Below are 224,479 nucleotides of genomic sequence, written 5' to 3'. Positions count from 1 at the left end.
CCTGCAGGCGGTCGCGAAACCGGGCGACACGATCGCGGTGGAGTCGCCGACGTTCTACGCGATGCTGCACGCGATCGAGCGGATGGGGATGAAGGCGATCGAGGTGGCCACGCATCCGGAATACGGGATCGACATCGCGGCGCTGGCCGCGATCGCGAAGTCGCAGCCGATCGCCGCGTGCATGGTGATGCCGAACTTCCAGAATCCGCTGGGTTTCCAGATGCCGGACGAGCGCAAGCGCGAACTGGTTGAGTTCGCAACGAAGGCCGGCATGCCGATCATCGAGAACGGCGTATACAACGAACTGTATTTCGGCGATACGCATCCGAGTTCATTGAAATCCTACGACCGGACCGGGATCGTGCTGCATTGCTCGTCGTTCTCGAAGAGCCTGACGGCCGCGTACCGGATCGGCTGGGCGCTGCCGGGCCGTTATCGCGATCAGGTCGAGAAGCTGAAGTTCCTGAATACGCTCGCGACGCCGTCGTTGCCGCAACTGGCGATCGCGGAGTTTCTCGAGCGCGACGGCTACGAACATCACCTGCGGCGAATTCGCAAGGCGTATGCGCAGCAGGCGAACCTGATGCGCGCGATGGTGTCGCGGTTCTTTCCGGAAGGCACGCGCATGTCGAGCCCGGCGGGCGGGTACGTGCTGTGGGTCGAGTTGCCGGCGCAGGTCGATGCGATGCGGTTGTACCAGCTTGCGCTGGAGCAGGGGATCACGATCGGCCCGGGCTACATGTTTTCGATCACGGACAACTACCGGAACTTCATCCGGTTGAACTACAGCAGCCCGTGGTCGCCGGAGATCGAGCAGGCGGTGATCACGGTCGGGAAGCTGGCCGTGGCGTGCATGCGGTGAAGGGGCGCGGGCGGTACGTTGTGTTTCGATGACAAAGCCGGCCTCGTGCCGGCTTTGTTTTGGTTCCTCATGGTTTTCCGTGGACGTCGCTGGCCGACCCTGAGCGGTCAGCGGGATGTCCCCAAAGCGGTCGTTCGGTGGCGCACAATCGTACCGCCCTAGGACCGCAGCGGACCTTGTCGCCAACGTCCAAGTTTTATTAGACGGGGTACGAAAACGTCGAGATCTGAATAAACGGCTCGAGTTGCAATCGAAATCCGTAAGGCGGCGTATGTGTCTGGTCGTATCGCCCTCCGAATACCTTGGCAGCACAGAATTCGATATATGTCCGCTCATCGTCTCGCATGACACGCGCACCTGGACAATCCAACAAGTTGAGCCGAACAAGCGGCTCTGCACCCCTTGCATTGCCAAGCAAAATCTCAACGTCGCAATTGAGTGGCCATATAGTTAGACTCAAGAAAACGGAGCCTCTCGAAACGAGATACCGGTAGGAGATCCCATACTCTTCCTCGACTGGAGAGACTTCAAGTGCTTCAAGAAAATCCAACGGCTCCCACGAGAATGTCGGCATAGAGCTTCCTGTTGTATTGCAGCCGGGCGCCTGGGGTGGGCTCAGCGCTAGCGCATCTGGTCTTCATTTGGATTTCGCTCAGTTTGGTCGATGTCGTCGATCTAGGCTGCAGCGTCGAGCGACCGCTTTTGGATGCGGATTCAACCTCGGCAACTCGATATCGACACTCACATCAAAATACTTCGAACGAACACCAGGCGGGCACAAACTGCTCAAAGACAAAAAAGTCGTCGATGTATGTTAGCCCAAGCCGTTCCAATGACTTCGTGCACTCATCGGCCGCATCGCCGCCGAAGAACGGGCCAAGCGACAAGAGGCTATCGGATTCGTCAAAATATTCCCGAAAATTGAATTCGACCATGACCGTCGATAGGTCGACATTCTTGGCTGCTAGCGCAGCCCGCCGGACAACGATTCCGAAATCTCTCGAAACTTTCATCGATATTGACCAAACGTAAGCGGGTACTGCCGATTGTCGGCGATCTAGTCCGTATGGTCGAGTGTCTGAAACTGGCCGACAGCGGAATCATGCGTTTTGTATCGCTGGACGAGCGAGCATCTAGGCAGCAGTGGCCTGAACAAGACGCAGGCCCCATCCAGTTTGCAACGTACCGTCTTCGCTTTGCATGGGCGCGAACGCCGACAACAGTTCACTTTTGAACTGTACGCGCGCCGCTTCCGACATCCGGTCGGCGTCGTAGGTGTCCAGCATGTCCAACCACAGCTGCTCGGGTGTAGGTGCCCAGTCGATTTCGATGTCTTCAAAAGCCACATCAACAAAATCGGGCTTTAATAGTTCTTGCCACCCCGCTTCACTACGTGTGCGCGCATCACCGAGCCGCAACTCTGTGAGCTGATCCTTCGCGATTGGCTTGAAGATGTCCAAAAATACTTCGCCGACCTTGCCAGTCAAAAAGCTCCGCCCGACGATAGCGGAAAAGCTGCCGCCGTCACGCAATACCCGGCGAATCTCTCGAACAACTTGTTCGATATCGTCCATCAACATGAGAGCCATGTGCGACAGCACGTAGTCTACCGAGCCGCTACCGAGCGACACTTCTTGTGCACGCTCGTTAAGCAATCGTATTTCGTGCGGCAATATTCGCCGAGCCAGGCTCAACTCGCCATCGCTCATGTCTATGCCAATTAGCTTCGTTGCTGCATGCCCCCTGTCGTTCAGAATTTGCAGCAATGGCCCATCACCACATGCCAGATCGAGCACAGTCCGCGACATCGCGTCATTCGGTACACGATTCGCCAGTGCGTGATAGGAGGAGGGGTATGCTGCCTGCGCAGATCGTGCAGGTCGATTACCGTAGGCTCGACGCGTTGCTCCTGCCCGGCGGCAGTGAAAATCTTTCAAATATATTTCTGCGTACGAGGTCATTCTCGCGCCATTCGATTGTTCGCTAATTGGGAGCACTCGTGACTCTAGAGCCTGAACCCCAAGCGGATTGTCGACGAACCAGACCACGATGTCGAACATCTCAAAATGACCGGCAGCCGACGTTCCTCCCCGACTCTCGCCGGGAATCCGTGAAGAACCTTTGTTTTTCCACGCCGGCGCCGATGACCGCGTTCGCGCTCGATCCATCGAGCGCGGCGAAACGACTGCATGCAAGCGCGCAACCCCGCGCGTCGCGTCATCCCCCCGTCACCGGCGGAAAGAACGCGACCTCGCTATCCTCCCGCACGACGAAGTCCCCGGTCACCATTTCGAGGTTCACGGCCGCCCGCACGGGGCGGTCCATCCGCAGCGCGTCCGCGCTGCGCGCGTCGCGGGCGGCCAGCGTGCCGCGTAGCGCGTCGACGGTGAGTTCGCGGGCATCGATCTCGACGGCTTCTTCATCGATTGCCAGTTGTTCGCGAATGCTTGCGAAGTATTTGATCGTCAGTTTCATTGGATTGTCTTCAAAAGGAACAGCGGAATCGGAGACACGAAGCGAACGCAATCACCCCCAGCGTCGCATCGCCTGGTCGTCGTGCGCCTTTGCCTCGACCCACCCGGATTCCCCGTCGTGCCGAATCTCCTTCTTCCAGAACGGCGCATGGGTCTTCAGGAAATCCATCAGGAATTCGCACGCATCGAACGCGGACGCGCGATGCGCGGCGGCCACCACGACCAGGACGACCGGCTGGCCGAGCGGAATGCGGCCGACGCGGTGCACGATCCTGACCGCTTCGAGCCGCCAGCGCGCGCTCGCTTCCTCGACGATGCTCCACAGCGCCTGTTCGGTCATCGTCGGGTAATGCTCGACTTCCAGTGCGACGACGTCGTCGACATCGCCTTCCTTGCGTACCACCCCAAGAAAATTCACGACCGCACCGACATTCGGATTGCGAACGATCGGTGCGAGCTCCGCGCCCGCGTCGATCGGCGCATGCTGCACGCGTACTTCGAAGCCGGCGGCAATCGCGGGCGCCGATTCGGGCTGAGTGCCGGCCGCATCGACGGGCGGCGCGGGGTTGCCGGCATGCAGCGGATCGTCCGGCAGCCCGGCGCGGGATTCGGTGAAAGTCGTCATGACAGGTTCTCCAGTAGGCGGCGCATCCGGTGTCGCGCGGCGGCCCTTCAGCCGCCGACGAGCGACATGCGCACGGTCGGATAGGTCTTGCCCGGCGCGCGGGCCGGCCGTGCGGCCCGGCGCTCGGAATAGCGGTCGTCGCGCCGCGTCCAGGGTTCGCGCACGGCGGTGGCGAGCTCGGCGATCGACGCCGCATCGTCGAGCCACGGCCGCAGGTCGGCACCCTGCGTCGCGAACAGGCACGTATAAAGCTGGCCGTCGGCCGACACGCGGGCGCGCGAGCACGTGCCGCAGAACGGATGCGACACGCTCGCGATGAAGCCGACTTCGCCTGCTCCATCGATGTGCGCGCAACGAATCGCGGTGGCGTCGTGCCCCGGCTCGCCGACGAGCACGAGCGGATAGTGCGCGTCGATCAGTTCGCGCATCCGCGCGGCCGGCACGACCTTGTCGCCGGACCAGAAGCTGGCGCCGCCGACGTCCATGTATTCGATGAAACGCACGGCCACGCCCGTGTGCCGGAAGTGCCGCACGAGCGGCAGGATCTGGTCGTCGTTCACGCCGCGCTCGATCACCGCGTTGACCTTGACCGGCGCGAGCCCGGCCGCGTGCGCGGCCTCGATGCCGGCCAGCACGCGCGACACCGGCACGTCGGCGTCGCTCATCCGGCGGAACACAGTGTCGTCGAGCGCATCGAGGCTCACGGTCACGCGCGACAGCCCCGCGTCGCGCAGCGTGCGCGCCTTCGCGGCGAGCAGCGAGCCGTTGGTCGTCAGTGCGATTTCGACGGGCTTGCCGTCGACGGTCGTCAGCGCGGCGAGCCGTTCGATCAGCGCTTCGAGGTGACGGCGCAGCAGCGGCTCGCCGCCCGTGATGCGGATCTTCTCGACGCCGAGCGATGTGAACGCGCGGGCGATCTTTTCCAGTTGCGCGAACGACAAGCGCTCGGACGACGGCATGAACGCGTAGTCGGCGCCGAAGCTTTCGCGCGGCATGCAGTAGCCGCAGCGGAAATTGCACTGGTCGATGACGGACAGGCGCAGGTCGCGCAGCGGACGGCCGAGCGTGTCGGACGGGCGGAGGAAAGCACCGGGCGATGCGTCGCCGGATGAAACGGCGGCGGCCGGCGCGGCGGAAACGATGGCATTCACGATCGGGTCGTCGGCCTGCATGTAGTAAGCGGAGGGGCGTCGCCGCTCGGCCGTGCGTGTGCCGACGTATCGGCGCACAGGTCGTGACGAGCCTCATCGTGAGCATAGTCCGCCGGGTTGGGCCGGCAGAGACACAATCGCGCCCGAATCGCAGGAATACAGTTCGCCGCCCGGGACGCGCGCCAGGCGCGGCAAGTGAGGCGAACGCGCCGTATCGGGTGGAGAGTCGACTTCACGCTCATGCGAGCCAGCGCGCGAATTCGTAGTACGGAACCGCGTCGCCGCGCGCGATGGTGCGCCCGGCCGGCAGCCGCGCGAGCCCGCTTGCCTGCACCAGCGACTGCAGCGTGCCGGCGCCTTGCTGACGCAGCGTATCGAGCACGGGCGCACCGTTTGCGTCCACCGTACAGCGCACGCGCACGAAGCGCTCGCGCTGCGCATCCGGCTCGAAGCCGGTGTCGATCGGCAGCGACGGCACGACCGGCACGCACGCGTCGCGACCCTGCAGGCGGCGGATCAGCGGCGCGACGAACAGTGCGAACGTCGTCATCGCGGCGCCCGGATTGCCGGGCAGCAGCACGACGGGCCGCGTATCGAGCCGTGCGAGCGCGACCGGCTTGCCGGGCTTCATGCGCACGCCGGCGACGACGAACGACGCGCCGAGCGCGGCCAGCGTGGGGCGCAGCAGGTCCTTGTCGCCGACCGACGCGCCGCCGACGCAGATCACGAGGTCGCACTGCGCGTGCAGGTCGCGCAGCGCCCGATCGACGGCGGCCGCCGTATCGGCCGCGTGCACGCTCATCGCGACGTCGGCGCCGGTTCCCGCGACCAGCGCGGCGAGCATCGGCGCATTGCTGTTGTAGATCTGCTGCGGCGCGCGCGGCTCGCCGCACGCGACCAGCTCGTCGCCGGTCGTCAGGATGCCGACGCGCAACGCCGCGCGCACGTCGATCCGCGCGAACCCCTGCGCGGCGGCCACGCCGACGTGCATCGCGCCCATTCGCACGCCGGCCGGCACGAGCAGCTCGCCGGCACGCACTTCCTCGCCGCGGCGGCGAATGTGCGACCCGCTGCGCTGGGGCACGTCGAACGTGACACCGCCGTCCTGTTCGTGCGCATGCTCCTGCATCACGACGGTGTCGGCGCCGGGCGGAATCAGGCTGCCGGTGAAGAGGCGCGCAGCCGTGCGCGGCGCGAGCGGCGCCGGCGTATCGCCTGCATAGCAGCGCTGCGCGACACGCAGCGGCTCGCCGTGCGCGAGGTCCGCATGACGCACGGCGTAGCCGTCCATCGCGCTATGGTCGGCGGGCGGCTGGTCGAGCACGGCCGTCAGCGGCGCGGCCAGCACGTGGCCGGCCGCTTGCGCGATCGGCACGGACCGGGTGCGATCGAGCGGCGCGAACGCACCGGCGAATTGCTGCTGCGCGGTATCGAAATCGGACAGGTGCTTCATGACGAATGGGCCGGGTGCGCCGGTGAGTTGAAGGAAGCGACCGCGGGCGACACGTATTCGACGAAGCCGTCGTTGCGGCAGAAACCGAGCAGCCGCACGCCGGCTTCGCGGGCGACGTCGATCGCGAGCGCCGTCGGCGCCGAGATCGTCGCGATCATCGGGATGCCGACCCGCGCGGCCTTGCGCACCAGTTCGTAGCTCGCGCGGCTCGACAGGAACACGAAACCCGCGTGCAGGTCGGCGCGGCGGCGCGCGCGCTGCCCGATCAGCTTGTCGAGTGCGTTGTGGCGGCCGACGTCCTCGCACACGTCGAGCACGGCGCCGTTGTTATCGCACCACGCGGCCGCATGGATGCCGCCGGTCTCGCGCATCAGCGTCTGCCGCGCCGGCAACGCACGCGCGGCGCGCGCGATCGCGTCGCCGCCGATGCCCGCGGCCGTGCCGGCGGCCGCGATCCGTGGCGGGTGCAGGTCGAGCTGCGCGATGCTTTCGATGCCGCACACGCCGCAGCCGGTGCGGCCGGCCAGCGCGCGGCGGTGGGCCTTCAGCGCCATGAACGCCTGCTGCGACACGGTCAGCCGCACTTCGGCGCTGCCGGGCCGGCACTCGCTTTCGATGTCGAAGACGTCCGACGCGCGCTCGACGATGCCTTCGCTCAGCGCGAAGCCGAGGCCGAACGCGTCGAGGTCGATCGGCGTCGCCATCATGACCGTGTGCGAGATGCCGTTGAACACGAGCGCAACCGGGGTTTCGTCGACGACGCGATCGACGGTGTCGAGCGCGTCGCCGGCGCGATGGCGCGTCACCCGACACGCGGTGCTGCCGGTCGGATCGTCGCGGCGGATGCAGGACTCCATGCAGGTTTCTCCAGGGCGGGGCGGCCGGGCCCGGCGTGTGCGCCGAACCACGGGAATCGACGCCGCCGGGCGGGCGGCGAAGGGCGCGCGACCGCCGCGGGCAGGCGTTGGACAACATGTTAAGTGGAGTGAACAGTGCGCCCGGGATACAGCGCCGCCACACGAAAAGCAGTACAGCTGAGCGTCCCGTCGGCATGGTAACTATTTTCCGTGCACACATCTTCGGCGGTGCAAGCAGCACAGTTTCAGCGCACGTTCGATTGATTGCGAGTATCGTTGCAAACGCGATATCGTCGTTCACGCTTCGATGCCGTGCGAGCCGCCGTTCGGGTTCGCATGTGTCGTCGCCAAGCCGTCGCGCGATTTCCTGCTTCGAGCGTACGTCCTCACAACCACGAGCAAATTACGGTCATGGAAATCTTCGATGCGTTCCATCTCGCCCGATTGCAATTCGCATTCACGGTGTCGTTCCACATCGTGTTCCCCGCGATCAGCATCGGCATGGCGAGCTTCCTGGCGGTGCTGGAATGGCGCTACCTCGTCACCGGCGACGCCGCCTACAAGTCCATGTTTCAGTTCTGGTCGAAGATCTTCGCGATCGGCTTCGGGATGGGCGTGGTCTCCGGCGTCGTGATGGCGTACGAGTTCGGCACCAACTGGTCCGGGTTCTCGCGCGTCGCGGGCAACATCACCGGGCCGCTGCTCACGTACGAAGTGCTGACGGCGTTCTTCCTCGAAGCCGGCTTCCTCGGCGTGATGCTGTTCGGCTGGCAGCGCGTGAGCCCACGTGCGCACTTCTTCGCGACGCTGATGGTCGCGGTCGGCACGCTGATCTCGACGTTCTGGATTCTCGCGTCGAACAGTTTCATGCAGACGCCGCAAGGCTACAAGATCGAGAACGGCCTCATCGTGCCGGTCGACTGGTTCAAGATCATCTTCAACCCGTCGTTTCCGTATCGTCTCGCGCACATGACGATCGCGGCGTTCATCGTCGCGGGCTTCATCGTCGCCGCCTGCGGTGCGTGGCACCTGCTGAAGGGGCGCCGCGACGAGCCGGTGAAGCGCAGCTTCTCGATGGCGCTGTGGATGCTGCTGGTGCTCGCGCCGATCCAGATCTTCGTCGGCGACGCACACGGGCTGAACACGCGCGAATACCAGCCGGCGAAGATCGCGGCGATCGAGGGGCTGTGGGAAACGGAGAAGGGCGGCACCGCGCTGAACCTCGTCGGGCTGCCCGACATGCAGGCCGAAACCACCCGCTATGCGATCCAGGTGCCGCACCTCGGCAGCCTGATCCTCACGCACAGCTGGGACGGCGAGATCCGCGGGCTGAAGGAATTCGCGCCGCAGGACCGCCCGTATTCGCCGATCATCTTCTGGACTTTCCGGATCATGGCCGGCCTCGGGATGCTGATGCTGCTGACCGCGCTGCTCGGGCTGCTGCTGAGAAAGGGCGGACGCCTGTACGAGACGCGCTGGTTCCAGTGGTTCGTGGTCGCGATGGGCCCGTCGGGCATCGTCGCGCTGCTGGCCGGCTGGATCACGACCGAGGTCGGGCGGCAGCCGTGGACCGTGTACGGCGTGCTGCGCACCGTCGATTCGGTCGCGCCGCTCACCGCGCAACAGGTCGGCGTGTCGCTGCTGATCTTCGTGGTCGTGTATTTCCTCGTATTCGGAACGGGTATCTACTACATGATGAAACTGATGAAGCGCGGGCCGGCTGCGCAGGCCGGCTACATCGAGCTGCACCGGCATCCGGGGCTGCGCAAGAGCGCGCTGTCCACGCCGCTGAACGTGACGGAGGCGGAGTAATCATGCATATCGATCTTCCTGTCGTGTGGGCCGCGATCATCGGCCTCGGCGTATTCATCTACGTGATGCTGGACGGCTTCGATCTCGGCATCGGGCTGCTGTTTCCGTTCTTCGATGCGAAGGCCGAGCGCCAGGTGATGCTCGACACCGTCGCGCCGGTGTGGGACGGCAACGAGACGTTCCTCGTGCTCGGCGGCGCGGGCCTCTATGGCGCGTTCCCGGTCGTGTATTCGACGCTGCTGCCGGCGAACTACCTGCCGCTGGTGCTGATGCTGGTCGGGCTGATCTTCCGCGGCGCGGCGTTCGAGCTGCGCGCGAAAGCGACCCGCACGCAGCACATGTGGGACCTCGCGTTCATCGGCGGCTCGGCGCTCGCCGCGTTCTGCCAGGGGATCGTGCTCGGTTCGCTGCTGCAGGGCATCAAGATCGAGAACAACCAGTTCGCGGGCGGGCCGTTCGACTGGCTGTCGCCGTTCAGCATGATGTGCGGGATCGGCGTGCTCGTCACCTATGCGACGCTCGGTTGCGGCTGGCTGATCCTGAAGGTCGACGGCGAACTGCAGCGCAAGATGCGGTTGCTGATGAAGCCGCTCACGGGCGTGCTGCTCGCGGTGATGGGCGTGGTCAGTCTGTGGACCGTGATCGGGCTGCCGGCCGTCGCGCACCGCTGGTTCGGCAGCGGCAACCTCGGCTGGTTCCTGCCGGTGCCGATCCTCGTCGTCGCATGCGTATGGGGCATCTTCTACGCGGTGAAGCGTGCGCACGAGGCCACGCCGTTCCTGCTGACGCTCGCGCTCGTGTTCCTCGGCTACACGGGGCTCGTGATCAGCATCTGGCCGAACATCGTGCCGCCGTCGCTGTCGATCTGGGATGCGTCGTCGAGCCATTCGAGCCAGTTGTTCGCGCTCGTCGGCACCGTGATCGTGCTGCCGATCATCCTCGTGTACAACGCGATGCAGTACCGCGTGTTCCGCGGCAAGGTGCGCGAGGGCGACATCGGCTATCACTGAGCGGCACGGCACTCGATGCGAAAGCGGCCCGCCACGCGCGGGCCGTTGCACATCAGGTGCGGGCGCAACGGGTTGCGTATTCCGGTTCCCTATTCCTTTGCCAGTCGAGAAAACATCATGATCGTCCGACCACGACAGAACTGGCTCCGGATGCTGTTCGTATGGAACGGCTCCGTGCTGCAGTCGATCATTCCGCAGCTCGTGTTCATGGCGATCGTCAGCACGCTGGCGGTCTTCACGAACGGCCGAATCTTCGGCGAGAAGATTCCGCTGAACACCGCGCCGTTCACGCTGTTCGGGCTCGCGCTCGCGATCTTCCTCGGGTTTCGCAACAACGCGAGCTTCGAGCGCTTCAAGGAGGCGCGGCATCTGTGGGGCAACCTGCTGATCGCCGCACGCGCCGTGACGTCGCAACTGCATCGCTACCTGCCCGACAACGTGAGCGACGCCGAGCGCAACCGGCTCGCCGATCTGCTGATCGCGCTCGCGTATGCGCTGAAGCATCAACTGCGCCATACCGATCCGAGCGCGGACCTGCAGCGCATTCTCGGCGCGGAGCGCACGGCCGCGCTCGGCGGCAAATGCTACAAGCCGGTCGCGATCCTCGACGAACTGCGCGGCGGCATCGTGCGTGCGCTGGGGCGCGCACCAGGCAGCGACGCGACCTGCTGGATGTTCGAGACGCAACTCGACGCACTCGGCAAGTCGGTCGGCGGTTGCGAGCGCATCCAGTCGACGCCGATCCCGTTTTCGTACAGCGTACTGCTCCATCGCACCGTGTATGCGTATTGCGTGCTGCTGCCGTTCGGGCTCGTCGATTCGACGGAGTTCTTCACGCCGCTGATCTGCGTGTTCATTTCCTACACGCTGATCGCGCTCGAGGCGATCGCGAACGAAGTGGCCGAGCCGTTCGGCCTTGCGCCGAATGCGCTCGCGCTCGATGCGATCACGCGCACGATCGAGCGGTCGGTGCTCGAACTCGGCGATCGGCCGATGCCCGAGGAATTCGTGCCGGCGTCGACGTATCAGATCACGTAGGCGGCGGGGTCGGTAGTGTAGTCGTCGGTAAGGTTGCTCGGCCCGAGCGGGGGCGGTTGTGTAGACTCGTGCTCGTTCAATGGAGCCCACACCATGCAACTGCTTGATCATGTGTCGATCGGCGTGCCGGATATCGACCAGGCACGCCCTTTCTACGATGCCGTCATGGCTGCGCTGGGCGCAGCCAAGATCTATGACCGGCCCAATGCGCTCGGCTATGGCGAACGTTGCAGCGCGAATGACCCGGAGTCGACCTTCTTGGCGGTGTATCTGGATCCCGCCGAAGTCGGCGCGAGCAAGCGGCACTGGTGTTTCAAGGCCGCTTCCCGCGAGCAGGTGCATGCGTTTTTCGAGGCAGGGCTTGCGACGGGCGGCCAGTCCGACGGTGAACCCGGATTGCGGCCGCAGTACCACGGCGACTACTACGCGGCTTTTCTGATCGATCCGGCCGGCAACCGGATCGAGGCCGTGTGTCACGCGGCGGCCGCGGAGCGGGAGCGGTCGTGACGGCGCCGCTCAATCGAAATACGTCAGCCCCATCGCCCCCTTCACCTCCGCGAGCGTCGCCCCCGCCACTTCCCGCGCATGCAGCGTGCCGCGCTTCAGGATCGCCATCACTTCGGCCTTGTCCGCTTCGAACTCGCGGCGGCGCGTGCGGATCGGCTCGATCAGCGCCTGCAGCCGCTCGTTCAGCACGCGCTTGACGACGCTGTCGCCGAGGCCGCCGCGGCGATAGTGGGCCTTCAACTCGTCGACCTTCGCCACGTCCGGTTCGAACGCATCGAGGAACGTGAACACGACGTTGCCTTCGACCTGGCCGGGGTCGCTCACGCGCAGGTGGTTCGGGTCCGTATACATGTCCTTCACGGCCTGCGCGATCTCGTCCGGCGTCGAGCCGAGCGTGATCGCGTTGCCGAGCGACTTGCTCATCTTCGCCTTGCCGTCGATGCCCGGCAGCCGCGTGACCGACGACAGCACGGCCTCGCATTCGACCAGCACCGGCTTATCGACGGTCGCGTTGAAGCGGCGCACGAGTTCGTTGGTCTGCTCGATCATCGGCAACTGATCGTCGCCGACCGGCACGTGCGTCGCCTTGAACGCGGTGATGTCGGCCGCCTGGCTCACCGGGTAGGTCAGGAAGCCGGCCGGGATGTCGCGCTCGAAGCCGCGCAGGCGGATTTCTTCCTTGATGGTCGGATTGCGTTCGAGGCGCGCGACCGTGACGAGGTTGAGCAGGTATTGCGACAGCTCGGCGAGTTCGGGCACCTGCGACTGCACGACGATCGTCGAGATCGCCGGATCGATGCCGACGGCGAGATAGTCGAGCGCGACCTCTATCACGTTCTCGGTGACGCGCTGGCGGCGGCCCATGTTGTCGGTCAGCGCCTGCGTATCGGCGAGCAGCAGGAATTGCGTCGCGTCGTGCTGCATCTGCACGCGCGCGCGCAGCGAGCCGATGTAGTGGCCGAGATGCAGCGGGCCGGTCGTGCGGTCGCCGGTGAGGATGGTCGGGCGGGTGGGGTGTGTCATGGTCGTCGTTGGCTCCGGGTTATCGAAGCCGCCAGCCATGATGTCATCGCAGAAACGCAAATGCCGCCATCGCTGGCGGCATCACGTTTGGGACATGCAAAAGGAAACGGGCCGCCTGGGTCAGGCGCGCCACCAGCAATGCACGATCGGCGAGGCGGGTCGGGTTTCCATCGCGGCAGTATAGCGTAGTGCGCGGGCGGACGTGCGCGTCAGCGGATCACCGACTCCATCGCGAGGTACGCGGTTTCGGCGGACGGCCACAACAGGTATAGCAGGCCGGCCATCAGCAGCCACGCGCCGGCGCGTACGAGCGGCGTGCGGTCCTTGTCGCGAGGGGGATGGGTGGGCTGCTTCGATTTCTTCATGCTTGCAGGCGCGGGTGCGCCACTCCAACGGTTACTGCAACGGGTCGCGCGAGGCGAGCCGGGGTGTTGCGGGAATGGGTCAACGAGACTTCCCGTGGGCAGGGTGTCCGGAATCTCAAAAAGGGTTCGATCGTATATTCTGAAACGCATCTCGTGCGAAGCGATGCGCATGCTACCAGTTCGGGGCGGTATGCATGGTCAAGGATTGTAGGGCAATGGTCGGAATGGATGGCGTCGCGTCCATTCTACGGGCCGAGGCCCGGGTGCTTCCCGGCTGGGTGCGAATGCCGGTGGCCAATGAAATCGCTCGGAAAAACCGGAGGGATATTCCGGTCTCGCGTGCTCACACCATAATAAGCGCGCGACAATGTGTTCCCTTTTCTTACGTGGGTGTTCGACATCGTGCGAAATCAGTTACGTTCGACTGCTGCCAGCCGCATTGGCTTCACGCAATTGGTTTCTGTTTTCCTGATCTTCACGAGTACAGCCTGTTCGAAGGGAGATACTCTTCCGCGGAACATGTCGCTGACTGCCTTCAATCCGCATCGCGGGGCATTTGAGTGCAGGCATGAAGCTGCCGTGGTTCCTCCTGTCGATCCGGACGCCGATCGCTGGAATCAGCAGGCCATGGCGCTGACCAGTTCGCTGTTGTGGCCGAACCAGCGCGATTACAAGGGCGCGGTCGATTTGTGGACGAAAGCGGCCGAGCGCAAGCACTGGAAGGCCATGCTGAATCTGGCGAATGCGTACGCGCAGGGGCAGGGCGTGGAGCGTGATTCGGAACATGCGATTCAGATCACCGAACAGGCGATGAAGCTGGGTATTCCGGCCGCCTACGATCTGATGGGCACGTATCACATGGACGGAATGGGCGTGAAGCAGGATGCCAGCCGCGCGTACGCATTCTGGCAACTGGCCGCCGATATGGGCAGCCCGAGTTCGATGGCGTATCTGGGCGGCAAGATGGATGCGCTCTATGACGACCCGAAGGCGGGCTTCTGGGGCAACCGCAAGATCGCCCTGCGGATGCTTGAATGTGCGGTCGCGCAAGGCAACGGACTTGCTGCATATGAATTGGGAACGACGATCGTGGGCGATCGAGCCGAATTGAGCGAGAACAACGAACGCGCGCTCAAGACGCTGCATGAAGGCGTGAAATTCGGCAATGCCCAAAGTGCGGCCTATCTGTTCGGTGCGTTCGACGATGGCGATCCCGTGGTCGGCAATGTGAAGGATCGGGCCCGTGCCGAGCGCTACAGTGTCCTGGCCGATCGCCTCGACCGAGACCCCGACCTGCGTCTGCCGAATCTGGACAAGGTCGTGCCGCTGCCGCCCGCCAAGCTGCCCAAGTGGGACGGGAACAAGGAGACGTTGATCGACGCGGCGAAAGCAGTGACGTCCGTGCCGGTGTCGCCGGTCAAACCCGCGTCGCATCCCGTGTCGTAGCGTACGGGCCGCGCACATGTGCCCGGTGGCCAGACGCTGCCGGAGAAGCCGCAGGTCGCTGTTCCTCAGCAGATGGAAACGACGGCGGCCCCTGTCGGCGGTTACCCGCTCACCTGACACCCGCCGCCCTCGCGCGGTGCCGACCGACTTCACATCTCCCTCGCACGGTTCGTCCTTGCAGCAGTCCTGCCGAATTTCCGGCAAGGCCGTCGCACATCCCTTTCCCGGAGAACCCCATGCGATATCCGTTGCAGCACGCCGATCAAGCCGCCGTGGCGCGGCGTCCATCCAACCCCGAACCGCACGTACCCGTGTCGCGCGTGAACCTCGAGGAGGTGTGAGCCATGAGCAACGAAGCACTCGACCCGCTGCTGCGGCAGCTCGCGGAGAAGCGACTCGGACGGCCTCTCGAGCCCGCCGACGAACAGGCGCTGCTGGAGCGGCTGTCGGGCCGGCAAGGAAACGCGTCGGCGCCCGCTGCCGGCCCGGCCGCGCAGGCGAGCACCGCGAACGCGCCCTTGCCGCAGTTCAAAACCCGGCAAGAGGCGCGCCAACAGATCAAGCATTTTCTGCAGCTCAACCAGCAAAAGGCGTACGAGAAGATGCGCGGTATCCTGCAGACGATCGACACGCAGAACGAGACGACGCTCGGCATGCTGGCGTCGGAGCAACGGAAAGTATCGGGCGTACTCGACGCGCACGAGCCGGCCGGGGATGCGCAGGCATCCGGCGCAGCCGGAATCCAGGACAGCACCCGCGAGGCGATGACGATGATCGGCGAACAGCTGACGAGCATGATCCGGCAGGAAATCGAAACATGCTTCCGGCAATACGGCGATGCGCTCGCCGAAGGGCTCGCCGAACGGCTCGCCGTCAGGCTCGACGCGATGGAGGACCGGTTGCGCAGCATCGTCGCCGGCCCGGTCGAACCCACCGAACCCACCGCTGCCGTTCACGATACGCGCGGCCCAGCGTCCATGGATTAGCACGCGGGTCATTCGGCCGACAGCGGAACCGGCCGGCTCGATGTGCGACCTCTCAACTACGTGAACCAAGGAGCAACAAATGGCTGAAACGTGTCAAGTGTGCCAGGTCAATCCCGCGATTACCGATGCGGTCACACAGGTCAACGTCAAGGTGGTCGCGGAAGCGCCGGCAATGGCGATGGGCTCGCTGTACCAGGCCCAGAGCCATTCGCTCAGCATCCTGTTCGAGAACGCGGTGCAGCAGCAGTCGCAGGCCGCGATCCAGTCGCAAACGTCGACGAACGTGGGGACGATGCAGCTCTACACGATCGGGCCGGAAAGCGCGGGCGCGGCCGCCACGGAAATCGGCGCGAACGGGATCATTTCCATTCTGGCCGACGTGATCGCGATCGGGAAGGCAGTCAAGGGCTGACGCACGATCGCAACGCCGTGGTTGAGCGGCGGCGCAAGCGGTGCGAACCGCCGATGCCGCCGCCGTGCCGCGCGGTGTTCCGGAGCAATCGACAGAACGGGCAGCGCCGATTCGATGCGGCGCCCGTTCGCAAATCAGGAGAAATACGATGCCTATCGGTGTAGACGACCCGAAAGACGAGAAGGACCCGAAAGACCCCTGCAACTGCACGACATGCGCGGTCAACGCCGCGATCACCGACGCGGTCACGCAGACCAACGTCAAGGTGGTCGGCGAAGCGCCTGCGATGGCAACGGGCTCGCTGTACCAGGCCCAGAGCCATTCGCTGAGCGTGTTGTTCGAGAACGCGGTGCAGCAGCAGTCGCAGGCCGCGGTGCAACTGCCGACCTCGACGAACGTTGGCACAATGCAGCTGTACACGCTCGGGCCGGCGAGCGCCGGCGCGTCCGCGACGGAAATCGGCTCGAACGGCGTGCTGTCCGTGCTGGCCGACGTGCTCGCGCTCGGCAAGGCGCTGGCCTGACGCGTCACTGGCGCGGACGCCGGGCGGTGGCTCCCATCGGGCGCTGCCGCCCGGCGTCGGACGCCGTGTCGACCTGCCCGCGCAAGCGGGCCCCGGTGCCGCGTATCGGCGCCGACCGACCTATTCATGCTTTCGCCGTGACAGCGCCGCAGCGGCGAGCCAACCAGGAGCAACGACATGCCGGAACAGGTTTCTCCCGCGATGACCGACGCGGTCACGCAAGCCAACGTCAAGGTGGTGGGCGAAGCGCCCGCCGTGGCCTTGGGCACGCTCATGCAGTCGAACAGTCATGCGTCCGCGATCCTGCTGCACAACGCCGTGCAGATGCAGGCGAACCAGGCGATGTCCAACCTTGCCGCGACGACCGTCGGCGTCATGCAGCTCTATGCCGGGTCGCCGGCGGCAGCGGCGGCTGGCGCGGCGCGCTCGGCGAACGACAGCGTTGCGTCGCAACTGGCCGCGGTCGCGCAGTTGATGAACGCCATCGGCCACTGGCGCGGCTGACCTGCGCGACGCGCGGCCCCCACCCGCGCAGGCGGCTTTCGTCCGCCGACGGCACCGCCCGGCTCACGGGCGTGCCGGCCTTCAATTGGCGTCGACGATCGTCCGGAGCTGCTCCGGTTTCTCGATCGTCACACCATGCTCGTGCAGCCGGATCAGGCCGTCGCGCTGCATCTTCTGCAGGCTGCTGTTCAGTCGCGGCCGGCTGACGTTGAGCATCGCCGCGAGGATGCTCTGGTTCTCCGGCAGCGGCACCTCGAGACCGTCCCCTTGCATGCGGTTCAGCAGATGGCGCGCGAGCCGGGCTTCGACGCGGTACAGGCATGCCGATTCGACGAAATCGCTCAACTGCTGGATATGCCGGCACAGCTGCTCATGGATGCGTCCCATGAATTCCGCGTTCGCCAGCAGCGGCGTGAAGTACTGGCGATGCAACACCGAAATGCGGCAGTCGGGGCTCAACTGGGCGGTGAAGTTGCGCCGGTGTGCGCGAATCAGCGTGTTTTCGCCGATGAGTTCGCCGGGCATCGAGTGGCCGAGAATGATCTCGCGCCCGCCGGGTTCGTGCAGCGTCTTGTAGACGCGGCCGCGATGCACGAACGCGACGAAATCCCCCGGATCGCCCTTGAAGAACAACAGGCGATTGCCGTGTTCGGGCCAGGGCGTGGCATGCCGCTCGATATGGACGATCAGACTTTCCGGGAGACCGGCGAGTATCGGTATGTTGCGCAACGTTGGAGCGTGGGCAAGGGCAGGCATGTTTTCCGCGCGAGGTTGTTTGACGATGCGGCCACCTAGCGAAAAACGCTGCCTTCGGCATGGCGTGAAGAATGCATAACGAAAATATCGGGATAATCGGCGGGCCGTCCCGATATGGCGGCACGTCGGCGACAACGGCGCATGGCTGCGCGACGTGGACTGCCTTGTGCCGGCTCGCGAACGCTGCGCGACGGCAGTCGTTTTCTTTCATCGCAATGCCGTAATTCAGGCCGGGCGACGCACCTGAAACGACGGATCGGAGTATGCCGGGGGATTAATGTTTCTGTTCACAATAATCAAGAAAATTTACCGGTTCCGATTATCGTTATAGCGGTGTTACGCGGGTAACAGCGCCATTCCCGGGATCGAATCGATTCTGTGTTTTCCAAAGAAAAGGAAGACACGGGATGACAACCTCGAACCAGCACGCTGCCGCCGCGCCCGAGTCTCCGGCGCAGCAGCTCGATCGCACGTGGCGCGAAATGCAGGGGAAATTGCGGCGTCGCGCGCGCCTGTTGTGCAAGGGCGATATTCACCGCGCCGACGAATTGCTGTCCGACACCGCCCTCAAGGTCCACATTTACCTGCAGCGTTCGCCCGGGCGCGTTCAGAACCTGGCCGGGTTTCTCTTCCTGGTGCTGAACCACGCGTTCCTCGATGGCGCGCGCCGCCGCCTGCGCGAAAGCGGCATGCTCGAATTCGACCCGGCGTGGGACGACGATCACGCCGTCGAGCTGGCCGGCCACGCGCCGTCGGTCGAGCAGCAACTGCTGCTGCGGCAACAGCTGCTGCGTCTCGAACAGGCGCTGTCGGTGCTCTCGCCGCAGCAGCAGATGCTGTTCACGCTGAAGTTCGAGGAGGACCGGCCGTATTTCCACATCGCCGCGACGCTCGGGATCAACGAGCCGCTGGCCAGAAAGCGCGTCGAGCTGCTGCGCAAGAAGTTGCGCGAGGAACTCGCGTGAGCGCGTTCACGAATGCCGGCACGCAGCGTTCCTAACGGCATGCGCGGGGTCGATGGCCTGCCGGCCCGCCCGTTCCTTCAATCGCATGCCGGAGCCGAGATCCGAGGAGGCCTCGTGGCAGACAAAGTCAATGAGCAGATTACCGATGCGCTGACGCAGACCAACGTCAACGTCGTCGCGGGCTCGCCGGCCCAGGCGCTGGGCATGCTTTACCAGATGTTCAGCCAGGCCGTCGGCATCTCGGCGCAGAACATGACCCAGCAGCAGGCGGCGTTGAACCAGATTTCGAACGCCGTCGTGTCGAAGGCCGTGGCGATGATCCTGTCCGTCGAGGCATCGCCGAAGCCGGCATCGGGCGGCGCGTCGCTGCCCGCGGCGGGCGGGTCGCCGACGGGTTCCACGCACTAGGACACGACGACTATCGGGACACCTGAACCATGAACATGAAAGGTCTTTTGGATGGACGCGGAGAAGGCGCGACGCAAGCACCGGACGACGTCGCGGACGCCGCGGCCGAAGCTGCGCCGCACGACGCGACGTCGACAGCCCGCAAGCGCGCGTGGCCGGTCAACCGGTTGCGCAGGTTCACCGACGCGCTGAAGGCGCCGGACCAGATCGCGGGCGTGTCCGGCGCCGCCCCATCGGCGTTGAAGACGGTCCAGGCGATCAACGCGGAGGCGGCGTCCTACGCGACGACGCAGATATCCGTCGGTCCGAACATGATGATCACGCAGGCCGGCGGCATGGTCGCGCAGGCGGCGGCCAACTACTTCGAGGCGTCGACGTCGCTGGCGATCGCGGGCAAGAGCGTGCTGATGAAGGACCTCGCGCAGAAGACCATCGACGAGGACGTGAAAGGCATGGCGATGGATGCGGTGGGCCTGCTGTTGACGGACCTGTTCGTCGCGACCGCGGCGGTCGTCGCGGGCGCCGCGGAGGCGATCGAAGGGGAGGCCGCGAGCGTCGCGCTCGACCGGATCGACGAGAGCCTGCAGAAGTATCAGGCGTTGCTCGACAAGAAGGGCGCCTGAGACACGTCACGCACGTCGGGCGCGGCGTCGATAGGAACGTCGCGGGCAATCATGCGTCGAGAACCGCGGCGCAATCGCGGGCCACGCGTGCAGCGGGCGAAACAGTCTTCATCGACACGACCCGCCGGGCCGTCAGGCCCGATGCGGGATGTGAGCGGCGGGCGCGATGCACGTTCGTGGTCGAACGCGTCGCGCCTGCTACCGGCAGTCCAGTCCAATCATGTGAGGAACCCATGTCTTACATCATTCAGAACGCACACGGTGCCGCGCCGCTGCGGGTTGGCGAGCGCAAATGGGGCGATGCGACGGAAATCGATTTCGGCGCGATGACGAGCTGCATCGCGCTCGTCGAGCAGACGCCGGGCCAGCCGACGTTGGTGCGCGGCATCCATCTGTCGATCGTCGGCGACGGCGGCACGAAGGTCTACGACACGGCGGCGGATGTCGCCGGACAGGTCGAGACGATCATGCAGCAGAGCGGCAACATGCGTGCATGCCTCGGGCGCATCGACCTCTGGCAGGCCAACGTGTCGCCGGAGGTGCAGGATTTCTTCGTCGCGCTGATGATGAGCCTCGGCATGGTCCAATGGGTGCAGGTGCCCGACGGCAACCTGCGGGTGCGGCTTGATGGCGGCGTGATGCAGTATCAGAAGGGCACCGCCGCGTGGACCAACGTGTAGCCGGCGCGATCCGTCGAAACCGGTGCCCGCGATGCGCGCGGGCGCCGGCCCCGTCCCAGCTTTTTGTTCGTCAACGCCAACAAAAAACCTCGTTTCGCGCCACGCGGCCTGTCAGCAGAATGTCTCCATTCCAGCTCACGCGACGACACAAGCGTCGCATGAGCCGCACTTCCGAAGGAGACAGCCGTGGCAGTCGAAACAACCTCGATCGATACGCTCGTCGTCGGCGCCGGGCAGGCCGGCGTGGCGATGAGCGAGCACCTGGGCAAGCTGGGCGTGCCCCATCTCGTGCTGGAGCGTGACCGCATCGCCGAACGCTGGCGCACCGGGCGCTGGGATTCGCTGGTCGCGAACGGCCCTGCGTGGCACGACCGTTTCCCCGGCCTCGAATTCGACGGGCTCGATCCCGATGCGTTCGCCACGAAGGACCAGGTCGCGGACTACTTCGAAGCGTATGCCCGTCGATTCAACGCGCCGATCCGCACCGGCGTCGAAGTGAAACACGTCGTGCGCAACACGGGCAAGCCGGGCTTCGTCGTCGAGACGTCCGACGGCATGATCGAGGCGAACCGCGTGGTGGTCGCGACGGGCCCGTTCCAGCGCCCGGTGATTCCGCCGATCGCGCCGGACGACGCGCGCGTCGTGCAGATCCATTCCGCCGACTATCGCAACCCGGGCCAGCTGCCGGCAGGCGCGGTGCTGGTGGTCGGCGCCGGTTCGTCGGGCGTGCAGATCGCCGATGAGCTGCGGCGCGCGGGCCGGCAGGTTTACCTGTCGGTCGGGCCGCACGACCGTCCGCCGCGTGCGTATCGCGGCCGCGACTTCTGCTGGTGGCTTGGCGTGCTCGGCGAATGGGACAAGGAAGTCGCGACGCCAGGCCGCGAACACGTGACGATCGCGGTGAGCGGCGCGCGCGGCGGCCATACGGTCGATTTCCGCGCGCTCGCGAATCAGGGCGTGACGCTGGTCGGGTTGACGAAGTCGTTCGACGGCGGCGTGGCCGTGTTCGAACCCGATCTCGCGATCAATCTCGCGCGCGGCGACGAGAACTACCTGTCGCTGCTCGACGCGGCCGACGCGTATGCGGCGCGCAATGGCCTCGACCTGCCGGAAGAACCGGCCGCGCGACGCATCCTGCCGGATCCCGACTGCGTCGCGCATCCGATCCTCTCGCTCGATCTCGCCGGCGCGGGCGTCACGTCGATCGTCTGGGCGACCGGCTATGCGGTCGACTACGGCTGGCTGAACGTGGACGCGTTCGCGCCGAACGGCAAGCCGCAGCACCAGCGCGGCGTGTCGAAGGAGCCGGGCATCTATTTCCTCGGGCTGCCGTGGCTGTCGCGGCGCGGCTCCAGCTTCATCTGGGGCGTGTGGCACGACGCGAAGCACATCGCCGATCACATCGTCACGCAGCGCAAGTACCTCGCATACCACGATGCGGCGCAGCACCGCGCGGCCGCCCAAGCGGCGCAGCCGGACGCGCGCCCGCTCGCCGAAGCGGCGAACTGACGACCTGACGACCCCGCCGCGACCGCTTCCCGCGCGGCGGGCGACCACACCGACACTCGAAGGACCTCGATGAGCCAGCCTACCCATACGCGTATCCGCATGTTCAACACGAAGGATACCTACCCGAACCAGACGCTCGACAACGACCTGTGCCAGGCCGTGCGGGCCGGCAACACCGTCTACGTGCGCGGCCAGGTCGGCACCGATTTCGACGGCAACCTGATCGGCCTCGGCGACCCGCGTGCACAGGCCGAGCAGGCGATGAAGAACGTCAAGCAGTTGCTCGAGGAAGCCGGCAGCGACATCACGCATATCGTGAAGACGACGACCTACCTGATCGATCCGCGTTATCGCGAACCCGTGTACCAGGAAGTCGGCAAGTGGCTGAAGGGCGTCTACCCGATCTCGACGGGGCTCGTCGTTTCCGCGCTCGGTCAGCCGCAGTGGCTGATGGAGATCGACGTGATCGCGGTGATTCCCGACAACTGGCAGCCGAACCGCGCACGGGAGGCGACATGACGTTCTCCATCGTCGGACGCTGCCCGGAGACGGGGCAGCTCGGGATCGCGATCAGCTCGTCGAGCATCGCGGTGGGCGCGCGCTGCCCGTGGGTGCGTGCGGGCGTCGGCGCCGTCGCGACGCAGAACATCACGCTGCCGGCGCTTGGGCCGCAGATTCTCGACCTGATCGAGCACGACCAGCTCGCGCCGGCCGCGGCGCTCGACCGGGCGTTGAGCGCGAACGGCTGGAGCCAGTACCGGCAGGTCACGGCGATCGACGGGCAGGGGCAGACCGCATGCTTCACCGGCAAGGAGGCGCTCGGCACGCATCGCGCGGTGCAGGGCGAGCAATGCGTGGCGGCCGGAAATCTGCTGGCCGCGCCGGCCGTGATCGATGCGATGGTGCGGGCCTTCGAGCACGCGCCCGGGCTGCTCGCCGATCGCCTGCTGGCCGCGATGCACGCGGCGATGACGGCCGGCGGCGAGGCCGGGCCCGTGCATTCGGCCGCGCTGAAGGTGGCCGGTGACGTGACCTGGCCGATCGTCGACCTGCGCGTCGACTGGGCCGATACCGATCCGATCGGGCAACTCGATGCGCTGTGGCGCGCGTATCGGCCGCAGATGCAGGACTACCAGACGCGCGCGCTGAATCCGACCGCCGCACCGAGTTACGGAGTACCGGGCGATGAGTGATCCGTCGAGCCGCGCGCTGCTCGAACGGCTGATCGGCTTCGCGACGGTCAGCCGCGACTCGAACCTCGAGATGATCGGTTTCATCCGCAACTATCTCGCGGGTTTCGGTGTGGAAAGCGAGCTGTTCTATAACGCGGAACGCACGAAGGCGAGCCTGTACGCGACGATCGGCCCGCGCGACCGCGGCGGCGTCGCGCTGTCGGGCCATACCGACGTGGTGCCGGTCGACGGGCAGGCATGGACGGTCGAGCCGTTCCGGCTGACCGAGCGCGGCGGCCGCCTGTACGGTCGCGGCACGGCCGACATGAAGGGCTTCATCGCATCGGTGCTCGCGGCCGTGCCGGCGTTCGTCGCGCGGCCGCTGAGCGTGCCCGTGCATCTCGCGTTCTCGTACGACGAGGAAGTCGGTTGCGTCGGCGTGCGGCCGATGCTCGAACAACTGGCCGCGCGCGCACATCGTCCGCGGCTGTGCGTGATCGGCGAGCCGACCGAACTGAAGCCGGTGCTCGGTCACAAGGGCAAGCTCGCGATGCGCTGCCACGTGAAGGGCGCCGCGTGTCACTCGGCTTACGCGCCGTCGGGCGTCAACGCGATCGACTATGCGGCGAAGCTGATCGGCCGGCTCGGCGAGATCGGCGCGGCGCTCGCACGCCCCGAGCGGCACGACAGCCGCTTCGATCCGCCGTTCTCGACCGTGCAGACGGGCTTGATCAAGGGTGGCCGCGCGCTGAACATCGTGCCGGCCGAATGCGAGTTCGATTTCGAGGTGCGCGCGCTGCCGGATTTCGATGCGCACGACGTGCCGAGAAAGCTGCAGGACTATGCGGAATCCGAACTGTTGCCGCGGATGCGCGCGGTGCAGCCCGATACCGACATTCAACTGAAACCGCTCGGCGCGTATCCGGGGCTGGCGACCGCGCCGGACGGCGAGGCCTCGCGGCTGATCGCGTGGCTGAGCGGGTCCGACGCGTTCGGCACGGTGGCGTTCGGCACCGAGGGCGGGCTGTTCGGGCAGGCCGGTATTCCGACCGTCGTGTGCGGTCCCGGCAGCATGGACCAGGGGCACAAGCCCGACGAGTTCGTCACGCTCGAACAACTGCACGGATGCGACGCGATGCTCGGTCGTCTGGCCGCGTATCTTTCTTCAGCCGACTGAGCTGGCCACCGACACGCACGCTCCGCACCCGGCGGCGCGTGCGTTTTTTTGTTCTCTATCGCGATCTCATCGCGCCGCTTCCGCGACGATCTGCGCAAGCCGCTCGCGGCAGAAATCGACGAACGACTGCGCCTGCTTCGTGAGCTGCCCGCGCTTCAGCCGCGCGCTCACGAGCCCGGACGGGCTGACCGTTTCGCTGAGGCCGATCGTCACGACACGCTGGCCGTCGTACGTATAGTCGGAATGCGGGCGCGTGACGAGCAGCGAGAACCCGAAGCCCTGGCCGACCATCCCGCGCACCATCTCGATCGACGGCGAGCCGAACACGATGTTCGGCGTCAGCCCGAGTTCGTGAAACAGACTGACGAAATACGTGCGGCTCGGCTGCACGTCGAGCAGGATCATCGGCTCGACGCACAGGTCGCGCAGCGACACGTGCGTCTGGCTCGCGAACCGGTGGTTTTCGGGCAGCAGCACGTACGGCTGCTGCGGCGGCATCAGCGACTCGGTTTCGATCGTGCCGTCGAGATCGTGGTCGTACATCAGCGCGAGATCGAACGTGCCGGACGTCAGCCCCTGCACGAGTTCCTGCTGGTCGCCGTCGCGCAGCCGGATGTTCACGCCCGGGTAGCGCTCGCGAAAACCCGCAATCAGTTGTGGCAGATAGAGCGGCGCGACCGTCTCGAAACAGCCGATGTCGATCTGCCCGGCGATCACGTCGTTGTCGGCGAGCGCGTTCTGTTCGAACTCGTGCGCGATGCGCAGCAGTTCCTGCGCTTTCCGGTAGAAGCGCGTGCCGCTCGGCGTCAGCGACACGCCCTGCGCGTGATGGCGAATGAACAGCTTCACGCCGAAGCTCTCTTCGAGCCCCTTGATCGCGCTGGAAATCGACGGCTGCGCGATAAAGAGCTGACGCGATGCCTCGGCGACGCTGCCGGATTCGACCGTCGTGATGAAGTACTTCAGTTGCCGCAATGTGTAGTGAGCCACAAGCACCTCTGATGCCCGCCCCGGCGTGCCGCCGCGGGCGCGTGCGCGTTCCATGGGGAAACAGACCCTGGCACCTTACCTGAAGTCGATCGGCGCCGAAATTTCCGCTGCAGAGCTTTTTCGTATGTCGCGGAAATATTTTTAGTATTTTCCGGTCGCGATGCACGTGGCGCACCATCGTCTCCAACCTGGATCGCGACGGGGCCGCGTGCGCGCCGGCGGGACATGTCATCCGTCCCTGCTTGCCGCGCACGCGCCGCTTCGTTCGGCGCCGCCGCGCATGCACGCGGTGCGGCATCGCCCGCGCATCCGGACCGATGGCCGGCGCGCACCCCGACGCGCGCCGGCGTGAACGGCACGCGCGCATTGCCGCGCAGGACTGGAGACTTCACCATGACGAACGCGGAACGCAATGCGTCCCCGATGATAGAGAAGCACACGATCGGCTATGTGCCGCCCGCCGAACGCCACGGCAAGGTGCGCGACTTGTTCACGCTCTGGTTCGGCGGCAACATCGCGCCGCTGCCGATCGTGACCGGCGCGCTCGGCGTGCAGATGTTCCACCTGAACCTGATGTGGGGGATCGTCGCGATCGTCGTCGGCCAGGCGGTCGGCGGCGTGCTGATGGCGCTGCATTCGGCGCAGGGCCCGCAGATGGGCATCCCGCAGATGATCCAGAGCCGCGCGCAGTTCGGCTCGTGGGGCGCGCTGCTCGTCACGGTGATCGCGGCCGTGATGTACGTCGGCTTCTTCGCGTCGAACATCGTGCTCGCCGGCAAGTCGGTGCACGGCATCGCGTCGTCGGTGCCGGTGCCCGTCGGCATCGTGATCGGCGCGGTGGGCTCCGGGCTGATCGGGATCGTCGGCTACCGGTTCATCCATATCCTGAACCGGATCGGCACGTGGGTGCTCGGCATCGGCATCGCCGTCGGCTTCTGGATGATCCTGTCGCACGTGAACACCGCCGATTTCCTGACGCGCGGCGGCTTCGACTTCGCGGGCTGGCTCGCGACGGTATCGCTGTCGGCGCTGTGGCAGATCGCGTTCGCGCCATACGTGTCGGACTATTCGCGCTATCTGCCGGAGGACGTCGGCGTTGCGTCCACGTTCTGGGCGACCTACCTCGGCTGCACGATCGGCTCGACGCTCGCGTTCATCTTCGGCGCGGTGGCCGTGCTCGCGGTGCCGGCCGGCGCGGACACGATGGACGCGGTCAAGCAGGCGACGGGCCCGCTCGGCCCGCTGATGCTCGTGCTGTTCCTGCTGAGCGTGATCAGCCACAACGCGCTGAACCTGTACGGCGCGGTGCTCGCGGTGATCACGTCGGTGCAGACGTTCGCGTACAAGTGGATTCCGACCGCGAAGGCGCGCGCGGTGGTGTCGGTCGTGATCTTCGTCGCATGCTGCTACGCGGCGATCGGCGCGTCGACGAACTTCGTCGGCAACCTCGTCGATCTCGTGCTCGCGCTGCTGGTCGTGCTGGTGCCGTGGACGGCGATCAACCTGATCGACTTCTACGTGATCCACAAGGGCAAGTACGACATCCAGTCGATCTTCATGGCGGACGGCGGAATCTACGGCCGCTTCAATCCGCAGGCGCTGCTCGCGTATGCGATCGGCATCGTGGTGCAGATTCCGTTCATGAACACGCCGATGTATGCGGGCCCGATTCCCGCGCATCTGGGCGGCGCGGATCTGTCTTGGCTCGTGGGCCTGCTGCTGACGTCGCCGCTGTACTACTGGCTCGCGACGCGCGACAGCGCGTATCGGCGTCGGCAGGGCGGCGCGCACCTGCCGCCGACGGCGGTGCGGTAAGCGCAGGGCGGCAGGCGGGCACGGGCGCGGCGTGTGCCGCGACCCTTGCCCACCCGCGGATCAGACCACCGCCGAGCGCGCGACGCGCACCGGCACCGACTTGTACGACGGCGTGCCGCTTTCCTTGTCGATGTAGTCGAGCGGCACGAGCACGTTCGCTTCCGGGTAGTACGCGCCGACCGAGCCCGGCGCGATGTCGTACTCGATCGCGGTGATCTTCTCGAGGCGCAGTGTGCGGCCCGACGCCGTGACCGTCTCGATGTCGACGAGGTCGCCGTGTTCGAGCCCGTACTTGTCGAGATCGGCCGCGTTCATGAACAGCACGTCGCGCCGGCCGAACACGCCGCGATAGCGGTCGTCGAGCCCGTAGATCGTCGTGTTGTACTGATCATGGCTGCGCAGCGTGATCAGCCGCAGCACCTGCTCGGCGCCGAGCGCGTCCGCGTCCTCCTTCACGCCCTTGTAGACCGAGAACATCGCCTTGCCGGTCGGCGTCGGCCACACGCGCTCGGTGGGCGGCAGCGGCAGGCGGAAGCCGCCCGGCGTGCGGATCCGCTCGTTGAACGCGTCGAAGCCGGCTACCGTCTTGTCGATCAGGTCGCGGATGCGGTCGTAGTCGGCGATCAGGTCGAGCCACGCGACCTTGCTGTTCGGCAGCGTCGCATGCGCGATGCCGGCGACGATCGCGGGCTCCGAGCGCAACTGGTCCGACGCCGGCTTCAGCTTGCCGGCCGACGCATGGACCATCGACATCGAATCCTCGACGGTGATCGATTGCCGGCCGGTGGCCTGCATGTCGAGCTCGGTGCGGCCGAGCACCGGCAGGATGAAGGTTTCCTTGCCGACCAGCAGGTGCGAACGGTTCAGCTTCGTGCCGAGATGCACGCTCAGGTCGAGCTTCGCCATCGCCGGGAACGACAGCTCCGGATCGGGCAGCGCGACCGCGAAGTTGCCGCCGAGGCACAGCAGCGCCTTCGCGGTGCCGTCGATCATCGCTTGCATCGCTTGCACCGCATCGTGCCCGTGTTTCGCGGGCGGCGTGAAGCCGCACACGTCCTCGATCTTCTTCAGGAATTCGGCCGACGGCTTCTCGGTGATGCCGACCGTGCGGTTGCCCTGCACGTTCGAATGGCCGCGCAGCGGGCACACGCCGGCGCCGGGCTTGCCGATGTTGCCGCGCATCAGCAGCAGGTCGGCGATCAGGCGCACGGTGGCCGTGCCCTTGTTGTGCTGCGTGACGCCCATCCCGTACGTGACGATCGTCGCGTTCGACTTCGCGTACGCGAGCGCGACCTCTTCGAGCTGCGCCTGGGCGAGGCCGCTCGCGCGTTCGATGTCGTCCCACGACGTGGCTTCGAGATCGGCCGAGAACGCGTCGAAGCCGTCGGTGTGCTGCGCGATGAAATCGCGGTCGAGCACGTCGCCGCGCTCGGCCTCGAGCTTCAGCAGCGCCTTCATGATGCCTTTCAGCGCGGCCGCGTCGCCGCCCGCGTCGACCTGGTAGTACGTCGACGCGATCCGCGTCGAGCCGAACGACGCCATCTCGATCATGTCTTGCGGATCGGCGAAGCGTTCGAGCGCGCGTTCGCGCAGCGGGTTGAACACGATGATCGGCACGTTGCGGCGCGAACACTCGTGCAGCGTGCCCATCATCCGCGGATGGTTCGTGCCGGGGTTGTGGCCGATCGAGATGATCAGCTCGCAGTGGTCGAAATCCTCGAGCGACACGGTGCCCTTGCCGATGCCGATCGACTGCGGCAGGCCGACGCTGGTCGGCTCGTGGCACATGTTCGAGCAGTCGGGGAAGTTGTTGGTGCCGAGCTCGCGCGCGAACAGCTGGTACAGGTACGCGGCTTCGTTCGACGCGCGGCCCGACGTGTAGAACTCGACCTGCTCGGGCGGCAGCGCGCGCAGCACTTCGCCGATGCGCGCGAACGCGTCGTCCCATTCGATCGCGTGGAACGTGTCGGTCGCGCGGTCGTAGACGAGCGGATGCGTGAGCCGGCCCATGTTCTCCAGTTCGTAGTCCGACATGCGCAGCAGCGACGACACGGTGTTCGCCGCGAAGAACTCCGGCGTCACGCGCTTGGTCGTCGCTTCCCACGTAACGGCCTTCGCGCCGTTCTCGCAGAACTGGAACGTCGACTTGTGCTCCTTGTCCGGCCACGCGCAGCCGGGGCAGTCGAAGCCGTCGGGCTGGTTGGTCCGCATCAGCACGATCGGCGCCTCGATGGTTTCCATTTGCGTGCGCACCGCATCGGCTGTCGCGCGAAGCGCGCCCCAACCGCCGGCGGGCCCGTCGTATTTCCTGATGCCTGGCACTTCGCGTCGATTTGTCATGTGAATCTCCAATAGCCGGGCCCGATGCGGGTGGCTCGGTTGCGCCGTGTCGCGGCGTGGGGCGGCTCCGTCCGCGGACGGAGCCGGTCATGCGTGCCCCGGGTGGTGGGGCATGCGTTGTTTTAGTGCGCGTCCTTCTTCGCGCCGGACGACTTCTTGCCCGACGGCTTCGCGGCGGGCGGCGGGGCGTCGGCACGCGTGTCGTCCGCCTTCGCGTCCGCTGCTGCGTTGGCGGCCTTGCCGGTCGGTTTGGCCTTGCCGTCGGCGTCCTGCTTTGTGTCCTTCGCCTCCTTCGCGTCAGGCGCGGCGAGCTTGTTGAACTTCACTTCGTCGCTGTCCTTGTCGTAGTCGACCTCGCACTTGTCGCCCGACTTCAGCCGATCGGCGAGGATTTCCTTCGCGAGCCGCGTCTCGATGGTCTGCCGGATCTGGCGCTTCAGCTCGCGCGCGCCGAATTCAGGCTGGTAGCCGGCTTCGGTCAGGTGTGCGACGAGCGAATCGCCCATCACGAGCGTGATGTCCTGCGCGGCGGCGGTGCGCACCACGCGATCGAGCTGGATCTGCACGATCGCGCGGATGTCGTCCTTCGACAGCGCGTGGAAGACGATCACCTCGTCGATCCGGTTCAGGAACTCGGGCCGGAAATGCCCCTTCAGCACCTGCATCAGTTCCTCGCGGATCGCCTTGTCGGTCTTGCGCGCGGCTTCCGGCTGCGTGAGGTTGTCCATGATGATCGCCGCGCCGAGGTTGCTGGTCGCGATGATGATCGTGTTGCTGAAATCGACCACGCGACCCTTGCCGTCGGTGAGACGCCCGTCGTCGAACACCTGCAGCAGCACGTTGTAGACGTCCGGATGCGCCTTCTCGATCTCGTCGAGCAGGATCACGCTGTACGGGCGACGCCGCACGCGCTCGGTGAGCTGGCCGCCTTCGTCGTAGCCGACGTAGCCGGGCGGCGCGCCGATCAGACGCGCGACCGCGTGGCGTTCCATGTATTCCGACATGTCGATGCGGATGATCGCCTGCTCGTCGCCGAATACGGTCTCGGCCAGCGCCTTCGCGAGCTCGGTCTTGCCGACGCCCGTCGGCCCGAGGAACAGGAACGTCGCGATCGGCCGGTGCGTCTGGCCGAGCCCCGCGCGCGACAGCCGTACCGCATCGCTGACGGCGACCACCGCATCGGCCTGGCCGACCACGCGCTCGCGCAACTGCTCCTCCATCTTCAGCAGCTTCTGGCGCTCTTCCTGCGTGAGTTCGGACACGGGGATGCCGGTCAGCCGCGACACGACCTCGGCCACCGATTCAACGGTCACCTCGAGCGTCTCCGAACCGGTCTTGCGCTGCCACGCCTCCATCATCTCGTCGACGGCCTTCTGCTTCGCGCTGATCTGCTCTTCGAACTGCTTCGCTTCGTCGAAGCGCTTGCGCGACGTCGCGTAGTCCTGCTCGCGCTTCAGTTGCGCGATCTGCGCTTCGCCTTCCTGAATGTCGACCGGGCGCGACGTCGCGCCGATCCGCACGCGCGCGGCGGCCTGGTCGATCAGGTCGATCGCCTTGTCGGGCAGGAAGCGCGACGTGATATAGCGGTCGGCGAACTCGGCGGCCGCGACGAACGCGTCGTCGGCGAACGTCACCTGGTGGTGCGCCTCGAGACTGTCGCGCAGCCCGCGCAGGATCACGATCGTCTGCTCGACGCTCGGCTCCGGCACGAACACGGGCTGGAAGCGGCGTTCGAGCGCGGCGTCCTTCTCGATGTACTTCTGGTATTCGTTGAGCGTCGTCGCGCCGATCAGGCTCAGCTCGCCGCGCGCGAGCGCGGGCTTCAGCACGTTCGCGATGTCGAGGCCGCCTTCGCCGCCGCCCTGGCCCGCGCCGACGATCGTATGCAGCTCGTCGATGAACAGGATCAGTTCGTCCTGCTTCGCGGTCACTTCGTCGATCAGCTGTTTCGCGCGTTCCTCGAATTCGCCGCGATACTTCGCGCCGGCCACCATCGAGTTGATGTTGACCTCGACGAGCCGCTTGTCGCGCAGCACTTCGGGCACGTCGCCGTTGACGATCCGCTGCGCGAGCCCCTCGACGATCGCGGTCTTGCCGACGCCCGGCTCGCCGATCAGCACCGGATTGTTCTTCTTGCGGCGCGCGAGCACCTCGATCGTGCTCTCGATTTCCTGCGCGCGGCCCAGCACCGGATCGAGCTTGCCCTGGCGCGCGATCGCGGTGAGGTCGCGGCCGAACTTGTCGAGGTTCGGCGTGCCGGTCGGCGCATCGACGCGGCCGTCCTCGGCGCCCTTGCCGACCACCTTCACGACCTTCTGGCGCAGCGCCTCGGGCGTCACGCCGTATTTCTTCAGCAGCGTGCCGGCGACGCTGTCAGGCACCGATGCGAGCCCGATCAACAAGTGCTCGGGGCCGATGTACGAGTGGCCGAGATCGCGCGACGCCTGAAACGCGTACTGCACGGCCTTCTTCACGCGCGGCGAGATCGACAGCTTGTCGAGCGGCGCGTCGGGAGCGGCCGTGCCGGTGTGCGCGTGCGCGTCGATGTACGTCTTGATGTCCTCCGGCGACAGCTTCAGTTCCTTCAGCAGCGCGGCACATACGTCGGTGTCCGCGAGCGCGTACAGCAGGTGTTCGGAATCGAGCTCGCTGCGGCGCAGCTCGTGCGCCTTCTCGGCCGCGCGCTGCAGCAGTTCGAGCGTCTGTTCGCTGAACGCGTCGGTCGGATCGACCGATTCGCGCGGAATCTCGGCGGCGAGCGGCGATTCGTCGCCGAGCCCGCCGAACAGCGACGACGGTCCGCCACCGCCGAGCAGCGAATCGAACGGATTCAGCATGCTCTGATGCCGCATCAGCTGGCGGAAGTGGTAATCGCAGATCGAGATCGTCTTGCGCTCGCCGTCCTGCATCACGGTGGCGCGTGCAACGGCCGGCCGCGCGTGGCAGATATCGCAAAGTGCGGGCATGGTGGTCTGGCTCCTGTCGGTGAAGGTGGGTCGAAGCGTGACGCCCGATGCGGTGCGGCGCTCGCGCGTCCCGATCGCGGTCGGGGCGGGAAGCGCGAGTGCCGCAAGGAGCCCACGGCATCGCTTCGACTGCGTTCAAAATAACGAATCGACGCGGCCCGTCCAAGACACAGTTCCATGCCGGACCGGCCGTGAATTGCACCCTCACATGGACGTGGGCCGGGGCGGCAAGGAGTACAGACGCGCAAGCGGGCGGCGGCGCGGGCGTGTGCGGCGCGTACGGCTTGCGGTGGAAGGCGCGGGAAAGGGCGGCGCCCGAACGACGCGCGGTGCGACATCGGCGCGCAGTGCGCCGGCAGCGGCCGAACGGGGGCCAGACGGGACGCGACGCGCGAGCGCGAACCGGTGGCGTCCGGCCATGCGTGCACCGCAGCCGAGACGCGCGGTGCGGCCGGGGAAGGCGAAGGCGGGTGACACCGCACGCGCCGGCCATCGCGCAACCGCGGTGCACCACGATCAGTCGGAGAGTGTCATCGCGAGCCGTTGCCGCGCGATCTGCTTGACGTCGGCCGACAGTGCCGCATTCTGCAGACCATTGGCCCAGACGGAGAACGAATCCTCGATCAGGTTGCGCGTGTCGGGCGGCAGCTCGGCCAGCATCAGCGACACGACGGTAAACAGCACGGCGGTGTCGCCGGCCTGGCGGCTGGCATTCGCGTCGACCGTCTGCTTCAGGGTCGCGACGGACGCCTGCAGCGCCTGTAATGCATCATTCGATTCGCTCATGAAATCCTCCATGCAAGATGGGCTGGAGCGGCGACGAACCCGTGGCCGGCGGCGCGGCCGGCGCGCGACGCCCGGGCGGACATCGCGCGTCGGCAACCGCGCTCAGGCGGCCGCGTTACCCTGCGGCGCCACGGCCACCGATGCCTCGCTCGTCAACATCAGGAACGTGAACGTTTCGCGCAGGTACAGGCGGACGCCCTTGTCGGTGTGGCTCGTGTAGCCGATCGACAGGTCTTCCCCGAGGTGCAGCTCGTAATCGCCGCCGCGCGTGGACAGCACGCAGCCGCCGCTGATCGCCGGCGCCCAGATGATCTCGCCGCTGACGATGCGTTTGATATGACCGAGGACCGGATAGCCCTGGTCGCGCGCTTCGCTGAGCGCGGTGTACGCGTCCGACCCGAGCACGACCGAGTACGGACCGTCGACGCCGGCGAGGCGCAGCGCTTCCAGCGCGTCGCTGATCGCGTCCGGGTACGCGCCGACGTCCGCCGGCAGCGTGAGCCGGCGGTTCGACGTGCCTTCGCGGATGCCGATGATGCCGGCCGCGCGGTAGCCGTCGAAGATCGCGCTGTCTTCGGCGAACGCGAGCCGTTGCGCGGCTTCCTTCGCCGGCTGCCAGTCGGCGTCGCGCGCGCCGCGCTCGACGCTGTCGATCGCGTCGCGGCTCAGCTCGAACGGCACCGTCAGCTCGACGATCGTGCGTACTTCGCGCAGCCGCGCGTTCACGAGTTCGCGCGGCGCGGCCACGTCGAGCAGGTGCCCGGTGCCGACGGCCGACAGCTCGGGGCCTGCGGGGCCCTCGACGTCGACGACGCGGCGGCCGGCCACCGATCGTTTGAAGGTGCGCGCCACTTCCTCCTCGATTTGTTCCCAGGCGGACGACGAGATCGGGGCGAGTTCGCGATGCAGGTTATTCATAGGTCGGGGTTCCTTTCAGCGAGCCGATGTTCAGCGAGCCGTCGCGCCGCGGTGCGGCAGGCGCGGACGGCGTGGATTCCGGTTGGGCGGCTTCGGCGGCCGGCGCGGGGCGGTCGGCGAGCGTTTCGAGCAGGTCGGCCGACGGCACGAAGAACAGCGAGCCGGTGACCGCGCGGCTGTAGTCGAGCAGGCGGTCGTAGTTGCCGGGCGGGCGGCCGACGAACATGTTCTCGAGCATCTGCTCGATCGGCGCCGGCGAGCGCGCATAGCCGATGAAATAGGTGCCGAATTCGCCGGCGCCCGGACGCCCGAACGGCATGTTGTCGCGCAGGATCTTCACTTCCTGGCCGCCCTCGTCGAGCGTGGTCAGCGAGCTGTGCGAGCACGACGGCTTCACGTCCGGCGCGAGCTCGATGTCGGACAGCTTGGTGCGGCCGATGATGCGCTCCTGCGTCTCGACCGCGAGCGCGTTCCAGCCGGCCATGTCGTGCAGGTACTTCTGCACGAGCACGTAGCTGCCGCCCGCGAATTCCGCGTCTTCGTCGCCGATCACCGTGAAGTCGACCGCTTCGCGGCCTTCCGGATTCTCGGTGCCGTCGACGAAGCCGATCATCGCGCGCTGGTCGAAATTGCGGAAGCCGTGCACCTCGTCGACGACCGTGACCGCGTCGCCGAGCGCATTGAGCAATTGCGTCGCCAATTCGAAGCACAGGTCCATCGCTTCCGCGCGGATGTGCAGCAGGATGTCGCCGGGCGTCGCCACTGCGACGCGCTGGCCGGCGCCGAATTCGCGGAACGGATGCAGCGACGCGGGGCGCGGCTCGCCGAACAGCGCATCCCATGCGTCGGAGCCGAAGCCGCAGACGCACGTGAGGTTGCCGCCCGGCACGCGCTTGCCGACCGAGCGCACGAGCGCGGCGATGTCGCCGCACCATGAACGGATCGTGTCGGCGTGATCGGCGCCGGGATTGATCGTCGCCACGAGAAAGATCGCGCTGCGCGTGATCGGGCTGTGGACGGCCTGGGAGAGCGGGGGAGGGGTAGTCTGCATCGCGGCCTGCCGGTCAGTCATGTCGGGACGGACGGGCCGCGGCAGCCGCGGCGCGCGAACGCGAACGGTTGAACTGTGTCATGCGACGGTTCTCTTTGTGACGTGCGGATGAAGGACGTTGCGCGGGCATCGCGCAACGGGCCGCAGCGGCGGCGGCCGGCCCCCGGCGCGAAGGGGAGGCGGACGTGGCGGCCGCGCGTTCGCCCGGCGCGTGAGCTGTCCGCACCGCGTAACGGCGTCGAGCCTGCAATCTAGCAGCTTCGACGGGTCTTTGGAACACGTATCGATGATCTGTCATTCGAATGGATCAAACAGGGCCCGGTTTTGTGCGGCGCCCGCGCAGCTGTACTCCTGGCGCGCGCGGCGCTGTGCTCTTGAGCGTGCGTGTCGCGTGCAGTAGATTAGGTCCCGCTACGGTCCCGCCACGGTTCCGCCACGGTTCCGCTCCGCCCGACGACGACCATCATGATGAACCTTTTGGAAGCGATGCGTATTTTCGGTGCAATCGTCGAGCACGGCGGGCTGTCCGGCGCGGCGTCCGACCTGAAGCTCGACGTCGCGCAGGTGAGCGCGCGGCTCGATGGCCTCGAACGCTATCTCGGTTGCCGCTTGCTGCTGGACCGCTCGGGCGACGACGTCATATGCACCGAGGCCGGCGTCGCGTTTCATGCGTGTTGCCGGCGCACGCTGTCCGCGGTCGCGCAGGCGACCGGCGCGATCGGAACCGGTGCGTGCGCAACGGTCTCCCGTCCGCCCGTCGCAGGCTTTCCGTTTCCCGACACCCCCCGCCGCAGCGATGGCGCATCGATCGCGGCACCGACGACACTGCACCGGACAACGCGTTGAATATTTCCACTGCATCCGCCGATACGACCGCCGAGCGCATTCGTCGCCGCTTCGGCCATTTCCTTCACGCGGCCGAGCTGGCCGGGCTGGTCGTGATCGGGCTGGCGACCGCGTTCGCGATGACGCAGGAGGCGTGGAAGGTCGTGCTCGCGGGCGAAGTGTCGCTGACGGACCTGCTGCTGATGTTCCTGTATCTGGAAGTGCTCGCGATGGACCTGCGCTACCTGCGGCTCGGCCGGCTGCCGGTGCGGTTTCCGCTGTTCATCGCGATGACGTCGCTCGCGCGCGACCTGATCCTGCGCGGCGCGACCGACAGCCCCGAGCGGATGCTGATGACGACTTTCGGGATCGTGCTGCTCGCGGTCGGCGTGCTGATCCTGAGCTTCGGCCAGCATCGCTTTCCGGCGGACGTCGACGATGTCGAGGACGACGTGCATGTGCGCAAGTAACGCGGCCCGGGCGGCATTCGAAGCGAACCCCGGCGCGCCGTGCGACGTGCGGCGGCCCCATTCTCATCCCAACACGCGAGGTGTCGCATGACCAGGCAATTGATCGTCGCCGTATTCGGCAGCGTCGACACGGCCCGCCGGGCCGCGAACGATTTCGATGCGCTGTCGGAGAAGAACGAAGGATTCCATATCGAGAATGGCGTCGTCGTCGAGAAGGACGCGAACGGCAAGCTCGCGGTGCTCGACGCCGAATCGCGGCCGTTCAGGGGCGGCGTGATCGGCGCGATCGCGGGCGGCTTGCTCGGCCTGCTGGCCGGACCGCTCGGCGTGGTGACCGGCATGGCGGCCGGCGCGGGCGCCGGCATTCTCGCGCAAGCGGCCGGCAACGCGCTGCTCGACGGCACGTTCGTCGAGACGGTCGCGGCGCGGCTCGTGCCCGGCAGCGTCGCGGTCATTCTCGAAGCGAAGGAGGACACGCCGTTCTCGGTCGACAACGTCGTCACGGGATTCGGCGGCAAGGTGTTTCGCCAGACGCTCGACTGAGCCCGCCCCTTTTCGAACCGAGTCGGGAGAACCGCATGCGTATCGATCAATCGTACCGCCGCTTCGACATCGCGGCGACGCTGTCGCCGCTGCCCGGCAACCGCGCGATCGCGAGCGTCGACGTGACGACCGACGATCCGGGCCGCCTCGCCGATCTCGGCACGAGCCAGTTCCTGCAGATCCGCAAGTGGCTCGAGTCGAACGACGTCGCGCTGCTGACTGTGGTGTTCGACGAGTGCAAGGTCGCGATCGACCACTACGCGGACAACGTCGACGACGCGTGAGGGCGAGCGGGCCCCCGCATGGCCGGGCTTCGCAACACCGCCGGCCGCTCCGCCATCCTCGGGACATCATGACGTGCGCGCGGCGAACGGCGGTCGCGACGTCGCATGCGCATCTGTTCACCACGCCGGCCTGATTTGACGTTTCCTCGCCAAACTGTCACTTACATTCGCCGAAATGACGCAGTAGGATGCCGAACCTTGTCTTGATGAGATTCGCATTGCTATCCGCCTTCAATTTCGATAACGGACGAGGTTCCAGCCGGGACACCCGCGCCCGGCGACGGCTATCCGGCTTCATGCGTCGGCGCGGCCGTGCCGACCATGCGGCGCAAGCCGGTTCATCGCGGCCGGGGCGAGGCGGATGAAGCTCTACGAGAAGTTTGCGAACGACGTAGAGCGACTCATTCGGCAAGGCGTATATCGACACGGCGACCGTGTGCCGTCGGTGCGGCAGGCGAGCCAGCAGCACCGGATCAGCATCACGACGGTGCTGCATGCGTATCTGCTGCTGGAAAGCCGCGGGCTGCTCGAAAGCCGGCCGCAGTCCGGCTATTTCGTGAACCTGCGGCGCGACGACGGGCACGCGCCGGTGCGCGAGCTGCGGCCGTCGAAGCCGATCGCGATCTCGTCGTCGGTCGACGTGAGCCGGCTCGTGCTGTCGACGCTGCGCTCGATCGGCACGGACGACGCGGTGCCGCTCGGCTCGCCGTATCCGGACCCGAGCCTGTTCCCGTTCGAGAAACTGAACCGCTACGCGTATGCGGCCGGCCGCGACAAGTCGCTGTGGGGCGTGACCGACGGGCTGCCGCCCGGCCATCCGCGGCTGATCCGGCAGATCGCGCGCCGCTACCTGGAGAACGGGATGTCGGTGGACCCGAACGAGATCATCGTGACGGTCGGCGCGACGGAGGCGATCAACCTGTGCCTGCAGGCGGTCGCGAAACCGGGCGACACGATCGCGGTGGAGTCGCCGACGTTCTACGCGATGCTGCACGCGATCGAGCGGATGGGGATGAAGGCGATCGAGGTGGCCACGCATCCGGAATACGGGATCGACATCGCGGCGCTGGCCGCGATCGCGAAGTCGCAGCCGATCGCCGCGTGCATGGTGATGCCGAACTTCCAGAATCCGCTGGGTTTCCAGATGCCGGACGAGCGCAAGCGCGAACTGGTTGAGTTCGCAACGAAGGCCGGCATGCCGATCATCGAGAACGGCGTATACAACGAACTGTATTTCGGCGATACGCATCCGAGTTCATTGAAATCCTACGACCGGACCGGGATCGTGCTGCATTGCTCGTCGTTCTCGAAGAGCCTGACGGCCGCGTACCGGATCGGCTGGGCGCTGCCGGGCCGTTATCGCGATCAGGTCGAGAAGCTGAAGTTCCTGAATACGCTCGCGACGCCGTCGTTGCCGCAACTGGCGATCGCGGAGTTTCTCGAGCGCGACGGCTACGAGCATCACCTGCGGCGAATTCGCAAGGCGTATGCGCAGCAGGCGAACCTGATGCGCGCGATGGTGTCGCGGTTCTTTCCGGAAGGCACGCGCATGTCGAGCCCGGCGGGCGGGTATGTGCTGTGGGTCGAGTTGCCGGCGCAGGTCGATGCGATGCGGTTGTACCAGCTTGCGCTGGAGCAGGGGATCACGATCGGGCCGGGCTACATGTTTTCGATCGCGGACACCTATCGAAACTTCATCCGCCTGAACTACAGCAGCCCGTGGTCGCCGGAGATCGAGCAGGCGGTCGTCGCCGTCGGCAAGCTCGCTGCCGCCTGCGTCGGCTGAGCGCGCCGCCGCGCGCGGTGCGACGTCATGTCAGTCGATACGACTGCGCGCCGGTGCCCGCGAGCGTGCCGCCGTCGACGATCAGGTATTCGTTGCGGATCGGCCTGCCGTCGAACCAGCATTGCAGGATCTCCAGCGTGCCGGCCGCATAGCGCGCCTGCGCGGACAACGACGTGCCCGAGATATGCGGCGTCATTCCGTTGAACGGCATTGTGCGCCACGGGTGATCGGCGGGCGCCGGCTGCGGAAACCACACGTCGCCGCCATAGCCGGCGAGATGGCCGGACGTGAGCGCATTCACGACCGCGTCGCGGTCGACCAGCTTCGCGCGTGCGGTGTTGATCAGGTGCGCGCCGCGCTTCATCCGCGCGATCATCGCCGCGTCGAACAGGTGCTCGGTCGACGGGTACAGCGGAATCTGTAGGCTGACGATATCGACGGCGCTCGCGAGCGATGCCGCGTCGGCGTGATACGTGAGCGCGAGCGCCTGCTCGATCGACGCATCGAGCCGGTGGCGCTGCGTGTAATGCAGAGGCAGGCCGAACGGGTGCAGCCGGCGCAGCACGGCCAGACCGATGCGCCCTGCGCCGAGCGCGCCGGACACCGAGTCGACGAGTTCGCCGGGCCGGAAGCCGGGCGGGCCGGCCGGCGTCGGCGCGGTTTGGCCGTCCGCATAGCGCGTGATGACCGGCATCGCATCGCGCACGTAGCGCGGCGGATAGCCGTCGACGGGATCGGGGTAGAGCACGCACAGCACGGTGGCCATCGGGTAGCGCTCCTGTGACAGGGGGAAGGCGGCACGCGGATTGCGCGGGTCGCGCGGGCGCTCGCAGCGCGGCCGGCGTGTTGCGCCGCAACGTCGATCACGTTCTACGCCGGTCGTGGATCGCGTACAAGCTACAGTCCGCGTTTCTCGTGCGCTGCGGGGCGTCTGTACCTGTTCTTTTCAGGAGGGATGTCGATAATGGGATCGTTACCTGACTTTTCGGGAGCCACGTCATGACTGGAAGCGATGCTGCGTCCTCACCCGATCTCACGCAAGGGATCGCGCTCGACGATCTCGCCGACGGCGCGATGATCGAAGGCCATGTCGGCGATGCGGCGGTGCTGCTCGTGCGCCGCGGCGACGAACTGTTCGCGGTGGGCGCGCAATGCCCGCACTACGGCGGCCCGCTGGCGAAGGGCCTGCTGGTCGGCGACACGATTCGATGCCCGTGGCATCACGCGGCGTTCTGCCTGCGCACCGGCGAGATGGAGCGCGCACCGGCGCTCGACGGGCTGCCGTGCTGGCGCGTCGAGCGGCGCGACGGCCGCGCAGTCGTTATCGATGCGCGACCGGCCGCCGTGCCGCCCGCGCTGAAGGCGGCCGGGCTGCCGGCCTCGGTCGTGATCGTCGGCGGCGGCGCGGCCGCGATCGCGGCAGCCGTCACGCTGCGGCAGGAAGGCTATCCGCATCCGATCACGCTGCTGAGCGCCGATGCCGATCCGCCGTACGACCGGCCGAACCTGTCGAAGGATTACCTCGCGGGCACGGCTCAGGCCGACTGGCTGCCGCTGCGCGCACCGTCGCTTTATACCGAGCAGCGGATCGACGTACGCTGCAACACGCGGGTCGCGCGCATCGATCCCGCGCAGCGGGCGGTCGAGCTCGCCGACGGCAGTCGTATCGAATACGGCGCGCTGCTGCTCGCCACGGGCGCCGAGCCGAACCGGCTGAACGTGCCCGGCGCCGATCTGCCGCACGTCTGTGTGCTGCGCTCGCGCGCCGATTGCGATGCGCTGATCGCCAGGCTGAAAACGGCGCGCCGCTGCGTGGTGGTCGGCGCGAGCTTCATCGGGCTCGAAGCGGCCGCCGCGTTGCGCACGCGCGGGCTCGACGTGCAGGTGGTCGCGCCCGATCCGCATCCGATGGGCCGCGTGCTCGGCGACGCGCTCGGCGACACGATCAAGGCGCTGCACGAAGCGCACGGCGTCGTGTTCCACCTCGGCGCGACGCCCGCGCGGATCGGACCGGACAGCGTGACGCTGTCGAACGGCGACGTGCTGCCGGCCGACGTCGTGCTGGTCGGCATCGGCGTGCATCCGAACGTCGCGCTCGCGCAGGACGCGGGGCTCGCCGTCGAGCGCGGCGTGACGGTCGACCGCTTCCTGCAGACGAGCGCGCCCGGCATCTACGCGGCCGGCGACATCGCGCGCTGGCCCGATCCGCTGACGGGCGAGCGGATTCGCGTCGAGCACTGGGTCGTCGCCGAACGGCAGGGCATCGTCGCCGCGCGCAACATGCTCGGCCAGCAGCGGCCGTTCGACGCGGTGCCGTTTTTCTGGAGCCAGCATTACGACCTGACGCTCCGCTATGTCGGGCATGCGGAGCAATGGGATCGCGTCGAGATCGACGGCGACCTCGGCGCGCACGATTGCTCGATCGCATACTGGCGCGGCAACACGCGGCGCGCGGTCGTGACGATCGCCCGCGATCTCGACAGCCTGAAGGCCGAAGCGGCGCTCGAGCGGCAGATCGTGCCCGCCTGAAAGCAGCATGACGACCCCCACCGAACCTTGAAGGGAGACGAGATGAACCCCGACGTCCGTGCACGTTTCGAAACCGAGTTCGCGCCGCGCTGGCCGAACTCGGCACGTTGCGCGACCGGCACGTCGTCGCGCTCGCGGGTGTCGTGATCGTCGCCTGCTCGACCGACGGACAGTTGCGCACGCATGCAGTCGACCCGGGCCGCGTGTCGTCCGGCGTGCTGCTCGACAATGTGGTCGCGCACATCGAATCGTCGCTCGACGCGTGGCGCGAACGGCCGGTTGACGATGCGCTGACCGACCGCGTCGCGCGCAAGGCGCGTCCCGGCACGGTGTCGCTCGGGCTGGCGGCGACGCAGGTCGACATCTACGCGCTGAGCGCGGCGCTCGCGCCGCTGGGCGGCGAAGTGGCCGACACGACGCTGTCGGTCGACGACGAACTGAAGCTCGTCGAAGCGATCTCGAACGCACGCGACGACAACGACGGCAACAGCGGCAACGACCCGCCGACGAACTGACGCGCCGGCACGGTCTTTCCCCGAAATCGCCGCGCTTCCCGCCCGCGCATCCCCGCGCACCGCGCGCGCTGCACAGGCGCACCCCTTGCTCGATCGGCTCGACGGTCACATTCACCGTTTCCGCTTTCGACAAGGAGGGCCTGACATGAAAGCAGTCGTATTTCACGGCATCGGCGACATTCGCATCGACACGGTGCCCGATCCGGAAGTCTCCGCGCCGACCGACGCGGTCGTGCGCCTGACCGCCAGCGCGATCTGCGGCACCGATCTGCACATGGTGCGCGGCACGCTCGGCGGGATGAAGCCCGGCACGATCCTGGGCCACGAAGGCGTCGGCATCGTCGAGGCGGTCGGGCGCGACGTACGCAACCTGCGGCGCGGCGATCGCGTGCTGATTCCGTCGACGATCGCGTGCGGCAGCTGCGCGTACTGCCGCGCCGGCTACACAGCGCAATGCGACGTCGCGAACCCCGGCGGCCCGCGCGCGGGCACTTCGTTCTTCGGCGGGCCGGCGGAAACGGGCCCGTTCGACGGGCTGCAGGCCGAATACGCGCGCACGCCGCTTGCGCATGCGAGCCTGATCCGGCTGCCCGATGCGATCGACGACGATCGCGCGATCCTGATGTCGGACATCTTCCCCACCGGCTATTTCGGCGCGCAGCTCGCGGAAGTGAAGCCGGGCGATACGGTCGCCGTGTTCGGCGCGGGGCCGGTCGGGCAGTTCGCGATCGCGAGCGCGAAGCTGATGGGCGCCGGGCGCGTGATCGCGGTCGACCGCATCGCGTCGCGGCTCGAGATGGCGTGCGCGCAGGGCGCCGAGATCGTCGATTTTTCCGAGGACGATCCGGTCGACACGATATTGCGGCTGACGGGCGGGATCGGCGTCGATCGCGTGATCGACGCGGTGGGCGTCGATGCGATGCGCGCGACGCACGGGCCTGCCGCCGCCGATCGCGACGCCGCGCGCGCGTTCGATGCGGAAGTCGACGCGATCGCGCCGCACCGCAAGCCGGACGGCCGCAACTGGGTGCCGGGCGACGGGCCGTCGCAGGTGCTGCAATGGGCGGTGCGCGCGGTCGCGAAGGCCGGCACGATCTCGGTGATCGGCGTGTATCCGCAGGCGGCGCGCGTGTTTCCGATCGGCGAGGCGATGAACCGGAACCTCACGATCAAGATGGGCAACTGCAATCACCGGACGGTGACGCCGCCGCTCGTCGAGCTGGTGCGCAGCGGCGCGTTCGATCCGCTGTCGGTGCTCACGTGCAGCGAGCCGCTGACGAACGCGATCGACGCGTATCGCGCGTTCGACGTGCGCGAGCCCGGCTGGATGAAAGTGAAGCTGACGCCGTGACGACACGAACCGAAACGATGCAAACCGAAACCGGGAGAACTGCGATGAGCGATCAATACGACAACTGCATGGCCGCGTGCGACGCGTGCGACACCTGTGCGGCCGCCTGCCTCGCGGAGCGCGACGTGCACGCGCTGGCCGGCTGCATCGCGCTCGACATCGAATGCGCGCAGCTGTGCCGCTTCGCGTCGGGCGCGATGGCGCGCCGCAGCGGGCTCGCACCGCGCATTTGCGCGCTGTGCGCACACGCGTGCGACTTGTGCGCGGCCGAGTGTTCGCGGCATGCGCACGAGCATTGCCGCCGCTGCGCGCTCGCGTGCGAGGCGTGCGCGGCGATGTGCCGCGCGATGGCCTGAGTACGGGCGCTTACGGCGTGTCCTGAACCTGGCGCGCGACGCGCTGCAGCAGCGCGTCGAGGACGGCCATCTCGACGGGCTTCACGAGATGGTCGTCGAAGCCCGCGCGTTCGGTGCGCGCGAGGTCGGACGCGCGCGCATGGCCGGACAGCGCGACGCAGGTCGTGTCGCGCAGCGCGTCGATCGCGCGCAGTTCCTGCAGCAGCGTGAAGCCGTCGACGTCCGGCATCGTCAGGTCGAGCAGCATCAGGTGCGGCGCATAGTCGCGCGCGACGGCCAGCGCATCGGCCGCGTTGTACGCGACGCGCGGCGCATGCCCTTTCATTTGCAGCAGCACCGCGAGCGTATCGGCCGAATCGCGGTTGTCGTCGACGACGACGATGCGCAGCGGCGCGTCGGCCGGCGGTTCGAGCACGGCTGGCGCGGGCGGTGCGGAAGGGGCGTTGCGGGTCGTTTGCGCGATCGGCAGCCATATCGTGAACGTTGCGCCGTGGCCGGGCCCGTCGCTTTCCGCGACGATCCGCCCGCCGTGCAGTTCGACGAACGACCGGCAGATCGCGAGCCCGAGCCCGAACCCGTCGGACGGGGAGCGACCCGATGCGCCTTCCTGCTGGAACAGGTCGAAGATCGTTTCGAGCGCGCCCGGTGCGATGCCAACGCCGTGATCGACGACGCGGATCGCAACGGACGGCCCCTCGATCCGCGCGCCGACGTCGATCCGGCCGCCGTGCGGCGAGAATTTCGACGCGTTGTCGAGCAGGTTGTGCAGCACCTGGACGAGCCGTGCGTCGTCGCCGTGCAGGACCACGGAATCGGTCGGCAGGTCGACGCGGATCCACTGCCCGCGCGCGGCCAGCTTCGGCTGGATGCTTTCGACGCCGCGGCACACGATGTCGCGCACGGTGATGGGGCGCGCGTCGAGTTCGACCTTGCCGGCCGTGATCCGCCCGACGTCGAGCAGATCGTCGACGAGCCGCGTCAGTTGCCCGACCTGGCGATGCACGGCGTCGCGACACTGCACGAGCGCGGGCGCGGGATCGGGCAGGCTCTGCAGCACGCCGACCGAATTGCGCAGCGGCGCCAGATGATTGCGCAGCTCGTGCGCGAGCATCGCGATGAACACGCTGAGTCGATGCGTCGACGCTTCGAGCTCCTCGAGCCGCTTGCGCTCGGTCATGTCGCGCGTGATCTTGATGAAGCCGCACAGCTGGTGTGTCGCGTCGTGCACCGGCGTGATCGTCACGCTCGCCCAGAACTGCGTGCCGTCCTTGCGCACGCGCCAGCCTTCGTCCTCGAAGTGGCCGTGCGCGGCGGCCAGCGCGAGCCCGTGCGCCGGCCGGCCGGCCGCGATCGCGTCGGACGGATAGAACAGCGAGAAATGGTGGCCGACGATCTCGGCGGCGGCGTAACCCTTGATGCGCTGGGCGCCGGCGTTCCACGTCGCGACATTGCCGTGCGGGTCGAGCATGAATACCGCGTAGTCGGTGATCGACTCCACCACGGTCTGAAACCGGAATTCGGCGAAGCGGTGCAGCAGGTCGCGCGCGTCGGGCGAACCGGGCGGCGGCGGATGCGGTTGGAGATCGGCGTCGTCTTTCTTCATCGGAGCGGCAAGTTGAACATACGGGCGGCCGCAGGTCGCCGGCCCGCTGCCGGGCGCGCCGGCGGCGGCCATACGGAGCGAATTGGCACGTCCGAAAGCATAAAGGAACTCGATTCAGCTGATCAATGGGTGCGCATGGGCCGTGCCGTCCGCAGGGCCCGCCGTCCGCGCCGGGCGCGGCATGCCGATTGCACGCCGGGACGGTCCGCCTGCCGCGCGGCGGCAAGCCAGGCAAGGAGATCGACATGAACAGCACGCTGAATCCCGATAACGAACCGGCCGGCCCGGACGACGACAACGCCAGCCGCGGTCGCGACGGCAGGGCGCTCGGCCCGAGCGACTCGTCCGACAGCGGCAGCGACACGGCGGGCGCGCGGCGCCATCCGTTCGACGTCGATTCGCCGCTGGACGACCACGCGCTCGAACGCGGCGACGCGGCGCTCGACAGCGATACGGACCGCGCGGGGACCGGCGAGCGCGCGTCGGCGGACGGCGATTCGACGCTCGAGGAGGGCGCCGATATCGAGCCGGACCGCACCGAGCGGCTGAGCGAACCCGGCCGCACGGACGACCCGGACGAATCCGGCGCCGTGCCGTGACGCCCGGCACGCAAAAACTGCAATCGCGTTGCAGATTGGGGCGCCTGACGGCTTCCCGGCACTGCGGCGCGCAACCGTCGCGGCCCGGCCACGGCGCCGGCACGCGATTTGCATTCACCCGACCGACGCGCGCCGCGACGCGGCACGGTGCCGTGTGCGGCGTAGGCGATCAAGGAGAGACACGATGCAACGACGATATCCCGGACGGTCCGGCGAGCGCGGCGGTCCGCCCGACTGGCACGAGCGCAACGAACGCGCGTACCGGGGCGCCGGCGAGCGCGGCATCCCGGACGACCCGGCCCGATGGCCGGAAGAAGATGACGAATCGGCTTACCGCCGCTTCGCGAGCGAGGACGTGGGCCCGGAAGACTGGGGCAGCGAATGGACCGAGCGCGCCGCGCGGCCGGTCGACCAGCGGCGCGGCGCAGGCGACCCGGACTGGCCGGGCGGCGCGCGCCAGCCGGCGCGCGACGCCGAGCGCGGCTACGGCGAACCGGGTCGCCGTGCGGAGGGTCGCGAAGGCCGGTACGGCGGCGAGCGCCCCGAATTTCGCAGCCCGCACCGGATGCGCGCATCCGGCGGCGAGCGCGACATAGGCGACCCGCGCTACGGCGGCAGCGCCCCCGATCTGTCGCGCTTCGGCAGGGACACCGAACGCGACGCACTGCGCCATCGCCGCGGGCCGAAAGGCTATACGCGCTCGGACGAACGGATTCGCGAGGACGTCTGCGAGCGGCTCGCGCACGCGCTCGAGATCGACGTGAGCGACGTCGCCGTGCAGGTGAAGGAAGGTCGCGTCGAGCTGGACGGCACGGTGCCGGCGCGCTGGATGAAGCACGACATCGAGGATCTGGCCGACGGCTGCCTGGGCGTGCGCGACGTCGAGAATCGCGTGCGCGTGCGCCGCGACGACGAACACGATACGGGCATGGTGCTGCATCCGGACCAGCGGACCGTCACGCCGACCCAGCCTGCCGCACGCGACCCCGAACCGGGCACCGTGGTGGGCGGCCGCGAGCGCGAACCGCGCCATTGAGCCCCGTGCGTGAGACGCCGCGCCCCCGACCGCGAGTAATGCGTGCATGACGACCGGAATCGACGAAACGCCCGTCAACGAACGTGATGCGGCGGCAGGCCGCGACCCGCGCGACCACCGCCATCGCCGCCACCGCCACGACAGGCGCGGCCTGCGCGTCCGGATCGCGGTCGAACTGTGGCGCGCGATCTGGCATTACCGCGCACGCGTGCTCGCGGCGATCGTGCTGCTGGTGCTCGCGAAAGCGGCGGCCGTGTCGGTGCCGCTGCTGCTCAAGGACATCGTCGACGGCTTCGGTCGCGCGGCCGGCCAGCCGATGGCGTGGCCGGTGCTGCTGCTGTTCGCGTACGCGGTCGTGCGCTTCGCGTCGAACGCGCTGAACGAAGTCCGCGACATGACCTTCGTGCAGGTCACGCAGCATACGGTCGCGTCGTTTACCGTGCGCACGTTCGGCCATCTGCATCGCCTCGGCGCGCGCTTTCATGCGCAGCGCGAGACGGGTGCCGTCGTGCGCGACCTCGAGAAAGGCACGGCCGGCATCGGCTACCTGCTCGGCGTCGCGGTGTTCACGATCGTGCCGACGGCGATCGAGATCGGCTCGGTGCTCGTGATCGTGATCGGCAAGTACGGCGGCGGCTTCACCGCGATCATCCTCGTCACGTTTGCCGTCTACGCGGCGTATACGGTGGTGTTCACGCGCCGGCGCATGCGTTACCAGCGGCGCGTGAACGCATTGGAGGCCGAGTCGAATTCGCGCGTGGTCGACAGCCTGCTGAACGTCGATACGGTCAAGTACTTCGCGCGCGAGGACGTCGAGCGCAACCGGCTCGATCGCGTGCTCGACGCATGGCGCGAGGCCGGCGTCGACAACCAGTACGCGCTGTCGACGCTGCATATCGGGCAGAGCGCGTGCATCGGCGCGGGAATCGCGGCGGTGATGCTGCTCGCCGGGCAGCAGGTCGCGCGCGGCGCGATGACGATCGGCGATCTCGTACTGATCAACGCGTACATCATCCAGATCAGCCTGCCGCTGAATGCGCTCGGCTTCGTGTTCCGCGAGGCGAACGACGCGATGACGAACATCGAGCGGCTGTTCGGGCTGCTCGATGCGCGCGGCAAGCCCGGCGAGGACGGCGATGCGCCCGGCGCGCAGCCGCTCGTCGTGCGCGGCGGCGCGATCGAGTTCGAGCATGTCGACTTCGGCTACGAGCCGAGCCGGCAGATCCTGTTCGACGTGTCGTTCCGCATCGAGCCCGGGCAGACGATCGCCGTGGTCGGCGGCAGCGGCTCGGGCAAGTCGACGCTCGCGCGGCTGCTGTTCCGGCTGTACCAGCCCGACGCGGGCACGATCCGGATCGACGGCCAGGATTTACGGCTCGTTACCGAGCGCAGCCTGCGCGACGCGCTCGGCATCGTCCCGCAGGACACCATCCTGTTCAACGACACGCTCGCGTACAACATCGCGTACGGCAAGCGCGACGCGACCCGCGGCGAGGTGATCGCGGCCGCGCGCGGCGCGCAGCTCGACGCGTTCATCGAGCGGCTGCCCGATGCGTACGACACGCGCGTCGGCGAGCGCGGCGTGCGGCTGTCGGGCGGCGAGCGGCAGCGGGTCGCGATCGCGCGCGCATTGCTGAAGGCGCCGCCGATCGTCGTGTTCGACGAGGCGACGTCGGCGCTCGACACGCGCTCGGAGCGCGCGATCCAGCAGGAGCTGATGCGCGTCGCGCAGCATCGCACGAGCCTCATCATCGCGCACCGGCTGTCGACGATCGTCGATGCCGACCGCATCCTCGTGATGGAGTACGGCCGGCTCGTCGAGCAGGGCACCCACGACGATCTGCTGGAAAGCGGCGGCGTGTATGCGCAGATGTGGTCGCTGCAGGCGAAGCAGCGCGAACTGGAACGCACGGAGGCGAAGTTCGCGCGGCAGCCGGTGCGGATCAACCCGCTCGTGTCGCAGGTGCTCGATTCGCTGGCGGAGGCGGCCGCGCTGCGCGGCGTGCCGGTGTTCCGCCATGTGTCGGACGAGGATCTCGTCGTCAACGCCGATCCGGCCGCGCTGCGGCGCTTCGTGTGGGAACTGTGTCGCGGCGCGATCGAAGCGAGCAGCGGCGGGCAGCTCGAGGTGCGCACCGCGCGCCACGACCCCGAAGCGCGGATCACGATCGCGTGCGCGGGCGTCGACGCCACCGAACTGTCGCTGATCGATCTCGAACGATTGCAGGACGCGATCGAGGAGGCCGGCGGCTACGTCGTGCGCGAACGCGACGATACTGGCGTGACGCTGCACCTGTCGCTGCCGATGTATGCGGTGGCGCCGGCGTCGATGCAGCCCGACGGCGCGTCGCCGCATCCGGAGGCCGGCAAGGCGGCCACGGCGAAGCCGCTCGACGGGCTGCGCATCGCGTGCGTGGACGACCACGACGAGGCGCGCGAGGCCCTCACCGCGCTCTTGAAGGTGGCCGGCGCCGACGTGCACGCGTATGCGTCGGGCCAGGCGCTGCTGGACGACCTGTGGCGCGCGCGCCGGGCCGACTGGCCGGCGCTGCTCGTCTGCGACATCGATCTCGGCGACGACGAGGAGGACGGCTACGCGGTGATGGCGCGCGTGCGCCAGCTCGATGCCGCGCGCGACCGCGACGGCCGTGCGCCGCTCGAAGCGCTGGCGTTGTCCGGCCATGCGCGCGATCGCGACCGCACGCGTGCGGTCGAAGCCGGTTTCCATGCGTACCTGACCAAGCCCGCGGTAGCGGCCGACCTGATCGCGGCGTTGCGTGCGCTCGCGTTTTCCTCCGGAGAAATCCATGCCGAACCTTCTGAATCCGACGACACCCGAAGCCCTGAACGCACGTCGCGGCGGTAGCGCGTTCGCGGACCGCCAGGCCGCGGTGGCGGCCGTCGAGCTGCTGCTGCCGACCCTGTCCGCCGCGCTGCAGAGCGATTTCGTCGGCGACAGCGGTTGCCTGCACATCGTGATCATGGACCCGGCGCTCGGGCCGCACGATGCGGCGTTCGAGGACGCGATCCTGTATGAGTTTTCGCTGCCCGACCCGAAGGACTGGGACGCCGACTATCGCGCGTATGCACGGGCCAAGGCGCGGCTGTCGTGGGAAACGGGCCGCGACGGCCACGTCGTGCAGGCGCTGGAGCCGTACCGGCTGCGCGCGGGCGACACGAACCTGTGGGGCGGCGTCGCGCTCGGCGGCATCGTGGTCGGCGTGTCGGGCGCGCAGCCGTGGTTCGACGAGGCGTTCGCGGGCTGCATCGCGCATTGCCTGCGCGCGCTCGCGAAGCACCGCGCGCAGGCCACGCCCGACGGGCTCGCGATCTGAGGGGGCCGCCTAGGTGGGGCCGCCCAGGCGCGGCCGCCCGGGCCGGTTTTTACAGCAGGTTATAAAAAAGCCAGCGAGCGTGTGCCTCCGGCCCGATGCGGCGCGGGCCCGCGTAGGCCGGCACGGTTTTAGCTGTACCTCCTGCACGGACGGTTGTCGCGACAAGTGTCGCCGTCAGCCGGATTGCTTTCCGACATCGACAGGAGGTGCAGGTGAACGCGACTCACGATCCAGCCAAACCGCCGCTCGCCGGCCGGACCGCACTCGTGACCGGGGGCGGCCGCGGTCTCGGCGAAGCCATTTGCGAAGAGTTGGCGCAGCACGGCGCGCATGTGGTCGTCGCCGATCTCGACGGGGACCGCGCGGCAGCCGTCGCGCAGCGGCTCGAACGGCACGGCGGGCAGGCGGTGGGCCGGCCGCTCGACGTGCGCGACGAAGCATCGGTGCTGCAGGTCGTGCACGATGCGCGCGAATCGCTCGGCGACCTCGACGTGATCGTCAACAACGCGGCGATCGACGTGACCGCGCCGATCGACGACGTGAGCGTCGACGCGTGGCAGCAGGTGCTGATGACGAACCTGTTCGGCCCGTACCTGATGTGTCACGCGGCCGTGCCGATGATGAAGGCGCGCGGCGACGGCCATATCGTGAACATCGCGTCGACCGCGTCCAAGCGTGCGTGGCCGAACGCGTCCGCGTATCACGCGACGAAGTGGGGGCTGCTCGGCCTGTCGCACGCGCTGCATGCCGAGCTGCGGCCGTGCGGCGTGCGCGTGTCGGCGATCGTCGCGGGCGGGATGCGCACGCCGTTCCTGCTCGACCGTTTTCCCGACATCGACGAGGACACGCTGCAGCCGCCGGAGCACGTTGCGGCCGCCGTGCGTTTCGTGCTGACGCAGCCGCCGGGCACCGTGGTGCCGGAGCTGATGGTGCTGCCGATGAAGGAGACGTCATGGCCCTGAAGCGCGAACGCCGGCTGCCCGGCGCGGTGCTGCTCGACAAGGACGGCACGCTGCTCGACGACGTGCCGTACAACGTCGATCCCGCGCGCATGCGCCTCGCGCCGGGCGCCGCGCGCGCGCTGCGCACGCTCGGCGCGACCGGGATGCCGCTGGCGGTCGTGTCGAACCAGCCGGGCGTCGCGCTCGGCCGCTTTACCGAACACGAGCTTGGCGCGGTCCGCCAGCGCCTCGCCGAATTGTTCGAAGCGAACGGCGCGACGCTGGCGGATTTTTTTTACTGCCCGCATCACCCGAGGGGCAGCGTGCCGCGCTACACCTGCGACTGCATCTGCCGCAAGCCGCGCCCCGGCATGCTGCGCCGCGCGCTGGCCGCGCTCGGCGCCGCGCCCGAATGGAGCTGGATGATCGGCGACATCCTCGACGACGTCGAGGCCGGCCGCACCGCGCGCTGCGGCACGATCCTGGTCGACTGCGGCAACGGGACCGAGTGGCGGCTCAACGCCGCGCGCACGCCGCATCACGTCGTCGATCGCATCGACCTCGCCGCCGACATCGTCGTGCGCGAAGCCGCGCGTCGGCACGGCTCGTGGGTGCGGCAATGAGCACGGCCTGGAGCCGCGCCCGCCGCATCCTGTGCGTGCGGCTCGACAGCATCGGCGACGTGCTGATGACCACGCCCGCGCTGCGCGCGCTGAAGGAGAGCGGCGCCGATCGCCAGCTGACGCTGCTGACGTCGCGCACGGGCGCCGCGCTCGCGCGGCATCTGCCGATGGTCGACGACGTGTGGAGCTACGACGCGCCATGGGTCAAGCATCCCGACGTGCGCGGCGATCCGGTGGCCGATCTCGACATGATCGACCGGCTGCTGGCGGGCCGTTTCGACGCGGCCGTGATCTTCACCGTCTACAGCCAGAATCCGCTGCCCGCCGCGATGATGTGCTGGCTCGCCGGCATCCCGCTGCGGCTCGCGCATTGCCGCGAGAACCCGTATGAATTGCTGACCGACCGCGTGCCGGAAACCGAGCCGGCATCGCACATGCGCCACGAGGTCGCGCGCCAGCTCGCGCTGGTGCGTGCCGTCGGCGCGAAGACGGCGGACTGGCGGATGGCGTTCGAGCCGGGCGACGCGGCGCGGCGTGCGGTGCATGCGCGCCTGCAGGCCGCGTTGCAGCGCTTCGGCGGTGCACGGCGGCCGGCGGCGGAGCGCCCGCGTTGGCTCGTCGTCCATCCGGGCGCGACCGCCGCGTCGCGGCGCTGGCCGGCCGAGCGTTTCGGCGAAGCGGCCGCCGTGGTCGCGCCGCTGTTCGACGGCATCGCGGTGACGGGCAGCGCGGACGAACGCGCGCTGGTCGACGCGGTGTGCGAACGGGCGGGCCCGCGCGCGGTGCCGCTCGCGGGCGTGCTGCCGCTCGGCGAACTCGGCGCGCTGATCGAGACGGCCGACCTGCTGCTGTCGAACAACAGCGGCCCCGTGCATCTCGCGGCCGCGCTCGGCACGCCGGTGGTCGACCTGTATGCATTGACCAATCCGCAGCACACGCCGTGGCGTGTGCCGCACCGTGTGCTGAACGTCGACGTGCCGTGCCGCAACTGCTATCGCAGCGTGTGCAACCAGCCCGGCCATCCGTGCCTGCGCGGCGTGAGCGTCGACGACGTCGCCGCCGCCGTGCACGCGTTGCTGCGGGGCAGCGCGCGCCATGCGCAACGCACGGCCGCGCGGGCTGCCGCGCACGACGACGAGCCGGTCGCGGCGCACGCATCGAACGTGATTCCGTTCGCGCACGTCATCACGAGGAACTGACGCATGCCTGATCCGATCCATACGCTCGGCATCAACGCCGCCTTCCACGACAGCGCCGCGTGCATCGTGCGCGACGGCGTCGTGATCGCGGCGGCCGAGGACGAACGCTTCACGCACGTGAAGCACGCGAAGCGCCCGGTGCCGTTCTCGACCTGGGAGCTGCCTTTCCACGCGATCGACTATTGCCTCGCGGAAGCGGGCATCACGCTCGCGGACGTCGACCACGTCGCGTATTCGTACGACCCGTGGTTCGAACTCGACCGCGAAGGCACGGCGCCGGCGCTGACCCTGCCGCTGTCGCCGTCCGCGCATGCGCCGCGCGAGGACGGCGCGTCGCCGTGGCATCCGCTGTTCCTGTCGTCGATCGTCAACGCGCCGCGCCAGCTCGCGGGCGGCGTGCCGCATCATCTGCAGCGGCGCTTTCGCGGCGTCACGCACGACGGGCCGTTCCGCTGGCATTTCATCGAGCACCATCTCGCGCACGAGGCGAGCGCGTTTCTCGCCGCGCCGTTCGAACGCTGCGCGGTGATGACGATGGACGGGCGCGGCGAACGGGCGACGACGAGCTACGGCGTGTTCGACGGCCGATCGTACCGGCGGCTCGGGCAGGTCAATCTGCCGCATTCGCTCGGGCTGCTGTACGAGCGCTTGACCCGCTATCTCGGCTTCCTGCACTCGTCCGACGAATACAAGGTGATGGCGCTCGCGTCGTACGGCAAGCCGGTGTTCGCCGACGAGATGCGCAAGCTCGTGCAGTATCGCGGCGAAGGGCGCTACGACGTGCGCGACGCGGATCTCGCGGCACTGTTCGGCCCGCCGCGCGAACGCGGCGGCCCGATCGAGCCGCATCACTGCGACATCGCGCACGCGCTGCAACGGGTGCTCGAGGAGACGACGCTGCAGGCGGTCGCCTGGCTCGCCGCCGAGACCGGCGAGCGGCAGCTCGCGATGGCGGGCGGCGTCGCGCTGAACTGCGTGATGAACGCGAAGATCCGCGATCGCGGCCCGTTCGACGACGTGTGGGTGCAGCCGGCCGCCGGCGACGCGGGCACCGCGCTCGGCGCCGCGCTATGGACCGACTTCCGGATGCGCGGCGCGCGCGGCGGCTGGCGGATGGATCATGCGTACCTGGGGCCGGCCTACGACGACGACGCGATCGAGGCGTTCCTGAAGGAAGCGCAGCTGCCGTACCGGCGGCTCGCCGACGTCGCCGCGCAGACGGCCGCGCTGCTCGCGGCGAACCGCGTGATCGGCTGGTTCCAGGGGCGCATGGAGTTCGGCCCGCGCGCGCTCGGCGCACGGTCGATCCTCGCGTCGCCGATCGATCCGGACATGCAACGCAAGCTGAACCGGATCAAGGATCGCGAGGATTTCCGGCCGGTCGCGCCCGTCGTGCTCGAGGATCGCGCGCATCACTGGTTCAGCGGCGGCCGGCGCACGCCGCTGCGCGCGCCGTTCATGCTGTTCGTGTACGACGTCCTGCCCGAGCGCGCCGAGAAAATTCCGGCCGTGCGCCACATCGACGGCACCGCGCGCGTGCAGACCGTCGACGCGACGCAGCATCCGCTGCTGCATGCGCTGTTGACCGAGTTCGACGCGCTCACCGGCGTGCCGGTGCTCGTCAACACGTCGTTCAACACGCGCGGCGAACCGATCGTGTGCTCGCCGCGCGACGCGATCGAATGCTTCTGGACGTCGCCGCTCGACGCGCTCGTGATCGGCCCGTTCCTGCTGGAGAAGCCGTGATGAACATGCGCGACACGCACCTGCCGCCGGTGGTGTCGGTCGTCGTGCCGACCTATCGGCGGCCCGATCTGCTCGAACGCTGCCTCGACGCGCTTTGCGCGCAGGTGTTCGATCCGACCACCTACGAGATCGTCGTCGTGGACGACGACCCGGCCGGCAGTGCGCGCGCCGTCGTCGATACGTGCCGCGCGCGCGTGTCCGACGTGCCGGCGATCCGCTACATGACCGCGCCCGACACGCAAGGCCCGGCCGGCGCGCGCAACGTCGGCTGGCGCAGCGCGGGCGGGGCGCTGATCGCGTTTACCGACGACGACACGATCCCCGATCCGGACTGGTTGCGCAACGGCGCGGCCGCGCTGCAGGCCGCGCCGTCGGCGGCGGCGGCCGCCGGCCGGATCGACGTGCCGTTGCGGCCGCGCCCGACCGACTACGAACGCGACGCGGCGGGGCTCGCGCATGCGGAATTCGCAACCGCCAACTGCTTCGTGCGGCGCGCGGCGCTCGAACGCATCGGCGGCTTCGACGAACGCTTCACGCGCGCGTGGCGCGAGGACGCCGACCTGATGTTCGCGCTGCGCGAGCATGCGGGGCCGATCGTCGACGCCGACGCCGCGCGCATCGTGCATCCGGTGCGCCCCGCGCGCTGGGGATCGAGCATCGGCGCGCAGTCGAAGGTGTATTTCGATGCGCTGTTGTACAAGAAGCACCGCGCGACGTACCGGCGTCATATCCGGCCCGTGCCGCCGTGGCATTACTACGCGGCCGTGCTCGCCGCGCTCGGCGCGATCGGCTGTTTCGCCGCTGGCTGGCCGGCGCCGGCCATCGTGTGCGTCGCGGTGTGGGCCGCGATTACCGCGGGGTTCTGCGCGAAACGGTTGCGCGGCACGCAGCTCACGGCGTCGCACGTGGCAGAGATGATCGTTACCTCCATCGCGATTCCGCCCGTGTCGCTGTACTGGCGCATGCGCGGCGCGCTTCACTTCCGGGTGTTTTTCCTTTGACGCCCTCATCTCCCTAAAGGGAGAGGATTCCCACACCTGGCGATGCACGTCCGCATCGGAGAATGTTCAACGCAGCGTTGGTATCTCGATCATGTTCGACACCACAGTCACTACAGGCCCACTCTCTTATTCGCAGTCCCGCGATACCTTTCGGCCGCGTCGTGCTGTCTTTCGACCCGCACGCCGAACAGGACTGGGTCGAACCGCTTTCGTCCACTTCCTCGAACGTGGCCCCGTGCGCGATCGCTTTGTAGCGGAGCTTGTTTCGGAAAGACGACCAGGATGCGTCGTAGACGCTCTTCGCCATCCTGGTTCTGGCGAGCGTCGCGGCCGACACGTTGCCGACCGCGATGTAATCGAAACGCCGCACCAGATCGAGCGCGAGCTTGTGTTGGAAATCGGCACGCGCATTCGCGACCTTGGCGTGCAGCTTCGCGATATGCCGCTTGTGCTTTCGCGCCCGTTGCGCTTTCGCGAGTTTCTCGGCCGCGCATCGACCGAACCGGTCGTTAGGCAGCTTCTCGCCGGTCGAAAGTGTGGCGAAGTCTTTCAGGCCGAGATCGATGCCCACACCGGAACGGATCGGGCGAGCCTGAACATCCGGCATCTCGATCGCTATGTTCAAGAACCAGTTGCCGCGTGCATCCTGCGCAAAGTTGGTCCCGTCCTTGATCTTGCCTTCGGGAAGCGGTCGACTGTTGAACACGCGAAAGGTGTTGCCGGCAAAGCGGAACGCTTCGCCCTCGCGCTTCAGGTCTCGGCCCTTCAGCGGCACCCAGCCGAGCGACTTCCTGCCGCGATAGCGCAGGTACGACCGACGGTGCTGACTGCGCGACTTCGCGTACTGCTCGCACGTCGCGTTGACCGTGCCGGAGTGAATACCGAGTTCCTTGCTGCTCCCCGTCGTCAGCACGTTCAGGTCGAATCCCGTCGGCCACTTCTTGCCCCACTTCAGCGCGTGCTTCTGCGTGTCATTGCAGAAGTTCCAGACGTAGTTCACCGCACGGCTCTGCTTGTTGAGCAGTCCGTTGAGCGACTTCACCCGGTAGCGATAGACAAGAATCATGCAGGTGATCCTAACCCGTGGAAGAAGCTGCCTGTCAACAGCATGCCTTTCCTCTCCGTCCTGAAGGACGGGGTTTCTCGGAGCAACTGATGAAGCTCGATCCCAGCGTCGATTCCGACGGCTCGCGCGGCCCGAAGCGGATCGCGGTATTCCGCGCTTTGCAGCTCGGCGACATGCTGTGCGCGGTGCCCGCGCTGCGCGCGCTGCGGCGCGGCGAACCCGATGCGCGCATCACGCTGATCGGCCTGCCGTGGGCGCGCGAGTTCGCGTCGCGATTTTCCGATTACATCGACAGCTTCATCGCGTTCCCGGGCGCGCCGGGCCTCGCCGAGCAGCCCGAACCCGACGCGGCCACGCGCGAAGCGTTCATCGCCGAATGCCGCGCGCGCGACTTCGATCTCGCGATCCAGCTGCACGGCAGCGGCGTGCACACGAACGCGATCGTCGCGTCGCTCGGCGCGACGCGCACGGCCGGCTTCGTGCCGGCCGACGGCGGCACGACCACGCTCGACTGCGCGCTGGTCTGGCGCGACGACGAACCGGAGGTGGCGCGCTATCTGGCGCTCACGCGCAAGCTCGGCTATGCGGACTGGGGCGACTACCTCGAATTTCCGCTCGGCGGCCTCGACTACGCGCTGTGGCACGTGCTCTGCGACGAACATGCGCTCGATCCCGGCCGCTACGTGATCGTTCATCCCGGCGCGCGGATGGCGTCGCGGCGCTGGCCCGTCGAACGCTTCGCGCTCGCCGCGCGGCAGCTCGCGGACGACGGCTGGCAGATCGTGCTGACCGGCACGCGCGCGGAACTGGGGCTCGCGAGCGCGTTCGCCGAGCACCTCGGGCGGCCGTGCGTGAACCTGTGCGGCCGCACGCCGCTCGGCGCGCTGGCCGCGCTGATCGCCCGCGCGCGGCTGCTGTTGTGCAACGACACGGGCGTATCGCATGTCGCGGCGGCGCTCGGCACGCCGAGCATCGTCGTCGCGTGCGGCAGCGATACGGCCCGCTGGGCGCCGCTCGACGCCGAACGTCATCGCGTGCTCGCGAACTACCCGGCGTGCCGGCCGTGCATGTTCGATACCTGCCCGTACGGGCACGAGTGCGCGACCGCGATCGGCGTCGGCGACGTGATGGACCGGGCGGGCGAACTGCTCGCGGAGGAGAGACGTCATGTCTGTTAAGCGGTTGCGCGTGCTGACCTGGCACGTGCATGGCAATTATCTGTATTACCTGTCGCAGGCGCCGCACGATTTCTACATCGTGACGAAGCCGCAGCATCCGCCCGGCTATGCGGGCCGCGTCGGCCACCTGCCGTGGGGCGACAACGTGCACGAGGTGCCGGCCGAGTGCGTGCGCGACACCGAATTCGACTGCGTGCTGTATCAGCACGTGAAGCACTACCAGCACGACCGCCTGCGGCTGCTGAGCGAAGCGCAGCGCGCGCTGCCGACGCTGTTTGTCGAGCACGATCCGCCGCGCGAGCATCCGACCGACACGCTGCATCCGGTGCAGGACCCGAACGTGTTGCTGGTGCACGTGACGCCGTTCAACGCGCTGATGTGGGACAACGGCGTGACGCCGACGCGCGTGATCGAGCACGGCGTGCTGGTGCCGGAAGGCGTCGAGTATCGCGGCACGCTGCCGAAGGGCGTGGCCGTCGTGAACAACCTCGCGCGCCGCGGCCGGCGCCTCGGCGCGGACTTGTTCGAGGTCGTGCGGCACAGCGTGCCGATCGACCTGGTCGGGATGGGCTCGACCGAACTCGGCGGGATCGGCGAAGTGCCGAACCTGGCGCTGCCGCAGTTCCTGTCGCACTACCGGTTCTTCTTCAATCCGATTCGCTACACGAGCCTCGGGCTCGCGGTGATCGAGGCGATGATGATCGGGCTGCCGATCGTCGCGCTCGCGACGACCGAGATGGCGCAACTCGTGAAGACCGGCAGCAACGGCGTGGCCGATACGCGGCCGGCCGTGCTGATCGACGCGATGCGGACGCTGATCCGCGATCAGGAACTCGCGCGCGAGTGGGGCGCGGCGGCCAAACGCGACGCGTGCGAGCGATTCGGCATCGAGCGCTTCGCGCGCGACTGGGATGCCGCGCTGCGGGACGTGACGGCGTGACGGCGGCGGCGTGGGCCGCCGCGCTCACGGAGGCGGCGCGGGCGGCGAGCTCGGCGCGCCGTTGCCGTTCGACGCAGCCGCAGCCGCCGCCGGCGCGCTGCCGCTGGCCGCATTGCGCTCGCTTTCGGGCAGCAGCGCGAGGCGGTTGTACAGCGTTTTCAGGCTGATGCCGAGCGCTTTCGCGGTGCGCGGCTTGTCGCCGTTGAAATGCCGCAGCGACGCGACGATGAAGCGCTGCTGCGTATGCGCGAGCGTCGTGCCGATATGCAGCGTCATCGCGTTGTGACGCACTTCCTCGCGCGGCGGCGGGCGGCGCGGCAATTGCAGTTCGATCTGCTCGTCGGCGAGGATGAACGCGCGCTCCAGCGCATTGCGCAGTTCGCGCACGTTGCCGGGCCACGTGTAGGCGCGCAGCGCCTTCATCGCCTGCGTCGACAGGCGCTTCCTCGTGCGGTGCCGCGCGTTCAGCCGTTCGACGATCTGCAGCGCGATGTCGCCGACGTCGTCCTCGCGCTGCCTGAGCGCGGGCACGTGCAGCGCGATCGGCGCGATCCGGTAGAACAGGTCTTCGCGCAGCGTGCCGTTGCGCATGGCCTCGACCGGATCGTGATGCGTGGCCGCGACGATCCGCACGTCGAGCGGAATCGCGTCGTGGCCGCCCACGCGCACGATCGTGTTGGTTTCGAGCGTGCGCAGCAGCTTGACCTGCAATTCGAGCGGCATTTCGGCGATTTCGTCGAGAAACAGCGTGCCGGCGCGCGCGGCTTCGAACATGCCCACATGTTGTGCAACGGCGCCCGTGAAGCTGCCTTTTTCGTGACCGAACAAATGCGACTCCGCGATGTCTTTCGGAATCGCGCCGCAATTGACGGGCACGAACGGGCCGCGCCGGCGCGGGCTCATATCGTGAATGAGGCGGGCGACGATATCCTTGCCCGCTCCGCTTTCGCCAACCACCAGCACACTCACGCGGGTGGCGGCGACGCGCGACACTTTCAGTAGCAGATCCTGAATGGTTCTCGAACGGCCGAACAGTCGCGTGCCGTCATCGTCGGATTTCGACATGGAGTATGACCGGTTGGGAAGTTTTGACCGAATGTGTCGTGACCAGGTAAAAACGGCGTAGCATGCGTCGTTATTTACGTATTCAGGATACCTTTTATACCGCTTCATCGACATTGAATCTGGCAATGCGGTTCGCGCCGGCAGATAGATTTATTCGATGAGCGACGAATGCACGACACCCTTCTTCTATACTGCTAAGCACGCGTTTTCAGTGCAGGACAGCTTGTCTGCCCATTCGTGTGCAGCGTTGAAAATGCCGTCGAGGCCTTTGTGACGTGCATGACGCTGCACGTGTCGCGGTACCGGCCGACGCATGTGCCGGGCCGCATTAACAGGAGCCTCGATGCCTTACGTCCTGATCGTCGAAGACGACGCCGACACGCGAACGATGCTCGCCACGCTCGCACGCACGCAGCAGTTGACGTGCGATACGGCCGCGACGCTTGAAGAAGCGCGCACGCTCGTCTCGACGCATACCCCCGATCTCGTGCTGTGCGACCTCGTGCTGCCCGACGGCAACGGGATGGATCTGTTCGACGCGCTGCCCAAGCGCGCGCATTGCGAAATGGTGTTGACCACCGGCCACGCGAGCCTCGAAACCGCGATCGATGCGTTGCGGCGCGGCGCGACCGACTATCTGGTGAAACCGCTGAACATGCAGCGGCTGAACAGCATCTTCGCGCGCGTGCCGCGCACGAGCGCGCTGCACGAGGAAATCGCGGAGCTGCGTTCGGAGCTGCAGCGCCTCGGCCGCTTCGGCCGCATGCTCGGCAGCTCGCCCGCGATGCAGGCCGTGTACGACGCGATCGGTCGCGTCGCGCGTACCGAAGCGTCGGTGCTGCTCACCGGCGAATCGGGCACCGGCAAGGAGCTCGCCGCGCAGACGGTGCACGACCTCAGCCTGCGCCGCCGCGGGCCGTTCCTCGCGGTCAACTGCGGCGCGATCGCCGCGAACCTGGTCGAGAGCGAGATGTTCGGCCACGACCGCGGCAGCTTCACCGGCGCGGAACGCCAGCACAAGGGCTTCTTCGAACGCGCGGACGGCGGCACGCTGTTTCTCGACGAAATCACCGAAATGCCGGTCGAATCGCAGGTCAAGCTGCTGCGCGTGCTGGAAACCGGGCGCGTCACGCGGCTCGGCTCGACGCGCGAGATCGACGTCGACGTGCGCATCGTCGCCGCGACCAACCGCGACCCGGAAGCCGCGATGGCCGACGGCAAGCTGCGGCCCGACCTGTTCCACCGGATCAACGTGTTCCCGATCCCGCTGCCGTCGCTGCGCGAACGCGGCGACGACATCCCGATGCTCGCCGATGCGTTCCTGCAGCGCTACAACGAGGAGAGCGGCCGCAATCTGCGCTTCTCGCCGGCCGCGCGCGAAGCGCTGAAAACCTACGAATGGCCCGGCAACGTGCGCGAGCTGCGCAACTTCGTGCAGCGCGCGAGCATCTTCACCGATGCCGACGTGATCGACACGCTGCCGCCGCCGATCATGGACGAACTGTCGAGCATGGTCGATTCGCACGAGGATCGCGTGACGGTGCCGTTCGGCACGCCGCTCGAGGAAGTCGATCGCAAGCTGATCCTCGGCACGATCGCGCAATGCGGCGGCGTGAAGGCGCAGGCGGCCGAGGTGCTCGACGTCAGCCTGAAGACGATCTACAACCGGCTCGCGCAACTGGAAGACGAAGCGGAAAAGCCCGATTCCTGATGCCGCTACGCTCGCGTTCATGTTTCGGTTCCGGCCTCGCGGCGCGGGTCGCGCTCGAGGCGGCGACGCATGCGTTCGACGTGCGGCGGGATCGCGCGTCGTTCGCGCAGGATCCACGGCAGCCCGGCGAACGTGCGCACGATCGCGCGTTCACGGCGCAGCAGCGGCAGCATGCGCACCGTATGCAGGCACGCGGCGGCGGCCGGCCATCTGAGCCACGCGGTCCACACCGCGTTGCGGGCGGCGGTGCGCTCGCGCGTGGGCCGGTCGCGCTGCGTCGACGGGTAGTGATGGACGGTGAGGCGCGGCGCATACACGAGCCAGTGCCCCGCGCGAGTCAGGTCGAGCGCGAGCAGCGCTTCCTCGCCGCCGAGAAAGTAGCGCGGGTGGTAGCCGCCCGCGTGCACGAACGCGTCGCGCCGGAACGCGGTCGCGCCGGCCAGCAGCCCGAGAATCGGCCTGCCCGGCAGCGCGACGGGCGCGTCGAGCGGGCTGTCGGCCATCAGTCGGCAGGTCGGGTCTTCGCGCTCGCCGGGGCCGACCAGCACGCGCGCGGTGACGGCCGCGACGTGCGGATACGCGTCGAGCAGGTTCGCGGCTTCGGCGATCGAGCCGGGCGCCCACCACGTGTCGTCGTCGCAGAACGCGACGTAGCGCGTGCGGGCGACGTCGACGCCGAGATTGCGGCCGGCCGCGCCGAGGTTGCCCGGCGCATGCACGAGCGCGACATACGGAAAGCGCTCGCGGATCAGCATGGCCGTCTCGGCGTCGGCTCCGTTGTCGACGACGACGATCGCCGGCCGGTCCGGCAGCGCGCAAAGGTGGTCGAGCGTGCGTGCGAGTTCGGCGGTGCGTCGGCAGGTCAGCACGACGGCCGTCACGCGCGGCTCGGCCGGCGGCAGCGCGGCGCGCGCGGGCGTTACACGGACGGGACGTCGCATTCGAGTCGCCAGATCGTTTCGGGTTCGCGGAGCGCGGCGCGCATATGAGGCTCGAGCAGCGTCACCTGGCTGGCATACGCATCGACGGCGGCGGCTTTCGCGGCGACGCCGTCCGTCTTGCTGCCGGCCGGCGCGGCGACCGGATGCGCGATCCAGCCGCGTTCGCGCCAGCCGCTCACGCGCGTGGCCATCAGCCCGTCGATGCGGCGATAGGGCACGTCCTCGTAGAAGCGCCAGATGTGCGACGCATCGTCGTCACGCAGCAGCCACAGCATGGCTTCCTGCACCTGCAGATGATCGCGGTGGAACAGGCCGGCCGGCGCGAGCACGCCGAAGCCCGGGTGCGCGTCGATCACGTCGGCCACGCGCGCCGCGATCGCGGTCGACGTGGCCGGCACGCCGTACTGATCGTCGAGGAAGTCGAGCCACACGGGGCGTGCGTCGAGCAGCGCGAGCGCGCGGCGGTCTTCGTCGCGGCGCGCGCGCATGGCTTCGTCGGCGTGGCGAAACCCTGCGCGGCGATCCCACGGCGGCGCGGGCGTGCCGGGCGGCGGCACCCCCGCAAAGACCGTGACGACGATCGAGCCGGGCGCCTGCGCGAGCAGTTGCCCGCAACTGAAGACGGCATCGTCGAGATGCGGCGAGACGACGAGCCAGCGTGTCGGGTCGGGCATGGCGTGAAGATCTCCATCGTGAGCGGCCGGGCCGCCGGTGCGCATCGGCCAACATGCGGGTCAGCATGTGTCGTGCCCACTCGCGGCGCCCCCGCCGGCCGCCGTCGACTGTCCGCACAGGAGCATGTCCAATGATCGAAATTGCACGGCCGCAGGCCGGAAATTACGCAACGGCCGTGATGCTGGTCGCGATCGCGACCGTGCTGCAGACGCTCGCGATCCGGTTCGGCGGCGTGAATCTGCCGTTCGTGCTGTATTACCCGCTGCTCGCCGGCGCCGCATGGGCGACGTCGTTCGTGTTCGGCATCGTGTCGACGGTGGTCAGCGGGCTGCTCGTCTGGACGCTGTTCCTGTCCGACCCGGCCGCCTATACGGCGCCGCTGCCCGACCGGCTCGTGCAACTGGGCACGTTCATGCTGATCGGCGCGCTGGTATGCGCGGTCGCGTCGCTGCTGCATCACACGCGGCTCACGAACGATCGCGCGCGCCGACGCGAGGCGTCTGCGCGCCGGCAGCTCGAAGCCGTGCTGCGCGCGCTGCCGCACGGCGTGATCGCGACCGATCCGAACGGGCGGCTCACCTATGTCAACGCGGCCGCGGCCGAACTCGTCGGCTGCCGGCCGGACGATGCGATCGGCCGGCCCGTGCGCGACGTGCTGCGGCTCGTCGATCGCGAAGGCCGCCGCGTGCAGACCACGCCGCTCGACCACGCGCTGGGCGGCGCCGACGCGACGTCCGACCGGCACTGGCTGCAGGCCGGCAGCGGCGATCCGGTGCCGATCGTCGCGGTCGCGTCGCCGATCGGCGATGGGGACGGCAACGTCGACGGCGCGGTGCTGCTGCTGCGCGAGGCCGGTGCGGAGCGCGCGCGCGTCGACGCGTCGCGGCTTCAGCATGCGGTCGTCGATGCGTTGCCGGACGCGATCGTCGGGATCGACGCGAGCGGCCGCATCGCCAGCTGGAACGCGGCGGCGCAACGGATCTTCGGTTACGACGAGGACGACGCGCGCGGCCGCCGGTTCGACACGCTGATCGCGCGGCGCTGGTTGCGGCTCAACCCGCTCGTCGAGTCGTTCGACACGATGCAGGAGCCGATCGGGCCGCTCGAACTGTTGTGCGTGCGACGCGACGGCCGACGTTTTCGGGCGACGGTATCGGCATGCCCGGTGCACGGCGATGCGCGGGCGTGGGTCGCGCTGTCGCTGACACTGCGCGAAACCGGTGCGCAGCGCCGCCGCGACCTGCGGGCGCAGCGTTCGTTGCAGGGTGCGCGCGACGAGCGCGACCAGGCCGACACGTCGAACCGGCTGAAGGACGAGCTGCTGGCCACGGTATCGCACGAACTGCGCACGCCGCTGAACGTGATCTACGGGTGGATCGAGGTGCTGCGCAACACGGGCGACCACGCGTTGCAGCATCAGGCGATCGACGCGATCGATCGCAGCGCGCGCTCGCTCACGCGGATGGTCGGCGACATCCTCGACGCGTCGTCGCTCGCGACCGGCAAGCTGCGGCTCGATGCGACGCCGGTCGACGTCGTGCGGCTGTTCTCCGACCAGGTCGGCTCGTTCCAGACCGCCGCGTCGTCGGCCGGCATCCTGCTCGAATTCGACTGCGACGCGTCCGCGTGCATCGTGTCCGGCGACGCCGAGCGATTGCGCCAGATGCTGTCGAACCTCATCTCGAATGCATTGAAATTCACGCCGACCGGCGGCAGCGTGACGGTCGCGCTCGCACGCGACGACAAGCATGCGGTGTTGACCGTCATCGATACGGGGCAGGGCATCGCGACGGAATTCGCGCCGTACGTGTTCGACATGTTCCGCCGCGCGGACGATTCGCCCGCGTCGCCGCGGCGAGGGCTCGGCCTCGGCCTGTCGATCGTGCGGCACATCGCGGAGCTGCACGGCGGCCGCGTGAGCGTCGCGAGCGCGGGCCGCGATCGCGGCACGACGTTCACGGTGACGCTGCCGGCCGGCTGGCAGCCGGGCGGTGCGATGGCGTGGAGCATCGCGCAGGCCGGCGGCCGGCGCGACGCGCTCGTGCTCGACACGCACCGCATCCTGATCGTCGACGACGATGCGACCACGCGGGCGAGCCTCACGGCCGCGCTGACCACGTTCGGCGCGGCCGTCGCGATCGCGTCGTCCGGCCGCGAGGCGCTCGCGATGATGGCCGACATCCGCCCGACGGTCGTCCTGTCCGATCTCGCGATGCCCGACGGCGACGGCTTCTGGCTGCTGGACGCATTGCGGCGCGGCGCGCTGAACGGCGACGGCGGCCCGCCCGACGTGCGCGTGCTGGCCGTCACCGCGCACGCGGGCCTCGCCGACGAACGCCGTGCGCTGGAGGCCGGTTTCGACGGCTACCTGTGCAAGCCGGTCGACGTGCGCGAACTGGCGTACAAGATCGCGCACGTGACGAAACGCGACGGCTGACGCGCGGCGCGTCGCGGCGGCGTCAGGTCGTGTCGGTCGCGTCGGGTCGCGTCACGTGGTCGGCGCCGGCCGGTTCTGCGTGTGGACCTGCGCGAGCAGATGCGACGCGATGCGCGTGCTGCGCACCAGGTCGCCGGGCGCGTGGTGCGTGACCTGGCGTTGAATGAAGTAGCGCGCGGTGTGCGCGAGCCCGTTCGCGAACGTCGTCGTCGCGCGCCAGCCGAGCCGCTTCTGCGCGGCGGCCAGATTCGGCCGCCGCTGGCGCGGATCGTCGGACGGCAGCGGCCGGAACTCGATCGGCACGTTCGCGCCGACGATCCGCACGACTTCGCGCGCGACGTCGATCATCGCGATCTCGACGTCGCTGCCGAGATTGACCGGCTCGCTCGCGTCGCCCGGTTCGTCCATCAGCCGGATCAGCGCGTCGATCATGTCGTCCACGTAGCAGAACGAGCGCGTCTGCTTGCCGTCGCCATAGACGGTCAGCGGCTGTTCCGCGAGCGCCTGCGTGACGAAGTTCGACACCACGCGCCCGTCGGCCGGATGCATGCGCGGCCCGTAGGTATTGAAGATCCGCGCGATCCGCACGTCGACGCCATACTGGCGGTGATAGTCCGAGAACAGCGTTTCCGCGCAGCGCTTGCCTTCGTCGTAGCACGCGCGAATGCCGGTCGGATTGACCCGGCCGCAATAGTGCTCGTCCTGCGGGTGGACGTCGGGGTCGCCGTACACCTCGCTCGTCGACGCCTGTAAAATCCGCGCCTTCACGCGTTTCGCGAGACCGAGCAGGTTGATCGCGCCGTGCACGCTGGTCTTCGTCGTCTGCACGGGGTCGCGCTGGTAGTGGACGGGCGACGCCGGACACGCGAGGTTGTAGATCTCGTCGACCTCGACGTAGAGCGGAAACGTCACGTCGTGCCGCATCAGCTCGAAGTTCGGCGCATCGAGCAGGTGCGCGATGTTGTCCTTCGCGCCCGTGTAGAAATTGTCGACGCACAGTACGTCGTGCCCGTCCGTCACCAGGCGCTCGCACAGATGCGAACCCAGAAAGCCGGCGCCGCCGGTGACGAGCACGCGTTTTCGATCGTAGCCCTTCATTACGTATTCTCCTTGCGGTGTGCGAACACGCCTCGCGTGGTGGCGACCGGCGTGCGCCGGCCGGTGCCGGCCGACGTGCCGGCGCGCTGCGCGTGGGCGACGTCGCGGTAGATGTCGACGAGGCGGTCGGCGACGCCTTGCCACGTGTAGAAGCGATGCGCGCGCAGGTAGCCGGCACGGCCGAGCGCCGCGCACAGGTCCGGCTGCGCCCGCAGTTGCACGAGGCGCGCGGCCAGCGCGGCCGGGTCGCGCGGCGGCACGAGATAGCCGGTCGTGCCGTCGTCGACCGTCGTGCGGATGCCGCCGACGTCGCTGCCGATCACCGGCGCCGCGCACGCCATCGCCTCGACCGGCGTGATGCCGAACGGCTCGTACCACGGCGTCGTCACGAACACGTCGGCCGCGCTGTAGTACAGGTGCAGCGCGTCGCGATCGCGCCGGCCGACGAAGGTCACGCGGTTCGCGATCCCGAGTTCGTGCGCGAAGGCGGCGAGCCGCGCGAGTTCCGGATCGCGCGCGGGGTCGGGCGTCGGCTGGCTGCCGCCGACGACGTACAGGTGCGTCGGCCGTTGCGGATCGCGCGGCATGCGCGCGAGCGCGTCGATCACGGTGTCGATGCCCTTGCGCGGCACGAGGCGGCCCAGTTGCAGTATGACGAATGCGTCCTGCGGCCAGCCCAGCCGCGCGCGCGCATCGACGCGCGGCACCGGCCGGAATTCCCGCGCATCGAAGCCGCACGGCACGATCTCGATGCGCGCGGTGTCGGCGCGATAGTGCGTCGTCAGGTCGAGCGCATCCTGCGGGCATTCGGCGATCAGGCGGTCCGAGCGGCGCGCGAGCGTGTCCTCGATCGCGAAGCGCGCGTCGGGGAAGCCGTCGGCCGTGCCCTGGTGCAGCCGCCGCACGCGCCCGAGCGCATGGAACGTCGTGACGAGCGGGATGCCGAGCGCTTTTTTCACGCGCAGCCCGGCTTCGCCGGACATGAAGAAGTTCGCGTGCATCACGTCGACGGGGTCGGGCTCGCGCCGCATGCGCGCGATCATGTATTGCGCGAATGCGCCCATGTACGGCAGCAGCCGCTCCTTGGGCACGTCGGTCGGCGGCCCGGCCGGCACGTGGATCACACGCATGCGCGCGCCGATCGACACCACTTCCGGCAAATGGGGATTGTCGCAGCGCGTGTAGACGTCGACGTCGAGGCCGCGCTCCGCGAGCTGCTTCGCGACGTTCGCGACATAGATGTTCTGACCGCCGGCATCGACGCCGCCGATCACGCCCAGCGGCGATGCATGTTCACTGATCAACGCGATTCTCTGCATGGTATTGCTCCCGATATCGGGGCCGCGCACACGGGCCGCCGTTATCGGTCCCTCGGCAATCGGCATGCCCGCCGCATGGCGGGGAAAACCGCTTCTCCCCGTGCCGAAAAAATTACAACGCGTTGGATGAAAGGGCGTCTGATCGCGATGGCGCGCAGGCATGCGGCGCACGCGGCGCGGCACGCGATTTGCGCGACTTCCGCTCACTCGCCGGTTCGCCCGGCCCGATGAAAAGGAGGTCACGATGAAGGTATTCCAGCTGCAAGCCCACCCGCCGCGCATCCGTCGTCAGCGCGCGCTGCGCACCGGCATGGCGGTCGCGATCGCCGCGGCCACCGCGTGCATGGTGGTCGCGCCGAACGCGGTCGCCGCCGGCGACGACGGCACTGCATCGTCGTCGACGTCGTCGCATTCGAGCACCGGCACGAAGATCCGCGACGCGACGATCACCACCAAGGCGAAGGCCGAGCTGACCGGCACGAGCGGCCTGTCGACCGGCGACATCCACGTGAAGACGCGGCACGGCACCGTGACGCTCACCGGCAGCGTGCCCGACGAGCAGCAGCGCACGCAGGCCGTCAGCGTCGTGAAGCAGATCGACGGCGTGCAGGACGTGCGCGACCAGTTGACCATCCGGCCCAAATAATCGCGACGCGACCGTAACAGGAGTCCAGTGATGAACTGCATGCTCAAACCGGTCGGCGAACAGGCGATCGTGATCACCGGCGCGACGAGCGGCATCGGTCTCGTCACCGCGCGCAAGGCGGCACGGCGCGGCGCGAAGCTCGTGCTGTTCGCGCGCAACGAGGACGCGCTGAACACGCTGTGCGAGGAAATCCGCCAGCACGGCGGGCTCGCGGTGCCGGTCGCCGGCGACGTCGGCAACATCGAGGATCTGCAGCGCGCGGCCGCGGCGGCGGCCGACACGTACGGCGGCTTCGACACCTGGGTGAACAACGCGGGCGTGTCGATCTTCGGCACGGCCGCCCAGGTGCCGCTCGAGGATCAGCGCCGGCTGTTCGACACCAACTACTGGGGCGTCGTGCACGGCTCGCTCGTCGCGGCCGACCATTTCCGGCGCAAGAGCGATTTCCACGGCGGCGCCATCATCAACATGGGCAGCGAGGCGTCCGACGCGCCGCTGCCGCTGCAAAGCGCGTACGTCGCGTCGAAGCACGCGGTGAAGGGCTTCACCGATTCGCTGCGGCTCGAGATGGAAGCCGACCACCTGCCGGTGTCCGTCACGCTGATCAAGCCGGCCGCGATGGACACGATGTTCGTGATGCATGCGAAAAACTACATGAACGTCGAGGCGAAGCTGCCGCCGCCGATCTACGACCCCGATCTGGTCGCCGACGCGGTCCTGTTCGCGGCCGCGCATCCGCGCCGCACGCTGTTCGTCGGCGGCGCGGCCAAGTTCACGTCGGCGAGCGCGTATCACGCGCCGCGGCTGTTCGATCGCGTCGCGGCCACGCTGTTCTCGCGCGGCCAGCGCACGGTGCGGCCCGCGCGGCCGCGCGACGACAACGCGCTGTACGACTCGCGCCATGCGCTGCACGAGCGCGAAGGCATGGAAGGGCCGGTGCTGCGCAGCTGTGCGTACAACTCGGTGGTGCAGCGCCCGAAGGTCGCCGGCGCGGTCGCGCTCGGCGCGGCGGCGCTGGTGTTTGCCGCATTCGCGCGGGCGCGCCGGTCGTCCGCGTGATTTCGTTCATTTTCCAAGGAGGCTTTCATGACATCCCGACAACATACGGGCCACGAATACAGCCACTCGCGCGCGCACGAAGGCGAGCGCACGCAGCAGGACCACGACAAGGGCGGCCATCAGTCCGGCCACGGCAAGCCGCCGAGCCCGGTCGACGTGCAGAAGGCGCTGAAGGGGATGGACTATCCGGCGAGCAAGTCGGACGTCGTGCAGTGCGCGGAACGCTCGCATGCGGACCGCGAGGTGCTCGACATGCTGCGCCAGATTCCCGAGCGCGAATACGACACGCCGGCATCGGTATCGAAGGAACTCGGGCGGCTGATGTAAGCGTCGCCCCGTCGCGCCGCGTGCGTGCGCGCGCGGCGCACCCATCATGAGGAGCACGACCATGGCGATGATCGTCGCAGGCCGTTTCACGACGTTCGATGAAGCGGAAGGTGGGGCGCGTCACCTCTACGAGCGCGCATTCGGGCCCGACGACGTGTCGATCTTCTTCCTGAACCCCGGCGGCCAGCACGCGCGCTTCCCGATCGGCGGCGACGTGTACGCCGACACGGCGGCGAAGCCGGGCGGGCGCGGCGCGATGGTCGGCGCGATGCGTGGGCTGCTGATCGGCGTCGTGATCGGATTGATCGTGTATGCGCTCGGCCTGCGCTACTGGTTCGTGCCGGCCGCCGCCGCGCTGGCCGGCGCGTATCTCGGCGCATTCGGCGGCGCGCTCGGCCGGATGCGCGGCGAGCAGGCCGAAGGCAAGGGCACGCTCGCGCAGAGCGAAACGGGCGTGATCCTCGCCGCGCGCGTGACGCCTGACACCGCAACGGCCGCCGAAGACGTGCTGCGCGCGACCGGCGCGAAGTCGATCGAGCGCGTCGAAGGCGACTGGCGGGACGGCGAATGGCGCGATTTCGATCCGGTACGCCGGCCCGACGAAGCCGCGTCCCGCGTCCCGCGCTGAATACGCCCTTTTTCCAGACGCTTGCAACGCCAACCGCCACCCCCCGGCCGCCGCGTGCGGGCCGGCGTGCGCGGCACGTGGCACGCCGCTTGCGCAGCATCGGCGGCATCCGTTCAAGGAGGAATCCATGACCACCGCACAGACTCCACCGCCGCAGAAACAGGCGCAGCAGCCGGGCACCGAACGCGACATGCAGCCGAAGCCGCGCGACGAAGCGGCCGACTACGTCGGCAGCGGCAAGCTCGCGGGCAAGGTCGCGCTGGTGACGGGCGGCGACAGCGGGATCGGCCGCGCCGTCGCGATCGGTTTCGCGAAGGAGGGCGCGGACGTCGCGATCGTCTACCTGAAGGAATCCGACGACGCCGCGCATACGAAGCGGTTGATCGAGCAGGCCGGCCGGCGCTGCGAGGCGATCGCCTGCGACGTCGGCGATCGCAAGCAGGCGCGCGACGCGGTCGCGCGCACGGTCGAGCGGCTCGGCCGGCTCGACGTGCTCGTCAACAATGCGGGCGAGCAGCATCCGCAGCCGGGCATCGAGGACGTGTCCGAGGAGCAGCTCGAACGCACGTTCCGCACGAACGTGTACGGGATGTTCTTCTGCACGCAGGCCGCGCTGCCGCACATGAAGCAGGGCGGCCGCATCGTCAATACCGCGTCGGTCACCGCGTATCACGGCAGCCCGAAACTGCCCGACTACTCGGCGACCAAGGGCGCGATCGTCGCATTCACGCGGTCGCTGTCGATCGAGCTGGCCGAACGCGACATCCGCGTGAACGCGGTCGCGCCGGGGCCGATCTGGACGCCGCTGATTCCGTCGACGTTCACGCCCGAGCAGGTCGCGAAATTCGGCTCGAACGTGCCGCTCAAGCGGCCGGGCCAGCCGGACGAACTGATCGGCTGCTACGTGCTGCTCGCGTCGGAAGGCGCGAGTTACATGACCGGGCAGACACTGCATCCGAACGGCGGCTCGATCGTCGGCGGCTGATGGCCGTTTCCACGCAAGCACAAGGAGAAAGCAATGAGACAACCCCACTGGACGATCGCGGCGTTCGCCGCCGGCGTGCTCGCCGTATCGGGGCTCGCCCGCGCGCAGATGCCGAGCGAGCCGCCCGCGTCGAATTCGCACGTGCCGGGCGGCGTGATCAACCCGTCGTCGGGCGCGGGCGGCGCAGGCGACCCCGGCATCGCCAAAGCGCCGAAGGGCGTCGACGCGGAGTTCATCGACAAGGCCGCGATGGCCGGCAAGGCGGAAGTGCAGGCGAGCCAGCTCGCGCTGAAGCAGGCGCAGTCGGCGGACGTGCGGGCGTTCGCGAAACGGATGGTCGCGGATCACGGCAAGGCGAACGCGAAGCTCACCGAACTTGCCGCGCGCAAGGGCATGAAGCCGCAGGTCGACCAGATCTCGGATCCGGACGTCGAGGCGCTGCGCGGCAAGAGCGGGCACGACTTCGATACCGCGTATCTCGCGGCGGCCGGCCCCGACGCGCACAAGAAGGCGATTGCGTTGTTCGAAGACGAAGCGCGCGACGGCAAGGACGCGCAGCTGCGCGCATTCGCGAAGTCCACGCTGCCGACGCTCAAGCATCACCTGAGCATGGCGCAGACGCTCGCACGCAAGGTGGGCGCGCAATAACGCGCGCCCGGTTCCACCCTGGGCCGCACGTGCGGCCCGCTTTTTCGGAGAAGCAGTCATGGCCCAACGGCAATCGAAGCACGAAGGTATCCTCGAACTGCTCTGCCAGGCATACGAAACCGAGCTTGGCGGCGCGAAGATCTACGAGGCCGCGCTCCAGTGCGCGACCGACGAGGACCTGCACAAGGAATGGGAGAAGTACCATCGCGAGACGATGCATCACCAGGAGGTGCTGCGCAAGGTATTCGCCACGCTCGGCCTCGATCCCGACGCGCAATCGCCGGGGCGCGCCGCGGTGGCGGCGACCGGCGAGTCGCTGGTGCGGGTGATCGAGCAGGCGAAGAAGCAGGCCGATCCGGCCGTCGCGCAGGTCGTCGCGGCCGAGTGCGTGGTGCTGGCCGAAACCAAGGACCACCTGAACTGGGAGCTGATCGGCTATGCGGCCGACCAACTGCCCGACAGCGATGCGGCGAAGGCGCTGAAGGCCGCGCACGACGAGGTGGAGGCCGACGAGGATCATCACCTGTATCACACGCGGGGCTGGGCGCGCGAGATGTGGATCGAGTCGATGGGCTTCAAGGCGGTGCTGCCGCCGCCGGAGGAAGTGAAGAAGGTGGAGTCCGCCGCCGATGCGGCGCGTGCCGAGCGTTCGCGCGGCAAGATGATGTAATGCCCGGGCGGGCGGGTGGCGGCGTCGCGGGCGCCGCCGCCCGCTTGCCGGTTCATCCGGTTGCGTACGCAACCGTCTGCGCGTCCCGCCTGAATGCGTCACGTCAGCACGTCGACGATCATCGTCATCACGGACACCGCCATCAGCGCGACCGCCAGCCAGCCCAGCAGTTTCGATACCGGGCCGCTGCCGGGCTGGCCGGCCGCATCGCGCTTCTGCGACAGCAGCATCACGAACACGAGCATCGGCACCGCCGCGACGCCGTTGAGCACGGCGCTCCAGTACAACGCGCGGATCGGGTCGATCGGGCTGAAGCAGATCGCGATGCCGACGATCACGCACAGCGCCAGCACCGTGTAGAACGCGGGCGCGCGCCGCACCGGCTCGTTCAGCCCTTCGCGGAACCGCCACGCTTCCGCGCAACCGTAGGCGGCGCTGCCCGCGAATGCCGGAATCGCGAGCAGCCCGCAGCCGACGATGCCGAACGCGAACACCAGGAACGCGGCTTCGCCGGCGATCGGCCGCAGCGCCTCGGCGGCCTGCGCGGTGCTGCCGATGTCGTGCCGGCCGTGCGCGAAGAACACGGCCGCGCCGATCACCATGATGCAGAACGACACCGCGTTGGTGACGATCATGCCGCTCCACGTATCGAACGTGACGCGCTGCTCGGTCTCGCGGCGCGCGCCCGGTGCGCACGACGCATCGCCGTTGCGGCGCTCCGCCTGGGTTTCCTCGACCTCGAGCGCGGCCTGCCACACGAACAGATAGGGGCTCAGCGTCGTGCCGAGCACCGCGACCGCGGTCGTCGCATAGTCGTGCGTGAACGAAATGTGCGGCAGCGCGATCGCATGCAGCAGGTTGCTCCAGTCGACGTGCACGAAGCCGAGTTCGATCACGTACGCGAGCAGGCCGAGCGTCATCCATTTGAGCCAGCGCGCGTAGCGCTCATACGACAGCAGCACCTGCAGCGCGAGCGACGCCAGGCCGTAGAGCGGCGCATACCAGTAGCTGCGGCCGCCGACGACGAGCGCCGTCGCATCGCCCATCGCCGCGAGATCGGCGCCGACGTTCACGACGTTGACGATCACGACCATCACGATCAGCGTTTTCGCGAGGCGATCGGAGAAGTGTTCGCGGATGCCGGCCACGAGCCCTTCGCGATTGCGTCGCCCGATGAACGCCGCCGCGAGTTGCACGGCGACCATCATCGGCAGCGTGACGACGATCATCCACAGCATGTTGAAACCGAACTGGCTGCCGGCCTGCGCGTAGACGGCGACGTTGCTCGGATCGGCGTCGGACGCGCCCGCGAGCAGGCCGGGGCCGAGCCGCCGATACCACGGTTTCGCGGCGGTCGGCGGCGCGTCGACTGCCGGCCGCGCGTCTTCGTCCAGTCCGCTCATCCGGCGTCCCCGTGCGACGGGCGAGCGCCGCCGTGCCGCCGCTCGCGTGCGAGGCGCGACGCGGTGCGCAACGCATCGACCAGCGTGCGGTACGCGTGTTCGCGGGAATCGGCGCCGCGCGTGCGCAGCACGTACGACGGGTGATAGGTCGCGACGACGAGCCGGCCGTCGGCGGTGCGTACCGGGGCGCGCGTGCGCTCCAGCGTCGCGTCGTTGTCCTGCAGCACCGCGCGCAGCGCCGTCGCGCCGAGCGCGACCACCACGCGCGGCTGGATGGCTTCGAGCTCGCGCTCGAGCCAGTAATGGCACGCGGCCACTTCGCGCTGCGCCGGCGTCTTGTGCAGCCGCCGCTTGCCGCGCGGTTCCCATTTGAAATGCTTGACCGCGTTCGTCAGGTAGACGTGCGAGCGTTCGATCCCCGCTTCGTCGAGTGCGCGGTCGAGCATGCGGCCGGCCGGGCCGACGAACGGCAGGCCCGTGCGGTCCTCCTGGTCGCCCGGCTGTTCGCCGACCAGCATGATCGGCGCGTCGACGGGGCCGGCACCCGGCACCGGTTGCGTCGCGTGTTCCCACAGCGCGCAGCGGCGGCACGCGTCGAGCGTGGACGGCGCATCGTCGTCGGTCGCCGTCGCCGTCGCCGTCGCCGTCGCCGTCGCCGTCGGTTTCGGCGTCGACGTCGACTTCGGACGGTCGGGTGCCTTACGGGTCATGCGGCGCCTCCGGCGCAGGCCGAAACAGCGGCGCGCCGCGATCGCGCGGAACATGCCGGCGCGCGCGCGGTCGCACGCGCAGAGGGACGCAAACCGGACGCTTGAAGCCGCATCGCGCGCATGAAGGACTCCTGGGTCGACGATGCGAAAGATGCAGCAACCGGCATGCCGCATGCAGTCGGTATGGGCGCGCGCCTTGCGGGGCAAGCCGGTCCAACGACAGGAGAAGCACGATGCAACCCGACCCCGGCGACGATCCGGCCGCCGACGACGTGCTGCTGTGGCGCGCACCCGACAGCGTGCCGCGCCGTCCGCGCCGCGTGCTGGTCGTCGACGACTATCGCGATGCGGCGGATGCGCTGCGCCTGCTGCTGGAGGCGCGCGGCTTCGAGTGCCGCGTCGCCGACGACCCGTTCGCCGTGTGCGACGTCGCGCGCGACTGGCAGCCATTCGCGGTCGTGCTCGACATCGCGATGCCGGGCCTCGACGGGCTGCAGCTCGCGGCGCGGCTGCGCGGCGATCCGCAAACGTCGGACATGCTGCTGGTCGCGTGCAGCGGGCTCGCGTCGCGGCGCGATTGCGAACGGGCGAAGGAAGCCGGCTTCGACGCGCACTGCGCGAAGCCGCTGACGCCGCACCGGCTGCTGGGCTACCTCGAATCGGCGAGCGGCGGCGCCGTGACGCCGGACGAGGACGTTACACGCTCCTTGTAAAAAGGCTGGCGGGTGCCGGACGCGCCGCCCGCGCCGCGGCGCGAGGACAAAAAAACGCCCCGCGCGAGCGGGGCGTGTCGAACGAATGCGGAACGCAGGCGCCGGCGAACCGACGCGCGTCACGGGACGGTCAGTGACGGCCGCGCGTGCGCGGATCGTCGAGATCCTCGGTCGGGTCGGTCAGCCCGAGTTCGTCGCCGGCACTCCAGTACGGGGTGCTCCCGTAGAACTCGTGCAGCGGCTCGGCCCATTGCGGGTCGGCCATCGCCGGCCAGTGGTCCTTGTCGAACCCCGGCGCATTGCGAATCCGCTCGGACGAAACCGACAGCAGGAAGCACTTGCGTTCGGTGTCGAGCGTCAGCGCGTTCCACGGGATCGCGTGCAGCTTGTCGCCGATGCCGAGGATGCCGCCGCTCGACAGCACCGCGTACGCGATGCGGCCCGAGCGCACGTCGAGCATGATGTCCTTGATCTTGCCGACATCGTCGCCGTCGGTCGTGTAGACCTTGTCGCCTTCCAGCGTATCGGCCGCCATCACGTCGGGGCCGGGGCCGGCCGCCGTCGCGGCGCCCTTGCCGATGATGCGGGTCTGACCTTGATCGGAAGTCTGCATGGTTTCCTCCTGGCTGCGTGGGGCGCGACCGTGCCCGGGGGCGGGCCCTGCGGGTCGCGCGGGTTGTCGAGGCGAAGCGGGAATCGCTCCGTCACGTCTGCTTCGGTTGCGACACGCCTTCCAGCGTGTTCGCGACGTCGTCGCGCTCGGGGCTGGCCGTGCGCGTCGCGATGTCGGCGAGCGACAGCATGCCGACCAGTCGCTTGTCGTGATCGACGACGGGCAGCCGGCGCAGTTGCGCGTCGGCCATGTAGTGCTGGATCTCGTCCAGCGAATCGTCGTCGAAGCACCATTCGATCGGGCCGGACGCGACCTCGTGGATCCGCGTCTCCGGCGGCTTGCCGGCCGAGATCGCGCGCACCGCGAGGTCGCGGTCCGTCACCATCCCGATCAGCCGGTTGTTGTCGCACACGGGCAGCGCGCCGATGTCGTAGCGCTCCATCAGTTGGGCGGCGTGACGGATCGAGTCGGTCGGGGCGATCCGCACGACGTCCTGCGACATGATTTCGTTGACGCGATGCATGAAATTCTCCTTGCGGGTGTTGAAGCAATGTGCCGATGCGGCTGTTGCGATCCAGCAAACCGCGTGCCGTGCACGCGGCTCGTCTCGTCACTTGTCGTCGCGTTTGCGCTTGTCGTCCCACGGCCCGCCGTCGTGCGTGCCGGGCGGCGTGTCGGGCTCGATGCGCGTGACGCCGCCGGTCGCGGGCGGGTCGCTGGCCGGAAACGTGTCCTCGAGCTGCTTGTCGATATGGCGCTCCGAATGGCGCGTGCGCGTGTGGTCCTGGTCCTTCAGCGGGGGGTGCGGGTCGGGCTGCCGCTCGCGCGCCGGTGCGTCTTGGCCGTGCCGGGTCGAATCCTTCATGGCGGTGCTCCGTATGGGTGACGAGGAGCCGCCTCTGGCGCAACCGGCGTTCCCGCTCCGCACGCACGGCACGCGACTTGCCGCTGCGACAGCGACGACCACGACGACGACCATGACGACACGGCGCAACAGGGTGCCTGCTGCGCGCACATCGAGCGGGAGGCACGATGACGATTCCGAAACGACGACCAGGGGTGCGCTACGAAATCAATGTATGCGGCGGCGGATTCGATTCGGTGAAAAGCCATTTCGATACGTGGAAACACGAACCGCTGATCTACCGGCCCGAGCGCCGGATGTTCGAAGGCAAGGCCGACGTGCGGCCGCTCGGCGACGAGACGTTCGGCGCGACCGAACCCGCGCGCTTCGCGCTGCAGCGCGCGTGCGAGCCGTCGGATCCGTATGCGCTTGCTGCGCGCGTGCGCGACGACGGCCGCGAGCTGTGGCTCGTGATGGCCGCGTACGACGCGTAGCGGCGTGCTTGCAAGATTTGCAGCGAGCGGTGTAGCGAAGGCACGGCGAGCCGCGCCGGACCGCGCGACTGCGTATCGATCCCCGCCGGACCCCCCGCGTGCGGCCACCCGAACGGATGGCACGCGGCTTGCGAATCTTCGGTACGCGGCGCGTCGCGCCGATCCCGACCCGAACCCGCAACGAGGGAATGAATGCCGATGACACACGAATCTGCGCAGTGGCTGCAACGGCCCGAACCGCCGTTGCCCGACATCGAGCCGGACCCTGCGCCGCCCGATCCCGACGACGTGCCGCCGGACATGCCCGAACCGTACCGGGAACCGGAGGGCGATCCGCCGGGGCATGCGCCGCCGGAACGCGATCCGCCGTCGCCGGAGCCCCCGGTGCGTGCACGGCCGGCGGGCGCGATGCCGCCGAGACGAAGGGAGGGACTGCAATGAGCATCCGCGTGAAACCCGGCATGCTGCGCGACCTCGCCGAAACGCTCGGCCGCCATTTCGAGGCGCGCGCGATGCCGTTCCACGTCGAGGAGCACCCGGCCGGCGCATTGCATATCGGCTTTCGCGTCGACGGCCATCCGGCGTCGCTGACCGTGACGTTCGACGCCGATGCGTTCGGCGCGCTCGAACGGGCCGACATCGACCGGCAACGCGGCACGCTCACGCGCGTCGCGGCCGAATTCGACACGATGATGGCGCGCCGCGCACCGACCGCGTACGCGGGCGATTTCCATTTCAACCGGCTCTGAGCCGTGCCGCCACGGTGTAGCCCGGAGCCGTCGATTCCAGGGAGGAGGACTCGATGAACACGATCCAGACGATAGCCTGTGCGTTCGCCGCGGCGTGCGCGCTGGGCGCATGCACGCAACCGGCCAGCGGCCCGTACGGCACGCATGCGGCGCCGCCCGCGCCGCCCGACGGGCGCGGCGCGCAGTCGACCACGACGATGCCGGACGCGAACACGCGCTACGACACGCGTCCGTCGCCGGGCAACACGATGCCGCCGGGCACGACCGTCGACGTACCGGCAGACGTGCCGCCGCCGGGCCCGAACGGCACGCAGAGCGACCGGCCGCTGCCGGGCACGCCGCCGCCGATGCAGTACTGACGACACGACGCGTCACGGCATGCCGCACCGCGATGCGGCCGGAGGAACGCGATGGCGAATCAGCATGAGCACCTGGAGGACTGGCTGCGCGATGCGTACGCGATGGAGCGCCAGGCCGAGACGATGATCGATGCGCAGATGAAGCGGGTCGACCACTATCCGCAACTGCAGGACCGGCTGCGGCTGCATCTCGACGCCACGCTCGGCCAGCAGGCGCTCGTCGAAGCGTGCCTGATGCGGCTCGGCACGTCGCCGTCGGCGACCAAGGATCTCGCCGCGCGCGTCGCCGCGTACGGGCAGGTCGCGAGCGGCATGCTCGCGGACGACGAAGTCGTGAAGACGGCGCTCGCCGCTTACGCGTTCTCGCAGCTCGAGATCGCCGCCTACACGGTGCTCGTCGCGGCCGCGCATGCTGCGGGCGAAGACGAAATCCGCGCATGTTGCGAGCGGATCCTGCAGCAGGAGCGCGACATGGCTGCGTGGCTGCTGCGCCATCTGCCCGAGTTGACGACCGCGTTTCTCGACCGTTCGGCGGTCGACCGCATCGACGCGAAACGATAGCCGCGCGGCCGCCGAGCCGCTTCCGGCGTGCGTCGTCTCCCGCGAGCGAAATACGTGCCCCCTAACTTGCCCCCGGCTTGTAAAAAAGCGGCTCTCGCACGCGGCGAAACGGGGCGCGAACCGGCGAGAGCCGCGTCGCAGCGCGCTTCGCGCGACTGGCATGGAAGCTGCATGACGTCCGGGAGAAGACATACCGCGAACCCGCGAACCCCACGTCAGGAGGCTTTCGATGCCCGTCTCGCTTGCGCTGCAGATGCGACAGCATCTGGCACTTACGCCGAGGCTCCAGCAGTCGCTGCGACTGCTTCAGTTGTCCTCGCTCGAGTTTCAACAGGAATTGCGCCAGGCGCTCGACATGAACCCGTTTCTGGAAGACGGCCAGAGCGACGACGAAACCGCTGCGGCGACCCCCGAGCAGCCGCCCGAAGCGGCGGTGCCCGACGCGGCGCCCGAGCGCGACGACATCCGGCCGCCGGACGGCGAGGTGCCGTTTACGGCCGCGCCCGCGCCGCGCGGCACGAGCCGTCAGGGCGACGACGCGGACGGCCTGTCGCCGGGCGAATGGATGGCCGCCGAGCCGTCGCTGCATCAGCAGCTGCACGATGCGCTGCGACTCTATCCGCTCAACCGGCGCGACCGCGAAGCCGCGCGCCTCGTGATCGATGCGCTGGACGACGACGGCTATCTGCGTCAGGAGCTGGCCGAACTGCTGGTCGCCGCCGATCCGGCCTTGCTGCTGTCGGAGCAGGATCTGGCGGTCGCGCTGCGGCTCGTGCAGATGCTCGACCGGCCGGGCATCGCGGCCCGCTCGTTGTCCGAGTGCCTGGTGCTGCAGCTCGACGCGATTCCGGCCGGCACGCCGGCGCTCGCGGAAGCGAAGGCGATCGCACGCGAGCATCTGGAGCGGCTCGCGCGCCGCGAGACGGCCGAGATCCAGCGGCGCCTCGGCTGCAACGCGCACACGCTGCAGGCGGCCTGCGCGCTGGTGCGCGGGCTCGATCCGCGCCCCGGCAATCACTACGGCAGCACGCGCGGCGACTACGTGGTGCCCGACGTGATCGTGCGCCAGGTGCGCGACGAATGGATCGTGACGATCAATCCAGCCGTGCTGCCGCGCGCCCGCTTGCACGAGCGCTATGCGACGCTGTTCGCGCAGTCGAGCGGCGAACGCGATTCGCCGCTCGGCCAGCAGTTGCAGGAAGCGCGCTGGCTGATCCGCAACGTGCAGAAGCGCTTCGACACGATCCAGCGCGTGGGCGAATGCATCGTCGCGCGTCAGCGCGATTTCTTCCGCTACGGCGAGATCGCGATGAAGCCGCTCGTGCTGCGCGACATCGCGGAAGAGCTCGACCTGCACGAATCGACCGTCTCCCGCGCGACCGGCAACAAGTACATGGCCACGCCGCACGGCACGTTCGAGTTCAAGCATTTCTTCCCGCGCAAGCTCGAGGCGGCCGGCAAGGGCGTGTGTTCGGCGTCGGCCGCGAAGGTGCTGATTCGCGACATGATCGCGGCCGAGCGGCATACCGACCCGCTGTCCGACGTCGCGCTCGCGGAGAACCTCGCGGGCCGCGGCATTCTTCTTGCGCGTCGCACGGTGACCAAGTATCGCCAAGCGATGAAGATTCCGCCGGCCGACCTGCGGCGTCGCGACGCCGCGTGACGGCCTCATTGTTCCAACCCGCGCGTGCCGCGCGTCGCGTCGGCTCGCGCGCCAACGAGAGGAGCGCAACCATGCCAGCCAAATCCCAGGCTCAGCAGCGCGCCGCCGGGGCCGCGCTGTCGGCCAAGCGCGGTGACACGAAAATGAAGGACCTGAAGCCGCCGTCGAAATCGATGGCCAAGTCGATGAGCGAGAAGGAGCTCGAGAAAATGGCTTCCACACCCACGCACGGCAAACCGAAACACAAGCACGATGCGTGATCGGCGCCGACGTTTAGTGACGACTGCAGTCATCCAGGAGGGTTCCATGCTTCGATACGCCATCATCTTCTTCGTCATCGCGATCATTGCCGCCGTGTTCGGCTTCGGCGGCATCGCGGCCGGTGCGGCCGAGATCGCGAAGATCCTGTTCTACATCTTCGTCGTGATCTTCCTGGTCACGTTGCTGCTGGGCGTCGTGCGACGATGAACGTGATGCCCGACCGGTCGCAGCGCGTCGCGGAACTCGAGCACGCGTTCGCGATCGGTTTTCCGTCGCAGTCGACCGTCGTCGTGCATGCGGACGACGCGTCCGGGCGGCTGACGATCCACGTGTCGTGGGTGCGCGTGCCGTCCGACGAGGACGCGCGCGAATGGCGCTGCACGGTCGACATGCGGTTCGACGCGGACGTGATCGAACGCTACGCGACGCTCGACACGGCCGACCGGCTGCGCGTGCGCACGCAGCTGTGCGACCGTGCGCGGCGCGCGGTGGACGAGCACAAGCCGCGCGTCGAGGACGCCGCGATCGAATGCAACGTCGCGCTCGACGTGACGGCCGCGGAATTCGACGCGGCGCTGCGCGCGCCCTGACGCCGCCACCGGCCCGCGGCCGTTCGCGGCACGCCGGGCCGGCTTTCCCTGCCGTTCGCACGCGCGCGCCGCGGCGCGGCGCCGTGCGGCAGCGGCTTCCTACCGAATTCCAAGAGGATACCTGACGATGACGACTCCCCCATCCGCCGGCAAGACGCCCCCGACGCAACCGCACGACAGCGCGAAGTCGCGTCAGCTCGACGAGCACCGTGCGCGGCCCGACGGCGAGGCGCTGCGGACCAACCAGGGCGTGCGGATCGCCGATAACCAGAACACGCTGCGCGGCGGCGCGCGCGGGCCGTCGCTGCTCGAAGACTTCATCATGCGCGAAAAGATCACGCATTTCGATCACGAGCGCATTCCGGAGCGGGTGGTGCATGCGCGCGGCTCGGCCGCGCATGGCGTGTTCCGCGTGTACGAACCGATGGCCGACTACACGAAGGCCGCGTTCCTGCAGGACCCGGCCGCCGAAACGCCGGTCTACGTGCGCTTCTCGACCGTGCAGGGGCCGCGCGGCTCGTCCGACACCGTGCGCGACGTGCGCGGCTTCGCGGTGAAGTTCTATACCGAGGAAGGCAACTACGACCTCGTCGGCAACAACATGCCGGTGTTCTTCATCCAGGACGCGATCAAGTTTCCCGACTTCGTGCATGCGGTGAAGCCCGAGGCGCCGAACGAGATGCCGACCGGCGCGTCCGCGCACGACACCTTTTGGGATTTCGTGTCGCTGGTGCCGGAAACGACGCACATGGTGCTGTGGCTGATGTCGGACCGTGCGCTGCCCGCGAGCTATCGCGCGATGGACGGCTTCGGCGTGCACACGTTCCGCTTCGTGAACGCGGCCGGCGTCGAGCGTTTCGTGAAATTCCACTGGAGGCCCGTGAGCGGCGCGTATTCGCTGCTGTGGGACGAGGCGCAGCGGATCGCCGGCCACGATCCGGATTTCAACCGGCGCGACCTGTGGACCGCGATCGAGCGCGGCGACTATCCGGCGTTCGAACTCGGCGTGCAGATGATCGACCCGGCCGATGCGGACAAATTCGACTTCGACCTGCTGGACCCGACCAAGCTCGTGCCGGAAGAGCTCGTGCCGGTGCGGCCGATCGGCCGGATGACGCTGAATCGCAACCCCGACAACTTTTTCGCGGAGACCGAGCAGGTCGCGTTTCACCCGGGCCACGTGGTGCCGGGGATCGATTTCACGAACGACCCGCTGCTGCAGGGGCGGCTGTTCTCGTACACGGACACGCAACTGAGCCGGCTCGGCGGTCCGAACTTCCACGAGATTCCGATCAACCGGCCGGTGTGCCCGTTCGCGAACAACCAGCGCGACGCGATGCATCGGCAGACGATCAACGTCGGGCAGGCGTCGTACGAGCCGAATTCGACGAGCGGCGGCTGGCCGCGCGAGACGCCGCCGGCGCCGTCCGGCGGCGGGTTCGAGACCGTGCCCGAGCCGCTCGAAGGCCACAAGGTGCGCGTGCGCAGCGAATCGTTTGCCGACCATTTCTCGCAGGCCGCGCTGTTCTACCAGAGCATGACCGACATCGAGCAGCGGCATATCCGCGACGCGTACTGCTTCGAGCTCGGCAAGGTGACGCAGCCGCACATTCGCGAGCGCGTGGTCAACGAGATCATCGCGCGCTTCGACGCGGGGCTCGCCGCGCAGGTCGCCGAACGGCTCGGACTGCCTGCGCCGCAGGCGGGCGCGACGCCGGTCGTCGCGCAGCGTTCGCCGGCGCTGAGCCTGATCGGCCGCGCGAAGCCCGGCATCCGCTCGCGCAAGATCGCGCTGATCGCGACGCCCGGCGTGAATCAGGTGCTGGTCGAGCAGGTGCGCGACGCGTTGCTCGCCGCGCACGCGGTGCCGACGATCGTCGCGCCGACGCTCGCGCCGATCGGCGGCATCGTGCCGGAGGCGACACTGGTCGGCATGCCGTCGGTGATGTTCGACGCGGTATTCGTGTGCGGCGGCGACGGCGATGGCCGCGATCTCGCGCATAGCGCCGAGGCCCGCCATTTCGTGCGCGAGGCGTTCAAGCACCTGAAGCCGATCGCGGCCGTCGGCTCGGGGCGGCAACTGCTCAGCGCCGCGCACCTGCCGGACCCGGCCGAGGGCGTGTGCGTCGGGCAGCCCGTCGATATGGACAAGGTCCTGAACACGCTGTCGGATCACCTCGGCCAGCATCGCGTCTGGGCGCGCGAACAGCAGGCGGCGGAGCTGCCGGCATAGGGCCGAAAGCGGCCAGAAGCGGCCGAAAGCGGCCAGAAGCGGCCGACAGCGGTTTGCGCCGTACCGCGCGCCTGCCTTCGGGCGGGCGCGCATTCGGCAAGGAGGAACACGCATGGCACCGCGGATGATATGGAAAGGCGCGATCAGCTTCGGGCTCGTGCACGTGCCCGTGCAGCTGTTTCCGGCGACGCGCACCGTGAAGCCGTCGTTCCGGATGCTCGACAAGCGCTCGATGGACCCGATCGGCTATCGGCAGATCAACAAGCGCACCGGCAAGGAAGTCACGCGCGAGGACATCGTGCGCGGCTACGAGTACGAGAAGGAGCGCTACGTCGTGCTCACCGACGACGAGATCCGCGCGGCGAATCCGGAATCGACGCAGACCGTCGACATCCTGACCTTCGTCGACGAGGACGCCGTGTCGTTCCTCTATCTCGACACGCCGTACTACCTGGTGCCGGACCGCAAGGGCGAGAAGGTCTATACGCTGCTGCGCGACGCGCTGAAGGACAGCGGCAAGATCGGCATCGCGCTCGTGGTGATGCGCGACCGCCAGCATCTGGGCGCGCTGATTCCGGTCGGGCCGATACTCGCGCTCGACACGCTGCGCTGGCAGGAAGAACTGCGGCCGCTCGACGAACTGTCGGTGCCGGCCGCCGACGCGAAGGGCGCGGGCGTCACCGCGCGCGAGCTCGGGATGGCGAAGAAGCTGATCGACGACATGTCCGGCACCTGGACGCCCGACGAATATCACGACACGTTTCGCGACGACATCCTCGAACTGGTCGAGCGCAAGGTGCGTGCGGGCAAGATCGAGGAGATCGAGGATCGGCCCGCGCAGACCGGCCGCGCGGCGAGCAACGTCGTCGATCTCACCGAGTTGCTGAAGCGCAGCCTGAAGGGCGGCGCCGGTGCGCGGGCGGCGGATCTGCGTGGAGCGCGCGACGAAGGGGAGGACGAGGCGTCATCGTCATCGTCGCGGGGCGGCGCGCGCCGCAAGCCGCCTTCGAAATCCGCATCGAAAGGCACGACGACGAAAACCGCGGCAACCCAAACCGCGGCGAAGAAGACCGCCGCGAAACGCGGCGCCGCGAGCGACCATGCGGCGAAGAAGACCGCCGCGCGCCGCAAGCACGCGGCGTGACGCCGATCACGCCGACTCCGATTTCGATTTCGACTCCGATTCCGACGAGGTGACGCGATGGCCGGCAAGCTCGATCCGTATCGCCGCAAGCGCCATTTCGGCGCAACGCCCGAGCCCGAAGGCGCGCACGGGAAGCGGCGCACGAAGGCCGATGCGAAGGGCGACACGAAAGCGGGCACGAAGCCGAAGGCGAAGCCTGCCGCGCGCGCAAGCCATCCGCTGCGCTTCGTGATCCAGGAGCACCACGCGCGCCGGCTGCACTACGACTTCCGGCTCGAACTCGACGGCACGCTGAAGTCGTGGGCCGTGCCGAAGGGGCCGAGCTTCGATCCGCAGGTGAAGCGGCTCGCGGTGCACGTCGAGGACCATCCGCTCGAATACGCGTCGTTCGAAGGCGAGATTCCGGCCGGGCATTACGGTGCGGGGTCGGTCGTCGTCTGGGACGAGGGCACGTGGACGCCGGACGGCGGCGTTGCGCGGGCACGCGAAGGCTATCGGGCCGGCAAGCTGTCGTTCCGGCTCGACGGCGAGAAGCTGCACGGCGGCTGGGCGCTCGTGCGCAGCGGGCGGCAGGAAGGGCGCCAGGAGCAGTGGCTGCTGATCAAGGAGCGCGACGACGACGCCCGCAGCGCCGATGAATTCGACGTCGTCGGCGAGCGGCCGGGGAGTGTGCACGCCGGCGCGTCGAACGGCGCGGCGCGCAAGCGCGCGGCTCGGCGCGGTCGATCGACGGGTGACGCCGGCGATGGACATGACGCGCGCCACGCCAGTGACGCCAGCCATGAAAGCCACGAAAGCCCCCGCCCCGCCGATCCGTCGCAGGTCGAAGGCGCGGTGCGTGCGCCGCTGCCGGAGCGCGTCGGCCCGCAACTCGCGACGCTGGTCGACGCGCCGCCGACCCACGGCGGCTGGTGCTACGAACTGAAGTTCGACGGCTATCGGATCCTCGCGCGCATCGCGGGGAAGGGCGCTCGCCGGCGCGTCACGCTGACGACGCGCGAAGGCCGCGACTGGACCGCGAAGCTGCGCGCGCAGCGCGACGCGCTCGCGGCGCTCGACGTCGACGACGCATGGCTCGACGGCGAGGCCGTCGTGCTCGGCGAGAACGGCTTGCCCGATTTCCAGGCGCTGCAGAACGCGTTCGGCGCGGACCGCTCGGACACGGTCACCTTCTTCGTATTCGATCTGCCTTATCTCGACGGATACGACCTGCGCGACGCGCCGCTCACCGCGCGTCGCGCGCTGCTCGAACCGCTGCTCGCGAGCAGCGACCCGGCGCGCGTGCGCTTTTCGCCCGATCTCGGCGAAGACGTCGCGTCGCTGATCGCGAGCGCGTGCGACACCGGCCTCGAAGGGCTGATCGGCAAGCGTGCGGAGTCGCGCTACCGCGCCGGCCGTTCGCCTGCGTGGATCAAGCTCAAATGCCGACGTCGGCAGGAGTTCGTGATCGGCGGCTTTACGGAGCCGTCCGGCAGCCGGCACGGCTTCGGCGCGCTGCTGCTCGGCGTGCACGAACCGGCGCCGGCCGGCAAACGGCGGCGCGGGCCGACGCCGCTGCGCTACGTCGGCCGCGTCGGCACCGGCTTCGACGCGCGGATGCTCGACCGTCTCGCCGCGATCCTGCGCAAGCACGAACGCGACACGATGCCGTTCGATGCGCCGCCGCGCGAACGCACGCGCACGCGCGTGCACTGGGTCGAGCCGACGCTCGTCGCCGAATGCGAATTCGCGGAATGGACCGGCGACGGGATCGTGCGACAGGCCGCGTTCATCGCGCTGCGCGACGACAAGCCGGCGGAGCAGATCGTCCGCGAAATGCCGAAACACACGGAAACGGAGGTGACGATGGATCAACGCCAGACCCCGCACGACGACACACGCAAGCGCGCATCGCCTGCCGCTCACGACACCGCCGATCGCAAGCGCCCGTCACGTTCTCGTGCAGCCGCCCGCGCCGAAGGCGACGCGTCCGGCCCCGACACGCTCGGCCGCGTGCGCATCACGCATCCCGAGCGCGTGCTCGACCCGCAAAGCGGCACGCGCAAGATCGATCTCGCGCGTTACTGGCAGTGGGTCGCGCCGTGGCTGCTCGCCGACCTGAAAGGCCGGCCCGTATCGCTCGTGCGCGCGCCGGGCGACATCGCCGGCGAGCTGTTCTTCCAGAAGCACGCGGAGCGCCGCGAGATCCCGTTCGTCACGCAGCACGAAGGGCTCGATCCCGGCCACGGGCCGCTGCTGTCGATCGACAGCGTCGATGCGCTGCTCGGCGCCGCGCAGATGGGCACGGTCGAGCTGCACACGTGGAACGCGCACGCGTCGAACATCGAGCGGCCGGACCGCATCGTGTTCGACCTCGATCCCGACCCGGCGCTGCCGTGGCGCACGATGATCGACGCCGCGCAACTCGTGCGCGGGCTGCTCGACGAACTGGGGCTCGTGTCGTTCTGCAAGACGAGCGGCGGCAAGGGGCTGCACGTCGTCGTGCCGCTCACGCGGCATGCGGGCTGGGACGACGTGAAGGACTTTTCGCGCGCGGTCGCGCAGCACGTCGCCGGCACGCTGCCCGACCGTTTCACCGCGACGATGGGGCCGCGCCACCGGCGCGGCAAGATCTTCGTCGACTATCTGCGCAACGGGCGCGGCGCGAGCACGATCGCCGCGTATTCGGTGCGGGCGCGGCCCGGCATGGGCGTGTCGGTGCCGCTCGACTGGGACGAGGTACCCGACACGACGGGCGGCGCGCAATGGACGATCGATACGCTGCACGAGCGGCTGGACACGCTGAAGCGCGACCCGTGGGAAGGCTATGCGAGGACGCGCCAGCGCATCACCGCGGCGATGCGGGCGCGGCTCGACGCCGGTGCGTGAAGCGTCAGCGCCGATGCTGCTGCAGCCGGTAATACCAGTTCATCAGCGGCGTCGCGGAGATCCCGTGCGCGACCACCGAAGCCGATACCACGGCCAGCACCGGCGCCGCGAGGGGGCGCACCACGTCGGACGGCCCGTGCTCGAGCGCGAACAGCAGGTAGTAGAACGAACCGATCCCGCGAATGCCGAACCACGCCATCAGCCGCCGCTGCGCATGCGTCGCGCGCGAGCCGGTGAGCGTGACCAGCACCGCGAGCGGACGCACGACGACGAACAGCGCGGCGGCCAGCGCGATGGCGCCCCACGTGAGCAGCGGGCCGGGCAACGTCGCGAGCACGCTGCCGATCATCGTCATCACGATCGCTTCGGCGATCCGTTCGAGCTCGATCGTGAAGCCGAGCACCGATTCGGCCATGAACGCATGCGCTTTGTCCGGATGCTTCTCGGTGGCGACCACGTCTTCCGAGTCGATCTGGCCGATCACTTCGCGCGGTGGCCGGTCGCCGCTCGCGCGATGCTCGACCCACCGCATCGCGACGCCGGCCGCGAACGTCGCAATGAAGCCGAACGTGTGCGCGAGCTGCGCGGCGCCGAACGACAGCACGATCAGCGCGAGCGCGAAGAAGCCTTCGAGGCCGAGCGCCTGGCCGTGGCGCGTGCGCAGCCACCCGATCGTCTTCGTCGTGACCCAGCCGAGCCCGCCGCCGATCGCGGCCGCACCGGCGATGCCCCACAGCGCGACGAGCGCGAACGTGCCGGACAGCGGCGGGATGCCGTGCGTGGCGCCCGGTGCGCCGCACAGCGCGAGCCCCGCGAGCGCGAACGGCAGCGCGATGCCGTCGTTCATCCCGCCTTCGCCGGACAACGCGAAGCGCACCAGGTCGCGATCGCCCGGATCGTGCACCTGCACGTCGTGCGCGAGCACCGGGTCGGTCGGCGCGAGGATCGCCGCGAGCAGCAGCGCGGGGCCCCAACCGAGGGCCAGCGCGAGCACCGCGCATGCGGCGAGCAGCGGCACGGTGACGATCATCGCGAGCAGCCCGAGACGGCACGGCACGAGCCACAGCTTGTCGGACAGCGGCACGCGCAGCCGCAGCCCGATCGCGAACAGCGACACCAGCAGCGCGACTTCGACGATCTCGCGCAGCAGTGGCCCGTCGCGTTCGAGGTCGAGATGCAGCAGGCCGGCGCCGGCCGGGCCGAGCGCGACGCCGAGCACCAGGTAAATCATGGCCGAGCTGCATGGCAGGTGGCGCAGCGCCGACGTCACGACGCCCATGCCGAGCAGCACGGCGCCGATGATCAGGTACCAGAGGGTTTCGTGCATGCGTGTGAATCGCAGGGAGGGAGACGGGCGGCGCGCCAGCCGTCACGGCTTGCGGCCGAAGGCTTCGCGCAGTTTCCGCTTCGCGCGTTCGAGCGTCGTACGGCGCGTCTTCGGCAGGTTGCGGCCCGCGCGGTTCACGTAGAAGTTCAGCATCGACATCGCCGACTGGAACGGCGACGCCTTGCGGCGACGGCTGTGCTCGGCCGAGTGCTTCAGCGACGCCGCGATCGCGGCCGGATCGTCGGATTTGAAGATGTCGGGCTCGATGTCGAGCGCATCGCTTTTTTGCGTGACTTCGCCGGACCAGCGCTTGCGGTGGGCCGGGTCGGCGCTGCGCGCGCGGCCCGGGCGACGCGTGTGGCGCTTGCCGTGCGCATGGGAAGCAGAGGCGGAAGCGGAAGGCATCAGGCAGGGGCTCCGTATGAGATGACAGAAAGGTCGTGTGGACAGAGGCGCCGCAAATCCCGTGCCGCGGCGCGAGCGCGGCCAGTGACGGCATGGGCCTTGCTGAGACGTCGGAGCAGGAATTTTCATCACGCGATCACCCATAGGGAGAAAACGCCATGAAATCAGCATTCGAATCGAAGTTTGTCGCACGGCGCGTGCTGGCCGGCGCGGCCGTCGCGATCGTCGCGGCGGCGCCGCCCGCGTGGGCGCAGAATTCGCAGCGCTCGGACGAGGGCACTGGCGCGCCGAATCCGTCGATGGACATGTCGACGCCGAGCGCCAACGGCAATACGGCCGCGCCGCCTCCGCCGGCGGGTACGCAACGGCATGGCGCGAAGCACGGGATGCGTTCGCATAGCGGGGCGGCCGGCCATGTGAAGCCGGGCGGCGGCCCGAACGGCGCGGGCCAGGGCGGTAGCGGCGCCGCGGGCGGCGGTGTCGGCGGCGGCTCTGGCGGCGCCGGCGGGTCGGGCGGTATGGGCGGCTCGGGTGGAACGAGCGGCACGGGCGCCGGCAACGGCGGTTCGGCCGGCTCGACGGGCACGGGCGGCGGCGGGGCCGGCGGCACGGGCGGCGGGTCCAGCGGTTATTGACGGTGTCGTGCCGGCGCGGCCGGCACGGCGCGATGGCGGCGCGGTTTCCCGGGACGGGCGCACCGCCACCACGCAGGAGGACATCATGCAATCGAATTCCCGGATTTTCCTGGAGCACGACGAGATCGACGGCGAGGCAAGCGACATGGACGATCTCGACACGACGGTCCACGTGGACGTCGAAACGGGCAGGGTCATGTTCCACGCAGCGTGGGCGAACGCCGTCGAGGCGCCGCCCGAGGCGGCCCGGCATTCGGTCGTGCTCGCGCTCGAATGCTCGACGATGGAACGCTACGCGGATCTCGACGAAGGCGCGCGGATGCGCGTGCACGCGATGCTGCACGACGCCGTGCAGCAGACGCTCGAGCAATTGCCCGATACCGGCGAAAACCTGACGCTGACGGTGGAACTGACCGACGCGATGCTCGACGCCGCCCGTCATCTGCAGTAATCGCATCGGATCGACGTGCGGCGTCGCCGCGGCGTTGCGTTACATCCCGTTGAAATCTTTGCAGCCGGGCGCGGCGACGTACAGCGGCCGATCCCGCCCGTTCGCGGGTGGCCGCCATCGATGGCGGGTCGTTCCCCTTTGTGCCGCGCTACGCACGGCGTGACGACGCACATGGGCAGCGGCTTCCGCGGCCGGAACGGCGATTGCTGCGCGACAGGCAACGGCACGACATGTGCCGACCTATCTCTATCCCCATCCCATCCACGGAGGCATTCATGAGCGGCAGGCTGGATCATTGCAAGGTAGCGATTCTGGCGGTCGACGGCTTCGAGGAAGCCGAGCTCGTCGAACCGCAGCGCGCGCTTGCGGCCGAAGGCGCGCAGGTTGACGTGATTTCGCAGCAGCGCGGCGAGATCCAGGGTTTCCGGCACGTCGACAAGGGCGAGCGCGTGAAGGTCGACCGCACGTTCGACGATGCGCGCGAAGGCGACTACGACGCGGTCGTGCTGCCGGGCGGCGTCATCAACGGCGATGCGATCCGGATGGTGCCGGCCGCGCGCGAATTCGTGACGGCGGCCGTCGGCGCCGGCAAGCCGATCGCCGCGATCTGCCACGGCGGCTGGCTGCTGGTATCGGCCGGGCTCGTCGAAGGCAAGACGATGACGAGCTGGCCGAGCCTGCAGGACGACATCCGTCACGCGGGCGGCAAGTGGGTGGACGAGGAAGTCGTGCGCGACGGCAACCTGATCACGAGCCGCAAGCCGGCCGATCTGCCCGCGTTCAACGGCGCGCTGATCGAGCGCCTCGCGTCGCGGAGGGCCTGAGCCGATGCCGGCCGATTCCCCACGCCGCGTGACGCTGACCGACGAACCGCCCACGTTCGACGGCGCGGCGCTGCAGTTGCGCTTCGTCGTCGACGTCGACGGGGTGCCGCACGCCTGCGCGATTACCGTCGAGGCGCTGGAAGATCATTTCGGCGCGCGCTCCGCGCTGGAGGCCGATTTGCGCGACGCGTTCGAGCGCGGTCGTGCGCGTATCGAAGCCGCGTGCGCGGACGTGCTGGCGAGCGGCAACCACGACGTGGTGCTGCACAGCGGGTATTTCCGTGCGCCGGCCGGGCGTGCGCGGGCTGGGTTGTTTGGCCCGCGGGGGTCGTGAGCGGCGGCGCAGTCCCCAGGTGTTGCGCCCGCTTTTACGCCGTCCGCGTGCGGCCCGCCGCCCTTACATGCCGTTGAAAACTTTGCAGCGGCTCGAACGCGCCGTGCGGTGCCGCATCGCGCGGCGCGCGCATCGCACGGCCACCACTCGAATAACACCGATTGGCACGTTCCCTGCATGCCCGTAACGTCGCCGACGCACGATTCGCGCCGCTGCCGATGCGACGCCGGTGTCGCGTCGCGCATCGCCGCCAACGGGGAAACGAGCATGCTGACCGCACACGAATTTGCCGCGCTGTTCCTGGCGCATCACGCGCCGGAACAGATCCAGATCGACCGCGACGACATCGTCGCGCTCGTCGAACGACACCTGATCGTGATGGAGCGCGACGCTGCGTCCGGCCAACACCGGCCCGCGCTGACTGCCGACGGCCTGTCGGTCCTGCGCTGCGTGCAGCGGCAGGACGGGGCCCGGTTCGACGCCACGGAAGCGTGACGCACCGGGCCGCGCGCGGCGCTCACCGCGCGATCGCGACGGGCGCATTGACCTGCACGACCGGCGGCTGGCCTTCGAACGGCGGCGCGTACAGGAAGCGGTCGATCACGCCGGCCTCGAACAGCAGACAGTAGGTCGAGCCGCCGAACTGGAAATAGCCGATCTCGTCGCCCTTGTCGACGCGCTGCCCCGGCATGACCTCGATCACGCACGACGACACGTCGCCCATCCCGACGAACACGGCAGCCACCGTGCCGATGCCGGGATCGTCGCTCGAGATCGCGACCACCGCGCGCGCGGCGACCGCCGTCATGTAGCCCTGCGAGTCGTTGAGCCCGGCCGGGTCCGGGCCTTCGGCTTCGGCGACCGAGTAATAGGCGCCGTCCACCCGATACGCGTGGGTGACTACCCCGCGCACCGGCGCATGCCAGCGATGGTAGTTGTACGCGCTGAGGTAGGCCTGGTAGACGTCGCCGCCGACGAAGCGCTCGGCGAGCGACAGCCACGCGGGCGTGAAGAGGTCGCGCAGCGAGTACGGCTGCGACTTGATCCAGAACGTGTCGCGCAGCTTCACGTTCGTTTCGGTGTGATACGGCGACGCTTCGCACGCGCTGACGATCACGTGCGGATCGTCGGGCGCCGCGACGGGCCGCGCGCCGTCGCGAAAGCGCCGCGTGAAGAAGTCGTTCCACGAATCGAAGCCCCAGTGCGGCTGGTCTTCGCGATACTGGAACTGCGACAGCCCGAGGCGCTTGCGCGCTTCGTCGCAGAACCAGCCGTCGGGCGGCGACGTGTCGAGATGCGCGCGCGAATGCGGGCCGCCGAGGAAGTCGCACCACGCATTCAATACGCGCTTCAACTGCGCATTGACCGACGCGTCGCGAAACACCGCGTGACCCGACGGCATGCACATCGGCCAGTCGAGGAATGCGTTCAGCGGGCACACGATCAGGCTTTCCTCGCTGAACGGCGGCGTGTAGGTCATCAGATGGTCGAGCACCGTCATCAGCTCGCCGATCGATGCGTAGCCGAGCCGGTATCCCGCTTCGAGCGCTTCGTCGATCGCGCGCGTCAGGCTCATGCGCAGCACCGCGTTGTCGTCGAACAGCCGCGCGAGTTCCTGGACGGCCGGCGTGCGCAGCCGGTCGCCGGCATGCGCGCGCGCTTCGTTCGCCATTTTTTCGCGGAATGCGGCCATGTGCGATTCCTCGGTGGCCATCCATCCGCCGAGGCGGCGGCGTGTGGCGGGCGGCGCGTTGCGATTCGTCATCGTCACCTCCGTAATGGTTAGGGGGCGAAGCGATGGAGCAAGACGCTTGCCCGGCGCGCGGCACCGAAATTGCTGCGTTCGGGCGACCGGTTTTTTCGATGACTCAGGAGAGAAAAATGGATACGGCTTCGAACGCACGACAGACGAACGATGCGGGATCGACGGACGAGCGTCGCCGCGACGGCCAGCGGACCGTGACGCCGACGCGGGTGCGCGCACGACCGCATGCGGCGGCCCCGCGCGACGGTGCGCGGCGCGGTGAGCGCGGTGGCGGTCGTGCAAGCGGAAATGGGCCCGTGACGCCGAGCCGTGGAGCGGAGGCGGGGAAACCGCTGTGGGAAGACGATAGCGGCGAGATGCCGCCGGAAGAGTGGTCGTGAGGTTGCCGACGCCCGTCGTTGACTGCACAAAGACGCTTACGATCGGGCGTTTCGGTTGAAATTCGATGACGTGTGTGCAAAATCGATTATTTACGGCACGTTTTGCACAAAATCGATTTCGGTGACTCACGGGGCTGGCACGAACCGGGCGTCGGCTTCAACCACCATTCCGCCCCGCGACCAGCACCGCCACAGGCAACTCGGCCAGACAGCGATCGAGCGCCAGTACCCCTTCCGGCGCATCGAGCGCGTCCCCCGCATTCAACCCGTCGACCCACGGCCCTTCGACGGCGCACGGCAGCACGACCGCCGTATCGCCCCATTGCGCAGGCTCCACCCGCGGCAACGCAGGCGCTTCGCCGAGCAACCGGCACGCGAGCCGAGTCGCGATCACCACCACGGTCGCCGCGTCATCGCAGCGCGCGAACGCCACCGCGTGCCGCGCGAGCGTGCCACGCACCCGCAACGGAACGTATGCGCCGTCCGCAAATGTCGTCGGCCATCGCGCACGCAGCGCCAGCATCCGCTCGATCAGCGCACGCTTCACGCGCGCATCGGGCCATGTCGATAGATACGACGCAACCGGCCCGTCGACCGCTTCGGTCGCCAGCGTCGCGAACGGCACGTCGCGCCGGTTATCCGGATCGACGAGCGAGTGATCCCATGACTCGCTACCTTGATAGAGATCGGGTACGCCGGGCGACGCGATTCGCAGCGCCGTTTGCGTCAGGCTGTTGACGACGCCGGCCGGCGCGATCCGTGCGACGAACGCATGCAGCCGATGCGCAAAATCGCCCGCGCCGCGCGGCGTCAGGATCGCGCGGACGAACGCTTCGCAGCTTTGCTCGTAGTCCGGCTCGGGCGCGAGCCAGTCGGTGTACTGCTTCGCTTCGCGCAGCGCCTTCGTCTGCCATTGCACGACGCGCGTCGCGAGCGCGTCGAGGCCGGCCGCGTCGTCGGGGGCGAGCGCAGGCGGCCAGCAGCCGACGAGCGTCTGGACCAGCATCGCCTCGGCGGCCGGCCCGGGCGTCCACGCGAGGTCGCGGTGCGCGCCGCCGCGATGCGGCTGATTCAGCGCCGACCAGTCGAGCGACACCGCGCGCCACGCATCGGGCACCTCGCTCAGCACCGCGAGCCGCGCCCGCGCGTCCTCGCCGCGCTTGTGATCGTGCGTGGCCGTCGCGACGAGCCCGTGCGGCGCGGTGCGCGCGCGGCGCCGGTTGCGTGCATGGAACGCGCCGCGCGACAGGCTGAAGTCGCCGGCATCGGCGCCGACCTCGTTGCGCGACAGCAGCCGGCCGTAGCGATAGTTGGCCGTATCCTCGACGCCCTTCGCGGCCAGCGGCGCGGTGAGCTGCGCGAACGCGACACGCGCGGCGACCAGCGCTTCGGCGTCCACGCGCGGCACGCGCACGACCGGCAAGCCGAACCACGCGGCGACACGCTCGAGCGCGAAGCGGTCGGTCGGATCGACCGTCGCGCAAGCACCGTCGTACGCGTGCGCGAGCACGCGGCGGTCGACGTCGGCCGGTTCGGCGCCCCGCGCCGGATACATCCGGTACACGGGCAGCCGTATCGCGAGTTCGCCGAGCACGCGCCGGATCGCGATCAGGCTGATGTCGCGCGTCGCGGGCGACGCCCGCGCAATCCCGTGCAGCAGCCGCGCGACGCGCGCATGCTCGCCGGCGAGCTGGCGCATCAGCACGCGCCGCTTGCCGTCGAGCGCTTCCTGCGCGAACGTGCGCGCGGAACCCGATACGGCCGCCCAGTGCGCGGCGAGCGGTTCGGCGCCGGCCGGGTCGTGCAGCAGCGCGCCAACGTCGTTCATGAAGTCGTAGCCGGTGGTGCCGTCGACGGCCCAGTCGGTGCGCAGTGCTTCGCGGGGCGCGAGGATCTTCTCGACGACGATATAGGGCCGCGCGTCGCGCTGCGCGGCGAGCCGTGCGTGCAGCCGACGGCAATACGCGCGCGGATCGGCGAGGCCGTCGACGTGATCGACGCGCACGCCGTCGACGAGCCCGGCCGCATGCAGGCGCAGCGGCAGCGCATGCACGGCGTCGAATACCGCCTCGTCTTCGACGCGCACGGCCGCGAGCGTCGCGATGTCGAAGAAGCGCCGCCAGTTCAGCTCGTCGGCGGCCGTGCGCCACCACGCGAGCCGGTAGTGCTGGCGTTCGAGCAAGTGATGCAGGCACGCGCGCGAGCGTGCGCGGCGCGGATCGGCGCCGCGCAATACCGCATCGAGCGCATGCGGGCCGTGCGCGGCCGCATGGTCGCGCAGCGCCGCATGGGCGGCGGCCAGCCGCGCGCTGTCGCGGATCGGCGCGACGTCGAAGCGCTCGGCGAGCGCGTTCAGGTCCGCGCGATTCGCGATGCGCAGGATCTCCGCGTAGGTGGCGGCGGCGACCGGCAGCCGCCGCCCCGGGCATGCGATATAGAAGCGGCCCGCGGCCGGATCGGCGCGCAGCGTGATGTCGCCGGCCGCGAGCGCGTCGCCGTACGGCGCGCCGAGGCACGGCAACAGCACCTTGCCGTCGAGCGCCGGGTCGGGCGGATGCCAGTCGATGTCGAAATAGCGCGCGTACGGGCTCGCCGACCCCCATTCGAGCACGTCGTTCCACCAGCCGTTCGACGATCCGCCGACGCCCATGTGGTTCGGCACGATATCGATGATGATGCCGAGGCCGCGTGCGCGCAGCGCGTCGACGAGCCGCATGAAACCGGCTTCGCCGCCGCGTTCCGCGCTGAGCGCGCCGTGGTCGACGGTGTCGTAGCCGTGCAGCGAGCCGGGCTCGGCCGTCGACACCGGCGACAGGTACAGGTGGCTGACGCCGAGCCGCGCGAAGTAGTCGGCGTGCGCGGCCGCGTCGTCGAACGTGAAGCCCGCATGCAGCTGCAGTCGCAGCGTCGCGCGTGGGGTCATGGGCCGTGCCTCCGCGCGCGGCGCGCCTGCACGACCGCGGCGATGCGCGTGCGTACGTCGGCGTCGAACAGCGTGTCGATCGGGCGCGGCAGCCGCTGCCGCCAGTTCGGATGGCCGCACGGCGGCCCCGGCAGGTTCGGCTGCGCGTCGAGCGCGAGCAGATCCTCGAGCGGCAGCAGCGCGAGCGGCGACGGGCTGCTCGTGACGTAGGCCAGGATCGCGTTCAACGGCGGCATGTCGGCCGGCGGCACCGCGGCGCCGGCCGGCGCGCAGCCGGCGTGCTGCAGCGCGTGCCACAGCGCCGCGCGCTCGGTCGCGCGTTCCGCATGCGCGGCGAGCAGGTCGGGCGGCGGCGGGGGCGTCGCGCGATTCGAATCGGGGCGCTGCACGGTATCGTGTCCGAACGCCATGCTTTGCACGATCTCGTCCGAATCGTGCGCGCTCGCATCGTCCGGCGCCGGAGCGGCGACGTCTCGCGATTGCGCTTCGTCGCGTCGCTTAGCGGCCTCGGCGTCGGCCGCGACGCGCCGCCACCCGAGATCGACGCCGCGCCACCAGCCGGCCACGGTCGGCAAATCGTGCGTCGACGTCATCGCGATCGCGTCGCGATCCCACGCGGACGGCGGCCGGAACGCGCCGTGCGCGTCGCGCTCGAACCACAGCACGCGCATGCCCGCGACACCCTGCGCGCCGAGCCGTTCGCGCAACCCGGCCGGCACGGTGCCCAGATCCTCGCCGATCGCGATCGCGCGATGACGCGCCGCTTCCAGCGCGACAAGCCGCACCAGATCGTCGAGCGGATAGCGCAGGTACGCGCCGCTGCGCGGCGGGCCGCCGTCCGGCACGATCCACATCCGCGCGAAGCCGAGCACGTGATCGATGCGGATGCCCCCCGCGTGCGCGAACGCCGCGCGCAGCAGTTCGATGAACGGCATGAAGCCGTCCGCGCGCAGCGCGTCGGGCGTCCACGTCGTCACGCCCCACGCCTGGCCGGCCGCATTGAACAGGTCGGGCGGCGCGCCGAGCGACACGCCGCGCAGCAGCGTCGTGCCGTGCGCCCACGCGTCGCTGCCGGCCCGATCGGAGCCGACCGCGAGATCGGCGATCAGACCGGTCGCCATCCCCGCGCCGCGCGCCGCGTGCTGCGCGTCGCCGAGCGCGCGCGACGCGCACCATTGCAGGAACGTGTGGAACGCGATCGTGTCGGTATGCGCGTGCGCGAACGCGTCGACTTCCGCCGATCCCGGCATGCGCCATTGCGCGGGCCACTGCCGCCAGTCCGCGCCGATCCCGTGCTCGATGCAGAATGCCTGCAGCGCATCGAAGCGCGCATGCGCGTCGAGCGCCGCGCCGCCCGCCGCACGAAAACGCTGGAACGTATCGCGCGACGGGTCGTCGCTCGCGCGCCATGCGTCGAAGCACGCACGCAGACGGCGCAGCTTCGCCGGCAGCACGCGCGGCCAGTCGATCAGCGCGGCATCGGCCGGGCCGTCGGGTGCCCGACGCGCGACATCGGCGCCCGGCACCGCATCGCAGTCGAGATACGCGACGTTGTGCCAGCGTCGCGACGACGGCGAATACGGGCTGTCGTGCGCGGGGAGCGCCGGATAGCCGGCGTGTGTCGGGCTGATCGCCACCGCCTGCGCGCCGTGGCGCGCGGCCTGTGCGGCAAGTCGCGCGAGCGCCGTGTAGTCGCCCGCGCCGTCGTCGCCGGTGCGGCGCAGGCTGTAGAGCTGCGCGGCAATGCCCCAGCGGCGGCCCGCGTCGTGGGCGCGGGCGAACGCGTCGAACGGCCGCGCCCGCGGCGGCGCGATCGCGAGCCCGATACGCTGCTCGCCGATGTCGAGCGCGTGATAGCCGGGCATCGCGAGCGGCGGCAGCGTGCCGGGTTCGCCCGTGCCGCCCACGCGGCCATCCACGTGCCCGCCGGTTTCGAGCGAGATCCGGAAGCGCGCGCCCGGCGCCGCGACGGTCGCGGGCAGCGTCACCGGCAGGCCGGCGTCACCGGTCACGACGCGCGGCGGCGCCGCGTTCGCATCGGCGAGCGCCGCCGCGCTGTCGACCCGCTGGATCGCGGTGCCGCACGGCCAGCCGAGCGCATCGACGAGCGCGACGAGCGCATCGTCGTCCACGCGTCGCGCGACGCCGCCCGAGTCGGTCCAGTCGGGTTCCAGGCCGGCCGCCCGGGCGAGCGCCGCGATCGGGACGTCGGTCGTCATGAAGGGCTCCGTCCGTTCGCGCGGTGCTGCCGCGCATCGTGGTTGACCGCGCCGTCGCGCCACGCGATGCACGCGCGCGGCGGCACGTGCCCGCCGGGCAGCCGGTCGCGCGCACGCGGCGGCGTCTCGAACACGATCTTGCCGACCGGCAGCGCGGGCAGCGTCGCGTCGTGCGAGCCGAGATTCAGCGCGATCGTCAGCGTGCTGCCGTCGCCGAGGCGCCAGCGCGCGACCAGCGCGGGCGGGTCGCCGTCGCCCGCGAGCAGGTCGACGCCGAGCGCGCGCGCATCGGCCAGGTGCGGCGTCACGAGCGCCGCGCGCACGGCCAGCGCGCTGCGGTAGAAGCGCCGCCACGCGGCCGCGTCGGGCCACGACTCGTCGGGCGGATGGTGCGACGACGAGCGCACGAACGTCGCGATGTCGTTCGGGTCGGGAATCGCGTCGCGATGCGCGGCGTCGGCGAATGCGGGAAACGCGGCGAATTCGCGGCGCCGCCCTTCGCGCACCGCGTCGGCGAGCGCGCCGCGATAGTCGGTGAAGAACTGGAACGGCTGCGTGCTGCCGTCTTCCTCGCCCATGAACAGCAGCGGAATCGATGGCGCGAGCAGCATCAGCGCGGTGGCCGCGCGCACCGCGTCGTCGTTCGCGAGCGCGCGCAGCCGTTCGCCGAACGCGCGGTTGCCGATCTGGTCGTGGTTCTGCAGGAACGCGACGAACGCGGTCGGCGGCAGGTGCGCGCTCGGCTCGCCGCGCGCGGCGCCGTCGTGCAGCGGCGACGGTTCGCCCTGATACGCGAAGCCTTCGCCGAGCGTGCGCGCGAAATGACGCAGCGGCGCATCCGCGTATGCGCGGTAGTAACCGTCGCGCTCGCCGGTCAGCAGCACGTGCGCGCTGTTGTGGAAGTCGTCGTTCCATTGCGCGTCGAAGCCGCCGGGGCCGAGCAGGCTCGCGGTATTGCGCTCGTTCTCCAGCACGAGATGCACGTGGCGCGCGTCGCCCGCGTAGGCGCGCACGCGGCGCGCGAGTTCGCGCAGCCACGCGTCGTCGTCGATCGCGTGCGCGGCATCGATGCGCAGCCCGTCGAAACGGTATTCGTCGAGCCAGTACAGCGCGTTGTCGATGAAGAACGCGCTCGTCTGCGGGCGGGAGAAGTCGATCGCCGGCCCCCACGCGGTCTGCCGGTCCGCGCGGAAGAAGTCGGGCGCGTAGCGCGGCAGCAGGTTGCCTTCGGGGCCGAAGTGGTTGTACACGACGTCGAGGAACACTTGCAGCCCGAGCCCGTGCGCGGTGTCGACCAGCGATTTCAGTTCCTCGGGCCGCCCGTACGACGCGTCGGGCGCGAACGGCAGCACGCCGTCGTAGCCCCAGTTGCGCGCGCCGGGGAACGCATTGACGGGCATCAGCTCGACCGCGGTCACGCCGAGTTCGGCGATCGCCGGCAGCCGCCGTTCGACGGCCGCGTAGCCGCCGCATGCGCCGACGTGCAGCTCGTAGAGCACCGTCTCGCGCCACGGACGGCCGCGCCACGCGTCGTGACGCCAGCGGTACGCGGCCGGATCGACGACCTGGCTCGGGCCCAGCACGTCATACGGCTGGAAGCGCGACGCGGGATCGGCCACCGCGAGCGCGTCGTCGAGCAGGTAGCGGTACAGCGTGCCTGGGCCGCACGGCGCGATCGTCTCGAACCAGCCGTCGCCGGCCGGCGCCATCGGGAGCGCGCGGCCGCCCGCGTCCTGCAGTTCGACGGCGGCCGTGCGGCTCGCGGGCGCCCACAGCCGGAAGCGCGTGCGGTCCGCATCGAGGCAGGTCGCGCCGAACGACGACGCGTATGCGTGCGTGCCGGGCGAATGGGCGGAACGGGACGTCATGGCGGCTCCTCACGAAGACAGGTCGGGTGGCACGGCCGCGACCGCGATCACGGCCGCATGCGCGGCGACGTCGAGCCCGGCTTGCGGCCACGAGCGCGGGCCCGAGTCGGGCGTCGCGGTGTCGAGCAGGATCCGGTAATCGAGCACGGGCGCGGGCGGCAGGAACGTGATGGTCTCGGCCGATGCGTTCAGCATCACGAGCAACGCCTCGGTGCGTCCGGTGCGGCCGGTGCCGACGCGCAGCATCGTCAGCGCGCGGCGTTCGCCGTCTTCCCACGCGGGGACGGTCAGCGCGTCGCCGCGTTCGTCGAACCAGCCGATCTCGCGCATGCCGGGCGCGCCGTCGCGGTCGCCGTTCGGATAGCGCGGCGACGACATCACCGGATACATGCGCCGCAGCGCGGCGAGCCGCGACACGAAGCGCGTCATTTGTACGCCTTCGTCGCCGTGCGCCAGGTCCCAGTCGAGCCACGACAGTTCGTTATCCTGGCAATACGCGTTGTTGTTGCCGTGCTGCGTGCGGCCGAATTCGTCGCCGGCCACGAGCATCGGCGTGCCGAGCGCGGTAAACAGCGTCGCGAGCATCGAGCGCGCGACGCGCGAGCGCACGTCGCGGATCTTCGCGTCGTCGGTCGGCCCTTCGACGCCCCAGTTCGCGCTGCAGTTGTCGTCGCGGCCGTCGCGGTTGTCCTCGCCGTTCGCGTCGTTGTGCTTGCCCGCATACGACACGAGGTCGGCCAGCGTGAAGCCGTCGTGCGCGGTGACGAAATTGACCGACGCCCACGTGCGGCGCCGCCCGTGATTGAACAGGTCGGCCGAGCCCGACAGGCGCGCGGCCAGTTCCGGGCGCTGCCCCGCGTCGCCGCGCCAGAAGCGCCGCACGGTGTCGCGAAACCGGTCGTTCCATTCGGCGAAGCCGGGCGGGTGGCGGCCGAGCTGATAGCCGCCGGGGCCGAGATCCCACGGCTCGGTGATCAGCTTGCGCTGCGCGAGCACCGGGTCCTGCCGCAACGCGTCGAAGAACCCCGCGCCGGGCTCGAAGCCGTGATCCTCGCGGCCGAGCGTCACGCCGAGATCGAAGCGGAAACCGTCGACGTTGAACGCGGTCGCCCAGTAGCGCAGCGAATCCATCACCATCTGCACGACGCGCGGATGCGACATGTTCAGCGTGTTGCCGCAGCCGGTTTCGTCGACGTGGTAACGCGGATCGTCGGGCAGCAGCCGGTAATAGCTGGCGTTGTCGAGGCCGCGCCACGACAGCGTGGGCCCGAGCTGGTTGCCTTCGCACGTGTGGTTGTAGACGACGTCGAGCACGACTTCGATGCCGGCCGCGTGCAACTGGCGGACCGCGATACGCATCTCGTCGAGCCTGCGGGTCGTCAGGTACGACGGCTCCGGCGCGAAGAACGCGGCCGTGTCGTAGCCCCAGTAGTTGCGCAGCCCGCGTTTCACGAGCTCGCGCTGCTGCAGGAACGCATGGATCGGCAGCAGCTCGACCGTCGTCACGCCGATCGACAGCAGGTGATCGACGAACGCCGGATGCGCGAGCGACGCGAACGTGCCGCGCTCCGGCGGGCGCAGCCCGGCGCGGCGCATCGACGCGCCGCGCACGTGGGTCTCGTAGATCACGGTGCTGCGCCACGGCACGTTCGGTCGGCGGTCGGTGCTCCAGTCGAACGCTTCGTCGACGACCACGGCTTTCGGCATCGCGGGCGCCGAATCGCGGCGGTCCATCGACAGGTCGGCCCGGTTCGAATGCACGCGATAGCCGAACAGCGCGTCCGACCAGCGGAACTGGCCGACCAGCTTGCGCGCGTACGGGTCGAGCAGCAGCTTGGTCGGATTGAAGCGGTGGCCGTGCTGCGGCTGGTACGGGCCGTCCGCGCGGAACCCGTACACGGTGCCCGGATGCGCGTTCGGCAGATAGCCGTGCCACACCTCGTCGGTGCATTCGGGCAGATCGAGGCGCGCGAGTTCCTTGCGGCCGGTCGGATCGAACACGCACAGCTGAATCCGGTGCGCGTGCGCGGAAAACACCGCGAAGTTGGTCCCGAGGCCGTCCCAGGTTGCGCCGAGCGGGTAGCTGCGGCCGGGTTCGAGACGGTCGGGCAGGGCGGTCGGCATGGGGGTGGATCTCCGTGTCGGGGAGGTGAGTGATCAGGCGGGAGTCAGCCACAGCGTCGCGAGCGGCGGCAGGCGCAACGTCGTCGACCACGCTTCGCCGTGCGCGGGCACGGCTTCGGCCCATACGGCGCCGTCGTTGCCGGCGTTGGTGCCGCCGTACGTCGCGGCATCGGTGTTCATCAGTTCGCGCCAATGACCGGGCGCGGGCAGCCCGAGCCGGTAACCGGCGCGCGGCACGGGCGTGAAGTTGCAGACGGCGACGACCAGATGCCCCGCATCGTCGCGGCGCGCGAACGCGAACACGCTGTTGTCGCGGTCGTCGCCGATCAGCCAGGAGAACCCGGCCGCGTGGCAGTCGAGCGCATGCAGCGCCGGTTCGGCCGCATACGCGCGGTTGAGATCGCGCACCAGCCGCTGCACGCCGCGATGCGCGGGCGCGTCGAGCAAGTCCCAATGCGGCGTCGCATCGTGCGCGAACTCCGCCCATTGCGCGAATTCGCTGCCCATGAACAGCAGCTTCTTGCCGGGATGCGCCCACATGAAGCCGAAATACGCGCGCAGCGTCGCGAGCCGCTGCCACGCGTCGCCGGGCATCTTCGCGACGAGCGAGCCCTTGCCGTGCACGACCTCGTCGTGCGACAGCGGCAGCACGAAGCGTTCGGAGAACGCGTATACGAGCCCGAACGTCATCCGGTCGTGGTGATAGCGGCGGTGGATCGGGTCTTCGTGCAGATACGCGAGCGTGTCGTGCATCCAGCCCATGTTCCACTTGAAGTCGAAGCCGAGCCCGCCGTCGGCGGTCGGCGCGGTGACGCCCGGCCACGCGGTCGATTCCTCCGCGACGGTGACGACGCCGGCCGGCGCGGCGTCACCGTGCAGCGTGTCGTTCAGCCGGCGCAGGAACGCGACCGATTCGAGGTTCTCGCGGCCGCCGTACACGTTCGGCACCCATTCGCCTGCCTTGCGCGAATAGTCGCGGTACAGCATCGACGCGACCGCGTCGACGCGGATGCCGTCGACGTGATAGCGGCGCGCCCACGCGAGCGCCGATGCGACCAGGAACGCGCTGACCTCGGTGCGCCCGACGTTGAACACGCAGGTGTTCCAGTCGGGATGCATCCCCTCGCGCGGATCGGCATGCTCGTACAGCGCGCTGCCGTCGAATTGCGCGAGCCCGTGCGCATCGTTCGGAAAATGCGCGGGCACCCAGTCGACCAGCACGCCGATGCCGGCCGCGTGCGCGCGATCGACGAAGCGCGCGAAGCCGTCGACCGGCCCGAAGCGCGCGGACGGCGCGAACTGCGCGAGCGGCTGGTAGCCCCACGAGCCGCCGAACGGGTATTCGGCGATCGGCATGAACTCGACGTGCGTGAAGCCCATGCCCTTCACGTACGGAATCAGCCGCTCGGCGAGTTCGTCCCACGTCGCGCTGCGTTCCATCTGTTCGGGGATGCGCAGCCACGATTCCGGATGCACCTCGTAGATCGACCACGGCACGCGGTAGCGATCATTACGCGGCCGCGCGTGCATCCAGCCGTCGTCGTGCCACGCGAATGCGTGGAGCGCCGCGACGTCCGCGACCACCGACGCCGTGCGCGGCGGCGCCTCGGTCGCCCGCGCGCACGGATCGGCCTTGTGCGGCAGCACGCGCCCGTCGGGTGCGCGCAGTTCGTACTTGTAGCGTTCGCCCGGGCCGATGCCCGGCACGAACAGCTCCCACACGCCCGACGGCCGCCGCAGTCGCATCGGATGGCGGCGCCCGTCCCATGCATTGAAATCGCCGACCACCGATACGCGCTGAGCGTTCGGCGCCCACACCGCGAAACGCACGCCGTCGGTATCGTCGATGCGCACCGGTGTCGCGCCGAGGCAGTCGAGCACGGCTTCCGGATCGCCGGCCGAGAAGCGCGCGAGCGCCGCTTCGTCGAGCAGCGTGCCGAACGCGTATGCGTCGTCGGTCACCTGATGCGCGTTCGGCCAGTCGATCGCGAGCAAATAGTGTGGCGAGCCGCCGTCGCGCGCGATCGTCCCCGCGAAGCAGCCGGCGCGATCGACGCACGCGAGCGCGCCGAGTTCGGCGCCGTTCGGCGACAGCGCACGCACGCGCTCGGCGCCGGGCAACAGTGCCCGCACGACGACCTGGTCAGCCTGTTCGTGCGGGCCGAGGCACGCGAACGGGTCGGGGTGGCGGCCGGCGAGCAGCGCGTCGATATCCGCGCGCGCGAACAGCGTGTCGGTCATGGGTGTCCTCCGTCGTCGGGCAGCACGCCGTCCCCGAGCAGCCGGTCGACCAGCGCCGCGAGCCCGCCGACCGGCACGCTCAGCCAGTCGGGCCGGTTCGAGGCTTCGTAGCACAGCTCGTACGACGCCTTGTCGATCAGGAACAGCGCCAGCAGGCGGTCCGCGTAGTGCGGATCGACGAAGCGCGCGGGCGCGTGGTCGGCGGCCGCGCGATAGCATTCGACGAAGCGGTCGGCCGCGGCCTGCCCGAAGCGGTCGAACAGCGCGCGCTTGCGGCCGGCCGCCTGCGGCGGCGCTTTTTCGATCGCGAACTGCGCGGTCGCGCTCACGTACGACAGCGAGCGCAGCAGGCCGGCCACGTCGCGCAGCGGATGCGATTTCGCGCGACGCCGTTCGAGCGCACGCGCCGGTTCGCCTTCGAAGTCGATCAGCAGTGCGTCGCCCTGCACGTCGAGCACCTGGCCCAGATGGAAATCGCCGTGAATCCGCGTGCATTGCGCGTCGAGCGTGCGCGGCACGAGTTCGCCGAGCGCCTCGACGGCCGCGTCGCGCGACGCGAGCAGCGCGTCGGCCGACGCACGGGTGGCCGGATCGAGCGCATCGAGCCGCGTGCGCAGCACGTCGAGCGCGCGCTCGAACGAGGCGATCGCGTCCACGCACCAGCCGTCGACGTGATCGGGCGTCGCGCGCTCCGGCGCGAACGCCGGATCGTCGGACGGCTGCGCGAGCGCGACGTGCAACTGGCCGAGCCGCGTGCCGATGATGCCCGCGAACGCCGCGTAGCCGAGCTGCGCGTCGGGCTCCTCGTCCGTTTCGGCGGCCTCGCCTTCGTCCGCGGCCGGCAGCGCGAGCTCGTCGATCGCGCGCCGCAGGAAATCGAACGAACGCGTCCACGCGTCGCCCTGGTTGTCGACATAGCGCTGCAGGATCGCGACCGTATGCGGCGTGCCGTCCGGATCGACGTGCACGACTTCGCCGGCCAGCGTCGCGGTGCTCGCATAGCCGATGCGCGTCAGGTGCCGGCTCATTTCGGCTTCCGGATGAATGCCGTGCGCGACCTTGCGCACCAGCTTCAGCACGATCGCGTCGCCGATCACGAGCGAGCTGTTGCTCTGCTCGGCCGCGAGCCAGCGCACTTCCGCGTCGTCGCCCGGGTCGAGCCCGGCGAGCGCGTCTTCCGGCAGAAAGGTGAGCCGGCCGCCGTCGGACATCGGCACCGTCGCGCCGTCGCGCAGCTTGCGCAGCATGCCGCGCGCGAACGCCGGCAGCGCGAACGCGTCGGTCAGATAGCCGACCGTATGGCCGCGCCGCACGCGCGCGAGCGCCAGTTGCGCGAACAGCGGATGGGACGTCTCGCCACCCCACGCGGCCGCGAGCGGCACCACGTAGCGTTCGACGCGGCCGTCGCTTGCGGACACCCACGCCTCCGCGTACTGGAACGGCTCGTCCGGAATCGGGGTGACGACGTTCAGCCACGCGTCGCCGATCTTGCGATCCTTCGATGCGAACCAGCGCCGCCGCGCGAGCCACGACGCGAGCGCGTCGTGCGCGAGCGCATGCAGTTGCGAGACGTCCGGCCGCGTATCGCCGCGCCGCATCACGAGCGTCACGTATTCGGGCAGCGGCTCCGCATGCGGCTGCCGCCACGACGGCTCGCGGCCATGCTCGGCGAGCACGAACCACAGGAACCCGTACGGCGGGAAGGTGAGGAGATACGGGAGCTGGCCGATCGGCGGGAACGGCGAATCGGACGTCATCTCGATCGGCACGCGGCCCGCGAATTCGGACAGGTCGAGTTCGACGGCCTGCGACGCGCGCGACAGGTTCGCGACGCACAGCACCGGTTCGTGGCCGTCCAGCTCGCGCAGGTACGCGAGCACCTTGCGGTTGTCCGGGCGCAGGAAGCGGATCGTGCCGCGCCCGAACGCCTGCGACGCGCGGCGCGTCGCGAGGATGCGCCGCGTCCAGTTCAGCAGCGAATGCGGGTCGCGCGTCTGCGCCTCGACGTTGATCGCGTCATAGCCGTACAGCGAGCCCATCACCGGCGGCAGCACCAGCAGTTCGGGATCGGCGCGCGAGAAGCCGCCGTTGCGGTCCGATGACCACTGCATCGGCGTGCGCACGCCGTCGCGATCGCCGAGGTGGATGTTGTCGCCCATCCCGAGCTCGTCGCCGTAGTAGATCACCGGCGTGCCGGGCATCGACAGCAGCAGCGAATTGATCAGCTCGATGCGGCGCCGGTCGCGCTCCATCAGCGGCGCGAGCCGGCGCCGGATGCCGAGGTTCAGCCGCGCGCGGCGGTCGCTCGCATAGGTTTGCCACAGCAGGTCGCGTTCCGAATCGGTGACCATCTCGAGCGTCAGCTCGTCGTGGTTGCGCAGGAACACCGCCCACTGGTTGCTCGGCGCGAGCGCCGGCGTCTGCCGCATGATGTCGAGGATCGGGAAGCGATCCTCGCTCGCGATCGACATGTAGATGCGCGGCATCAGCGGGAAGTGGAACGCCATGTGGCATTCGTCCTCGTTGCCGAAGTATTCCTGCACGTCTTCCGGCCACTGGTTCGCTTCCGCGAGCAGCATCCGGTTCGGATACTCGGCGTCGATCGTCGCGCGGATCCGCTTCAGGATCGCGTGCGTCTCCGGCAGGTTCTCGTTGTTGGTGCCTTCGCGCTCGACCAGGTACGGCACCGCGTCGAGCCGTAGCCCGTCGATGCCGAGATCGAGCCAGAAGCGCATCACCTGGATCACCTCGCGCACGACGGCCGGGTTGTCGAAGTTCAGGTCCGGCTGGTGCGAATAGAAGCGGTGCCAGTAGTACTGGCCGGCTACCGGGTCGTGCGTCCAGTTCGACGTTTCGGTATCCAGAAAGATGATCCGCGTGCCTGCGTATTTCGTGTCGGTGTCGGACCACACGTAGTAGTCGCGATGCGCGGAGCCCGGCTTCGCGCGGCGCGCGCGCTGGAACCACGGGTGCTGGTCCGACGTGTGGTTGATCACGAGCTCGGCGATCACGCGAATGCCGCGCGCATGCGCTTCGCGGATGAAGCGCCGCACGTCGGCCAGCGTGCCGTAGTCGGGATGCACGTCGCGGTAGTCGGCGATGTCGTAGCCGTCGTCGCGGCGCGGCGACGGATAGAACGGCAGCAGCCAGATCGTGTCGACGCCGAGTTCGGCGATGTAGTCGAGCTTCGCGATCAGGCCGGGGAAATCGCCGATGCCGTCGTTGTTCGAGTCGAAGAACGACTTCACGTGCACCTGGTAGATGATCGCGTCCTTGTACCACAGCGGATCGTCCGCACAGAGCGCGGGTTCGCGGCGGCGCGCGCGGCGCCGGCGCGGCGTGCCGGCCGGCGCGAGCGACGGGAATTGCGCGCGGCGCACGTCGTCGAGGGAATCTTCGCGTTTCATCATGCATGCGCTCCCGAAGGGCGGCGGGCGGGATCCGGTTCGGGCGCGGCCGCCCGCGCGGCGCCCGGAGACGGCGCGAGCCGCCAGATTGCGTACGGCCGCACGTGCGGATCGAGCGACACGTACTGGCGATGGCCGCGCCAGGTTTGCGCGTGCGCGGCGTCCTGTTCGAGCGCATCGAGCGGTTCGCCGTCGGCCAGCCCGAGGCCGCGCCACAGCGCCGCATCGAGCGTGAAGTTCGCGGCCTGCGGATGCCACGGGTCGAGACTGATCGCGACGATTACCACGCTGTCGAACGCGGGCGTCGCCTTCATGAACACGAGCACCGAGTCGTTGTCGGCGTCGACGAACGTGAGACCGAGATGCGTCTGCAGTGCGGGGTGATCGCGGCGCGCGCGGTTCAGCCGCGCGATTTCCGTGCCGATATGCGCGGCCTTGCTCCAGTCGCGCGCGCGCAGCTCGTATTTCTCGGCATCCGCGTATTCCTCGCTGTCCGGCAGCGGCGCCGATTCGCCGAGCTCGAAGCCCGAGTACAGGCCCCACGAGCCGGCCAGCGTCGCCGCGAGCGCCGCGCGGATCACGAACTGCGAGCGCGGCGCGTTCTGCAGGTGGCGCGGGTTGATGTCGGGCGTGTTGACGAAGAAGTTCGGCCGGAAGAATTCGCGCGCGGGCCCGGCCGTCAGCTCGGTCAGGTAGTCGATGAAGTCGCGCTTCGACTCGCGCCACGTGAAGTACGTGTACGACTGCGAGAAGCCGACTTTCGCGAGGCGATACATCATCCCCGGCCGTGTGAACGCCTCGGACAGGAATACGACGTCCGGATGCCGGCCGCGCACGTCGTCGATCATCCACGCCCAGAACGGCAGCGGCTTCGTGTGCGGGTTGTCGACGCGGAAGATCCGCACGCCCGCGTCGACCCAGAACAGCACCGCGTCGCGCAGCGCGAGCCACAGGTCGGGCAGCGCGTCCGGCGCGTAGAAATCGGGGTTCACGATGTCCTGGTAGCGCTTCGGCGGATTTTCCGCGAAGCGCAGCGAGCCGTCGGGCCGCCACGCGAACCAGCCGGGATGCGCGGCGAGCCACGGGTGATCGGGCGAGCACTGGATCGCGAAATCGAGCGCGATCTCGAGCCCGTGCCCGCGCGCGGCGTCGACCAGCACACGGAACGAGTCGAGCGTGCCGAGCTGCGGATGCACGGCCGTGTGGCCACCGTCGGGCGAGCCGATCGCGTACGGGCTGCCGACGTCGTCGGGGCCGGCGGTCAGGCTGTTGTTGCGACCCTTGCGCGCGGACGTGCCGATCGGGTGGATCGGCGGGAAATACAGCACGTCGAAACCCATGTCGCGGATGCGCGGCAAATGCGCGATCACGTCGTCGAACGTGCCGTGCCGGTGCGGATCGTCGCTGGCCGAGCGCGGAAACATCTCGTACCAGCTCGAGAAGCGTGCCTTGCGGCGTTCGACGTCGACCGGGTAGATCGTCGCGTCGTGCGTGACGAACGGGCGGTAGCGCAGCGCCGCGAATGCATCGGCGAGCGCGGACCCGCCAATCAGCGCGAGGCGGTCGTCGGGCGACGCGTCCTTGAGCTCCGCGACGAACTGTTTCATCCGCGTGACCGCGCGCGGGTCGGCCGGCTCGGCGAGCTTCAGCGCGGTCGCGAGCAGCAGTTGCGCTTCGCGCACCTCCAGCGTCACGTCCTGGCCGGCCGCGCGCTTCTTCGCGATGTCGGTGACGAGCGACGCCCAGTCGTCGCGCCATGCGACCACGCGGAATTCATGGCGACCGAGCCGGTCGAGCGTGACGCACGCGTGCCAGCGATCGTTCGGCTCGGCTTCGAACGGCACTTCGCGCCATTCGTCGTCGCCCGCGGCGCGCCACTGCAGCACGGCCGCCAGATGCGCGTGCCCGTCGGTGAAGATCGATGCGCTCACGACGAGCGGCTCGCCGATCACGCGCTTGATCGCGAAGCGGCCGTCGTCGACCGACGGCTCGACGCGCTCGACCGCGATCCGGTCGGCCGCGAGCGCCGCCGACAGCGCGGTGCGCTCGCGGGCGGCGTCGGCGCGCGTCGTGATGGGCGGCGCCCGCCATGCATGCAGCAACGCATACGCGCCGGGCGCGAGCGTGAACGACTCGAGCGCGGCCGGCGGCTGCGTGTGCGCGCCGGCCTGCGTGGCGACGCGCGTGAAGCCGCCCGGCACGCCGGGCAGGATCGTCGCGGGGTCGACCGTGGCGGGTGCGTCGAGATCGGGATTCAATGCGATCAGCAATGCCGCGTCATCGTGTTCGAGCGACGGCCCGGTGCCGCGCAGCAGCGCGGTCGCGTTTGCGCCCGGCGCGCTCAGTTGCACGATTTCGCCGCGCGCCGCCGCGACGGGCGTCGCGCGGCGCCATGCGTTCGCATCGGCGAGCGCGCCCGACAGGTCGAAACGCGCGTGCTCGAATGCGGCGCGGTAGCGCGCGGCATCCGCGTCGCGCGCCATCAGCGGCACCGTCACGCCGCGCTCGAAACCCATCGGCACGAGCCAGCCGGTGCCGACGGCCGCCGCCGTCCACAGCGCGCGGCGATACGCGCGGGCGACGGTGTCGTCCGGCGCGTCGGGCCAGTCGTCGGCGAGGCGCGGGCCGTCGGGCGCATCGGGAAACGCGATCGGCGCGCCGATGCGCCGCAGCAGCCGGTGTTCGTCCGCGAACCACGGCGCGCGCAGGTCCCACCAGCGCACCGATGAAAACACCGCGTCGAAGCCGGCGCCTTCGAGCTGCGCGAGCGCGTCGCGCGCATGGCCGGGCACGCCCGCGAGCACCGCGACGTCCGGGCGCGCCCGGCGCAGCGCCGCGCGCCAGCCGGGCCACCAGTCGGCCGGCAGATGATGCGGCGCGTCGATCAGGAAGCCGGCCGCGCCCGCGTCGGCGAACGTCGCGAGATGCGCGCACCACCATGCCGACAGCGCGTCGCGCACCGCTTCGTCGCCGGGGTTCGCATGCGCGATGTCGAGCGCATGCGCGGCGCCGCGCGGGTCGATCAACGCGTCGTCGTACGCGCGCTCGACGTACCAGTCCGGATGCTCGGCGCGCAGCGGGTTCTCGCGCGCGATGCGATCGGGGACGACTTCGAGCAGCACGCGCAGCCCATGACCCTTCGCCAGGTGCGCGAGGCGCGAGAAGGTTTCGAGCGCGCTCGCGCGTGTCGCGAACGACTGGGCCGGCCGCCGGAAGTCGGCGACGTGGCGCGGAAAGCCGGCGACGCTCGCGGCCCAGAACGCACCGACCAGCACGTGATCGAAGCCCATTCCCGCGATATGCGCGAAGGTCTGCGGCCAGGCGTCGAGCGGTCCGACGAGGCGAGCGTCGCAGAAGTAGAGGTGCGGAGCGAACGGCGGTGTGGAGTCCATGGCGTGGCGTGAGCGGGTGGCGCGAGCGGTAAAGCCGGTGCGTCGCAATCTGCGTGCCTGCTGCGCGATTCCCTGCGGGCACGGCGTGTGCGGAAAGCCGGCCTGAAAGGGCCTGTCGTTTTTACATGACCGCCGGACTCGCGCATGGTCTACATGCGTGGCACCGAGCGGATGTCCGAACTGTCCCCCGTCGCCGCATCGTCGTCCGAAGTCGGAATCGGCACGCCGGGGTCATACCGCACCACCTTGCCGTGTTCGATCCGGTGCGGGAACGACGGCGGCTCGCCTACCTCGTCGCCGAAGCGCGCGCGCACGAACGCGCGCAGCAGCGCCACGCGCGCATCGCGGCCGCGCGCGCCGCAGGTCGACGGGCCGTCGACGAAGGTCGCGTCGCATTCGACGTCGTCGCCGTGGCGGGCGATCCGCAGGTCCTCCACGCGATCGAGCACCGCGCCCGCGTCGGCCCACGATGCCGACGGCGCGAACGGCGCGTCGAGATGCCGGAACGCGTCGCACGCGGCCGTCACGACGACGGTCGGCGCGACGGCCGTGAAGCGCAGCGTGTCTTCGTCATCGGCGCACAACGCGCGTGCGCACCAGTAATCGAGATCCTTTCCGTCGAGTGCGTCGATTCGCATGAGCTGCCTCCGTCGGATCGAAAAACGGCTCACCGCGCAAGCGCCGTGCCCGTCGCCGGCGTCGCGCGCATCCGGGCCACCAGCGGATAGTGGTCGGACGCGTGCCGCGCCCGCGCGCTGCGATGCACGACCACGTCGACCAGCAACTCGCCCGGATGAATCCAGATCCGGTCCAGCGAGAACACCGGCCACACGGTCGGGAACGTGCGCGGCGCCGGCGCGCGCCGGAACCGCGTGACGAGCGCCTGCAGCGCGCGGCCGCGCACGAACCATTCGTTGATGTCGCCGAGCAGGATCACCGGCATCGCGCCCGTGTCGAACGCCGCGAGCAGCCGCTGCACCTGCGCGCTGCGTTCGCTCGCCGACAGCCCGAGATGCGTCGCGACCACGCGGATCGGGCCCGCGCTGCAATCGATGTCGGCGTCGAGCGCGCCGCGCGGCTCGCGCGGGTGGAACGACAGGTCGAGCGTGCGCGCCGCGCGGATCGGGCAGCGCGACAGCACCGCGTTGCCGTAGCGGCGCTCCGGCGTATCGATCGTCGGGCCGGCCACCGCGTGCATGCCGGTCGCGTCGCGCAGGTGCGCGAGCACGTCCGGCACACGCGTGCCGCCGAGCGGCACTTCCTGCAGCGCGATCACGTCCGCGTCGAGTTCGTCGATCACGGCCGCGATCCGGTCGACCGCGCGCGCCGGCCACGCGCCGTGGCCGCCGTGAATGTTGTAGGTCGCGATCCGCAGGTCGCGCCCGCCCGGCGCGGCGGCGGGCGCCGCGTCGGCGGTGACGACGTGCGGCGGCGGGGCCGGGTCTTGGCTCAGCGCCATCGTCGCAGCACCCTCACGAGCAGGATCGACACGCCGACCAGCGCGAGGCCGATCGCAGCGAGCCATGCGAACGCGCCGGGCTCCGGATGGCTGAGCGCGGCGGTCAGCTGATGCGCGAACGTGACGGTCAGCACGATGCCGGGCAGCATCCCGAGCGCGGTGCCGATCAGGTAGTCGCGCAGCCCGATGTGCGATGCGCCGGCGACGAGGTTCACGACGGTGAACGGCGCGATCGGCAGCAGCCGCAGCACGGCCATCGCGACCACGCCGCGCCGGCCGATGTGCTCGCTCAGCCGGTTCGCGCGCGCGCCGGCGAGCCGGCGCACCGCGTCGCGCCCGAGCCAGCGGCCCAGCGCGTAGGTCGCGGCGGCGGCCGCCATCGAGCCGACGCCCGCATACGCGAAGCCCGGCCACGCGCCGAACACGAGCCCCGTCGCGGCGATCAGCAGCGTGATCGGCACCGCGAAGGTCGCGGCAATCACGTAGGCCGCGAGCAGCAGCACCGGCGCGCCCGGCAGCCGCGCGATGCCGGCCACCGCGTGCGACAGCGACGCGACGTTCAGGTGCGCGCCCAGCGGCGTGAAACGCCACGCGAGCGCGAGCGCGGCGATCGCGAGCACCACCGCGCCCAGCACGAAAAAGCGCGCGGTGAGCGAGCGATGCTGCTCGTGCGGCACGAATTCGCGGACGAACCGGTCCGGCTCGATCGGCTGCTCGGGATCGAGCCGCGCGCTGACCGGCACGAGCGCCTCGAACTGCGGCGACACGGCCGGGTCGAGCGTGCGCAGCGTGCGGCCCGGTTTCGCGCGCAGCCGGTCGAGCACGATGTTCGGCCGTTCTCCGCCCGCGAACGCGTCGGCCACCGCCGCGGGCGTCGTACCGAGGTGCTCGGCCAGCAGCCGCTCGCGCATGCCGGCGATCGCCGCGCGAACGCGGGCATCGCCGGCCGCGACCAGCGCGATGCAGCATTCGGTGTCGAGCACCATCGAGCGGTTATTGAGGTTCGCGCTGCCGATCACGATGCATTCGTCGTCGACGATCGCGACCTTGCTGTGCACGTTCACGCACCCGTCGCCGAGCCCGTCGACGTGCGGATACAGCAGCCGGTAGCGGTCGAAGCGGTCGGCCGACGCGAGCGTCGCGTGCAGCCGCGCGCGCAGCACGCCCATCGTCGCTTCCTGCAGCCAGCCGCTCTGCACGCGCGGCGCGACGACCGTCACGTCCGGCCCGTGCGCGTCGGCGAGGCGCGCGGACAACGCTTCGCGCACCACCGCCGCGGTGAAGTACTGGTTCTCGACATACAGGTGCCGCTGCGCGGCGCGGATCGTGTCCTCGACGAGCGCGCGCACCTGGGTGACCGGCTCGCGGCCGCCGTGACGCGGCGCCGTATACGCGATGCCGAGCCGCACGTCGCGTACGTCGACGCGCGCGTCGGGCGGCCACGGATCGGGGTCGTCGGGCCGGTCGAGATGCCGCTGCGCGCGGATCGCGATCGGACGCCCGCACGCCTGCAGCCAGCGGGCACGTGCCTGTTCGCCGATCGCGGCGGCCGCGTCGCCGTCGAACATCGCGTGCACGTCGTGGAACGGCCCGTACGGCATGCCGTGCTCGTCGCGGCGGCGCGGGTCGTCGGCCGCATGCGCGGGCGTGTCCCAGCGGGCGCGCGTCAGGTCGAGGCCGCCGACGAACGCGAGCCGGTCGTCGATCACGACCAGCTTCTGGTGATGCGACGCGCCGCGCGGGTGCGCATCGTCGAGCCGGAACCGGATGCCGCGATGCGCGCGCCAGCCAGCCCGATACACGGGCGGCCAGTCGCGCTCCAGCGCGTAGATCATCGCGAAATCCCACGCGAGCACGTAGATGCGCAGATTGTGGCGGGCGGACGCGAGCGCGTGCAGGAAGGCCGCGAGCGTATCGGGCAACGTGTCGTCGGCGCCGCCCGGCGCGAGCCGCATCCGGCTGTCCACGTCCCAGCCGACGATGAACACCGTATGGCGCGCGCGCAGCAGCGCGGCGCGCAGCGTCGAGAAGTACGCGTCGCCGTCGACCAGCATCGCGAAGCGGTCCGCGTGGCGGATCGTGTCGCAGTTGCGCCCATGTTCGAGCAGGCCGTGCCGCGAAGGGGCGTTCGCCGGCGCGGGGGCGACGCGCCGGTCGTCGGCGCGGGTCACGCGGTCCGCCACGATCATCGTGCGCCGACGTCCCGGTCGCCGTCGATCCGCTGCAACAGCGCGTCGCAGCGCGCGCGCAGCGCCTGCAATTCCGGCGAATGCGCGTCGAGCCGCACGCGTTCGCCGCTCTGCGGGTCGCCGTGCGTGATCGCGATGTCGTAGATCTCCTGCGCGATCGTCGCCGACGCGTGCGCGATCCTGATCCGGTCGAGCCACTCGCAGTCGGCGTGCCGGCACGCGAGCCACGCGCGCAACGCGCCGACCAGCTGGCTGGTCGTGAGCCACGCGCCGCCGCGCATGCGGGCAGCGAGCTGGCTCGTCACGAGATAGGAGAGCAGGTCGGTCTGGGTCACACGAAACTCCTTGACGAGGTGTCGGGTTGACAGGTCCGTACGCACGCGATGTTTTGCAGCGTTTCGCAGATCGCCGCGAATTCCGGCCCGCTCGTGCGCGAGAACGAGACGGAGATGTCGTCGGTGTCCGGATCGTCGTCCGACTGCTGGACGATGAACCGTTTCACGCGCACGCGGCCGGGGCCGAGCGCCTCGTGCAGCGTGCCGAGCGTCAGGCCGCCGCGTTCGGCCACGAGCAGCAGCGTGCGCTGCTGGCGCTGCGCGATGAAGCGGCGCTCGAGCGGCTTCACGCCCGCGAGGATCGCGAGCACGATCGCCGTCGCGCCGACCGACGCAACCACCATGCCGCCGCCTGCGGCGAGCCCGACGCCGGCCACCGCCCACAGGCTCGCGGCCGTCGTCAGCCCGCGCACCACTTCGCCGCGCAGCAGGATCGAGCCCGCGCCGAGAAAGCCGATGCCGGACACGACCTGCGCGGCGACCCGCGACGGATCGACCACGACGCCGTTTTGCCCGCGCACGTCCTCGAAGCCGAACGTCGACACCAGCATCACGAGCGCGGAGCCCACGCATACGAGCATGTGCGTGCGCAGCCCGGCGGCCCAGTTCAGGCGTTCGCGTTCGAGCCCGATCACGCTGCCGAGCAGCGCGGCCAGCAGCAGGCGTCCCAGCAATTCGAGGTGGCCGATCATGATGTGTATCCCATCCGGCCCTGCGCGAGGCGGGCGCGGTAACGGTTCGATGCGGAAAAGGGACGCAAGCAGCGTGCCGGCCGGGCACGGCGCGTGCGCACGAGGCCGGCGGCGCGCACGGCGATCATGCGGCGCGCATTTTTTTCATCGCCATCGCAGATAAGACAGGAGGCCACCGTGGCACATCAACAGGACGCACAGGTTCGGGACCCGTATCGCGGCCACGAAATCCTGGTATGGGCAAGACCCAACGAGCGCGGCGCATGGCGCGACGAGGTACAGGTGTACGTCAACGGTGCGCGCATCGAGTTGATGGTACCGGAGGCCGTCGCCCCCGAATGGCTGACCGAGGTGGAGGCGCTGCGCGCGGGGCTCGAGCGCGGCCGCTATCTGGTCGACAAGCGCGTGGACGACGACTGACCGGCATGGCGCTTGCGGCGCCGCAGGCCGCGACAGCCGCCCCGCAGCATCTCGTCAACCCACCCATGCCGGCCCGCGCCGGGAGGAACCGATGAGCGATCCGCGTACCCTGCATATCTACCGCTACGACCCCGATCGCGACGCGCAGCCGTACCTGCAGCGCTACGAGATCGACGTGAATCCGGACGACCGCATGCTGCTCGACGTGCTCGGCCGCGTGAAACGCGACGACGAGACGCTCGCGTATCGCCGTTCCTGCCGCGAGGGGATCTGCGGGTCCGACGCGATGAACATCAACGGCAAGAACGGCCTCGCGTGCCTGACCAACATGCAGACGCTGCCACGCGAGATCGTGCTGCGGCCGTTGCCGGGGCTGCCGGTGGTGCGCGATTTGATCGTCGACATGACCGACTTCTTCAACCAGTACCACTCGATCCGGCCATACCTGATCAACGACACGACGCCGCCCGCGCGCGAGCGGCTGCAATCGCCGGAAGAGCGCGATCAGCTCGACGGGCTGTACGAATGCATTCTGTGCGCGTGCTGTTCGACGTCGTGCCCGAGCTACTGGTGGAACCCGGACAAGTTCGTCGGGCCGGCCGGGCTGCTGCAGGCGTACCGGTTCATCGCCGATTCGCGCGATCTGGCGACGGCGGAGCGGCTGGACGATCTGGAGGATCCGTACCGGCTGTTCCGCTGCCGGACGATCATGAACTGCACGGACGTGTGCCCGAAGGGGCTGAATCCGACGAAGGCGATTTCGGAGATCCGGACGATGCTGGTTAGGCGGACGGTTTAGCGCAAAGCGTCCCGAAGCGGAACCGCCGGCTCCCGCTATTTCTCGACGAACGCGTCCACATGCGTGGCACGCCGTTGCGCCGCTGCGCGACCCTCGGCCGGATAGAACTGCCGCGCCCATCGCTGAAACACCGGATACGGCCCGTCGCCTGCGACCGGTGTCCCGTAGCCCGTGTAGTCGCGATGGCTCCACACCATGATGTCTTCCTTGAACACCGGCACCAGCCACAGTCGATGCAGCAACCGGCCGAGCGCGGCGTAGACGATTCGCTGCAACGGCGCCGGCCACCGCGACAGCCACGAAAAGCGGAACGAGATACCGTCCCGGAAGGTCCAGCGCAGCGGCGCGATCTGTACGCCGCACGCGAAGATCTTCGCTTCGAGGCCGATCGCCTTCATTTCATGGTCGGACGACACGCAGCCGAGGCCATGAACGCCGATCAGCGTGCTCCATCTGATGTTCTTCCATGCCATGTCCACCTGCATCGAAATGCGCGGGCCGTCGATCACGGGCGCATGCGGCTTCATGTCCTTCCAGCGATGCAGCGCGCCAAAGTGTTCGAGGTCGTAGCCGTTTTCGGGCAGGTTCTGCATCACGCCGCGCAGCGTGAAAGCCTGACCGACGGGCGCCGAGAAGCCGGTCATGTCGACTTCCGGCAGTTCCCACGTCGGCACGAGGCCGTCGGCGTTCTGCCACACGAACACGAAGCCGTTCCATTCGCGTACATGCCGGGTGCGAAGCGTCAGCGCCTGCCCGCCCTTCGTGCAGCCGGCGGTGGTGCGCCGGCCGTCGGGGCCATACGCGTAGTGATGGAACGGACAGACGATCTGCTCGCCGTCGACCACGCCGCCGTGGCCCAGATGCGCGCCCTGGTGCGGGCAATACGCGTCGACCGCACACGCGACGCCGGATGCCGTCCGGTACAGCACGACATCGCGTCCCATGAAAGGCGTCGTGAGCACGGTGCCGCGCTTCAACTCGCGGCTGAAACACAGCGCGAACCATCCGTCCGGATAGGGCAGCGGCGCGGTTTCGTCGAAGGGGCCGGTTGCATGCATCGCGTGCTCCTGCATTGGCACGGCGTTCATCGCGCGAATTCCCGATCGGCGTGCGCGACAGCCGCCGGCACGGCGTCGCGTTGTCCGTCAGGCGCGTCGCCGCCGGAAGCCGGGTAGAACTGCGCGGCCCAGCGCCGGAACGTCATGATCGGCATCTCGCCCGCCATCAACGTCGGGCGCGCGTCGTAGTCGCGGTGATCCCAGATGCGCAGGTCGCGCTTGAATTGCGGCACGAACCACAACCGGTACGCGGCGCTCGCCAGTATCTCGTGCACGGCCCGGCGCAGCGGCGACGGCCACGCCGACGCGCGTTCGACGCGCAGCGCCACGAATTCGCGGCAGGTCCAGCGATCGGCTTCGATCTGCGTCGGGAACAGCACGACCCGCGCATGCAGCCCGAGGTCCGGCAGTTCCATGCGCGCGGCCATGCAGCCCAGGCCGTGCATCGTGATATCCAGCAGCAGCCGTTGGCCGAGCAGCACGAGCGTCGAGCGCATCGTCATCCGGTGGCCATCGGCTTGCGGCGGCTCGAGCACCGGATTCGACCACCCGTGCACGGGGCTGAAATGGTTGACGTCGACGCCGTTCTCGGCCGGATTCTGCAGGCTTCCGTTCAGCGTGTGGCACTGGCCGCGCGGCCGCGAATAGCCGTCGAGGTCGAGTTCGGGCAGCGACCACGACGGCGGCGCGCCCGTACGGTCCTGCCATGCGAGCACGAGGCCGTTCCATTCGCACACGTGGCGCTGCCGCAGCGCGGTGGCGGGCGGCTTGCCGTCGCGCCCGGCGCGCACGCAGGTGCCGTCCGGCGCGAACGCGAGGTGATGGAACGGGCACACGATCTCCTCGCCGCGCACGACGCCGCCATGCCCGAGATGTGCGCCGAGATGCGGGCAATGCGGCGCGACCGCGCGAATCAGGCCGGATGCCGTTCGATACAGCACGACGTCCTCGCCCATGAAGCGCGTGACGACGAGTGCGCCGCGTTTGACGTCGCGGCTGTAGGCCAGCGCGAACCAGCCGTCCGGATAGCGATGTCTGGAAGCGGCCGCGGGTTCGGGCACAACAGGGATCGATGCGTGCATGCGCGTCTCCAGTCATCGGGGCGAAGCATGCCGGTCCGCCGCCGCGATTTCCTCGAGCGTCGGCAGTGGCGTCATCGCGACTTCGCCGCCGGCGAAGCGGCCGCCGCCGAGATCGTCGCCGTGGTAGCGGGTGCTGAACGCGTGAAATTCCGCGTTGCCCGCGCTCATGTAGCCCAGCTCCGTCACGTAGGCCTGCGCGTCGGGGTCGTCCGCCAGCGCGCCGGTCGCGACCGCTTCGCGCGCGTCGATCAGGCGGCCCTCGTTCGACGTGCAGAGTGCCGCGAGCCGGTCGAGCGCCGCCTGCACGTTCAACTGCTCGACGCGCATCAGGATCCAGACGGCATTGAATCGCTCGTGCGCGGAGCGTTCCTTGCGAAACGAAAACAGGTCGTTGACGAGGATCACCGAATCGATCGTCCTGTCCCGTGCGTCGGCCAGCGCCGCGTGTTGCGCGAGGCGCTGCTCCATGTCGATGTCGAGCGCGTATTCGGTGAGCAGCGTGATCCAGTGGCCGAAGCCCTCGACGCGGCGAAACGCCAGATAGTCGTCGAGCGACAGGCGCGATGCGTCGGTCGCCGTCGGATCGGCCTGCGTACGGATCTGGTCGCGGATGCATTCGACGAAGCGCTGCCAGAAGGCCGGGCGCGCGTCGCACCGGGTGCGCATCAAGCGCAGCGTGTCGTGCAGCAGTCGCGCGGCGGGCACATCGGCCGGCGGCGGCGTGCCGTCGACGGCCGCCAGAAAATGATCACGCAACGTGTCGAGCCCCGCCTGGTCGCCGGTGCGCGCCAGATGCGTGAACGCGTCGTCCATCAGCGTCGTGACGTTCATCATGCGATGAATCGTGTACACGCGATCAGGCCGCGCATTCGGGTAGCACAGGCTGCCATATGCGGGAATGCGCTGCGCGAGAAAACGGCGTGCCGCCGCGTCGCTGCGATAGTGCCGCAGGATGGTCGGATAGTCGTCGATCGCGAGCTGCTGCTCGATCGCTGCGTGCCGCGGGTGCCGGGCAACGGGCAGCGAGAGCCGCGGCAGCGGCAGCACCAGCGTATGCGTCGCGCTCGGCGGGGCGCTGTCGGCGTGCGGCGTTCCGGATGCTTGCATGCGGATCTCCGGGTTACGCGTCCGGTTTGACCGCGACGATGCTGTAGGTCGACACCTTGTTCTTGATCAGCGCGACGGACCAGTTTTCGGCGAGCACGCGCAATTCTTCCAGCGTGTCTGGTGCGCGGTGCGGGAAATGGCGGTCGATGTTGGCCTTGGCGTCCATCAGCCAGCGCGCCACGTCGATGTTCGACGGCAGCACGCGCATGTCGCGGATCGCGAACCCGGCGTCGATCAGCACCTGCCTGAAATAGTCGGGCGTCTTCCGATGCTTGCACGCGATCCGGTCGATCTCGTCCGGCGTGTCGGACTCGTATTCGTTGAGTGCGACGTTGTACAGATTATCGGAGATGATCACCGACCCGCCGCCGCGCACGCGCGCATGCAGTGCGCGCATGGCTTTTTCGTACAGCGCGTTCGGGAAATGCGAGATCACGCCGCGAATGATCGCGAGATCGTACGGCGTCGCGGGATCGGGCAGTCGATCGACGTCCTGCGCGTTGCACTGATACAGGTTGATGCGCCCAGCGAGCCCGTGCTGCGCATGAAAGCGTGCGCAGTACTCGAGTTGCTCGCGACTGACGTTGATACCGTCGAGGCGCATGCAGCCGGGGAAGCGGCCGGCCAGATACTTGAGGATGTAGCCCCAGCCGCAGCCGATGTCGAGAATGCGCTCGACGCGTGCGGGAACGGGATCGTCGAAGCCGGCGAGGCGAAGCTGGCGTTCGAAGTAGCGAATGCCCGATTCATCGAGCGAGATCGGCGGCGTGGAGCGCGGATCGTCGTAGACGCCGAACTGGAACAACAGGTACTCGCCGATCGCCTTGCGCCAGTCGTCCGGACTGCCGGCGTAGGTCGCCTGCACTTTCTGCTCGTAGTCGCTCACCGTTTCGCCGTGCAGCACGCGGATAGGCAGCGCGGGCGCCAGGTGCGGCGCGCGCATGTCGGCGATTGCCTGTTCGCTGATCTGATTCATCGAAATCCTCGCGTCGTCCATTTCCGTCAAACCGGACAAAACAATGCCCGCCGATCGAGCGGGAGCGCACGCCTTCACGAACCGCCGGCGCGAAAATGCTCCGCGCCCCGACACGTGCGATCGTGCGATTGAATGAATCGATGTAATGCTTCTGTCGAAGCGTTATGAAGGCGAAAGATCCGTGCGCATTTATAGGGCCCCGAATAAATGGCGGAAAGGGCGCGGTGACGCAGTATCGCGATGCAGGCCCCATATCATGCGCGGGACGTCTGGCGACGCGGGGTTGCGCCGGCGGGCCGGTTCGGCTCCGTATGCCGCTTGCGTTTTCACGATTCGGATACTGCGATCGTGAACCGGAAGCGAAGTGTATTCGTTATATGAGAGGCGATTCGTTTTTTCAAGAATCTTCCCGTCTGTTTTAAAAAGACGGGAAAACGGGCATCGGTAAAAAATATTTAAATCGCGATCGTCAATGGCGATTTGGATTGTTTTGATTCGATGAATCGAAACGGGGCAGTGGCGCCGCGAACGTGCGCGTGCGGCTGCCCGGCCGGACGCGGCCCGGCGCGCCCCGCCGGCGCCTACGGCCGTGCGGCAATCTCGTCGAGATGCCACAGCAGATCCGCCGGATCGTCGTACACGCGCAGCGCACCCGCGCGCTCCAGCTCGTCGCTGCCGTACCCGCCGGCCAGCAGCCCGACCCCCAGTGCGCGGCAGCGGCTCGCGGCGAGCATGTCCCAGATGCTGTCGCCAACCACCACCGTATGCTCGATCGGCACGTTCAGCTTCGCGGCGGCGGTCAGGAACAGGTCGGGGTCCGGCTTCGCATACTTCACCTGATCGCGCGTGACGACCACGTTCTTCGCCGGATCGACGCCGAGCGCCTCGAGATTGATCGCCGCGGTTTCCATCCGCCCGCTGGTCGCGATCGCCCAGCGAATGCCGGCGTTCGACAGCGCGGCCAGCAGCTCGCGCGCGCCCGGCAGCGGCCGGACCTGCGCGCGCAGCCGCTGGTACGCGGCCGCGTGCAGCCGCGCGAGCCGCTCGACACGGTCGGCGTCGATGTCGCCGTCCGTCTCGCGCAACAGCTGATTCAGGAACAGGCCGCCGCTCATCCCGATCTTGCGGTGGATGCGCCACACCGACAGTTCGATGCCTTCGGCATCGAGCGCTTCCTTCCACGCGAGGACGTGCTGATAGACGCTGTCGACGAGCGTGCCGTCGAGATCGAACAGAAATGACGTTTCAATGCGCATGTGAATCTCCTGGCCCGATGGCATTCGGGCAAATCGTCGGCAAAACCCAATTCGTCACATTATCGGCGCACGGCCGTGTCACCGCCATGTCCCGCGCCGCACGCGCCGCGCGCGGCGGCGGCGTGTCGAACGGCGCTGGTACAATCGCGCCGATGCGCCGGGCGGGCCGCCCGCGCGCGCCCAACCTTCGTCGAATCCCCGTATGGCAACCCCCGACGCCGTCAGTTCCGAGCAATCGTGGTGGGGCGTTCTGGCCCTCGCGCTTTCCGCCTTCATCTTCAATACCACCGAATTCGTGCCCGTCGCGCTGCTGAGCGCGATCGGCGACAGCCTGCAGATGCAGCCGACCGCCGTCGGCCTGATGCTGACGATCTACGCGTGGGCCGTCGCGGTCGTGTCGTTGCCGCTGACCTTCGTCACGCGGCACGTCGAGCGTCGCAAGCTATTGAGTGTCGCGCTGCTGGTGTTCGTCGGCAGCCATGTCGTGACCGGCTTCGCATGGAATTTCACGGTGCTGATGATCGGCCGGCTCGGCATCGCATGCGCGCATGCGGTGTTCTGGTCGATTTCGATCCCGCTCGCGGTGCGGCTCGCGCCGAGCGACCGCAAGAGCCGTGCGCTCAGCCTGATCGCGATGGGCTCCGCGATCGCGATGGTGGCCGGGATTCCGCTCGGCCGCGTGATCGGCGAGGCGTTCGGCTGGCGCGTCACGTTCCTGATCATCGCGGGCGCGGCGGGCGTCACGCTGCTGTTGCTGCGCGCCACGTTGCCGGTGCTACCGAGCCAGGGCGCCGGGTCGCTGAGCAGCATCGGCGTGTTCCTGCGCAAGCCGGCGCTGGTCGCGCTGTACGCGATCACCGTGCTCGTCGTGTCCGCGCACTTCACGTCGTACACGTACATCGAACCGTTCGTGCAGAGCGTCAACCACGCGAGCAACAGCCGGATCACGTACGTGCTGATCCTGTTCGGCGTCGCGGGCCTGCCGGCCGCGGTCTGCTTCAATCGCGTCTATCCGCACCGGCCCGACGATTTCCTGCTCGCGTCGATCGTCGCGTTGTCGGGCTGCCTGCTGATCCTGTTCCCGTGCGCGCTGAACATCGTTACGCTGTCCGTGCACACGCTGGTGTGGGGCGGCGCGATCGTCTGTTTCGGGCTGGCGATGCAGGCATGGGTGCTGAAACTGGCGCCGGAGGCGACCGACCTCGCCGTGTCGATCTACTCCGGGCTGTACAACGTCGGGATCGGCGCCGGCGCGCTGCTCGGCAACCATATCGCGGGAGACTTCGGGCTGCCGTGGATCGGCACGTTCGGCGGCGTGGTCGGCGCGTTCGCGGTCGGGATCGCATGGCTCGCGCTGCGGCTGCATGAACGGCGGGCAGTGGCTTAGTGCAATCGCCGGACGATCGGCTCATCCCGAATCGTCAACGCGACCCGTCGTGCCCGAGCCCCGCCGCATCGCGCTGCCGAAGTTTCGCGTATAGCGTCGTGCGTGAAATGCCGAGTTGCCGCGCGGCCGCCGACACGTTGCCGTCGTGCTCGTCGAGCGCGCGCCGGATCGCATCGAGCGATTGTTCGTGCAGGCTGGCGTTGGCGTGAGGGCGGCCCGCCGGCGCCGCGTTGCACACGTCCTCCGCGTCTTCGAGCACATCGGCGTCGCGCGTTGCGGCCGCGCGATCAAGCGGCGCGCGTACGGTGCGCACCCATACGTGGCTACCATCGTCGCGCGCGATTCGCTGCGGCGTGCGCGCCGGTGTCAGCAAACGACGCTGCTGCGTGGGCGTCGCGCCCGGAAATAGTTGCCGGAGATCGACCGGCGCCGCCGGCCCGGCGGGCGCGAGGTCGAGCATCTGGCGGGCCAGGCGGCTCACCGCGCGCACGCGGCCCGCTTCGTCGAGCGCGATGACGCCGGCGAGCGGCGTGCCGAGCCAGCGCGGATCGAATTGCACCTGCAGCAGATGGCAGTCGCGCAGCATCGCATAGAGCCGCTGTTCGGCGGACAGCGATGCGTGCCGGAATGACTCGCGCAACTGCGCGATATTACGCCTGCCGACGCCGGTGATATCGAGCGCGCCGATCACTTCGCCGTCGAAGCCGACCAGCGGCACCGCGAGACAGAACACCCGCGACAACTCGTCGAGATAATGCTGCGCGCCCGCGACGACGGCTTCGGCGCCGTCGTGAATCACGCAGCTCGGCGCGGTCGTGCCGATGTTCGGTTCGACGATCCGGCGCCCGGCGACGATCGGCGTCAGCAGCACGTCGTCGCATTGCGGGCTGCGGCGCGCATGGACGATCGTGCCGTGCGGATTGACGCACATGATCGTCCATTCGCTGCCGCCGAATGCGGCCCACAGCGGCTCGATTTCCTGCGCGACGCAGCGATGGAGCCGCCGATCCGCGCGCGATTCGTCGCGCTCGCGCTGCATTTCATAGCGGGCGGTTTGCCACGGCCGGAGCCCGGCGTCGCGCGAGCGCAGCCACGAGCGCGCGACGCTGGCCGGCAACGCCGTTTCCGGCAGCGGCTCGCCCGCGGCGAAGCGGGCGCGGAGCCGGTCGAGGTCGACCGGTCGTGCAGGGGATTCGGGGGCCATGTTCACGCTACGCTCCATGTGGGTCGAAGGTCCGGGCGCGCGTGCCGCGCCAGCGTGTCGAGCGAATGCGTAATATAGCGCGGTGCCCGGAATGCGGCATTTGCCTTCCCCGAGGGCGCCCCACGTGCCGCCGCGACGCGTCGGCGGCACGTGGGGCGCCCGCGCGCTCAGTGCGGCAACCGCAGGATCGGCTTGAGCGTGATCCCCTTGCTGCTGTCTTCCGCCGCCTGGTTGATCTGGTCGAGCGGATAGAACTTCACCAGCCGGTCGAACGGAAACCGCCCTTGCAGATACAGCTGCACGAGCTGCGGAATGAACGTCTGCGGCACGCTGTCGCCTTCGACGATGCCGCGAATCGTGTGACCGCCGAGCAGCAGGCTGTTCACGTCGAATTCGGCTCTCGTACCCAACTTCGGCGCGCCGACCACGCCCATCGTGCCGCGCGAGCCGAGCGCGTCGATTCCTTGCGACAGCACCGCCGGCAGCCCGGTCGATTCGAGCGCGTAGTCGACGCCGCCGCCGGTGATCTCGCGGATCGCGTCGGCCACGTCGACTTCCCGGCTGTTGATCGCGTGCGTCGCGCCGAGCTCCAGCGCCAGCGCGAGCCGCGACGGCACGATGTCGACCGCGATGATCGTCGTCGCGCCCGCGATGCGCGCGGCCATCACGGCGCTCATGCCGACGGCGCCGGCGCCGAAGCTCGCGAAACTGCTGCCCGGGCGCACCGCGAGCGAGTTGATCACCGCGCCCGCACCGGTCTGGATCCCGCAGCCGAGCGGGCCGAGCAGTTCGAGCGGCGCGTCCTTCGGCACCTTGATCGCGTTGTTCTCGCGGGCGAGCGCATAGCTCGCGAACGACGACTGCGCGAAGAAATGATCGTGCAGCGGTTGGCCGGCTTCGTCGCGGATGGCCGTCTGCCCGTCGGCGTCGGCGCCGCCGAAATTCAGCGCGAAGAACTGCCGGCAATACGCGCCGTGACCGCCGACGCACGACGCGCAATGGCCGCACGCGCCGTAGGTCAACACGACGTGATCGCCGGCGGCGAGCGTCTTCACGTTCGGGCCGACCGCCTCGACCACGCCGGCGCCTTCGTGACCGAGCACGGCCGGCAGCGGCACCGGGTAGTACTGGTCTCGCACGATCAGGTCGGTATGGCACAGGCCGGTCGCGACGACGCGCACGAGCACCTCGTCTCCGCGCGGCGCGCGGATGCGGGCCGCTTCGATCGAGAAGGGTGCGCCGGCGGCGCGGGCGACGGCCGCGGTGACGGCGCGTGTATCGTTGTCGGTGTACATGTCGGTCTCCTCGTCAAATCGGATACAGCGGCGCTTCGCCCTTGATCGTCAGCCACTGCCACTGCGTGAATTCCTCCCAGTTTGCCGCACCGCCGATGCTCGTGCCGTTGCCCGATGCGCCGACGCCGCCGAACGGATTGATCACTTCGTCGTTGACCGTCTGGTCGTTGATGTGCAACAGCCCGGTGTTCAACCGCTCGCCGATCCTCAGCGCGCGGCCGACGTCGGCCGACAGGATCGCCATCGACAGTCCGTATTCGGTTTGATTGGCGAGCGCGATCGCGTCTTCGTCGGTATCGAACGGCACGACGATCGCGACCGGCCCGAAAATCTCCTCGTCGAATGCCGGATTGCCCGGCGCGACGCCGCTCAGCACGGTCGGCTCGAAGAACAGGCCACGATGATTGCCGCCCGTCTCGACCCGTGCGCCCGCACGGCGGGCCGCGTCGACCACGCTCGCCGCATGGTCGCGTTGCGCGGCGTTGATCAGCGGGCCGAGGCCGACGTCGCCGCTGGCCGGATCGCCGACGCGCAGGCTTCGCGCCTTCTCGACGAGCTTCGCGACGAAGCGGTCGTGAATCGCACGCTGCACGAGCACGCGGCCGGTCGCCATGCAGATCTGGCCTTGGTGCAGATACGCGCCCCACGCGGTGTTCGCGACCGCGCGGTCGAGATCGGCATCGTCGAGCACGATCAGCGAATTCTTGCCGCCGAGTTCGAGCGATACCTTCTTCAGGTGGCGGCCCGCCGCTTCGCCGACCTTGCGCCCGGCCGCGGTGGAGCCGGTGAACTGGATCATCGCGACGTGCGGATCGGCGACCAGCGCCGCGCCGGCCGCGCCATCGCCGGGCAGCATGTGCAGCACGCCTTCGGGCAAGCCGGCGAGCTCGAACACGCGGGCGATCGCGACGCCGCCGCACACGGCGGTACGTGGATCGGGCTTCAGCACGACCGCGTTGCCGAGCGCGAGCGCCGGCGCGACCGCGCGTATCGCGAGATACAACGGGAAATTGAACGGCGAGATCACGCCGACCACGCCGCGCGGGCGGCGGCGCGCGAGCGACAGCCGGCCGGCCGCCGACGGCAGTACTTCGCCGGCCGCGCGCGACGGCAGCCCGGCTGCTTCGTGCAGCGCCTTGATCGTAACCGACGTTTCGAACGCTGCCTTCGCGCGGGTCGAGCCGCTTTCGCGCACGAGCCAGTCGACGATCGAATCGAAGTGCGTTTCGGCGACGGCCGCCGCGCGGCGCAGGATGGCCGCGCGCTCGTCGTAGGGCAGGGCGAACCAGGCGGGCTGGGTGCGGTGTGCGGTAGCCGATGCTTCGGCGATGGCTGCGGCGTCGGCGACGCCGATGCGGCCGAGCGCGTTGCCGGTTGCCGGTTCGATTACGTCGGCGGCGTGCGGGCTGGCGTGCCAGTTTCCATTGAAGGTCTTGCCGCGCCAGATGTCGGTGTCGAACAGTGCGGGGGTGTTGCTATCCATTTGCGCTCCTGGGGAAATTCGGATCGGCCGGATCGGGCGTGGGTTGGCGTCGATCGGCATGCGCGCGAGGGTAGGCAAGCGCGGGGAAGCGGGGCTATCCGGATTTCTTCCCACGCGTGGGAGGCGCGTGGATCGGGACGCGTTTGCGATTCCGTGTGCGGAAATTGAACAGTTGTCGGGCCATTGCGCTCGCGCAATGGCCTCCCCGTCAGTCGTCCACGGATCATCCATCGGTTGCCCGGGGCGAACATCATCTGCAACTGCTGCGGGTTCGTCATCAAGCCGCGACAACGCACCGCTAGATGCCGCCGTGCGCGGCGATGAACATGGCGACGGCCGACCGGCAATAGGACTCGATTTCGTTGTCGTTCCGTGCGCTCGCCTCGTCGAAGCGCGCGACAAGCAGCAGATCGCATCCTTTGAAGAGCGCGCCAAACAAGCGGGCGGACCGGTGAGCATCGGGTACGTTCAGCATCGCTTTCGCGTGCAACTGACGCAACACGGCCTCGATTTGGGCAATGACATGGGCGGGCCCCGCTTCGTAATGGAGCTTGCTCAACGATCTTTGATTCGTCTTGTCGGCCAAAACCATGGCTTCGACGCTGCGGACGTCCGGGCTCAACAGCGTGCGAAGCAGCGATGATCCTACCGCCATGAGCTGATCTTCAGCCGAACCGGCGATGCCTTCGGTCAGGGTCTGCGGCGCAAACTGCTGGCAGTGGGCCGCCATGGCCGCGCTGAACAGCGCCTCCTTGCTCTCGAAGTGTCGATAGATGCTGAGCTTGGATATCTTCGCGCGCTGGGCGACCTTGTCCATGGTCGTCGCTTGAAAACCCAATTCCACGAAGAGTTCGCAGGCGGCGTCGACGATCGTCTGGCGAAGCGCGTCGTTGGCGGGCCGGCCGCGGCGGCCCTGGTTGTTTTCGGTCACGATCATTTCAGTACTTGACAGTATTCAAATCCATGAATTAGGATACCATTAAGTATCATAAATATGCAAGCCAAGGGTCGGTTTCAACCGGTCGTCCGAATCAGTTTCCCCGGCCGCCCGGCGATATCGAGCGGCATTGTCCGGCCGTTCAACACGGTGACGGCGACTGTCGCGCCGTTGCCGAAGCCCTGCTCGCAGCCCGTCTGGAGCGCGTATCGCTGGACGATATGGCGCACCAAGCCCAGCCCCTCCCACCAGGACACGGAGCCCATCACCATGAATGACGTCATCATCATCGGCGGCAGCTTTGCCGGCCTCGCCGCCGCGCTGCAGCTCGGCCGTGCCCGCCGCGAGGTCACCGTGCTCGATACCGGCCGCCCGCGCAATCGCTTTGCCGGTCACTCGCATGGCCTGCTCGGCCACGATCACAAGCCGCCGCTCGACATCCTGGTCGAGGCGCGGCAGCAGCTGTCGCGCTATCCGACGATCAAGCTGGTCAATGCCCGGGCGGAGAGCGTGTCTGGCGCGATCGACGATTTCTGCGTCGTCACCGACGATCACGAAAGCTTGAGGGCGCGCCGCCTGATCCTGAGCTATGGCGTCGCCGACCAGATGCCTGAGGTTCCGGGCTTTGCCGAAAGCTGGGGCACGTCCATCGTGCCATGCCCCTATTGCGACGGCTTTGAAGTCGCCGGCCAGCATTGGGGCCTCGTCTGGTCCGGACCGCAGTCGTACCAGTCTGCCAGGCTGTTCCGCGACTGGACTGACGCGTTGACGATCTTCACTGACGGTCATGACATCGCGCCCGATATCCGGGCCGATCTGGCGCGCCGCAACCTGTCTGTCGTCGATGGCCGGATCGTCGAGATCGCGCACCAGAACGGCCATATCGCCACCGTCAATCTCGACACGTGCCGCAACGTCGCGGTCGACGTCCTGTTCGCCCAACCGCGCAACAAGCCGTCCGCCAGCCTGCACGAATCACTGGGCCTCGCCACGGTCGATACGCCTACCGGCATCGTTCTCGCGGTCGACGAGCGCCGCCAAACCAGCATGCCCGGCATCTACGCCGCCGGCGACCTCGCCACGCCGTTCTTGCCCTCGGTCACCCAGGCATCATCGCAGGGCGCGATGGCGGGTATCTTCGCCCAGCAGTCGATGGTGGTTTGAGCGCACGGATTCCTGCTCTCGTTGCGTCGTCGCGTTCGAACAGGTTGACATGGATCGACGCGGCGAAAGGCGGATCGTCGGGTCAAGGAGAATGACATGGCAAAGCAAAGTGCTGATCAGGCGGGTGACTGGAATGGTCAAAGCGGCGAGCGCTGGGTCGCCAACCAGGCTCGGCTCGACGCTCTGGTGGCGGTGTTCGGGCAGGCCGCGATCGAAGCCGCCGCGCCCGCGACGGGTGAGCGCGTGCTGGACATCGGCTGCGGCGCGGGCGCGTCGAGTCTGGCGCTGGCTGCTCGCGTCGGCGCGGCGGGCCACGTGCTGGGCGTGGACATATCCGAACCGCTGATCGATCGAGCGCGCGCGCTTGCGCGCCACGATACGCCGGCCCTGTTTCAGGTGTCCGACGCCAGCAGCGCAGCGCTGCCCGAAGGCGCGTTCGACATTCTGTTCTCGCGTTTCGGCGTGATGTTTTTCCCCGATCCGACAGCGGCGTTCGCCCATATGCGACGCGCGCTCCGGCCGGGTGGCCGGGTCGCTTTCGTCTGCTGGCGCGGGGCGGCCGAGAACGATTGGATGCGACTGCCGGTGGGCGCGCTCAAGGACATCGTCCCGCCGAGTGCGCTGCCCGATCCCGACGCGCCCGGCCCGTTTTCGTTCGGCGACCGGGAGCACGTGGCGCGCATCCTGACGGCGGCCGGTTTCGCCGAGATCGTTATCTCGCCCTTCGACGCCGCCGTCCCATTCGGCGAGGGCGAAACGCGGGACGCCGCGATCGCCGACGCAGTGAGGATGACGCTCCAGGTCGGCCCGCTGTCGCGTGCGCTCGCTGGTCAACCCGACGACATCCGCGCCCGTGCCTCCTCCGCCGTTCATGCCGCCTTCGCGAGCCTCCCCGGAGAGGGAGCGGTATTGATCAACGGCGCTGCCTGGGTCGTCACGGCACGAAATCCGGCAGGCTGACAGGGATTAACAGGCGAGACGCGGCCGCTTGGTCGCGCCGGGCGTCGTTGGCCGCTCAGATGGATGTCCATTTCGAGCGCTGAACGAGCGCTCGCCTTGCGACAGGCAGATGGCCGGTTGCGAAGCAGAGCCGACGCCTGAGCGGCCTGCCGGCGGCGCATGCGACCGGCAGTTCGTGGCCGATTTTCGCCGACGTGATCAGGCTGAATCGCTACAATTGCCCCATCTGTCCCCTTCGACGGCATCGAATTCGAGACATGCTGACTTCCTATTTCTGGAGCGGCGACGCCATTCGCAGTCGACGCGTCAGTGACATCGTTCTATCAGGCACGGTCGACGTGCCGGTTCCTTCCGCACGGCTGCTCGCAGATTGGGAAAGAGAGACATCGTCGCGGCTCGTCCTGGAGCCGGGGGACGTCGAGGCAATGCCGTTGGCGCGAACGCAAGCGCGCTGGCCGGACTACAAGCGCTGCGTGCAGGCCATGTCCGACTGGACGGGCGCACTCGGACTGCCCAACGTGCTTGCCGCCAGTGACGTGGCCCTCATGGCCTGTCGTGGCGCGAGGTACCACCATGACGGCGCGCAATATGGCGGTGCGGCCTTCTGCAATCTCTTCCTGAGCGAGGACCGAGGGCTGGACTTGCATTTTCCCGCTACCGGCCATCGCATTCCGCTGACCCGGGGGACCGCTGTGATATTCGATACGGGCCAGCCTCATGGCGTCATTCAGCGCGGCAGTCGCGAATTTAATGCGGTCGACTTCGCGCCAGGCCGCGATTGCATCCAGATATTCCTGACCTGGGAGCTTCCCATCGAAGACGTCCATGTCGGGCAAGCGCTTGACGTCGTCTTCGACACTGCCCGTTCGACCTCGCTGCACCTGGATGAGGAACAAGTCTGGTCGAACGGCGCACCCGCCGCCGTGTGCCCGGCATCCGGTCGCTGGTATCGGCCCGGCGGCCGGTCGCACATACGACCGCTTGCCGACGCCTCATCGATGTCTTAGGGAGCATGTTTGCGTCAATGAGTGCAAGCGTGACGGCCTTCCGGTCGTTCGCCGAAACCGACGCCGACACCGAAGCCGACGGCCCGACGGCGGCCCACCGTTTTTTTCCCTCAGGAAAACCCTGATCGACTCGGCAGGCCGCCGGTTTTCAGCTCGTTTTCCCGCTGCCGCAAGCAGCCTCGGCAGGCCCCCGCCCAAACGATCCCCTGACCCCGCGCAACCCGCTCCATCAACCCTCCCAGCCCGTCTGCCTACCCAAACAGGTATGGCGCACCGCAATATTTCGCATTCAGGGGGCGATTTCAATACCAATTAGGTATCGAAAATCCCGCCCAAAAGTATTGGACGCCCGATTTCCCCGCCGCGTATAAATCCGTTCCATGAACAGCCCCCACGCAGCGTGTCCCATGTCCTCCCCCACCATCGAACGCATCGAAACCCGTCTCGTCGACTTGCCGACGATCCGCCCGCACAAGTTGTCGGTGGCCACGATGCACGGCCAGACGCTGATGCTCGTGAAGGTGTTCTGCAGCGACGGCGTGACCGGTATCGGCGAAGGCACGACGATCGCCGGCATGGCCTACGGCCCGGAAAGCCCGGAAGCGATGAAGCTCGCGATCGATGCTTACCTCGCACCGGCGATCATCGGCCGTGACGCGACGCGCGTTCAGACGTTGATGGCGTTCGTCGGCAAGCTCGCGAAGGTCAACCATTTCGCGAAGAGCGCGCTCGAAACCGCGCTGCTCGACGCGCACGGCAAGCGTCTCGGCGTGCCGGTCAGCGAACTGCTCGGCGGGCGTCGCCGTGATCGCCTGCCGGTCGCGTGGACGCTCGCGTCGGGCGACACGGCCACCGACATCGCCGAAGCCGAACGGATGCTCGACCTGCGCCGCCACAACGTATTCAAGCTGAAGATCGGCGCGAAGGCGCCGGAAATGGATATCCGCCACGTGGCCGAGATCAAGAAGGCGCTCGGCGAGCGCGCGTCGGTGCGCGTCGACGTGAACATGGCGTGGAGCGAAACGCAGGCCGCGCGCGCGATTCCGGCGCTGGCCGATGCGGGCTGCGAACTGGTCGAGCAGCCGGTCGCGTCGGCCGCGGCGCTGACGCGCCTGATGCGCCGTTTCCCCGTCGCGCTGATGGCCGATGAAATCCTGCAGGGCCCCGACAGCGCATTCGACATCGCGAAGCAGCACGGCGCGGACGTGTTCGCGATCAAGATCGAACAGAGCGGCGGCCTCTTCGCCGCGCAGCGCGTGGCCGCGATCGCGGACGCGGCCGGCATCGAGCTGTACGGCGGCACGATGCTCGAAGGCGCGTTCGGCACGGTGGCGTCCGCGCACCTGTTCGCGAGCGTCGCGAACCTGCAGTGGGGCACCGAACTGTTCGGGCCGCTGCTGATCACCGAAGAAATCCTGACCCAGCCGCTGGACTACAGCGACTTCGAACTGACCGTGCCGGACGGCCCCGGTCTCGGCATCGTGCTCGACGAGGACAAGGTCAGGCGTTTCACCCGCGACGGGCTGACGAAAGTCGCGCGGTAATCGAGCCAGGCAAAGACCGCCATCCCCCCAATACACATGGAGACAGCATCATGAGCGTCAAAGTTTTCGATACCCGGGAAGTGCAGGATCTGTTGAAGGCCGCATCGAACGCGGGCGGGACTGGCGGAAGCGGCACGAACGGCGACGCACGCACGCAGCAGATCGTGCTGCGCCTGCTCGGCGACCTGTTCAAGGCGATCGACGATCTCGACATCACGCCCGACGAAGTGTGGGCCGGCGTGAACTATCTGAACAAGCTGGGTCAGGATGGTGAAGCGGCGCTGCTCGCGGCCGGCCTCGGTCTCGAGAAGTATCTCGACATCCGGATGGATGCCGAGGACGAGGCGATCGGCCTCGACGGCGGCACGCCGCGCACGATCGAGGGGCCGCTGTACGTGGCGGGCGCCCCGGTGCGCGACGGCGTCGCGAAGATCGACCTCGACGCGGACGACGGCGCGGGTCCGCTCGTGATCCACGGCACGGTGAAGGATCTCGACGGCAAGCCGGTGGCCGGCGCGCTGGTCGAATGCTGGCATGCGAATTCGCACGGCTTCTATTCGCACTTCGACCCGACCGGTAAGCAGAGCGACTTCAACCTGCGCGGTGCGGTGAAGACGGGCGCCGACGGCCAATACGAATTCCGCACGCTGATGCCGGTCGGCTACGGCTGCCCGCCGCAGGGCGCGACGCAGCAACTGCTGAACCGGCTCGGCCGACACGGCAACCGCCCGGCGCACGTGCACTTCTTCGTGACGAGCGATGACCATCGAAAGCTGACCACGCAGTTCAACATCGACGGCGATCCGCTGATCTGGGACGACTTCGCGTATGCGACGCGCGAGGAGCTGATTCCGCCCGTGACCGACAAGACCGGCGGCACGGCGCTCGGCATGAAGACCGATGCGTACCAGGACATCGAATTCAACTTCGTGCTGACGCCGCGCGTACAGGGCAAGGACAACCAGATCGTCGACCGCCTGCGCGCCTCAGCCACGGCATAACCCGTCCGGCAGCACGGTGGCGCGCGTGCGTGCGTCGCCGCTGCTGGCCGGTCCCCCGAGATTCAACCGATATCGATGCGAGCGTGCTTGCAGGACGCGGCACGCGCATGGAAGGAGCCATCATGTCCGTCACGATCGACGCTGCCAACGAACTGGATCACCTGCTGGAAACCGCCGTGCAGGATGACAAGGCGGCCGGCATTTTCCGCTGCCGCCGCGACATCTTCACGAACGCGGAGCTGTACGAACTCGAGATGAAGCACATCTTCGAGGGCAACTGGGTGTACCTGGCGCACGAAAGCCAGATTCCGGACAACAACGATTACTACACGACGTGGATCGGCCGCCAGCCGATCGTCATCACGCGCGACAAGGGCGGCGAGCTGCATGCGGTGATCAACGCGTGTGCGCACAAGGGCGCGATGCTGTGCCGCCGCAAGCACGGCAACAAGGGCAGCTTCACGTGCCCGTTCCACGGCTGGACCTTCTCGAACACCGGCAAGCTGCTGAAGGTGAAGGACGAGAAGACGACCGAGTATCCGGTGCAGTTCAACACGCACGGCTCGCACGACCTGAAGAAGGTCGCGCGCTTCGCGAACTATCGCGGCTTCCTGTTCGGCAGCCTCAACGCCGACGTTCTGCCGCTCGAGGACTACCTCGGCGAAGCGCGCGTGATCATCGACCAGATCGTCGACCAGGCGCCGAACGGGCTCGAAGTGCTGCGCGGCAACTCGTCCTACATCTACGAAGGCAACTGGAAGATGCAGATGGAAAACGGCTGCGACGGCTACCACGTCAGCACCGTGCACTGGAACTATGCGGCGACGATGAGCCGCCGCAAGGAAGACGGCACCAAGGCGGTCGATGCGAACAGCTGGAGCAAGTCGGTCGCGGGCGTGTACGGCTTCGACCACGGCCACATCCTGCTGTGGACCCAGACGATGAACCCGGAAGTGCGGCCCGTGTATCAGCACCGCGACGAGATCCGTGCGCGCGTCGGCGACGTTCAGGCCGATTTCATCGTGAACCAGACGCGCAACCTGTGCGTGTACCCGAACGTGTTCCTGATGGACCAGTTCAGCACGCAGATCCGCGTGGTGCGGCCGCTCGGCGTCGACAAAACCGAAGTCACGATCTTCTGCTTCGCGCCAAAGGGCGAGAGCGAAGCCGATCGCACGACGCGGATTCGCCAGTACGAGGATTTCTTCAACGTGAGCGGCATGGGCACGGCCGACGATCTCGAGGAGTTTCGTGCGTGCCAGGCCGGCTATGCGGGCATCACGGCGATGTGGAACGACCTGTCGCGCGGCGCGCCGCTGTGGATCGACGGGCCGGACGAGAACGCGAAAAAGATGGGGCTGAACCCGCGCATTTCGGGCGAGCGCAGCGAGGACGAAGGACTGTTCGTGTGTCAGCACGAACACTGGGTGAACGTGATGCGCGATGCGCTGAAGAAGGAACGCGGGGAGGTGGCGGCATGAGCTTCGATTACCGGACGATTTGCGCGGCGCTGTATCGCGAGGCGCGCCTGCTCGACGATCGCGAGTGGGACGCGTGGCTGACCTGCTACACGGAGGACGTCACGTACTGGATGCCGGCGTGGGACGACGACGATCGGCCCACCGACGATCCGCAGCGCCAGATCTCGCTGATGTACTACGCGGACCGCGGCGGCCTCGAGGATCGCGTGTTCCGGATCAAGACCGAGCGCAGCGGCGCATCGACGCCCGAGCCGCGCACCAGCCACAACGTGACGAACGTCGAGGTGCTGGCCGAACGCGACGACGAGGTCGACGTGCGCTACAACTTCCACACGCTGAACCACCGTTATCGCGTGACCGATCACTTCTTCGGCACGATGTTCGTCACGTTGCGCCGGGCGGGCGACGCACTGCTGATTTCGCACAAGAAGATCGTGCTGAAGAACGACTACATCCGGCAGGTGCTCGACGTGTATCACGTCTGACGCCCGTTGTTTTGCCATGAAAGGAAGTGGAGGTGACGCGATGTCCAGTTACAGGATTGCATTGAATTTCGAGGACGGGGTAACCCGCTTCATCGACTGCAAGGCCGGCGAGAAGGTGCTCGACGCAGCCTTCCGCGCGAAGATCAACCTGCCGATGGATTGCTCCGACGGCGTGTGCGGCACCTGCAAGTGCCGTGCGGAAAGCGGGCACTACGACCTCGGCGACGATTACATCGACGATGCGCTCACCGAGGACGAAAAGGACGGCGGCCTCGTGCTGACGTGCCAGATGGTGCCGCACAGCGATTGCGTGATCGCGGTGCCGACGTCGTCGGTCGCGTGCAAGACCGGGCAAAGCAGCTTTGTCGCGACGGTCACGAAGGTCGAGCAGCACAATGATGCGGCCGTCGTGCTCGAACTCGACGTCGGCGCGAATGCGCCGGCGTTCCTGCCGGGCCAGTACGTGAACATCGGTGTGCCGGGCAGCGGCCAGCATCGGTCGTATTCGTTCTCGTCCGCGCCGGGCGACGCGAAGGTCGGATTCCTGATCAAGAAGATTCCCGGCGGCGTAATGAGCACGTGGCTTGCATCCGCGCGGCCCGGCGACACGCTCGAACTGCACGGGCCGCTCGGCAGCTTCTATCTGCGCGACGTGCAGCGGCCGCTGCTGTTCCTCGCCGGCGGCACGGGCCTCGCGCCGTTCCTGTCGATGCTCGACGTGCTCGCGCGCAGCGGGTCGCAGCAGAAGGTGCACCTGATCTACGGCGTGACGCGCGATCTCGATCTCGTGCTGGTCGACGCGATCGAAGCGCTGGCGGCGAAGCTGCCGAACTTCAGCTTCACGACGGTCGTTGCCGATTCGGCGTCGAACCACGCACGCAAGGGCTGGGTCACGCAGCACGTCCCGGCCGACGCGCTGAACGACGGCGACGTCGACGTGTATCTGTGCGGGCCGCCGCCGATGGTCGATGCGGTGCGCCAGTATTTCGACGATGCAGGCGTGAAGCCGAACAGCTTCCACTACGAGAAGTTCACCCCCAACGTCACGGCAAAGGCGGCATGACCATGCAACGATTCTCCGGCAAGGTCGTCGTCGTCACCGGCGCGGCGCAGGGCATCGGCCGCGGTGTCGCGCTGCGCGCGGCGGCCGAGGGCGGCAAGGTGCTGTTCGTCGATCGCGCGGATTTCGTCGCCGACGTGGCGGCCGAAGCGACCGGTGGCGAGACGGCCGGCTTCGTCGCCGATCTCGAAACGTACGAAGGCGCGCATGCGGCGATCGCGTATGCGGTGAAGACGTTCGGCGGCATCGACATCCTGATCAACGGCGTCGGTGGCGCGATCCGGATGCGGCCGTTCGCGGAGTTCGAGCCGGCGCAGATCGACGCGGAAATCCGCCGCTCGCTGATGCCGACGCTCTATGCGTGTCACGCCGTGCTGCCGCACCTGATCGCGCGCGGCGGCGGCACGATCGTCAACATCTCGTCGAATGCGACGCGCGGCATTCGCCGCGTGCCGTACTCGGCCGCGAAGGGCGGCGTGAACGCGCTGACGTCGGCGCTCGCGATGGAATATGCGGAACACGACATCCGCGTCGTCGCCACCGCACCGGGCGGCACCAGTGCGCCGCCGCGCCGCGTGCCGCGCAATGCGGCCGGCGACACCGAGCAGGAGCAAGCGTGGATGGCCGAGGCCGTGCGGCAGGTGACCGAATCGACGTACTTCAAGCGCTACGGCAGCCTCGACGAGCAGATCGCGCCGATCCTGTTCCTCGCGTCGGACGAGGCGAGCTACATCACCGGGACGGTGCTGCCGGTCGCGGGTGGGGATACGGGTTGAGGGGCGCGCCTGCCGATTTGCTGTGCTTCACAGTGCACGCGCTGCTGCCGTGCGCACGACAACGATCACGTAACCGGTCGGCGCGGCAAACCCGGCCATGGAGACACTCATGAGCAAACGCGAAGCGATCATCCCGGCCGGCATGGAGGCCGTGTACGAAAAAATCGGCTATGCGCCGGGAGTGAGGGTCGGCGATACGCTTTACATATCCGGCCAGATCGGCCGCGACGCCGCGATGCAGCGGGTCGAGGATCGCGAAGCGCAGATCGTGCAGGCGTTCGAGAATCTGAAGCACGTGCTGGAGGCGGCCGGTGCTTTGTTCAACGACGTCGTGGACCTCACGACGTTCCACACCGACATGCGCGACCTGCCGCTGTTCATGCAGGTGCGTGACCGCTATTTCCATGCGCATCCGCGGCCGGCATGGACGGCCGTCGGCGCGCACATGCTCGGCGGCGCGCCCGGTTATATCGTCGAGATCAAGGCGGTGGCGGTGCTGCGGCGGTGATCGACGGGTATCGTTGCGAGGGAACCGTCCTTGCGGCCCCCTTGCGACGATAAGACGCTTGCATCGATCGTCCCGTCACCCGAGCCGGAATTTCTTGCGCAGGCTCGAATCGACTGGGCCGGCCGGCATGAAGCGCCGCAGCGTGCGCAAAAGCGATGCCTCGCCGCTCGGCGCGCGTCGCATGCGCCACGCGCCGAGCGCGGCCTCGACAATGGTGCTCGCCACCCCGTCGGGCTCGGGCGCAGCTTTCACGTTGTCGACGACCGCGCGCGCCGCAAGCGTCCGTTCGCGGTCGTAGTCGGCGATCTTCGCGCTCGCGCGCGGCGCATTGACGTCGAGGCTGGTCCGCGTAAACGACGGTTCGACCAGCGTCGCGCGAATGCCGAACTGGCGCAGCTCGTGATCGAGTGTTTCGGTCAATCCCTCGACCGCATGCTTGGACGCCGCATAGAGGCCCATGTACGGCGCGGGCAGGAACCCGAGCACCGAACTGACGTTGACGATGCGTCCGCCGCGCCGTGCGCGCATGTGCGGCAACACCGCCTGCACCGTGCGCAGGATGCTGAACACGTTGGTGTCGAACAGCGCCGCCGCTTCGACCACCGACGTTTCCTCCACCGCGCCGATCAGGCTCGTGCCCGCATTGTTGACGAGCACGTCGATACGCGCGGCGCGCTCGACGATCGTACGGATTCCGGATTGAACGGACGCATCGTCGCGCACGTCCATCTCGATCAACTCGACGCCGGCGACGGGCGCGGTTCGGGCAATGCTGCGCACGGTACCGAACACCCGGCACCCGCGTCTGGCGAACTGCTCTGCGGTGGTGCGCCCGATGCCCGAAGACACGCCCGTCACGACGACAACGGTAGGGTTCGACATGATTGTTTCCTTCGAGTATGAATGGTGGGCGCGTCAGTTGCGTGCGTCGAGCGCGGCCGCGAGCGTGGAGTCGGTCAGTGACGCCGGTTCGGGTTCGCCGCGATGCGAGCCGGCGGCACGACCCGGCCCGATCCTGAACCAGATCGCGTACATCGCCGGCAGGAACACCAGCGTGAGAATCGTGCCGGCGAACGTGCCGCCGATCAGCGTGTACGCGAGCGTGCCCCAGAACACCGAATGCGTGAGCGGAATGAACGCGAGCACGGCCGCCATCGCGGTGAGGATCACCGGCCGCGCGCGCTGCACGGTCGCCTCGACGACCGCATGGAACGGATCCAGCCCGGCCTGTTCGTTCTGATGGATCTGCCCGATCAGGATCAGCGTGTTGCGCATCAGGATTCCCGACAGCGCAATGAGCCCGACCAGCGCGTTGATGCCGAACGGCTGCCCGAACAGGATCAGCGTCGGCACCACGCCGATCAGCCCGAGCGGGCTCGTCATGAACACCATCACCATCGCCGAGATCGAGCGCACCTGGAAGATGATGATGACGAGCGTGATCGCGAGCATGATCGGGAACAGCGGCAGCATCGCCTTCGTCGCCTTGCCGGATTCCTCGATGGAGCCTGCTTCCTCGATCCTGTAGCCGCTCGGCAACCGCGCGACGATCGGCTGAAGCTGTTTCGTGATCGCGGCCGATACGTCCGGCGGCTGCAAGCCGTCGGCGATGTCGCCGCGCACCGTGATCGTCGGCACGCGATCGCGCCAGCGTAGGATCGGCTCTTCCATCCGTACGTCGACCTTGCCGACCTGCGACAGCGGAATGCGCTGCCCGTTCGCGCCGGCGAGCGTGAAGTCGTCGAGCCGCGCCGGGTCGAGCCGCGCGTCGCCGCCCGAACGCGCGACGACCTGCACGGTCCGGATATCCTCGCGCACCGCGGTGACGGGCACGCCGGTCAGCAGGAACTGCAACTGCTGCGCGACCGCGCTGGACGTCAACCCGACCGCCTGCAGGCGATCCTGCTGCAACGTGAAATGCAGCGTCGGCGCGCGCGTGCCCCAGTCGGCATTGACCGTGCGCATCATCGGGCTGCCGTTCATCACCTGCCCGACGTCGGACGCGATGCCGCGCAGCGTGTCCGGATCGGGGCCGGTGACGCGATACGCGACCGGGAACGGCGAATACGGGCCGAACACGAGCTGCGTGACGCGCACGCGCGCTTCGGGCGCAAGGCCGTCGGCGACGGCGCGGCGCAGGCGCGCCTTCAACGCGTCGCGTTCGTCCTGACTGTCGGTGCGCACCACGATCTTCGCGAACGACGGATCGGGCAGCTCCGGCCCCATCGCCAGATAGAAGCGCGGCGCGCCCTGGCCGACGTACGCGGTGACGATCCGCGCTTCCTTCTGCTTCGCGAGCCACGCTTCGACTTTCGACGCGGCGGCGCTCGTTTGCGAAATCGACGTGCCGTACGGCATCTGCACCTCGACGAGCACCTCGGGGCGATCGGAGATCGGGAAGAACTGCTTCTTGACGACCGCCATGCCGAGAATGGCGAGTACGAACAGGCCGACGACGGACCCCGCGACCAGCCATTTACGCGCGATCACGCGCGTCAGCAGCTGGCGGAAGCGGTTGTAGCGCGGCGTGTCGTAGATCGCGTCGTGGCCGCCTTCGATCTTCCTGAACTCGGGCAGCATCTTCACGCCGAAATATGGCGTGAACACCACCGCCACGACCCACGACGCGATCAGCGCGATCCCGACGATCCAGAACATGTTGCTCGTGTATTCGCCGGCGGTGGAGCGCGCGAAGCCGTTCGGCATGAAGCCGACCGCGGTCACCAGCGTGCCGGCCAGCATCGGCGCGGCCGTGTGGCTCCACGCGTAGGCCGACGCGGCCACGCGCCCGTAGCCTTCCTCCATCTTCACGACCATCATTTCGATCGCGATGATCGCGTCGTCGACGAGCAGCCCGAGCGCGAGGATCAGCGAGCCGAGCGTGATGCGGTCGAAGTTCTTGCCGGTGGCGGCCATCACGACGAACACCACGGCCAGCGTCAGCGGCACGGCCGCGGCGACGACGAGTCCCACGCGCCAGCCCATGCTGACGAAGCTCACCAGCATGACGACGAGCAGCGCGGCGAAGAACTTGACCATGAACTCGTCGACGGCCGAGCTGATGTTCACGGATTGATCGGTGACCTTGGTCAGGCTCATGCCGAGCGGCAGTTCGCGGTTGATCGCGCCGACTTCACCGTCCAGCGCGCGGCCGAGGTCGAGCCCGTTCCAGCCGTCGCGCATCACGATGCCCAGCAGCAGCGCGGGTTCGCCGTTGTTGCGGATCATGAACGTCGACGGATCTTCGTAGCCGCGCTCGACGGTCGCGATGTCCGACAGCTTCAGCGTGCGGCCCTGCGAGACGATCGGCGTGTCGCGGATCTTCTGCAGCTTGTCGAACGCGCCGTCCACGCGAATGAAGATCTCCGGCCCGCGCGTCTCGACGGAGCCGGCCGCCGTCAGCACGTTCTGGCCGTTGAGCGCCGCGAATACGTCCTGCGGGCTCACGCCGAGCGTCGCGAGCCGGTCGTGCGACAGCTGCACGTAGATGCGCTCGGCCTGCTCGCCGATGATGTCGACCTTCTTCACGCCCGCCACGTGCAGCAGCCGCTGACGCAACGCTTCGGCGTCGCGCACCAGCAGGCGCTGCGGTTCGCCCCTGGCCTTCAGCGCGAACAGCGCGAACGTGACGTCCGCGTATTCGTCGTTGACCATCGGGCCGATCACGCCGGCCGGCAGGTTGGTCGCCTCGTCGCCGATCTTTTTCCGTGCCTGGTAGAACTGCTCCTGCACTTCAGACGGCGGCGTGCTGTCGAGCAGCGTCAGCGTCGTGATCGCGAGGCCCGGACGCGTATAGGTTTCGGTACGGTCGTACCAGCGCAGCTCCTGCATGCGCTTTTCGATCTTTTCGGCAACCTGGTCGTGCATTTCCTGCGCGGTGGCGCCCGGCCATGCGGTGATGACGGTCATCACCTTGATCGTGAACGCCGGATCTTCCGCGCGGCCCAGCTTGAAGAACGACACGAGGCCGGCCAGCGAAATCAGGCAGACCAGGAACAGCGTGATCGCGCGCTCGCGCACGGCGAGCGCGGACAGGTTGAAGCGGCGTTCGCTCACGGCCGTGCTCCTTCGCTCGCGATGGTGGCGGGCGGCGCAGACACGCGGACCGCTTCGCCTTCGTGCAGCAACTGCGCGCCGAGTGCGACGACGCGCTCGCCTGGCTTGAGCGCGCCGTCGCCGGACACGCGCGCGCCGTCGTCGTCGAGATGTTCGACCTTGACCGGCCGCCACGTCACCTTGGCCGGTTCGCCGGCGACGACCCACACGCCGGGCCCGTTGCCCGCGTCCAGCAGCGCGCCGATCGGCACCTGCATGCCGGGTTGCGAAGCCGTGCGCGCGTCGTCCGCGATGCGGATCGTGACGGTCGCGCCGAGCGGCGCATTGGCCAGCGCGCCCTGCAGCACGTAGCGCGCTTCGAAAGTACGCGTTCTCGCATCCGCGGTATCGGAAAGCTGGCGCAGCGTCGCGGGGACGCCGACGTCCGGCTTGCCGAACAGCCCGGCCTGCGCGAGCGACCCAATCGCCGGGCGCAGGGTTTCCGGCAGCTGGATCACGGCCTCGCGGCTGCCGGCGTGCGCGAGCCGCACCACCGGCTGCCCCGCGCTAACGACCTGACCGGGCTCCGCGAGCGTTTCCATCACCACGCCGTCGCCGTCCGCGACGAGTTGCGCATAGCCGGTCGCATTGCGCGCGACGTCGGCGTCGGCCTCGGCGGCGCTCAACTGCGCTTTCGCGGCATCGGCCGCGGCCTTGGCCTGGTCGTACGCGGATGCCGATATCGCACCGGTGCCGCGCAGGTCGCGGTAGCGGGCTTCGTCCTCGGCGGTCTGCCGCGCGCGGGCCCGTGCGGCGGCGACCGCCTCGTCGCGGGCGCGCGCCGCGAGCTTCAGGTCGACCGGGTCGAGCCGCATCAGCGGCTGGCCGCGCCGCACGGTTTGCCCGGTATCGACGAGCCGCTCCAGCACCTTGCCGGCTACCCGGAAGCCGAGATCGCTCTGCACGCGCGCGGCGACGGTTCCGGTAAACGAGCGGGACGCGGGGACGGCCGCCTGCACGACGGCGGTGCGCACGAGCGGCGCCTCCGTGCGCGGATCGGACGGCGCTTTTCCGCTGCAGGCGGCTAGCGCGACGGGCAGTGCGGAAGCGACTGCGAAGAAAGCGAGGCGACGCCGAACCATGAAAGACCCAGTGATGAAGTGATCGGGGCTTTCATTGTGTATCTAGTGACCAATATAGTCAATGGTCACAAATGGGAGCACATCACGGTGCGAGGCTTCGGAGGACGAGGCTGGACAGTTGGGCGGGCGCGGCGTCGGTCGTGTCGAGGTTGTACTGCAGCAGCAGCGGGTTCAGGTACGGCCGCATCACGAGGTAGATCGCGGTCGCGGTTTCGTCCAGCGGCGTCTTGCGCTCGAACTCGCCGTTTTGCCGGCCTTCCTGCAGGACGTCCTGCAGCAGCTTCTGCACGCGCGCCTCGTAGGCCTGCACCGACGGCCAGTTTTCGGTGGCGGCCGACGCCGCGATGTCGTACAGCTTGCGGTCGCGGAAAAACAGCCGCAGGCTCGCCTCGGTGAAGACCTTGAACATCCGCCGCAGCTTTTCGGTAGGCAGTTCGGCCTCGGCGACAGCCGCGCGCACGTCCGTCTCGATCTCGTGCAGGCAGTGCGCGCAGATCATCTCGCCGATCGCCTGTTTCGACTCGAAGAACTTGTAGATATAGGCCTTCGAGAAGCCGATCGCCTTCGCGAGGTCCGACACGGTCGTCTTTTCGTAGCCGTACCGGCTGAAGTGCTCGGTGGCGGCGGCCACGATCTGGTCGCGGACGTCGTGGTCGGCCGGGCCGCGCGCGGGCGCCGGGGAAGGGTCGATTTTTTTCATGGTCTGCAACGGACAGGAATGGACAACGAGTGACTATTTGGTATTATAGTCACTACCGGATTCTTGCTAAAGCCCACATGCTACCCAAACCCATCGTTGCCGCGGCGCTGGCCGCCATCTTGTCGGCGGGGTGCGCCGTCGGTCCCGACTATGTGCGGCCGGACGTGGCGATGCCGCAGCAGTTCCAGGGTCAGCGCGCCGTGGACCAGCGCCACGCGGCGGCCGACGCCGACCTCGCGACGTGGTGGACGGGCTTCGGCGATCCGCAACTGACGCAATACATCACGCTGGCGCTCGCGCAGAACCTCGATCTTGCGCAGGCCGCGGCGCGCGTCGAGCAGGCGCGCGCGGGGCTCGGTGCGGCGAACGCGGCGCTGCTGCCGTCGGGCAATGTAAGCGGGCAGGCCGCGCGCGTCTACCAGTCGGTCGAAACGCCGTTGGGGCGCGTGTTGAATTCAACACCCGGTTTCGACCGTCATGGCAACGACTACGAGGCCGATCTCAACGCGAGTTGGGAACTGGACGTATTCGGCGGGTTGCGCCGCGGCCGCGAAGCGGCGCTCGCCGATTATCAGGCATCCGAAGCGGCGGCGGTCGCGACGCGGCTCGCCGTCGCCGCGCAAACCGCGGACACCTACATCACGATTCGCGGGTTGCAGGGCCGCCTCGACGTCGCGCGGCGCCAGGTGCGGACCGAGCAGGATCTGCTGTCGACGCTCAACCTGCTCTATGGAAAGGGCCTCGCGGCGGAGCTTCAGGTGAGGCAGGCCGAAGGCGCGCTCGCGCAGGTACGCGCGACGGTGCCGGTGCTCGAAGCGGCGCTGGACGCGGCGATGAATGCGCTCGACGTGATGCTGGGCGCGCAGCCCGGCACGCATCGCGCGGAATTGCTCGCCGGCGGCAACGTGCCGGTTGCGCCTCGGATTGCGGCGACGGGCACGCCCGGCGAACTGCTCCGGCGCCGGCCCGACCTGATCGTCGCCGAGCGGCGCGTGGCGGCGTCGAACGCGCGCATCGGCGTGGCCATCGCCGAGTATTACCCGAAGTTCTCGCTGAGCGGGCTGATCGGCAGCGCGACGACGATGGGCGCCGGCAACCTGTTTGCCGGCGGCGCGAACCAGGCGGCGGGCGTGCTCGGCCTGCGCTGGCGCCTGTTCGACTTCGGCCGGATCAATGCGCAGATCGCGCAGGCCAAAGGGCAGGATGCCGAAATGCTGGCCGCGTATCGGCTCGCGGCGCTGCACGCGACCGAGGACGTCGAGAATGCCTTCTCGGCGCTCGTCAAGCGGGACGAGCAGGCAGCCATTCTCGGCGACGGCGTGAATTCGCTCGGCCGCGCGCGGACCGCATCGTTCGCGGCTTACCAGAAAGGGGTGGTCAGCCTGATCGAGGTGTTGCAGGCCGACGAAAGCCTGCTGCGCGCATCGGACGAACGCGTGCAGGCGCGAACCGAAGCGGCGCGCGCGGCGGTCGCGGCGTTCAAGGCGCTTGGCGGTGGATGGCAGGCGCCGGAAGCGCAGGCTGTTGCGAGCCGGTAGCGGAACGGATCGATGGCCTTCGACCCGGTCGGCAGCGCCGCGATCAGCACTGGAGGACTGAAGATGAAAATCAGCGAACTGGCCGAATTCGATGGCTCGAAGTACCTGAAGGACGAAGAAGCGATTCGTCACTACCTGGCGCAGGCGTTCGAAGATGGGGATCCTCGATTGATCCAGGCCGCGCTCGGGAACGTCGCGAAGGCGCGCGGCATGATGGCGCTGGCGCGCGAGTCCGGTGTGAAGCGTGAAGCGCTCTACCGCGGCGGCCCACGGCTGATATCGTCAGGGCCGGGCTGAAACATTCGTGCCGGGTCGGTCCGCATTGATCCGGCCGGCATCGCAGGGGAAGCCCCGCGAGCAGCACGCCGCTACCGCTTGATCGCCCCCCGCAACCGCCTCACATCCTGCTCCGACACCGGCGCCGCCCGATTCCCCCACGCCCCGCGCACGTAGCTGACCACCGCCGCGATCTCGCCGCTCGTCAGCGCGCCGCGCATCGCCGGCATCCGCTGCACCGGCCCCGGCTTGCCAGGCGCGGGCCGCGCACCTTCGACCACGATCCGGATCGTGCTCGTCGGATCGGCCGCGAGCACGATCGAGCTGCCCGCGAGCGCCGGCCCGTGATCGGGTACGCCTTTACCTTCGGCGCCATGGCAGCGTGCACAGAACTCCGCATACACGCCGGCCCCCGGCGCTTGCTGACCGCCTTCCGGACGCGGGCCGGCAACCGTCAGCCGCGGCACGCCCACGCCCAGCGGATTCGTCGCGGCAGTCGGTTGCGCAGGCAACGACTTGAGGTACACGGCGATCGCACGACGATCGTCCTCCGTCAGCAACGCCGTGCTTTCGCCGACGACCGGCGCCATCGCGCCGAACACCGCGCCGCGCGCCGCATGACCGCTGCGCAGGAACGCGGCGATGTCGTCGGCCGACCACCGGCCGAGGCCGTCCGGAACCGCACCGGTCAGGTTCGGCGCGAACCAGTGGTCGTTGATGCCGCCGGTCAGGAACGCGGGGCTGCGTTCGTCGTAGCCGCGTTCGTTGTAGGCCGGCCCGCGCGGCGTATGGCACGCGCCGCAATGGCCGAGCCCCTGTACGAGATACGCGCCGCGATTCCATTGCGCCGATTGCGACGGCTGCGGCGTGAACCGGTCGCGGTTCGCGAACACGAGGCTCCACAGCCCGAGCGCCCAGCGCTGGTTGAACGGAAACGGCAGTTGCGTGAGTTTCGCCGTATTCGCGGACGGCGCGACGCCGCGCATGAAATACGCATACAGCGCGCGCACGTCGTCGTCGCTCAGGTGCGCGAACGACGGGTACGGCATGGCCGGATACAACCGGCTGCCGTCCGCGCGCACGCCGCGCCGCATCGCATCGTCGAATTGCCGTAGCGTGTAGTGGCCTATGCCGTGCGTCGGGTCCGGCGTGATGTTCGGCGCATAGATCGGCCCGAACGGCGAATGCACCGGCTGGCCGCCTGCGTACGGCGTATGGTCGGCCGCGTCGTGGCACGCGGCGCAATCGCCGGCGAGCGCGAGATAGCGGCCGCGTGCGCGCGTCGCGGCGTCGGCGCTCGCGGCCGCCGCGGCGATTATCGGGCGGCGGGCAGTCGAGGCAGACGCAGCATCGGGCGGCGGAGTGGGCGCCGCGGACGATGTCGCATCCGCCACTGACGCGTCCCGGTCGCGTGACAGCCGACGGTCGTCCTTCACGCGAGCGGACATCGACGCGCCGGCATCGGCCGCCGACGCGCGAATCCGCACGAACCGCCAGCCCGATGCGGGCTCGGGCGCTTCCGCCGCCGACGCGGCGTCGGCCGTGTCGCCGGCCGCGGCCGCGTTGTCGTCGCGCTGCATGTCGCATCCGCAGAGCGCGATGCATACCGCAAACGCGACACCCGCGCGGTGGCCCAGAACTCGGAACGGGAACGGAAACGAAGCGAACGGGATCAGCGCCATGGACTGCAAGGCCCCACGAAAGCGGTGACGATCCCCGTAAACACTAGACCGATCACGAAACCGAGCGCCGCGAGCATGCCGCAGCGTGCGAGAAAGCGCGTACTGCCGTCGCGCGTCGCGGCACGCGCATCGGCATCGTGCCGGTGCCGCCACGCGTGCGCGAGCCAGGTCGCGCAGGCCGCGGCCAGCGCGAACGCGCCCGCGGCGATCAGCGCGAGCCACACGCCGACGTGCGCCCAGCGCGGCGCGGCCTGCGCGACACCGAGCGGATAGCACGCGGTGGACGCGAGCGTCTCCGACACCAGCATTTGCGCGAACCACAGCGCGGGCGCGCCGACGAGGCCGGCCGCGATCGCGAGCAACGGTGTCCACGCGCGTCGTGCATCGCTCATCCCGTGCTCCTCAGCCAGAACGGCGACACATACAGCGCGGTGAAGATGAACAGCCACACGATGTCGACGAAGTGCCAGTAGAGCCCGCCGACCGTCAACGCGACGCGTCGCTCGCGGCCGAAGAAACCGGCGGCCGTCCACGCGGCGAGCAGCGCGAGGATCGCGAGACCGGCCACGACGTGCGCGAGGTGGAACCCGGTGATCGTGAAGTAGAGGCTGCCGTACAGGTGCGCGGTCGGGCCGTACGGGTGATCGCGCCATTCGTGCAACTGAACCAGCGCGAACACGGTGCCGAGCACGAGCGCGACGACGAGCAGCGCGACCGCGCGCGCCTGCCGGTCGGCCCGCACCGCGCGCTCGGCGAGCCACACGAACACGCTGCTCGACAGCAGCACGACCGTGTTGGCGGCCGCGAGCCCGATCTTCGGCATCCCTTCGGGCGGCCACGGTGCGGACCACTGCGACTGCAGGTAGAAGTAGCAGAACAGCAGGTAGCCGAACAGCCCGGCCTCGGTCACGATCAGCGTGAGCATGCCCCACCAGCCGCCCGCGCGTTCGCCGCAACTGCCGACCGGCAGCGGCTCGATGCACGCGGCCGGCGCGGCTGCCGGCGCCGTCGCCGACGGCGGCTCGTCCGGATGACGCCCGGCGGCCGCGGCAGGCGCCTGCGTGTCGGCGCGGACCGGCAGGCGCGCGCGTTGTCCGAGTTCGCGGCGCGGCCACAGCCACGCGGCGGTCGCGATCGCGCAACCGGCGACTGCCACGCACACGAGCGTCGGCGAGCGCGCGAGCATCGCCGCGAACACGGCGGTCGCGAGCAGCGCGAGCACGAACGGCATGCAGCTGTCTTCGGGCATCTTCAGGATCGCGCTCGGCGCGGCGGCGAGCGGCGTGACCGCGAGCGCCTCGCGCCCATCGGCGAGCCGGTAGCCGACCCGCAGGCTGGTGCGCGCCGGATCGTCGCGCGTTTCCCACAGCGGATGCCGCGACGCGACGAGCGGCAGCACCGCGAAGTTGTACACGGGCGTCGGCGACGCGACCGACCATTCGAGGCCTGCCGCGCCCCACGGATTCTCGCTGGCGCGCATGCCGCGCCGCGCGCTCACCAGCGCGTTGACGACGAACATCACGATGCCGATCCCGAACACGAACGAGCCGATCGTCGTCAGCAGGTTCGACGTGTCCCAGCCCATCCCGGACGGATAGGTATAGATGCGGCGCGGCATCCCGAGCAGCCCGGAAATATGCATCGGGAAGAACCCGAGATTGAAGCCGACCAGCACGACCCAGAAGGTCAGCTTGCCGAAGCGCTCGTTCATCATCCGCCCGGTGAATTTCGGGAACCAGTACGCGACGCCGCCGAGCACCGGAAACACGTTGATGCCGAGTAGCACGTAGTGCAGGTGCGCGACGACGAAGTACGTATCGGTGAGCTGCCAGTCGAGCGGCACGGCCGCGGTCATCACGCCGGACACGCCGCCGATCACGAACATCAGCACGAAGCCCGCGAAATACAGGAACGGCGTGCGAAACACGGGGCGGCCGGTCCAGATCGTCGCGATCCATGCGAACACCGCGACCGCGCTCGGAATCGAGATCAGCATGCTCGCGGCGCCGAAGAACGCGAGCGCGAGCGGCGCGATGCCCGTCGCGAACATGTGGTGCACCCACACCTCGAAGCCGATCAGCATCGTCGCCACCGTCGATACCGCGACGGCCTCGTATGCGACGAGCGGGCGTCGGCAGAAGGTCGGCAGCGCGTCCGACACGATCCCCATTGCCGGCAGCACGACCACGTAGACCCACGGATGCGCGAACATCCAGAACAGGTGCTGCCACAACAGCGGACGGCCGCCGTGCGCGACGTCGAAGAAATGCGTGCCGGCATTGCGGTCGAGCCACAGCAGCAGGAACGCGAGGCTCACCGACGGCACCGCGACGAGGTTCGCGACCGACGCGGTCAGCGTGCCCCACACGATGATCGGCACCCGGTCGATCGACATGCCGTGCGCGCGCATCCGCAGCAGCGTGACGACGAAGTTCGCGGCGCCGCCGGTCGTCGAGATGCCGAGCAGGATCATCCCGAGCGCGTAGATGTCGATGTTCGCGCCGGCGCTGTAGTCGAGCGACGTGAGCGGCACGTAGTTGAACCAGCCGCCGTCCGGCACCGCGCCGAGCGGAAAGCTCGCGTACAGGAACAGCCCGGCGAACAGGAACGCCCAGTACGAGAACGCGTTCAGCCGCGGAAACGCCATGTCGCGGGAGCCGAGCATCAGCGGCCACAGATAGTTCGCGAAGCCGGACAGCACGGGCAGCGCGTACAGGAAGATCATCGTGACGCCGTGCATCGTGAACAGCGAATCGTATTGCGCGGGCGTGAGCAGCGTCGCGTTCGGCCGCGCGAGCTGGATGCGCATCAGGAGCGCCTCGACGCCGCCGAGCAGCAGGAATGCGAACGCGGTGACGATGTAGCGCAGCCCGATGCGCTTGTGATCGACGGTGCCGAGCCAGCCGCGCCAGCCGGGTTCCGATTCCCACAGCTCGGCCAGCGCGCGCTCGTGCGCGGAGCCGGGCGGCGCGTCGCCGAGATCGGGTACGCGGCTGAGCGGGGCGGGCGTGTCGCGGGCAATGGCCATCGGCATCCTCGGTTCAGTTCAGCGTCGCGAGATACGCGGAGAGATCGTCGGCGTCGCGCGGCGCGAGCGCGATCGACGGCATCAGCGATTGCGGCTTGATTTGCTGCGCATGCGCGATCCAGCGGCGCAGGTTGTCCGGCGTGTTGTCGAGCGTGCCGGCCGCGAGCAGCCGGCGCGTGCCGACGTGCGTGAGATCGGGGCCCGCGTCGCCCGTCGCGTCGGTGCCGCGCACCGCGTGGCAGCCCGCGCAGCGCGCGGCGAACACGCGCTGGCCGCGTCGTTCGGCGCCGGCGCTCGCCGTGGGTGCCTGGGCCGGTTGGCGCTGCGCGGCGAGCCACGCACGAAACGCGTCCGGCGGCTCGGCCGCGACTTCGAACGCCATGTGCGCATGCTGCGCGCCGCAGTATTGCGAGCATTGGCCGCGGTAGATGCCCGGCCGGTCGGCCTGCAGCCATTGGCGGTTGGTCTGGCCGGGAATCGTCTGCGTCTTGCCGGCGAGTTGCGGCACCCAGAACGCATGGATCACGTCGGCGCTCTTCAGTTCGATCGCGACGGGCTCGCCCACCGGAATACGGATTTCGTTCGCGGTGACGAAGCCCGGGCCGTTCGCATCGTCCGGATAACGAACGGCCCACCACCAGTCTTGCGCGGTGACGACGATCGTCAGCGCGGGCGGACGCGGCGGCGCCGCGATCGCGCCCAGCACGCGCAGCATGTACACGAGCGCGCCGAACAGCAGCAGGATCGAGATCACGGTGCCCACGGTCACGATCGTCAGCCCGCTGCCGTAGCCGCCGCCCGCCTGCGCGCGACGACGAAACAGCGCGATCAGCAGCAGCACCGCGATCGCGACGCACACGAACGAGCACAGCGCGAGCAGCGCCCAGCCGAGCACGAAGACCGGCTGCGCGGCGGGGCCTGCCGCGTGGATCACGTACGCGAGCGGCAGCGGCGCGGCCGGATTGCCGGGCTCGGCACGCTCGGCGGCCGCGCGCGCGACGATCGGCGCGGCCGCCCAAGCGAACGGTGCGATGCATGCGATATGACGCGTGTTCCTGGACAGCGGGACGAGCAACGCGACTCCTTGCCGCATTCGGCGGCGTGACGACAACCGTTCGCGGCAGAGCAAGTTTCGTGCGCGCGCGGCTCGCACGTATGCAGTCGTGCGGGGGTGCGGAATGCCGCGCGCAACGGCCGGTACGTCACAGCCGGCTTGTAAATCGAGTGACGCGTTTTTACGCGCGCGTGTGGCGGGCGGAAGGTCGTTTGCTGTGCGGATCAAGTTCCGGAACGGCGCGACAGCGACAGCGGCGGCGTGCCGGCCATCATCGCAAAACGCCAGAACCGACCGTGAACGTCGCGCCGTCCCGCGGCCTTACGATTCGCCTTTCCCGTCCTTGCTGCCCTTGCCGGCCTTGTCGGCCTTGTCGGCCTTGTCGCCGTGGTCGCCCGGCAGCACGGCCGACAACACCTGCCGCGCGGTCTCGACGATCACGTTGCCCTCGCGCGGGTCGCCCCTCACCAGCGTTTCGGCGAAATGCTTCGCCTGCTGCAGCGTCACGTGCGGCGGCAGCGGCGGCACCTCCGGGTCGCTCTTCACTTCGAGCACGACCGGCCGGTCGGACGCGAGCGCTTCGTCCCACGCGGCGCCGAGCTGTTCCGGATCGTCGACGTAGATACCCTTGAGGCCGAGCAGCGTCGCGAAGCGGTAGTACGGCACGTTCGGGATCTGCTGCGACGCGTCGAACTTCGGGTCGCCTTCCATCACGCGCTGCTCCCACGTGACCTGGTTCAGGTCCTCGTTGTTCAGCACCATGCAGATCCAGCGCGGATCGGGCCACTGGCGCCAGTATTTCGCGACGGTAATCAGCTCGGCCATGTTGTTCATCTGCATCGCGCCGTCGCCGACCATCGCGATCACCGGGCGCACCGGATGCGCGAATTTCGCGGCGATCGCGTAGGGCACCGCGGCGCCCATCGACGCGAGCCCGCCGGACAGCGAGCCCATCATCCCGCGCCGCATCATCAGGTCGCGCGCATACCAGTTCGCGCAGGAGCCCGAATCGCTCGTCAGGATCACGTCGTCGGGCAGGCGCGGCGACAGCTCGGTAAACGCGCGCTGCGGATTCACGCCGCGCCCGGCGCTCGCCTTCGCGGCCGCGCGCGCCGCGAGCGTGTCGTGCCAGTCGCGGTTCCATTTCGCGATCCGGTCGCGCCACGTGGTGTCGCGCCGCTCGTTCAAGAGCGGCAGCAGCGCGCGCAGCGTCTCGGCGCTGTCGCCGACCAGATTGACTTCCATCGGGTAGCGCAGGCTCAGCATGTCGGCCTTCAGGTCGATCTGCACGCCGCGCGCCTGGCCTTCCTTCGGCAGGAATTCCGAATACGGAAAACCGGAGCCGACGACCAGCAGCGTGTCGCATTCGGTCATCAGCGCGTAGCTCGGCTTGGTGCCGAGCAGCCCGATCGAGCCGGTGACCCACGGCAGGTCGTCCGGCAGCGCGGCCTTGCCGAGCAGTGCTTTCGCGGCGCCCGCGCCGAGCTTGTCTGCTACCGCGATCACTTCGTCGGTCGCCTTCAGCGCGCCGGCGCCGACCAGCAGCGCGACTTTCGAGCCCGCGTTGAGCACGTCGGCCGCGCGTCGCAGGTCGTCCGCATACGGCACGACTTTCGGCGCGGTATAGCCGACCCCCGAATGCACGGTGCCGTGCGCGCGTTTCGGCGGCGCGTAGTCGAGTTCCTGCAGGTCGTTCGGCAGCACGAGCGCGGTGACCGCGCGCGCGCCGAGCGCGGTGCGCACCGCGCGGTCCACCAGATGGCGCACCTGGCCCGGCACCGTCGCAAGCTGAACGAATGCGCCTGCAACGTCCTTGAAAAGCGCCGGAAGATCCACTTCCTGCTGGTAGTGGCCGCCGAGTGCCGCGCGCGCCTGCTGGCCGACGATCGCGAGCACCGGCATGTGGTCGAGCCGCGCGTCGTAGAGGCCCGTCACGAGGTGCGCGGCGCCCGGGCCCGACGTCGCGACGCATACGCCGAGCTCGCCTGTAAATTTTGCATGCGCGGACGCCATGAAGGCCGCCATCTCCTCGTGGCGCGCCTGGATGAATTCGATCTTGCCGTCCGCGCGGTTCAGCGCGCCGAAAAATCCGTTAATGCCGTCGCCCGGGTAGCCGTAGATGCGGCGCACGCCCCAGTCGTACAGCCGCTCGACGATGAAATCCGCCACTGTCGCCATGCCGTTTCTCCTTGGTCCCGGATGAGCCGATGCGAGGCGGCCGCGCAAGGCACGTGCCGCGCTGCGTGCGTCGGGCACATCGGTTGCCCGCCTGTCGCCGATACGACGTGTGCTGACGAGCGAGGATGCCGCACGCGAACCGTTCACTTTCTTGTCGAGGAATCGTCACATGTCTGCATTCAACCGTTCGTTCATACGCCGCGGTGCAGCCTGCGCGTTGCTGGCCGCGTGCGCAGCGGCGCTGCCCGTGGCGGCACAGTTGCGTCCTCCCAATCCCGCCAGCGTGCCCGACACGTCCACGCAGGCGTTCAAGCGCGCCGACCGCAAGATGATGGAAGCGATGGATAGCGCGCCATACACGGGCGACGCCGACCGCGATTTCGTCGCGCACATGGCGCCGCATCATCAGGGCGCGATCGACATGGCGCAGGTCGAGCTCAAATACGGCAAGGACCCGACGCTGCGTCAGCTCGCGAGCCGGATCGTCGCCGCGCAGCGCGACGAGATCGCGCTGATGGAGCGCTGGCAGAGGGAGCACGGCACGACGCGGTGAACCGCGATGCGACACGGAGATACGCAGGGCGATACGCAGCCGGCCGTCCCGGCCGTTCCGCGGCCGGCGAGCGGCGATGCAAGCGCCGATCCCGGACCCGCGCCGACGCAATGGCCGCGCGCACGGGCAGCCGCGGCAGGAGGCACGATGCATGGACGATAAGCGTGCGGCCGAAGATCGCGCGATCGACAGCGTGGCCGACTACATGGCCGTGATCGGCGCGCAGCGGCAGACGATGGCGCTGCGGCTGTTTCGCGGCCAGTGCAACGCGGGCTGGCCGCTCGTGCCGGGTATTGCGCGGCAGCGCGCGTCGCCCGACGTCGAAGCGCGGATGCTCGACGAATTCACGCGGCGCGCGCTGCCGCATCTCGAACCCGGACAGAACCTCGATGCGTGCGACTGGCTCGCGCTCGCGCAGCAGCACGGGATGCGCACGCGCCTGCTCGACTGGTCCGGCAACGCGCTGGCCGCGCTGTGGTTCGCGGTCAGGCGCGCGAGCGAATCGGGCGGCGACGGCGTGGTGTGGTGCCTGTCGCACGACGCCGACGACATCGCGACCGCCGCCGAACGGCGCGCGCCGCTGGAGGTCACGCGCACCAAGGTGTTCCGGCCGCGTCACGTGATGCCGAGGATCACCGCGCAGGACGGCTGGTTCACGATCCACCGTTATGACCCGCGTGGCGAGCGCTTCGTGCCGCTCGACGAGGACGCGGACCTCGCCGGCCGCCTGATGCGGATCGTCGTGCCGGGCGGCCGGTTCGCGACGATCCGGCAGGAGTTGGCCGGCGTCGGCGTGAGCATCGCGACGATCTTTCCGGATCTCGACGGCATCGCGCAACTGACCGACACGCGCTATTTCCCGGACGACGAGGACACGCACACGCCGCAGTAAACCCCGCGCGGGCCGTGCGGCCGGGCACGCGCGATGCTTGTCTCGACGGCGCGCACACGGGACCGAACCCCAAGTCCCCAGCTTGCGACCGGTTCGCGGCGGGCGGCAAGGCGGCTCATGCGCGCATTCAAACAAACGATCGAATCCGGAGGCTTTCATGCGCGAACCCCACGAACCCCCGAGCGGCCGTCGCGACAAGGCGTGCGAGCCCGGCGCCGGTTCCCGGCCGGCCGGGAACACCGTCACCCGCGCGTTCGAACGCTTTGCGTCGGGCGTGACCACCTGGGCCGGCTCGCCGGTGGCATTCGGCAGCGCGGTCGCCATCACCGTGCTGTGGCTCGTCAGCGGGCCGCTGTTTCACTACTCCGACGCGTGGCAGCTCGTGATCAATACCGGCACCACGATCATCACGTTCCTGATGGTGTTCCTGTTGCAGCGCAACCAGAACCGCGACAGCGTGGCGTTGCATCTGAAGCTCGACGAGCTGCTCGCGGTCACGCGCGCGGCGAGCGACCGGCTGATCGGGATCGAGGATGCGTCCGAGGAGGAATTGCGCGCGTTGGCGCAGACCTACGTCGAGATGGCGCAGCGCGCGGCCGAGCGCGGCGAGGACGAGCCGGGCGGGAAGCGCGCGGAAACGGCCGACGCGCCGTCCGAATCCTGATCGTCGGATCTCCCGATCTTCCGGTCTCCCGGTCGAGCGATGCGCGGCCCGATGATTTTTCAAACGCTTGTCGTTTCCGGCGCCGCGTCGCGGCGCGACCGCGTGCACGCGCTGCCTGCAGCGGGGAACGGCACGTGCTGCACACCGAGACGAAGCCCGGTCGTTCCGGGTATTGCGTATGGTGCTTCCATGAACTCCAGAACTCCTTCGAATCCGCTGTTGAATATTGCGGTGGCCGTCGCCTGCGGGGCGGCCGCGATGTACTTCCTCGATCCGTCGTCCGGCCGGCGTCGTCGCGCTTATCTGCGCGACAAGGCGGCCGCGGGCCGGCACGGCGTCACCGATTACGCGAATACGCAGGTGAAGCGTGCGGCCGACCATGCGCGCGGCGCGATCGCCGGCCTGCGGGCCGACTGGCTCGCGGGCGATGCGAACGACGTGCAGGTCGCCGAGCGCGTGCGTGCGGCGCTCGGCCGGCTCGTCGGTCGCCCGCGCGACATCGACGTCAGCGTCGAGCACGGCAACGTGTGCCTGACCGGACAGGTCGAGGAGGCCGAACGGCAGGCGCTGATCGACGGCGTCGCCGCGCTGCACGGCGTGCATCACGTCGAGGACGCGATGGGCGCGCGCAGCGAATACAAGGCGTCGCCCGACGGTCATTCGCACTGACGCGGCCGCGGCTGCCCGCACTGGCGGGGGGCCGGCGAACGAGTACGACACGCATTCGGCGCACGCACGGCTGCCGGTACGGCGGCAGCCTGGCGCCTCAACCGGAGCAAGCCCATGACCGACCGCCAGCCCCCCGATACGACGCCCCCGCATCCGGAGCCCGGCGCGCACGACGCGCTCGAACACCTGCTCGGCAGCCTGCATCGGCACGGCTTCCTGCGCTTCGCGAACGAGGTCGTCAGCGCGAACGCGCGACTCGCCGACACGTTCGTCGACGCGCTCGACAAGCCCGGCATGCAGAGCGGCATGCAGAATCTCGCGATGCTGGTGACGGCGCTGTCGCGCATTCCGCCGGAACAGTTCGGTCGCGCCGCGTTCGCGGCGGCCGACGCGCTGCATCACGTCGGCGCGTGGCAGCCGGCGCAGCACGAGCATGTCGCGCCCGGCGTGCGCGGCATCTATCGCCTGCTGCACGACGCGGCGCTGTGGGATGCGTTGACGCCGCTGCTCGAAGGGCTGAAAGTCTTCGCGCAAGGGCTCGCGCGCGATCCGCAGTCGCCGGCCGCCGGGCTCAACGAGACGACGAAAGGCGCGTGACCGCGTCCGGTTGCAAGCCGCTGGCGATGCACAGGCCCGCGAACTGACGGATGATGCGCTGGGTCGGCGCGCTCGCCGGCCAGTGCGATACCGCGTCGATGCCGACCCAGCGGCACAGCGCGATTTCGCGGCCCGGGCACGCGTGCGCGCCGCGCGGCAGACTCGCGACGAACACGTGATGGCGCTTCACGCTGCCGTCCACGTAGAAGAAATACGCGAGTTCGAGATCGACAAGTCCCGTTTCCTCCCGAAGCTCGCGATGCGCGGCGTCGAGTGCCGATTCGCCGCGCCGGATCACGCCGCCCGGCAGCGTCCAGCGCGACGATCGCCCGCGCGCGACCAGCAGCACGCGCCGGTTGCGAACGCAGACGATCGTGGCGCGTTCCTTCGCCAGCGGCGCGAGCGGCACCGCGCGGACGGGGAAATCGGACGGGTCGCGTAGCGTCATGCAGGGCAGGGGGTGGGTGATTGAAAGATCCATGCGCCTGTGCCGCAACGTGCGTTCCTGCGTCGCCGTCGCGCGGGGCGGCGTGTGGACGATTCGGGCGAACGCGTCGATCGTCGCCCGCGAATTTTCAACGGCTTGTCATTTCTGCCGCCGTCCGGTGCGGCCCCTTCGGGACGGCGGGCGGGCCGCGCGAGGCGCGGCGATCACGTGCGGCCGTGTTCGCCGGATGGCGGACGATGCGGCGACGTGCCGTTTTCCTTCCCGGCCGGCTTGCCTTCGGCGGGGTCGTGCGCGCTGCGTGGCGGCGGCGTGGTCGTGCCGCGGCGCTTGCCCTCGGGGCCGGGCGTGCTGTCGCCGCGATCTTCGTCGCGTGTGTCGGTGTCGAGTGAGGTCGAGCGTGTCATGGTTCGAGCGTCCTGTCGGGGCGGTTGAAGCGTACGCAGCGCGCATCGGGCGTGCCGCGGTCGAACGCAGCCCGTTGCCGGGCCCGCTGTTTGCTTGATCGCGCGCTTGAGGTCGGCGCGGGCAATGACGCCCGCGCCCGCCGCCTGGAGCTCCGTTTCATGCCCGATGCGATCTTGTGCCCGTTATCCGTTCGTCAGCGATTCGGCGTCGCGTTCCGGCGCGCGTCGACGCCCGGACGGGACGGCGCCGGCGCGCCGGACGCGCTTGCGCCGGCGATGGCCGGCGTCGTACCGTCGACGCCGCTGCGCGTGCCGTGGCCGGCGTTCGAGCGCCGGCCGCCCGCCGTCGCGCGGGCGGGCGACGGCCAGTCCGGCGCCGGCGGCCCGGGCGCCGCGCCGGGCGGCAACGGCGAGCGGCCAACCGACGCGCCGGGCGGCGGTGGCGGCGACCACCATCCGCACGACGATCGCGGCGGCCGCACCGGCGGCGACGGAGATGGCAACAACGGCGAAGGCGAACGCAAGCGGCCCGGCAAGAAGCCGCTGATCATCCTCGGCGCGGTGGTGTTCGTGCTGCTCGTCGGCGGGCTCGTGTGGTGGTTCGCGACGCGCAACCAGGAAAGCACCGACGATGCGTACACCGACGGCAACGCGGTCGCGGTCGCGCCGCACGTGTCCGGCTACGTGACGCGGCTGGCGGTCGACGACAACACGTTCGTGCGGCGCGGCGACGTGCTCGTCGAGATCGATCCGCGCGACTACCGCGCACAGGTCGACGCCGCGCAGGCGCAGCGCGGTCTCGCGCAGGCGCAGCTCGATGCGGCGCGCGTGCAGCTCGACATCGCGCGCGTGCAGTATCCGGCCCAGTACCGGCAGGCGCGCGCGCAGATCGAATCCGCGGAAGCCGCGTACCGGCAGGCGCTCGCCGCGCAGGCACGGCAGCGCGCGGTCGATGCGCGTGCAACCTCGCAGCAGGCGATCGACGCGGCCGACGCGCAGCGCGCGACCGCCGACGCGAACGTCGCGATGGCCCAGGCGCAGGCGCGCACCGCGAGCCTCGTGCCGCAGCAGATCCGGCAGGCCGAGACGGCCGTCGAGGAGCGCCGCCAGCAGGTGCTGCAGGCGCGCGCGCAGCTCGAGACGGCCAACCTGAACCTGTCGTACTGCGAGATGCGTGCGCCGTCCGACGGCTGGGTCACGCGGCGCAACGTGCAACTGGGCTCGTTCCTGCAAGCGGGCACGTCGATCTTCTCGATCGTCACGCCGCGCGTGTGGATCACCGCGAATTTCAAGGAGTCGCAGCTCGAGCGGATGCGCGTCGGCGACCGCGTCGACGTGTCGGTCGACGCGTATCCCGATCTCGATCTGCACGGCCACGTCGACAGCATCCAGCTCGGCAGCGGCTCGCGCTTCTCCGCATTCCCGACCGAGAACGCGACCGGCAATTTCGTGAAGATCGTGCAGCGCGTGCCGGTGAAGATCGTGCTCGACGGCCCGCTGCCGAACCGTCCGCCGCTCGGTCTCGGCCTGTCGGCCGTGCCGACCGTCCACCTGAAATGACCGGCCGCCGTGCCGCGACCGGAGCGATCCGATGCCCGATACCCGCATGCCGTTCTTGCCTGACGAGGCCCGCCGATGAACCGGCCACCCGAGCGCAGCGGCGCATCCGATGGCACGTGGCGTCCCGCCGCGAACCCGTGGCTCATCGCGATCGTCGTCACGCTCGCCGCGTTCATGGAGGTGCTCGACACGACGATCGTCAACGTCGCGCTGCCGCACATCGCCGGCACGATGTCGGCGAGCTACGACGAGGCGACCTGGACGCTCACGTCGTATCTGGTCGCGAACGGCATCGTGCTGCCGATCTCGGGGTTCCTCGGACGCCTGCTCGGCCGCAAGCGCTACTTCCTGCTGTGCATCGCCGCGTTCACCGTGTGCTCGTTCCTGTGCGGCGTCGCGACCAACCTCGGCGAACTGATCGTGTTCCGCGTGCTGCAGGGGCTGTTCGGCGGCGGGCTGCAGCCGAACCAGCAGTCGATCATCCTCGATACGTTCCCGCCCGCGCAGCGCAACCGCGCGTTCTCGATCTCGGCGATCGCGATCGTCGTCGCGCCGGTGCTCGGGCCGACGCTCGGCGGCTGGATCACCGACCATTTCTCGTGGCGCTGGGTGTTCCTGCTCAACGTGCCGATCGGCGCGCTGACCGTGCTCGCGGTGATGCAGCTCGTCGAGGATCCGCCGTGGCGGCGCGGCGCCGAACGCGGGATTTCCATCGACTACATCGGCATCGGGCTGATCGCGATCGGGCTCGGCTGCCTGCAGGTGATGCTCGATCGCGGCGAGGACGAGGACTGGTTCGGCTCCAACTTCATCCGCGTCTTCGCCGTGCTGTCCGCGCTCGGGCTGGTCGGCGCGACGCTGTGGCTGCTGCGCACGAAGAAGCCGGTGGTCGACTTGTCGTGCCTGCGCGACCGCAATTTCGCGCTCGGCTGCGTGACGATCGCGACGTTCGCGGCCGTGCTGTACGGCAGCGCGGTGATCGTGCCGCAGCTCGCGCAGCAGCGGCTCGGCTACACGGCGACGCTCGCGGGGCTCGTGCTGTCGCCCGGCGCGCTGCTGATCACGCTCGAGATTCCGCTCGTGAGCCGGCTGATGCCGCACGTGCAGACGCGCTATCTGGTCGGGTTCGGCTTCGTGCTGCTGTGCGTTTCGCTGATCTATTCGCGCACGCTGGTGCCGGACATCGACTACACGCACCTGATGATGATCCGCTGCGCGCAGTCGCTCGCGATCGGCTTCATGTTCGTGCCGATCACGACGCTCGCGTACCTGACCGTGCCGCAGCGGCTCAACGACGACGCGTCCGCGCTGTTCACGATGTTCCGCAACGTCGCGGGCTCGATCGGCATCTCGGTGTCGACCGCGCTGATCCGGGAGCGCACGCAGGCGCGCATGGCGCATCTGTCCACGCACATGTCGACGCTGTCGCAGAACTTCCAGGATGCGCTGCAGGAGAACGCGCGCGCGGTGGGCGCGTTGACGGGTGCGCCGCCGTCATCCGCGCTGCAGACGGCCACCGGGCGGCTGTACGAGACGTTCATCGCGCAGGCGACGATCCTCGCGTATATCGACGTGTTCGCGATCCTCGCGGTGTTTTGCGCGTTCAGCATTCCGCTGACGTTCCTGTTCTCGCCGGCGAAGGCCGCTGGCGGCGCGGGAGGGCATTGACATGCGCATGCATCGGAACAATCGTCGCCGCCACCTGATTCGCCCCATCGTGTGCCGCGCGGTGACGCTATTCGCGGGATGCGCGATCGTCGCGGGCTGCACCGTCGGACCCGACTACCAGCCGCCGCAAGCGGACGTCCCGGACACCTGGCATGCGATGCGGGCGGACGGGCAGGCGGCCGCCCCCGCGTCCGGCGTCGCCGCACGGTCGTCGCCGACGGTCGACGCCGATCCCGATCCGCGCTGGTGGCGCGCGTTTGGCGATCCACTGCTCGACCAGCTCGTCGAGCGCGCGGCGCACGACAACCTCGACGTGCAGGCCGCCGTGCTGCGCATCGTGCAGGCGCGCGCGCAGGTGCGGGCCGCTGCCGCACAGGGCTTGCCGGACGTGCGCGCGAACGCGAGCTACCAGCGCGAGCAGCTCGGCCTGAAAGGCATCGTCGAGGAGCAGGGTATCGACCAGCGCGTCGATCGTCTCGGCGCGCCGGGCTCGCCGCTCGACCGGTTCGGGCCGGGCACCGGCGAGAGCATGCAGCAAGGCGCGCGCGGCGCGCTCGATGCGCTCGAATCGCCGGTCAACCTGTGGCAGGCCGGGTTCGACGCATCGTGGGAGCTGGACCTGTTCGGGCGCGTGCGCCGCTCGGTCGAAGCGGCCGGCGCGCAGACGCGCGCGGCGGTCGCGGGCCGCGACGATGCGCTGCTGTCGCTCGAGGCCGAAGTCGCGCAGACCTATCTGCAACTGCGGGGCGCGCAAGCGCAACGCGCGCTGGCCGACGACCTGCAACGCGCGCAGCGCGAACTGGTCGACCTGACGCGCGAGCAGGCCGCGCACGGTCTCGCGAGCGATCTCGACGTGCGCAGCGCCGAGGCCCGGCTCGCGCAGATCCGCGCGCAACTGCCGCAGTTCGACCAGCAGATCGTGCTGCTGCGCAACGGTCTCGCGTATCTGGCCGGCGGCGCGCCGGGCGCGCTCGACGACTGGCTCGACGCGCCGCGCGCGTTGCCGGACGTGCCGCCGACCGTGCCGGTCGGCCTGCCGTCGACACTCGCGCGCCGACGCCCCGACATCCGTCGCGCGGAGGCCGAGCTGCACGCGGCCACCGCCGACGTCGGCGTCGCGGTCGCGCAGTTCTATCCGGACATCTCGTTGACCGGGCAGGTCGGCCTGCGCGCATCGCACGTGCGCGAACTCGCGCACTGGTCGCACCTGTTCTATGCGTTCGGGCCGGCCGTATCGCTGCCGATCTTCTCCGGCGGGCAGCTCGTGTCGAACCTGCGGCTGTCGCAGGCGCGCCAGGCCGAAGCGGCGCTCGCTTACCGGCAAGCCGTGCTCGTCGCGCTGCGCGACGTCGACAATGCGCTGGCCGTGTACCGCACCGACCAGGCGCGCGCGGCCGCGCTCGACGACGCGGTGCGGGCCGAACAGGGCGCGCTGGACCTCGCGCGCGATCGATACCGGAAGGGCTTGTCGCCGTTCCTCGACGTACTGGACGCCGAGCGGCAATGGTCGGAGGGCCGGCAGCAGGCCGAGCAGGGCGCGTTGCAGACGACGACCGATCTCGTCGCGCTGTACAAGGCGCTCGGCGGTGGATGGCAGGCTGGACCGGATACGGATACCGGTACGGCACGGGCGCAGTAGCCCCGAGCGCGCGCCGAGCATCGCGGGCCGCGCGCTACGCAGCTCGTCCGCTCACGCGCGGCCTCAATCCCACGCGTGCTTGCTGAACTGATAGCCCTTCGAGCGGATGGTCTTGATCCGTTTCGGTTCGTTCGCATCGTCGCGCAGCTTGCGGCGCAGCTTCGAGATGCGGCCGTCGATCGAGCGATCGAGGCCGTCGAACGCGATGCCGCGCAGCAGCAGCGTCAGGTCTTCCCGGCTGACCACCTCGCCGGCGCGGCACGCGAGCGCCCACAGCAGGTCGAATTCGGTCGACGTCAGGCGCGGCATGCTGCCGTCAGGAAGATGCACGCGGCGGTCGGTCCGGTCGATGGAGAACTTGCCGAACACGTATCGCTGCGGCGAATCCGGCACGGGGTCGCCCGTCGGCGCGCGCGTACGCCGCAACTGCGCCTTGATCCGCGCGAGCAGCAGGCGCGGCTCGACCGGCTTGCGGAGAAAGTCGTCCGCGCCGAGTTCCAGGCCGAGCAATTCGTCGAACGGTTCGTCGCGGCCCGTCACCATGATCACGATGCCGTCGTAGTGCATGCGCGCCTCGCGGCAGATCTCGAAGCCGTCCTTGCCCGGCAGATTGACGTCGAGCAGCACGAGGTCGGGGTGGCTCGCGACGATCGCCGGCACCGCGCCGGCGCCGTCGAACAGCGTATCCACCAGGTAATGATGCTTGCGCAGGTAATCGGCGATCAGCGCGGACAGCGGGACGTCGTCTTCGACGAGCAGGATTCGGATGGGCATCGCTAAACGAAGGGGCAAACGGGAAGGTGGCGAGCGGTCAGGCCCAGTCCGAGCGCGTCGTAGCCGAAGCGACGTGGATGATACTGCGCAACATTCCAATGGAATGTGGTGAATTCTGAATCGTTCGGTGAGCTTAGCTATGGGGGAATCGCCGCTGCCGGGTGAAACGCAGGGGGTGGGCGGGGCAGGGCCGCGCGCGGCCGAAACGGGTCGATGCGAGATCCGGCGCGGCGCTCGCGACGATGCGCGAGCAGGCATCCTTCAGACGAAAACGTTTGCGCCGATGCGCTGTCGCGAACGTCGTTCGCACTGGCCGAACCCAGGCCAGGCAAGGTTAGTCGACATATCATTACAAAATATTACCGACGTCCCGGCATCCTGCTCCCTACAATTCCCGAACCTGACTGACGCGCCTCGCATCGTGCGATCGCCGCTGGTTCCCGAGCGCGTCGACGGCCGGTTTCGACGGCACGTCGCGTCATGCTGCTCGGGTGCGGAACCGGCTGCGCGTGGGTCGAATCGACGCCGCGCCGGCTCCCGACGGGCCCGCAAGCGGACAGTACGAATCATTCACGGGGAAACGAAATGACGCCGTTGCAAGTCGTCCAGCGTCTCGATGCACTCACGCACGCGATCGAAGCCGCGGTGGCGCGTGCCGACTGGAACGAGGCCGTCCGGGCCGCCGAGATGCGTTCGGCGTTTATCGTTGCGCTTGCACCCAATCAACCGGCCGCGGTCGTGTCGGCGCTGATGAAGGTGCAGGAGATGGACGTCAGGATTTCCACGGTCGCGCGCGACACGCTGGAGGCGCTCATCGCGGAGGGCTGGCAAGCGTTGCACGAAACCCGCTTGGCAACGAACGCACTGAGGGCGCAGCAGCGGTTGCCCAATCCGGGCGCGGCGGCTACGCGACACTAAGACTCGCTTCCTTCGGTGGTGGAATGAAATTCAAGAAACGCACCGGTCACGTCGATGCAACGCGGTGGTTCGCGGACGGCGACCATGAACGGGTGGAGCGCCGTCACGGCGGGTGGGCGGTCGCGACGCCGGAAGGCTGGCGTTCGGTGAAGCCGGGCGACTGGATCCTGCGCGACGAATGCGGTAACTGCTGGCCGATGGACGACGGCCTCTTCATGCATTGCTACGAACCGGTCGCCGACTGACTCGCCCGCCGGTTCGCCAAACCTATCGACGCTTGCGCGAAAACATCAGCGACTCCGCGTCGTTGAAGCGGATGCGCTGCGGCGCGCCGTAACCGGCTTTCTCCGCGACCCGGATCGACGCGACGTTGGTCGGCGCGATCAGGCACACGCTGCGCTCGAATCGCTGCTGCGCGTCGAGCCATGCGAGCGCGGCCGCGAGCGCCTCGGTCGCATAGCCGTTGCCTTGCGCCCACGTCGCCAGCGCCCAGCCGGCCTCCGGCACGCCGCGAATCGACGGCTCGATGTTGCGGTGGAAATCCGCGAAGCCGAGATCGCCGACATACCGGCCCGACGCCTTTTCCCGAATCGCCCAGTACCCATAGCCGAGCAGCGGCCACAGCCCGCGATACGCGAGCATGCGCATCCACGAGTCGCGCGGCGTGGAAGGCGTGCCGTTGAAGATGTGCGCGACGACGCCGGGCTCCGCCCACATCGCGGCGAGCGCGTCGAAGTCGCCGAGCGGGTGGCCTTCGAGGATCAGGCGTGGCGTGTCGAGAACGGGCGGGGACGAGACGGGTGGCACGGCGCTGATTGTCATCGGGCGTTCCATGAGGAAAGGACGGCGACGCAGGGCGCCGCGCTTGGGTCCCGTACGATACCGCGTAAACGGCGATGCGGACGCAATTCCCCGCCCGCATCGGGGTAGGCATGCGCATCGCGCGGATGGCCGGGGTTCGGCGGTGGCAGGGGTTACTTGCGGCTTTTCAGAAAGGAGCGCCCTTCGGCCGTGATCGACGCGCCGGAGCGCCCGTGCGCGGGATGGCTGACGAACCCGGCGTTGACGAGCTCCCGCGCGATCGACCAGCCGAGCGCCGGCGCGTCGCGGCCGTAGCGAACATCGGCGAGGCGTTCGAGCGCCCAGATCGCGGAGGCCGACAGGTTGGGGGTGTTGGGCGTGAGAGTCTCGTTCATCGCTTCCTCGTGAAATGGCGTTTCGGGATGGACGGCGCGTGGCCGCGGGATCGGCGGCGCACGCGTCAGCGTGCTTGCAGCAACGGCAGCAGCGCGTGCAGCGCCGCTTCCTCGTCGGGGCCGGTGGCGAGCACCTGCGCCGACGTGCCGCCGTGAACCTGCAGCGACGCGATCGCGCCGCTGTCTTTTGCGTTGCTGCGGTGCCCGTTCGCGATCAGCTGGATGTCGCTGTCGAAACGGCGTGCCGCGTCGACCGCCGCGTCGCGCGCGGCGCGGCCGCGATTGCGGTTCCATGCGGGGCCGATTTCAACGTACACAACGGTTGCCACGATGCTGGAAAGCCTCCGGACAGGTGGGCGGGGCGGTGCACGACATGCACGGTGCACGGTTGCGCACGTGTTGCGGACATCGGGCGGCCGGCATGTCACGATTTCCCGCAGGGTCGCGGGGCGCCGGCCGGGCGGATTGCGCGCGCCATTCGGCGCGAACGTGCCGACATCCGCTGCGAAGGCGCATTCAAGTTCGCGGATTGTCGGAAGTGGACGATTATAATGCATCCGCCAGATCATGTGAATTGCATTATAATGCCGTGTGCGCCGATGCCGGCCCGCCGCACTGCCGGCGGAGCGAGTCGCCGCGCCTCCGGGCGCGCAACGTGCTCGCCCGGCATCGTCGATCGACCCGAACCCCTCCCCGAATGGAAGCCGCAATGAACGCCCCTGCCTGCCCGCAATGCGCGATGGAAAACACTTACCCGGACGGCGCGCTGACCGTGTGCGCGGACTGCGGCCATGAATGGTCGGCCGACGCCGGCGCCGAGGCCGGCGACGAACCGGCGGGCGACGTCGTCAAGGACGCGAACGGCAACGTGCTGTCGGACGGCGATTCGGTCGTGCTGATCAAGGACTTGCGCGTGAAGGGTTCGTCGATCACGCTGAAGATGGGCACCAAGGTCAAGAGCATCCGGCTCGTCGGCGGCGATCACGAGGTCGACTGCAAGACCGACATGGGCGGCTTCATGCTGAAGGCGTGCTACCTGAAGAAGGTCTGAGCGCACGGTCCAGGCGACCGTTGCATCCGCGTTTTCATTCGCTGCTTTTTCAGCCGCTGCTTGTCAGCCGATTACCCGCACATGGCCGAGGATCGAACTTCCTACGACGCGTTCGTCAGGTTCCTGGCGACGCCGCTGAACGATGGCCGGCCGTTCGTGCTGGAGACGCAGCACGCGGTCTCGCTGCACTTCGATCATCTCGGCACCCAGAGCTTCATGTCGCTGCGCGATCCGGTGCGGCTCGCGCTCGGCTATACGCGCGTGATGATGGGCTTTCTGCTGTTGCAGGCCGAGCCCGCGCACATCTGCATGCTCGGGCTCGGCGGCGGGTCGCTCGCGAAGTACTGCTACCGCCACCTGCCCGGCACGTCGATCGACGCGGTCGAGATCAATCCGGACGTGATCGCGCTGCGCGACGTGTTCAGGATTCCTGCCGACGACGCGCGCTTTCGCGTGGTATGCGCCGACGGCGCCGATCATCTGGAGCGGGCGGATGTGCGCACGGATGTGATCCTGCACGATGCATTCGTCGCCGACGGTATGCGCGGCCGCTGTACGGGCGGCACATTTCTCGATGCGTGCCGCGCGCGCTTGAGCGAAGCCGGCGTGCTCGCGATCAACTTCATGGACGACGATCCGGCATTGCCGCAGCACCTCGAGCAGTTGCGATCGGTATTCGGCTCGTCGTATGCGCTGGTGCCGTGCGGCGACGACAACAACTTCGTTGCATTCGCATGGAAGGACGGCAGCCGGCTGCCGTCGCTGCGTATCCTGCTGGAGCGGGCGCTTGCGTGCCCGCAGGCGGGCGAACTGAAGCTGGCCGCCACCGCGAGGCGCATGAAGCACGGCGAGGGCATCGATCCGCGGCGGCTGGTGTGGCGTGCGCAATCGCACGAACGTTGGGAGATCGGCGCGTGATGGTGACGGGGGTGGCGGCGGCCGTGGCTACCGCGCCGACGCCGCGCGCCTTTGCGGCCGCGCTTACTTCACGCGCTTGCCGATCGCGCTGCGAGTCTTGTACGTGACGCCGTGCCGGTCGAGATATTCGCGGATCAACTGCCGCACGACTTGCGACGGCGTAAGATCCTGCTCCGCGCAGAGCATCTCGAAGGCTTCCTTCTTCGCGGGATCGATCAGGACGGTCAGGCGGGCGGTTTTCGTTTCCATGACGGGGCGAGAGTGATCAGTATGTTAATCAAATTATAATCGATGCGCTTTCGGCTCGAGCTCCGGAAGCGCCGCAAGTGCCGCCCGTGGCACACGATCAGCGCTTGGCGCGCAGCAGCGCGAACAGGTCGTCGAGCACCGGCACGATCGCGAGCGTGACGAGTACCGCGGCGAGCGGCACGGTCGATACGTAGCCCACGTGCTTGAAGCCGATGGCGCCGGCCAGGCCGCCGACGAAGAACGACGCGAGCATCGTCGCGTGTATCCTCAGTTTCGAACGGTTGGCGATCACCGCATGCGCGTCGACGTCGATGGCCGACCGATTCCAGTAGAACAGCTTGCCGAGCTCGATGCCGAGATCGGTCACGATGCCGGTGATGTGCGTCGTGCGGATTTCCGCGCCGGACAGCTTCGTGATCGTCGCGTTCTGCAGCCCCATGATGAAGCACAGCAGCGTCACGGTCACCGGCACGAAGAACGTTTCCCACAGCGCGAGATGGCTGCCGAGCAGTCCGAACAGCAACAGCAGCGCGGCCTCGACCAGCAGCGGCAGCATGAACTGGCTGTGCAGCCCGCGGCGGCGCCCCCAGTTGACGAGGATCGCCGAGCAACTGGCGCCGATCAGGAACGACCCCAGCGAACTGATGCCGGCGAGCGCGAGCCGCACGTCGCCGAGCGCCGTCTGGTCGGCGATCGCCGATACGATGCCGCTCATGTGCGACGTGTATTGCTTGACCGCGAGAAAGCCGCCGGCATTGGCCGCGCCGGCGACGAACGCGAGCGAAAACCCGAGCTGGCGGTTCGCGGTCGCGCTGCGGTGTTTTCCCGTCAGGGTTCGAAAGTACTGCGCTGGCATAAGGGCTTCGCTCGATCGTCGCGGATTCGCGGGTACAGGCGGAAAACCGGTGCGGATGGCGTGACGGGCACGCTGCTTGCACCGGATCCTGGGGCTGTCGAATCATGTGATGAACATGATAATGTCATTATCATACTCTGTTGGCAGGATGGTGCTTTCAGTACAATGATGCAACGCGCGGCGGCTGGCGGTTTCGACGCCGCGCGGCGCTCGCTCACTCGCGATTCCCTTCTGCTCACCGCTTCATGACCCCGATCAAGTTCATCCTTCGCTACACGGCGATCCCGTTCACGGCCATCGTCGCCGTGGTGATCTGGACCGTCATACCTTCGTCGAAAGAGATCGATGCGAGACAATATGCGGCGCTGTCGCGCGGGTACGCAAGTTTCCCGCTGCCGTTTCGGCGCGAGATCTCGGACACGATGGAACACGGCACGATCAACGACCGGCGCTACCAGGCGCTCGTGCGCGATTCGCTCGGCAACGGCGTCGCGCTGGACTGGCCGGCATCGGGTGTCGGCGGCGTCGCCGACGAGCGGCAAAAACTGGCCGAACTGATTCAGGCCGATTCGGATCTTCAAAGGCAACGGCAATGAAAACCCTGCTGGTTTCTGTGGCATTCGCGATGATCATCGCGAGCCTGATCTTCGCGCTGTACTTTATGAATCACGATCGCGGCAAATCCAAGCGGATGGCGTGGTCGCTCGCCGCGCGCGTCGGGTTGTCGGTCACGCTGTTTCTGTCGCTGCTGATCGCGTACAAGCTCGGCTGGATCGAACCGACCGGGTTGCCGATCGGGCGGTGACGCGCGGTTGTCGCGCGGGCGGCGGCGCGCGTCGCCGTGAATACCGACCGCGTCGAGTCCTTCGCCGATGATCCAGCCGACCGGATAGCGCGGGTCGAACGAACCGTACGGGTCCCGCGCGATCCGTTGCAGCCGTGTACGGCGGGCGCGCCGCCGCTGCACGGGCTCGGCCAGCCGGACCGGGAAGACCTGCTGCTCAACGGCTTGCTGCCCGAGTTGCGGCGGCGCGATCTGCTCGATATCGACCATATGGGCGGCGATTTCCGCGCGAATCTGGAACTGCCGGCGTTGCGGCGCGAGGCCGTGGCGGCGTGAACGACGGATGAACCGCGTACCGTGCCGGACGTCGGACGGTACGCGGTTGCGCGCATATCGCGCGATCAGATATCCATCGAAAAAATAACCATTTGGTACACGCTTCGGCGCGCATTACAGTCACGCCTCCTGCCGGCTGCAACGCCGGTCGTTCCGACGTTATTCCAGAAATGCGCCACATGAATCGTTTGATGCGTTCCGGGGGCCGCCGTGTCGCGGCCGCGCTGTTCGTGCTCGGCCTTGCGCCGGTTTCCCATGCGGCCCAGCCGACGGTGCGCGTCGGCATCGACGCCGAGTCGTACCCGCCGTTCTTTTCGAAGGATGCCTCCGGCAAGTGGAAGGGCTGGGAAATCGACGTGCTCGAGGCCGCGTGCGGCAAGCTGAACGTGCGCTGCGAGCTTACCGACATTGCGTGGGACGGCCTGATTCCGGCGTTGCAGAACCGCAAGATCGACGTGATCTGGTCGTCAATGACGATCACCGGTGAGCGGCAGAAAGCCATCGATTTCAGCCGCGCGTATTACGAATCGCCGACCGTGTTCGTCGGTGCGAAAAGCGACCGGCGCCGCGTCGACTGTGCGGTGCCCGCCACCTTCAAGGGCCGCGTGATCGGCGTCGAGGCCGGCACGAACTTCTCGGCGTTCCTCGATGCCCGCTTCAAGCAGGATGCGCAGATCAAGGCGTTCGACAAGTTCGACAATGCGCTCGCGGATCTGGTGTCCGGTCGCGTCGACTACGTGCAGGAAGGCAAGGGGCTGTTCACGGCGTTCCTCGCGTCGCGCGACGGCAAGGACTTCGAGGTCAAGGCCACGTGCGCGGACAATCCGGTGTTGGGGCTCGGCATCGGCGCGGGTGTGCGGCATGGCGATGCGCTGCGCGGCAAGCTGTCGACCGCGATCGCGCAACTGCAGCAGGACGGCACGTGGGATGCGATCACCGCCCGCTATCCGAACCTGAAAGGCACGATCGAGAAGGGTCGCTGAGCGCATGGCCGGCGACGATTCGCTGCTCGCGTTGCTCGCATTCGGCGACGGCGGTTATGGCCGCGTGTTCGCGGGCGCGTTCGCGCTGACATTCGGCGTCGCGGCGGCATCGTTCTGCACCGGCGTGCTGCTCGGCATCGCCGGCGCGCTCGGCAAGCTGTCGCGATACGCGGCGCTCGTGTGGCTGGCGCGCCTCTACACGACGCTCGTGCGCGCGCTGCCCGAGCTGTTGTGCCTGCTGCTCGCGTTCTACGCGGTCGCACCGGCCATCGAGAACGCGCTGCGCGGCAGCGGCATCGTGTCCGGCGACTTCGCGTTCGATCCGTTCGTCGTCGCCGCGCTGTCGCTCGGTTTCATCCAGGGTGCGTATCTCACCGACATCTTCCGCGCGGCGCTCGTCAACGTGCCGGTCGGTGAGATCGAAGCCGCGCACGCGTACGGGATGACGCCCTGGCAGACGTTCGCGCGCATCCGGCTCCCGGCCGCCGCGCGGCTCGCGCTGCCGGGCGTCGGCAACGTGTGGCTGAACGCGACCAAGGACGCGTCGTTCATCAGCGTGCTCGGTTCGTTCACGGATCTGCTGAAGGCGAGCCAGCTCGCGGCCGGTGCGACGCGGCACTACGTCTTCTTCTATCTGGTCACGGCCGCGCTGTTCCTGCTGCTGAGCATCACGTCGACCGGCATTTTCGCGGCGCTCGAGCGGCATGCGAACCGCGGCACGAGGCGCGCGACGACATGATCTTCTCGCTGCCTTTTCTGCTCGACACGGTGATGCCGAAGCTGCTCGCCGCGGTGCCGACCACGCTCGCGCTGACACTTGTGTCGGGCGCGGCCAGCGTGCTGCTGGGCGTGCCGCTCGCGCTCGCCGCCGGTGCACGCCATCCGCCGCTGCGCTGGTCCGCGCGCGGCTGGCTCATGCTGATCCGCGGCACGCCGCTGCTCGTTCAGCTCTATCTGCTGTACTACGGATTCGGGCAGATCGTTCCGCGCGAATGGATGCGCGACAGCTGGGCGTCGCCGCTGCTGCGCGACGCGTTCTGGTACGCGATCGTCGCGTTGAGCGTGAACGAGAGCGCGTACGTCGCGACGATCCTGCGCGGCGCGATCGCCGGCGTGCCGGCCGGCGAGATCGAGGCCGGCCATGCCTACGGGATGACGCGCATGCAGGTGCTGCGCCGCATCGTCGGGCCGCGTGCATGGCGGCTTGCGCTGCCTGCGCTCACCGGCGAGGCAATCCTGCTGCTGAAATCGACCGTCCTCGCGTCGACCGTGACCGTGTTCGACGTGATGGGCACGGCCAATACGCTGCGCTTCGAGACGTTGCGCGTGTACGAACCGCTGGCTGGCGCGGCGATCGTCTATGTCGTGCTGGTCGCGCTGCTGACCATTCCCGCCGCCCGTCTCGAGAAGCGCATCAATCGCTACCTGACGCGCACGCCCGACGACCGCGTGTCCGCACCGCGCGGCCGCGCGTCGTCGGGCGCGTGGGCGGCACCCAACTGATTTCTTGCCTGGTACCGATTTCGACGATGTCCGATCCTCGCCCCTTGCTGTTTTCCCTGTACGAACAAGCCAGCGTCGGCTGCGGCGGCGCGCCGAGCCTGTGGACCCATCCCGCCGACGAGCGGCTGCGCGCGAATACGCTCCCGTTCTGGTCGAACCTCGCGCGCACGGCCGAGCAGGCCGATCTCGACATGCTGTTCTTCGCGGACGTGCTCGGCCTGTACGACGTCTATGGCGGGTCGGCCGACGCCGCGGTGCAGTGGGCGGTCGAGGCGCCCGCGAACGATCCGATGATGCTGATTCCGGCGCTCGTCGCGCAGACCGAGCGGCTCGCGTTCGGCGTGACGGCGAGCACGACGTACGAGCATCCGTTCGCGCTCGCGCGCCGCTTCAGCACGCTCGATCATCTGAGCAACGGCCGGATCGGCTGGAACATCGTGACGTCCTACCTGACGAGCGCGGCGCGCAACTTCGGGCTCGACCGGATGATCGGTCATGACGAACGCTATGCGCGCGCGGAGGAATTTCTCGACGTCGTCTACAAACTGTGGGAAGGAAGCTGGGCGGACGACGCGGTCGTCGCCGACAAGCACGCGCCGCGCTATGCGCGTGGCGACCGCGTGCGGCCAATCGCGCATGAAGGCAGGCATTACCGCGTGCAGGGGCCGCACGTCTGTGCGCCGTCGCCGCAGCGCTCGCCCGTCCTGATCCAGGCCGGCTGGTCGGGGCGCGGGCGCGAGTTCGCGGCGAAGCACGCGGAAGTGGTGTTCGTCGCGAAGTCGAATCCGCACGAGATTCGCGCGGGCCTCGACGAGATTCGCCGGCGCGCGGCCGAGCGCGGCCGCGCGGCGGACGACGTGAAGTCGCTGACGGTGCTGCGGATCGTGACCGCGCGCTCGTCGGGCGACGCGAAGGAGAAATATCACACGCTGCAGCAGCACTATCACCAGCACGCGCAGCTCGTCAGCTATGCAGGCGACACCGGCATCGACATCGACCGCTATGCGGACGACGAACCGCTGACGACGCAGACGGAAGGGCTGACGTCCTACGTGGTGCGGCCGGATGGCAGCGGCAAGCCGCTCACCGCCGGCGACGTGCGGCGCAAGTTCGTGAGCGTCACGCGCGGCACCGATCTGATCCTCGTCGGCTCCCCCGACGAAGTCGCGGACCAGCTCGCCGAGCATGCGCGGCAGTCGACGACGAGCGGCTACATGCTCAATCCGCTGATCAGCCCGGGCACGCTCGACGATTTCGCCGAACTGATCGTGCCGGAACTGAAAAAGCGCGGCCTGTACCGGACGTCGCCGGCGGGCGGCACCTTCCGTTCCCGGCTGAGCGGGCGCGACCGCCTGCCGGACACGGCCCATGGGGCGTCGTTCCGGTTTCCCGTGCCTGAAGCGGGCTGACCAGCCGATCGATACCGGGCGATCCTCAGCGGAGTTGCATGACATGACCGATGACGTACTGTTCCTGCTGCAACCGCATCGTGCCGACCGGAACCGTCCGGCATGAATCGCGCGACGAACGAAACCGTGGACGCGACGTGGCGCGAAGATCGCCCCCGTCGATCGGCGTTGCCGCCCGTCCTGAGCGCCACGGGCATCGCGAAGCGTTTCGACGCGACCGTCGCACTGTCGGCGCTCGACCTGTCGATCGGCGCCGGCGAAGTCGTCGCGTTGATGGGCGCGAACGGCGCGGGCAAGTCGACCTTCGTCAAGATTCTGAGCGGTGCGCTGCACGCGGACGGCGGCATGCTGACGCTGCGCGGTGAACCATATCGGCCGGCGTCGCCGCACGCGGCCAAGCGGCTCGGCGTCGCGACCGTGCACCAGTCGGTGGCCGATGCAGTCGTGCCGACGCTGTCGATCGCGGACAACCTGCTGCTCGACCGGCTGTGCGATCCGGCGTCGCCGTGGCGCGTGCCGCCGGCAGCTCGCCGCGACGCGGCACGATCGCTCGCCGCGCGGGTCGGGCTCGACGTCGACCTGGCGGCGCCGCTCGCCGCGCTGTCGCTGGCCGACCAGCAACGTGTGACGCTGGCGCGTGCGCTGGCCGGGCAACCGTCGTTGCTGATTCTCGACGAGCCGACCGCGAGCCTGTCCGCGGCGGAGGCCGAGCGGCTGTTCGTGCTGGTGGACGCGTTGCGCCGCGATGGCGTCGCCATCCTGCTGGTATCGCATCGGCTCGGCGATTTGCGCCGCATCGCCGATCGCGCGGCGATCGTCCGCGACGGCCGGATCGTCGCCGATCTGGCCGCGCCGATCGATTTCGACGCCGCGGTGGAAACGATGATCGGGCGGCCCTTGCCGCGTGCGCGTGCAGCAGCGCCGGAGCGTGCCGGGCGGGTCGAATCCGCAGGCGTGGTCGGCTCAGGCTTCAGCGCGCGGCAGATCCGGCTGACGCCGACCGGCACGCCGTTCGACCTCGACGTCCGGCGCGGCGAGATCGTCGCGATCGCGGGCCCCGTCGGCGGCGGCAAATCGCGCTTCGCGCGGACGATCTTCGGCGCGGTGCGGGCGGCGGCCGGCGAGATGACGCTCGACGGCCGGCCGTGGCGGCCACGTTCGCCGGCGGACGCGATTCGCGCCGGCGTATTCCTGGCCGGCGAGGACCGCTGGCGCACGTCGCTGTTCCCCGACAGCGTCCCGTTCGCATCGATCGCGGGCACGATCGGCTTTCCGTTCCTGTCGCGCTGGTTCGCGAGCGGCGCGGTGCGCCGAGCGCGCGAACGCACGGCCGCCGCGGCGGCGATCGCGCGGTTCGGCATTCGCTGCGAGGGGCCCGACGATCGCGTCGCGCACCTGTCCGGCGGCAACCAGCAGAAGGTCGTGCTCGCGCGCTGGCACGCCGAACCGGCGCGGCTGTTGCTGCTCGACGAGCCGTTCCAGGGCATCGATGCGGGCGCGCGCGCCGATATCGTCGATACGCTGCGGCGTCATGCGCATGAGCGCGCGACGATCGTGTTCGTCAGCGATCTCGAGGAAGCCGCCGAGATCGCCGATCGTATCGTGCGGTTCGATCGCGCGACGCTCGATTGCCAGCCTCCGACTTCTTCCATCGTGCGTGCCTGCTCATGAAACCCGTGACTTCTTCCGCTGACCGTCATGCCGCATCCGTCCAACGTTCGTCGCGCCCCTGGCCGCTCCGTCTCCGCGATGCGCTCGAACGGACCGGCATCCTGCTCGTGCTGGCGATCCTCGTGGTCGTATTCGCGCGCAAGGAGCCCGCGTTCCTGAACCTCGACAATCTGTTCAGCATCCTGCAGGCGGTGTCGATCGTCGCGTTGCTCGGCATCGGCGTGACGGTCACGCTCGCGGCCGGCGGTTTCGACCTGTCGGTCGGCAGCATGGCCGCGACCGCGCAGATGGCCGCGAGCTACGTGCTGGTCGTCTGGCACGGCAGCGCGTGGGCTGCCGCGCTCGCCTGCGTCGCGCTTGGCGTGGCCGCCGGCTTGTTCAACGGCTTGCTGATTACGCGGCTGCGCGTGCCCGACCAGCTCGCGACGCTGGGCACGCTGTTCCTGCTGGCCGGCCTGCAGTTGATTCCGACCGGCGGCCGTTCGCTCGCGACCGGCTCCGTGCTGCCGGACGGCACCGACGCCACCGGCGTGTTCCCCAACGCGTTCCTCGCGCTCGGCCGCCTGCGCGTGTTCGACGTCGTACCGTTGCCGGTGCTGCTGCTAGCGGCCGTGACGGTGCTGGCCTGCATCACGATGGAAGCGACGCGCTGGGGCCGCGTGATCTACGCGATCGGCGGCAACGAAACGGCCGCGCGGCTGGCCGGTGCGCCGGCCGCGCGCTACCGTGTCGCCGCGTACGTCGTGTCGGGCGCGATCGCGTCGCTGGGCGGCGTGCTGATCGCCGCGCGAGTTGGCCGCGGCGACGTGAGCGCGGGCCACTCGCTGCTGCTCGACGCGGTGGCGGCCGCGCTGATCGGTTACGCGGTGTGGGGCGCGAAGCGGCCCAACGTGTTCGGCACGGTCGTCGGCGCGGTGTTCGTCGGCGTGTTGCTCAACGGGCTGACGATGCTGAACGCTCCCTACTATATGCAGGACTTCATCAAGGGCGTGCTCCTCGTGCTCGCCCTCGCGTTTACGTTCGGCATCGGTCGCCGTACGGATGCCCGGGCGTGACGGTGAGGGCGCCAAGACTCGGTTCCTGCGTCCAAGGGTTCGAAGAATCTTCAAGCTGGACCGTTTGTTATCCAAAGTAATATCGATTGCCGAATCGGTCGGTTTGAGTTCGCGTGCCGTGCTGATAGATTGAGCCGATATCGTCCTGTACGGAGACAGACACGCCATGCGCTCGTTGCTTCGCCGAAAGTCGCGCCTCGAACCGAAACTCGGAGCACTCGTATTGGGCGCCGCACTCGCGCTCGGTATGCCCGCGGCACACGCCGGCCCGCTCAAGGGCGCGCCCGCACCGTTCGACAAGGGCGGCGTGAAGATCGCGCTCGTCAACTACCTGTCGACCGGCGATTTCTTCCAGGCCTACGAAGCCGGCGCGCAGAAGCAGGCACGCGCGCTCGGCGTCGATCTGCGCATCTACGAAGGGCGGCAGGACGCGGCCGAACAGCGCGAGCAGATTCAGCAGGCAATCAACATCGGCGTGTCCGCGATCATCGTCAATCACGGCTTGCCGGAATCGTTGAAGGACGTCGTTCAGCGTGCGCTCGACAAAGGCATCAAGGTCGTCGCGTTCGACGTCGATCTCGCCAATCCGAAGGTGCCGCAGATCGAGCAGAACGATCGCGACCTCGCGAACCTGCTGCTCGATCAGGCGGTGAAGGACAACGGCGACGCGTTCTCGGCAGGGTATGTGTACGTGGCCGGATTCGCGCCGCTCGACCGGCGCGATGCCGCGTGGCGCGATTTCAAGCGCGCGCACCCGCAGGTTCGGGAAAAGGCGCGCTGGGGCACCGTCGACAATCCGATCGCGCAGTCGGTCGCGAACCAGGCGGCGGCCGTGTATCGCGCGAATCCGGACATTCGCGTCGTGTTCGCGCCGTACGACGAATTCGCGCGCGGCGCGAAGCTCGCGGCCGACGAGGCCCGGCTGTCGTCGAAGCTGCGCATCTACAGCGCGGACGTGTCGACGGCCGACATCGAGGCCATTCGCGCGCCGAACAGCGCATGGGTCGCGACGGCCGCGACCAATCCGGCGGTCGTCGGCGCGGTGTCGGTGCGGGCCGCGGCGCTGCTGGTCGCCGGGCAAAACCCGGGCGCGCGCATCGCGGTCAAGCCGACGCTGATCACGCGCGACGATCTCGTGAAGAACGACATTCATACCGTGGCCGAACTCGGCGCGAAGTTCCCGGCGTTCCGCGCGAGCGACGCGGCGACGGCCGCGTGGATTCCGGCGATCGACTGATCGCTTCGGCGCGCAGCGAACCGATCCGTCGCGTGCGTGCCGCCTGCCCATGACTTGACCATGACGACCCTGAACGACTATCTCGCGCAAAAGCGCGATGCGTGGCACGCGAAGCAGCAGGCCGCTCGCAACGATCCCGATTTCAAGGCGACGCCGCTGAAGGCGACCGTGCGCGCGCTCGGCCGCAGCGGCGTGCGCGAGATCCGGATTCGCGATTTCCAGGTGATCAGCGACAGCCCGCCCGATTTCGCGGGCTACAACCTCGGGCCTGCATCGCCGGAGTTGCAGCTTGGCGTGCTCGGCAGTTGCCTCACGCACATCACGTTGATCCAGGCCGCGGAGCGGGGCTTGAAGATCGACGCGATCGAAGTCGAAGTCACCGGCGACCAGCATCCGCTCGCGCAGCAGCCCGGGTTCGAACAGGTGCCGGTATTCCCGCACAACATCCGCTATACGCTGGACATCGTGTCGCCGGAGCCGCCGGAGGCGATCCGTGCATTGCATCAGGCGGTCGAGGAGGTGTGCCCGATCTTCAACCTGCTGAGGCTGCCGCAGCACATCGACGGGGAATTGCGGCATACCGGCGCGTGATGCGTGACGCATTGCTGCACGGCCAAGTTTGGAAATGAAATAGACGTATTGTGATAAGAATACTTATCCTGATGGTCGTAATGCGAATGCATGACGTTGACGAATTTGCGCCGCCACGCGCCCGACGAGGGCGGTCACACGCTAGTTGCGCGGTTCCTTCGTCACGTCATGACGATAGGCGCGCGGCGAGCAGCCCACGATGCGTTTGAACGCATGGCCGAACGCGCTATCCGAGTCGTAGCCGAGCCGCTGCGCAATCGCCGAGATCGATGCGTTCGATCTGCGCAGTTCGCGCATCGCCAGCTGGATCCGCCAGCGCAGCACGTATTCGAGCGGCCCGAACCCGAGCCGCCGCTTGAAATGCAGCGCGAACGTCGAACGCGACACGTGGCAGCAGGCCGCCAGCGCGTCGACGGTCCAGCGCCGCTCGGGCGCGGCGTGAATCGCGGCCAGCGCCGCGCTGACGCGCGCATCCGCGAACCCGGCCAGCCACCCGACATCGCCGTTCGCGCCGGCGTCCACATAGCGCCGCAGGATCTGCACCAGCATCATGTGGCCGAGATGCCGGACCATCAGCGACCCGCCCGGCGACGCCGCGCCGAATTCCCGTGCGAGCTGCTGCAGCGACCAGCGCAGCACCGCCGCCGGTTCGGAATCGCCGCTGACGACGACCACGGGCGGCAGGCTGCCGAGCAGCAGCGGCATGCCTTCCTCGTACGCGAAGCGGCCGCCGATCAGAAAGCAGTCGGCCGGTTCGCCGTAGTGCGCGATACCGCGTTCGAGATGCCGGTACACGTCGGCGGCCGGCACCGGCGCGACCGACGGATCACTCGCCAGCGAAAATGCCCGCGGCGCGGCGAGCAGGAAGCAGTCCCCCGTGCGCAGCCGGACAGGCGGCCCCGCACCGTCCACGGTCAGCCAGCAACTGCCTTCGACCACCGCGTTGAACTTGATCCCGTCGGGCGGCGGAAGGTCGACCGCCCACGGGCCGCCGGCCCGCAGGCCGGTGAAAAACGAGTCGCGCGTTTCCAGCAGCGACAGCACTTCCGATAGCGGGTCCACGCGCAATCCCCGGACGATCTCGACGAAAAACCGGATTCTATTGCATTCACAGTCCGGATGCGCGGCTGGAGAATGATCTCGTGCGGTGACGCGGCCGACGGGCGGCCGCGCGCATCGAGCATCATTCCAGGAGCTTTCGATGACGAGCAGGCAGCATCCCCTTCATTCCGGATTCGACGCGGGATCGACGGCGACCGACGTACTGGCCGGCCTCGACTTGCACGGCAAGACCGCCATCGTCACGGGCGGCCATTCGGGTCTCGGCCTCGAAACCACGCGGGCACTGGCGCAGGCCGGTGCGCACGTTGTCGTCGGCGCACGGAGCGCCGCGGCCGCGCGCGAAGCGACGCGCGGCATCGCCGGCGTGGAGATCGCGACGCTCGATCTCGCGGACCCCGCGAGCGTGGCCGCATTCGCCGCGCGGTTCGTCGACGCGCGTCGCGACGTGCATGTCGTCATCAACAGCGCGGGCATCATGGCGTGCCCGGAAACTCGCTTGGGCGACGGCCGGGAAGCGCAGATGGCCGTCAATCACCTCGGTCACTACGCGCTCGTCAACCGGCTGTGGCCGGCGCTCGCGCACGGCGACGGCGCGCGCGTGGTTGCGGTGTCGTCGCTCGGGCACCGGCTGTCGCCGATCCGCTGGGACGATATCGATTTCGCGCGCGGTTACGACAAATGGCTCGCGTACGGGCAGTCGAAAACCGCCAACGCGTTGTTCGCGGTACAGCTCGACGTGCTCGGTGCGCCGTTCGGGGTTCGCGCGTATTCGCTGCATCCGGGCAAGATCGCGACGCCGCTGCAGCGTCATCTGACGCGCGCGGAAATGATGGCGCAGGGCTGGGTCGACGAGCACGGCGCGCCGATCGATCCGACCTTCAAAACGCCTGCGCAGGGCGCGGCAACGCAGGTATGGGCGGCGACGTCGCCGCGCATTGCCGATCTCGGCGGCGTCTATTGCGAGGATTGCGACGTCGCGATGGTGACGCGCGGCAACGAGGAATCGGGCGTGCGGCCGCATGCGATCGATCCGGAGGACGCGGCGCGGCTGTGGGCGTGGTCCGCCGCGGCGACGGGCGTCGATGCCTTTGCCGTGCGCCGTTGACGCCCACGCATTCGCCGGCCCGGGCGCCGCGCGGGTATCGGCGGCGATTCGATACTCGCGCGTGGCAGTCTATCCGCGCGTCTTTCGCAGCGCGCGCCCCATTTCCGCGATCGGCATCGCGACGATCGAATTCAGCAACCGCATTTCCCCGGCGTCCGGATGCGCGATCTTTCGCACTTCATCGAGCGTCTGCTCGACGTGACGATCGAGCGGTTCGAGAAAGCGCTGCAGTTCGCTGGCGGCCGCTTTCTCCCTGAGCCCGAGCGCCTGGCCGAACGCGACGAGTGCATCCACGCCGATATCGGCGAACCGCGTCGCATTCCCGAGCGGCATCGTCAGCTCGCAGTGCGGCCAGTGATCGCCGCGATGGTCGGGCCGGTGCGTCGGCGTGTGATACACGACCGTGCTGACGATGTCGTAGAACGGCGCGAGCCAGTAGCCGCGCGCGTCGACGAAGAACGACAGGTTCTTCAGGTGCGCGTCGGCATTGCCGACCACCACGTTGAACACGGTCCAGCGGAACACCGACAGACGCGTGAGCGCGCGCGTGCTGGTGCGGTCGATCGCGCGGGCCAGTTCCTGTGCATTCGCCCGCTGGTACTTGAAACCGCGGTCGTAGTTGAGCAGTTGCATCGCGTCGATCGTATGCAGGCGCCCGGCCGGTTCGGACGCGACGTCGCGGTCGAACCGGTCGATCACGTAGCACGCGGACGGCGCGCGCAGGAAATGCACGTCGGGCACGTCGAGCCCCATCTTTTTCGCGAGCCGCATGCAGAAGAACTCGTTGATCGCCGAATGCGGATAGCCGGCCGCGCGCATGTCGGGTTTGAGCAGGTGCATCGACGGTTCGCTGCCGACCGGCTCGAACAGCGCGTAGTCGGGCGCGTTGCCGCGCAGCACCAGCAGCAGCTTCTGCTGCGCGCCGGCCGCCGACATGCGCTTGGGCGCGGTGGCCGTCAGCGCGCGCTCGGGCATCGCCTGGATCCGGCGCTCGAGCTCGTCGAGCGGCAGCGGCTGCAGGCCGCCGGGCGTTTCCTGCTCGCCGTCGGCCAGCAGCGTCAGCGCGCCGGCCGATTCGCGGCCGAAGTACGCGAGCAGGCCCCACGCGTCGGCGGCATCGACCTTCGCCTCGCGCGCGAGCGACGTGCGCATGCCTTCCTCGGGCAGCAGGTTGTCGAAGAACCACTGGACCGGGCGATCGGTCGACGTGTCGGTGAACACGTCTGCGCGCAGCGCAAACGCCGGCGACAGCGGATACGCGGCCGGCGACGCGAGCCACTGCGGGGCGTACGCGAACGACCAGATCCCCTTGTCGTCGGTCAGCGTGCCCATGCGCACGCCGTTCGCGGACGCGATCAGCGTTCTAGCCGCCATAGCTGCTCCTGCGGCGTTGCGCGGCCTTCAGCGCGGTGGCTTCGGAGATCTCGATCGACGACTCCGCGTACAGCCGCACGCCGAGCTCGCTCAGCAGCAGCATGACCTTGCCGATTTGCGCGGTCGGTTTGCCGGCTTCCACCTGGCTGATGAATTTCGGCGACAGCCCGGTCGCGTTCGCGAGTTCGTCCCGCGTGAATCCCTGCTGGATTCGCGCCGCGCGAATGAAGTGGGCGAGCGCGCCGATCGTGTCGACGGATTGGGACTCCGACATGACGTTCTCCGTGCTTCGTATCTGATCGGGAACAGTATTGCATAACTCGCGGGGTTGGGCAGCAGTTCGTATTCGTACGGGAACGAACGAATGATCCCGACGGCTTGGATGCCATTTCGTTCCCAATCGGGAACGAAATATCGAGAAAATGGGCGTAGGAACAGTATTCGTATCCGATCGGATGCGAAGAGAAGGGACGTGGGCGCCTTCGCATGCGCGTCCGACCGGCCACGCCGGATCGTGCGCGCGGCGGATGGCTGCAGGGGCCGCCGGCTTGCCGCCGTCCCGTGCGCGGAGTGGCGACGCGCGATCGTTCCGCGAAGAACGTCCGGACACCGTAGCCGCGGTGGCAAGGTGTGCGCAGCACGCGCCTTTCTACAATTTCCTCCGACGTACTACACGCGCCGCCCCCTCGGGAAAGCAGGCCCGATCCTTGCGCCTCGCTGGCGTCGTCGGCGGCGTTCGCGCCCCGACGCACGACGATTTGCATGGGAGGGCGCATGGAACCGATGCCGGTCGTACTGCAGTGGCACGACGTTCTGGTCAGGATCGCGCTGGCGCTCGTCGCGGGTGGGTTGATCGGCGTCGATCGCAGCGAATCCGGCAAGACGGCCGGCCTGCGCACGACGATCCTCGTCTGCCTCGCCGCGTGCCTGTCGATGCTGCAGGTCAATGCGCTGCTGCTGCAGGCGGGCAAACCGGAGGGCGCGTTCTCGGTGCTCGACCTGATGCGGCTGCCGCTCGGCATCCTGACCGGGATGGGCTTCATCGGCGGCGGCGCGATTCTTCATCGCGACGGCCTGGTGTCCGGCGTCACCACGGCCGCGACGTTGTGGTTCGTGACGGTCATCGGGCTGTGCATCGGCGGCGGCCAGTTGTCGCTCGGTGCGGTCGGGCTCGTCCTCGCGCTGCTGGTCGTGTGGCCGCTGCGGTTCGTCGAGCAGCGCTTGCGGCGCGTCAGGACCGCGCTCATCACGGTCGAGTATCCGGTGGGCTCGGCTGCGCGCGAACAACTGGCCGCGAAGCTGCGCGACGCGGGATTCACGTGCCGGACAAAAAGCTTTTGCGAAACGGCCGCACGCGCGGTGCGAGAGGAGGAATTATTCGTGCAGTGGCGCGAAGCGACCGGCGCCGACGTGATGCTGAAGCAACTGATGCGGATCGTCGAGTCGGCCGGCCTGACGTCGGTCCGTTGCTCGACGGAGAACTGACGCGCGCGGCCGCCGGAACGCGCGATGCTCGTGCAGCAGGCCGCCGTGGGCGGTTTATCAAGGAGCGAAACATGACACGTGTATCGGAAGTGATGACACGCGACGCCGCGACCGTCGGTCCGACGCAGAGCCTGCGCGAGGCGGCCAAACTGATGAGCGACCTCAACGTCGGTGCGCTGCCCGTCTGCGACGGCACGCGGCTGATCGGCATGCTGACGGACCGGGACATCGTCGTGCGCGCGGTGTCGATGGGCGTGCCGCCGAACGAGTCGATCGAGGGCGTCGTCAGCGGGCCCGCGAACTGGTGTTACGAGGACGACGACATTTCGGCGGTGCAAAAGAAGATGGAAGACGCGCAGATTCGCCGCGTGCCGGTGGTCGACCGGCAGAAGCGGCTGGTCGGCATCGTCGCGCTGGGCGATCTGGCGACCGCCGCGGACGGCGCGATGTCGTCGACGCTCGGCGCGGTATCGGCGCCGTCGCGCCCGGATCGGTGATCGCCATCGCAGACACGGAGAACGACATGAACGAAGACAGGGAAACGCAGATCCGCGAGCGTGCGTACCGGCTGTGGCAGGCGGACGGCGCGCCCGACGGCCGGGCCGACGAATACTGGCAGCGGGCCGAGCAGCAACTCGATGCCGAGGGCGGCAGCGCGGACGGGAGCGGCGAGCAGGCGGTGGACTGGCCGGTCGATCAGTCCGCGAAGCGCCGCATTCCGGGCGAGCCGCTGCAGGACGTCGATGCGGTGCCGACCGGCGAGGTCGCGCACGAAAGGCGACGCACGCGGTGAAGCGCGGGTAATCGCAAGCCGGAAGGAGAACGAGGATGACGGCGCACGCAGGAGAGAAAGCGGAAAAAACCGGTGACTTCCGATACGAGAAATGCCACCGGTCGACGCACGTGCAGGCGGGACACCCGATCCCGAAGTGCCCGCACTGCGGTAACGGCACGTACGGCGAGCGTACGCGCGAGCCGGGCAACAAGTAGGCAGGACGCGCGGCCGGCGCACGTCGCATCGCACGATGCCTCGTGCGCGAGGGAGCAGCCACGCACACTGCGGCGACGCGATCGGCTAACCGTCCTCGCCCACTTCGGTCGGGTCCGGCAAGTCGGGTAGATCGTCGTGGCGCCCGTCGTCGGGCTCCGGCGGTGGAATGTCCGGCGTGTCGGTCATATCGTCGTCGTTCGGTGTCGCGTTTGTTGCGTGCGTCGCGCTCATGATCGTCGTCCCCGGTGTAGAAAGGGCGCCGGCGCGCAGCCGGCATGGTGTTTCCGAGCATCGCGCGTGCCGCGTTGCGTTTTCGCATCGACGCTGCCACGCGCGTTGGGGAGGCTGCGCCGGATGACGCGCCACGTGTAATTTCTTTGGCGGATTCATTCGCTTGGGGTGCGACCGGGCAGTCCGACGACGACATGTCGCTTGCTGGAAGCGTTGTGGGCCGCCGTGCCACCCATCGCGGCGCGGTGCGGCGCAACGTATTCAGCATCCGCACGGGGAGAAATTCATGACCCGTGACAGTGAACGACAGGACAGCGCGTCGCCCGACGCGGCACGCGAGGCCGCCGACGTACCGAACCGGCGCAACCCGACACCCGGCGGCGAATCGACCGCGCGCCCCGGCATGGGGCGTCGGGCGGTGCGGGGCAGCCATAGTTGGCTGCGCGGCGCGGGGTGCCGCGGCAGGATGCGGGCGGAACCTCCATTGCCACCAGTCGGACGATTCCACGCCCGATCGTCGACGTATGCGCGAGCAGCGATCTTTATCACCGCAGCAGATAAACGTATCCGAATCGCTTCGTTGACGCACGCCGGCACGGCCTCGTAGATTCGCGTTTTGACCGAATCAGGGCCGCGCCGTGACGACTCCCACCCTCCGCGACGCCGCACCGCTTTCCGCCGGGCATCCCGCCCTGCGGCCGGACGGCGCGGCGCAGCATTTCGACATCGTGCCGTTCGACGCGCCGCTCGGCGCCGAGGTGATCGGCGTCGACCTGTCGCAACCGCTCGACGCCGACGATTTCGCGCGCATCCATCGCGCGCACCTCGATCACCACGTATTGGTGTTTCGCGACCAGCGCATCACGCCGGACGAGCACATCGCGTTCAGCCGCCGCTTCGGCCCGCTGCAGATCCACGTGCTGCACCAGTTCGCGCTGGCCGGCCATCCGGAAGTGCTGATCGTGTCGAACATCGTCGAGAACGGCAAGCCGGTCGGGCTCGGCGATGCCGGCCATTTCTGGCATTCCGACCTGTCGTACAAGGAAAAGCCGAGCCTCGGCTCGCTGCTGCACGCGCAGGAACTGCCGGCGGAAGGCGGCGACACGCTGTTCGCGAACATGCATCTCGCGTGGGACACGCTGCCGGCCCATCTGCGCCGCGCGGTCGAGGGGCGGCGCGCCGAGCATACGTATCTCGCGCGCTACGCGGAATTGCAGGCGCGCAGCCCGTGGCGGCCGAACCTGTCGCCCGAACAGATCGCGCAGGTCGCGGCGGTCGTGCATCCGGTCGTGCGCACGCATCCGGAAACCGGCCGCAAGGCGCTGTTCGTCAGCGAGCATTTCACGACGCGCATCGTCGGGCTGCCCGACGACGAAAGCCGCGCGCTGCTCGACGAACTGTTCGCGCACAGCGTGCGCGCCGAGCACCTGTATCGGCACGCGTGGCGCGACCACGATCTGGTGTTCTGGGACAACCGTTCGCTGATGCATCTCGCCGCCGGCACGCCCGACCACCTGCGCCGCAAGCTGTACCGCACGACGATCGAAGGCGACGCGCCTTTCTGAGCCGCGCGCCGCGTCATTCATTTCCGCCTCATCCCGACCGGAGTTCCGATGTCGTTTTCGTTATTGCCGGCGCGTCGCGCGCTGGCGGCCACGCTCACCGCCGCGCTCGCCTTCGCGGGCGCACTCATCCCGCAAGCCGCGCATGCGGAGGGCCGCATCCGCATCGCCGAGCAGTTCGGCGTCGTCTACCTGATGCTGAACGTCGCGCGCGACCAGCAACTGATCGAGAAGGAAGGGCGCAAGGCCGGCCTCGACATCAAGGTCGACTGGGTGCGGCTGTCGGGCGGCGCGGCCGTGAACGATGCGCTGCTGTCCGGCGCGGTCGACGTCGCAGGCGCGGGCGTCGGCCCGCTGTTGACCGTGTGGGACCGCACGCGCGGCCGGCAGAACGTGAAGGGCGTCGCGTCGCTCGGCAATTTTCCGTACTACCTCGTGAGCAGCAACCCGAACGTGAAGACGATCACCGACCTGAGCGCGAAGGACCGCATCGCGGTGCCGGCGGTCGGCGTGTCGGTGCAGTCGCGCGTGCTGCAGTACGCGGCCGCGAAGCAGTGGGGCGACAAGCAATTCGACAAGCTCGACGCGCTCACGCAGGCGATTCCGCATCCGGACGCGACGGCCGCGATTCTCGCGAACAGCAACGTGATCACCGGCCACTTCGGCAATCCGCCGTTCCAGGAGCAGGAGCTGGCTGGCAACCCGAACGCGCACATCGTGCTGAATTCGTATGACGTGCTCGGCGGCCCGAGCTCCGCGACGGTGCTGTATGCGACCGAGAAATTCCGCGACGACAACCCGAAGACCTATCGCGCGTTCGTTGCCGCGCTCGCCGACGCCGCCCGGCGGATCGCGGCCGATCCCGAGCGCGCGGCCGATACCTATATCCGCGTGAACGGGTCGAAGATCGATCGCGCGCTGCTGCTGAAGATCCTGCGCAATCCGCAGGTGCAGTTCAAGACCGCGCCGCAGAACACGCTGCCGCTCGCGCAGTTCATGCATCGCACCGGCGCGATCCGCAACGAACCGAAGTCGTGGCGCGACTACTTCTTCGACGATCCGGCGACGGCGGGCGGCAGCTGAGCAGCGCCGATGTTCGGGCGCCGCGATCGACGCTTATGCGTCGGCGCGGTTTCGATATGCGCAATCGATGGTTGGTCCGCACGGCGCCCGGCCGTATGTTGATGGTTTTCCCGCAAGAGATTCGATCGTGAACGCCACTTCTCCCCGAACCTGGTTGCCGCCGTATGCGGCACGTGGCGGCGCGTCGCCGGCCGCGCCGGCCGTGGCCGATACGCGTGCCGACGATCGCCCTGCCGCGAACGCCGCGCAGGCCGGCACGCACAGCGAACGTCTGCTGGCGATCGACCAGGTCAGCCTCGAATACCGCAGCGGCGCGCGGATCGTTCGTGCGACGCATCAGGTGAGCTTCGACGTGTACGGCAGCGACCGCTTCGTGCTGCTCGGCCCATCGGGCTGCGGGAAGTCGACGCTGCTGAAGGCGATCGCCGGCTTCATCGAGCCCGTCGCGGGTTCGATCGCGCTCGACGGCCGGCCGGTGCGCGGGCCGGGGCCCGACCGCATCGTCGTGTTCCAGGAATTCGATCAGTTGCCGCCGTGGAAGACGGTCGTCGAGAACGTCGCGTTTCCGTTGCGCGCCGCCGCGAAGCTGTCGCGCGCCGAAGCACGCGAGCGCGCGCTGCACTATCTCGACAAGGTCGGCCTCGGCACGTTTGCCGATGCCTATCCGCATACGTTGTCGGGCGGCATGAAACAGCGCGTCGCGATTGCGCGGGCGCTGGCGATGCAGCCACGTGTGCTGCTGATGGACGAGCCGTTCGCCGCGCTCGATGCGCTCACGCGCCGCAAGATGCAGGCGGAACTGCTGCGGCTGTGGGATGAATTCCGCTTCACGCTGCTGTTCGTCACGCACTCGATCGAGGAGGCGCTCGTGGTCGGCAACCGGATTCTGCTGCTGTCGCCGCACCCGGGCCGCGTGCGCGCGGAGCTCAACAGTCACGAGCATTCGCTCGACAACGTCGATACCGGCGACTTCCGCGACAACGTCGCACGGATCCATCGCCTGCTGTTCGACACCGACGCACCGCACGTACCGACGACGGAGGACGCCGCATCATGAGTACGATCGATCCGGCCGTGCCGCCGCTGCCGCCCGTGCGTGCCGAATATACGCGCACGCTCGACACGCTGCCCGACGCCGAGCGCGCGGCGCCGGCGCCGCTGCCGCGCCGCATCGTCGGTGCCGCATGGTTTCGCCGCAGCGTCATCGCGCTCGCGCTGATCGCCGCATGGGAGATCGTCGCGCGCATCGTCGCGAACGATCTGCTCGTCCCGACCTTCGGCGCGACGCTGGCCGCGTTCGTGCAGGGCATCGAGTCGGGCGAACTGCTCGTGAAGACCGGCATCTCGATGTCGGTGCTGCTGCGCGGCTATGCGCTGGGCGTGCTGCTGGCGTTCGCGCTGACGTCGCTCGCGGTATCGACGCGCATCGGCCGCGATCTGCTGACGATGCTCACGTCGATGTTCAATCCGCTACCGTCGATCGCGTTGCTGCCGATCGCGCTGCTGTGGTTCGGGCTCGGCACCGGCAGCCTGCTGTTCGTGCTCGTGCACGCGGTGCTGTGGCCGCTCGCGCTGAGCATCTACACCGGCTTCGTCGGCGTGCCCGCCACGCTCAAAATGGCCGGGCGCAACTACGGGCTCACGGGCCTGCGCCAGATCGCGCTGATCCTCGTGCCGGCCGCGCTGCCGTCGATCCTGTCGGGGCTGCGCGTCGGCTGGGCCTTCGCGTGGCGCACGCTGATCGCCGCCGAGCTCGTGTTCGGCGCGAGCGCGGGGCAGGGCGGCCTCGGCTGGTACATCTTCCAGAACCGCAACGAGCTGTATACGGACCGCGTGTTCGCCGGTCTCGCGGCCGTCATCGTGATCGGGCTGCTGGTCGAGAACCTCGTGTTCGATACGCTCGAGCGCGTGACCGTGCGGCGCTGGGGCATTCAGCACTGACGGCGTCCGTACGCGATCAATCCCGGCGCGGGCATAACGTAAGCTGAAATCGGCTTTTTACGCGCGGCGGGGGCGTCCCTATACTTGCGGACACCGTGTCGCGCGCTGCCGCGACACGCCCCGATCTCCCCGAACAAGGACCTGCCGAATGACTGCCCGTGATGCCGTCGATCCGCGCGACGCATTGCGCGACGCGCTTGCCGCGCTGCCCGATCTCGCGACCGCGATCGGCCAGGACGCCGCGCAACGCGAGGCGCGTCGCGAACTGCCGTTCGAAGGGTTCGCGATCTTCCGGCGCTCGACGCTGGGTGCGCTGCGGATTCCGGTCGCACGCGGCGGCCTCGGCGGCACGCTGGTCGACCTGTTCGAGTCGATCGCGACGCTCGCGGCCGCCGATTCGAATCTCGCGCACGCGCTGCGCATCCACTACGACCAGACCGAGACGCTGCGGCTGTCGCCGCGCACGGCGTTCAACGACGTGCAACTCGAGCGTGTGCTCAGTGGCGCGATCTTCGGCGGCGCGTCGACCGAGCGCGGTACGTCGCGCCCGGGCGAGAACACGACCGTGCTGCGCCGCGACGGCGACCACTGCCGCGTGACGGGCCGCAAATACTATTCGACGGGCACCGCGTTTGCCGATTTTGCGCGCATCAACGTGGGGAACGAGCAGGGCGACGCGCTCGCGGTGATCATTCCCGTCGCGCGCGATGGCCTGCAGGTGCTCGACGACTGGGACGGGATGGGCCAGCGCATGACCGCGAGCGGCAGCCTGTTGCTGAACGACGTGCAGGTGTTCGCGGACGAAGTGGCCCCGCGGGACGGGTCGACGCTCGTCGGCCGTCATTGCGGCGCGCTGCGGCAGCTTCATCTCGTCGCGACGGGCGCCGGCATCGTGCGCAACGTGGTGGCCGATGCACGCCGCTACGTGCTCGAGCACGGCCGGCCCGCGCTGCACAGCCCCGCGCCGACCGCGCGCGACGATCATTTTGTTCAGCAGATCGTCGGCGAGCTGTCCGCGCATAGTCACGCGATCGACGCGCTCGTACGAGAAAACGCACGCGCGCTCGACCGCTCCGCCGACGCGATCGAAGCAGGCGCGGCCGACGCGGATGCGCTCGTGCTCGACAGTGCGCTCGCGACCGCGCGCACGCAATTGATCGTCAGCAAGCTCGCGCTGCATGCGGCCGAGCGGCTGTTCGAAGTGGGCGGCGCATCGGCGACGGCGCGCGAGCACAACTTCGATCGCCACTGGCGCAACCTGCGCACGATCTTCAGCCACAACCCGTTGCTGCACAAGGCGCGCGTGATCGGCGACTACGTATTGAACGGCGTGACGACGCACCTGACCGAAGGGCGCGTGTTCTGACGACGGCCGGCGACTGCTGCTGCGCCGTCGTCAACGCCGCAAGCCGGCTTCGCGCAGCAGCGGCAGCACGCGCTCGCCGAAGCAGTCGAGATCGGGCTTGAAGTCGTAGAAACTCAACTGGATACCGTCGATACCCGCGCGGTGCAGCCGTACGATGGTATCGGCGACTTCTTCCGGCGAGCCGGTGATCGAGATGTTGCCGCCGATCGCGCGCGCGGCGGCTTGCGCCCGCTGCTCGAACCCACCGCGCCACGCATGCGCGTCGCTGTCGAAGCGGTGGAAGCTGCCTTCGTCCGCATGCGCGACGATCGCGTCGCGGTACGCGCGCGCTTCGGCCGCGGTTTCGCGGCAGATCACGAGCGGATTGAGCAGCGTGCGGATCGTGCGGCCGCGCGCGGCGGCGGCCGCCTTCACGCGTGCGGTATGCGCGGGCAGCGCGTCGATCGCGCGTTCGGCGTCGGGGCCGGCCGGGCTCGTGACGAACACGATGTCCGAATAGCGTGCGGCGAACGCGATGCCCGCATCGGAACCCGTCGCGTTGATCAGCAGCGGGCGCCCGTAGCGCGGCTTCGGCGTCACGAATGCGCCGCCCAGTCGCCAGCTCGACAGTTCGGGCGTGTAGCTGAAATTATCCGGTTGCGCCCACAACTGCTGGACCGCGTCGAGGAATTCCGCGGCCATCTCGTAGCGCCGGTCGTGTTCGATCCGGTTCCAGCCGAACATCTCGTGTTCGATCGCGCGGTGGCCGGTCACCACGTTGATGCCCCAGCGCCCGCGCGAGATGTGGTCGAGCGTCGCGGTGAACTTCGCGAAATGCAGCGGATGCCACGGCCCGTAGAGCACGTGGCTCGTCGCGACGAGGATGATCCGCTCGGTGCGCGCGGTCAGCGCGGCCAGCGTCATGAACGAGTCGAGCGCGTGGCCGTCGAACACGCCGCCGTAGCCGCCTTTCGGCAGCCACTGCGACAGCGCGAACACGAGATCGAAGCCGAGCGCTTCGGCGCGGGCCACGAGATCGGCGTTGTAGTCGAACGTCCAGTCGGTCGAGCGCGGCAGCGTCGACGCGCTCCAGCCGCCGGCCTGGATCGGCAGGAACAGCCCGAGCATCAGCGGCTGCGCGAGCGTGCGCGACACGGGGCTGTCGGGGAAATCCGCCGGCGAACGAACGTCGACGAACGGCGACGGCGCGAGCGGGGCGGTGACGGAGGAATCGCTCATCACGGGGTCCTTGCTGAAAGGGGCGACGCACTGCGCGCGGGTGGGCTGCTTGATGCGGCTGATGCGGCGGCAAGCGAAGCGACGCGCGTCATAGCTGGCCCGGCCGCGGGTCCGACACGAAGCCGTCGCGGTTCGGCATCTGTACGCGCGGCAGCGTACGTGCGTCGAGCCGGGCGTCGCCGGGCACGATGCCGTTCAGGTGGAGGACGTACGCGGTGACCGCATAGACGTCGTCCGTGCTCAGCGATTGCGGCGCGTTGTACGGCATCGCCCGGCGAATGTAGTCGAACAGCGTCGTCGCGTACGGCCAGTAGCTGCCGACCGTCTTCTTGGGTTTCGCGCTCGCGAGCGAGCCGCTGCCGCCGACGAGCGGATCGCCGACGCCGCCTTCGCCGCCGGCGCCGTGACACATCGCGCATTTGTCGGCGAACACGTGGCCGCCGCGTGCGACCGTGCCCGCGCCGGGCGGCAAGCCGCTGCCGTCCGGCGCGACGTCGATGTCCCACGCGGCGAGCGCCCCGCGATCGATCGGCTGGCCCAGGCCGAAGCCCCCGCCGAACGCGCTCGTCGTCATTGCGCAGGTTGCCAGCAGGCAAGCGAGCGGCTTACGCATTGCGCACCTCGCCGTCCGTGCCGACGCGCCAGTTCTGGATGCCGTTGTAGTGGTACTGCGAGTTCAGGCCGCGCGCGGCGACGAGCGCGTCACGGGTCGGTTGCACGTAGCCGGTCTCGTCGGTCGCGCGGCTTTGCAGGTCGGCCGGCTCGCCGCGCCACACCCAGTCGGCCTCGAAGCGCGTCAATGCGCGGTCGCGTACGTCGCCGGCGAGCCGGGCGGGCCGCCACGTGCGGCCGCCGTCGGTCGATACGTCGACGGCGCGAATCCGGCCACGGCCCGACCACGCGTAGCCGCTGATCGGGTAATAGCCGTGCGCGGCGAGCCGATGGCCGGCCGACGGCCGCGTGATGACCGACTTCGCGTCCATCTCGAACACGAACTGGCGCGCGCAGCCGTCGGGCAGCAGATTCGTGTATTTCGACGTTTCCTCGCGCGTCATCTCCGGCGCCCGCACCAGCTTCAGCCGTCGCAGCCACTTGATGTTCGTGTTGCCTTCGAAACCCGGCACGATCAGCCGCACCGGGTAGCCGTTCTCCGGGCGCAGCCGTTCGCCGTTCTGCGCATAGACGACCAGCGCGCGCTCGAGAATCCGGTCGAGCGGCAGGCTGCGCGTCATCGCCGCGCCGTCCGCGCCTTCGGCGAGCAGCCAGCGTGCGTCGGCATCGATGCCCGTCTCGTCGAGCAGCGTCGACAGCCGGACGCCGGTCCATTCGCAGCACGACAGCAACCCGTGCGTGAACTGAACCGGCAGCCCGCTCGGGCCGTTCCATTCGCTGCCCGTGTTGCCCGAGCATTCGAGGAAGTGGATCCGCGATTCGGACGGAAAACGCAGCAGGTCGTCGATCGTGAAGACGCGCGGCGCGCGCACGAGGCCGTGCACGACGACGCGATGGCGCTGCGCATCGATGTCCGGCACGCCCGCGTGATGACGCTCGTAGACGAGCCCGTTCGGCGTGATGTCGCCGAACAGGTCGGCGAGCGGCGTCATCGACGAGCCGGAGCCGGGTAGCGCAGGCGCGCGGGCGCTGCGGCGAATCACGTCGCGTTCATGCTCCCCTGGCAGGCCGTACGGCGGCGACAGCAGCGGCGCACCGGGCGTGCGCGTCCACGGCGGCACGTCGAGCGGCTGGCTTGCGAGCGCGCCGCCGGCGGGCAGCATCGCGGCAGCCCAACCGCCGGCGAGCTGGCGCAGCGCCGCGCGCCGGCCGCTGCGCGACGCACGGGGAGAAAAACGGGAATCGGTCATGGTCGAACGCGTGTTGTGCGCGGGAATCGCGCGCGGGGAAACGATCATTCTCGGCAACCGGGCGCGGCGCGGCAAACAACGATTCCCGCTTTGCTTATCGCGCCTGTCGTGCTTGTTGCGCCGCGCCCGATGCGCGTGCCGTCAGAACTTCACGCGCAGCCCGCTGACGAACGCGAGCTGGCGGTTCGTCGACGACGCGCTGCCGATGTTCGAGATCGCCGCGATCTTGCGATAGCCGCCCGACGTCGAGGTGCTCGCATCGCCGGCCGCGAGCTGGTAGATGCCCGACACGTAGATATCGGTGCGCTTCGACAACGCATAGTCGAACCCGAGCGTGAACTGGTGCCAGCGCGGCTTCAGCGTCTGGCCGCTCGTGCCCGGCAGGCCGCTCGCGCGCCCGTCGGTGAACGTATAGACCCCGATCAGCGTGGCCGCAGGCGTGAGCTGGTAGCGCGCGTTCACGTCGTAGTTGTTGAACTTGCGCGACGAACCGTCGAGATAATTGAGCTGCGTGTGGCTCCACGCGAAGCCGAGCGTCGCACGGCCGAGCACGTAGTTCGCGCCTGCCGCGCCGATCTGCTGCTTCAGTACGCCGCCATTCAGCCCGTAGAAGAACGCGCCGCTGTAGTCGTTGCCGGTGGTCGAGGTCGCGCCGCCCACCGCGCCGCTCGTATTCGACGCCGCATTCGGGTGATTGAACCGCACATAGCCGCCGCCGATCGACAGCGCGCCGTTCACGTAGTTCGCCGATGCGCCCCACGCGTTGTTGTTCGAGAATCCGGTGCCTGCGCCGCCATTGGCCTGGTTGCTGAACGCATAGAGCAGGTCGGCCGTGAAGCCGGCGATCGCGTCGCTGCGGAACTTCACCGCGTTGTTCAGCCGGAAGCTCTGGTTCAGGTTGTCGTTGTCGCCCACGTGCGTGGCCGGCGACCAGAAACCCGCGCCCGAGTACGGCGCGACGAGATCGGTGATCGGCTCGTACTGACGACCGAACGTCAACGTGCCGAGCCCTTTCTTGCCGAGGCCCACGTACGCGGACCGGCCGAACAGCCGGCCGCCCTGGCCGAGCCCGCCGTCGCTCGGCCGGAACCCGCTTTCCAGCGTGAAGACCGCCTGCAGGCCGCCGCCGAGATCCTCCGCGCCTTTCAGGCCCCAGCGGCTGCCGCTCAGCTTTCCGCTCGTCTGCTGGACGTTGCTCGCGCCGCCCTGGTTGTTCGTATACGCGATGCCGGCGTCGACGACCCCGTACAACGTCACCGAACTCTGCGCATGCGCGCCGACCGAACCGATCGAAACCAAACCCAGCACTACCGTTTTTTTGATCATGACCAACCTCTGTTTTTTGTCAGTACGTTTGCGAGGATCACGATGCTATTGACGACGGACGCGCCGATGAACGGCCGATCCGTGGTTTGTAAATCGCTGCGCGGCCGATTTGTAATGTTCATTGCCGCGGGCCCGGCAGGTGTGCCGCGATTGCGTCCGGCACGCCTGCTGCGGCGAACGCATCGTGCGGACCGCGAACGTCGGCCGCCGGAAACCCGTGGACGCGGTCATATCGATCGATGAAATCGTTCGATATCCGTAGTGCTCGTCGTTCGCATGACGATGCGTCTATGCAACGGCCCACTGGGCGAAGACGGGCCGATGCGCTATGCGCGTTCGCATATCGATTCCGCAAAACGTTGGTAGGGCCGGGCGAGGTACGACGGTAGAGTCTGGCATCCGGCCGCTGGCCGGCATGCGTCGGGAACGGCAGCGCGCACGGATACGCGCGCTTACCGATGGGACGCCCAACGAGAAAGGAGCCATTCGACATGAGTCGCGATGTACTGTTTCTGCTGGAACCGGGCTTTGCCGATCCGAAGCATCCGGGCCAGCGCTTCGTCTGTCCGCATGGACTGCCGATCGAAGGGCTGCTCGCGAGCGCGCCCGATCGCGCCGCGCGTATCGACGTGAAGCGCGTCGGCTTCGAGCGGCCGCGGCCCGCGGTGATCGACGCGCTCGACGATGCGCACCAGGGCCTGCCGGTGCTCGTGCTGGGCCGCGACCAGCCCGCGCCGGACGACGCGCAGACGCTCGGCGACGTGCGCTTCGTCACCGATGCGCGCCGCATCCTCGAACTGCTGGCCGAGCGCCACGGCTTTCCGGCGCTGCATTGACGCGGCGGTTTCGCTTTCCATCCGGTTCCATCCGATCGAACAGGAGCATCCGATGTCGTCAATGTCGGCGGTACGTCGCCGCCTGCTGCTTGCCGGCGCCGCAGTCGCGGCGCACCCATTGGCCGCGTTCGCCACGCCGGCCGCCGATGCCGATCTGGCCGGAACGACGTTGCGCGTCGCGACCTACAAGGGCGGCTGGCGCGCGCTGCTGCAGGCGGCCGGGCTCGACAACACGCCGTATCGGATCGACTGGCGCGAACTGAACAACGGCGTGCTGCATATCGAGGCGCTCAACGCGGATGCGCTCGATATCGGTTCGGGTAGCGAAATTCCCGCCGTGTTCGCCGCGCGGCAGAAAGCCAATGTGAAGTTCATCTCGCGCGTGCGCGAAGACCTGAACAACCAGGTCACGCTCGCGCGCAAGGACACGCCGATCCGCAGCATCGCGGACCTGAAGGGCAAGCGTGTCGGCTACGTGCGCGCGACGACGTCGCACTATTTCCTGTATCGACAGCTGGCGGAAGCCGGCCTGAGCTTCGACGACATCCAGCCGATCAACCTGTCGCCGACCGACGGGTTGTCCGCGTACGATCGCGGCGACATCGACGCATGGGCGATCTACGGCTACAACGGCCAGCTTGCGCGCAACCGCTACGGCGCCCGCGTACTGAAGACGGGGAAGGGCTATCTGTCGGGCAATTTTCCGGTGTATGCGAATCCGCGCACGCTCGACGATGTGCGTCGCCGCGCGGCGACCGGCGATTTGCTGCTGCGGTTCCGACGTGCGTATGCGTGGGCGAACGGGCATTTCCGCGACTATGCGCTCGCGCAGAATCACGAGACGCGTGTGCCGGTTGTGGATCTCGTCTCGATGTTCGATCAGCGCAGCGAAGACTACGCGCTGCTGCCGGTGACGCCCGACGTGATCGCGCAGCATCAGCAGGTCGCGGACGTGTTTGCGCGCATCGGCGTGCTGGACGGGCCGGCGCGTGTCGCGCCGTTGTGGGATACGTCGTTCAATCCGGTGGCGGCGGCGGGGGGCTGACCGCAAGAACACACCGTCCACCGATCGCCTGCACATGCAGGCGATCGGTCGGCACTTCCCGTCATTCACCCCGGCGCCGCGTGATCACGACCGAATCGCTTTCCTCCGAAGCGAAGTACCGTCACGCGACCTCTGGCGTTCGACGTATCCACACAAGCGCCGTCAATTCACCCCGACAGCACTCCACGCGCGCGCGACCGTCGCGCTTTCCGCCGAGTTCGCGCCATACAGGTCGTTGGCCGCCTGGATCGACGCACGCCGCGCGTTCGGGTAGTTCGAGTTGGCGTTCAGGTACACGGTGAGCGTCCGGTACCAGATCTTGCCGGCCTTGTCGCGACCCAGCCCGCTGAACGTCGTGTCGCCGTTGCAGACCAGTTGCGCTCTCGACAGGCCGGTGTCGGTCGACGGCACCGACGGCCCTTCCGACAGCAGGTAGAAGAAGCGGTTGCCGACTCCCGACGTGAAATGCGGATCGTGGCGCGGATTCGACCACGAGAAGCCGCCGGACGGGTAGCAGCTGAACGACCGGCCGTCGAGATCCTGCTTGTACATCTTGCGCAGGCCGCCGCTCACCACGCGCGCGCCGATCACGTAGTTGCCGGGATCGTTCGGGTTGTTCGCGTAGAACTTCACGAGCGTGCCGAAAATGTCGGACGTCGCCTCGTTCAGGCCGCCCGCGTCACCCGAATAGTTCAGGTTGGCGGTGGCCTCGGTCACGCCGTGACTCATCTCGTGCCCGGCGACGTCGACCGACACCACGGGCTTCGGCAGGCGCGTGCCCGGCTCGCCGTCTCCGTACGCCATCACGCGCGACGACAGCCATGCCGCGTTCGCGCCGGTCGTGCCGCTGCCGGTATTGAACACCACGTGCGCGTAGCTTCTCACGCCGCGACCGTCGTTGAAGATGCCGTTGCGATTGTGCGTGGTCTTGTAGTAGTCCCAAGTCAACGCGAGCCCGTAGTCGATGTCTGCCGCGACGGTCTGCCGATCGGTGGTCGTGTTGTTGCCCCACACGTTCGTGCTGCTCGTGAAGATCGGCAGGTCGGTCGCTTGCTCGACCTCGTCCGAGCTCAGGCCGCGACCATCGTAGACCGAGCCGCCGCCGCGGCCCGGATCGAGCATCCGGTATGCGTTCGTGCCGGTCTGGTCCGTCGTGAGCGTCAGGTTGCCGTAGTACAGCGAGCGGCCGGTGCCGGTCGCGGCGGCGGTCTTGATCAGGTCCTGTGCGTCGAGCACGGCGCCGGTGCGGGCGTCGACGTAGTACAGCACGGCGTCGCCGTGCGTGTCGGTCGACTTGCCGTAGACGCGTACCGCATAGGCCAGCGTCGGCGTGACGTCGCGGGCGAACACGACGAGTTCCGGCTCGTCGACGCGGCGCACGTCCGAGTTGAAGCGCGCGGCCGCGATGTGTCTGGCCCGCGTCGCACCGACGTCGGGTGCGTTGCGTACCACGGCGCGGTTCCCGACCTTGCCGATCGTGCCGGCGAGGTTGATCGGTGCGAGCTGCGTTACGCTGGCTTGCTTCAACTGCCCGTTGCTCGAGTGGACGACCACGTCGCCACCTATCACGGGCAGGCCCGCGTGGAAGCGATCGAAACGCACGTGCTCGGTGCCGTCGGGATCGACGATCACGTCCCGCACCTGGAACTGGTCGCCGTCGGTTGGGGCGCCTGCTTGTGGCCCCGCGAACTTCAACGTGCGTGCCGTGCCGCTGGCCGCCACGCTGAAGGCGGTCGGGTTCTGCTGGATCAGTTGCAGCGCCTTGTCGACCGCGGCCGGCTGGTCGCCGGCCTGGGCAAAAGCGCTGAGACTCGCGACGGTAATCGCGGTGATGGGCAGCAGTCGAGACAGTTTCTTCATGTAATTCCCCAGGTTATGAGTGGGTTTGTTCGAGGAATGCATCAAGTGATGACTTTTAAACAAGACATGTCGCGAACAGCAGGGGGATGCTAGGAGGTGATTTTTATAATTACAAGATATTTTCTATTGGATTAATTTTTCATGTCGTTGCTGTCAATCAAGTCGAAATTTGGTGAGAAATTTGAAATGATCGTGTTGATGGTGGTAACGGGGGCGATGCATCGACGGCGTGTGGCTGGGACGCTTTGGGGTTTTCTCGTCGTGGCGGGTGTGTAAGGAGGACGCGCGATGAGAAGTCGAGTCAAGTGGATGGTTGGGATTTTCGTTATTGAATATTGATTTCGATTGTTGCCGATTCGCGTGCCGTCAAATTAATTTTCAATGCTTTTTGTATCTTCTGTTTGTGACGTGAAGTCATCACATGTCCAATGGGCGTCGGGCGAGCGATGCTCGCATGACAACGAGTGGGAGGTGATTCGTGAAGTATCTTGCTGATCGCTTCCGGTGATGTTCGAGCCTTTGGCCGACCGCAGGCTACAGACCGCGCACGGTATCTATACCGATCTTAGTTGACATAATGCGTATTATCAATTCAAAAGGGTCGAATCCCAGAACGTGTAGCAAGGCCACACCAAATATCAAGCGCATTCCGGCGTAACCTCGTCGCCGTCGAGAAGGCATGCACCTTGCCCCGTAGCCTCATCTTTCCGAGCTAAAACAGGAGAACCGATGAGCGATCCCACTGCACATTCCCGGACGGCTGCAAAAGCGGTGCCGCCCCCACGAGCCCCCCATCTTCGCGCACTGGCGAACTGTATTCGCTTCCTCGCCATGGATGCAGTGCAGAAAGCGAACAGCGGACATCCTGGTGCGCCAATGGGGTTGGCTGACGTTGCGACGGTCCTGTTCAACGAGTTCATGAAATTTGACGCGTCGGATCCCCACTGGATCGATCGAGACCGGTTGGTACTGTCCAACGGACACGCGTCGATGCTCCTCTACAGCCTCCTCTATCTGACGGGCTATTCCGACATGACCCTCGACGAGCTCAAGCGCTTCCGGCAAGTCGGCAGCAAGACGCCGGGCCATCCGGAGTACTCGCACGCCGACGGAATCGAACTGACGACCGGCCCCCTCGGACAAGGCATCGCGGAATCCGTCGGCATGGCGTTGGCCGAGCGCGTCATGAATGCGCACTTCGGCGATGATCTCGTCGATCACTACACGTACGTATTTCTCGGCGACGGTTGCCTGATGGAAGGCATTAGCCACGAGGCCATTTCCTTGGCCGGCCACCTCCGGCTGGGCAGATTGATTGCATTCTGGGACAACAATTCGATTTCCATCGACGGCGCGACCAAGCTCGCGGTTTCGGACAACGAGATCGAGCGCTTTCAGTCGGCTGGATGGCGAGTCCTGGAAATCGACGGTCACGACACGAATGCGATACGGCGCGCTATCGAGACCGCTCGGACAACGCATGACCGACCGACGTTGATCGCATGCAGGACGATCATCGGGTTCGGCTTTCCGACCAAGGCCGGGACCGAGAAAGCCCATAGCGATGCCCCGGGCGAGGATGAAATCGCGGGCGCACGCCAGGCCCTCGATTGGCATTCGCCGCCGTTTGAAATCCCGGATGACCTGCTGAAAGCATGGCGGGAGATCGGCGCGCGCGGCCGCAAGACGAGACTCGCGTGGGACGAGCGTGTCCGCCGGGCGCCGCAGGCGCTGCGCACCGAATTCGACCGGCGCAATGCGGGAAAGCTTCCGGATGACTGGAAGGCGGCGATCGCGGCGGCACGGCAGGCATTTATTGCCAGTGGCAGTGCAATGGCCACCCGAAAGGCCAGCGGTGAAGTGCTTGATCATCTCTTCGACGCGATTCCGGAATTGCTGGGCGGCTCGGCGGATCTTACGCAGTCCAACAATACGAAGACGAAGAACCAAATCGCGATCGAGCCTGGCCGGTTCAAGGGTTCATACCTCCACTACGGCGTCCGCGAACACGGCATGGCCGCCGCGATGAACGGCATTGCCCTTCATGGTGGCCTCATTCCGTACGGCGGCACCTTCCTTTGCTTTTCGGACTACTGTCGCCCGGCGATCCGGTTAAGCGCGATGATGCGGGTGCGATCCATCTTCGTGATGACGCACGATTCCATCGGTCTCGGAGAAGATGGGCCGACTCATCAACCCGTCGAGCACCTCGCCGCTCTTCGCGCCATTCCGCAACTCGCCGTCTATCGGCCGGCCGATCCAGTCGAAACGGCGGAGTGCTGGGAACTGATTCTCGAACAGCCGCGCAGGGCCGCACTCCTCGCATTGTCACGCCAGCCGGTCCCGCTCCTGCGCAACGAGCCTGGAAACGAAAACAAGTCGGCGCGGGGCGCCTATATTTTGCGGGAGGCCGATGGCGGGCCGCGCCAACTCACGCTGATCGCGACAGGCTCGGAGGTCGACCTCGCCGTCCAGGCACGCGACATCCTGCAACAGGAAGGCGTGCCGACGGCCGTCGTATCGATGCCGTGCCGCCTGCTCTTCGAGGAGCAGCCGCGCGATTACCGGCGGGCCGTGCTGGGCGTTTCTCCCGCGAGGGTCGCGGTCGAGGCGGCGGTCGAACTGGGATGGGAACGGTACATCGGACCGGAAGGCCGGTTCGTCGGCATGCACAGCTTCGGCGAGTCCGGGAAAATCAAGGACGTGTACGACAAGTTTGGCATCACGGTAGATGCGGTGGTTCGCGCGGCGCATCAGGTGTTATCCGAAGTGTGACATTGCTGCAATCCGCCTCGGATGCGATGACCTTGCAGGACTCGTGGATGTGCTTTGAGAAGTGGGCGGCCTCGATTTTCGGTGGATTCGCGCGTAGCGTTAGAATAGCGCCCCTTCTCATGGGAGACGACAATGTCCTGGTTCGTTTATGAAGTGCCCGAATACCACGAAGACGCCGCGCGCATCGAACCTTTCAGCGAGCTGCGTAGCCGTGTGCTGAAAGCCGGCGGCCCGGCCATGGCAGACGACCTGGAAAGCGTTCGCGAAAACGCCGCGGCGACGGCGGACACGCAGGAGCGCCCGCTGCGTACCCCGGAAAATCCGCAGGTCTTTCCGATTCCTTACGCCGACTCGATGATCCTGGTCGGGTTCATCTTCGATCTGAAGCGCGAATTCCGCCAACTGGTCGTGTCGCCCGTGGAAATGCCCTGGCTGAAAGACGCGTAAAGCGTTGCGCCGGCGGGGTGTCGTACCCGGTGATCTGTTTCGGCATTCGCGCTTTCATCACGAGCCGGCCCACCGCTGGATCCGCGACGCGACGAGCGACCTCATCACAGGGCCGATGCATCACCAGCCGTTGCCGAATACGAAGCGCCGGCGTTCGACGGCGGCGCGATAGCCCGCGCGGTCGCTAATCGCTAGCGCGGCCGGTCACGCAGCAGCAGGCGCGACCCGACCTCCACGATCGACGTAATCGCCGGCAGCAGTTCCTGACCGAGCGACGTCAGCTCGTATTCCACGGACGGCGGCGACGTCGGCAACACGCTGCGCCGGATCACGCCCCGCTCCTCGAGATCACGCAGTCTGCCGGTCAGCACCTTCGCGGTGATGGTCGGGTTGTCGCGCCGCAACTCTGAAAACCGACGCGGGCCATTGCTCAGGCACCAGATCAGTTCGGGCGTCCACAGACCGCCGATCAACGCCATGCATTTCGACATCGGGCAGCCGGGAAGCGGCTCCACCTTCTTTCGCATTCTCAAACCCATCGTCGCACCGGGAATGGTTTCCATTTGGTTACTTGAAAATGATGGTAACCGATGGATAGGTGGTTTCCAATGGAAACCTTCATCCCTACACTTGGAGCCTCACCTATCGATACACGGAGAGCATGAACATGTATGCAATAACGGGAGCATCCGGGCAGCTCGGGCGCCTTGTGATCGACGCATTGCTTGAAACCGTGCCGGCCAACCGGATTATCGCGGCGGTCAGGAATCCGGCGAAGGCGCGCGACCTTGAAGCGCGCGGCGTGGTGGTGCGCGAGGCCGACTACAAGCGGCCTGAAACGCTCGCCACCGCGTTCCTCGGTGTCGACAAACTCCTGCTGATCTCGTCGACCGAAGTCGCCGGCCGCCTGCCATTGCACCGCGCGGTGATCGACGCGGCCCGGCGGGTTGAAGTCTCGTTGCTCGCCTATACGAGCATGCTGCACGCCGACACGTCGCCCGTCCGACTCGCGATCGAGCATCGGCAGACGGAAGAAGTCATCGCGGCCTCCGGCCTCCCCACCGTCCTCCTGCGCAATGGCTGGTACACCGAGAACCATTTGATGGCCCTTCCCGCTGCGCTCGAGCATGGCGCGTTCATCGGGGCCGCGAAGGACGGGCGCTTCTCTGCCGCCGCGCGGAAGGACTATGCGGCGGCCGCGGCCGCGGTATTGACGACGGACGGCCACGCAGGAAAAACCTATGAACTGGCGGCAGACGATGCGTACACGCTGGCGCAGCTAGCCGCGGAGGTTTCGCGGCAGTCCGGCAAGACCGTCGTCTACAACGATCTCGCCGAGGACGCTTATGCCGACGTGCTGACGAGCGCCGGGTTGCCGCCCGAGTTTGCCAGCGTCCTCGCGGATGCCGACGTGGCCGCGTCGCGCGGTGCGCTGTTCGACGACGGCGGCGTCCTCGCGCGACTGATCGGTCGGCCCACGACGTCGTTGGCGAGCGTCGTCGCGACCGCGTTGCGCGATTAGGGCGAACAAGCCCCGATGAAGCATCAGCCAGCGCCGCTGCAGCGTGCGGGTTCGGCTGATGCTGCCGGGGCGCGCGCCCGGCACGTGCTTCGGTGACAACGCTCGCCACCCGATGGCGGGCACGTGGCTCACAGTCGGTAAGTTCGCAGCGCATTGTGGACGAACAGCGCCTCGCGCTCATCGTCGCGGGCGCCCGCGACGATCGCCGCATAAGCGTGCCAGAGCGCCTGATAGCCGGCATGGAGCCGATCGACCGGGAAGTTCGACGCGAACATGCAGCGCGCCGCGCCGAACGCGTCGATCGCCTCCAGCACGTACGGGCGGAAACTTTCGACCGTCCAGCGATGGTCGAACATCGCGAGCCCGGACAGCTTCATCGTCACGTTCGCCCGCCGCGCGAGCCCGCGCAATCCGTCGCGCCACTCGCGCCAGCCGTGCACGCTGGTCCGGTCGACGAACATGCCTGTGTGATTGACGATCACGGACGTGTCGGGATGCGCATCGAGGACGGCGAGCGCGGCGCCGACCTGGGCCGGGTACAACTGCAGGTCGAACGACAAACCGAACTCGCTCAGCATCCCGAAGTTCTCTCGCCAGCTCGGTTCAGTCAGATAGTCCACGTCGACGTAGTTGTACCAGGGGTCCGGATGCCGGTTCAACACCTGCCGGATACCGCGCACGTTCGGATGCGCCGCCGCGCCGGCGAGCCGGATGCGTGCGTCCGGCGCGAACAGGTCGACGCCCGCGACGATGCCGTCCGGCATCCCGCCGCTCGCCGGCGCATCGGCCAGCGCCTGCAGCCAGTCGACTTCGCTCGGCGTCGTCCACACATCGTGGATCGCCTCGACATGCACGACCTTCAGCACGTCGATATCCGCGCCGGCGTCCGCGCGCAGGTCCGCGGGCAGGTAGCGGCGCGGCAAGTCCGCCACCGCGCCCGAGAACGCCGGCTGAGCGCGATCGAGCCAGCTGTAGCTCAACGCGTCGGCGTCCCAGAAATGGACATGGGGATCGACAACCTGCATGTGGGCTCCGTGAGTTCATGCGACACGATGATCCGCTGCAATGGTTCGGCACACGCCGAGCGCTGCCGATCCGTTGAACGGGCCGGCGTCATTCCAGATGGAACATCGGCTCCAGCGATTTCTCGACCGGACGTCCGTCCGGCCCGGTCGCCATCAGGTCGGCCATGTACGCCCACCAGCGACGCATCACGTCCTTTTCGGCGAGTTGCGCGATCCGGTGATCGGCCGGCCGTTTGAGCACGGCGAACAGGTGATGGGTGTCGTCGTCGAGAAAGATCCAGTAGTCCGAGATGCCCGCTGCACGAAGCGCGTCGGCGAGTTCCGGCCAGATCGCATCGTGCCGGCGCCGGTATTCGTCCCGCTTGCCGGGGTGCAGGCGCATCCTGAAGGCGATCGTTTCCATGCCCATGCCTCGCGGTTTCATTGCAGGTTCACGTACATGCCGCCGTCGACGAGCAGCGCGGCGCCGTTCACGTAGCGCGCCATGTCGGACGCGAGAAACACGACGCAGTCGGCGACGTCGTCCGGCTCGCCGAGGCGGCCGAGCGGAATCCGGCGCTCGAAGTACTCGGTCTTGCCGGGCGCGGCGAGATCGTCGTCGTTGATTTCGGTGCGGATCGTGCCCGGCAGCACCGAATTGCAGCGAATCCGATGCGGCGCGAGCGCGACCGCGCACGACTGCATCAGCGCATGGACGCCGGCCTTGGTCGGCGTGTAGTGCGTCTGCATGCCGCCGCCGACCAGCGCGCTGATCGAGCTGGTCGCGACGATCGCGCCGCCGTGCCCTTGCGCGGCCATTTGCCGGGCGACGGCCTGGGTCATGTAGAACGCACCGTGCAGGTTCACTTCCATCGTCCGTTGCAGCAGCTCGGGCGGCAAGTCCAGGAAGCCGTGGAACGGGCAAATTCCGGCATTGCTCGCCAGTACGTCGATCCGGCCGAATCGTTCGACCGCGGCCGCGACGAGCGCGCGGGCCGTGTCCGGCTGCGCGACGTCGCCCGGCACGGCCAGCGCGTCGCGCCCCGTCGCGCGGATCGCGTCGACGAGCGCGTCGATCTCGTGATCGGCCTGCGTGGGCAGCAGCGGGTTCGTCCAGTAGTTGACGACGACGTCGGCGCCATGCCGCGCACACGCCAGCGCGATCGCGCGGCCGATCCCGCGCGATCCGCCCGTCACGACGACGATCCTGTCTTCAAGCAATTTCGTCATTGCGCCCCTCCGTACGCTCAGTGTTCATACGGGCGCTGCATGCGCACGTCCGGATTCAGGCGCACGCCGAAACCGGGCGTGTCGGGCACCTTCATCCGCCCGCCGACCGGCACCGGCTCGTCGAGCAGCAGCGGATCGAACATCGGCACGACACGATCGGCCTGCGGCGCCATCATCAGGAATTCGGCGAACGGGCTGTTGTGCCGCGTCGCGACGAAGTGATAGCTGTAGACCGACGAGCCGTGCGGAATCACCAGCACGCCACGCGCATCGGCGAGCGCCGAGATCCGCATCAACTCGGTGAGCCCGCCGCACCAGCCTACGTCCGGCTGAATGATGTCGCAGCACTCCATCTCCAGCAGCATGCGAAAGCCCCAGCGGGTCGCCTCGTGCTCGCCGGTCGTGACGAGCATGCCGCGCGGCACGTCGCGGCGCAGCTTCGCATAGCCCCAATAGTCGTCGGGCGGCAGGCATTCCTCGATCCATTTCAGGCCGAGCGCATGCGCTTCGTGCGCGAGCCGCGTCGCATACGGCACGTCGAGACTCATCCAGCAGTCGAGCATCAGCCAGAAATCGGCGCCGACGCGCGAACGCATCTCGGCGAGCGCATCGAGATTGCGACGCAGGCCGACCTCGCCCTCGGCCGGGCCGTGATGCAACGGCAGCTTGCCGCCGATGAAACCCATCTCCTTCGCGAGATCGGGTCGCGCACCGGTCGCGTAGAACTCCAGCTCGTCGCGCACCTTGCCGCCGAGCAACTGGTGCACGGGCTCCCGCCTGACCTTCGCGAGCAGGTCCCACAGCGCGAGATCGACGCCGGAAATCGCATTGAGCACGACACCCTTGCGCCCGTAATACAGCGTTGCATGGAACATCTGATCCCACATCTTCTCGATGTCGGTTACGCGCTGCCCTTCGATGAAACGCGCGAGATGCCGCTCGACGATGAACGCGCCGATCTCGCCGCCGGTCGTCACCGCAAAGCCGACCGTTCCATCGCTGGCCTCGACTTCGATCACGAGCGTGCCGAGCACGTTGATGCCGAACGACTGGCGGCTCTGCCGGTATTCGGGGTAGCGCGACATCGGCGTCGCAATGTGGTCGTCGATCCAGTGACCGGCATCCTGATCGTGGTAATCGGCACCGCCACCACGCACCGTCAGCGCGCGGACCGCGCGTATCGTCGGCATGCTCATTCTTCGGGTTCCTTGGTTGGGTCATCGAGTGCGGAAGCCGCCCGTACGCGTCGGGCGCACGGATGGCGGCGGAATTCGCAACGTCGTGCTGCCAGGCGGTCGCGTCAGCGTGCCCAGCGCAGCACCAGCGCGTCGAGCCGTCGCGCAATTTCGATCAGGCCCGCGCGCGTCGCCGGATGCAGCGGCGCCAGCGGACGGCGCGGCGCGTCCGATGCGATCACGCCGCCCTCCTTCATCAGCGCCTTCGCCGCCAGCAGGCCGGCCTGACGGTTCTCGTAATTGATCAACGGTAGCCATTGCTCGTACTGGGCGACCGCCTCGTCGCGCTGCCCGGCGAGATACGCGGCGAGAATCGGCCGCAGCCCGTCCGGATAGCCGCCGCCGAGGATGCTGCCGGTCGCGCCCGCATCGAGATCGGCAAGCAGCGTGATCGCCTCCTCGCCGTCGAACGGCCCTTCGATCGCGTCGCCGCCAAGCGCGATCAGTTCGCGCAGCTTCGACGCCGACTGCGGCACCTCGATCTTGAAATAGCGCAGATTCGGAATCGTGTGCGCGAGGCGCGCCAGAAACGCGGCCGATACCTGCGTGCCGCTCATCGGCGCGTCCTGGTACATGATCGGGATCTCGATCGCGTCGGAAAGCGCCGCATAGAACTGCTCGATCGCGGCCTCGCCGCAACGAATCGTCGCGCCGTGGTACGGCGGCATCACCATCACCATCGCCGCACCGGCCGCCTGCGCGGCGCGGCTGCGCGCCGCGCAGATCGTCGGATTGAAATGCGTGGTCGTCACGATCACCGGCACGCGTCCCGCCACGTGTTCGAGGATCGCCGCGATGAGCCGCTCGCGCTCGTCGTCGGTCAACGAAAACTGTTCCGAGTAGTTCGCGAGGATGCACAGGCCGTCCGCTCCCGCGTCGATGATGAAGTCGACACAGCGCTTCTGGCCCGGCATATCGATCTCGCCCGACTCGGTGAAGATCGTCGGCGCGACGGAAAACGCGCCCGTATAGCGGCGGTGAATCGGCGTAGACAAGCTCATCTGAAACCCTCTCTTATAATCAGTGATCCGAATTGTATGGCGCGTTTGTCGTGCGCCCATACCGCGATAAATCACGCGTCATACACGCCCGTACCGCCCTCGCAACCCGTCCGTCACGCCGCAATAGATCGCCTTCAGCTTCAGGCGCTTGTTGCGCGCATGCAGCAGCACGAACGCGACGTGCTTGAGCGTGATGAGATTGATCAGCAGCATCGCCGGATAGCGCCGCCAGTAGTCGCGCGCGACGAGGATACAGTTGCGCGCCGCATAGTAGTGGCGCAGCGCGCTCTGATCGAATATCTCGACGCGCGGCCAGTGCTGCTGCGCGGACGGGCTGCCGAGTTCATGGGGCAGCGACACGTCGGCGTTGACGCGCACCGGCACGCCGTGCGCCTGCGCGCGCATGCAGTATTCCGCGTCGACGTGGTCGATGAAGAAGTCCTCGCGGAAGCGGCCGAGCGCGCGATACGCGTCGAGCGAGATTGCGGTGCCCGACGAGATGATGACCGAGCACGACAGCAGGCCGTGCGCGCCGCCGTGGATCGGCGTGATCTGCGCGGACCAGCGGCGCACCGTGAACAACGGCAGGTCGCGCTGGAAATTGCGGTTGAAGATCCGCGGGCCGACCAGGAAGCGGCTGTCGCCCACCCGCGCGCAGCCGGCCAGCATGCGATCGAAATAGTCGTCCGGAACGTGCGAATCCTGATCGAAGATGAAGAAGACGTCGCAGCCGCGGCCGATCAGGAATTCGACGCCGGCGTTGAACGCACCGGCGATGCCGCCGCGATTGTGATTCGCGATCACGTCGACGCCGCCTGCGGCGAGCCGTGCGTACAGCGCACGATCGGCGACGGGCGAATTGTCGACCGCGACGACGACGGGGCTTTTCGCGGGCAAGGTCAGCAAATGCTCGATCTGCGCCGCGGAGGGTTTATACAGCGTGACCAACGTACCGTGTGTCATGACGGCACCTCGTGACGATCAAGTAGCGATGCGCCGCGCCGGTCGATCCGGGCGACCCGTCCTCCTTTGCACGACTGCTTGTCTCGTCGACCGGCCTGCCCTGCCCGTTCGCGTGCTGTACGCGATCGTCGCAGGCGCCGCGGCCGGTCTTGCTTTATCTTGCGTACAGCTTGACGACGCTCGCCTGGACGACGCGCGTGATCTCTTCCATCCGCCAGCGGATATGCGTGTCGGTCAGCGTCGCGCAACGTTCCGCATCGCGTTCGGCAAGCGCGTCGAGAATCTCGAGATGCTCGGTAAACGCCTCGTTGCGTCGCTGATCGACGTCGACCCAGCGCACGTAGTGAATACGCGCGTTGATCCCTTGCAGCACCCGGCCGATCTCGGCATTGCCCGACAACGCGGCCAGCTCCAGGTGAAACTGCTCGTCCTTGACGACCAGCTCGGCCGACGACATCCGCGCCGCATTCTTCATCACCTGCTTCCAGAAGCGACGCAACGCCTTGATGTCGTTGTCCGACCCGCGCTCGCATGCGAGCATCACCGCGGTCGTTTCGATCGAGCGACGCAATTCGAACAGATCGAACACATCCTTCCCCTCCAGTTCCCGAATGAAGAAACCGCGGTTCGGCACGAACACCAGCAGGTTTTCGGCAACGAGCCGATTCAGCGCCTCGCGAATCGGCGTGCGACTCACGTTGAAGCGCTCGGCAAGCTCCAGCTCGTTGAACCGCTCGCCCGGCCGGATCTCGTACAGCACGGCCATCTGTTTCAACTGCTCGTAAATCTCGTTGACCGTGAGGCCCGTGCGCGTCGGCGCCGCGGTCTCCCGGCCAGCCATAACGGAAGTCGACATCTCGTCTCCTGGTTCCACCTGTTGTCACCGCGCGTCATTATCCATCGGCAATTTGCCCGCGCGCGTTCTTTTTACATGCACGAGCCATGCGTCAGCGCATCAGCAAGCTGCCGAAGCCCGGCACGGGATCGTCGATGCCCGCGAGCCGCAGCGCGTGCCAGGCGAGCGCGTGATTGCTCGACAGTACGGGTTTGCCCGCGCGCGCTTCGATATCGGCCAGCGCATCGACGATGCGCAGGCTCGTGCACGACACGAATACGGCATCGACGGCCGGATCGGCGGCGAGCGTCAGCACCGCGTGCTCGATCGACGCGCGCTCGATGCGGGCGACCTCGTTGTCGTCGCGGTGCTCGAACGATCCGACCCGCACGATATCGACGCCGCGCGCGCGCAGGTACGCGGCCATCGCATCGTTGATCGTGCGCTCGTACGGCGTCAGCAGCGCGACCCCGCGCGCGCCGAGCGCCGTCAGCGCGACGCGCGCCGCGGTAATCGGCGTGGTGCATGCGACGCCGGGCCGCGCCTCGCGGATGCGCTCGAACACGCGCTCCTCGCCGAGCACCATCGACGCCGACGTGCAGCCGAACGCGACGACGTCGAGGCGCTCGCCCGGCCGGATCAATTCGACCGCGGCGCAGATCCCGCCGTCCATCCGCGCGAGCGTCTCGGCGGTGATCTCGGCGGAATTCGCGATCCGGCTTTCGTAGAACGCGACGCCATCGATCGCGAGCAGACGTCGCCACTCGTATTCGATCGTATGATCGGTCGCCAGCACGACGAGGCCGATCGCCGCGCGCCGCGCGATGCCGGCGTCGAGCGAGAAATCGAAGCGCGCGTACGCATCGCGCGCCGGGCCGGCGCCGACACCCGGATCGGACGCCTCGGAGGTGGAAAGAAGTTCGCTCATTGCAGGGTCATCCCGGTGATGTCGATGTCGGGCCGCTTGCCGTGGATCAGATCCGCGACGATCTTCGCGGTGCCGCACGACATGGTCCAGCCCATATGGCCGTGGCCGGTGTTGAAAAACAGGTTGCGGTGCCGGGATGCGCCGATGATCGGCGTGCCCTCCGGCGTCATCGGCCGCAGCCCGGCCCAGTACGACGGCTTCGCGTAGTCGGCGCCGTTCGGGAACAGCGCCTGCGCGGTCGCGAGCATGTGCGCGAAATCGCCCGGCGAATGCGTGGTGTCGTAGCCGCTGAACTCGGCGGTCGCGGTCAGCCGCAGCCGGTCGCCGAAGCGCGCCCATGCGACGAGCTGGTTCTCCTCGACGCCGCCGAGCGCGGGCGGCTCGTGCGTGTCGTCGATCGGCAGCGTGACCGAGTACCCCTTGACCGGATAGATCGGCAGCCGGTAGCCGAGCGAGCGCGCGACGAACGGCGAGTACGCGCCGAGTGCGAGCACGTATCGATCGCCGGTCACGCGGCCCTGCGACGTCTCGACGTAGTCGATCGCATCGGCGCTCGCGCGCACGCCGTCGATCGACGTGCCGAAGCGGAATTCGACGCCGAGCGCGCGGCAGCGCTCGGCCAGCGCGCGCGCGAACAGATGCGCGTCGCCGCTCTCGTCGCTCGGGCAATGGATCGCGCCCGCGATCCCGGCCGCCGCGTGGCGCAGCGCCGGCTCGCGTTCGACGGTGGCCCGCGCATCGAGGATGTCGAGCGGCAGGCCGTTGTCGGTCAGAATCCGCATGTTCGCGACGCCGCGCTCGAACGATGCAGGGTCGCGATACAGGTACAACAATCCTCCGCTCGTCCGGTCGTACTCGAGCAGTTCATCATTCGTCGCCTGCTGAAGCCGCTGCTGCGCATAACGACACAGCCTCACCTTGATCGACGTGTTGCGGCGCGAACGCTCGGCCGTGCAGTTCTGCAGGAACAGCGCACACCAGGCCCACATCCGCCAGTCGGGCGTCCATTTGAGCCGCAGCGCCTGGCCGTCGGCAAACAGCGACTTGAACAGAATCTTCGGCGCGCGCGGCGATGCCCAGGTATACGAATGGCCGGGCGCGATCAACCCCGCATTCGCGAAGCTCGTTTCGAGCGCGACGCCGTCGCGACGTTCGATCACCGTCACCTCGTCGCCGGCCTTCGCGAGAAAATACGCAGTCGTTACGCCGACGATGCCGCCGCCGAGCACGATCGTCTTCATACTCCGCTTCTCCTGTACTAGCTCGCGGCGATCGCCGCGATCTCGACCGTGTACTGCGGAAACGCGAGCTTCGATTCGACGCACGCGCGTGCCGGTGACTCGCCCTGCGGCACCCACGCGTCCCATACGCTGTTCATCTCGGCGAAGCTGCGATAGTCGGCCAGCCAGATGCTCGCGGACACGATCCGGCGCTTGTCGAGCCCCGCGTCTTCGAGCAGCCGGTCGATCTTGTCGAGAATCTGCCGGGTCTGCCCCGCCACGTCGAGCGACGTGTCGTCCGCCACCTGCCCCGCGACGAAGGCCAGCCCGCCCGCGACCACCAGTTGGCTCATCCGTTCACTTACGCCGTATCGCTTGATCTCCACCATCTGACTGCCCTCCGAGGTCGTGTCGAGTTGGGAAGATTTAAGCACTGCAATTCACCTCTGTATACACTTTTTTCAGAAATATTCTCGATTGCGCCGGATTGGCGCGCCCATGCACCATGGCTATCCACGCGCTTTATCCGCGTGCATAAATGCATGAAAACAGGGAAAATTTTCTATCTCAAACAAGACTTTCGCTATTCGTCACAGCGGCTCGAAAATTTATTTGCAAACGATTTTTGTTCTGTGATTCTGTCGACACTTCTGTATATCAAACCATGCCGCCAACCGTGCGGCCGACCATGCGACGGGAGAACGAAGATGAAGGCAAGTCAGTGGAGTATCGGTATCTGGATCGCGCTCGGGGCGCTTGCGTCGGGCGCTGCGCACGCCGACGTCAGCGTGGGCGCGGTGCTGCCGCTGACCGGCGCGAGTGCGTCGATCGGCGAAGACCAGCGCCGCGGCATCGAGCTGGCCGTCGCGCAGATCAATGCGAAAGGCGGCGTGCTGGGCCAGAAGCTCGCCGTGCGCATCGAGGATTCGGGCGGCTCGGCCAATATCGCGCTCGACGCCGCGCGCAAGCTCGCGACCGTCGAACACGTGCCGGTCGTGCTCGGCGAATTCTCGTCGTCGGTCACGATACCGGTCGGACAGTTCCTGGTGCGCCAGGGCGACGTGCACATCAACATCGGCTCGTCGAGCCAGCAGGTGCGCAAGATCGGCGCGGGCTCGTTCAGCGTGATCGGGCTGGACGACCTGTCCGCGCGCTTCGCCGCGCAGGACGTGTACGCCCGCAAGCTGCGTCGCATCGCGCTGATCGCGCCGAACAACGGCTACGGCCAGGGGATTGCCGGCGAATTCAGGAAGCGTTTCGAGGCGCTCGGCGGCACGGTGGTGTCGACGGTGCTCTATACGGAAGGACAATCGACCTATCGCCGCGAACTGGAGCAGGCATCGCGCGCGCAGCCCGACGCGTATGTCTACAGCGCCTATGGCCAGGAAGCCGCGACGCTGAACCGGCAGGCATTCGAGATGCGGCTCAACCAGCATCCGTGGTACGGCATCTACCTGACGATGTGCACGAGCGACACGCCCGCGCAGATCGCGCAAGGCCAGATCGGCCTCGAAGTCGCCGCGCTCGGCGCGGGCGCGAAAGCGTATGCGAGCGCCTATCAGGCCGCGTACAACGAGGCCCCGCGCTCGGCGTTCGGCAGCTATGCGTATGACGCGACGCTGTTGTCCGCCGCGGCGATCGGCCGCGCGCAATCCATCGACCCGGCGAAGATTCGCACCGCGCTCGCGGCATTGGGCAAGTCGTATACCGGCGTGACCGGCGCGATCGCGTTCGATGCCGACGGTCAGCGGGAAGTCCAGCCGTACGAGAAGGTGGTCTACCGCCAATCGGTCGTCGCGCAGCAGTAAGCGCCCGCCCGGATGAACCAGAGGATCTCGCCATGCTGTCATTCATTGTCGACGTATTGATCCGCACCGCCGATCTGCTGCTGGTGTCGGTCGGCCTGTCGACGCTCTATTCGCTGATCCGCTTTCCCAACATCGCGCATGTCCAGTACGCGATGCTCGGCGCATTCGCGACGCTCTGGCTGGAACGCGCGGGGCTGCCGTTCGCGCTCGCGACGGCCGTGTCCTGCGCGCTGGTCGGCACCGCCGCGACGCTGCTGAACCTGTTCGTGTTCGCGAGACTGCTGCGCTCCGGCAGCGCGGTGGCGATGATCGGCTCGCTTGCGATCTCGATGCTCGCGGTCGCGCTGGTGCTCGGCGTCGCCGGCTCGCGGCCGCAGCAGTATGCGCAGGACGTGCATCCGCCGATGGTGATCGCCGGCGTCGCGCTGTCCGTGCCGCAACTGGGCTCGATCGCATGCGGCGCCGGCGCGCTCGCGATATTCGCGGCGCTGCTGTACCGCACCGGCCTCGGGCGGGCGATGCGTGCGCTCGCGTCGAATCGCGCGCTGGCGCTCGCGACCGGCATCGACGCGACGCGCGTGACCAACGTGATCACGTTCGCGAGCGGCGTGCTGGCGGCGCTCGGCGGCACGATGCTCGGCGCCACCGAGAGCGTGCATGTGAATCTCGGCTATGGACTGCTGATCCCGGTGTTTTCCGCGGCGATCCTGGGCGGCCTCGGCAATCCGCTCGGCGCCGCGGCCGGTGCGCTGCTGATCGCGGTGGCCGAAACCGTCGCGCTGAACGTCGATTTCGGCGGGCTCGTCGATCGGCCGATGCAATTCTTTCCGGTCGAGTACGTCGGCGCGGTGTCGTTCGCGATCCTGCTCGTCGCACTGATCTTCCGGCCTTACGGCATCTTCGATCGGGAGGTACGGCGTGTCTAGCTTCGTCATCCATCTGCTGACCGTCGGCTGCCTGTACGCGACGATGGCGCTCGGGTTGAACCTGCAGGCCGGCTATGCGGGACTCGTCAATTTCGGCTTCATTGCGTTCAGCGGGCTCGGCGCGTACGCGGCCGGCATCGCGTCTCGGCTCGGCTGGCCATTGCCTTCGGCGCTCGCGCTCGCGCTGGCCGCGGCGGGTGCGCTGGCGATCGTCGTCGCGCGGCTCGGGCGGCAGCTCTCCGCCGACTACTGGGGGATCGCGACGCTCGCGATCGCCGAGATCCTGCGCACGATCGCGCTCAACGAAAGCGGGTTGACCGGTGGCGCGCAAGGCATCGGCGGCATCGCGCCGCTATTCCCCGGGCTGCGCGCGCCGTGGGCCGAACTCGCGTTCCTCGCGGTCACGGCCGGCTGCCTCGCGCTCACCTACGCGACGTACCGGCGCCTGACCGCGAGCCGCTTCGGCCGGGCGCTGAAGGTGATGCGCGAAGAACCCGCGCTCGCGGTCTGCTTCGGCTACGATCCGCTCGCGCTGAAAACGCGCGCATGCATCGCGGGCGCGCTGCCCGCCGCGCTCGCCGGGGCACTCGCCGCGTGGTACATCGGCTATGTCGGGCCGGACGCGATGATCGCGTCCGAGACCTTCGCGCTGTGGACCGTCGTGATGGTCGGCGGCCTCGGCAGCCACCTGGGTGTGCTGGTCGGCACGCTGATCGTGCAGGCCGTCTACGCGCTGGCGCCGTTTCTCAAGGACTGGCTCGATGTCGGCAGCGACCTGACCGGCGCGGTGCGGCTGGGCCTGGTCGGCCTGATGCTGCTCGCGTGCGTGCTCTGGCGTCCGCACGGGCTCGTACCCGAGCGCCTGGAGGTGCGGCCATGAGCACGCTGCTCGATCTCGACGGCGTGACGATCCGCTACGGCGAGAACGTCGTCTTGTCCGGGGTCACGCTGTCGGTCGACGGCGGCGAAATCGTCGGACTGCTCGGCCCGAACGGCTCCGGCAAGAGCACCGCGCTCAACGCGATCACCGGCTTCGCGCCGCTCGCGGCGGGCGCGATCCGCTTCGACGGTCGGCGGATCGACGCGCTGTTGCCGCACAAGATTGCGCGGCTGGGCGTGCGCCGCACGTTCCAGTTGCCGTCGATGCCCGCACGCATGTCGGTGCTCGAACTCGCGATGGCGGCTTCGTCCGCGCGCCACGGCATCGCCGCCGCCCTCTGGCCCGGCCGTGCGACGCGCGCGCTCGATGCCGATACGCGTGCACGCGCCGCCGCGCTGCTGGACGAGCTGAAACTGTCCGGCGTCGCGCACCTGTCCGCCGCGTCGATTTCCGGCGGCCAGAAGAAGCTGCTGGGCATCGCGTGCGCGATGATGACCGAGCCCAAGCTGCTGCTGCTCGACGAGCCGACCGCCGGCGTGCACCCGAACCTGCGCGGCGAGCTGATCGACGAACTGCGACGGATTCGCAAGCAAGGCGTCACGCTGGTCGTCATCGAGCACGACATGCATTTCATCCGCGAGCTGTGCGACCGCTGCGTCGTGCTGGACCGCGGCGTGACGATCGCGAACTGCCGGCCGGCCGAGCTGGAGCGCAACCGTCGCGTACTCGACGCGTATCTCGGGCGCGCCCATGCCGCCCCTCGTCCGCTGGAGGCGTCATGATCGACGTGCGCGAACTCGTCGCCGGCTACACGCCCGAAGTCGACATCCTGCATGGCGTGTCGCTCACGGTCGGGGCCATCGACATCGTGACGATCCTCGGCCCGAACGGCTGCGGAAAATCGACGCTGCTGAAGGCGATCGCAGGCTTCGTGCTGCCTCGTGCGGGCAGCGTGACGATCCAGGGCACGGACGTGGCGCGCGTGCCGGTCCACCGCAAGATCCGCGAGTACGGGATCGGCTTCGTGCCGCAGACCGACAACGTGTTCGCGTCGCTGACCGTGCGCGAAAACCTGATGCTCGGCGGCCAGTCGATGTCGGCGTTTCCGCGCGAGGCGCGGATCGACGAGCTGTGCGAGCAGTATCCGGTGCTGCGGCGTCGCTACCGGTCGCTGGCGGGCGCATTGTCCGGCGGCGAGCGGCAAATCGTGTCGCTCGCACGCGCACTGATGCCGCGCCCGGTGTTGCTGCTGCTCGACGAGCCGTCGGCCGGCCTGTCGCCGAAGATGGTCGACGAGGTGTTCGACGCGATCGTCCGGATGCGCGACACCGAGCATATCGGCGTGCTGATGGTCGAGCAGAATGCGATCGAGGCGCTGCGCATCGCGGATCGCGGCATCGTGCTGACGATGGGGCGCGTCGCGCTCGAAGGCGCCGCGGCCGAGCTGCTCGACAGCGACGAGATGCGACGCCTGTACCTCGGCGGGAGGGCCGCATGAACGGCGGACGCGCCACGCCGGTCGCCGGCGCGTCCGCCGCCGCCGCCGCGGCCGCGCGTCCCGTGCTCGTGATGGTCGCGCTCGCGTGCGGTTTCGTGATGGCCATGCTCGACGTGACGATCGTCAACGTCGCGCTGAAGGCGATGGAAACCAGTCTGTCGATGTCGCTGACCGTGCTGGTGTGGGTCGTCGATGCGTACACGCTCAGCTTCGCCGCGCTGCTGCTGCTCGGCGGCGCGCTCGCGAACCGCTACGGGTCGAAAGCCATCTACGTCGCGGGGCTCGCGCTGTTCGTCGGTGCGTCGGTGCTGTGCGCGGCCGCGCAGTCCAGCGGCGCACTGGTCGCGGCGCGCCTTGCACAAGGTGTCGGCGCGGCGCTGTTCATGCCGAGTTCGCTGAGCCTGCTCACGCTCGCGTTCCCGCCAGGGCCGATGCGCACGCGGATGATCGGCATCTGGGGCGCGCTGGTGTCGGCCGCGATGGCGCTCGGGCCCTGCGTCGGCGGCGTGCTGGTCGACGCGATCGGCTGGCGCGGCATCTTCTGGGTGAATTTGCCGGTCGGTGCGGCCGGCCTGTGGCTCACGTACCGGCATATCGCGCGGGCGCCGCGTCATCCCGGCCCGTTGAATGCGCTCGGCCATCTGTTCGGCGCGCTCGCGCTCGCCGCGCTGAGCTTCACGCTGATCGAAGGGCCCGGCGCCGGCTGGCGCTCGCCGTCGATCCTCGCCGGCGTCGCCACGACGTTGGCGGCCACCGCGGCATTTGCGTTACGCGAGCGCTACGCGCACTCGCGCATCCTGTCGCCGGCGCTGCTCGCGAATCGGCGTTTCGTCGCGGGCAGCACGCTGGGTCTCGCGATCAACTTCGGCATTCTCGCCGAGATCTTTCTGTTGAGCCTCTATTTGCAGAACGTCCGCGGCGCGAGCGCGCTCGTGGCCGGGTTCGAATTGTTTCCGCTGATGGCGATGTTCGGCATCGGCAATCTCGCGTCCGCGAAAGTCAGCGCCCGGTTCGGCGCGCGCCGCACGCTGCTCTCGGGGCTCGCGCTCGCCGCGCTCGGCAGCGTGGCGCTCGTCGGCGTCGCGGCGATGTCGTATCCGGTGCTGGCCGTCGCGATCGGCTTGGCCAACTTCGGCGCCGGCCAGGCCATTCCGGCAATGAATCTCGTCGTGATGCAGTCGGCCGATGCGGCGGACGCGAACCTCGCCGCCGCGTCGCTGAACGCGAGCCGGCAGATCGGTTCGCTGGTCGGCATCGCGATCGCATCGGTGATCCTGCACGTGATCGACGATCCGGACCGCGCGACGGCCGTCGGCTTCGCGGTGATCGCCGCGCTGTACGCGCTCGGCTTCGCGATCGTATTTCGCGCGATTCACGTTGGCGGTGCCGAGCAGCCGTAGCGAGGCGCGCACGGGTATCGACGTTCGTCGACGCATTCGGTGTATTCCGCGTATCACGCACGCACTTTTCCTCTTGCAGCGAGGGACCTCATGCAAACAGCGATTGGCCGTAAAGGACTGATTCTGGCGGGCGGCTCGGGCACCCGGCTCCACCCGCTCACGCATTCGGTATCGAAGCAATTGATGCCGGTGTACGACAAGCCGATGATCTATTACCCGCTCAGCACGATCATGCTGTCCGGCATCCGCGACGTGCTGATCATCTCGACGCCGCGCGATCTCGACGCGTTCCAGCAACTGCTCGGCGACGGCAGCCAGTGGGGCATGAGCCTTTCGTATGCGACGCAGCCAAGCCCCGACGGTCTTGCGCAGGCGTTCGTGATCGGCGCGCCGTTCATCGGTCGCGACGCGGCGACGCTCGTGCTCGGCGACAACATCTATCACGGGCCCGCGCTGTCGTCGCTGCTGCAGCAGGCCGCCGCACGGACCGCCGGCGCGACCGTGTTCGGCTACTACGTGCGTGATCCGGAGCGCTACGGCGTCGTGTCGTTCGATGCGGACGGCCGCGCGATCGACCTCGAGGAGAAACCGCGCGAGCCGAAGTCGAATTACGCGGTCACCGGCCTCTATTTCTACGACAACGACGTCGTCGAACTGGCGAAGGCCGTGCGCCCGTCCGCGCGCGGCGAACTGGAGATCACCGACCTGAATCTCGCGTATCTCGCGCGCGGCGCACTGAACGTCGAGATACTCGGGCGCGGCTACGCATGGCTCGACACCGGCACGCACGAATCGCTGCTCGACGCAGCCAATTTCATCCAGGTGATGCAGGCACGGCAAGGCCTGCAGATCGCGTGTCCCGAGGAAATCGCGTACCGGCTCGGCTGGATCGATGCGGAGCAGCTCGAAACGCTGGCCCACAAACTCGCGAAAAGCGGTTACGGCCGCTATCTGCTCGATCTGCTGAGCAAGGAGGTCGCGGCATGACACGGGTGATCGAAACGCCGTTGCCCGGCGTGCTGCTGATCGAGCCCGGCGTGTTCGGCGACGCACGCGGCTTTTTCGTCGAAAGCTTCCGGGCAAGCTGGCTGCGCGACGCCGGCGTCGACGCGACCTTCGTCCAGGACAACCAGTCGCGCTCGCGTCGCGGCGTGCTGCGCGGGCTGCACTACCAGCGCGTGAATCCGCAAGGCAAATTGGTGCACGCGGCACGCGGCGCGGTCTACGACGTCGCGGTCGACATCCGGCGCGGCTCGCCGTGCTTCGGCTGCTGGTTCGGGGCGCAGCTCGACGACGTATCGCACCGGATGCTGTGGATTCCGCCCGGCTTCGCGCACGGCTTTTGCGTGTTGTCCGACGAGGCCGACTTCGCGTACAAGTGCACGCAGTACTACGATCCCGATTCGGACGCCGGCGTGCGTTGGGACGATCCGGATATCGGCATCGACTGGCCGGACGCCGGCGCGCCGTATCAGTTGTCGGACAAGGATCGGCGGCAGCCTCCGCTCGCCGAACTGGCAGCCGGCGCGCCGGCGCTGCTGCCCGCATACGGGAGTGCGCGATGACGATCGTCGTGACCGGCGCGCTCGGCCAGGTCGGCCGCGAACTGGTGTTGCGCGCGGGCGGGCAGCCGCTCGTCGGGCTGTCGCGCGCCGCGCTCGACATCGCCGATGCAGGCTCGGTGCGCCGTGCGTTCGACGAACACCGGGCCGCGCTCGTGATCAATGCCGCCGGATGGACCGCCGTCGACCGCGCGGAGGCCGAGCCCGATGCCGCGTGGCGGGCGAACCGCGACGGGCCGGCCGTGCTGGCCGACGCGTGCGCCGCGCTCGGGATTCCGTTGATTCATCTGTCGACCGACTACGTGTTCGACGGCCGCATGCCCGGCCCGTACGCGGAAACCGCCGCCGTCGCGCCGCTCGGCGTGTACGGCCGGAGCAAACTCGCGGGCGAGGAAGCGGTGCGCGAGCGACTGCCCGACCGTCACCTGATTCTGCGCGTCGCCTGGGTGTTCGGCGCGCACGGCGGCAATTTCGTGCGCACCATGCTGCGGCTGGCGCGCGAGCGCGAGGTCGTCGGCGTCGTCGCCGATCAGTACGGCGGCCCGACGCATGCCGGTGCGATCGCCGACGCGCTGCTGACGATCGCGGCGCGATACCGGGCCGGTGAAGCGCTGCGCTGGGGCACCTATCACCTGTGCGGCACGCCCGTGACGACATGGCACGGCTTCGCCGAAACGATCTTCACCGAGGCGCGGCGCGCCGGCCTGATCGACCGTGTGCCGCTGGTCCGGCCGATCCGGACCGACGCCTATCCGTTGCCTGCGCCGAGACCGGCGAATTCCGCGCTCGACTGCAGCCTCCTGCGAGAACACTTCGGGGTCGAATCGCCTTCGTGGATCGCGGGTCTCACCGACGTGTTTGCCACCTGGAAGCGAACCTCATGAGCTATCGACCGAAACATGTTCTCGTGACGGGCGGTGCCGGTTTCATCGGCGCCAATTTTGTCCGGCATCTGCTCGAAAGCGATCCGCAGGTCAGCGTCGTCACGCTGGATCTGCTGACCTATGCGGGCAGCCTCGACAATCTCGGCGACGCCCTGCCGGGCGCCGATCGTCATCGCTTCGTCCTCGGCGACATCTGCGACCGACCGCTCGTCGAGTCGCTGCTACGCGACCATGCGATCGACACCGTCGTCCACTTCGCGGCCGAAAGCCACGTCGACCGCTCGATCGACGGCCCCGGCGAATTCGTTCGCACGAACGTGCTCGGCACGTGGACGCTGCTCGACGCGTGCCGCCAGCTTTGGTTGAACGAGCAAAAACTCGGCCGGGCCGACGCCCTCACGCGCCGCCGCTTTCACCATATCGGCACCGACGAGGTGTACGGCTCGCTGGGTCCCGACGACCCGCCTTTTTCCGAAACGACACCGTATGCGCCGAACTCCCCGTACTCCGCCACCAAGGCAAGCTCGGACCATCTCGTCCGCGCCTATTTCCATACGTACGGATTGCCCGTCACCACGACGAACTGCTCGAACAATTACGGGCCGCGCCAGCACGGCGAGAAGTTCATTCCGACCGTGATCCGTCATTGCCTCGAAGGCACCGACATCCCCGTGTACGGCGACGGCGCGAACGTGCGCGACTGGCTGTACGTCGACGACCATTGCCGTGCGATCGACGCGGTCATCCGGCGCGGGACGGTCGGCGAGACGTACACCGTCGGCGGCTGCAACGAATGGCGCAACGTCGACATCGTCGCGCTGATCTGTACGCTGCTCGACGCGCGGCGGCCCGAACACGCACCGCATGCGCGCCTCGTCCGGTTCGTCACCGATCGCGCCGGTCACGACCGGCGCTATGCGATCGATGCGGGGAAGCTCGCCCGCGAATTGCAATGGCGGCCGGCGGAGAGCTTCGAAACGGGGATCGTGAAGACGCTGGATTGGTATGTATAGCGCGGCGGCGGCACCGGCACGTCGATGTTGCGCCGTGCTGCCGAACGAGGCCGATAGGCAAGCCTCGGTGGCTGCGGCCCCCGCAAATCTTTCGATTTGAAAGCTTTGTATGCGCGCGGCCGGCCGTGAGCCGGCGACGTCCGTTCGCGCGCTGAATGCGGTCGGCGCGGAGGTTGACCGAGGGTTGATCAGGATGACGCCCCCCCCCTTGAAATTCACGCGCCGTATCCTATTTTAGG

General features: G+C 68.4%; 219 protein-coding genes and 1 pseudogene (1 of these 220 running past the window's edge). 129 read left to right on the top strand and 91 right to left on the bottom strand.

Annotated features, from left to right (window positions below; translation table 11 throughout):
* Positions 1-862, top strand: partial view of an aminotransferase-like domain-containing protein gene (locus KR541_RS34220; protein WP_089490305.1) — the 3' portion only. It extends 563 nt beyond the left edge of the window; the window shows 862 of its 1,425 coding nt (coding positions 564-1,425); its start codon lies off the left edge, out of view; its stop codon occupies positions 860-862.
* 746 nt (positions 863-1,608) lie between these two features.
* Here KR541_RS34220 and KR541_RS34215 read toward each other — a convergent pair.
* The 7 genes from KR541_RS34215 to fdhD form a co-directional block, all read right to left on the bottom strand.
* A complete protein-coding gene (locus KR541_RS34215) occupies positions 1,609-1,875 on the bottom strand; it encodes a hypothetical protein (protein WP_124631038.1) in 267 nt (88 codons plus the stop codon).
* Between the two features lie 120 nt (positions 1,876-1,995).
* Entirely contained in the window at positions 1,996-2,922 is a 927-nt protein-coding gene (locus tag KR541_RS34210; protein WP_235356222.1) for a class I SAM-dependent methyltransferase, read from the bottom strand.
* A gap of 157 nt (positions 2,923-3,079) precedes the next feature.
* Positions 3,080-3,337 (bottom strand): molybdopterin converting factor subunit 1, encoded by a 258-nt coding sequence (gene moaD, locus KR541_RS34205; protein ID WP_050014048.1) that lies wholly within the window; start codon positions 3,335-3,337, stop codon positions 3,080-3,082.
* A 51-nt stretch (positions 3,338-3,388) separates the two neighbouring features.
* Positions 3,389-3,961, bottom strand: coding sequence for a molybdenum cofactor biosynthesis protein MoaE (locus KR541_RS34200; protein ID WP_050014047.1), 573 nt, complete (start codon positions 3,959-3,961; stop codon positions 3,389-3,391).
* A 47-nt stretch (positions 3,962-4,008) separates the two neighbouring features.
* A complete protein-coding gene (gene moaA / locus KR541_RS34195) occupies positions 4,009-5,133 on the bottom strand; it encodes a GTP 3',8-cyclase MoaA (RefSeq protein ID WP_216090150.1) in 1,125 nt (374 codons plus the stop codon).
* A gap of 217 nt (positions 5,134-5,350) precedes the next feature.
* Complete coding sequence (locus KR541_RS34190; RefSeq protein ID WP_213346733.1) at positions 5,351-6,565, bottom strand: molybdopterin molybdotransferase MoeA; 1,215 nt, start codon at positions 6,563-6,565, stop codon at positions 5,351-5,353.
* The gene (gene fdhD, locus KR541_RS34185) at positions 6,562-7,422 is read right to left on the bottom strand and encodes a formate dehydrogenase accessory sulfurtransferase FdhD (protein WP_050014044.1); all 861 of its coding nucleotides are present in this window, start codon (positions 7,420-7,422) and stop codon (positions 6,562-6,564) included. The genes KR541_RS34190 and fdhD overlap by 4 nt, the downstream gene beginning before the upstream one ends.
* 411 nt (positions 7,423-7,833) lie before the next feature.
* Between fdhD and KR541_RS34180 the strand changes: the two genes are divergently transcribed.
* From KR541_RS34180 to KR541_RS34165, 4 genes are all read left to right on the top strand, one after another.
* Positions 7,834-9,234 (top strand): cytochrome ubiquinol oxidase subunit I, encoded by a 1,401-nt coding sequence (locus tag KR541_RS34180; RefSeq protein ID WP_050014043.1) that lies wholly within the window; start codon positions 7,834-7,836, stop codon positions 9,232-9,234.
* Positions 9,235-9,236: 2 nt separating this feature from the next.
* Complete coding sequence (cydB, locus tag KR541_RS34175; RefSeq protein ID WP_050014042.1) at positions 9,237-10,244, top strand: cytochrome d ubiquinol oxidase subunit II; 1,008 nt, start codon at positions 9,237-9,239, stop codon at positions 10,242-10,244.
* A gap of 117 nt (positions 10,245-10,361) precedes the next feature.
* A complete protein-coding gene (locus KR541_RS34170; protein ID WP_050014041.1) occupies positions 10,362-11,282 on the top strand; it encodes a bestrophin family protein in 921 nt (306 codons plus the stop codon).
* Positions 11,283-11,375: 93 nt separating this feature from the next.
* Entirely contained in the window at positions 11,376-11,789 is a 414-nt protein-coding gene (locus KR541_RS34165) for a VOC family protein (RefSeq protein WP_204384591.1), read from the top strand.
* Positions 11,790-11,798: 9 nt separating this feature from the next.
* Here KR541_RS34165 and trpS read toward each other — a convergent pair whose 3' ends face one another.
* Together trpS and KR541_RS34155 are read right to left on the bottom strand one after the other, a co-directional pair.
* Positions 11,799-12,812: a tryptophan--tRNA ligase gene (gene trpS, locus KR541_RS34160; protein ID WP_124655199.1), complete on the bottom strand. Its 1,014-nt coding sequence runs from the start codon at positions 12,810-12,812 to the stop codon at positions 11,799-11,801.
* Between the two features lie 209 nt (positions 12,813-13,021).
* Positions 13,022-13,177, bottom strand: a complete 156-nt coding sequence (locus KR541_RS34155; protein WP_175975294.1) for a hypothetical protein — start codon at positions 13,175-13,177, stop codon at positions 13,022-13,024.
* A gap of 390 nt (positions 13,178-13,567) precedes the next feature.
* Between KR541_RS34155 and KR541_RS34150 the strand changes: the two genes are divergently transcribed.
* From KR541_RS34150 to KR541_RS34130, 5 genes are all read left to right on the top strand, one after another.
* Positions 13,568-14,623 (top strand): tetratricopeptide repeat protein, encoded by a 1,056-nt coding sequence (locus tag KR541_RS34150; RefSeq protein WP_252996715.1) that lies wholly within the window; start codon positions 13,568-13,570, stop codon positions 14,621-14,623.
* A 344-nt stretch (positions 14,624-14,967) separates the two neighbouring features.
* Positions 14,968-15,609: a hypothetical protein gene (locus KR541_RS34145; protein WP_216090149.1), complete on the top strand. Its 642-nt coding sequence runs from the start codon at positions 14,968-14,970 to the stop codon at positions 15,607-15,609.
* Between the two features lie 79 nt (positions 15,610-15,688).
* Positions 15,689-16,021 carry a RebB family R body protein gene (locus KR541_RS34140; RefSeq protein ID WP_050014037.1) on the top strand — a complete coding sequence of 111 codons (333 nt, stop codon included), beginning with the start codon at positions 15,689-15,691 and terminating at the stop codon, positions 16,019-16,021.
* Positions 16,022-16,169: 148 nt separating this feature from the next.
* Positions 16,170-16,544: a RebB family R body protein gene (locus tag KR541_RS34135; RefSeq protein WP_089490310.1), complete on the top strand. Its 375-nt coding sequence runs from the start codon at positions 16,170-16,172 to the stop codon at positions 16,542-16,544.
* Positions 16,545-16,721: 177 nt separating this feature from the next.
* The gene (locus KR541_RS34130; RefSeq protein WP_050014036.1) at positions 16,722-17,048 is read left to right on the top strand and encodes a RebB family R body protein; all 327 of its coding nucleotides are present in this window, start codon (positions 16,722-16,724) and stop codon (positions 17,046-17,048) included.
* 81 nt (positions 17,049-17,129) lie between these two features.
* Here KR541_RS34130 and KR541_RS34125 read toward each other — a convergent pair whose 3' ends face one another.
* On the bottom strand, positions 17,130-17,804 hold the full coding sequence (locus KR541_RS34125; protein ID WP_050014035.1) for a Crp/Fnr family transcriptional regulator: 675 nt from the start codon (positions 17,802-17,804) through the stop codon (positions 17,130-17,132).
* A 407-nt stretch (positions 17,805-18,211) separates the two neighbouring features.
* Here KR541_RS34125 and KR541_RS34120 point away from each other — a divergent pair, with 407 nt between their 5' ends.
* From KR541_RS34120 to argE, 8 genes are all read left to right on the top strand, one after another.
* Entirely contained in the window at positions 18,212-18,769 is a 558-nt protein-coding gene (locus tag KR541_RS34120; protein WP_050014034.1) for an RNA polymerase sigma factor, read from the top strand.
* Positions 18,770-18,883: 114 nt separating this feature from the next.
* A complete protein-coding gene (locus KR541_RS34115; protein ID WP_050014033.1) occupies positions 18,884-19,177 on the top strand; it encodes a RebB family R body protein in 294 nt (97 codons plus the stop codon).
* A 35-nt stretch (positions 19,178-19,212) separates the two neighbouring features.
* Positions 19,213-19,800 carry a hypothetical protein gene (locus KR541_RS34110; RefSeq protein ID WP_252996714.1) on the top strand — a complete coding sequence of 196 codons (588 nt, stop codon included), beginning with the start codon at positions 19,213-19,215 and terminating at the stop codon, positions 19,798-19,800.
* 233 nt (positions 19,801-20,033) lie between these two features.
* Positions 20,034-20,480, top strand: a complete 447-nt coding sequence (locus tag KR541_RS34105; protein WP_176016181.1) for a hypothetical protein — start codon at positions 20,034-20,036, stop codon at positions 20,478-20,480.
* 186 nt (positions 20,481-20,666) lie between these two features.
* Positions 20,667-21,989 carry a flavin-containing monooxygenase gene (locus KR541_RS34100; RefSeq protein WP_216090147.1) on the top strand — a complete coding sequence of 441 codons (1,323 nt, stop codon included), beginning with the start codon at positions 20,667-20,669 and terminating at the stop codon, positions 21,987-21,989.
* Positions 21,990-22,058: 69 nt separating this feature from the next.
* The gene (locus KR541_RS34095; RefSeq protein WP_050014029.1) at positions 22,059-22,508 is read left to right on the top strand and encodes a RidA family protein; all 450 of its coding nucleotides are present in this window, start codon (positions 22,059-22,061) and stop codon (positions 22,506-22,508) included.
* Positions 22,505-23,182 (top strand): DUF1028 domain-containing protein, encoded by a 678-nt coding sequence (locus KR541_RS34090; RefSeq protein ID WP_050014028.1) that lies wholly within the window; start codon positions 22,505-22,507, stop codon positions 23,180-23,182. Before KR541_RS34095 ends, KR541_RS34090 begins: the two co-directional genes overlap by 4 nt.
* Positions 23,175-24,338 (top strand): acetylornithine deacetylase, encoded by a 1,164-nt coding sequence (gene argE / locus KR541_RS34085; protein ID WP_050014027.1) that lies wholly within the window; start codon positions 23,175-23,177, stop codon positions 24,336-24,338. The genes KR541_RS34090 and argE overlap by 8 nt, the downstream gene beginning before the upstream one ends.
* 66 nt (positions 24,339-24,404) lie before the next feature.
* Here argE and KR541_RS34080 read toward each other — a convergent pair whose 3' ends face one another.
* On the bottom strand, positions 24,405-25,328 hold the full coding sequence (locus tag KR541_RS34080) for a LysR substrate-binding domain-containing protein (protein WP_050014060.1): 924 nt from the start codon (positions 25,326-25,328) through the stop codon (positions 24,405-24,407).
* Positions 25,329-25,721: 393 nt separating this feature from the next.
* Here KR541_RS34080 and KR541_RS34075 point away from each other — a divergent pair, with 393 nt between their 5' ends.
* Positions 25,722-27,143 carry a purine-cytosine permease family protein gene (locus KR541_RS34075; protein WP_089490315.1) on the top strand — a complete coding sequence of 474 codons (1,422 nt, stop codon included), beginning with the start codon at positions 25,722-25,724 and terminating at the stop codon, positions 27,141-27,143.
* Between the two features lie 60 nt (positions 27,144-27,203).
* Here the strand turns inward: KR541_RS34075 and KR541_RS34070 are convergent, their stop codons facing one another.
* From KR541_RS34070 to KR541_RS34050, 5 genes are all read right to left on the bottom strand, one after another.
* Positions 27,204-29,483 (bottom strand): FdhF/YdeP family oxidoreductase, encoded by a 2,280-nt coding sequence (locus KR541_RS34070; protein WP_089490316.1) that lies wholly within the window; start codon positions 29,481-29,483, stop codon positions 27,204-27,206.
* A 122-nt stretch (positions 29,484-29,605) separates the two neighbouring features.
* Positions 29,606-32,449, bottom strand: a complete 2,844-nt coding sequence (locus tag KR541_RS34065) for an ATP-dependent Clp protease ATP-binding subunit (protein ID WP_216090146.1) — start codon at positions 32,447-32,449, stop codon at positions 29,606-29,608.
* 516 nt (positions 32,450-32,965) lie between these two features.
* Positions 32,966-33,235 (bottom strand): hypothetical protein, encoded by a 270-nt coding sequence (locus KR541_RS34060; protein WP_050014023.1) that lies wholly within the window; start codon positions 33,233-33,235, stop codon positions 32,966-32,968.
* A 102-nt stretch (positions 33,236-33,337) separates the two neighbouring features.
* Positions 33,338-34,153, bottom strand: coding sequence for a family 1 encapsulin nanocompartment shell protein (locus tag KR541_RS34055; RefSeq protein WP_050014022.1), 816 nt, complete (start codon positions 34,151-34,153; stop codon positions 33,338-33,340).
* On the bottom strand, positions 34,146-35,225 hold the full coding sequence (locus KR541_RS34050) for a Dyp-type peroxidase (RefSeq protein WP_050014021.1): 1,080 nt from the start codon (positions 35,223-35,225) through the stop codon (positions 34,146-34,148). The genes KR541_RS34055 and KR541_RS34050 overlap by 8 nt, the downstream gene beginning before the upstream one ends.
* Positions 35,226-35,672: 447 nt before the next feature.
* On the opposite strand from KR541_RS34050, the gene KR541_RS34045 reads away from it, so the two are divergent.
* The 5 genes from KR541_RS34045 to KR541_RS34025 all read left to right on the top strand — a co-directional run bounded on the left by KR541_RS34045 (position 35,673) and on the right by KR541_RS34025 (position 39,112).
* Complete coding sequence (locus tag KR541_RS34045) at positions 35,673-36,050, top strand: LysR family transcriptional regulator (protein ID WP_089490319.1); 378 nt, start codon at positions 35,673-35,675, stop codon at positions 36,048-36,050.
* Positions 36,047-36,499, top strand: coding sequence for a phosphate-starvation-inducible protein PsiE (locus tag KR541_RS34040; protein ID WP_050014020.1), 453 nt, complete (start codon positions 36,047-36,049; stop codon positions 36,497-36,499). Before KR541_RS34045 ends, KR541_RS34040 begins: the two co-directional genes overlap by 4 nt.
* Before the next feature lie 87 nt (positions 36,500-36,586).
* Positions 36,587-37,042 (top strand): DUF1269 domain-containing protein, encoded by a 456-nt coding sequence (locus tag KR541_RS34035; RefSeq protein ID WP_089490320.1) that lies wholly within the window; start codon positions 36,587-36,589, stop codon positions 37,040-37,042.
* 35 nt (positions 37,043-37,077) lie between these two features.
* A complete protein-coding gene (locus KR541_RS34030; protein WP_006498393.1) occupies positions 37,078-37,326 on the top strand; it encodes a hypothetical protein in 249 nt (82 codons plus the stop codon).
* 361 nt (positions 37,327-37,687) lie between these two features.
* Positions 37,688-39,112 (top strand): aminotransferase-like domain-containing protein, encoded by a 1,425-nt coding sequence (locus KR541_RS34025; RefSeq protein ID WP_176016186.1) that lies wholly within the window; start codon positions 37,688-37,690, stop codon positions 39,110-39,112.
* Between the two features lie 25 nt (positions 39,113-39,137).
* Here the strand turns inward: KR541_RS34025 and KR541_RS34020 are convergent, their stop codons facing one another.
* A complete protein-coding gene (locus KR541_RS34020; RefSeq protein WP_176016187.1) occupies positions 39,138-39,878 on the bottom strand; it encodes an NAD(P)-dependent oxidoreductase in 741 nt (246 codons plus the stop codon).
* Positions 39,879-40,111: 233 nt separating this feature from the next.
* On the opposite strand from KR541_RS34020, the gene KR541_RS34015 reads away from it, so the two are divergent.
* The 4 genes from KR541_RS34015 to KR541_RS34000 all read left to right on the top strand — a co-directional run bounded on the left by KR541_RS34015 (position 40,112) and on the right by KR541_RS34000 (position 43,863).
* Positions 40,112-41,641 (top strand): FAD-dependent oxidoreductase, encoded by a 1,530-nt coding sequence (locus KR541_RS34015; RefSeq protein ID WP_050014015.1) that lies wholly within the window; start codon positions 40,112-40,114, stop codon positions 41,639-41,641.
* A 107-nt stretch (positions 41,642-41,748) separates the two neighbouring features.
* Positions 41,749-42,156 carry a DUF1269 domain-containing protein gene (locus tag KR541_RS34010; RefSeq protein ID WP_235356218.1) on the top strand — a complete coding sequence of 136 codons (408 nt, stop codon included), beginning with the start codon at positions 41,749-41,751 and terminating at the stop codon, positions 42,154-42,156.
* A gap of 145 nt (positions 42,157-42,301) precedes the next feature.
* A complete protein-coding gene (locus tag KR541_RS34005; RefSeq protein WP_216090145.1) occupies positions 42,302-43,507 on the top strand; it encodes a zinc-dependent alcohol dehydrogenase in 1,206 nt (401 codons plus the stop codon).
* 44 nt (positions 43,508-43,551) lie between these two features.
* Positions 43,552-43,863 (top strand): four-helix bundle copper-binding protein, encoded by a 312-nt coding sequence (locus KR541_RS34000; protein ID WP_216090144.1) that lies wholly within the window; start codon positions 43,552-43,554, stop codon positions 43,861-43,863.
* A gap of 10 nt (positions 43,864-43,873) precedes the next feature.
* Here KR541_RS34000 and KR541_RS33995 read toward each other — a convergent pair whose 3' ends face one another.
* The gene (locus KR541_RS33995) at positions 43,874-45,466 is read right to left on the bottom strand and encodes a hybrid sensor histidine kinase/response regulator (RefSeq protein WP_124631026.1); all 1,593 of its coding nucleotides are present in this window, start codon (positions 45,464-45,466) and stop codon (positions 43,874-43,876) included.
* A 245-nt stretch (positions 45,467-45,711) separates the two neighbouring features.
* Between KR541_RS33995 and KR541_RS33990 the strand changes: the two genes are divergently transcribed.
* The 9 genes from KR541_RS33990 to KR541_RS33950 all read left to right on the top strand — a co-directional run bounded on the left by KR541_RS33990 (position 45,712) and on the right by KR541_RS33950 (position 55,946).
* Positions 45,712-46,065 carry a chemotaxis protein gene (locus KR541_RS33990; protein WP_204384582.1) on the top strand — a complete coding sequence of 118 codons (354 nt, stop codon included), beginning with the start codon at positions 45,712-45,714 and terminating at the stop codon, positions 46,063-46,065.
* Positions 46,066-46,249: 184 nt separating this feature from the next.
* Complete coding sequence (locus KR541_RS33985) at positions 46,250-47,101, top strand: BON domain-containing protein (protein ID WP_050014011.1); 852 nt, start codon at positions 46,250-46,252, stop codon at positions 47,099-47,101.
* 46 nt (positions 47,102-47,147) lie between these two features.
* Complete coding sequence (locus tag KR541_RS33980; RefSeq protein ID WP_252996712.1) at positions 47,148-49,967, top strand: ABC transporter transmembrane domain-containing protein; 2,820 nt, start codon at positions 47,148-47,150, stop codon at positions 49,965-49,967.
* Positions 49,909-50,436, top strand: a complete 528-nt coding sequence (locus KR541_RS33975; RefSeq protein WP_034196537.1) for a hypothetical protein — start codon at positions 49,909-49,911, stop codon at positions 50,434-50,436. The genes KR541_RS33980 and KR541_RS33975 overlap by 59 nt, the downstream gene beginning before the upstream one ends.
* A 212-nt stretch (positions 50,437-50,648) precedes the next feature.
* The gene (locus KR541_RS33970) at positions 50,649-51,398 is read left to right on the top strand and encodes an SDR family oxidoreductase (RefSeq protein ID WP_050014055.1); all 750 of its coding nucleotides are present in this window, start codon (positions 50,649-50,651) and stop codon (positions 51,396-51,398) included.
* Positions 51,389-52,000, top strand: a complete 612-nt coding sequence (locus KR541_RS33965; RefSeq protein ID WP_216090143.1) for a D-glycero-alpha-D-manno-heptose-1,7-bisphosphate 7-phosphatase — start codon at positions 51,389-51,391, stop codon at positions 51,998-52,000. The genes KR541_RS33970 and KR541_RS33965 overlap by 10 nt, the downstream gene beginning before the upstream one ends.
* Positions 51,997-53,199 carry a glycosyltransferase family 9 protein gene (locus tag KR541_RS33960; protein ID WP_216090142.1) on the top strand — a complete coding sequence of 401 codons (1,203 nt, stop codon included), beginning with the start codon at positions 51,997-51,999 and terminating at the stop codon, positions 53,197-53,199. Before KR541_RS33965 ends, KR541_RS33960 begins: the two co-directional genes overlap by 4 nt.
* A gap of 3 nt (positions 53,200-53,202) precedes the next feature.
* The gene (locus tag KR541_RS33955; protein ID WP_089490323.1) at positions 53,203-54,945 is read left to right on the top strand and encodes a carbamoyltransferase family protein; all 1,743 of its coding nucleotides are present in this window, start codon (positions 53,203-53,205) and stop codon (positions 54,943-54,945) included.
* Positions 54,945-55,946 carry a glycosyltransferase family 2 protein gene (locus KR541_RS33950; RefSeq protein WP_216090141.1) on the top strand — a complete coding sequence of 334 codons (1,002 nt, stop codon included), beginning with the start codon at positions 54,945-54,947 and terminating at the stop codon, positions 55,944-55,946. The genes KR541_RS33955 and KR541_RS33950 overlap by 1 nt, the downstream gene beginning before the upstream one ends.
* A 13-nt stretch (positions 55,947-55,959) precedes the next feature.
* Here KR541_RS33950 and KR541_RS33945 read toward each other — a convergent pair whose 3' ends face one another.
* A complete protein-coding gene (locus KR541_RS33945; RefSeq protein WP_176016191.1) occupies positions 55,960-57,012 on the bottom strand; it encodes an RNA-guided endonuclease InsQ/TnpB family protein in 1,053 nt (350 codons plus the stop codon).
* An 89-nt stretch (positions 57,013-57,101) separates the two neighbouring features.
* Here KR541_RS33945 and KR541_RS33940 point away from each other — a divergent pair, with 89 nt between their 5' ends.
* Together KR541_RS33940 and KR541_RS33935 are read left to right on the top strand one after the other, a co-directional pair.
* Positions 57,102-58,190 carry a glycosyltransferase family 9 protein gene (locus KR541_RS33940; RefSeq protein ID WP_176016250.1) on the top strand — a complete coding sequence of 363 codons (1,089 nt, stop codon included), beginning with the start codon at positions 57,102-57,104 and terminating at the stop codon, positions 58,188-58,190.
* Positions 58,180-59,130, top strand: a complete 951-nt coding sequence (locus tag KR541_RS33935) for a glycosyltransferase (RefSeq protein ID WP_216090140.1) — start codon at positions 58,180-58,182, stop codon at positions 59,128-59,130. Before KR541_RS33940 ends, KR541_RS33935 begins: the two co-directional genes overlap by 11 nt.
* A 24-nt stretch (positions 59,131-59,154) precedes the next feature.
* On the opposite strand, the gene KR541_RS33930 is transcribed toward KR541_RS33935, so the two are convergent.
* On the bottom strand, positions 59,155-60,195 hold the full coding sequence (locus tag KR541_RS33930; RefSeq protein WP_216090139.1) for a sigma-54 interaction domain-containing protein: 1,041 nt from the start codon (positions 60,193-60,195) through the stop codon (positions 59,155-59,157).
* Between the two features lie 343 nt (positions 60,196-60,538).
* Here KR541_RS33930 and KR541_RS33925 point away from each other — a divergent pair, with 343 nt between their 5' ends.
* On the top strand, positions 60,539-61,906 hold the full coding sequence (locus KR541_RS33925) for a sigma-54-dependent transcriptional regulator (protein WP_050014003.1): 1,368 nt from the start codon (positions 60,539-60,541) through the stop codon (positions 61,904-61,906).
* Positions 61,907-61,923: 17 nt separating this feature from the next.
* On the opposite strand, the gene KR541_RS33920 is transcribed toward KR541_RS33925, so the two are convergent.
* Together KR541_RS33920 and KR541_RS33915 are read right to left on the bottom strand one after the other, a co-directional pair.
* Positions 61,924-62,847 (bottom strand): glycosyltransferase family 2 protein, encoded by a 924-nt coding sequence (locus KR541_RS33920; RefSeq protein ID WP_050014002.1) that lies wholly within the window; start codon positions 62,845-62,847, stop codon positions 61,924-61,926.
* Positions 62,826-63,521 carry a PIG-L family deacetylase gene (locus KR541_RS33915; protein WP_124593719.1) on the bottom strand — a complete coding sequence of 232 codons (696 nt, stop codon included), beginning with the start codon at positions 63,519-63,521 and terminating at the stop codon, positions 62,826-62,828. The genes KR541_RS33920 and KR541_RS33915 overlap by 22 nt, the downstream gene beginning before the upstream one ends.
* Before the next feature lie 131 nt (positions 63,522-63,652).
* On the opposite strand from KR541_RS33915, the gene KR541_RS33910 reads away from it, so the two are divergent.
* Positions 63,653-65,959 carry a hybrid sensor histidine kinase/response regulator gene (locus tag KR541_RS33910; RefSeq protein WP_216090138.1) on the top strand — a complete coding sequence of 769 codons (2,307 nt, stop codon included), beginning with the start codon at positions 63,653-63,655 and terminating at the stop codon, positions 65,957-65,959.
* Positions 65,960-66,010: 51 nt separating this feature from the next.
* On the opposite strand, the gene KR541_RS33905 is transcribed toward KR541_RS33910, so the two are convergent.
* Positions 66,011-67,057 carry a UDP-glucuronic acid decarboxylase family protein gene (locus tag KR541_RS33905; RefSeq protein ID WP_089490328.1) on the bottom strand — a complete coding sequence of 349 codons (1,047 nt, stop codon included), beginning with the start codon at positions 67,055-67,057 and terminating at the stop codon, positions 66,011-66,013.
* The gene (locus tag KR541_RS33900) at positions 67,057-68,376 is read right to left on the bottom strand and encodes a glycosyltransferase family 4 protein (protein WP_204384577.1); all 1,320 of its coding nucleotides are present in this window, start codon (positions 68,374-68,376) and stop codon (positions 67,057-67,059) included. Before KR541_RS33900 ends, KR541_RS33905 begins: the two co-directional genes overlap by 1 nt.
* A 244-nt stretch (positions 68,377-68,620) precedes the next feature.
* Here KR541_RS33900 and KR541_RS33895 point away from each other — a divergent pair, with 244 nt between their 5' ends.
* From KR541_RS33895 to KR541_RS33865, 7 genes are all read left to right on the top strand, one after another.
* Positions 68,621-69,022 carry a BON domain-containing protein gene (locus tag KR541_RS33895; RefSeq protein WP_089490472.1) on the top strand — a complete coding sequence of 134 codons (402 nt, stop codon included), beginning with the start codon at positions 68,621-68,623 and terminating at the stop codon, positions 69,020-69,022.
* A 30-nt stretch (positions 69,023-69,052) separates the two neighbouring features.
* The gene (locus tag KR541_RS33890) at positions 69,053-70,081 is read left to right on the top strand and encodes an SDR family oxidoreductase (RefSeq protein WP_050013996.1); all 1,029 of its coding nucleotides are present in this window, start codon (positions 69,053-69,055) and stop codon (positions 70,079-70,081) included.
* Positions 70,082-70,108: 27 nt separating this feature from the next.
* Positions 70,109-70,408: a DUF2795 domain-containing protein gene (locus KR541_RS33885; RefSeq protein ID WP_089490329.1), complete on the top strand. Its 300-nt coding sequence runs from the start codon at positions 70,109-70,111 to the stop codon at positions 70,406-70,408.
* A gap of 61 nt (positions 70,409-70,469) precedes the next feature.
* Positions 70,470-71,036: a hypothetical protein gene (locus KR541_RS33880; protein WP_050013995.1), complete on the top strand. Its 567-nt coding sequence runs from the start codon at positions 70,470-70,472 to the stop codon at positions 71,034-71,036.
* A 127-nt stretch (positions 71,037-71,163) separates the two neighbouring features.
* Positions 71,164-72,021 carry an SDR family oxidoreductase gene (locus tag KR541_RS33875; RefSeq protein ID WP_050013994.1) on the top strand — a complete coding sequence of 286 codons (858 nt, stop codon included), beginning with the start codon at positions 71,164-71,166 and terminating at the stop codon, positions 72,019-72,021.
* 33 nt (positions 72,022-72,054) lie between these two features.
* Positions 72,055-72,669, top strand: coding sequence for a DUF4142 domain-containing protein (locus KR541_RS33870; protein ID WP_216090137.1), 615 nt, complete (start codon positions 72,055-72,057; stop codon positions 72,667-72,669).
* A gap of 58 nt (positions 72,670-72,727) precedes the next feature.
* Entirely contained in the window at positions 72,728-73,339 is a 612-nt protein-coding gene (locus KR541_RS33865; protein ID WP_050013992.1) for a DUF892 family protein, read from the top strand.
* A 98-nt stretch (positions 73,340-73,437) separates the two neighbouring features.
* On the opposite strand, the gene KR541_RS33860 is transcribed toward KR541_RS33865, so the two are convergent.
* Both KR541_RS33860 and KR541_RS33855 read right to left on the bottom strand, forming a co-directional pair.
* Entirely contained in the window at positions 73,438-74,742 is a 1,305-nt protein-coding gene (locus KR541_RS33860; RefSeq protein WP_124631017.1) for an NRAMP family divalent metal transporter, read from the bottom strand.
* Positions 74,739-75,452 (bottom strand): UdgX family uracil-DNA binding protein, encoded by a 714-nt coding sequence (locus tag KR541_RS33855; RefSeq protein ID WP_252996711.1) that lies wholly within the window; start codon positions 75,450-75,452, stop codon positions 74,739-74,741. Before KR541_RS33855 ends, KR541_RS33860 begins: the two co-directional genes overlap by 4 nt.
* A 233-nt stretch (positions 75,453-75,685) precedes the next feature.
* On the opposite strand from KR541_RS33855, the gene KR541_RS33850 reads away from it, so the two are divergent.
* Complete coding sequence (locus KR541_RS33850; RefSeq protein ID WP_089490333.1) at positions 75,686-76,165, top strand: response regulator; 480 nt, start codon at positions 75,686-75,688, stop codon at positions 76,163-76,165.
* 130 nt (positions 76,166-76,295) lie between these two features.
* On the opposite strand, the gene KR541_RS33845 is transcribed toward KR541_RS33850, so the two are convergent.
* From KR541_RS33845 to KR541_RS33835, 3 genes are all read right to left on the bottom strand, one after another.
* Positions 76,296-76,778, bottom strand: a complete 483-nt coding sequence (locus tag KR541_RS33845) for a PRC-barrel domain-containing protein (RefSeq protein ID WP_124631014.1) — start codon at positions 76,776-76,778, stop codon at positions 76,296-76,298.
* Positions 76,779-76,869: 91 nt separating this feature from the next.
* Complete coding sequence (locus KR541_RS33840) at positions 76,870-77,301, bottom strand: CBS domain-containing protein (protein WP_058903681.1); 432 nt, start codon at positions 77,299-77,301, stop codon at positions 76,870-76,872.
* Between the two features lie 87 nt (positions 77,302-77,388).
* Positions 77,389-77,643 (bottom strand): hypothetical protein, encoded by a 255-nt coding sequence (locus KR541_RS33835; protein ID WP_124638211.1) that lies wholly within the window; start codon positions 77,641-77,643, stop codon positions 77,389-77,391.
* Between the two features lie 167 nt (positions 77,644-77,810).
* Between KR541_RS33835 and KR541_RS33830 the strand changes: the two genes are divergently transcribed.
* The 12 genes from KR541_RS33830 (at position 77,811) to ligD (ending at position 88,544) form a co-directional block, all read left to right on the top strand.
* Complete coding sequence (locus KR541_RS33830) at positions 77,811-78,116, top strand: hypothetical protein (RefSeq protein ID WP_027805702.1); 306 nt, start codon at positions 77,811-77,813, stop codon at positions 78,114-78,116.
* Between the two features lie 198 nt (positions 78,117-78,314).
* Positions 78,315-78,557, top strand: a complete 243-nt coding sequence (locus KR541_RS33825; protein ID WP_425542641.1) for a hypothetical protein — start codon at positions 78,315-78,317, stop codon at positions 78,555-78,557.
* Positions 78,554-78,865 (top strand): hypothetical protein, encoded by a 312-nt coding sequence (locus KR541_RS33820; RefSeq protein ID WP_089490336.1) that lies wholly within the window; start codon positions 78,554-78,556, stop codon positions 78,863-78,865. Before KR541_RS33825 ends, KR541_RS33820 begins: the two co-directional genes overlap by 4 nt.
* A gap of 53 nt (positions 78,866-78,918) precedes the next feature.
* Positions 78,919-79,224 (top strand): hypothetical protein, encoded by a 306-nt coding sequence (locus KR541_RS33815; RefSeq protein ID WP_089490337.1) that lies wholly within the window; start codon positions 78,919-78,921, stop codon positions 79,222-79,224.
* A gap of 51 nt (positions 79,225-79,275) precedes the next feature.
* Complete coding sequence (locus KR541_RS33810) at positions 79,276-79,785, top strand: ferritin-like domain-containing protein (RefSeq protein ID WP_124631013.1); 510 nt, start codon at positions 79,276-79,278, stop codon at positions 79,783-79,785.
* A 229-nt stretch (positions 79,786-80,014) separates the two neighbouring features.
* Complete coding sequence (locus KR541_RS33805; protein WP_050013982.1) at positions 80,015-81,448, top strand: RNA polymerase factor sigma-54; 1,434 nt, start codon at positions 80,015-80,017, stop codon at positions 81,446-81,448.
* 71 nt (positions 81,449-81,519) lie between these two features.
* Positions 81,520-81,708 (top strand): DUF3008 family protein, encoded by a 189-nt coding sequence (locus tag KR541_RS33800; RefSeq protein WP_006498333.1) that lies wholly within the window; start codon positions 81,520-81,522, stop codon positions 81,706-81,708.
* A 46-nt stretch (positions 81,709-81,754) separates the two neighbouring features.
* On the top strand, positions 81,755-81,916 hold the full coding sequence (locus KR541_RS33795) for a DUF1328 family protein (protein ID WP_006498332.1): 162 nt from the start codon (positions 81,755-81,757) through the stop codon (positions 81,914-81,916).
* Entirely contained in the window at positions 81,913-82,299 is a 387-nt protein-coding gene (locus KR541_RS33790) for a DUF3022 domain-containing protein (RefSeq protein ID WP_124555902.1), read from the top strand. Before KR541_RS33795 ends, KR541_RS33790 begins: the two co-directional genes overlap by 4 nt.
* 127 nt (positions 82,300-82,426) lie before the next feature.
* On the top strand, positions 82,427-84,532 hold the full coding sequence (gene katE / locus KR541_RS33785) for a catalase HPII (protein ID WP_089490341.1): 2,106 nt from the start codon (positions 82,427-82,429) through the stop codon (positions 84,530-84,532).
* 112 nt (positions 84,533-84,644) lie between these two features.
* Positions 84,645-85,676, top strand: a complete 1,032-nt coding sequence (gene ku / locus KR541_RS33780; protein ID WP_089490342.1) for a non-homologous end joining protein Ku — start codon at positions 84,645-84,647, stop codon at positions 85,674-85,676.
* A 57-nt stretch (positions 85,677-85,733) separates the two neighbouring features.
* On the top strand, positions 85,734-88,544 hold the full coding sequence (gene ligD, locus KR541_RS33775) for a DNA ligase D (protein ID WP_216090135.1): 2,811 nt from the start codon (positions 85,734-85,736) through the stop codon (positions 88,542-88,544).
* Positions 88,545-88,548: 4 nt separating this feature from the next.
* On the opposite strand, the gene KR541_RS33770 is transcribed toward ligD, so the two are convergent.
* A complete protein-coding gene (locus tag KR541_RS33770) occupies positions 88,549-89,871 on the bottom strand; it encodes a cation:proton antiporter (RefSeq protein ID WP_089490344.1) in 1,323 nt (440 codons plus the stop codon).
* Positions 89,872-89,913: 42 nt separating this feature from the next.
* Complete coding sequence (locus tag KR541_RS33765; RefSeq protein ID WP_050013976.1) at positions 89,914-90,276, bottom strand: DUF3175 domain-containing protein; 363 nt, start codon at positions 90,274-90,276, stop codon at positions 89,914-89,916.
* Between the two features lie 158 nt (positions 90,277-90,434).
* Here KR541_RS33765 and KR541_RS33760 point away from each other — a divergent pair, with 158 nt between their 5' ends.
* The 5 genes from KR541_RS33760 (at position 90,435) to KR541_RS33740 (ending at position 93,015) form a co-directional block, all read left to right on the top strand.
* On the top strand, positions 90,435-90,911 hold the full coding sequence (locus KR541_RS33760; RefSeq protein WP_050013975.1) for a hypothetical protein: 477 nt from the start codon (positions 90,435-90,437) through the stop codon (positions 90,909-90,911).
* A gap of 85 nt (positions 90,912-90,996) precedes the next feature.
* Positions 90,997-91,362: a DUF3022 domain-containing protein gene (locus KR541_RS33755; protein ID WP_050013974.1), complete on the top strand. Its 366-nt coding sequence runs from the start codon at positions 90,997-90,999 to the stop codon at positions 91,360-91,362.
* 275 nt (positions 91,363-91,637) lie between these two features.
* Complete coding sequence (locus KR541_RS33750; protein WP_050013973.1) at positions 91,638-92,186, top strand: type 1 glutamine amidotransferase domain-containing protein; 549 nt, start codon at positions 91,638-91,640, stop codon at positions 92,184-92,186.
* Between the two features lie 4 nt (positions 92,187-92,190).
* Positions 92,191-92,520, top strand: a complete 330-nt coding sequence (locus tag KR541_RS33745; protein WP_050013972.1) for a DUF1488 family protein — start codon at positions 92,191-92,193, stop codon at positions 92,518-92,520.
* Positions 92,521-92,787: 267 nt separating this feature from the next.
* On the top strand, positions 92,788-93,015 hold the full coding sequence (locus KR541_RS33740; protein ID WP_089490474.1) for a hypothetical protein: 228 nt from the start codon (positions 92,788-92,790) through the stop codon (positions 93,013-93,015).
* Positions 93,016-93,037: 22 nt separating this feature from the next.
* On the opposite strand, the gene KR541_RS33735 is transcribed toward KR541_RS33740, so the two are convergent.
* From KR541_RS33735 to KR541_RS33675, 13 genes are all read right to left on the bottom strand, one after another.
* Positions 93,038-94,285, bottom strand: coding sequence for a phosphatidylserine decarboxylase family protein (locus tag KR541_RS33735; protein ID WP_176016201.1), 1,248 nt, complete (start codon positions 94,283-94,285; stop codon positions 93,038-93,040).
* Positions 94,286-94,822: 537 nt separating this feature from the next.
* A complete protein-coding gene (gene treY, locus KR541_RS33730; RefSeq protein WP_216090134.1) occupies positions 94,823-97,588 on the bottom strand; it encodes a malto-oligosyltrehalose synthase in 2,766 nt (921 codons plus the stop codon).
* Positions 97,585-99,807: a 4-alpha-glucanotransferase gene (gene malQ, locus KR541_RS33725; protein ID WP_216090133.1), complete on the bottom strand. Its 2,223-nt coding sequence runs from the start codon at positions 99,805-99,807 to the stop codon at positions 97,585-97,587. The genes treY and malQ overlap by 4 nt, the downstream gene beginning before the upstream one ends.
* Positions 99,804-101,675: a malto-oligosyltrehalose trehalohydrolase gene (gene treZ, locus KR541_RS33720; protein WP_050013968.1), complete on the bottom strand. Its 1,872-nt coding sequence runs from the start codon at positions 101,673-101,675 to the stop codon at positions 99,804-99,806. Before treZ ends, malQ begins: the two co-directional genes overlap by 4 nt.
* A gap of 9 nt (positions 101,676-101,684) precedes the next feature.
* A complete protein-coding gene (glgX, locus tag KR541_RS33715) occupies positions 101,685-103,799 on the bottom strand; it encodes a glycogen debranching protein GlgX (RefSeq protein ID WP_216090132.1) in 2,115 nt (704 codons plus the stop codon).
* A gap of 33 nt (positions 103,800-103,832) precedes the next feature.
* Complete coding sequence (gene glgB / locus KR541_RS33710) at positions 103,833-106,040, bottom strand: 1,4-alpha-glucan branching protein GlgB (RefSeq protein ID WP_216090131.1); 2,208 nt, start codon at positions 106,038-106,040, stop codon at positions 103,833-103,835.
* Positions 106,037-109,447 (bottom strand): maltose alpha-D-glucosyltransferase, encoded by a 3,411-nt coding sequence (gene treS / locus KR541_RS33705; RefSeq protein WP_216090220.1) that lies wholly within the window; start codon positions 109,445-109,447, stop codon positions 106,037-106,039. The genes glgB and treS overlap by 4 nt, the downstream gene beginning before the upstream one ends.
* Positions 109,447-112,839 carry a maltotransferase domain-containing protein gene (locus KR541_RS33700; RefSeq protein WP_216090130.1) on the bottom strand — a complete coding sequence of 1,131 codons (3,393 nt, stop codon included), beginning with the start codon at positions 112,837-112,839 and terminating at the stop codon, positions 109,447-109,449. The genes treS and KR541_RS33700 overlap by 1 nt, the downstream gene beginning before the upstream one ends.
* Positions 112,840-112,988: 149 nt before the next feature.
* Positions 112,989-113,477, bottom strand: a complete 489-nt coding sequence (locus tag KR541_RS33695; protein ID WP_216090129.1) for a phage protein NinX family protein — start codon at positions 113,475-113,477, stop codon at positions 112,989-112,991.
* A 29-nt stretch (positions 113,478-113,506) separates the two neighbouring features.
* Positions 113,507-114,298, bottom strand: coding sequence for an endonuclease/exonuclease/phosphatase family protein (locus tag KR541_RS33690; protein ID WP_124638198.1), 792 nt, complete (start codon positions 114,296-114,298; stop codon positions 113,507-113,509).
* On the bottom strand, positions 114,289-116,487 hold the full coding sequence (locus KR541_RS33685) for a VTT domain-containing protein (protein ID WP_216090128.1): 2,199 nt from the start codon (positions 116,485-116,487) through the stop codon (positions 114,289-114,291). Before KR541_RS33685 ends, KR541_RS33690 begins: the two co-directional genes overlap by 10 nt.
* On the bottom strand, positions 116,484-116,822 hold the full coding sequence (locus tag KR541_RS33680) for a hypothetical protein (protein ID WP_050013961.1): 339 nt from the start codon (positions 116,820-116,822) through the stop codon (positions 116,484-116,486). Before KR541_RS33680 ends, KR541_RS33685 begins: the two co-directional genes overlap by 4 nt.
* Entirely contained in the window at positions 116,819-117,514 is a 696-nt protein-coding gene (locus KR541_RS33675; protein ID WP_209924436.1) for an MgtC/SapB family protein, read from the bottom strand. Before KR541_RS33675 ends, KR541_RS33680 begins: the two co-directional genes overlap by 4 nt.
* 177 nt (positions 117,515-117,691) lie before the next feature.
* Between KR541_RS33675 and KR541_RS33670 the strand changes: the two genes are divergently transcribed.
* Positions 117,692-117,934, top strand: a complete 243-nt coding sequence (locus tag KR541_RS33670; RefSeq protein ID WP_050013959.1) for a DUF6566 family protein — start codon at positions 117,692-117,694, stop codon at positions 117,932-117,934.
* 91 nt (positions 117,935-118,025) lie between these two features.
* Positions 118,026-118,733, top strand: coding sequence for a succinate dehydrogenase/fumarate reductase iron-sulfur subunit (locus KR541_RS33665; RefSeq protein WP_050013958.1), 708 nt, complete (start codon positions 118,026-118,028; stop codon positions 118,731-118,733).
* A gap of 35 nt (positions 118,734-118,768) precedes the next feature.
* Here KR541_RS33665 and KR541_RS33660 read toward each other — a convergent pair whose 3' ends face one another.
* The 5 genes from KR541_RS33660 to KR541_RS33640 form a co-directional block, all read right to left on the bottom strand.
* On the bottom strand, positions 118,769-119,821 hold the full coding sequence (locus KR541_RS33660) for a Rieske (2Fe-2S) protein (RefSeq protein ID WP_216090127.1): 1,053 nt from the start codon (positions 119,819-119,821) through the stop codon (positions 118,769-118,771).
* Complete coding sequence (locus KR541_RS33655) at positions 119,818-120,873, bottom strand: Rieske 2Fe-2S domain-containing protein (RefSeq protein WP_216090126.1); 1,056 nt, start codon at positions 120,871-120,873, stop codon at positions 119,818-119,820. Before KR541_RS33655 ends, KR541_RS33660 begins: the two co-directional genes overlap by 4 nt.
* A 12-nt stretch (positions 120,874-120,885) precedes the next feature.
* Positions 120,886-121,980 (bottom strand): terpene synthase family protein, encoded by a 1,095-nt coding sequence (locus KR541_RS33650; protein WP_050013955.1) that lies wholly within the window; start codon positions 121,978-121,980, stop codon positions 120,886-120,888.
* A 13-nt stretch (positions 121,981-121,993) separates the two neighbouring features.
* Positions 121,994-122,956, bottom strand: a complete 963-nt coding sequence (locus tag KR541_RS33645; RefSeq protein WP_050014051.1) for an SAM-dependent methyltransferase — start codon at positions 122,954-122,956, stop codon at positions 121,994-121,996.
* A 581-nt stretch (positions 122,957-123,537) separates the two neighbouring features.
* On the bottom strand, positions 123,538-124,212 hold the full coding sequence (locus KR541_RS33640; RefSeq protein ID WP_050013954.1) for an HAD family hydrolase: 675 nt from the start codon (positions 124,210-124,212) through the stop codon (positions 123,538-123,540).
* A 202-nt stretch (positions 124,213-124,414) separates the two neighbouring features.
* Here KR541_RS33640 and KR541_RS33635 point away from each other — a divergent pair, with 202 nt between their 5' ends.
* Entirely contained in the window at positions 124,415-125,599 is a 1,185-nt protein-coding gene (locus tag KR541_RS33635) for a sugar transporter (protein WP_216090125.1), read from the top strand.
* 34 nt (positions 125,600-125,633) lie between these two features.
* Here KR541_RS33635 and KR541_RS33630 read toward each other — a convergent pair whose 3' ends face one another.
* From KR541_RS33630 to KR541_RS33610, 5 genes are all read right to left on the bottom strand, one after another.
* Positions 125,634-126,803, bottom strand: a complete 1,170-nt coding sequence (locus KR541_RS33630; protein ID WP_252996725.1) for a helix-turn-helix domain-containing protein — start codon at positions 126,801-126,803, stop codon at positions 125,634-125,636.
* Positions 126,804-126,970: 167 nt separating this feature from the next.
* Positions 126,971-128,098: an NAD(P)-dependent alcohol dehydrogenase gene (locus KR541_RS33625; RefSeq protein WP_216090123.1), complete on the bottom strand. Its 1,128-nt coding sequence runs from the start codon at positions 128,096-128,098 to the stop codon at positions 126,971-126,973.
* Positions 128,099-128,111: 13 nt separating this feature from the next.
* On the bottom strand, positions 128,112-129,581 hold the full coding sequence (locus tag KR541_RS33620; protein ID WP_176016216.1) for a benzaldehyde dehydrogenase: 1,470 nt from the start codon (positions 129,579-129,581) through the stop codon (positions 128,112-128,114).
* 298 nt (positions 129,582-129,879) lie between these two features.
* Positions 129,880-130,512: a TetR/AcrR family transcriptional regulator gene (locus tag KR541_RS33615; RefSeq protein WP_209924504.1), complete on the bottom strand. Its 633-nt coding sequence runs from the start codon at positions 130,510-130,512 to the stop codon at positions 129,880-129,882.
* Positions 130,513-130,595: 83 nt separating this feature from the next.
* Positions 130,596-130,790 carry a hypothetical protein gene (locus KR541_RS33610; RefSeq protein ID WP_050013949.1) on the bottom strand — a complete coding sequence of 65 codons (195 nt, stop codon included), beginning with the start codon at positions 130,788-130,790 and terminating at the stop codon, positions 130,596-130,598.
* On the opposite strand from KR541_RS33610, the gene KR541_RS33605 reads away from it, so the two are divergent.
* From KR541_RS33605 to KR541_RS33560, 10 genes are all read left to right on the top strand, one after another.
* The gene (locus tag KR541_RS33605) at positions 130,789-131,682 is read left to right on the top strand and encodes an NAD(P)/FAD-dependent oxidoreductase (RefSeq protein WP_050013948.1); all 894 of its coding nucleotides are present in this window, start codon (positions 130,789-130,791) and stop codon (positions 131,680-131,682) included. The two genes, KR541_RS33610 and KR541_RS33605, sit on opposite strands and share 2 nt — an antisense overlap.
* 96 nt (positions 131,683-131,778) lie before the next feature.
* Entirely contained in the window at positions 131,779-132,642 is an 864-nt protein-coding gene (locus KR541_RS33600; protein WP_089490362.1) for a class I SAM-dependent methyltransferase, read from the top strand.
* Positions 132,643-132,899: 257 nt separating this feature from the next.
* Positions 132,900-133,649 carry a hypothetical protein gene (locus KR541_RS33595; RefSeq protein WP_050013946.1) on the top strand — a complete coding sequence of 250 codons (750 nt, stop codon included), beginning with the start codon at positions 132,900-132,902 and terminating at the stop codon, positions 133,647-133,649.
* A gap of 407 nt (positions 133,650-134,056) precedes the next feature.
* A complete protein-coding gene (locus KR541_RS33590) occupies positions 134,057-135,193 on the top strand; it encodes a muconate/chloromuconate family cycloisomerase (RefSeq protein ID WP_089490363.1) in 1,137 nt (378 codons plus the stop codon).
* A gap of 50 nt (positions 135,194-135,243) precedes the next feature.
* On the top strand, positions 135,244-136,194 hold the full coding sequence (gene catA / locus KR541_RS33585) for a catechol 1,2-dioxygenase (RefSeq protein WP_124593682.1): 951 nt from the start codon (positions 135,244-135,246) through the stop codon (positions 136,192-136,194).
* A 122-nt stretch (positions 136,195-136,316) separates the two neighbouring features.
* Positions 136,317-137,675 carry a Rieske 2Fe-2S domain-containing protein gene (locus KR541_RS33580; RefSeq protein WP_216090122.1) on the top strand — a complete coding sequence of 453 codons (1,359 nt, stop codon included), beginning with the start codon at positions 136,317-136,319 and terminating at the stop codon, positions 137,673-137,675.
* Positions 137,672-138,160, top strand: coding sequence for a benzoate 1,2-dioxygenase small subunit (gene benB / locus KR541_RS33575; protein ID WP_124593680.1), 489 nt, complete (start codon positions 137,672-137,674; stop codon positions 138,158-138,160). The genes KR541_RS33580 and benB overlap by 4 nt, the downstream gene beginning before the upstream one ends.
* 40 nt (positions 138,161-138,200) lie before the next feature.
* Entirely contained in the window at positions 138,201-139,223 is a 1,023-nt protein-coding gene (benC, locus tag KR541_RS33570; RefSeq protein ID WP_216090121.1) for a benzoate 1,2-dioxygenase electron transfer component BenC, read from the top strand.
* The gene (gene benD, locus KR541_RS33565; protein ID WP_124555871.1) at positions 139,220-139,996 is read left to right on the top strand and encodes a benzoate diol dehydrogenase BenD; all 777 of its coding nucleotides are present in this window, start codon (positions 139,220-139,222) and stop codon (positions 139,994-139,996) included. The genes benC and benD overlap by 4 nt, the downstream gene beginning before the upstream one ends.
* Positions 139,997-140,105: 109 nt before the next feature.
* The gene (locus KR541_RS33560; protein WP_050013939.1) at positions 140,106-140,504 is read left to right on the top strand and encodes a RidA family protein; all 399 of its coding nucleotides are present in this window, start codon (positions 140,106-140,108) and stop codon (positions 140,502-140,504) included.
* A gap of 75 nt (positions 140,505-140,579) precedes the next feature.
* Here KR541_RS33560 and KR541_RS33555 read toward each other — a convergent pair whose 3' ends face one another.
* The 4 genes from KR541_RS33555 to KR541_RS33540 form a co-directional block, all read right to left on the bottom strand.
* On the bottom strand, positions 140,580-141,386 hold the full coding sequence (locus tag KR541_RS33555) for an oxidoreductase (RefSeq protein WP_204384546.1): 807 nt from the start codon (positions 141,384-141,386) through the stop codon (positions 140,580-140,582).
* Positions 141,387-141,419: 33 nt separating this feature from the next.
* Positions 141,420-144,560 carry an efflux RND transporter permease subunit gene (locus tag KR541_RS33550; RefSeq protein WP_204384545.1) on the bottom strand — a complete coding sequence of 1,047 codons (3,141 nt, stop codon included), beginning with the start codon at positions 144,558-144,560 and terminating at the stop codon, positions 141,420-141,422.
* Positions 144,557-145,681 (bottom strand): efflux RND transporter periplasmic adaptor subunit, encoded by a 1,125-nt coding sequence (locus KR541_RS33545; RefSeq protein ID WP_089490367.1) that lies wholly within the window; start codon positions 145,679-145,681, stop codon positions 144,557-144,559. Before KR541_RS33545 ends, KR541_RS33550 begins: the two co-directional genes overlap by 4 nt.
* A gap of 82 nt (positions 145,682-145,763) precedes the next feature.
* On the bottom strand, positions 145,764-146,381 hold the full coding sequence (locus KR541_RS33540; RefSeq protein WP_050013935.1) for a TetR/AcrR family transcriptional regulator: 618 nt from the start codon (positions 146,379-146,381) through the stop codon (positions 145,764-145,766).
* 77 nt (positions 146,382-146,458) lie between these two features.
* On the opposite strand from KR541_RS33540, the gene KR541_RS33535 reads away from it, so the two are divergent.
* Complete coding sequence (locus KR541_RS33535; RefSeq protein WP_216090120.1) at positions 146,459-147,919, top strand: efflux transporter outer membrane subunit; 1,461 nt, start codon at positions 146,459-146,461, stop codon at positions 147,917-147,919.
* Between the two features lie 63 nt (positions 147,920-147,982).
* Positions 147,983-148,180, top strand: a pseudogene (locus KR541_RS33530) (addiction module antidote protein); the annotation flags it as partial.
* 107 nt (positions 148,181-148,287) lie between these two features.
* Here the strand turns inward: KR541_RS33530 and KR541_RS33525 are convergent.
* The 5 genes from KR541_RS33525 to KR541_RS33505 all read right to left on the bottom strand — a co-directional run bounded on the left by KR541_RS33525 (position 148,288) and on the right by KR541_RS33505 (position 156,137).
* The gene (locus tag KR541_RS33525) at positions 148,288-149,877 is read right to left on the bottom strand and encodes a c-type cytochrome (RefSeq protein WP_216090119.1); all 1,590 of its coding nucleotides are present in this window, start codon (positions 149,875-149,877) and stop codon (positions 148,288-148,290) included.
* Positions 149,868-150,269: a hypothetical protein gene (locus KR541_RS33520; RefSeq protein WP_050013932.1), complete on the bottom strand. Its 402-nt coding sequence runs from the start codon at positions 150,267-150,269 to the stop codon at positions 149,868-149,870. Before KR541_RS33520 ends, KR541_RS33525 begins: the two co-directional genes overlap by 10 nt.
* Positions 150,266-152,905: a cytochrome c oxidase subunit I gene (gene ctaD / locus KR541_RS33515; RefSeq protein WP_216090118.1), complete on the bottom strand. Its 2,640-nt coding sequence runs from the start codon at positions 152,903-152,905 to the stop codon at positions 150,266-150,268. Before ctaD ends, KR541_RS33520 begins: the two co-directional genes overlap by 4 nt.
* Before the next feature lie 13 nt (positions 152,906-152,918).
* Entirely contained in the window at positions 152,919-153,980 is a 1,062-nt protein-coding gene (gene coxB, locus KR541_RS33510; RefSeq protein ID WP_216090117.1) for a cytochrome c oxidase subunit II, read from the bottom strand.
* Positions 153,981-154,280: 300 nt separating this feature from the next.
* Positions 154,281-156,137, bottom strand: a complete 1,857-nt coding sequence (locus KR541_RS33505; protein WP_216090116.1) for a thiamine pyrophosphate-requiring protein — start codon at positions 156,135-156,137, stop codon at positions 154,281-154,283.
* Between the two features lie 169 nt (positions 156,138-156,306).
* On the opposite strand from KR541_RS33505, the gene copM reads away from it, so the two are divergent.
* From copM to KR541_RS33480, 5 genes are all read left to right on the top strand, one after another.
* The gene (gene copM / locus KR541_RS33500; protein WP_050013928.1) at positions 156,307-156,690 is read left to right on the top strand and encodes a CopM family metallochaperone; all 384 of its coding nucleotides are present in this window, start codon (positions 156,307-156,309) and stop codon (positions 156,688-156,690) included.
* A gap of 151 nt (positions 156,691-156,841) precedes the next feature.
* Entirely contained in the window at positions 156,842-157,582 is a 741-nt protein-coding gene (locus KR541_RS33495) for an FRG domain-containing protein (RefSeq protein WP_050013927.1), read from the top strand.
* A 157-nt stretch (positions 157,583-157,739) separates the two neighbouring features.
* Positions 157,740-158,246 (top strand): low affinity iron permease family protein, encoded by a 507-nt coding sequence (locus KR541_RS33490; protein WP_176016230.1) that lies wholly within the window; start codon positions 157,740-157,742, stop codon positions 158,244-158,246.
* 189 nt (positions 158,247-158,435) lie between these two features.
* On the top strand, positions 158,436-158,915 hold the full coding sequence (locus tag KR541_RS33485) for a BON domain-containing protein (RefSeq protein ID WP_050013925.1): 480 nt from the start codon (positions 158,436-158,438) through the stop codon (positions 158,913-158,915).
* A 114-nt stretch (positions 158,916-159,029) separates the two neighbouring features.
* Complete coding sequence (locus tag KR541_RS33480) at positions 159,030-159,512, top strand: DUF1641 domain-containing protein (protein ID WP_176016231.1); 483 nt, start codon at positions 159,030-159,032, stop codon at positions 159,510-159,512.
* Here KR541_RS33480 and KR541_RS33475 read toward each other — a convergent pair.
* Both KR541_RS33475 and KR541_RS33470 read right to left on the bottom strand, forming a co-directional pair.
* Entirely contained in the window at positions 159,487-159,960 is a 474-nt protein-coding gene (locus KR541_RS33475) for an NUDIX hydrolase (protein WP_216090115.1), read from the bottom strand. The genes KR541_RS33480 and KR541_RS33475 overlap by 26 nt on opposite strands.
* A gap of 203 nt (positions 159,961-160,163) precedes the next feature.
* On the bottom strand, positions 160,164-160,364 hold the full coding sequence (locus KR541_RS33470) for a hypothetical protein (RefSeq protein ID WP_089490375.1): 201 nt from the start codon (positions 160,362-160,364) through the stop codon (positions 160,164-160,166).
* 159 nt (positions 160,365-160,523) lie between these two features.
* Between KR541_RS33470 and KR541_RS33465 the strand changes: the two genes are divergently transcribed.
* The 3 genes from KR541_RS33465 to KR541_RS33455 all read left to right on the top strand — a co-directional run bounded on the left by KR541_RS33465 (position 160,524) and on the right by KR541_RS33455 (position 165,231).
* Positions 160,524-161,924 (top strand): HlyD family secretion protein, encoded by a 1,401-nt coding sequence (locus KR541_RS33465; protein WP_124630975.1) that lies wholly within the window; start codon positions 160,524-160,526, stop codon positions 161,922-161,924.
* Between the two features lie 75 nt (positions 161,925-161,999).
* The gene (locus tag KR541_RS33460; RefSeq protein ID WP_050017806.1) at positions 162,000-163,592 is read left to right on the top strand and encodes a DHA2 family efflux MFS transporter permease subunit; all 1,593 of its coding nucleotides are present in this window, start codon (positions 162,000-162,002) and stop codon (positions 163,590-163,592) included.
* Position 163,593: 1 nt separating this feature from the next.
* Positions 163,594-165,231 carry an efflux transporter outer membrane subunit gene (locus tag KR541_RS33455; RefSeq protein ID WP_089490377.1) on the top strand — a complete coding sequence of 546 codons (1,638 nt, stop codon included), beginning with the start codon at positions 163,594-163,596 and terminating at the stop codon, positions 165,229-165,231.
* A gap of 63 nt (positions 165,232-165,294) precedes the next feature.
* Here KR541_RS33455 and KR541_RS33450 read toward each other — a convergent pair whose 3' ends face one another.
* A complete protein-coding gene (locus tag KR541_RS33450) occupies positions 165,295-166,005 on the bottom strand; it encodes a response regulator (RefSeq protein ID WP_050017807.1) in 711 nt (236 codons plus the stop codon).
* Positions 166,006-166,590: 585 nt separating this feature from the next.
* Between KR541_RS33450 and KR541_RS33445 the strand changes: the two genes are divergently transcribed.
* Both KR541_RS33445 and KR541_RS33440 read left to right on the top strand, forming a co-directional pair.
* On the top strand, positions 166,591-166,923 hold the full coding sequence (locus KR541_RS33445; RefSeq protein WP_216090114.1) for a hypothetical protein: 333 nt from the start codon (positions 166,591-166,593) through the stop codon (positions 166,921-166,923).
* 23 nt (positions 166,924-166,946) lie between these two features.
* Positions 166,947-167,168, top strand: coding sequence for a hypothetical protein (locus KR541_RS33440; protein WP_050017809.1), 222 nt, complete (start codon positions 166,947-166,949; stop codon positions 167,166-167,168).
* Between the two features lie 22 nt (positions 167,169-167,190).
* Here the strand turns inward: KR541_RS33440 and KR541_RS33435 are convergent, their stop codons facing one another.
* The 3 genes from KR541_RS33435 to KR541_RS33425 all read right to left on the bottom strand — a co-directional run bounded on the left by KR541_RS33435 (position 167,191) and on the right by KR541_RS33425 (position 168,448).
* Entirely contained in the window at positions 167,191-167,757 is a 567-nt protein-coding gene (locus KR541_RS33435; RefSeq protein ID WP_050017810.1) for a GNAT family N-acetyltransferase, read from the bottom strand.
* Between the two features lie 140 nt (positions 167,758-167,897).
* A complete protein-coding gene (locus KR541_RS33430; protein ID WP_050017811.1) occupies positions 167,898-168,119 on the bottom strand; it encodes a hypothetical protein in 222 nt (73 codons plus the stop codon).
* A 65-nt stretch (positions 168,120-168,184) separates the two neighbouring features.
* Positions 168,185-168,448, bottom strand: a complete 264-nt coding sequence (locus KR541_RS33425; RefSeq protein WP_252996710.1) for an HPr family phosphocarrier protein — start codon at positions 168,446-168,448, stop codon at positions 168,185-168,187.
* A 368-nt stretch (positions 168,449-168,816) separates the two neighbouring features.
* Between KR541_RS33425 and KR541_RS33420 the strand changes: the two genes are divergently transcribed.
* Entirely contained in the window at positions 168,817-169,170 is a 354-nt protein-coding gene (locus tag KR541_RS33420; protein WP_006498247.1) for a zinc ribbon domain-containing protein YjdM, read from the top strand.
* 81 nt (positions 169,171-169,251) lie between these two features.
* Positions 169,252-170,088: a spermine/spermidine synthase domain-containing protein gene (locus tag KR541_RS33415; protein ID WP_050017813.1), complete on the top strand. Its 837-nt coding sequence runs from the start codon at positions 169,252-169,254 to the stop codon at positions 170,086-170,088.
* A 63-nt stretch (positions 170,089-170,151) separates the two neighbouring features.
* Here KR541_RS33415 and KR541_RS33410 read toward each other — a convergent pair whose 3' ends face one another.
* Together KR541_RS33410 and KR541_RS33405 are read right to left on the bottom strand one after the other, a co-directional pair.
* Entirely contained in the window at positions 170,152-170,337 is a 186-nt protein-coding gene (locus tag KR541_RS33410) for a ribbon-helix-helix protein, CopG family (protein ID WP_006489181.1), read from the bottom strand.
* Positions 170,338-170,434: 97 nt separating this feature from the next.
* Positions 170,435-171,193, bottom strand: a complete 759-nt coding sequence (locus KR541_RS33405) for a YoaK family protein (protein ID WP_089490379.1) — start codon at positions 171,191-171,193, stop codon at positions 170,435-170,437.
* Between the two features lie 245 nt (positions 171,194-171,438).
* On the opposite strand from KR541_RS33405, the gene KR541_RS33400 reads away from it, so the two are divergent.
* From KR541_RS33400 to KR541_RS33350, 11 genes are all read left to right on the top strand, one after another.
* Positions 171,439-171,789 (top strand): hypothetical protein, encoded by a 351-nt coding sequence (locus KR541_RS33400; RefSeq protein WP_050017815.1) that lies wholly within the window; start codon positions 171,439-171,441, stop codon positions 171,787-171,789.
* Positions 171,786-171,998, top strand: a complete 213-nt coding sequence (locus KR541_RS33395) for a twin transmembrane helix small protein (protein ID WP_006489184.1) — start codon at positions 171,786-171,788, stop codon at positions 171,996-171,998. The genes KR541_RS33400 and KR541_RS33395 overlap by 4 nt, the downstream gene beginning before the upstream one ends.
* Before the next feature lie 36 nt (positions 171,999-172,034).
* Complete coding sequence (locus KR541_RS36855) at positions 172,035-172,313, top strand: hypothetical protein (protein WP_235356312.1); 279 nt, start codon at positions 172,035-172,037, stop codon at positions 172,311-172,313.
* A 179-nt stretch (positions 172,314-172,492) separates the two neighbouring features.
* Positions 172,493-173,296: a transporter substrate-binding domain-containing protein gene (locus KR541_RS33385; RefSeq protein WP_050017817.1), complete on the top strand. Its 804-nt coding sequence runs from the start codon at positions 172,493-172,495 to the stop codon at positions 173,294-173,296.
* 4 nt (positions 173,297-173,300) lie between these two features.
* Positions 173,301-174,035, top strand: a complete 735-nt coding sequence (locus KR541_RS33380; protein ID WP_050017818.1) for an ABC transporter permease — start codon at positions 173,301-173,303, stop codon at positions 174,033-174,035.
* Positions 174,032-174,799 (top strand): ABC transporter permease, encoded by a 768-nt coding sequence (locus KR541_RS33375; RefSeq protein WP_050017819.1) that lies wholly within the window; start codon positions 174,032-174,034, stop codon positions 174,797-174,799. Before KR541_RS33380 ends, KR541_RS33375 begins: the two co-directional genes overlap by 4 nt.
* Positions 174,800-174,825: 26 nt before the next feature.
* Positions 174,826-176,208, top strand: coding sequence for an NtaA/DmoA family FMN-dependent monooxygenase (locus KR541_RS33370; protein ID WP_216090113.1), 1,383 nt, complete (start codon positions 174,826-174,828; stop codon positions 176,206-176,208).
* Positions 176,209-176,310: 102 nt separating this feature from the next.
* Positions 176,311-177,879, top strand: coding sequence for a sugar ABC transporter ATP-binding protein (locus KR541_RS33365; protein ID WP_089490380.1), 1,569 nt, complete (start codon positions 176,311-176,313; stop codon positions 177,877-177,879).
* Positions 177,876-178,934: an ABC transporter permease gene (locus tag KR541_RS33360; RefSeq protein ID WP_050017822.1), complete on the top strand. Its 1,059-nt coding sequence runs from the start codon at positions 177,876-177,878 to the stop codon at positions 178,932-178,934. The genes KR541_RS33365 and KR541_RS33360 overlap by 4 nt, the downstream gene beginning before the upstream one ends.
* Before the next feature lie 166 nt (positions 178,935-179,100).
* On the top strand, positions 179,101-180,171 hold the full coding sequence (locus KR541_RS33355) for a substrate-binding domain-containing protein (RefSeq protein WP_050017823.1): 1,071 nt from the start codon (positions 179,101-179,103) through the stop codon (positions 180,169-180,171).
* Between the two features lie 60 nt (positions 180,172-180,231).
* Positions 180,232-180,762, top strand: coding sequence for an OsmC family protein (locus KR541_RS33350; protein WP_124630969.1), 531 nt, complete (start codon positions 180,232-180,234; stop codon positions 180,760-180,762).
* A 141-nt stretch (positions 180,763-180,903) separates the two neighbouring features.
* Here the strand turns inward: KR541_RS33350 and KR541_RS33345 are convergent, their stop codons facing one another.
* Positions 180,904-181,824 carry an AraC family transcriptional regulator gene (locus tag KR541_RS33345; protein ID WP_124555846.1) on the bottom strand — a complete coding sequence of 307 codons (921 nt, stop codon included), beginning with the start codon at positions 181,822-181,824 and terminating at the stop codon, positions 180,904-180,906.
* Between the two features lie 139 nt (positions 181,825-181,963).
* On the opposite strand from KR541_RS33345, the gene KR541_RS33340 reads away from it, so the two are divergent.
* Positions 181,964-182,929, top strand: coding sequence for an SDR family NAD(P)-dependent oxidoreductase (locus KR541_RS33340; protein WP_176016238.1), 966 nt, complete (start codon positions 181,964-181,966; stop codon positions 182,927-182,929).
* A gap of 69 nt (positions 182,930-182,998) precedes the next feature.
* Here the strand turns inward: KR541_RS33340 and KR541_RS33335 are convergent, their stop codons facing one another.
* Entirely contained in the window at positions 182,999-184,303 is a 1,305-nt protein-coding gene (locus KR541_RS33335) for a HipA domain-containing protein (protein WP_216090112.1), read from the bottom strand.
* On the bottom strand, positions 184,293-184,577 hold the full coding sequence (locus KR541_RS33330) for a helix-turn-helix domain-containing protein (RefSeq protein WP_050017827.1): 285 nt from the start codon (positions 184,575-184,577) through the stop codon (positions 184,293-184,295). The genes KR541_RS33335 and KR541_RS33330 overlap by 11 nt, the downstream gene beginning before the upstream one ends.
* Positions 184,578-185,077: 500 nt before the next feature.
* On the opposite strand from KR541_RS33330, the gene KR541_RS33325 reads away from it, so the two are divergent.
* The 4 genes from KR541_RS33325 to KR541_RS36850 all read left to right on the top strand — a co-directional run bounded on the left by KR541_RS33325 (position 185,078) and on the right by KR541_RS36850 (position 186,778).
* Positions 185,078-185,788 carry an MgtC/SapB family protein gene (locus KR541_RS33325; RefSeq protein WP_050017828.1) on the top strand — a complete coding sequence of 237 codons (711 nt, stop codon included), beginning with the start codon at positions 185,078-185,080 and terminating at the stop codon, positions 185,786-185,788.
* A 71-nt stretch (positions 185,789-185,859) separates the two neighbouring features.
* Positions 185,860-186,285, top strand: coding sequence for a CBS domain-containing protein (locus KR541_RS33320; RefSeq protein ID WP_050017829.1), 426 nt, complete (start codon positions 185,860-185,862; stop codon positions 186,283-186,285).
* 26 nt (positions 186,286-186,311) lie between these two features.
* Entirely contained in the window at positions 186,312-186,581 is a 270-nt protein-coding gene (locus tag KR541_RS33315) for a DUF2934 domain-containing protein (RefSeq protein ID WP_050017847.1), read from the top strand.
* 35 nt (positions 186,582-186,616) lie between these two features.
* Positions 186,617-186,778, top strand: a complete 162-nt coding sequence (locus tag KR541_RS36850; RefSeq protein WP_080334398.1) for a zinc ribbon-containing protein — start codon at positions 186,617-186,619, stop codon at positions 186,776-186,778.
* 85 nt (positions 186,779-186,863) lie between these two features.
* On the opposite strand, the gene KR541_RS33310 is transcribed toward KR541_RS36850, so the two are convergent.
* The gene (locus tag KR541_RS33310) at positions 186,864-187,010 is read right to left on the bottom strand and encodes a hypothetical protein (protein ID WP_162838132.1); all 147 of its coding nucleotides are present in this window, start codon (positions 187,008-187,010) and stop codon (positions 186,864-186,866) included.
* A 638-nt stretch (positions 187,011-187,648) separates the two neighbouring features.
* Between KR541_RS33310 and KR541_RS33305 the strand changes: the two genes are divergently transcribed.
* The 5 genes from KR541_RS33305 (at position 187,649) to KR541_RS33285 (ending at position 192,962) form a co-directional block, all read left to right on the top strand.
* Positions 187,649-188,575 (top strand): TauD/TfdA dioxygenase family protein, encoded by a 927-nt coding sequence (locus tag KR541_RS33305; RefSeq protein ID WP_050017830.1) that lies wholly within the window; start codon positions 187,649-187,651, stop codon positions 188,573-188,575.
* A gap of 48 nt (positions 188,576-188,623) precedes the next feature.
* Positions 188,624-189,655: an ABC transporter substrate-binding protein gene (locus KR541_RS33300; RefSeq protein WP_050017831.1), complete on the top strand. Its 1,032-nt coding sequence runs from the start codon at positions 188,624-188,626 to the stop codon at positions 189,653-189,655.
* Between the two features lie 67 nt (positions 189,656-189,722).
* Positions 189,723-190,712, top strand: coding sequence for an ABC transporter ATP-binding protein (locus tag KR541_RS33295; protein ID WP_050017832.1), 990 nt, complete (start codon positions 189,723-189,725; stop codon positions 190,710-190,712).
* Positions 190,709-191,596: an ABC transporter permease gene (locus KR541_RS33290; RefSeq protein ID WP_216090111.1), complete on the top strand. Its 888-nt coding sequence runs from the start codon at positions 190,709-190,711 to the stop codon at positions 191,594-191,596. The genes KR541_RS33295 and KR541_RS33290 overlap by 4 nt, the downstream gene beginning before the upstream one ends.
* A 148-nt stretch (positions 191,597-191,744) precedes the next feature.
* Positions 191,745-192,962, top strand: a complete 1,218-nt coding sequence (locus tag KR541_RS33285) for an acyl-CoA dehydrogenase family protein (RefSeq protein ID WP_216090110.1) — start codon at positions 191,745-191,747, stop codon at positions 192,960-192,962.
* A 30-nt stretch (positions 192,963-192,992) separates the two neighbouring features.
* Here the strand turns inward: KR541_RS33285 and KR541_RS33280 are convergent, their stop codons facing one another.
* The 4 genes from KR541_RS33280 to KR541_RS33265 all read right to left on the bottom strand — a co-directional run bounded on the left by KR541_RS33280 (position 192,993) and on the right by KR541_RS33265 (position 197,368).
* Positions 192,993-194,180 (bottom strand): LLM class flavin-dependent oxidoreductase, encoded by a 1,188-nt coding sequence (locus tag KR541_RS33280; RefSeq protein ID WP_050017835.1) that lies wholly within the window; start codon positions 194,178-194,180, stop codon positions 192,993-192,995.
* Between the two features lie 88 nt (positions 194,181-194,268).
* Positions 194,269-194,793 (bottom strand): c-type cytochrome, encoded by a 525-nt coding sequence (locus KR541_RS33275; RefSeq protein WP_050017836.1) that lies wholly within the window; start codon positions 194,791-194,793, stop codon positions 194,269-194,271.
* The gene (soxC, locus tag KR541_RS33270; RefSeq protein ID WP_050017848.1) at positions 194,786-196,042 is read right to left on the bottom strand and encodes a sulfite dehydrogenase; all 1,257 of its coding nucleotides are present in this window, start codon (positions 196,040-196,042) and stop codon (positions 194,786-194,788) included. The genes KR541_RS33275 and soxC overlap by 8 nt, the downstream gene beginning before the upstream one ends.
* A 141-nt stretch (positions 196,043-196,183) precedes the next feature.
* The gene (locus tag KR541_RS33265; RefSeq protein WP_050017837.1) at positions 196,184-197,368 is read right to left on the bottom strand and encodes a porin; all 1,185 of its coding nucleotides are present in this window, start codon (positions 197,366-197,368) and stop codon (positions 196,184-196,186) included.
* A gap of 491 nt (positions 197,369-197,859) precedes the next feature.
* Here KR541_RS33265 and KR541_RS33260 point away from each other — a divergent pair, with 491 nt between their 5' ends.
* The gene (locus KR541_RS33260; protein ID WP_050017838.1) at positions 197,860-198,204 is read left to right on the top strand and encodes a DUF3088 domain-containing protein; all 345 of its coding nucleotides are present in this window, start codon (positions 197,860-197,862) and stop codon (positions 198,202-198,204) included.
* 52 nt (positions 198,205-198,256) lie between these two features.
* The gene (locus KR541_RS33255) at positions 198,257-199,249 is read left to right on the top strand and encodes an ABC transporter substrate-binding protein (RefSeq protein ID WP_050017839.1); all 993 of its coding nucleotides are present in this window, start codon (positions 198,257-198,259) and stop codon (positions 199,247-199,249) included.
* Between the two features lie 162 nt (positions 199,250-199,411).
* Here the strand turns inward: KR541_RS33255 and KR541_RS33250 are convergent, their stop codons facing one another.
* Positions 199,412-201,109: a M4 family metallopeptidase gene (locus KR541_RS33250; RefSeq protein ID WP_050017840.1), complete on the bottom strand. Its 1,698-nt coding sequence runs from the start codon at positions 201,107-201,109 to the stop codon at positions 199,412-199,414.
* A gap of 729 nt (positions 201,110-201,838) precedes the next feature.
* Between KR541_RS33250 and tkt the strand changes: the two genes are divergently transcribed.
* A complete protein-coding gene (gene tkt / locus KR541_RS33245) occupies positions 201,839-203,884 on the top strand; it encodes a transketolase (protein ID WP_216090109.1) in 2,046 nt (681 codons plus the stop codon).
* A gap of 132 nt (positions 203,885-204,016) precedes the next feature.
* Positions 204,017-204,331, top strand: coding sequence for a helicase (locus tag KR541_RS33240; RefSeq protein WP_124555827.1), 315 nt, complete (start codon positions 204,017-204,019; stop codon positions 204,329-204,331).
* A gap of 191 nt (positions 204,332-204,522) precedes the next feature.
* On the opposite strand, the gene KR541_RS33235 is transcribed toward KR541_RS33240, so the two are convergent.
* Positions 204,523-204,894 carry a winged helix-turn-helix transcriptional regulator gene (locus KR541_RS33235; protein ID WP_245171947.1) on the bottom strand — a complete coding sequence of 124 codons (372 nt, stop codon included), beginning with the start codon at positions 204,892-204,894 and terminating at the stop codon, positions 204,523-204,525.
* A gap of 104 nt (positions 204,895-204,998) precedes the next feature.
* Between KR541_RS33235 and KR541_RS33230 the strand changes: the two genes are divergently transcribed.
* Positions 204,999-205,853, top strand: a complete 855-nt coding sequence (locus tag KR541_RS33230; RefSeq protein ID WP_216090219.1) for an SDR family oxidoreductase — start codon at positions 204,999-205,001, stop codon at positions 205,851-205,853.
* Positions 205,854-205,981: 128 nt separating this feature from the next.
* Here KR541_RS33230 and KR541_RS33225 read toward each other — a convergent pair whose 3' ends face one another.
* From KR541_RS33225 to KR541_RS33180, 10 genes are all read right to left on the bottom strand, one after another.
* Entirely contained in the window at positions 205,982-206,878 is an 897-nt protein-coding gene (locus KR541_RS33225) for an amidohydrolase family protein (protein WP_216090108.1), read from the bottom strand.
* Positions 206,879-206,966: 88 nt separating this feature from the next.
* Positions 206,967-207,281 carry an L-rhamnose mutarotase gene (gene rhaM / locus KR541_RS33220; RefSeq protein ID WP_050016972.1) on the bottom strand — a complete coding sequence of 105 codons (315 nt, stop codon included), beginning with the start codon at positions 207,279-207,281 and terminating at the stop codon, positions 206,967-206,969.
* Between the two features lie 17 nt (positions 207,282-207,298).
* Positions 207,299-208,087: an L-rhamnose 1-dehydrogenase Lra1 gene (gene lra1, locus KR541_RS33215; RefSeq protein WP_050016952.1), complete on the bottom strand. Its 789-nt coding sequence runs from the start codon at positions 208,085-208,087 to the stop codon at positions 207,299-207,301.
* 17 nt (positions 208,088-208,104) lie between these two features.
* Positions 208,105-209,283, bottom strand: coding sequence for an L-rhamnonate dehydratase (gene rhmD / locus KR541_RS33210; RefSeq protein ID WP_124555824.1), 1,179 nt, complete (start codon positions 209,281-209,283; stop codon positions 208,105-208,107).
* A gap of 104 nt (positions 209,284-209,387) precedes the next feature.
* The gene (locus KR541_RS33205) at positions 209,388-210,323 is read right to left on the bottom strand and encodes a dihydrodipicolinate synthase family protein (RefSeq protein WP_050016948.1); all 936 of its coding nucleotides are present in this window, start codon (positions 210,321-210,323) and stop codon (positions 209,388-209,390) included.
* Between the two features lie 78 nt (positions 210,324-210,401).
* Positions 210,402-211,286 carry a glycosyltransferase family 2 protein gene (locus KR541_RS33200; RefSeq protein WP_050016946.1) on the bottom strand — a complete coding sequence of 295 codons (885 nt, stop codon included), beginning with the start codon at positions 211,284-211,286 and terminating at the stop codon, positions 210,402-210,404.
* A gap of 154 nt (positions 211,287-211,440) precedes the next feature.
* Positions 211,441-212,142 carry a GntR family transcriptional regulator gene (locus KR541_RS33195; RefSeq protein WP_050016945.1) on the bottom strand — a complete coding sequence of 234 codons (702 nt, stop codon included), beginning with the start codon at positions 212,140-212,142 and terminating at the stop codon, positions 211,441-211,443.
* A gap of 91 nt (positions 212,143-212,233) precedes the next feature.
* Positions 212,234-213,049, bottom strand: a complete 816-nt coding sequence (locus KR541_RS33190; RefSeq protein WP_050016943.1) for a maleate cis-trans isomerase family protein — start codon at positions 213,047-213,049, stop codon at positions 212,234-212,236.
* Positions 213,046-214,290, bottom strand: coding sequence for a D-amino acid dehydrogenase (locus tag KR541_RS33185; RefSeq protein WP_252996709.1), 1,245 nt, complete (start codon positions 214,288-214,290; stop codon positions 213,046-213,048). The genes KR541_RS33190 and KR541_RS33185 overlap by 4 nt, the downstream gene beginning before the upstream one ends.
* Positions 214,291-214,307: 17 nt before the next feature.
* The gene (locus KR541_RS33180; protein WP_176015987.1) at positions 214,308-214,658 is read right to left on the bottom strand and encodes a RidA family protein; all 351 of its coding nucleotides are present in this window, start codon (positions 214,656-214,658) and stop codon (positions 214,308-214,310) included.
* Positions 214,659-214,976: 318 nt separating this feature from the next.
* Between KR541_RS33180 and KR541_RS33175 the strand changes: the two genes are divergently transcribed.
* The 10 genes from KR541_RS33175 to rfbB all read left to right on the top strand — a co-directional run bounded on the left by KR541_RS33175 (position 214,977) and on the right by rfbB (position 224,240).
* A complete protein-coding gene (locus KR541_RS33175; RefSeq protein WP_216090106.1) occupies positions 214,977-216,077 on the top strand; it encodes an ABC transporter substrate-binding protein in 1,101 nt (366 codons plus the stop codon).
* Between the two features lie 32 nt (positions 216,078-216,109).
* On the top strand, positions 216,110-217,003 hold the full coding sequence (locus KR541_RS33170) for a branched-chain amino acid ABC transporter permease (RefSeq protein ID WP_050016938.1): 894 nt from the start codon (positions 216,110-216,112) through the stop codon (positions 217,001-217,003).
* On the top strand, positions 216,996-217,883 hold the full coding sequence (locus KR541_RS33165; RefSeq protein ID WP_080334364.1) for a branched-chain amino acid ABC transporter permease: 888 nt from the start codon (positions 216,996-216,998) through the stop codon (positions 217,881-217,883). Before KR541_RS33170 ends, KR541_RS33165 begins: the two co-directional genes overlap by 8 nt.
* Complete coding sequence (locus tag KR541_RS33160; RefSeq protein WP_216090105.1) at positions 217,880-218,665, top strand: ABC transporter ATP-binding protein; 786 nt, start codon at positions 217,880-217,882, stop codon at positions 218,663-218,665. Before KR541_RS33165 ends, KR541_RS33160 begins: the two co-directional genes overlap by 4 nt.
* Positions 218,662-219,381 (top strand): ABC transporter ATP-binding protein, encoded by a 720-nt coding sequence (locus KR541_RS33155; RefSeq protein ID WP_050016935.1) that lies wholly within the window; start codon positions 218,662-218,664, stop codon positions 219,379-219,381. Before KR541_RS33160 ends, KR541_RS33155 begins: the two co-directional genes overlap by 4 nt.
* Positions 219,378-220,781 carry an MFS transporter gene (locus tag KR541_RS33150; protein ID WP_216090104.1) on the top strand — a complete coding sequence of 468 codons (1,404 nt, stop codon included), beginning with the start codon at positions 219,378-219,380 and terminating at the stop codon, positions 220,779-220,781. The genes KR541_RS33155 and KR541_RS33150 overlap by 4 nt, the downstream gene beginning before the upstream one ends.
* Positions 220,782-220,871: 90 nt before the next feature.
* A complete protein-coding gene (gene rfbA / locus KR541_RS33145; protein WP_124630955.1) occupies positions 220,872-221,768 on the top strand; it encodes a glucose-1-phosphate thymidylyltransferase RfbA in 897 nt (298 codons plus the stop codon).
* On the top strand, positions 221,765-222,346 hold the full coding sequence (rfbC, locus tag KR541_RS33140) for a dTDP-4-dehydrorhamnose 3,5-epimerase (protein ID WP_050016929.1): 582 nt from the start codon (positions 221,765-221,767) through the stop codon (positions 222,344-222,346). The genes rfbA and rfbC overlap by 4 nt, the downstream gene beginning before the upstream one ends.
* Positions 222,343-223,227 (top strand): dTDP-4-dehydrorhamnose reductase, encoded by an 885-nt coding sequence (gene rfbD, locus KR541_RS33135; protein WP_124630953.1) that lies wholly within the window; start codon positions 222,343-222,345, stop codon positions 223,225-223,227. The genes rfbC and rfbD overlap by 4 nt, the downstream gene beginning before the upstream one ends.
* A complete protein-coding gene (gene rfbB, locus KR541_RS33130) occupies positions 223,224-224,240 on the top strand; it encodes a dTDP-glucose 4,6-dehydratase (RefSeq protein ID WP_050016925.1) in 1,017 nt (338 codons plus the stop codon). The genes rfbD and rfbB overlap by 4 nt, the downstream gene beginning before the upstream one ends.
* The last annotated feature ends 239 nt before the right edge of the window (positions 224,241-224,479 follow it).

It is taken from the genome of Burkholderia sola (assembly GCF_905400185.1).
GTDB classification, from domain to species: domain Bacteria; phylum Pseudomonadota; class Gammaproteobacteria; order Burkholderiales; family Burkholderiaceae; genus Burkholderia; species Burkholderia sola.
Note: the sequence above shows the minus strand (reverse complement) of the source record. Positions and strands in the feature narration are given on the sequence as shown.

Bases quoted from the DNA above. Each gene is read 5' to 3' on its own strand.
- KR541_RS34215 (WP_124631038.1), bottom strand. From the start codon at position 1,875: ATGAAAGTTTCGAGAGATTTCGGAATCGTTGTCCGGCGGGCTGCGCTA.
- KR541_RS34210 (WP_235356222.1), bottom strand. From the start codon at position 2,922: ATGTTCGACATCGTGGTCTGGTTCGTCGACAATCCGCTTGGGGTTCAG.
- moaD (WP_050014048.1), bottom strand. From the start codon at position 3,337: ATGAAACTGACGATCAAATACTTCGCAAGCATTCGCGAACAACTGGCA.
- KR541_RS34200 (WP_050014047.1), bottom strand. From the start codon at position 3,961: ATGACGACTTTCACCGAATCCCGCGCCGGGCTGCCGGACGATCCGCTG.
- moaA (WP_216090150.1), bottom strand. From the start codon at position 5,133: ATGCAGGCCGACGACCCGATCGTGAATGCCATCGTTTCCGCCGCGCCG.
- KR541_RS34190 (WP_213346733.1), bottom strand. From the start codon at position 6,565: ATGAAGCACCTGTCCGATTTCGATACCGCGCAGCAGCAATTCGCCGGT.
- fdhD (WP_050014044.1), bottom strand. From the start codon at position 7,422: ATGGAGTCCTGCATCCGCCGCGACGATCCGACCGGCAGCACCGCGTGT.
- KR541_RS34180 (WP_050014043.1), top strand. From the start codon at position 7,834: ATGGAAATCTTCGATGCGTTCCATCTCGCCCGATTGCAATTCGCATTC.
- cydB (WP_050014042.1), top strand. From the start codon at position 9,237: ATGCATATCGATCTTCCTGTCGTGTGGGCCGCGATCATCGGCCTCGGC.
- KR541_RS34170 (WP_050014041.1), top strand. From the start codon at position 10,362: ATGATCGTCCGACCACGACAGAACTGGCTCCGGATGCTGTTCGTATGG.
- KR541_RS34165 (WP_204384591.1), top strand. From the start codon at position 11,376: ATGCAACTGCTTGATCATGTGTCGATCGGCGTGCCGGATATCGACCAG.
- trpS (WP_124655199.1), bottom strand. From the start codon at position 12,812: ATGACACACCCCACCCGCCCGACCATCCTCACCGGCGACCGCACGACC.
- KR541_RS34155 (WP_175975294.1), bottom strand. From the start codon at position 13,177: ATGAAGAAATCGAAGCAGCCCACCCATCCCCCTCGCGACAAGGACCGC.
- KR541_RS34145 (WP_216090149.1), top strand. From the start codon at position 14,968: ATGAGCAACGAAGCACTCGACCCGCTGCTGCGGCAGCTCGCGGAGAAG.
- KR541_RS34140 (WP_050014037.1), top strand. From the start codon at position 15,689: ATGGCTGAAACGTGTCAAGTGTGCCAGGTCAATCCCGCGATTACCGAT.
- KR541_RS34135 (WP_089490310.1), top strand. From the start codon at position 16,170: ATGCCTATCGGTGTAGACGACCCGAAAGACGAGAAGGACCCGAAAGAC.
- KR541_RS34130 (WP_050014036.1), top strand. From the start codon at position 16,722: ATGCCGGAACAGGTTTCTCCCGCGATGACCGACGCGGTCACGCAAGCC.
- KR541_RS34125 (WP_050014035.1), bottom strand. From the start codon at position 17,804: ATGCCTGCCCTTGCCCACGCTCCAACGTTGCGCAACATACCGATACTC.
- KR541_RS34120 (WP_050014034.1), top strand. From the start codon at position 18,212: ATGACAACCTCGAACCAGCACGCTGCCGCCGCGCCCGAGTCTCCGGCG.
- KR541_RS34110 (WP_252996714.1), top strand. From the start codon at position 19,213: ATGAAAGGTCTTTTGGATGGACGCGGAGAAGGCGCGACGCAAGCACCG.
- KR541_RS34105 (WP_176016181.1), top strand. From the start codon at position 20,034: ATGTCTTACATCATTCAGAACGCACACGGTGCCGCGCCGCTGCGGGTT.
- KR541_RS34095 (WP_050014029.1), top strand. From the start codon at position 22,059: ATGAGCCAGCCTACCCATACGCGTATCCGCATGTTCAACACGAAGGAT.
- KR541_RS34090 (WP_050014028.1), top strand. From the start codon at position 22,505: ATGACGTTCTCCATCGTCGGACGCTGCCCGGAGACGGGGCAGCTCGGG.
- argE (WP_050014027.1), top strand. From the start codon at position 23,175: ATGAGTGATCCGTCGAGCCGCGCGCTGCTCGAACGGCTGATCGGCTTC.
- KR541_RS34075 (WP_089490315.1), top strand. From the start codon at position 25,722: ATGACGAACGCGGAACGCAATGCGTCCCCGATGATAGAGAAGCACACG.
- KR541_RS34070 (WP_089490316.1), bottom strand. From the start codon at position 29,483: ATGACAAATCGACGCGAAGTGCCAGGCATCAGGAAATACGACGGGCCC.
- KR541_RS34065 (WP_216090146.1), bottom strand. From the start codon at position 32,449: ATGCCCGCACTTTGCGATATCTGCCACGCGCGGCCGGCCGTTGCACGC.
- KR541_RS34060 (WP_050014023.1), bottom strand. From the start codon at position 33,235: ATGAGCGAATCGAATGATGCATTACAGGCGCTGCAGGCGTCCGTCGCG.
- KR541_RS34055 (WP_050014022.1), bottom strand. From the start codon at position 34,153: ATGAATAACCTGCATCGCGAACTCGCCCCGATCTCGTCGTCCGCCTGG.
- KR541_RS34050 (WP_050014021.1), bottom strand. From the start codon at position 35,225: ATGACTGACCGGCAGGCCGCGATGCAGACTACCCCTCCCCCGCTCTCC.
- KR541_RS34045 (WP_089490319.1), top strand. From the start codon at position 35,673: ATGAACCTTTTGGAAGCGATGCGTATTTTCGGTGCAATCGTCGAGCAC.
- KR541_RS34035 (WP_089490320.1), top strand. From the start codon at position 36,587: ATGACCAGGCAATTGATCGTCGCCGTATTCGGCAGCGTCGACACGGCC.
- KR541_RS34030 (WP_006498393.1), top strand. From the start codon at position 37,078: ATGCGTATCGATCAATCGTACCGCCGCTTCGACATCGCGGCGACGCTG.
- KR541_RS34025 (WP_176016186.1), top strand. From the start codon at position 37,688: ATGAAGCTCTACGAGAAGTTTGCGAACGACGTAGAGCGACTCATTCGG.
- KR541_RS34020 (WP_176016187.1), bottom strand. From the start codon at position 39,878: ATGGCCACCGTGCTGTGCGTGCTCTACCCCGATCCCGTCGACGGCTAT.
- KR541_RS34015 (WP_050014015.1), top strand. From the start codon at position 40,112: ATGACTGGAAGCGATGCTGCGTCCTCACCCGATCTCACGCAAGGGATC.
- KR541_RS34005 (WP_216090145.1), top strand. From the start codon at position 42,302: ATGAAAGCAGTCGTATTTCACGGCATCGGCGACATTCGCATCGACACG.
- KR541_RS34000 (WP_216090144.1), top strand. From the start codon at position 43,552: ATGAGCGATCAATACGACAACTGCATGGCCGCGTGCGACGCGTGCGAC.
- KR541_RS33995 (WP_124631026.1), bottom strand. From the start codon at position 45,466: ATGAAGAAAGACGACGCCGATCTCCAACCGCATCCGCCGCCGCCCGGT.
- KR541_RS33990 (WP_204384582.1), top strand. From the start codon at position 45,712: ATGAACAGCACGCTGAATCCCGATAACGAACCGGCCGGCCCGGACGAC.
- KR541_RS33985 (WP_050014011.1), top strand. From the start codon at position 46,250: ATGCAACGACGATATCCCGGACGGTCCGGCGAGCGCGGCGGTCCGCCC.
- KR541_RS33980 (WP_252996712.1), top strand. From the start codon at position 47,148: ATGACGACCGGAATCGACGAAACGCCCGTCAACGAACGTGATGCGGCG.
- KR541_RS33975 (WP_034196537.1), top strand. From the start codon at position 49,909: ATGCCGAACCTTCTGAATCCGACGACACCCGAAGCCCTGAACGCACGT.
- KR541_RS33965 (WP_216090143.1), top strand. From the start codon at position 51,389: ATGGCCCTGAAGCGCGAACGCCGGCTGCCCGGCGCGGTGCTGCTCGAC.
- KR541_RS33960 (WP_216090142.1), top strand. From the start codon at position 51,997: ATGAGCACGGCCTGGAGCCGCGCCCGCCGCATCCTGTGCGTGCGGCTC.
- KR541_RS33955 (WP_089490323.1), top strand. From the start codon at position 53,203: ATGCCTGATCCGATCCATACGCTCGGCATCAACGCCGCCTTCCACGAC.
- KR541_RS33950 (WP_216090141.1), top strand. From the start codon at position 54,945: ATGAACATGCGCGACACGCACCTGCCGCCGGTGGTGTCGGTCGTCGTG.
- KR541_RS33945 (WP_176016191.1), bottom strand. From the start codon at position 57,012: ATGATTCTTGTCTATCGCTACCGGGTGAAGTCGCTCAACGGACTGCTC.
- KR541_RS33940 (WP_176016250.1), top strand. From the start codon at position 57,102: ATGAAGCTCGATCCCAGCGTCGATTCCGACGGCTCGCGCGGCCCGAAG.
- KR541_RS33935 (WP_216090140.1), top strand. From the start codon at position 58,180: ATGTCTGTTAAGCGGTTGCGCGTGCTGACCTGGCACGTGCATGGCAAT.
- KR541_RS33930 (WP_216090139.1), bottom strand. From the start codon at position 60,195: ATGTCGAAATCCGACGATGACGGCACGCGACTGTTCGGCCGTTCGAGA.
- KR541_RS33925 (WP_050014003.1), top strand. From the start codon at position 60,539: ATGCCTTACGTCCTGATCGTCGAAGACGACGCCGACACGCGAACGATG.
- KR541_RS33920 (WP_050014002.1), bottom strand. From the start codon at position 62,847: ATGCGACGTCCCGTCCGTGTAACGCCCGCGCGCGCCGCGCTGCCGCCG.
- KR541_RS33915 (WP_124593719.1), bottom strand. From the start codon at position 63,521: ATGCCCGACCCGACACGCTGGCTCGTCGTCTCGCCGCATCTCGACGAT.
- KR541_RS33910 (WP_216090138.1), top strand. From the start codon at position 63,653: ATGATCGAAATTGCACGGCCGCAGGCCGGAAATTACGCAACGGCCGTG.
- KR541_RS33905 (WP_089490328.1), bottom strand. From the start codon at position 67,057: ATGAAGGGCTACGATCGAAAACGCGTGCTCGTCACCGGCGGCGCCGGC.
- KR541_RS33900 (WP_204384577.1), bottom strand. From the start codon at position 68,376: ATGCAGAGAATCGCGTTGATCAGTGAACATGCATCGCCGCTGGGCGTG.
- KR541_RS33895 (WP_089490472.1), top strand. From the start codon at position 68,621: ATGAAGGTATTCCAGCTGCAAGCCCACCCGCCGCGCATCCGTCGTCAG.
- KR541_RS33890 (WP_050013996.1), top strand. From the start codon at position 69,053: ATGAACTGCATGCTCAAACCGGTCGGCGAACAGGCGATCGTGATCACC.
- KR541_RS33885 (WP_089490329.1), top strand. From the start codon at position 70,109: ATGACATCCCGACAACATACGGGCCACGAATACAGCCACTCGCGCGCG.
- KR541_RS33880 (WP_050013995.1), top strand. From the start codon at position 70,470: ATGGCGATGATCGTCGCAGGCCGTTTCACGACGTTCGATGAAGCGGAA.
- KR541_RS33875 (WP_050013994.1), top strand. From the start codon at position 71,164: ATGACCACCGCACAGACTCCACCGCCGCAGAAACAGGCGCAGCAGCCG.
- KR541_RS33870 (WP_216090137.1), top strand. From the start codon at position 72,055: ATGAGACAACCCCACTGGACGATCGCGGCGTTCGCCGCCGGCGTGCTC.
- KR541_RS33865 (WP_050013992.1), top strand. From the start codon at position 72,728: ATGGCCCAACGGCAATCGAAGCACGAAGGTATCCTCGAACTGCTCTGC.
- KR541_RS33860 (WP_124631017.1), bottom strand. From the start codon at position 74,742: ATGAGCGGACTGGACGAAGACGCGCGGCCGGCAGTCGACGCGCCGCCG.
- KR541_RS33855 (WP_252996711.1), bottom strand. From the start codon at position 75,452: ATGACCCGTAAGGCACCCGACCGTCCGAAGTCGACGTCGACGCCGAAA.
- KR541_RS33850 (WP_089490333.1), top strand. From the start codon at position 75,686: ATGCAACCCGACCCCGGCGACGATCCGGCCGCCGACGACGTGCTGCTG.
- KR541_RS33845 (WP_124631014.1), bottom strand. From the start codon at position 76,778: ATGCAGACTTCCGATCAAGGTCAGACCCGCATCATCGGCAAGGGCGCC.
- KR541_RS33840 (WP_058903681.1), bottom strand. From the start codon at position 77,301: ATGCATCGCGTCAACGAAATCATGTCGCAGGACGTCGTGCGGATCGCC.
- KR541_RS33835 (WP_124638211.1), bottom strand. From the start codon at position 77,643: ATGAAGGATTCGACCCGGCACGGCCAAGACGCACCGGCGCGCGAGCGG.
- KR541_RS33830 (WP_027805702.1), top strand. From the start codon at position 77,811: ATGACGATTCCGAAACGACGACCAGGGGTGCGCTACGAAATCAATGTA.
- KR541_RS33825 (WP_425542641.1), top strand. From the start codon at position 78,315: ATGACACACGAATCTGCGCAGTGGCTGCAACGGCCCGAACCGCCGTTG.
- KR541_RS33820 (WP_089490336.1), top strand. From the start codon at position 78,554: ATGAGCATCCGCGTGAAACCCGGCATGCTGCGCGACCTCGCCGAAACG.
- KR541_RS33815 (WP_089490337.1), top strand. From the start codon at position 78,919: ATGAACACGATCCAGACGATAGCCTGTGCGTTCGCCGCGGCGTGCGCG.
- KR541_RS33810 (WP_124631013.1), top strand. From the start codon at position 79,276: ATGGCGAATCAGCATGAGCACCTGGAGGACTGGCTGCGCGATGCGTAC.
- KR541_RS33805 (WP_050013982.1), top strand. From the start codon at position 80,015: ATGCCCGTCTCGCTTGCGCTGCAGATGCGACAGCATCTGGCACTTACG.
- KR541_RS33800 (WP_006498333.1), top strand. From the start codon at position 81,520: ATGCCAGCCAAATCCCAGGCTCAGCAGCGCGCCGCCGGGGCCGCGCTG.
- KR541_RS33795 (WP_006498332.1), top strand. From the start codon at position 81,755: ATGCTTCGATACGCCATCATCTTCTTCGTCATCGCGATCATTGCCGCC.
- KR541_RS33790 (WP_124555902.1), top strand. From the start codon at position 81,913: ATGAACGTGATGCCCGACCGGTCGCAGCGCGTCGCGGAACTCGAGCAC.
- katE (WP_089490341.1), top strand. From the start codon at position 82,427: ATGACGACTCCCCCATCCGCCGGCAAGACGCCCCCGACGCAACCGCAC.
- ku (WP_089490342.1), top strand. From the start codon at position 84,645: ATGGCACCGCGGATGATATGGAAAGGCGCGATCAGCTTCGGGCTCGTG.
- ligD (WP_216090135.1), top strand. From the start codon at position 85,734: ATGGCCGGCAAGCTCGATCCGTATCGCCGCAAGCGCCATTTCGGCGCA.
- KR541_RS33770 (WP_089490344.1), bottom strand. From the start codon at position 89,871: ATGCACGAAACCCTCTGGTACCTGATCATCGGCGCCGTGCTGCTCGGC.
- KR541_RS33765 (WP_050013976.1), bottom strand. From the start codon at position 90,276: ATGCCTTCCGCTTCCGCCTCTGCTTCCCATGCGCACGGCAAGCGCCAC.
- KR541_RS33760 (WP_050013975.1), top strand. From the start codon at position 90,435: ATGAAATCAGCATTCGAATCGAAGTTTGTCGCACGGCGCGTGCTGGCC.
- KR541_RS33755 (WP_050013974.1), top strand. From the start codon at position 90,997: ATGCAATCGAATTCCCGGATTTTCCTGGAGCACGACGAGATCGACGGC.
- KR541_RS33750 (WP_050013973.1), top strand. From the start codon at position 91,638: ATGAGCGGCAGGCTGGATCATTGCAAGGTAGCGATTCTGGCGGTCGAC.
- KR541_RS33745 (WP_050013972.1), top strand. From the start codon at position 92,191: ATGCCGGCCGATTCCCCACGCCGCGTGACGCTGACCGACGAACCGCCC.
- KR541_RS33740 (WP_089490474.1), top strand. From the start codon at position 92,788: ATGCTGACCGCACACGAATTTGCCGCGCTGTTCCTGGCGCATCACGCG.
- KR541_RS33735 (WP_176016201.1), bottom strand. From the start codon at position 94,285: ATGACGAATCGCAACGCGCCGCCCGCCACACGCCGCCGCCTCGGCGGA.
- treY (WP_216090134.1), bottom strand. From the start codon at position 97,588: ATGACCCCACGCGCGACGCTGCGACTGCAGCTGCATGCGGGCTTCACG.
- malQ (WP_216090133.1), bottom strand. From the start codon at position 99,807: ATGACGACCGACGTCCCGATCGCGGCGCTCGCCCGGGCGGCCGGCCTG.
- treZ (WP_050013968.1), bottom strand. From the start codon at position 101,675: ATGACGTCCCGTTCCGCCCATTCGCCCGGCACGCACGCATACGCGTCG.
- glgX (WP_216090132.1), bottom strand. From the start codon at position 103,799: ATGCCGACCGCCCTGCCCGACCGTCTCGAACCCGGCCGCAGCTACCCG.
- glgB (WP_216090131.1), bottom strand. From the start codon at position 106,040: ATGACCGACACGCTGTTCGCGCGCGCGGATATCGACGCGCTGCTCGCC.
- treS (WP_216090220.1), bottom strand. From the start codon at position 109,447: ATGAAACGCGAAGATTCCCTCGACGACGTGCGCCGCGCGCAATTCCCG.
- KR541_RS33700 (WP_216090130.1), bottom strand. From the start codon at position 112,839: ATGGACTCCACACCGCCGTTCGCTCCGCACCTCTACTTCTGCGACGCT.
- KR541_RS33695 (WP_216090129.1), bottom strand. From the start codon at position 113,477: ATGCGAATCGACGCACTCGACGGAAAGGATCTCGATTACTGGTGCGCA.
- KR541_RS33690 (WP_124638198.1), bottom strand. From the start codon at position 114,298: ATGGCGCTGAGCCAAGACCCGGCCCCGCCGCCGCACGTCGTCACCGCC.
- KR541_RS33685 (WP_216090128.1), bottom strand. From the start codon at position 116,487: ATGATCGTGGCGGACCGCGTGACCCGCGCCGACGACCGGCGCGTCGCC.
- KR541_RS33675 (WP_209924436.1), bottom strand. From the start codon at position 117,514: ATGATCGGCCACCTCGAATTGCTGGGACGCCTGCTGCTGGCCGCGCTG.
- KR541_RS33665 (WP_050013958.1), top strand. From the start codon at position 118,026: ATGAGCGATCCGCGTACCCTGCATATCTACCGCTACGACCCCGATCGC.
- KR541_RS33660 (WP_216090127.1), bottom strand. From the start codon at position 119,821: ATGAACGCCGTGCCAATGCAGGAGCACGCGATGCATGCAACCGGCCCC.
- KR541_RS33655 (WP_216090126.1), bottom strand. From the start codon at position 120,873: ATGCACGCATCGATCCCTGTTGTGCCCGAACCCGCGGCCGCTTCCAGA.
- KR541_RS33650 (WP_050013955.1), bottom strand. From the start codon at position 121,980: ATGCAAGCATCCGGAACGCCGCACGCCGACAGCGCCCCGCCGAGCGCG.
- KR541_RS33645 (WP_050014051.1), bottom strand. From the start codon at position 122,956: ATGAATCAGATCAGCGAACAGGCAATCGCCGACATGCGCGCGCCGCAC.
- KR541_RS33640 (WP_050013954.1), bottom strand. From the start codon at position 124,212: ATGCGCATTGAAACGTCATTTCTGTTCGATCTCGACGGCACGCTCGTC.
- KR541_RS33635 (WP_216090125.1), top strand. From the start codon at position 124,415: ATGGCAACCCCCGACGCCGTCAGTTCCGAGCAATCGTGGTGGGGCGTT.
- KR541_RS33630 (WP_252996725.1), bottom strand. From the start codon at position 126,803: ATGGCCCCCGAATCCCCTGCACGACCGGTCGACCTCGACCGGCTCCGC.
- KR541_RS33625 (WP_216090123.1), bottom strand. From the start codon at position 128,098: ATGTACACCGACAACGATACACGCGCCGTCACCGCGGCCGTCGCCCGC.
- KR541_RS33620 (WP_176016216.1), bottom strand. From the start codon at position 129,581: ATGGATAGCAACACCCCCGCACTGTTCGACACCGACATCTGGCGCGGC.
- KR541_RS33605 (WP_050013948.1), top strand. From the start codon at position 130,789: ATGAATGACGTCATCATCATCGGCGGCAGCTTTGCCGGCCTCGCCGCC.
- KR541_RS33610 (WP_050013949.1), bottom strand. From the start codon at position 130,790: ATGGTGATGGGCTCCGTGTCCTGGTGGGAGGGGCTGGGCTTGGTGCGC.
- KR541_RS33600 (WP_089490362.1), top strand. From the start codon at position 131,779: ATGGCAAAGCAAAGTGCTGATCAGGCGGGTGACTGGAATGGTCAAAGC.
- KR541_RS33595 (WP_050013946.1), top strand. From the start codon at position 132,900: ATGCTGACTTCCTATTTCTGGAGCGGCGACGCCATTCGCAGTCGACGC.
- KR541_RS33590 (WP_089490363.1), top strand. From the start codon at position 134,057: ATGTCCTCCCCCACCATCGAACGCATCGAAACCCGTCTCGTCGACTTG.
- catA (WP_124593682.1), top strand. From the start codon at position 135,244: ATGAGCGTCAAAGTTTTCGATACCCGGGAAGTGCAGGATCTGTTGAAG.
- KR541_RS33580 (WP_216090122.1), top strand. From the start codon at position 136,317: ATGTCCGTCACGATCGACGCTGCCAACGAACTGGATCACCTGCTGGAA.
- benB (WP_124593680.1), top strand. From the start codon at position 137,672: ATGAGCTTCGATTACCGGACGATTTGCGCGGCGCTGTATCGCGAGGCG.
- benC (WP_216090121.1), top strand. From the start codon at position 138,201: ATGTCCAGTTACAGGATTGCATTGAATTTCGAGGACGGGGTAACCCGC.
- benD (WP_124555871.1), top strand. From the start codon at position 139,220: ATGACCATGCAACGATTCTCCGGCAAGGTCGTCGTCGTCACCGGCGCG.
- KR541_RS33560 (WP_050013939.1), top strand. From the start codon at position 140,106: ATGAGCAAACGCGAAGCGATCATCCCGGCCGGCATGGAGGCCGTGTAC.
- KR541_RS33555 (WP_204384546.1), bottom strand. From the start codon at position 141,386: ATGTCGAACCCTACCGTTGTCGTCGTGACGGGCGTGTCTTCGGGCATC.
- KR541_RS33545 (WP_089490367.1), bottom strand. From the start codon at position 145,681: ATGGTTCGGCGTCGCCTCGCTTTCTTCGCAGTCGCTTCCGCACTGCCC.
- KR541_RS33540 (WP_050013935.1), bottom strand. From the start codon at position 146,381: ATGAAAAAAATCGACCCTTCCCCGGCGCCCGCGCGCGGCCCGGCCGAC.
- KR541_RS33535 (WP_216090120.1), top strand. From the start codon at position 146,459: ATGCTACCCAAACCCATCGTTGCCGCGGCGCTGGCCGCCATCTTGTCG.
- KR541_RS33525 (WP_216090119.1), bottom strand. From the start codon at position 149,877: ATGGCGCTGATCCCGTTCGCTTCGTTTCCGTTCCCGTTCCGAGTTCTG.
- KR541_RS33520 (WP_050013932.1), bottom strand. From the start codon at position 150,269: ATGAGCGATGCACGACGCGCGTGGACACCGTTGCTCGCGATCGCGGCC.
- ctaD (WP_216090118.1), bottom strand. From the start codon at position 152,905: ATGGCCATTGCCCGCGACACGCCCGCCCCGCTCAGCCGCGTACCCGAT.
- KR541_RS33505 (WP_216090116.1), bottom strand. From the start codon at position 156,137: ATGGCGACAGTGGCGGATTTCATCGTCGAGCGGCTGTACGACTGGGGC.
- copM (WP_050013928.1), top strand. From the start codon at position 156,307: ATGTCTGCATTCAACCGTTCGTTCATACGCCGCGGTGCAGCCTGCGCG.
- KR541_RS33495 (WP_050013927.1), top strand. From the start codon at position 156,842: ATGGACGATAAGCGTGCGGCCGAAGATCGCGCGATCGACAGCGTGGCC.
- KR541_RS33490 (WP_176016230.1), top strand. From the start codon at position 157,740: ATGCGCGAACCCCACGAACCCCCGAGCGGCCGTCGCGACAAGGCGTGC.
- KR541_RS33485 (WP_050013925.1), top strand. From the start codon at position 158,436: ATGAACTCCAGAACTCCTTCGAATCCGCTGTTGAATATTGCGGTGGCC.
- KR541_RS33480 (WP_176016231.1), top strand. From the start codon at position 159,030: ATGACCGACCGCCAGCCCCCCGATACGACGCCCCCGCATCCGGAGCCC.
- KR541_RS33475 (WP_216090115.1), bottom strand. From the start codon at position 159,960: ATGACGCTACGCGACCCGTCCGATTTCCCCGTCCGCGCGGTGCCGCTC.
- KR541_RS33470 (WP_089490375.1), bottom strand. From the start codon at position 160,364: ATGACACGCTCGACCTCACTCGACACCGACACACGCGACGAAGATCGC.
- KR541_RS33465 (WP_124630975.1), top strand. From the start codon at position 160,524: ATGCCCGATGCGATCTTGTGCCCGTTATCCGTTCGTCAGCGATTCGGC.
- KR541_RS33460 (WP_050017806.1), top strand. From the start codon at position 162,000: ATGAACCGGCCACCCGAGCGCAGCGGCGCATCCGATGGCACGTGGCGT.
- KR541_RS33455 (WP_089490377.1), top strand. From the start codon at position 163,594: ATGCGCATGCATCGGAACAATCGTCGCCGCCACCTGATTCGCCCCATC.
- KR541_RS33450 (WP_050017807.1), bottom strand. From the start codon at position 166,005: ATGCCCATCCGAATCCTGCTCGTCGAAGACGACGTCCCGCTGTCCGCG.
- KR541_RS33445 (WP_216090114.1), top strand. From the start codon at position 166,591: ATGACGCCGTTGCAAGTCGTCCAGCGTCTCGATGCACTCACGCACGCG.
- KR541_RS33440 (WP_050017809.1), top strand. From the start codon at position 166,947: ATGAAATTCAAGAAACGCACCGGTCACGTCGATGCAACGCGGTGGTTC.
- KR541_RS33435 (WP_050017810.1), bottom strand. From the start codon at position 167,757: ATGGAACGCCCGATGACAATCAGCGCCGTGCCACCCGTCTCGTCCCCG.
- KR541_RS33430 (WP_050017811.1), bottom strand. From the start codon at position 168,119: ATGAACGAGACTCTCACGCCCAACACCCCCAACCTGTCGGCCTCCGCG.
- KR541_RS33420 (WP_006498247.1), top strand. From the start codon at position 168,817: ATGGAAGCCGCAATGAACGCCCCTGCCTGCCCGCAATGCGCGATGGAA.
- KR541_RS33415 (WP_050017813.1), top strand. From the start codon at position 169,252: ATGGCCGAGGATCGAACTTCCTACGACGCGTTCGTCAGGTTCCTGGCG.
- KR541_RS33410 (WP_006489181.1), bottom strand. From the start codon at position 170,337: ATGGAAACGAAAACCGCCCGCCTGACCGTCCTGATCGATCCCGCGAAG.
- KR541_RS33405 (WP_089490379.1), bottom strand. From the start codon at position 171,193: ATGCCAGCGCAGTACTTTCGAACCCTGACGGGAAAACACCGCAGCGCG.
- KR541_RS33400 (WP_050017815.1), top strand. From the start codon at position 171,439: ATGACCCCGATCAAGTTCATCCTTCGCTACACGGCGATCCCGTTCACG.
- KR541_RS33395 (WP_006489184.1), top strand. From the start codon at position 171,786: ATGAAAACCCTGCTGGTTTCTGTGGCATTCGCGATGATCATCGCGAGC.
- KR541_RS33385 (WP_050017817.1), top strand. From the start codon at position 172,493: ATGAATCGTTTGATGCGTTCCGGGGGCCGCCGTGTCGCGGCCGCGCTG.
- KR541_RS33380 (WP_050017818.1), top strand. From the start codon at position 173,301: ATGGCCGGCGACGATTCGCTGCTCGCGTTGCTCGCATTCGGCGACGGC.
- KR541_RS33375 (WP_050017819.1), top strand. From the start codon at position 174,032: ATGATCTTCTCGCTGCCTTTTCTGCTCGACACGGTGATGCCGAAGCTG.
- KR541_RS33370 (WP_216090113.1), top strand. From the start codon at position 174,826: ATGTCCGATCCTCGCCCCTTGCTGTTTTCCCTGTACGAACAAGCCAGC.
- KR541_RS33365 (WP_089490380.1), top strand. From the start codon at position 176,311: ATGAATCGCGCGACGAACGAAACCGTGGACGCGACGTGGCGCGAAGAT.
- KR541_RS33360 (WP_050017822.1), top strand. From the start codon at position 177,876: ATGAAACCCGTGACTTCTTCCGCTGACCGTCATGCCGCATCCGTCCAA.
- KR541_RS33355 (WP_050017823.1), top strand. From the start codon at position 179,101: ATGCGCTCGTTGCTTCGCCGAAAGTCGCGCCTCGAACCGAAACTCGGA.
- KR541_RS33350 (WP_124630969.1), top strand. From the start codon at position 180,232: ATGACGACCCTGAACGACTATCTCGCGCAAAAGCGCGATGCGTGGCAC.
- KR541_RS33340 (WP_176016238.1), top strand. From the start codon at position 181,964: ATGACGAGCAGGCAGCATCCCCTTCATTCCGGATTCGACGCGGGATCG.
- KR541_RS33335 (WP_216090112.1), bottom strand. From the start codon at position 184,303: ATGGCGGCTAGAACGCTGATCGCGTCCGCGAACGGCGTGCGCATGGGC.
- KR541_RS33330 (WP_050017827.1), bottom strand. From the start codon at position 184,577: ATGTCGGAGTCCCAATCCGTCGACACGATCGGCGCGCTCGCCCACTTC.
- KR541_RS33325 (WP_050017828.1), top strand. From the start codon at position 185,078: ATGGAACCGATGCCGGTCGTACTGCAGTGGCACGACGTTCTGGTCAGG.
- KR541_RS33320 (WP_050017829.1), top strand. From the start codon at position 185,860: ATGACACGTGTATCGGAAGTGATGACACGCGACGCCGCGACCGTCGGT.
- KR541_RS33315 (WP_050017847.1), top strand. From the start codon at position 186,312: ATGAACGAAGACAGGGAAACGCAGATCCGCGAGCGTGCGTACCGGCTG.
- KR541_RS36850 (WP_080334398.1), top strand. From the start codon at position 186,617: ATGACGGCGCACGCAGGAGAGAAAGCGGAAAAAACCGGTGACTTCCGA.
- KR541_RS33310 (WP_162838132.1), bottom strand. From the start codon at position 187,010: ATGAGCGCGACGCACGCAACAAACGCGACACCGAACGACGACGATATG.
- KR541_RS33300 (WP_050017831.1), top strand. From the start codon at position 188,624: ATGTCGTTTTCGTTATTGCCGGCGCGTCGCGCGCTGGCGGCCACGCTC.
- KR541_RS33295 (WP_050017832.1), top strand. From the start codon at position 189,723: ATGGTTGGTCCGCACGGCGCCCGGCCGTATGTTGATGGTTTTCCCGCA.
- KR541_RS33290 (WP_216090111.1), top strand. From the start codon at position 190,709: ATGAGTACGATCGATCCGGCCGTGCCGCCGCTGCCGCCCGTGCGTGCC.
- KR541_RS33285 (WP_216090110.1), top strand. From the start codon at position 191,745: ATGACTGCCCGTGATGCCGTCGATCCGCGCGACGCATTGCGCGACGCG.
- KR541_RS33280 (WP_050017835.1), bottom strand. From the start codon at position 194,180: ATGAGCGATTCCTCCGTCACCGCCCCGCTCGCGCCGTCGCCGTTCGTC.
- KR541_RS33275 (WP_050017836.1), bottom strand. From the start codon at position 194,793: ATGCGTAAGCCGCTCGCTTGCCTGCTGGCAACCTGCGCAATGACGACG.
- soxC (WP_050017848.1), bottom strand. From the start codon at position 196,042: ATGACCGATTCCCGTTTTTCTCCCCGTGCGTCGCGCAGCGGCCGGCGC.
- KR541_RS33265 (WP_050017837.1), bottom strand. From the start codon at position 197,368: ATGATCAAAAAAACGGTAGTGCTGGGTTTGGTTTCGATCGGTTCGGTC.
- KR541_RS33260 (WP_050017838.1), top strand. From the start codon at position 197,860: ATGAGTCGCGATGTACTGTTTCTGCTGGAACCGGGCTTTGCCGATCCG.
- KR541_RS33255 (WP_050017839.1), top strand. From the start codon at position 198,257: ATGTCGTCAATGTCGGCGGTACGTCGCCGCCTGCTGCTTGCCGGCGCC.
- KR541_RS33250 (WP_050017840.1), bottom strand. From the start codon at position 201,109: ATGAAGAAACTGTCTCGACTGCTGCCCATCACCGCGATTACCGTCGCG.
- tkt (WP_216090109.1), top strand. From the start codon at position 201,839: ATGAGCGATCCCACTGCACATTCCCGGACGGCTGCAAAAGCGGTGCCG.
- KR541_RS33240 (WP_124555827.1), top strand. From the start codon at position 204,017: ATGTCCTGGTTCGTTTATGAAGTGCCCGAATACCACGAAGACGCCGCG.
- KR541_RS33235 (WP_245171947.1), bottom strand. From the start codon at position 204,894: ATGGAAACCATTCCCGGTGCGACGATGGGTTTGAGAATGCGAAAGAAG.
- KR541_RS33230 (WP_216090219.1), top strand. From the start codon at position 204,999: ATGTATGCAATAACGGGAGCATCCGGGCAGCTCGGGCGCCTTGTGATC.
- KR541_RS33225 (WP_216090108.1), bottom strand. From the start codon at position 206,878: ATGCAGGTTGTCGATCCCCATGTCCATTTCTGGGACGCCGACGCGTTG.
- rhaM (WP_050016972.1), bottom strand. From the start codon at position 207,281: ATGGAAACGATCGCCTTCAGGATGCGCCTGCACCCCGGCAAGCGGGAC.
- lra1 (WP_050016952.1), bottom strand. From the start codon at position 208,087: ATGACGAAATTGCTTGAAGACAGGATCGTCGTCGTGACGGGCGGATCG.
- rhmD (WP_124555824.1), bottom strand. From the start codon at position 209,283: ATGAGCATGCCGACGATACGCGCGGTCCGCGCGCTGACGGTGCGTGGT.
- KR541_RS33205 (WP_050016948.1), bottom strand. From the start codon at position 210,323: ATGAGCTTGTCTACGCCGATTCACCGCCGCTATACGGGCGCGTTTTCC.
- KR541_RS33200 (WP_050016946.1), bottom strand. From the start codon at position 211,286: ATGACACACGGTACGTTGGTCACGCTGTATAAACCCTCCGCGGCGCAG.
- KR541_RS33195 (WP_050016945.1), bottom strand. From the start codon at position 212,142: ATGTCGACTTCCGTTATGGCTGGCCGGGAGACCGCGGCGCCGACGCGC.
- KR541_RS33190 (WP_050016943.1), bottom strand. From the start codon at position 213,049: ATGAGCGAACTTCTTTCCACCTCCGAGGCGTCCGATCCGGGTGTCGGC.
- KR541_RS33185 (WP_252996709.1), bottom strand. From the start codon at position 214,290: ATGAAGACGATCGTGCTCGGCGGCGGCATCGTCGGCGTAACGACTGCG.
- KR541_RS33180 (WP_176015987.1), bottom strand. From the start codon at position 214,658: ATGGTGGAGATCAAGCGATACGGCGTAAGTGAACGGATGAGCCAACTG.
- KR541_RS33175 (WP_216090106.1), top strand. From the start codon at position 214,977: ATGAAGGCAAGTCAGTGGAGTATCGGTATCTGGATCGCGCTCGGGGCG.
- KR541_RS33170 (WP_050016938.1), top strand. From the start codon at position 216,110: ATGCTGTCATTCATTGTCGACGTATTGATCCGCACCGCCGATCTGCTG.
- KR541_RS33160 (WP_216090105.1), top strand. From the start codon at position 217,880: ATGAGCACGCTGCTCGATCTCGACGGCGTGACGATCCGCTACGGCGAG.
- KR541_RS33155 (WP_050016935.1), top strand. From the start codon at position 218,662: ATGATCGACGTGCGCGAACTCGTCGCCGGCTACACGCCCGAAGTCGAC.
- KR541_RS33150 (WP_216090104.1), top strand. From the start codon at position 219,378: ATGAACGGCGGACGCGCCACGCCGGTCGCCGGCGCGTCCGCCGCCGCC.
- rfbA (WP_124630955.1), top strand. From the start codon at position 220,872: ATGCAAACAGCGATTGGCCGTAAAGGACTGATTCTGGCGGGCGGCTCG.
- rfbC (WP_050016929.1), top strand. From the start codon at position 221,765: ATGACACGGGTGATCGAAACGCCGTTGCCCGGCGTGCTGCTGATCGAG.
- rfbD (WP_124630953.1), top strand. From the start codon at position 222,343: ATGACGATCGTCGTGACCGGCGCGCTCGGCCAGGTCGGCCGCGAACTG.
- rfbB (WP_050016925.1), top strand. From the start codon at position 223,224: ATGAGCTATCGACCGAAACATGTTCTCGTGACGGGCGGTGCCGGTTTC.